At 70.7% G+C, this 224,625-nt stretch carries 205 protein-coding genes, 2 tRNA genes and 4 pseudogenes (2 of these 211 running past the window's edge); 117 read left to right on the top strand and 94 right to left on the bottom strand.

Going from position 1 to position 224,625, the window contains the following annotated elements; genetic code table 11:
• The 4 genes from O1G22_RS20795 to O1G22_RS20780 all read right to left on the bottom strand — a co-directional run.
• Window positions 1–772: the 5' portion of an FtsW/RodA/SpoVE family cell cycle protein gene (locus O1G22_RS20795; protein WP_270082718.1), read on the bottom strand. 677 nt of this gene lie to the left of the window's left edge; 772 of the gene's 1,449 nt are visible here — the first part of the coding sequence; its start codon is at window positions 770–772; its stop codon lies off the left edge, out of view.
• A gap of 27 nt (window positions 773–799) precedes the next feature.
• A complete protein-coding gene (locus tag O1G22_RS20790; RefSeq protein ID WP_270086481.1) occupies window positions 800–2,338 on the bottom strand; it encodes a Stp1/IreP family PP2C-type Ser/Thr phosphatase in 1,539 nt (512 codons plus the stop codon).
• A 140-nt stretch (window positions 2,339–2,478) separates the two neighbouring features.
• Window positions 2,479–3,009, bottom strand: a complete 531-nt coding sequence (locus O1G22_RS20785) for an FHA domain-containing protein FhaB/FipA (protein ID WP_225100331.1) — start codon at window positions 3,007–3,009, stop codon at window positions 2,479–2,481.
• A 10-nt stretch (window positions 3,010–3,019) separates the two neighbouring features.
• Window positions 3,020–3,856, bottom strand: coding sequence for an FHA domain-containing protein (locus O1G22_RS20780; RefSeq protein ID WP_225100330.1), 837 nt, complete (start codon window positions 3,854–3,856; stop codon window positions 3,020–3,022).
• A gap of 401 nt (window positions 3,857–4,257) precedes the next feature.
• Here O1G22_RS20780 and O1G22_RS20775 point away from each other — a divergent pair.
• From O1G22_RS20775 to O1G22_RS20760, 4 genes are all read left to right on the top strand, one after another.
• Window positions 4,258–4,341: transfer RNA gene (locus O1G22_RS20775), tRNA-Leu, on the top strand.
• Between the two features lie 212 nt (window positions 4,342–4,553).
• Window positions 4,554–5,996 carry a DUF2252 domain-containing protein gene (locus tag O1G22_RS20770; RefSeq protein ID WP_270082717.1) on the top strand — a complete coding sequence of 481 codons (1,443 nt, stop codon included), beginning with the start codon at window positions 4,554–4,556 and terminating at the stop codon, window positions 5,994–5,996.
• Window positions 5,997–6,201: 205 nt separating this feature from the next.
• The gene (locus O1G22_RS20765) at window positions 6,202–7,014 is read left to right on the top strand and encodes a hypothetical protein (protein WP_270082716.1); all 813 of its coding nucleotides are present in this window, start codon (window positions 6,202–6,204) and stop codon (window positions 7,012–7,014) included.
• 74 nt (window positions 7,015–7,088) lie between these two features.
• On the top strand, window positions 7,089–7,418 hold the full coding sequence (locus O1G22_RS20760) for a rhodanese-like domain-containing protein (protein WP_225100391.1): 330 nt from the start codon (window positions 7,089–7,091) through the stop codon (window positions 7,416–7,418).
• A gap of 40 nt (window positions 7,419–7,458) precedes the next feature.
• Here O1G22_RS20760 and O1G22_RS20755 read toward each other — a convergent pair whose 3' ends face one another.
• From O1G22_RS20755 to paaA, 6 genes are all read right to left on the bottom strand, one after another.
• Entirely contained in the window at window positions 7,459–8,589 is a 1,131-nt protein-coding gene (locus O1G22_RS20755; RefSeq protein WP_270082715.1) for an acyl-CoA dehydrogenase family protein, read from the bottom strand.
• A gap of 140 nt (window positions 8,590–8,729) precedes the next feature.
• Window positions 8,730–9,794, bottom strand: coding sequence for a 2Fe-2S iron-sulfur cluster-binding protein (locus tag O1G22_RS20750; protein WP_270082714.1), 1,065 nt, complete (start codon window positions 9,792–9,794; stop codon window positions 8,730–8,732).
• A complete protein-coding gene (gene paaD, locus O1G22_RS20745; protein ID WP_270082713.1) occupies window positions 9,794–10,333 on the bottom strand; it encodes a 1,2-phenylacetyl-CoA epoxidase subunit PaaD in 540 nt (179 codons plus the stop codon). Before paaD ends, O1G22_RS20750 begins: the two co-directional genes overlap by 1 nt.
• Window positions 10,327–11,058, bottom strand: coding sequence for a 1,2-phenylacetyl-CoA epoxidase subunit PaaC (gene paaC, locus O1G22_RS20740; RefSeq protein WP_270082712.1), 732 nt, complete (start codon window positions 11,056–11,058; stop codon window positions 10,327–10,329). The genes paaD and paaC overlap by 7 nt, the downstream gene beginning before the upstream one ends.
• On the bottom strand, window positions 11,055–11,342 hold the full coding sequence (gene paaB, locus O1G22_RS20735; RefSeq protein WP_014673816.1) for a 1,2-phenylacetyl-CoA epoxidase subunit PaaB: 288 nt from the start codon (window positions 11,340–11,342) through the stop codon (window positions 11,055–11,057). Before paaB ends, paaC begins: the two co-directional genes overlap by 4 nt.
• Window positions 11,339–12,382, bottom strand: coding sequence for a 1,2-phenylacetyl-CoA epoxidase subunit PaaA (paaA, locus tag O1G22_RS20730; protein ID WP_270082711.1), 1,044 nt, complete (start codon window positions 12,380–12,382; stop codon window positions 11,339–11,341). The genes paaB and paaA overlap by 4 nt, the downstream gene beginning before the upstream one ends.
• A 396-nt stretch (window positions 12,383–12,778) precedes the next feature.
• On the opposite strand from paaA, the gene O1G22_RS20725 reads away from it, so the two are divergent.
• The 3 genes from O1G22_RS20725 to O1G22_RS20715 are packed head-to-tail and all read left to right on the top strand — an operon-like array spanning window position 12,779 to window position 15,749.
• Window positions 12,779–13,717 carry a DUF5819 family protein gene (locus O1G22_RS20725; RefSeq protein ID WP_270082710.1) on the top strand — a complete coding sequence of 313 codons (939 nt, stop codon included), beginning with the start codon at window positions 12,779–12,781 and terminating at the stop codon, window positions 13,715–13,717.
• Entirely contained in the window at window positions 13,714–14,931 is a 1,218-nt protein-coding gene (locus O1G22_RS20720; RefSeq protein ID WP_270082709.1) for an HTTM domain-containing protein, read from the top strand. Before O1G22_RS20725 ends, O1G22_RS20720 begins: the two co-directional genes overlap by 4 nt.
• Before the next feature lie 50 nt (window positions 14,932–14,981).
• Window positions 14,982–15,749: a TrmH family RNA methyltransferase gene (locus O1G22_RS20715; protein ID WP_270082708.1), complete on the top strand. Its 768-nt coding sequence runs from the start codon at window positions 14,982–14,984 to the stop codon at window positions 15,747–15,749.
• Here O1G22_RS20715 and paaN read toward each other — a convergent pair.
• Entirely contained in the window at window positions 15,746–17,452 is a 1,707-nt protein-coding gene (paaN, locus tag O1G22_RS20710) for a phenylacetic acid degradation protein PaaN (protein ID WP_270082707.1), read from the bottom strand. The two genes, O1G22_RS20715 and paaN, sit on opposite strands and share 4 nt — an antisense overlap.
• Window positions 17,453–17,611: 159 nt before the next feature.
• On the opposite strand from paaN, the gene O1G22_RS20705 reads away from it, so the two are divergent.
• A complete protein-coding gene (locus tag O1G22_RS20705) occupies window positions 17,612–19,126 on the top strand; it encodes a 3-hydroxyacyl-CoA dehydrogenase (RefSeq protein WP_270082706.1) in 1,515 nt (504 codons plus the stop codon).
• The gene (locus tag O1G22_RS20700; RefSeq protein WP_270082705.1) at window positions 19,123–19,710 is read left to right on the top strand and encodes a TetR/AcrR family transcriptional regulator; all 588 of its coding nucleotides are present in this window, start codon (window positions 19,123–19,125) and stop codon (window positions 19,708–19,710) included. The genes O1G22_RS20705 and O1G22_RS20700 overlap by 4 nt, the downstream gene beginning before the upstream one ends.
• 58 nt (window positions 19,711–19,768) lie before the next feature.
• Here O1G22_RS20700 and O1G22_RS20695 read toward each other — a convergent pair whose 3' ends face one another.
• A complete protein-coding gene (locus O1G22_RS20695) occupies window positions 19,769–20,269 on the bottom strand; it encodes an Lrp/AsnC family transcriptional regulator (RefSeq protein WP_225100274.1) in 501 nt (166 codons plus the stop codon).
• A 175-nt stretch (window positions 20,270–20,444) separates the two neighbouring features.
• On the opposite strand from O1G22_RS20695, the gene pdhA (O1G22_RS20690) reads away from it, so the two are divergent.
• The 7 genes and pseudogenes from pdhA (O1G22_RS20690) (at window position 20,445) to O1G22_RS20660 (ending at window position 28,262) form a co-directional block, all read left to right on the top strand.
• Window positions 20,445–21,599, top strand: a complete 1,155-nt coding sequence (gene pdhA / locus O1G22_RS20690; protein ID WP_270082704.1) for a pyruvate dehydrogenase (acetyl-transferring) E1 component subunit alpha — start codon at window positions 20,445–20,447, stop codon at window positions 21,597–21,599.
• The gene (locus O1G22_RS20685) at window positions 21,596–22,600 is read left to right on the top strand and encodes an alpha-ketoacid dehydrogenase subunit beta (RefSeq protein ID WP_270082703.1); all 1,005 of its coding nucleotides are present in this window, start codon (window positions 21,596–21,598) and stop codon (window positions 22,598–22,600) included. The genes pdhA (O1G22_RS20690) and O1G22_RS20685 overlap by 4 nt, the downstream gene beginning before the upstream one ends.
• Complete coding sequence (locus O1G22_RS20680; RefSeq protein ID WP_270082702.1) at window positions 22,600–24,024, top strand: dihydrolipoamide acetyltransferase family protein; 1,425 nt, start codon at window positions 22,600–22,602, stop codon at window positions 24,022–24,024. The genes O1G22_RS20685 and O1G22_RS20680 overlap by 1 nt, the downstream gene beginning before the upstream one ends.
• A 128-nt stretch (window positions 24,025–24,152) precedes the next feature.
• Window positions 24,153–25,073 (top strand): NTP transferase domain-containing protein, encoded by a 921-nt coding sequence (locus O1G22_RS20675; RefSeq protein WP_270082701.1) that lies wholly within the window; start codon window positions 24,153–24,155, stop codon window positions 25,071–25,073.
• The gene (locus O1G22_RS20670) at window positions 25,070–26,419 is read left to right on the top strand and encodes a molybdopterin molybdotransferase MoeA (protein ID WP_270082700.1); all 1,350 of its coding nucleotides are present in this window, start codon (window positions 25,070–25,072) and stop codon (window positions 26,417–26,419) included. Before O1G22_RS20675 ends, O1G22_RS20670 begins: the two co-directional genes overlap by 4 nt.
• Window positions 26,420–26,482: 63 nt before the next feature.
• Window positions 26,483–27,157 (top strand): annotated as a pseudogene (locus tag O1G22_RS20665) (potassium channel family protein); the annotation flags it as partial.
• 124 nt (window positions 27,158–27,281) lie between these two features.
• On the top strand, window positions 27,282–28,262 hold the full coding sequence (locus O1G22_RS20660) for an NAD(P)H-quinone oxidoreductase (RefSeq protein ID WP_270082699.1): 981 nt from the start codon (window positions 27,282–27,284) through the stop codon (window positions 28,260–28,262).
• A gap of 175 nt (window positions 28,263–28,437) precedes the next feature.
• Here the strand turns inward: O1G22_RS20660 and O1G22_RS20655 are convergent, their stop codons facing one another.
• A complete protein-coding gene (locus O1G22_RS20655; protein ID WP_270082698.1) occupies window positions 28,438–29,220 on the bottom strand; it encodes a hypothetical protein in 783 nt (260 codons plus the stop codon).
• A gap of 173 nt (window positions 29,221–29,393) precedes the next feature.
• On the opposite strand from O1G22_RS20655, the gene O1G22_RS20650 reads away from it, so the two are divergent.
• A complete protein-coding gene (locus O1G22_RS20650) occupies window positions 29,394–29,933 on the top strand; it encodes a bacterial proteasome activator family protein (protein ID WP_225100265.1) in 540 nt (179 codons plus the stop codon).
• Window positions 29,934–30,020: 87 nt separating this feature from the next.
• Here the strand turns inward: O1G22_RS20650 and O1G22_RS20645 are convergent, their stop codons facing one another.
• On the bottom strand, window positions 30,021–31,658 hold the full coding sequence (locus O1G22_RS20645; protein ID WP_270082697.1) for a protein kinase domain-containing protein: 1,638 nt from the start codon (window positions 31,656–31,658) through the stop codon (window positions 30,021–30,023).
• Window positions 31,659–32,002: 344 nt separating this feature from the next.
• Between O1G22_RS20645 and O1G22_RS20640 the strand changes: the two genes are divergently transcribed.
• Window positions 32,003–33,676, top strand: coding sequence for a protein kinase domain-containing protein (locus O1G22_RS20640; protein ID WP_270082696.1), 1,674 nt, complete (start codon window positions 32,003–32,005; stop codon window positions 33,674–33,676).
• 72 nt (window positions 33,677–33,748) lie between these two features.
• On the opposite strand, the gene O1G22_RS20635 is transcribed toward O1G22_RS20640, so the two are convergent.
• Window positions 33,749–34,765 (bottom strand): phosphotransferase, encoded by a 1,017-nt coding sequence (locus O1G22_RS20635; protein ID WP_225100262.1) that lies wholly within the window; start codon window positions 34,763–34,765, stop codon window positions 33,749–33,751.
• Between the two features lie 476 nt (window positions 34,766–35,241).
• Between O1G22_RS20635 and pdhA (O1G22_RS20630) the strand changes: the two genes are divergently transcribed.
• The 3 genes from pdhA (O1G22_RS20630) to O1G22_RS20620 are packed head-to-tail and all read left to right on the top strand — an operon-like array spanning window position 35,242 to window position 38,828.
• The gene (gene pdhA / locus O1G22_RS20630; RefSeq protein ID WP_270082695.1) at window positions 35,242–36,444 is read left to right on the top strand and encodes a pyruvate dehydrogenase (acetyl-transferring) E1 component subunit alpha; all 1,203 of its coding nucleotides are present in this window, start codon (window positions 35,242–35,244) and stop codon (window positions 36,442–36,444) included.
• Window position 36,445: 1 nt separating this feature from the next.
• Window positions 36,446–37,423, top strand: a complete 978-nt coding sequence (locus O1G22_RS20625; protein WP_270082694.1) for an alpha-ketoacid dehydrogenase subunit beta — start codon at window positions 36,446–36,448, stop codon at window positions 37,421–37,423.
• Window positions 37,424–37,433: 10 nt separating this feature from the next.
• Window positions 37,434–38,828: a dihydrolipoamide acetyltransferase family protein gene (locus O1G22_RS20620; protein ID WP_270082693.1), complete on the top strand. Its 1,395-nt coding sequence runs from the start codon at window positions 37,434–37,436 to the stop codon at window positions 38,826–38,828.
• An 84-nt stretch (window positions 38,829–38,912) separates the two neighbouring features.
• Here O1G22_RS20620 and O1G22_RS20615 read toward each other — a convergent pair whose 3' ends face one another.
• Window positions 38,913–39,971, bottom strand: coding sequence for a BRO-N domain-containing protein (locus O1G22_RS20615; protein WP_270082692.1), 1,059 nt, complete (start codon window positions 39,969–39,971; stop codon window positions 38,913–38,915).
• Between the two features lie 421 nt (window positions 39,972–40,392).
• Here O1G22_RS20615 and murJ point away from each other — a divergent pair, with 421 nt between their 5' ends.
• Together murJ and O1G22_RS20605 are read left to right on the top strand one after the other, a co-directional pair.
• Window positions 40,393–42,039, top strand: coding sequence for a murein biosynthesis integral membrane protein MurJ (gene murJ, locus O1G22_RS20610; protein ID WP_270082691.1), 1,647 nt, complete (start codon window positions 40,393–40,395; stop codon window positions 42,037–42,039).
• A gap of 113 nt (window positions 42,040–42,152) precedes the next feature.
• Entirely contained in the window at window positions 42,153–42,956 is an 804-nt protein-coding gene (locus O1G22_RS20605) for a hypothetical protein (protein ID WP_270082690.1), read from the top strand.
• Between the two features lie 46 nt (window positions 42,957–43,002).
• Here the strand turns inward: O1G22_RS20605 and O1G22_RS20600 are convergent, their stop codons facing one another.
• The 3 genes from O1G22_RS20600 to O1G22_RS20590 all read right to left on the bottom strand — a co-directional run bounded on the left by O1G22_RS20600 (window position 43,003) and on the right by O1G22_RS20590 (window position 45,388).
• Window positions 43,003–43,992, bottom strand: a complete 990-nt coding sequence (locus O1G22_RS20600) for an SdpI family protein (protein WP_270082689.1) — start codon at window positions 43,990–43,992, stop codon at window positions 43,003–43,005.
• Complete coding sequence (locus tag O1G22_RS20595; RefSeq protein WP_270082688.1) at window positions 43,989–44,339, bottom strand: GntR family transcriptional regulator; 351 nt, start codon at window positions 44,337–44,339, stop codon at window positions 43,989–43,991. The genes O1G22_RS20600 and O1G22_RS20595 overlap by 4 nt, the downstream gene beginning before the upstream one ends.
• Window positions 44,340–44,476: 137 nt before the next feature.
• A complete protein-coding gene (locus tag O1G22_RS20590; RefSeq protein ID WP_270082687.1) occupies window positions 44,477–45,388 on the bottom strand; it encodes a D-alanyl-D-alanine carboxypeptidase family protein in 912 nt (303 codons plus the stop codon).
• Between the two features lie 234 nt (window positions 45,389–45,622).
• On the opposite strand from O1G22_RS20590, the gene O1G22_RS20585 reads away from it, so the two are divergent.
• The 3 genes from O1G22_RS20585 to O1G22_RS20575 are packed head-to-tail and all read left to right on the top strand — an operon-like array spanning window position 45,623 to window position 47,765.
• Entirely contained in the window at window positions 45,623–46,297 is a 675-nt protein-coding gene (locus O1G22_RS20585; RefSeq protein WP_270086480.1) for a GntR family transcriptional regulator, read from the top strand.
• Window positions 46,294–47,604 (top strand): MFS transporter, encoded by a 1,311-nt coding sequence (locus O1G22_RS20580; RefSeq protein ID WP_270082686.1) that lies wholly within the window; start codon window positions 46,294–46,296, stop codon window positions 47,602–47,604. The genes O1G22_RS20585 and O1G22_RS20580 overlap by 4 nt, the downstream gene beginning before the upstream one ends.
• 2 nt (window positions 47,605–47,606) lie before the next feature.
• A complete protein-coding gene (locus O1G22_RS20575; RefSeq protein WP_270082685.1) occupies window positions 47,607–47,765 on the top strand; it encodes a hypothetical protein in 159 nt (52 codons plus the stop codon).
• Window positions 47,766–48,140: 375 nt separating this feature from the next.
• Here O1G22_RS20575 and O1G22_RS20570 read toward each other — a convergent pair whose 3' ends face one another.
• Entirely contained in the window at window positions 48,141–48,965 is an 825-nt protein-coding gene (locus O1G22_RS20570; RefSeq protein ID WP_225100245.1) for a maleylpyruvate isomerase family mycothiol-dependent enzyme, read from the bottom strand.
• 182 nt (window positions 48,966–49,147) lie between these two features.
• On the opposite strand from O1G22_RS20570, the gene O1G22_RS20565 reads away from it, so the two are divergent.
• Window positions 49,148–49,939 (top strand): carbon-nitrogen family hydrolase, encoded by a 792-nt coding sequence (locus tag O1G22_RS20565; protein WP_270082684.1) that lies wholly within the window; start codon window positions 49,148–49,150, stop codon window positions 49,937–49,939.
• 18 nt (window positions 49,940–49,957) lie between these two features.
• Here the strand turns inward: O1G22_RS20565 and O1G22_RS20560 are convergent, their stop codons facing one another.
• Both O1G22_RS20560 and O1G22_RS20555 read right to left on the bottom strand, forming a co-directional pair.
• Entirely contained in the window at window positions 49,958–50,452 is a 495-nt protein-coding gene (locus tag O1G22_RS20560; protein WP_270082683.1) for an LURP-one-related/scramblase family protein, read from the bottom strand.
• Window positions 50,453–50,483: 31 nt separating this feature from the next.
• Window positions 50,484–51,452 carry a GlxA family transcriptional regulator gene (locus O1G22_RS20555; RefSeq protein WP_270082682.1) on the bottom strand — a complete coding sequence of 323 codons (969 nt, stop codon included), beginning with the start codon at window positions 51,450–51,452 and terminating at the stop codon, window positions 50,484–50,486.
• A gap of 51 nt (window positions 51,453–51,503) precedes the next feature.
• Between O1G22_RS20555 and O1G22_RS20550 the strand changes: the two genes are divergently transcribed.
• From O1G22_RS20550 to O1G22_RS20540, 3 genes are all read left to right on the top strand, one after another.
• A complete protein-coding gene (locus tag O1G22_RS20550; RefSeq protein ID WP_270082681.1) occupies window positions 51,504–51,908 on the top strand; it encodes a cupin domain-containing protein in 405 nt (134 codons plus the stop codon).
• Window positions 51,909–51,976: 68 nt separating this feature from the next.
• Window positions 51,977–53,233: a recombinase family protein gene (locus tag O1G22_RS20545; protein ID WP_270082680.1), complete on the top strand. Its 1,257-nt coding sequence runs from the start codon at window positions 51,977–51,979 to the stop codon at window positions 53,231–53,233.
• A 29-nt stretch (window positions 53,234–53,262) separates the two neighbouring features.
• Entirely contained in the window at window positions 53,263–55,071 is a 1,809-nt protein-coding gene (locus tag O1G22_RS20540) for an NHL domain-containing thioredoxin family protein (RefSeq protein ID WP_270082679.1), read from the top strand.
• A 13-nt stretch (window positions 55,072–55,084) separates the two neighbouring features.
• On the opposite strand, the gene O1G22_RS20535 is transcribed toward O1G22_RS20540, so the two are convergent.
• From O1G22_RS20535 to O1G22_RS20525, 3 genes are all read right to left on the bottom strand, one after another.
• Entirely contained in the window at window positions 55,085–55,339 is a 255-nt protein-coding gene (locus tag O1G22_RS20535; protein WP_270082678.1) for a DUF6458 family protein, read from the bottom strand.
• A 66-nt stretch (window positions 55,340–55,405) separates the two neighbouring features.
• Complete coding sequence (locus tag O1G22_RS20530) at window positions 55,406–56,704, bottom strand: M18 family aminopeptidase (protein ID WP_270082677.1); 1,299 nt, start codon at window positions 56,702–56,704, stop codon at window positions 55,406–55,408.
• A 73-nt stretch (window positions 56,705–56,777) separates the two neighbouring features.
• The gene (locus tag O1G22_RS20525) at window positions 56,778–58,604 is read right to left on the bottom strand and encodes an acyl-CoA dehydrogenase (RefSeq protein ID WP_270086479.1); all 1,827 of its coding nucleotides are present in this window, start codon (window positions 58,602–58,604) and stop codon (window positions 56,778–56,780) included.
• Between the two features lie 718 nt (window positions 58,605–59,322).
• Between O1G22_RS20525 and O1G22_RS20520 the strand changes: the two genes are divergently transcribed.
• From O1G22_RS20520 to O1G22_RS20510, 3 genes are all read left to right on the top strand, one after another.
• On the top strand, window positions 59,323–59,808 hold the full coding sequence (locus tag O1G22_RS20520) for an SseB family protein (RefSeq protein ID WP_225100237.1): 486 nt from the start codon (window positions 59,323–59,325) through the stop codon (window positions 59,806–59,808).
• A 116-nt stretch (window positions 59,809–59,924) separates the two neighbouring features.
• Window positions 59,925–60,902 carry a pirin family protein gene (locus tag O1G22_RS20515; RefSeq protein ID WP_270082676.1) on the top strand — a complete coding sequence of 326 codons (978 nt, stop codon included), beginning with the start codon at window positions 59,925–59,927 and terminating at the stop codon, window positions 60,900–60,902.
• A 94-nt stretch (window positions 60,903–60,996) separates the two neighbouring features.
• Window positions 60,997–62,121 carry an AI-2E family transporter gene (locus O1G22_RS20510; RefSeq protein WP_270082675.1) on the top strand — a complete coding sequence of 375 codons (1,125 nt, stop codon included), beginning with the start codon at window positions 60,997–60,999 and terminating at the stop codon, window positions 62,119–62,121.
• On the opposite strand, the gene O1G22_RS20505 is transcribed toward O1G22_RS20510, so the two are convergent.
• Complete coding sequence (locus O1G22_RS20505; protein ID WP_270082674.1) at window positions 62,013–64,232, bottom strand: SpoIIE family protein phosphatase; 2,220 nt, start codon at window positions 64,230–64,232, stop codon at window positions 62,013–62,015. The genes O1G22_RS20510 and O1G22_RS20505 overlap by 109 nt on opposite strands.
• 200 nt (window positions 64,233–64,432) lie before the next feature.
• Here O1G22_RS20505 and aspS point away from each other — a divergent pair, with 200 nt between their 5' ends.
• Complete coding sequence (gene aspS / locus O1G22_RS20500) at window positions 64,433–66,196, top strand: aspartate--tRNA ligase (RefSeq protein ID WP_270082673.1); 1,764 nt, start codon at window positions 64,433–64,435, stop codon at window positions 66,194–66,196.
• 50 nt (window positions 66,197–66,246) lie between these two features.
• Here the strand turns inward: aspS and O1G22_RS20495 are convergent, their stop codons facing one another.
• On the bottom strand, window positions 66,247–66,972 hold the full coding sequence (locus tag O1G22_RS20495) for a hypothetical protein (protein ID WP_270086478.1): 726 nt from the start codon (window positions 66,970–66,972) through the stop codon (window positions 66,247–66,249).
• 109 nt (window positions 66,973–67,081) lie between these two features.
• Here O1G22_RS20495 and O1G22_RS20490 point away from each other — a divergent pair, with 109 nt between their 5' ends.
• Window positions 67,082–68,425 carry a pectate lyase family protein gene (locus O1G22_RS20490; RefSeq protein WP_270082672.1) on the top strand — a complete coding sequence of 448 codons (1,344 nt, stop codon included), beginning with the start codon at window positions 67,082–67,084 and terminating at the stop codon, window positions 68,423–68,425.
• 81 nt (window positions 68,426–68,506) lie between these two features.
• Here O1G22_RS20490 and metG read toward each other — a convergent pair whose 3' ends face one another.
• The 5 genes from metG to O1G22_RS20465 all read right to left on the bottom strand — a co-directional run bounded on the left by metG (window position 68,507) and on the right by O1G22_RS20465 (window position 76,366).
• Window positions 68,507–70,231 (bottom strand): methionine--tRNA ligase, encoded by a 1,725-nt coding sequence (gene metG, locus O1G22_RS20485; protein WP_270082671.1) that lies wholly within the window; start codon window positions 70,229–70,231, stop codon window positions 68,507–68,509.
• Between the two features lie 156 nt (window positions 70,232–70,387).
• Window positions 70,388–72,595, bottom strand: coding sequence for a VWA domain-containing protein (locus tag O1G22_RS20480; RefSeq protein ID WP_428986385.1), 2,208 nt, complete (start codon window positions 72,593–72,595; stop codon window positions 70,388–70,390).
• A 72-nt stretch (window positions 72,596–72,667) separates the two neighbouring features.
• Entirely contained in the window at window positions 72,668–74,617 is a 1,950-nt protein-coding gene (locus tag O1G22_RS20475) for an FUSC family protein (RefSeq protein ID WP_270082670.1), read from the bottom strand.
• A 202-nt stretch (window positions 74,618–74,819) separates the two neighbouring features.
• A complete protein-coding gene (locus tag O1G22_RS20470; RefSeq protein WP_270086476.1) occupies window positions 74,820–75,713 on the bottom strand; it encodes a hypothetical protein in 894 nt (297 codons plus the stop codon).
• Window positions 75,714–75,928: 215 nt separating this feature from the next.
• Entirely contained in the window at window positions 75,929–76,366 is a 438-nt protein-coding gene (locus tag O1G22_RS20465; RefSeq protein ID WP_270082669.1) for a hypothetical protein, read from the bottom strand.
• 177 nt (window positions 76,367–76,543) lie between these two features.
• Here O1G22_RS20465 and O1G22_RS20460 point away from each other — a divergent pair, with 177 nt between their 5' ends.
• Window positions 76,544–77,680: a PP2C family protein-serine/threonine phosphatase gene (locus O1G22_RS20460; RefSeq protein ID WP_270082668.1), complete on the top strand. Its 1,137-nt coding sequence runs from the start codon at window positions 76,544–76,546 to the stop codon at window positions 77,678–77,680.
• Window positions 77,681–77,748: 68 nt separating this feature from the next.
• The gene (locus O1G22_RS20455; RefSeq protein WP_270082667.1) at window positions 77,749–78,930 is read left to right on the top strand and encodes a hypothetical protein; all 1,182 of its coding nucleotides are present in this window, start codon (window positions 77,749–77,751) and stop codon (window positions 78,928–78,930) included.
• An 8-nt stretch (window positions 78,931–78,938) separates the two neighbouring features.
• Here the strand turns inward: O1G22_RS20455 and O1G22_RS20450 are convergent, their stop codons facing one another.
• From O1G22_RS20450 to O1G22_RS20440, 3 genes are all read right to left on the bottom strand, one after another.
• A complete protein-coding gene (locus O1G22_RS20450; RefSeq protein ID WP_270082666.1) occupies window positions 78,939–80,906 on the bottom strand; it encodes a YncE family protein in 1,968 nt (655 codons plus the stop codon).
• A 138-nt stretch (window positions 80,907–81,044) separates the two neighbouring features.
• Window positions 81,045–82,289 (bottom strand): amidohydrolase, encoded by a 1,245-nt coding sequence (locus O1G22_RS20445; protein WP_270082665.1) that lies wholly within the window; start codon window positions 82,287–82,289, stop codon window positions 81,045–81,047.
• A gap of 31 nt (window positions 82,290–82,320) precedes the next feature.
• Entirely contained in the window at window positions 82,321–83,097 is a 777-nt protein-coding gene (locus O1G22_RS20440; RefSeq protein WP_270082664.1) for an NPP1 family protein, read from the bottom strand.
• 326 nt (window positions 83,098–83,423) lie between these two features.
• Between O1G22_RS20440 and O1G22_RS20435 the strand changes: the two genes are divergently transcribed.
• The gene (locus O1G22_RS20435; RefSeq protein WP_270082663.1) at window positions 83,424–87,146 is read left to right on the top strand and encodes an nSTAND1 domain-containing NTPase; all 3,723 of its coding nucleotides are present in this window, start codon (window positions 83,424–83,426) and stop codon (window positions 87,144–87,146) included.
• On the opposite strand, the gene O1G22_RS20430 is transcribed toward O1G22_RS20435, so the two are convergent.
• Window positions 87,147–87,779, bottom strand: coding sequence for a DUF3558 domain-containing protein (locus O1G22_RS20430; RefSeq protein WP_270082662.1), 633 nt, complete (start codon window positions 87,777–87,779; stop codon window positions 87,147–87,149).
• A gap of 45 nt (window positions 87,780–87,824) precedes the next feature.
• The gene (locus O1G22_RS20425) at window positions 87,825–88,511 is read right to left on the bottom strand and encodes a hypothetical protein (RefSeq protein WP_270082661.1); all 687 of its coding nucleotides are present in this window, start codon (window positions 88,509–88,511) and stop codon (window positions 87,825–87,827) included.
• A gap of 288 nt (window positions 88,512–88,799) precedes the next feature.
• Here O1G22_RS20425 and O1G22_RS20420 point away from each other — a divergent pair, with 288 nt between their 5' ends.
• From O1G22_RS20420 to O1G22_RS20405, 3 genes are all read left to right on the top strand, one after another.
• Complete coding sequence (locus O1G22_RS20420; RefSeq protein ID WP_270082660.1) at window positions 88,800–89,462, top strand: Uma2 family endonuclease; 663 nt, start codon at window positions 88,800–88,802, stop codon at window positions 89,460–89,462.
• 339 nt (window positions 89,463–89,801) lie between these two features.
• Window positions 89,802–91,145 carry a tetratricopeptide repeat protein gene (locus O1G22_RS20410; RefSeq protein ID WP_270082658.1) on the top strand — a complete coding sequence of 448 codons (1,344 nt, stop codon included), beginning with the start codon at window positions 89,802–89,804 and terminating at the stop codon, window positions 91,143–91,145.
• Window positions 91,146–91,336: 191 nt separating this feature from the next.
• Window positions 91,337–92,119 (top strand): alpha/beta hydrolase family protein, encoded by a 783-nt coding sequence (locus tag O1G22_RS20405; protein ID WP_270082657.1) that lies wholly within the window; start codon window positions 91,337–91,339, stop codon window positions 92,117–92,119.
• Window positions 92,120–92,186: 67 nt separating this feature from the next.
• Here O1G22_RS20405 and O1G22_RS20400 read toward each other — a convergent pair whose 3' ends face one another.
• Window positions 92,187–93,026: a hypothetical protein gene (locus O1G22_RS20400; RefSeq protein ID WP_270082656.1), complete on the bottom strand. Its 840-nt coding sequence runs from the start codon at window positions 93,024–93,026 to the stop codon at window positions 92,187–92,189.
• A gap of 341 nt (window positions 93,027–93,367) precedes the next feature.
• Here O1G22_RS20400 and thrS point away from each other — a divergent pair, with 341 nt between their 5' ends.
• Window positions 93,368–94,621, top strand: a complete 1,254-nt coding sequence (gene thrS / locus O1G22_RS20395) for a threonine--tRNA ligase (protein WP_333492314.1) — start codon at window positions 93,368–93,370, stop codon at window positions 94,619–94,621.
• 31 nt (window positions 94,622–94,652) lie between these two features.
• On the top strand, window positions 94,653–95,639 hold the full coding sequence (locus tag O1G22_RS20390; RefSeq protein ID WP_270082655.1) for a nucleoside hydrolase: 987 nt from the start codon (window positions 94,653–94,655) through the stop codon (window positions 95,637–95,639).
• On the opposite strand, the gene pglX is transcribed toward O1G22_RS20390, so the two are convergent.
• The gene (pglX, locus tag O1G22_RS20385; RefSeq protein WP_270082654.1) at window positions 95,636–99,115 is read right to left on the bottom strand and encodes a BREX-2 system adenine-specific DNA-methyltransferase PglX; all 3,480 of its coding nucleotides are present in this window, start codon (window positions 99,113–99,115) and stop codon (window positions 95,636–95,638) included. The two genes, O1G22_RS20390 and pglX, sit on opposite strands and share 4 nt — an antisense overlap.
• A 153-nt stretch (window positions 99,116–99,268) precedes the next feature.
• Here pglX and O1G22_RS20380 point away from each other — a divergent pair, with 153 nt between their 5' ends.
• The 3 genes from O1G22_RS20380 (at window position 99,269) to O1G22_RS20370 (ending at window position 102,817) form a co-directional block, all read left to right on the top strand.
• The gene (locus tag O1G22_RS20380; RefSeq protein WP_270082653.1) at window positions 99,269–99,484 is read left to right on the top strand and encodes a hypothetical protein; all 216 of its coding nucleotides are present in this window, start codon (window positions 99,269–99,271) and stop codon (window positions 99,482–99,484) included.
• Window positions 99,485–99,690: 206 nt separating this feature from the next.
• Window positions 99,691–101,091 (top strand): AAA family ATPase, encoded by a 1,401-nt coding sequence (locus O1G22_RS20375; protein ID WP_270086474.1) that lies wholly within the window; start codon window positions 99,691–99,693, stop codon window positions 101,089–101,091.
• Window positions 101,092–101,170: 79 nt separating this feature from the next.
• A complete protein-coding gene (locus O1G22_RS20370) occupies window positions 101,171–102,817 on the top strand; it encodes a glycoside hydrolase family 13 protein (protein WP_270082652.1) in 1,647 nt (548 codons plus the stop codon).
• A gap of 4 nt (window positions 102,818–102,821) precedes the next feature.
• On the opposite strand, the gene O1G22_RS20365 is transcribed toward O1G22_RS20370, so the two are convergent.
• Complete coding sequence (locus tag O1G22_RS20365) at window positions 102,822–103,613, bottom strand: DUF4142 domain-containing protein (protein WP_270082651.1); 792 nt, start codon at window positions 103,611–103,613, stop codon at window positions 102,822–102,824.
• Between the two features lie 179 nt (window positions 103,614–103,792).
• On the opposite strand from O1G22_RS20365, the gene O1G22_RS20360 reads away from it, so the two are divergent.
• The gene (locus tag O1G22_RS20360) at window positions 103,793–104,491 is read left to right on the top strand and encodes a DUF6445 family protein (protein ID WP_270082650.1); all 699 of its coding nucleotides are present in this window, start codon (window positions 103,793–103,795) and stop codon (window positions 104,489–104,491) included.
• A 46-nt stretch (window positions 104,492–104,537) separates the two neighbouring features.
• On the opposite strand, the gene O1G22_RS20355 is transcribed toward O1G22_RS20360, so the two are convergent.
• On the bottom strand, window positions 104,538–105,116 hold the full coding sequence (locus O1G22_RS20355; protein WP_270082649.1) for a helix-turn-helix domain-containing protein: 579 nt from the start codon (window positions 105,114–105,116) through the stop codon (window positions 104,538–104,540).
• A gap of 133 nt (window positions 105,117–105,249) precedes the next feature.
• On the opposite strand from O1G22_RS20355, the gene O1G22_RS20350 reads away from it, so the two are divergent.
• From O1G22_RS20350 to O1G22_RS20340, 3 genes are all read left to right on the top strand, one after another.
• Complete coding sequence (locus tag O1G22_RS20350; RefSeq protein ID WP_270082648.1) at window positions 105,250–105,957, top strand: B3/B4 domain-containing protein; 708 nt, start codon at window positions 105,250–105,252, stop codon at window positions 105,955–105,957.
• A 70-nt stretch (window positions 105,958–106,027) separates the two neighbouring features.
• Window positions 106,028–106,708 (top strand): SDR family NAD(P)-dependent oxidoreductase, encoded by a 681-nt coding sequence (locus O1G22_RS20345; RefSeq protein ID WP_270082647.1) that lies wholly within the window; start codon window positions 106,028–106,030, stop codon window positions 106,706–106,708.
• A gap of 87 nt (window positions 106,709–106,795) precedes the next feature.
• Entirely contained in the window at window positions 106,796–107,743 is a 948-nt protein-coding gene (locus O1G22_RS20340) for an MIP/aquaporin family protein (RefSeq protein ID WP_270082646.1), read from the top strand.
• A 6-nt stretch (window positions 107,744–107,749) separates the two neighbouring features.
• Here the strand turns inward: O1G22_RS20340 and O1G22_RS20335 are convergent, their stop codons facing one another.
• Both O1G22_RS20335 and O1G22_RS20330 read right to left on the bottom strand, forming a co-directional pair.
• The gene (locus O1G22_RS20335; RefSeq protein WP_270082645.1) at window positions 107,750–108,112 is read right to left on the bottom strand and encodes a winged helix-turn-helix domain-containing protein; all 363 of its coding nucleotides are present in this window, start codon (window positions 108,110–108,112) and stop codon (window positions 107,750–107,752) included.
• On the bottom strand, window positions 108,109–108,591 hold the full coding sequence (locus O1G22_RS20330) for a hypothetical protein (RefSeq protein WP_270082644.1): 483 nt from the start codon (window positions 108,589–108,591) through the stop codon (window positions 108,109–108,111). The genes O1G22_RS20335 and O1G22_RS20330 overlap by 4 nt, the downstream gene beginning before the upstream one ends.
• Before the next feature lie 164 nt (window positions 108,592–108,755).
• On the opposite strand from O1G22_RS20330, the gene O1G22_RS20325 reads away from it, so the two are divergent.
• Window positions 108,756–110,231: an alginate lyase family protein gene (locus tag O1G22_RS20325; RefSeq protein WP_270082643.1), complete on the top strand. Its 1,476-nt coding sequence runs from the start codon at window positions 108,756–108,758 to the stop codon at window positions 110,229–110,231.
• Window positions 110,232–110,259: 28 nt separating this feature from the next.
• On the opposite strand, the gene O1G22_RS20320 is transcribed toward O1G22_RS20325, so the two are convergent.
• Complete coding sequence (locus O1G22_RS20320; RefSeq protein ID WP_270082642.1) at window positions 110,260–111,363, bottom strand: PucR family transcriptional regulator; 1,104 nt, start codon at window positions 111,361–111,363, stop codon at window positions 110,260–110,262.
• A 267-nt stretch (window positions 111,364–111,630) separates the two neighbouring features.
• Here O1G22_RS20320 and O1G22_RS20315 point away from each other — a divergent pair, with 267 nt between their 5' ends.
• On the top strand, window positions 111,631–113,991 hold the full coding sequence (locus O1G22_RS20315) for a flotillin family protein (protein ID WP_270082641.1): 2,361 nt from the start codon (window positions 111,631–111,633) through the stop codon (window positions 113,989–113,991).
• Window positions 113,992–114,184: 193 nt separating this feature from the next.
• Window positions 114,185–119,044 carry a DNA repair ATPase gene (locus tag O1G22_RS20310; RefSeq protein ID WP_270082640.1) on the top strand — a complete coding sequence of 1,620 codons (4,860 nt, stop codon included), beginning with the start codon at window positions 114,185–114,187 and terminating at the stop codon, window positions 119,042–119,044.
• Here the strand turns inward: O1G22_RS20310 and O1G22_RS20305 are convergent.
• Window positions 119,023–119,274 (bottom strand): hypothetical protein, encoded by a 252-nt coding sequence (locus O1G22_RS20305; protein ID WP_270082639.1) that lies wholly within the window; start codon window positions 119,272–119,274, stop codon window positions 119,023–119,025. The genes O1G22_RS20310 and O1G22_RS20305 overlap by 22 nt on opposite strands.
• Before the next feature lie 350 nt (window positions 119,275–119,624).
• Between O1G22_RS20305 and O1G22_RS20300 the strand changes: the two genes are divergently transcribed.
• Window positions 119,625–120,365 carry a VOC family protein gene (locus O1G22_RS20300; RefSeq protein WP_270082638.1) on the top strand — a complete coding sequence of 247 codons (741 nt, stop codon included), beginning with the start codon at window positions 119,625–119,627 and terminating at the stop codon, window positions 120,363–120,365.
• Between the two features lie 568 nt (window positions 120,366–120,933).
• On the opposite strand, the pseudogene O1G22_RS20295 reads toward O1G22_RS20300, so the two are convergent.
• A pseudogene (locus O1G22_RS20295) lies at window positions 120,934–121,131 on the bottom strand (hypothetical protein); the annotation flags it as partial.
• Between the two features lie 85 nt (window positions 121,132–121,216).
• Here O1G22_RS20295 and O1G22_RS20290 point away from each other — a divergent pair.
• From O1G22_RS20290 to O1G22_RS20270, 5 genes are all read left to right on the top strand, one after another.
• The gene (locus tag O1G22_RS20290) at window positions 121,217–123,307 is read left to right on the top strand and encodes an FAD-dependent monooxygenase (protein ID WP_270082637.1); all 2,091 of its coding nucleotides are present in this window, start codon (window positions 121,217–121,219) and stop codon (window positions 123,305–123,307) included.
• A 69-nt stretch (window positions 123,308–123,376) separates the two neighbouring features.
• Window positions 123,377–128,698: a type I polyketide synthase gene (locus O1G22_RS20285; RefSeq protein WP_270082636.1), complete on the top strand. Its 5,322-nt coding sequence runs from the start codon at window positions 123,377–123,379 to the stop codon at window positions 128,696–128,698.
• A 127-nt stretch (window positions 128,699–128,825) separates the two neighbouring features.
• Window positions 128,826–130,499, top strand: a complete 1,674-nt coding sequence (locus O1G22_RS20280) for a (2,3-dihydroxybenzoyl)adenylate synthase (protein WP_270082635.1) — start codon at window positions 128,826–128,828, stop codon at window positions 130,497–130,499.
• A gap of 40 nt (window positions 130,500–130,539) precedes the next feature.
• Window positions 130,540–131,148 carry a VOC family protein gene (locus O1G22_RS20275; protein ID WP_270082634.1) on the top strand — a complete coding sequence of 203 codons (609 nt, stop codon included), beginning with the start codon at window positions 130,540–130,542 and terminating at the stop codon, window positions 131,146–131,148.
• Window positions 131,145–131,387, top strand: a complete 243-nt coding sequence (locus O1G22_RS20270; protein ID WP_270082633.1) for a hypothetical protein — start codon at window positions 131,145–131,147, stop codon at window positions 131,385–131,387. Before O1G22_RS20275 ends, O1G22_RS20270 begins: the two co-directional genes overlap by 4 nt.
• 22 nt (window positions 131,388–131,409) lie before the next feature.
• Here O1G22_RS20270 and O1G22_RS20265 read toward each other — a convergent pair whose 3' ends face one another.
• Complete coding sequence (locus O1G22_RS20265) at window positions 131,410–132,327, bottom strand: LysR family transcriptional regulator (protein WP_270082632.1); 918 nt, start codon at window positions 132,325–132,327, stop codon at window positions 131,410–131,412.
• A 156-nt stretch (window positions 132,328–132,483) separates the two neighbouring features.
• Here O1G22_RS20265 and O1G22_RS20260 point away from each other — a divergent pair, with 156 nt between their 5' ends.
• The 5 genes from O1G22_RS20260 to O1G22_RS20240 all read left to right on the top strand — a co-directional run bounded on the left by O1G22_RS20260 (window position 132,484) and on the right by O1G22_RS20240 (window position 137,571).
• A complete protein-coding gene (locus O1G22_RS20260; RefSeq protein WP_270082631.1) occupies window positions 132,484–133,911 on the top strand; it encodes an MFS transporter in 1,428 nt (475 codons plus the stop codon).
• Between the two features lie 133 nt (window positions 133,912–134,044).
• Complete coding sequence (locus O1G22_RS20255) at window positions 134,045–134,848, top strand: AfsR/SARP family transcriptional regulator (protein ID WP_270082630.1); 804 nt, start codon at window positions 134,045–134,047, stop codon at window positions 134,846–134,848.
• Between the two features lie 206 nt (window positions 134,849–135,054).
• The gene (locus O1G22_RS20250; protein WP_270082629.1) at window positions 135,055–136,638 is read left to right on the top strand and encodes an acyl-CoA carboxylase subunit beta; all 1,584 of its coding nucleotides are present in this window, start codon (window positions 135,055–135,057) and stop codon (window positions 136,636–136,638) included.
• 52 nt (window positions 136,639–136,690) lie between these two features.
• Window positions 136,691–136,903 (top strand): acyl-CoA carboxylase subunit epsilon, encoded by a 213-nt coding sequence (locus O1G22_RS20245; RefSeq protein ID WP_270082628.1) that lies wholly within the window; start codon window positions 136,691–136,693, stop codon window positions 136,901–136,903.
• Between the two features lie 44 nt (window positions 136,904–136,947).
• Window positions 136,948–137,571, top strand: a complete 624-nt coding sequence (locus tag O1G22_RS20240; protein ID WP_428986500.1) for a flavin reductase family protein — start codon at window positions 136,948–136,950, stop codon at window positions 137,569–137,571.
• A gap of 32 nt (window positions 137,572–137,603) precedes the next feature.
• Here O1G22_RS20240 and O1G22_RS20235 read toward each other — a convergent pair whose 3' ends face one another.
• From O1G22_RS20235 to O1G22_RS20225, 3 genes are read right to left on the bottom strand one after another with little or no spacing between them, the layout of a single operon-like run.
• The gene (locus O1G22_RS20235) at window positions 137,604–139,100 is read right to left on the bottom strand and encodes a UbiD family decarboxylase (RefSeq protein ID WP_270082627.1); all 1,497 of its coding nucleotides are present in this window, start codon (window positions 139,098–139,100) and stop codon (window positions 137,604–137,606) included.
• On the bottom strand, window positions 139,075–139,674 hold the full coding sequence (locus tag O1G22_RS20230; protein WP_270082626.1) for a UbiX family flavin prenyltransferase: 600 nt from the start codon (window positions 139,672–139,674) through the stop codon (window positions 139,075–139,077). The genes O1G22_RS20235 and O1G22_RS20230 overlap by 26 nt, the downstream gene beginning before the upstream one ends.
• A gap of 20 nt (window positions 139,675–139,694) precedes the next feature.
• Window positions 139,695–140,642 carry an SDR family oxidoreductase gene (locus tag O1G22_RS20225; protein ID WP_270082625.1) on the bottom strand — a complete coding sequence of 316 codons (948 nt, stop codon included), beginning with the start codon at window positions 140,640–140,642 and terminating at the stop codon, window positions 139,695–139,697.
• 47 nt (window positions 140,643–140,689) lie between these two features.
• Between O1G22_RS20225 and O1G22_RS20220 the strand changes: the two genes are divergently transcribed.
• Window positions 140,690–141,586, top strand: a complete 897-nt coding sequence (locus tag O1G22_RS20220) for a LysR family transcriptional regulator (protein ID WP_270082624.1) — start codon at window positions 140,690–140,692, stop codon at window positions 141,584–141,586.
• 4 nt (window positions 141,587–141,590) lie between these two features.
• Here O1G22_RS20220 and O1G22_RS20215 read toward each other — a convergent pair whose 3' ends face one another.
• Window positions 141,591–142,499, bottom strand: a complete 909-nt coding sequence (locus O1G22_RS20215; protein ID WP_270082623.1) for an SCO2400 family protein — start codon at window positions 142,497–142,499, stop codon at window positions 141,591–141,593.
• A gap of 251 nt (window positions 142,500–142,750) precedes the next feature.
• Between O1G22_RS20215 and O1G22_RS20210 the strand changes: the two genes are divergently transcribed.
• The 3 genes from O1G22_RS20210 to O1G22_RS20200 all read left to right on the top strand — a co-directional run bounded on the left by O1G22_RS20210 (window position 142,751) and on the right by O1G22_RS20200 (window position 147,479).
• Window positions 142,751–143,530: a VOC family protein gene (locus O1G22_RS20210; protein WP_270082622.1), complete on the top strand. Its 780-nt coding sequence runs from the start codon at window positions 142,751–142,753 to the stop codon at window positions 143,528–143,530.
• A gap of 146 nt (window positions 143,531–143,676) precedes the next feature.
• On the top strand, window positions 143,677–145,863 hold the full coding sequence (locus tag O1G22_RS20205; RefSeq protein ID WP_270082621.1) for a hypothetical protein: 2,187 nt from the start codon (window positions 143,677–143,679) through the stop codon (window positions 145,861–145,863).
• A 5-nt stretch (window positions 145,864–145,868) separates the two neighbouring features.
• Window positions 145,869–147,479, top strand: a complete 1,611-nt coding sequence (locus O1G22_RS20200) for an ABC transporter substrate-binding protein (protein ID WP_270082620.1) — start codon at window positions 145,869–145,871, stop codon at window positions 147,477–147,479.
• A 53-nt stretch (window positions 147,480–147,532) separates the two neighbouring features.
• Here the strand turns inward: O1G22_RS20200 and O1G22_RS20195 are convergent, their stop codons facing one another.
• The 3 genes from O1G22_RS20195 to O1G22_RS20185 all read right to left on the bottom strand — a co-directional run bounded on the left by O1G22_RS20195 (window position 147,533) and on the right by O1G22_RS20185 (window position 150,854).
• On the bottom strand, window positions 147,533–148,387 hold the full coding sequence (locus O1G22_RS20195) for a hypothetical protein (protein WP_270082619.1): 855 nt from the start codon (window positions 148,385–148,387) through the stop codon (window positions 147,533–147,535).
• Window positions 148,388–148,416: 29 nt separating this feature from the next.
• Window positions 148,417–149,049, bottom strand: a complete 633-nt coding sequence (locus O1G22_RS20190) for an RNA polymerase sigma factor (RefSeq protein WP_270082618.1) — start codon at window positions 149,047–149,049, stop codon at window positions 148,417–148,419.
• Between the two features lie 584 nt (window positions 149,050–149,633).
• Window positions 149,634–150,854 carry an RNA-guided endonuclease InsQ/TnpB family protein gene (locus tag O1G22_RS20185; RefSeq protein ID WP_270082617.1) on the bottom strand — a complete coding sequence of 407 codons (1,221 nt, stop codon included), beginning with the start codon at window positions 150,852–150,854 and terminating at the stop codon, window positions 149,634–149,636.
• A 261-nt stretch (window positions 150,855–151,115) separates the two neighbouring features.
• On the opposite strand from O1G22_RS20185, the gene O1G22_RS20180 reads away from it, so the two are divergent.
• A complete protein-coding gene (locus O1G22_RS20180) occupies window positions 151,116–151,649 on the top strand; it encodes a hypothetical protein (protein ID WP_270082616.1) in 534 nt (177 codons plus the stop codon).
• A 65-nt stretch (window positions 151,650–151,714) separates the two neighbouring features.
• Here O1G22_RS20180 and O1G22_RS20175 read toward each other — a convergent pair whose 3' ends face one another.
• Window positions 151,715–152,986: a S53 family peptidase gene (locus O1G22_RS20175; RefSeq protein ID WP_270082615.1), complete on the bottom strand. Its 1,272-nt coding sequence runs from the start codon at window positions 152,984–152,986 to the stop codon at window positions 151,715–151,717.
• A 252-nt stretch (window positions 152,987–153,238) separates the two neighbouring features.
• Between O1G22_RS20175 and O1G22_RS20170 the strand changes: the two genes are divergently transcribed.
• The 7 genes from O1G22_RS20170 to O1G22_RS20140 all read left to right on the top strand — a co-directional run bounded on the left by O1G22_RS20170 (window position 153,239) and on the right by O1G22_RS20140 (window position 158,884).
• On the top strand, window positions 153,239–154,060 hold the full coding sequence (locus tag O1G22_RS20170; RefSeq protein WP_270082614.1) for a TrmB family transcriptional regulator: 822 nt from the start codon (window positions 153,239–153,241) through the stop codon (window positions 154,058–154,060).
• 48 nt (window positions 154,061–154,108) lie between these two features.
• Window positions 154,109–154,573, top strand: a complete 465-nt coding sequence (locus tag O1G22_RS20165) for a MalT transcriptional regulator family protein (RefSeq protein ID WP_270082613.1) — start codon at window positions 154,109–154,111, stop codon at window positions 154,571–154,573.
• 142 nt (window positions 154,574–154,715) lie between these two features.
• Window positions 154,716–155,852, top strand: a complete 1,137-nt coding sequence (locus tag O1G22_RS20160; RefSeq protein ID WP_270082612.1) for a sugar ABC transporter substrate-binding protein — start codon at window positions 154,716–154,718, stop codon at window positions 155,850–155,852.
• Between the two features lie 262 nt (window positions 155,853–156,114).
• Entirely contained in the window at window positions 156,115–156,495 is a 381-nt protein-coding gene (locus O1G22_RS20155; protein ID WP_270082611.1) for an STAS domain-containing protein, read from the top strand.
• A 100-nt stretch (window positions 156,496–156,595) separates the two neighbouring features.
• Window positions 156,596–156,895 carry a hypothetical protein gene (locus O1G22_RS20150; RefSeq protein ID WP_270082610.1) on the top strand — a complete coding sequence of 100 codons (300 nt, stop codon included), beginning with the start codon at window positions 156,596–156,598 and terminating at the stop codon, window positions 156,893–156,895.
• Between the two features lie 134 nt (window positions 156,896–157,029).
• Window positions 157,030–157,527 (top strand): SigE family RNA polymerase sigma factor, encoded by a 498-nt coding sequence (locus O1G22_RS20145; RefSeq protein WP_270082609.1) that lies wholly within the window; start codon window positions 157,030–157,032, stop codon window positions 157,525–157,527.
• A 73-nt stretch (window positions 157,528–157,600) separates the two neighbouring features.
• Window positions 157,601–158,884, top strand: a complete 1,284-nt coding sequence (locus tag O1G22_RS20140) for a hypothetical protein (protein WP_270082608.1) — start codon at window positions 157,601–157,603, stop codon at window positions 158,882–158,884.
• Here the strand turns inward: O1G22_RS20140 and O1G22_RS20135 are convergent.
• Window positions 158,874–159,164, bottom strand: a complete 291-nt coding sequence (locus O1G22_RS20135) for a hypothetical protein (RefSeq protein ID WP_270082607.1) — start codon at window positions 159,162–159,164, stop codon at window positions 158,874–158,876. The genes O1G22_RS20140 and O1G22_RS20135 overlap by 11 nt on opposite strands.
• A 39-nt stretch (window positions 159,165–159,203) precedes the next feature.
• A complete protein-coding gene (locus tag O1G22_RS20130) occupies window positions 159,204–161,693 on the bottom strand; it encodes a SpoIIE family protein phosphatase (protein WP_270082606.1) in 2,490 nt (829 codons plus the stop codon).
• 195 nt (window positions 161,694–161,888) lie between these two features.
• On the opposite strand from O1G22_RS20130, the gene O1G22_RS20125 reads away from it, so the two are divergent.
• The 3 genes from O1G22_RS20125 to O1G22_RS20115 all read left to right on the top strand — a co-directional run bounded on the left by O1G22_RS20125 (window position 161,889) and on the right by O1G22_RS20115 (window position 163,907).
• Window positions 161,889–162,221 carry a hypothetical protein gene (locus tag O1G22_RS20125; RefSeq protein ID WP_270082605.1) on the top strand — a complete coding sequence of 111 codons (333 nt, stop codon included), beginning with the start codon at window positions 161,889–161,891 and terminating at the stop codon, window positions 162,219–162,221.
• Window positions 162,222–162,832: 611 nt separating this feature from the next.
• Window positions 162,833–163,411: a hypothetical protein gene (locus O1G22_RS20120; RefSeq protein ID WP_270082604.1), complete on the top strand. Its 579-nt coding sequence runs from the start codon at window positions 162,833–162,835 to the stop codon at window positions 163,409–163,411.
• Between the two features lie 139 nt (window positions 163,412–163,550).
• Window positions 163,551–163,907, top strand: a complete 357-nt coding sequence (locus O1G22_RS20115) for a hypothetical protein (protein WP_270082603.1) — start codon at window positions 163,551–163,553, stop codon at window positions 163,905–163,907.
• A gap of 66 nt (window positions 163,908–163,973) precedes the next feature.
• Here the strand turns inward: O1G22_RS20115 and O1G22_RS20110 are convergent, their stop codons facing one another.
• A complete protein-coding gene (locus O1G22_RS20110; RefSeq protein ID WP_270082602.1) occupies window positions 163,974–164,522 on the bottom strand; it encodes a DUF1062 domain-containing protein in 549 nt (182 codons plus the stop codon).
• A gap of 408 nt (window positions 164,523–164,930) precedes the next feature.
• On the opposite strand from O1G22_RS20110, the gene O1G22_RS20105 reads away from it, so the two are divergent.
• From O1G22_RS20105 to O1G22_RS20095, 3 genes are all read left to right on the top strand, one after another.
• Window positions 164,931–165,494: a DUF6230 family protein gene (locus O1G22_RS20105; RefSeq protein ID WP_270082601.1), complete on the top strand. Its 564-nt coding sequence runs from the start codon at window positions 164,931–164,933 to the stop codon at window positions 165,492–165,494.
• 87 nt (window positions 165,495–165,581) lie between these two features.
• Complete coding sequence (locus O1G22_RS20100) at window positions 165,582–166,058, top strand: DUF6114 domain-containing protein (RefSeq protein ID WP_270082600.1); 477 nt, start codon at window positions 165,582–165,584, stop codon at window positions 166,056–166,058.
• Window positions 165,965–166,396 carry a TetR-like C-terminal domain-containing protein gene (locus tag O1G22_RS20095; RefSeq protein ID WP_333492484.1) on the top strand — a complete coding sequence of 144 codons (432 nt, stop codon included), beginning with the start codon at window positions 165,965–165,967 and terminating at the stop codon, window positions 166,394–166,396. The genes O1G22_RS20100 and O1G22_RS20095 overlap by 94 nt, the downstream gene beginning before the upstream one ends.
• A gap of 156 nt (window positions 166,397–166,552) precedes the next feature.
• Here the strand turns inward: O1G22_RS20095 and O1G22_RS20090 are convergent, their stop codons facing one another.
• Window positions 166,553–167,206 carry a MerR family transcriptional regulator gene (locus O1G22_RS20090; protein WP_270082599.1) on the bottom strand — a complete coding sequence of 218 codons (654 nt, stop codon included), beginning with the start codon at window positions 167,204–167,206 and terminating at the stop codon, window positions 166,553–166,555.
• A gap of 223 nt (window positions 167,207–167,429) precedes the next feature.
• Here O1G22_RS20090 and O1G22_RS20085 point away from each other — a divergent pair, with 223 nt between their 5' ends.
• Window positions 167,430–168,332, top strand: coding sequence for a hypothetical protein (locus O1G22_RS20085; RefSeq protein ID WP_270086471.1), 903 nt, complete (start codon window positions 167,430–167,432; stop codon window positions 168,330–168,332).
• A gap of 187 nt (window positions 168,333–168,519) precedes the next feature.
• Here the strand turns inward: O1G22_RS20085 and O1G22_RS20080 are convergent, their stop codons facing one another.
• The 3 genes from O1G22_RS20080 to O1G22_RS20070 form a co-directional block, all read right to left on the bottom strand.
• Window positions 168,520–168,723 carry a cold-shock protein gene (locus O1G22_RS20080; RefSeq protein ID WP_031482971.1) on the bottom strand — a complete coding sequence of 68 codons (204 nt, stop codon included), beginning with the start codon at window positions 168,721–168,723 and terminating at the stop codon, window positions 168,520–168,522.
• A gap of 229 nt (window positions 168,724–168,952) precedes the next feature.
• Window positions 168,953–169,291: a MerR family transcriptional regulator gene (locus O1G22_RS20075; RefSeq protein ID WP_270082598.1), complete on the bottom strand. Its 339-nt coding sequence runs from the start codon at window positions 169,289–169,291 to the stop codon at window positions 168,953–168,955.
• 321 nt (window positions 169,292–169,612) lie between these two features.
• On the bottom strand, window positions 169,613–170,635 hold the full coding sequence (locus tag O1G22_RS20070; protein ID WP_270082597.1) for a DNA-directed RNA polymerase subunit alpha: 1,023 nt from the start codon (window positions 170,633–170,635) through the stop codon (window positions 169,613–169,615).
• A gap of 193 nt (window positions 170,636–170,828) precedes the next feature.
• Between O1G22_RS20070 and O1G22_RS20065 the strand changes: the two genes are divergently transcribed.
• Window positions 170,829–171,050 (top strand): CarD family transcriptional regulator, encoded by a 222-nt coding sequence (locus tag O1G22_RS20065; protein WP_225097462.1) that lies wholly within the window; start codon window positions 170,829–170,831, stop codon window positions 171,048–171,050.
• 326 nt (window positions 171,051–171,376) lie between these two features.
• Here the strand turns inward: O1G22_RS20065 and O1G22_RS44555 are convergent, their stop codons facing one another.
• Complete coding sequence (locus O1G22_RS44555) at window positions 171,377–171,559, bottom strand: DUF6004 family protein (protein WP_333492312.1); 183 nt, start codon at window positions 171,557–171,559, stop codon at window positions 171,377–171,379.
• A 508-nt stretch (window positions 171,560–172,067) separates the two neighbouring features.
• Between O1G22_RS44555 and O1G22_RS20060 the strand changes: the two genes are divergently transcribed.
• The gene (locus O1G22_RS20060) at window positions 172,068–172,538 is read left to right on the top strand and encodes a hypothetical protein (RefSeq protein WP_270082596.1); all 471 of its coding nucleotides are present in this window, start codon (window positions 172,068–172,070) and stop codon (window positions 172,536–172,538) included.
• 432 nt (window positions 172,539–172,970) lie between these two features.
• Here O1G22_RS20060 and O1G22_RS20055 read toward each other — a convergent pair whose 3' ends face one another.
• Window positions 172,971–173,696, bottom strand: coding sequence for a glycoside hydrolase family 16 protein (locus O1G22_RS20055; RefSeq protein ID WP_270082595.1), 726 nt, complete (start codon window positions 173,694–173,696; stop codon window positions 172,971–172,973).
• Between the two features lie 175 nt (window positions 173,697–173,871).
• Here O1G22_RS20055 and O1G22_RS20050 point away from each other — a divergent pair, with 175 nt between their 5' ends.
• The 4 genes from O1G22_RS20050 (at window position 173,872) to O1G22_RS20035 (ending at window position 176,255) form a co-directional block, all read left to right on the top strand.
• On the top strand, window positions 173,872–173,973 hold the full coding sequence (locus O1G22_RS20050) for a DUF1304 family protein (protein ID WP_270082594.1): 102 nt from the start codon (window positions 173,872–173,874) through the stop codon (window positions 173,971–173,973).
• Window positions 173,974–174,637: 664 nt separating this feature from the next.
• Window positions 174,638–174,796 (top strand): hypothetical protein, encoded by a 159-nt coding sequence (locus O1G22_RS20045; protein WP_270082593.1) that lies wholly within the window; start codon window positions 174,638–174,640, stop codon window positions 174,794–174,796.
• A 146-nt stretch (window positions 174,797–174,942) separates the two neighbouring features.
• Window positions 174,943–175,473 (top strand): SigE family RNA polymerase sigma factor, encoded by a 531-nt coding sequence (locus tag O1G22_RS20040; protein WP_270079548.1) that lies wholly within the window; start codon window positions 174,943–174,945, stop codon window positions 175,471–175,473.
• The gene (locus O1G22_RS20035; RefSeq protein WP_270079549.1) at window positions 175,470–176,255 is read left to right on the top strand and encodes a hypothetical protein; all 786 of its coding nucleotides are present in this window, start codon (window positions 175,470–175,472) and stop codon (window positions 176,253–176,255) included. Before O1G22_RS20040 ends, O1G22_RS20035 begins: the two co-directional genes overlap by 4 nt.
• Here O1G22_RS20035 and O1G22_RS20030 read toward each other — a convergent pair.
• On the bottom strand, window positions 176,175–176,396 hold the full coding sequence (locus O1G22_RS20030; RefSeq protein ID WP_270086470.1) for a hypothetical protein: 222 nt from the start codon (window positions 176,394–176,396) through the stop codon (window positions 176,175–176,177). The two genes, O1G22_RS20035 and O1G22_RS20030, sit on opposite strands and share 81 nt — an antisense overlap.
• Before the next feature lie 133 nt (window positions 176,397–176,529).
• Here O1G22_RS20030 and O1G22_RS20025 point away from each other — a divergent pair, with 133 nt between their 5' ends.
• The gene (locus O1G22_RS20025; protein WP_270082592.1) at window positions 176,530–178,968 is read left to right on the top strand and encodes a non-reducing end alpha-L-arabinofuranosidase family hydrolase; all 2,439 of its coding nucleotides are present in this window, start codon (window positions 176,530–176,532) and stop codon (window positions 178,966–178,968) included.
• A 273-nt stretch (window positions 178,969–179,241) separates the two neighbouring features.
• Here the strand turns inward: O1G22_RS20025 and O1G22_RS20020 are convergent, their stop codons facing one another.
• The 5 genes from O1G22_RS20020 to O1G22_RS20000 all read right to left on the bottom strand — a co-directional run bounded on the left by O1G22_RS20020 (window position 179,242) and on the right by O1G22_RS20000 (window position 187,581).
• The gene (locus O1G22_RS20020) at window positions 179,242–180,939 is read right to left on the bottom strand and encodes an RICIN domain-containing protein (protein ID WP_270082591.1); all 1,698 of its coding nucleotides are present in this window, start codon (window positions 180,937–180,939) and stop codon (window positions 179,242–179,244) included.
• 375 nt (window positions 180,940–181,314) lie between these two features.
• Window positions 181,315–181,737 (bottom strand): hypothetical protein, encoded by a 423-nt coding sequence (locus O1G22_RS20015; protein ID WP_270082590.1) that lies wholly within the window; start codon window positions 181,735–181,737, stop codon window positions 181,315–181,317.
• Window positions 181,738–181,760: 23 nt separating this feature from the next.
• Window positions 181,761–183,527 carry a sigma-70 family RNA polymerase sigma factor gene (locus O1G22_RS20010; protein WP_270082589.1) on the bottom strand — a complete coding sequence of 589 codons (1,767 nt, stop codon included), beginning with the start codon at window positions 183,525–183,527 and terminating at the stop codon, window positions 181,761–181,763.
• A 176-nt stretch (window positions 183,528–183,703) separates the two neighbouring features.
• Window positions 183,704–185,641, bottom strand: a complete 1,938-nt coding sequence (locus O1G22_RS20005) for an autotransporter (RefSeq protein WP_270082588.1) — start codon at window positions 185,639–185,641, stop codon at window positions 183,704–183,706.
• A 530-nt stretch (window positions 185,642–186,171) separates the two neighbouring features.
• Complete coding sequence (locus O1G22_RS20000) at window positions 186,172–187,581, bottom strand: alginate lyase family protein (protein WP_270082587.1); 1,410 nt, start codon at window positions 187,579–187,581, stop codon at window positions 186,172–186,174.
• A gap of 248 nt (window positions 187,582–187,829) precedes the next feature.
• Here O1G22_RS20000 and O1G22_RS19995 point away from each other — a divergent pair.
• The 4 genes and pseudogenes from O1G22_RS19995 to O1G22_RS19980 form a co-directional block, all read left to right on the top strand.
• A pseudogene (locus tag O1G22_RS19995) lies at window positions 187,830–188,024 on the top strand (DNA-binding protein); the annotation flags it as partial.
• A gap of 223 nt (window positions 188,025–188,247) precedes the next feature.
• Complete coding sequence (locus O1G22_RS19990; RefSeq protein ID WP_270082586.1) at window positions 188,248–188,448, top strand: hypothetical protein; 201 nt, start codon at window positions 188,248–188,250, stop codon at window positions 188,446–188,448.
• 1,067 nt (window positions 188,449–189,515) lie between these two features.
• Window positions 189,516–189,737: a type II toxin-antitoxin system VapB family antitoxin gene (locus tag O1G22_RS19985; protein WP_270082585.1), complete on the top strand. Its 222-nt coding sequence runs from the start codon at window positions 189,516–189,518 to the stop codon at window positions 189,735–189,737.
• Entirely contained in the window at window positions 189,734–190,144 is a 411-nt protein-coding gene (locus O1G22_RS19980) for a PIN domain-containing protein (RefSeq protein WP_270082584.1), read from the top strand. Before O1G22_RS19985 ends, O1G22_RS19980 begins: the two co-directional genes overlap by 4 nt.
• 827 nt (window positions 190,145–190,971) lie before the next feature.
• Here the strand turns inward: O1G22_RS19980 and O1G22_RS19975 are convergent.
• The 10 genes and pseudogenes from O1G22_RS19975 to O1G22_RS19930 all read right to left on the bottom strand — a co-directional run bounded on the left by O1G22_RS19975 (window position 190,972) and on the right by O1G22_RS19930 (window position 196,728).
• Window positions 190,972–191,259 (bottom strand): SCO5918 family protein, encoded by a 288-nt coding sequence (locus O1G22_RS19975; RefSeq protein WP_270082583.1) that lies wholly within the window; start codon window positions 191,257–191,259, stop codon window positions 190,972–190,974.
• Between the two features lie 34 nt (window positions 191,260–191,293).
• Complete coding sequence (locus O1G22_RS19970; RefSeq protein WP_270086469.1) at window positions 191,294–191,629, bottom strand: CBS domain-containing protein; 336 nt, start codon at window positions 191,627–191,629, stop codon at window positions 191,294–191,296.
• Window positions 191,630–191,780: 151 nt separating this feature from the next.
• A complete protein-coding gene (locus tag O1G22_RS19965) occupies window positions 191,781–193,286 on the bottom strand; it encodes a DEAD/DEAH box helicase (protein WP_270082582.1) in 1,506 nt (501 codons plus the stop codon).
• A 217-nt stretch (window positions 193,287–193,503) separates the two neighbouring features.
• Window positions 193,504–193,710: a cold-shock protein gene (locus O1G22_RS19960; RefSeq protein ID WP_020943091.1), complete on the bottom strand. Its 207-nt coding sequence runs from the start codon at window positions 193,708–193,710 to the stop codon at window positions 193,504–193,506.
• A gap of 238 nt (window positions 193,711–193,948) precedes the next feature.
• Window positions 193,949–194,280 (bottom strand): annotated as a pseudogene (locus O1G22_RS19955) (MerR family transcriptional regulator); the annotation flags it as partial.
• 174 nt (window positions 194,281–194,454) lie between these two features.
• Window positions 194,455–194,874, bottom strand: a complete 420-nt coding sequence (locus O1G22_RS19950) for a DUF5994 family protein (RefSeq protein WP_270082581.1) — start codon at window positions 194,872–194,874, stop codon at window positions 194,455–194,457.
• Between the two features lie 109 nt (window positions 194,875–194,983).
• Window positions 194,984–195,373, bottom strand: a complete 390-nt coding sequence (locus O1G22_RS19945; protein WP_270082580.1) for an STAS domain-containing protein — start codon at window positions 195,371–195,373, stop codon at window positions 194,984–194,986.
• 71 nt (window positions 195,374–195,444) lie between these two features.
• The gene (locus O1G22_RS19940; protein ID WP_270082579.1) at window positions 195,445–195,939 is read right to left on the bottom strand and encodes a DUF5994 family protein; all 495 of its coding nucleotides are present in this window, start codon (window positions 195,937–195,939) and stop codon (window positions 195,445–195,447) included.
• A 135-nt stretch (window positions 195,940–196,074) separates the two neighbouring features.
• Complete coding sequence (locus tag O1G22_RS19935) at window positions 196,075–196,389, bottom strand: hypothetical protein (protein ID WP_270082578.1); 315 nt, start codon at window positions 196,387–196,389, stop codon at window positions 196,075–196,077.
• Window positions 196,390–196,467: 78 nt separating this feature from the next.
• Entirely contained in the window at window positions 196,468–196,728 is a 261-nt protein-coding gene (locus O1G22_RS19930) for a hypothetical protein (protein WP_270082577.1), read from the bottom strand.
• Window positions 196,729–196,831: 103 nt separating this feature from the next.
• On the opposite strand from O1G22_RS19930, the gene O1G22_RS19925 reads away from it, so the two are divergent.
• Both O1G22_RS19925 and O1G22_RS19920 read left to right on the top strand, forming a co-directional pair.
• On the top strand, window positions 196,832–197,098 hold the full coding sequence (locus O1G22_RS19925; protein ID WP_270082576.1) for a ribbon-helix-helix domain-containing protein: 267 nt from the start codon (window positions 196,832–196,834) through the stop codon (window positions 197,096–197,098).
• Window positions 197,095–197,538, top strand: a complete 444-nt coding sequence (locus O1G22_RS19920) for a PIN domain-containing protein (protein ID WP_270082575.1) — start codon at window positions 197,095–197,097, stop codon at window positions 197,536–197,538. The genes O1G22_RS19925 and O1G22_RS19920 overlap by 4 nt, the downstream gene beginning before the upstream one ends.
• A 296-nt stretch (window positions 197,539–197,834) precedes the next feature.
• Here O1G22_RS19920 and O1G22_RS19915 read toward each other — a convergent pair.
• Window positions 197,835–197,908: transfer RNA gene (locus O1G22_RS19915), tRNA-Gly, on the bottom strand.
• A 623-nt stretch (window positions 197,909–198,531) separates the two neighbouring features.
• Here O1G22_RS19915 and dcd point away from each other — a divergent pair.
• From dcd to O1G22_RS19900, 3 genes are all read left to right on the top strand, one after another.
• Window positions 198,532–199,107, top strand: a complete 576-nt coding sequence (dcd, locus tag O1G22_RS19910) for a dCTP deaminase (RefSeq protein ID WP_270082574.1) — start codon at window positions 198,532–198,534, stop codon at window positions 199,105–199,107.
• Between the two features lie 13 nt (window positions 199,108–199,120).
• Window positions 199,121–199,630 (top strand): phosphoribosyltransferase, encoded by a 510-nt coding sequence (locus O1G22_RS19905; RefSeq protein ID WP_270082573.1) that lies wholly within the window; start codon window positions 199,121–199,123, stop codon window positions 199,628–199,630.
• 241 nt (window positions 199,631–199,871) lie between these two features.
• Window positions 199,872–200,579 (top strand): hypothetical protein, encoded by a 708-nt coding sequence (locus O1G22_RS19900; protein ID WP_270082572.1) that lies wholly within the window; start codon window positions 199,872–199,874, stop codon window positions 200,577–200,579.
• Between the two features lie 604 nt (window positions 200,580–201,183).
• On the opposite strand, the gene O1G22_RS19895 is transcribed toward O1G22_RS19900, so the two are convergent.
• Window positions 201,184–201,849 carry a YdcF family protein gene (locus O1G22_RS19895; protein WP_270082571.1) on the bottom strand — a complete coding sequence of 222 codons (666 nt, stop codon included), beginning with the start codon at window positions 201,847–201,849 and terminating at the stop codon, window positions 201,184–201,186.
• Between the two features lie 2 nt (window positions 201,850–201,851).
• Window positions 201,852–202,640 (bottom strand): GntR family transcriptional regulator, encoded by a 789-nt coding sequence (locus O1G22_RS19890; RefSeq protein WP_270082570.1) that lies wholly within the window; start codon window positions 202,638–202,640, stop codon window positions 201,852–201,854.
• A gap of 161 nt (window positions 202,641–202,801) precedes the next feature.
• On the opposite strand from O1G22_RS19890, the gene O1G22_RS19885 reads away from it, so the two are divergent.
• The 11 genes from O1G22_RS19885 to repSA all read left to right on the top strand — a co-directional run bounded on the left by O1G22_RS19885 (window position 202,802) and on the right by repSA (window position 208,273).
• Window positions 202,802–203,131 carry an SCO3933 family regulatory protein gene (locus O1G22_RS19885; RefSeq protein WP_270082569.1) on the top strand — a complete coding sequence of 110 codons (330 nt, stop codon included), beginning with the start codon at window positions 202,802–202,804 and terminating at the stop codon, window positions 203,129–203,131.
• Window positions 203,132–203,148: 17 nt separating this feature from the next.
• Entirely contained in the window at window positions 203,149–204,474 is a 1,326-nt protein-coding gene (locus tag O1G22_RS19880; RefSeq protein ID WP_428986499.1) for an FtsK/SpoIIIE domain-containing protein, read from the top strand.
• A gap of 83 nt (window positions 204,475–204,557) precedes the next feature.
• Complete coding sequence (locus tag O1G22_RS19875; RefSeq protein WP_270082567.1) at window positions 204,558–204,728, top strand: hypothetical protein; 171 nt, start codon at window positions 204,558–204,560, stop codon at window positions 204,726–204,728.
• A gap of 45 nt (window positions 204,729–204,773) precedes the next feature.
• Window positions 204,774–205,445 (top strand): DUF2637 domain-containing protein, encoded by a 672-nt coding sequence (locus tag O1G22_RS19870; RefSeq protein WP_270082566.1) that lies wholly within the window; start codon window positions 204,774–204,776, stop codon window positions 205,443–205,445.
• Between the two features lie 19 nt (window positions 205,446–205,464).
• Complete coding sequence (locus O1G22_RS19865; protein WP_270082565.1) at window positions 205,465–205,653, top strand: mobile element transfer protein; 189 nt, start codon at window positions 205,465–205,467, stop codon at window positions 205,651–205,653.
• 14 nt (window positions 205,654–205,667) lie between these two features.
• Window positions 205,668–205,823, top strand: a complete 156-nt coding sequence (locus tag O1G22_RS19860) for a hypothetical protein (RefSeq protein WP_270082564.1) — start codon at window positions 205,668–205,670, stop codon at window positions 205,821–205,823.
• Between the two features lie 23 nt (window positions 205,824–205,846).
• Window positions 205,847–206,158: a SpdD protein gene (locus tag O1G22_RS19855; RefSeq protein ID WP_270082563.1), complete on the top strand. Its 312-nt coding sequence runs from the start codon at window positions 205,847–205,849 to the stop codon at window positions 206,156–206,158.
• Between the two features lies 1 nt (window position 206,159).
• A complete protein-coding gene (locus tag O1G22_RS19850) occupies window positions 206,160–206,396 on the top strand; it encodes a hypothetical protein (RefSeq protein ID WP_270082562.1) in 237 nt (78 codons plus the stop codon).
• 94 nt (window positions 206,397–206,490) lie between these two features.
• Window positions 206,491–206,673 carry a hypothetical protein gene (locus tag O1G22_RS19845; RefSeq protein ID WP_270082561.1) on the top strand — a complete coding sequence of 61 codons (183 nt, stop codon included), beginning with the start codon at window positions 206,491–206,493 and terminating at the stop codon, window positions 206,671–206,673.
• Window positions 206,674–206,678: 5 nt separating this feature from the next.
• The gene (locus tag O1G22_RS19840; RefSeq protein ID WP_270082560.1) at window positions 206,679–206,891 is read left to right on the top strand and encodes a hypothetical protein; all 213 of its coding nucleotides are present in this window, start codon (window positions 206,679–206,681) and stop codon (window positions 206,889–206,891) included.
• Window positions 206,888–208,273 (top strand): replication initiator protein RepSA, encoded by a 1,386-nt coding sequence (gene repSA / locus O1G22_RS19835; RefSeq protein ID WP_270082559.1) that lies wholly within the window; start codon window positions 206,888–206,890, stop codon window positions 208,271–208,273. Before O1G22_RS19840 ends, repSA begins: the two co-directional genes overlap by 4 nt.
• A gap of 142 nt (window positions 208,274–208,415) precedes the next feature.
• On the opposite strand, the gene O1G22_RS19830 is transcribed toward repSA, so the two are convergent.
• The 3 genes from O1G22_RS19830 to O1G22_RS19820 form a co-directional block, all read right to left on the bottom strand.
• A complete protein-coding gene (locus O1G22_RS19830) occupies window positions 208,416–209,849 on the bottom strand; it encodes a recombinase family protein (protein WP_270082558.1) in 1,434 nt (477 codons plus the stop codon).
• 145 nt (window positions 209,850–209,994) lie between these two features.
• Entirely contained in the window at window positions 209,995–210,810 is an 816-nt protein-coding gene (locus O1G22_RS19825) for a hypothetical protein (protein ID WP_270082557.1), read from the bottom strand.
• The gene (locus O1G22_RS19820; protein ID WP_270082556.1) at window positions 210,807–211,220 is read right to left on the bottom strand and encodes a hypothetical protein; all 414 of its coding nucleotides are present in this window, start codon (window positions 211,218–211,220) and stop codon (window positions 210,807–210,809) included. Before O1G22_RS19820 ends, O1G22_RS19825 begins: the two co-directional genes overlap by 4 nt.
• Window positions 211,221–211,322: 102 nt before the next feature.
• Here O1G22_RS19820 and O1G22_RS19815 point away from each other — a divergent pair, with 102 nt between their 5' ends.
• Both O1G22_RS19815 and O1G22_RS19810 read left to right on the top strand, forming a co-directional pair.
• Window positions 211,323–211,592, top strand: coding sequence for a hypothetical protein (locus O1G22_RS19815; RefSeq protein ID WP_270086701.1), 270 nt, complete (start codon window positions 211,323–211,325; stop codon window positions 211,590–211,592).
• A complete protein-coding gene (locus tag O1G22_RS19810; protein WP_333492310.1) occupies window positions 211,474–211,977 on the top strand; it encodes a DUF2690 domain-containing protein in 504 nt (167 codons plus the stop codon). The genes O1G22_RS19815 and O1G22_RS19810 overlap by 119 nt, the downstream gene beginning before the upstream one ends.
• 4 nt (window positions 211,978–211,981) lie before the next feature.
• Here the strand turns inward: O1G22_RS19810 and O1G22_RS19805 are convergent, their stop codons facing one another.
• Window positions 211,982–213,031, bottom strand: a complete 1,050-nt coding sequence (locus O1G22_RS19805) for a Yip1 family protein (protein WP_270082555.1) — start codon at window positions 213,029–213,031, stop codon at window positions 211,982–211,984.
• Window positions 213,032–213,136: 105 nt separating this feature from the next.
• Here O1G22_RS19805 and O1G22_RS19800 point away from each other — a divergent pair, with 105 nt between their 5' ends.
• The gene (locus O1G22_RS19800; protein WP_067116176.1) at window positions 213,137–213,460 is read left to right on the top strand and encodes an antibiotic biosynthesis monooxygenase family protein; all 324 of its coding nucleotides are present in this window, start codon (window positions 213,137–213,139) and stop codon (window positions 213,458–213,460) included.
• Between the two features lie 35 nt (window positions 213,461–213,495).
• Here O1G22_RS19800 and O1G22_RS19795 read toward each other — a convergent pair whose 3' ends face one another.
• Window positions 213,496–213,750, bottom strand: a complete 255-nt coding sequence (locus O1G22_RS19795; protein ID WP_270082554.1) for a GntR family transcriptional regulator — start codon at window positions 213,748–213,750, stop codon at window positions 213,496–213,498.
• A gap of 363 nt (window positions 213,751–214,113) precedes the next feature.
• Here O1G22_RS19795 and O1G22_RS19790 point away from each other — a divergent pair, with 363 nt between their 5' ends.
• Entirely contained in the window at window positions 214,114–214,392 is a 279-nt protein-coding gene (locus tag O1G22_RS19790; protein WP_270086467.1) for a hypothetical protein, read from the top strand.
• Here the strand turns inward: O1G22_RS19790 and O1G22_RS19785 are convergent.
• The 3 genes from O1G22_RS19785 to O1G22_RS19775 all read right to left on the bottom strand — a co-directional run bounded on the left by O1G22_RS19785 (window position 214,373) and on the right by O1G22_RS19775 (window position 217,539).
• The gene (locus tag O1G22_RS19785; RefSeq protein WP_270082553.1) at window positions 214,373–215,167 is read right to left on the bottom strand and encodes a WecB/TagA/CpsF family glycosyltransferase; all 795 of its coding nucleotides are present in this window, start codon (window positions 215,165–215,167) and stop codon (window positions 214,373–214,375) included. The genes O1G22_RS19790 and O1G22_RS19785 overlap by 20 nt on opposite strands.
• Entirely contained in the window at window positions 215,164–216,237 is a 1,074-nt protein-coding gene (locus O1G22_RS19780) for an NAD-dependent epimerase/dehydratase family protein (protein WP_270082552.1), read from the bottom strand. Before O1G22_RS19780 ends, O1G22_RS19785 begins: the two co-directional genes overlap by 4 nt.
• Before the next feature lie 150 nt (window positions 216,238–216,387).
• Complete coding sequence (locus O1G22_RS19775; RefSeq protein ID WP_270082551.1) at window positions 216,388–217,539, bottom strand: glycosyltransferase family 4 protein; 1,152 nt, start codon at window positions 217,537–217,539, stop codon at window positions 216,388–216,390.
• A 458-nt stretch (window positions 217,540–217,997) separates the two neighbouring features.
• Here O1G22_RS19775 and O1G22_RS19770 point away from each other — a divergent pair, with 458 nt between their 5' ends.
• The 3 genes from O1G22_RS19770 (at window position 217,998) to O1G22_RS19760 (ending at window position 222,101) form a co-directional block, all read left to right on the top strand.
• On the top strand, window positions 217,998–219,458 hold the full coding sequence (locus O1G22_RS19770; RefSeq protein WP_428986498.1) for a sugar transferase: 1,461 nt from the start codon (window positions 217,998–218,000) through the stop codon (window positions 219,456–219,458).
• Between the two features lie 262 nt (window positions 219,459–219,720).
• Window positions 219,721–220,701, top strand: coding sequence for a UDP-glucuronic acid decarboxylase family protein (locus tag O1G22_RS19765; RefSeq protein ID WP_270082549.1), 981 nt, complete (start codon window positions 219,721–219,723; stop codon window positions 220,699–220,701).
• 14 nt (window positions 220,702–220,715) lie between these two features.
• Entirely contained in the window at window positions 220,716–222,101 is a 1,386-nt protein-coding gene (locus O1G22_RS19760; RefSeq protein WP_270082548.1) for a UDP-glucose dehydrogenase family protein, read from the top strand.
• A 28-nt stretch (window positions 222,102–222,129) separates the two neighbouring features.
• Here the strand turns inward: O1G22_RS19760 and O1G22_RS19755 are convergent, their stop codons facing one another.
• The 3 genes in view from O1G22_RS19755 to O1G22_RS19745 are tightly spaced (at most 27 nt apart) and all read right to left on the bottom strand, a layout consistent with a single transcriptional unit that may run on beyond the window.
• Entirely contained in the window at window positions 222,130–223,353 is a 1,224-nt protein-coding gene (locus O1G22_RS19755) for a hypothetical protein (RefSeq protein WP_270082547.1), read from the bottom strand.
• 27 nt (window positions 223,354–223,380) lie between these two features.
• On the bottom strand, window positions 223,381–224,448 hold the full coding sequence (locus tag O1G22_RS19750; RefSeq protein ID WP_270082546.1) for a GNAT family N-acetyltransferase: 1,068 nt from the start codon (window positions 224,446–224,448) through the stop codon (window positions 223,381–223,383).
• On the bottom strand, window positions 224,445–224,625 hold the end of the coding sequence (locus O1G22_RS19745; RefSeq protein ID WP_270082545.1) for a glycosyltransferase family 4 protein. 938 nt of this gene lie beyond the right edge of the window; only the last 181 of its 1,119 coding nucleotides appear in the window; the start codon falls outside the window, past its right edge; its stop codon occupies window positions 224,445–224,447. The genes O1G22_RS19750 and O1G22_RS19745 overlap by 4 nt, the downstream gene beginning before the upstream one ends.

The following is a 224,625-nucleotide window of genomic DNA, read 5'->3' as shown; positions in this document are numbered from 1 at the left end:
AGAACAGCAGCGACGTACCGAGGTCGGTCTCGAAGACCAGGATCAGGATCGACATCGCCCAGACGACGAGGATCGGGCCGAGGTCACGGCCGCGCGGCAGGTACAGCCCCATGAAACGGCGGCTGGCGAGGGCCAGCGCGTCCCGCTTGACCATCAGATAGCCCGCGAAGAACACCGCCAGCACGATCTTGGCGAACTCACCGGGCTGGATGGTGAAGCTGCCGACGTGGATCCAGATCTTGGCGCCGTACACGTCGGCGCCCAGGCCCGGGACCAGCGGGAGCAGCAGCAGGACCAGCGCGACCACCATGGAGATGTAGGTGTAGCGCTGGAGCGTGCGGTGGTCCTTGAGGAAGATCAGCACCGCGACGAACAGCGCGATGCCCATCGCCGTGTACAGCAGCTGGTTGGTGGCCTTGCCGCCGCTGACGTGGAGCTGCTGGAGCAGCTTGGACTGGTCCAGGCGCCAGATGCAGACCAGGCCGAGCCCGTTGAGCAGGGTGGCCAGCGGCAGCAGCAGCGGGTCGGCGTACGGCGCGAACTTCCGTACGACGAGATGGGCGACGCCGGCCAGCAGGCCGAGGCCGAGGCCGTAGCTCAGCAGACCGGCGGGCACCTTGCCGTCGAGGGCCAGGCCCACGTTGGCGTAGGCGAACACCGGGATGGCCACGGCGAAGACCAGCAGGGCCAGCTCGGTGTTGCGGCGGCTCGGCGCGCCGATCGCGCCGATCGTGGACGTGTGATGCGTCGGCGGGTTAGTCGTACTGCTCATCGTGTGACAGGGCCTCTCGCGGCGGGGCTACTGCTTGCCGCACTGATCGACGACCTTCTGCTCATCCTCGGAGAGGCTCGGGCCGGGGTTGGGAGTGGCGGTCGCGGACGGGGACTTCGACGGGGTCTTCGTAGCGGACGCCGATCCGGATGGGTTCGGTGTCGGTGTCGCCTTGGACGTGAGGGCGGTGCGGGTGGTTCCCGTGGTCCCTCCGGTCTGCCCCGTCCTCGCCTTGCCCGGCGACGCGGCGGTCGTGCGCTCCGCCTGCTTCTTGCACGCCGAGGCCTGCACCGACAGCGCCTGGATCTTCGTCTCGGCCTGCTGCAGCCCGCCCGCCGCGATCGTGTTCCTGACCTGCTTCTGCTGGTACTGCGGCAGGTACTTGAGTTCGATCTCGGGGTGGTCCTTCTCCACCTTCGACAAGGACACCCAGGCCAGGTCCTGGCTGATGCCGCGGTACAGCGCCACGTGCTCGTCCTTGGCACCGACGTAGTACTGCGTCTGCGTCCAGCGGTAGCCGCCGTAGAGGCCGCCGCCGATGACGGCGAGCGCGAGGGCGCCGTACAGGGAGCCCTTCAGCCACTTGCGGCTCTTGCGCGGCTTGGTGAAGTCGTCGTCGGTGTAGTCGCCGAAACCGCCCGCCGGGATGTACCCGGTGGTGTCGCCGGAGCCGGGCGGGCCGAACTCGCCGCCGCCGTGCCCGTGTCCCTGCCGGCCCAGGTGCGAGGCGCGGCCGGCCGGGGTCTGCATGATGCCGTTGTCGTGCAGATGATGCTGGTTCTCGGCGACCGCGCCGACCACGACCGGCTGGTCGGACAGCTGGCCCGCCATGGTGTCGCCGGTGTCCAGGTCGAGCACGTCCGCGACGATGACCGTGATGTTGTCGGGACCGCCGCCGCGCAGCGCGAGCTGGATCAGCTCCTGCACGGTCTCCTGCGGGCCCTGGTAGCTGGCGAGGGTCTCCTCCATCGTCTGGTGGGAGACGACGCCGGACAGGCCGTCGGAGCAGATCAGATAGCGGTCGCCGGCCCGCACCTCGCGGATCGACAGGTCCGGTTCGACGTGCTCGCTGCTGCCGAGGGCGCGCATCAGCAGGGAGCGCTGCGGGTGGGTGGTGGCCTCTTCCTCGGTGATCCGGCCCTCGTCCACGAGCCGCTGCACCCAGGTGTGGTCCTGGGTGATCTGCGTGAGCACGCCGTCCCGCAGCAGGTAGGCGCGCGAGTCGCCGACGTGGACGAGCCCGAGCCGCTGACCGGTCCACAGCAGCGCGGTGAGCGTGGTCCCCATGCCTTCGAGCTGGGGGTCCTCCTCGACCATGGCGCGCAGCTGGTCGTTGGCGCGCTGCACGGCCGCGCCGAGCGAGGTGAGGATGTCGGAGCCGGGCACGTCGTCGTCGAGCGTGACCAGGGTGGAGATGACCTCGGAGGAGGCGACCTCGCCGGCCGCCTGGCCGCCCATGCCGTCGGCGATCGCGAGCAGCCGCGGACCGGCGTAACCGGAGTCCTCGTTGCCCTCGCGGATCATGCCCTTGTGCGATCCGGCGGCGAAGCGCAGTGACAGACTCATGCGCACCTCGCCCGTCGGCTCCGGGTACAGCCGGTCGTGTCGAGCCACACTGCCCACCCTCCGGTCGGGAGCGCGCCGGCGGCCGGGTGGCGGCCTGCCGCTGCGTGCTCGCTCCGCTCGCGCTCACTCATGACGTAGCACTACTTCCGCAGCTCGATGACGGTCTTGCCGATGCGGATCGGCGCGCCCAGCGGGATCGGCGTAGGGGTCGTCAGCCGGGACCGGTCCAGGTAGGTGCCGTTGGTGGAGCCCAGGTCCTCGACGATCCACTGGCCGTCGCGGTCCGGGTAGATCCTGGCATGGCGGCTGGAGGCGTAGTCGTCGTCCAGCACGATCGTGGAGTCGTGCGCCCGGCCCAGGGTGATCGTCTGGCCCTGCAGTGCGACGGTGGTGCCGGTCAGTGTGCCTTCCGTCACGACCAGCTTGGCGGGGGCGCCGCGCCCGCGCCGGCCGCCGCTCTGCTGTCCGGCCTGCCGGCCGCGCTGCGGTGGGGGCGCGGCGGCCTGCTGCCGGGGCGCCTGCTGCTGGCGGCCGGCCTCCCTACGCGATCCGCGCTGGGTGACGCGCGTACCGAACAGGTCGCTCCGGATGACCTGCACGGCCACGATCACGAACAGCCACAGTACGGCCAGGAAACCCAGCCGCATGACCGTGAGGGTCAGCTCTGACATTGCCCCCGCTTCACCCTTCGGCTTGCCTATAGATAACGGTGGTGCTGCCCACGACGATCCGCGAGCCGTCGCGGAGCGTAGCGCGGGTGGTGTGCTGCCCGTCCACCACGATGCCGTTCGTGGAGCCGAGATCCTGGATCGTCGAGGGCGTTCCGGTCCGGATCTCGCAGTGCCGGCGCGAGACGCCGGGGTCGTCGATCCGCACGTCGGCGTCGGTGCTGCGGCCCAGCACCAGGGTCGGGCGGGAGATCTGGTGGCGGTTGCCGTTGATCTCGATCCAGTAGCGGGTGCGCCCGCCGCTCGCGGGGGCGGCCGGGGGCCGCTGCCCGGCGGGCTGCGGGTAGCCGTAACCGCCGGGGCGCGCGCCGGGCGGCGGCGCGGACGGCATCGGGGGCGCGCCGGCGGGCATGGCGGGCGCACCGCCGAAGCCGCCGGGGCCACCGGGGCCGCCCTGTGGTGCCTGCTGGCTGCTGGAGGAGGCGAGGGTGCGGCTGCGCACCCGGTACAGACCGGTGTCGAGGTCGTCGGCCTTCTCCAGGTTGACCTTGATCGGTCCCATGAAGGTGTAACGCTGCTGCTTGGCGTAGTCGCGCACCATGCCGGCCAGCTCGTCGCCGAGCTGCCCGGAGTAGGGGCTGAGGCGCTCGTGGTCCGGCGCGCTCAGCTCCACGATGAAGTCGTTGGGTACGACGGTCCGGTCGCGGTTCCAGATCGTCGCGTTGTTGTCGCACTCACGCTGGAGCGCGCCGGCGATCTCCACGGGCTGGACCTCGGACTTGAAGACCTTCGCGAAGGTGCCGTTCACCAGGCCTTCGAGACGCTGCTCGAACTTCTTCAGGACTCCCATGGGGCACCTCCTCCGTCCCTGCCGTCTGCGTTGCCGTGCTCTGTACTGCTGCGGACTGCTCGCTCCGCTCACTGATCGTATCTACGCGCCCGGCGATCAGCCGGTTCCTGACATGGATCGTAGAGGCGGGCGAACTCCAGTGTCCCGCACCCGGCTGTGGGCCGGTCCCGTCTCCTGGGGAGATGCCTGTCACCGGTACGAGGTTGATACGTGAACCGGGTCTCGCTGATACGCGGGAGGCTCGTGGGAGGGATGGGGCGCGGGGTGCGGCTCGGACGGCGGCGGGTGGTGGGCGGCGGGGGGCAGGTAAGGGATGTGAACCCACCCCGTACGACGTGCTAATGTTCTGGGTGTCGGAAGGGGCCAGCCCGAAAGGGAAGGAACCGGAAGACACACCCAATGCGCGGGTGGCGGAATAGGCAGACGCGCTGGATTCAGGTTCCAGTGCCCGCAAGGGCGTGGGGGTTCAACTCCCCCCTCGCGCACAGAGGCTACGGGCCCATCGTGAAAACGGTGGGCCCGTAGTCGTATGTACGGCTGTCCTCTTTTATGTGCGTCGTGTGAGGAAGCTCTCTCCCAGGGGTGCTCGCCGTGGCGGGCCGAGTTGTACGGTCTGCACGAGTTGATGTTCGTGCGGACGGTTGTCCGACGCCGGGGTACACGGCGTACGGCGTTCGGTGTTCGGGGGAGGGCGGTCATGGTGACCGAGGCCGGTGGGGACACAGTGACTGATGTGACTGGTGTGGCCGGGGGCGGTCGGCGGCTGCCGCAGGTGCGGGGGTTCGCCGAGTGGCCGCGGCAGGGCTCGCCCAAGGAGGAGGGCAAGGCGCTGCGCGTCGCTGTGCCGCGTGCCGCGCACCGCACGCTCGACGTGGACGCCTCCCGCCCCGACGCGGTGAGCGCGGTCGCCGAGTCCAACGCCGGCCGGATCCCGGAGCTGACCCCCATCCGCGTCGGACGGATGGCGGCGACCCCGTTCGCCTTCCTGCGCGGCTCGGCCGGACTCATGGCCTACGACCTGGCCCGCACCCCGATGACCAGGATCGGCACCCAGATATGCGGAGACGCCCACGCGGCCAACTTCGGCCTGTACGGCGACGCCCGCGGTGACCTCGTCATCGACCTCAACGACTTCGACGAGACCGTGCGCGGCCCCTGGGAGTGGGATCTGAAGCGGCTCGCCGCCTCCCTGGTGCTCGCCGGGCGCGAGGCCGGCGCCGACGAGGACACCTGCCGGGCGGCGGCGCGGGACACGGTCGGCGCCTACCGGCGCACCATGCGACTCCTGGCCAGGCTGCCCGTGCTGGACGCGTGGAACGCCATCGCCGACGAGGAACTGGTCTCCCACACCGACGCCCACGATCTGCTCGGCACCCTGCAGCGGGTCTCGGAGAAGGCGCGGGCCAACACCAGCGGGCGCTTCGCGGCGAGGTCGACGGAGGTGGTCGAGGACGGCGGGCGCCGTTTCGTGGACGCGGCTCCCGTCCTGCGCCGGATCCCGGACGAGGAGGCCGCAGCGGTCGCCGCGTCCCTGGAGCCGTACGTCCACACTCTCGGCGAGGACCGGCACCCGCTGCTCGCCCGGCACGCCGTGCACGACGTGGCCTTCCGGGTGGTCGGCACCGGCAGCGTCGGCACCCGGTCCTACGTCGTCCTGCTCCTCGACCACCGCGAGCAGCCGCTGGTGCTCCAGGTGAAGGAGGCCCGCCCCTCCGCGCTCGTCCCGCACCTGGCCACGGCCGGTTTCGAGACGCCGGCGGTGGAGCACGAGGGGCGCCGGGTGGTCCTCGGCCAGAAGCACATGCAGGTCGTCAGCGACACCCTGCTCGGCTGGACGACCGTCGACGGGCGCCCCTTCCAGGTACGGCAGTTCCGCAACCGCAAGGGCAGCGTCGACCCCGCCGCCCTCGCCGCCGACCAGATCGACGACTACGGCCGCATGACCGGCGCCCTGCTGGCCCGCGCCCACTCCCACAGCGCCGACCCGCGGCTGATCGCCGGGTACTGCGGCAAGAACACGGAACTGGACGAGGCGATAGCCGCCTTCGCCGTCGCCTACGCCGACCGCACGGAGAAGGACCACGCCGAACTGGTGGCCGGGGTGCGGACGGGGAGGATCGCGGCCGAGCTGGGGGTGTGAGGCTGGGGGGTGAGGCTGGGGTGTGAGGGGGCTCGGGCGCCGCGTGCGCCGGGGCGTGGGGTTGTGTGGATGCGGGGCGTGGGGTTGTGCGGATGCGCGGCTCCGCCTCGACGAGGGTGCCTCTCTGCTCGGTGAGTGGGCGTGCGGCTGGACGACCCCCGGCCCTACGGCGAGCTGCCGCAGCCACACCCCCTACCCTGGTCGGATGACGACCCCGGAAGCCGATCAGTCACAGGCGCCGCGGCCCGAGGAACGGCTTGAGCAGGCCGTACGGGCCGCCGAGCAGGCGTTGATCGAGTACGAGATCGCCGTGGAGACCTTCCGCGTCGAGGTCGAGAACTTCTCCCGCCTGCACGAACAGCGACTCGGCCCGCTCTACGCCCGCATCGAGGAGCTGGACGCCGAGATCGCCGAGGCGAAGGCCGCCCGCACCGGCGACCCGGAGGACATCCGCCGCGCCGCGGAGGCCCGCGCCCAGGTGCTGCCGATTCCCGGCGTGGAGGAACTGCTGCACGGCTGGATGGACGGCCACGGCCTGTTCCCGGAGGCCGCCGCCATGCTCACCGACCAGGCCGTACGGCCCCCGGAGCGGGTGCGCCCCAGTGAGGAGGCCCGCAAGCTCTACCGCGAGCTGGCCCGCAAGGCCCACCCCGACCTCGCGCAGGAGGAAGAGGAGCAGCAGCGGCGTGAGGAGTTCCTCACTCGCGTCAACGCCGCCTACGCCCGCGGCGACGAGGCCCTGCTCAGGGAACTCGCCGAGGAGTGGGCGGCGGGCCCGGTGCCGCCGGAGCGGCGGCCGAGCGCCGCCGAGGAGCTCTACGCCCGCCTGGAGTGGCTCGCCCAGCGCAAGGAACTGCTCACCCTCGTCGCCCGTGAGCTGGAGGAAGGCGCGATCGCCGGCATGCTCCGGCTCGCCCCGGACGACCCCGACGGGCTGCTTGAGGAGATCGCCGGCCGGCTGCGCGCCGACATCGCCCAGCGGGAGGCCGAACTGGCCGGCCTGCTGGGGCAGGGCTGAGCCGCCCGCGGTCGGGACCTCGGTCGAGGCCGGGGCCTTCGGGTAGCGTCGGGGACATGAACTTCGGAGCTGGTGTGCCCACGGTCGAGGTCACGGACCTCAAGGACGGCGACTTCCTGCTGGACGTCCGCGAGGACGACGAGTGGCAGGAGGGCCACGCCGAGCGGGCGCTGCACATCCCCATGAGCGACTTCGTGGCCCGCTTCGGCGAGCTGACCGAGGCGGCCCCGCAGGACGGCCGCGTCCACGTCATCTGCCGCTCCGGCGGCCGCTCGGCCCAGGTCACCGCGTATCTGGTCCAGCAGGGCATCGACGCGGTGAACGTCGCGGGCGGCATGCAGCTCTGGGAGGCCGCGGGCCGCCCGGTGATCACGGACGAGGGCAAGCCCGGCCAGGTCGTGTAGCTTCCCCCTGCTGTCTCCCCCTTCTGCTCGGGGCGTGCGGTCAGCCCAGCGGGTGGGCCGCCAGCAGATCCCCCAGCCGCTCCTCGTACGCCGCCGCCGGGCCGAGCGCCAGCTCCAGGTGCTTGGCCCAGGCGTGGTACCGGTGCAGCGGATAGTCGGTGTCGGCGCCGAACCCGCCGTGCAGATGCTGTGCCGTCTGCACCACCCGGCGCACGCCCTCGGCCGCCCAGATCTTCGCCACCGCCACGTCCCCGGCGGCGGGCAGCGCCCCCTGCGCCCCCGAGGAGATCCGCCAGGCGGCCTGCCAGAGGGTGGCCTCCATGGCGCGCAGATCGATGTACCGGTCCGCTGCCTGTACGGCCACCGCCTGGAAGGTCGCGATCGGATACCCGAACTGCTCCCGCTTGCCGGTGTATTCGGCGGTCATCCGCAGCACCCGCTCGCCCAGCCCGAGCGCCAGCGCACAGGTGCCGGTGGCGAGCAGCGCGTGCAGCCACTCCCAGGCGCCGTCGGCCTCGATGACCTCGCCCGCGTCCACCCGGACCGACGCCAGCCGCAGCTCGGCCAGCCGCTCCCCGCTGGTGGACACCTGCTCGGCGAGGACCACCCCGTCCCGCTCGCGCGGCACCAGCGCCAGCACGGTCGTCCCTTCGCCCTGCGCCGGTACGACGACCAGATCCGCGTCGTACGCCCACGGCACCGCCGTCTGCACCCCGTCCAGCACCCACGCCGACCCGTCCCGCCGTGCGCCGACGGCCAGTTCGGCCGGGTCGTGGCCGGTGCGGCCGCTCGCCGCCACGGTCAGCACCAGCTCGCCCCGCCCGGCCTCGGCCAGCACCCGCTCGGCCAACTCCGGCCCGCCGTAGGCCTGTACGGCCGCGGCGGCCGCGGTGTGCTCCAGCAGCGGCACCCGGGCGAGCACCTTCGCGGACTCGCGCAGCACCAGGCACAGCGCGATCGCGTCCAGGCCTGAGCCGCCGTGCGCCTCGTCGAGCAGCAGACTCAGCAGGTCCGCCTCGGCGAGCCGGGCCCACAGCTCCCGGTCGAAGCCCTCGGCCACGGCGCCGGTGGTGAGCGCCGGGCTGGGCACCGCGTCCGCCACGACGCCCGCGAACACCCCGCGCGCCGCCTCGTCCGCCGCCCGCTGCTCCTCGGTGAAGGTGAAGTCCACGGCCTGTCCCTCCGACGGTGCGGTATCTGACGGAGCGTCAAGATAGAACAGGTTCTAGGAGAAGGGAACGGGGAAGGGAACGGGGGCTGGTGTTCTTCTGTCGTGCAGCTCCTCTCGTGCAGTTTCTCTCGTGCAGCACTTCAGCGGTCGAAGTCCAGTTCCACCTGTTCCGTCAGCGGATGCGACTGGCAGGCCAGGACATAGCCGGCCTCCGTCTCCTCCGTCTCCAGGGCGAAGTTGCGGTCCATGCGGACCTCGCCGGAGACCAGGAAGGCACGGCAGGTGCCGCAGACTCCGCCTTTGCAGGCGTAGGGGGCGTCCGGGCGGTTGCGCAGGACCGTCTCCAGCAGGGTCTCCCCGTCGCGCACCGGCCAGCTGCCCCCGCGGCCGTCGAGACGGGCGGTGACCGTGCTGTGCGCCGGGGCCTGGGCCGGGGCGGGCGGGGGCGAGCCGGCGTCCACGTGGAAGATCTCCTGGTGGATGCGGGAGCGGTCCACGTCGAGCTTGCGCAGCGCCTGCTCCGCGCCCTGCACCAGTCCGTACGGCCCGCACAGGAACCACCCCGCGACCTGGTCGACCGGCAGCAGCGCGGGCAGCAGTCCGGTCAGACGGTCCCGGTCGAGCCGGCCGGACGGCAGGCCCGCCTGCTGCTCCTCCCGGGAGAGGACGGTCACCAGCTGGAAGCGCTCCGGGTAGCGGTCCTTCAGGTCGGCGACCTCCTCCAGGAACATCGTCGAGGCCGCCGTACGGTCACCGCGTATCAGGCAGAACCGGGCCGCCGGCTCGCGGGCCAGCAGCGTGGAGACGATGGACAGCACCGGGGTGATGCCGCTGCCGCCGACGATCGCCGCGTACAGCCCCGGCGCCGGGTCCAGGGTGAAGCGGCCGGCCGGGGTCATCACGTCCAGCTCGTCGCCGACGTTGATCTCCTTCAGTGCGTAGGCCGAGAAGGCGCCGCCCTCCACCATCCGCACGCCGACCCGCAGGGTGTCCGGACCCGCGCCGGCCGGGTCGGGGGCGGGGGAGCAGATCGAGTACGTGCGCCGGACCTCCGTGCCGTCGACGCACCGGCGCAGCGCGAGGTGCTGGCCGGGTGCGTGCCGGTACTCCTCGTGCAGTGCGGGCGGGACGATGAAGGTGAGGGCGACGGCGTCGTCGGTGATCCGGTCGACCGCGGCCACCTGGAGCGGGTGGAAGCGTGCCATCACAACTCCTTGAAGTGGTCGAACGGTTCACGGCAGGACAGACAGCGGCGCAGCGCCTTGCAGGCGGTGGAGGAGAACCTGCTCAGCAGCTCCGTCTCGGCGGAGCCGCAGTGCGGGCAGCGGACCGGGTCCGGATCCTCGGCGCGCTCCGCCGCGACCGTGCGGGTCGGGCCGAGGGCGAGCGGCACCGGGCCGGAGCCGGCGCGCACTCGCGGGGGAGCTATGCCGAACTCCCGGAGTTTGCGGCGGCCTTCGGGGGTGATGTCGTCGGTGGACCAGGCGGGTGCGAGGACCGTGCGGACCGTGACCTCGCGCATGCCGTGGGCGCGCAGGATCCGCTCGATGTCGAGGGTCATCGCCTCGATGGCGGGGCAGCCGGTGTAGGTGGGGGTCAGGTCGACCTCGACCGTGTCGCCGTCCTCGACGTGCACCGCGCGCAGGACGCCCAGCTCCCGCAGGGTGAGCACGGGCAGTTCGGGGTCGGGCACCGAGCCGGCCAGCTCCAGCAGTTCCGCTTCCAGGGCGGTGGCGGTCACCATGTCGCCCCCGGGTGGCTGCGGTGCAGATGCTGCATCTCGGCGAGCATCCGCCCGAACGGCTCGGTGTGCAGGCCCTGCCGGCCGGCGCCCGCCGACCAGGCGCCGGTGCGCGGTCCTTCGGGGAGGGGGAGCGTGGCCCGGCCGAGGACGTCGGTGACGGACTGGAGCCACCGGGCCTCCAGCTCCGGCCAGTCGACGGTGTCCAGGCCTTCCACCGGCTGGAACATCTCGCCGGTGAACCGCCACAGCGCGTCGCACGCCCGCCGCATCCGCTCGTGGCTCGTCTCCGTGCCGTCGCCCAGTCTGAGGGTCCACTGCTCCGCGTGGTCTCGGTGGTAGGCCACCTCCTTCACGGCCTTCGCGGCGAGGGGGGCGAACGCTCCGTCCCCGGCGGCGAGTTCGGCGTAGAGCAGGTGTTGGTAGGTGGAGAAGTACAGCTGGCGGGCGATGGTGTGCGCGAAGTCGCCACCCGGCTGTTCCACCAGCTGGAGGTTGCGGAAGGACCGCTCCTCGCGCAGGTAGGCCAGTTCGTCCTCGTCGCCGGCCAGTGACAGCAGCACCCGGGCCTGGCCGAGGAGGTCGAGGGCGATGTTGGCGAGGGCGACCTCCTCCTCCAGTACGGGGGCGTGGCCGGCCCACTCCCCCAGCCGGTGGGAGAGCACCAGGGCGTCGTCGCCGAGGGCGAGCGCGGCGGTCACCGCGACGGTGGCGGGGGTGGCGGTCACAGGTGCTTCACCCCTTCCGGGATCTCGTAGAAGGTCGGGTGGCGGTAGGGCTTGTCGGCGGCCGGTTCGAAGAACGGGTCCTTCTCGTCCGGCGAGGACGCGGTGATCGCGGCGGCCGGGACGACCCAGATGGAGACGCCTTCGCCGCGCCGGGTGTACAGGTCGCGGGCGTTGCGCAGGGCCAGCTCGGCGTCCGGGGCGTGCAGGCTGCCGGCGTGGGTGTGGGAGAGGCCGCGCCGGGAGCGCACGAAGACCTCCCACAGGGGCCAGTCGGTGGTGCTCATGCTCGCTCCGCTTCTGTCTCGTGGCCGGTCTCGCCGGTGGTGTCGGCATGTCCGGTGCTGTGCTTGGCCGCGTAGGCCGCCGCCGCTTCCCGTACCCAGGCGCCCTCGTCGTGGGCGCGTCTGCGCTGGGTGATCCGCTGCTCGTTGCACGGGCCGTTGCCCTTGAGGACGTCCCAGAACTCCGTCCAGTCGATCGGGCCGAAGTCGTAGTGCCCCCGCTCCTCGTTCCACCGCAGGTCAGGGTCGGGGAGGGCGAGGCTCAGGGATTCGGCCTGGGGGACGCAGATGTCGACGAAGCGCTGGCGCAGCTCGTCGTTGGAGTGGCGCTTGATCTTCCACTCCATGGACTGTGCGGAGTGCTGGGACTCGTCGTCGGGCGGGCCAAACATCATCAAGGAGGGCCACCACCAGCGGTTCACCGCGTCCTGCGCCATCGCGTGCTGTTCCGCGGTGCCCTTGCTGAGGGCCAGCAGCAGTTCGTAGCCCTGGCGCTGGTGGAAGGACTCCTCCTTGCAGATCCGCACCATGGCGCGCGCGTACGGGCCGTAGGAGCAGCGGCACAGCGGGACCTGGTTGGTGATCGCGGCGCCGTCCACCAGCCAGCCGATCGCGCCGACATCGGCCCAGGTCAGGGTCGGGTAGTTGAAGATGGAGGAGTACTTCTGGCGGCCGCTGTGCAGCTTGTCGAGCAGCTCCTCGCGGCTGGTGCCGAGGGTCTCGGCCGCGCTGTACAGGTACAGCCCGTGGCCGGCCTCGTCCTGGACCTTGGCCATCAGGATGGCCTTGCGGCGCAGGCTGGGGGCGCGGGTGATCCAGTTGGCCTCCGGCTGCATGCCGATGATCTCGGAGTGCGCGTGCTGGGCGATCTGCCGGACCAGGGTCGCGCGGTAGGCGTCGGGCATCCAGTCGCGTGGTTCGATGCGCTCGTCGGCGGCCACGGCCGCGTCGAAGGCGCGCTGGTAGGCCGTCGTGTCGACGGTGTCCGGCGTGCCGTCCGCCTCCGTGCGGGCCGTGCGCTGCGCGGCGGCTGCTGTGGCCATTGCGGTCCCCCTGACCTCGGGCTCTGCGGTGGGCTCTGTCCCGACCGATCGTTCGGTCCGTGCGACATCAATGGTGTGCCGGGCCGATGTGGGTGTCAACCGCTGTGGAAAACTCGGGCGCCGGCCTGTGGACAACCCCGGCGGAGGCCGGTACGGCCGGGTACGGCCGGATTCCGGTGCCCTGCGGCGTGGTGAGGACCACGAGGTCGGCCCGTACCCGGGGCTGCGCCCGGTGGCCGGCTCTGAGTACCGTTCCGTGCGGACGCCGCACAGTGGCGTGGGTGAATCGTGTGGCGCTGGGCAAGGGTGCCGCCGCACCGAGCCGGCCGCCGTGCCGGCCACGGAACCGAACGACGGAACCGAGACGACCGAGCCGAGACGGGGGACGGGACGGACATGGACGCGTACGACGAGGACCCGGGGGCCCGGTCGGGCCCCGGCGGGCCGGCCGGGGCGCGTCTCCCGGACGAACCTTCGGCCCACGACGCCGGCGACCGGGAAGGGAACGACCGGGGTGACGGTCGCGGTGCGTCGGCCCGGACGGCCCCGGACGCCTCCCCCCGGCCGGGCATGGCTGCCGGGCCTGAGGATCCCGACCGGACAGGCATGGCTGCCGGACCTGAGGACCCCGACCGGCCGGGCACGGCCGGTCGGCCTGACGTCCCCGCGTCGCCGCCCGCCGAGCCCCGTACCGGTGTGGCCGCCCTCTCCCCCCGCTACCAGGTCGGCGCGGCGCTGGCGCTCGCCGTGGTCGGGGTGGCCGCCTGTGTGCATCTGCTGATGGTGTTCCTCAGCCTCGCCCCGGCGAACACGGTGACGAAGCAGCACGGCAAGGCGGTCGAGGAGTGGGTGTACCCGGAGTTCGAGCAGAACTGGAAGCTGTTCGCCCCGAACCCGCTGCAGCAGAACATCGCCGTCCAGGTGCGCGCCGAGGCGCGGACGAAGGACGGAGAGCTGCGCACCACCGGGTGGATCGATCTGTCCGCCCAGGACGGCGCCGCCATCGACGGCAACCTGGCGCCCAGCCACACGCAGCAGAACGAGCTGCGCCGGGCCTGGGACTTCTTCACTGCCACGCACGGCGTCGACAACCGGCCCGTGGGCATGCGGGGCTCCCTGTCCGAGCAGTACCTGCGCCGGATCGTGGTGATGCGGCTGTACCGGAACGATCCGCCGGACAAGCTGGGCGTCATACAGCGGGTGCAGGTCCGCTCCAGCACGACCAATGTGCAGCCGCCGAAGTGGAGCCCTGAGCGCGTGTCCGACCAGCCTGTCTACCGCCTGCTGCCCTGGTGGACCGTGACCGCCGACGAGGCCGCCGGGGGTGTGCGGTGAACCGTCTCTCCCTGACTCTCTCGCGTGGGATCGCCCGGGTCACCGGGTCCGCGCTCGGGCCGTACCAGAGCGCCGTGATCCGCATCGGGTTCGCCGGGACCTGGCTGCTGTTCCTGCTGCGCGAGTTCCCGCACCGGCAGGAGCTGTACGGCCCCACCGGGCCGTGGGGCTGGAACCTCGCCAGGGAGCTGACCGCCGACAATCACGCCTTCACGGCCCTGCTCTGGTCCGACACGCAGCTCTGGTTCGAGTGCTTCTATCTGCTGGCGCTCCTCGCCAGCGCCGCGCTGCTGCTCGGCTGGCGGACCCGGACGGCGTCCGTGCTGTTCATGGTGGGCGTGCTGTCGCTGCAGAACCGCAGTGTCTTCGTCGGCGACGGCGGCGACAACGTCCTGCACCTGATGTCCTTCTATCTCGTGTTCACGCGCTGCGGTCAGGTGTGGTCGCTGGACGCGCGGCGGGCGGAGCGGGCAGAGGCGGCACGCGCGCGTGGGGAGCGGGTTCCCGCCGACCTGGTCGGACCGGTCCTGTGGGCGGTGCTGGGCCTGGCGCTCGTGCTCGCGACGGTCACCGGCCGGTTCGACAACGGCTGGCTGATCCCCGCGCTGCTGTGGACGGCCCTGGTGGGACTCGCCCTGTGGTGGGCCGTGGATCGCTGGGCGAAGGCGCGGGACCCGAAGATCCTGCTGGACGTCGTCGCCAACATCCTGCACAACGGTGCCCTGGTCGTGATCATGGCGGAGGCGTGCCTGATCTACGCGACAGCGGGCTGGTACAAGATCCAGGGCTCGCGCTGGCAGGACGGCACGGCCGTCTACTACCCGCTCCACCTGGACTACTTCTCGCCGTGGCCCGGTCTCGCCGATCTCATGTCCTCCAGCGGCACGATCATGATGGTCGTGGCCTACGGGACGGTCATGGTGCAGGTCGCCTTTCCGTTCACCCTGTTCAACCGGCGGGTCAAGAACGTCCTGCTGGTGCTGCTGATGATCGAGCACTCGGTGATCGCGGTCGTCCTCGGTCTGCCGTTCTTCTCGCTGGCGATGATCACCGCGGACGCGGTCTTCCTGCCGACGTCCTTCCTGCGCCGGCTGGGCGCGCTGGCGGCACGCGCGCGTGTGCGGGTCGTGCGGCGCGGGGTGCGTACGGTGCCCGCACCGCGCTCAGCGGAGGAGGACGAGCACGTCGCCAAGGGCCGGGTGGAGGCCGTGTAGGGGCGTCGGGGCCGTGTAGGGGGCCGTGGGGGCCGCGTAGGGTTCATCGCATGACCGACCCGCTGACCCGCTGGCGCGAGCACGCCGGCAGTGCTGTGCTGCTCGACGGCTTCCATGCCCTGAAGCATGCGCTGCGCTTCGGGGCCGAGGTACCGGTGGCGGTCACCACCGACCGGGCGGCCGCGCTCGCGCTGGCCGGAGAGCTGGCCGGGGACGTGCGGGACGCGCTGGACGCGCTGCTCATCGAGGTGCCCGCGCAGACGTACGCCTCGCTCGTGCCGCGGCCCCACCCGACCGGGGTGGCCGCGCTCGCCGTACGGCCGTCCCGCGAGGCCAATCTGCGCACGCTCGCCCGTACCCCGCGCACCGCGCCCGTCGTGGTCCTGGACAACCCCCGCAACCTCGGCAACGCCGGTGCCGTGATCCGGCTGGCCGCCGGTTTCGGGGCGACCGGGGTGGTCACCACGGGCACGCTCGACCCGTGGCACCCCACCGTGGTGCGCGGCGGCGCCGGGCTGCACTTCGCGACCGCCGTGGAGCGCCTCGGCGTCGACGAGCTGCCCCCGGGGCCGGTGTTCGCGCTGGATCCAGAGGGTGACGACATCCGGGGCGTGAAGCTGCCGGACGACGCCGTCCTCGCCTTCGGTTCCGAGCGCAGCGGACTGTCCGTCGCACTGCGCGCGCGTGCCGACCATCTGCTGTCCCTGCCGATGCGCCCCCAGGTCTCCAGCTACAACCTGGCCACCAGCGTGGCGATGACGCTGTACCACTGGAGCGTCACCGGGGGCGCATCCACGGACTCCCGGGCTTCTTCCTAGGCCTCCCGGCGCACCTCGACGACCCGGAACCGGCTGGCCACGAACGCGCCGTCGGTGAGGGCCGCGTTCGCCGCCGGGTTGCCGCCCGAGCCGTGGAAGTCGGAGAAGGCGGCGGTCTGGTTGACGTACACCCCGCCGGTCAGGTTGAGGGACAGCTGGGCCGCCTCCTCCAGGCAGGCCTCCTCGACGGCCCGCTCGACCTCGGGGTCGGTGGTGTAGGCGCCGACCGTCATCGCGCCCTTCTCGCGGACCGTACGGCGCAGCAGCTCCACGGCGTCGGCGGCCGAGTCGACCGCGACGGCGAAGGAGACGGGGCCGAAGCACTCGCTCATGTAGGCGGCCTGGTCGTCGGCCCCCTCCCAGTATTTCCGCGCGCCGTCCAGCTTGACGATGACGGGGGTGCGCACGACCGCGTCCGGGAAGTCGGGGTTGGTGATCTCCCGGGAGGCGAGGGCCACTTCGCCGAGGCCGGCCGCGGCTTCCAGGCGGGCCTTGACGTCCGGGTTGACGATCGCGCCCAGCAGGGCGTTCGCGCGCGCGTCGTCGCCGAGGAGGCCGTCGACCGCGCGGGCGAGGTCGGCGGTGAACTCGTCGAAGGTCTTGGAGCCCGCGTCGGTGCGGATGCCGTCGCGGGGGACGAGCAGGTTCTGCGGGGTGGTGCACATCTGGCCGCTGTACAGCGACAGCGAGAACGCCAGGTTGGCCAGCATGCCCTTGTAGTCGTCCGTGGAGTGCACGAGCACCGTGTTGACGCCGGCCTTCTCCGTGTAGACCTGCGCCTGGCGGGCGTTGGCCTCCAGCCAGTCGCCGAAGGACGTCGAGCCGGTGTAGTCGATGATCCGGATCTCGGGGCGGGTGGCCAGGGTCTTGGCGATGCCCTCGCCGGGGCGCTCGGCGGCCAGCGCCACCAGGTTCGGGTCGAAGCCGGCTCCGGCCAGCACGTCCCGGGCGACCTGGACGGTGAGAGCGAGCGGCAGCACCGCGCGCGGGTGGGGCTTGACCAGGACCGCGTTGCCGGTGGCGAGGGAGGCGAACAGACCCGGGAAGCCGTTCCAGGTCGGGAAGGTGTTGCAGCCGATGAGCAGGGCGATGCCGCGCGGGACCGGCGTGAACCGCTTGGTGAGGGCCAGCGGGTCCTTCTTGCCCTGGGGCTTGGTCCACTCGGCCGCGTCCGGTGTGCGGACCTGCTCCGCGTACGCGTAGGCCACCGCCTCCAGGCCGCGGTCCTGGGCGTGCGGGCCGCCCGCCTGGAACGCCATCATGAAGGCCTGGCCGCTGGTGTGCATGACGGCGTGCGCGAACTCGTGCGTCCGGTCGCTGATCCGCTTGAGGATCTCCAGACAGACCACCGCGCGCGTCTCCGGGCCGGCGTCCCGCCAGGCGCGCTGACCGGCCTTCAACGCGGGCAGCAGCACGTCCGCGTCCGCGTGCGGGTACGTAACGCCCAGCTCGATGCCGTACGGCGAGACCTCGCCGCCCGTCCAGTCGTCCGTGCCGGGCTGGCCGAGGTCCAGGCGGGTGTTCAGCACGGCGTCGAACGCGGCCTTGCCGGCCGCCGCGTCCAGGCTGCCGTTCTCGCCGTAGGCCTTCGGGTGCTCGGGGTGCGGGGACCAGTACGCGCGCGTACGGATCGCTTCCAGCGCCTGGTCCAGAGTGGGCCGGTGCTTCGCGATCAGATCGGGCACGGACAGTTCGGCGGCCATGCGGGACCAACTCCTCGTCTGGGGAACTCTTCGTCGAGTTCACGGCCTGGCAGAAAGAGCAGCGGGATGAGACGGTCAGAGCTAGAGTAACCGAACGATCGGTCGGGACAAGGGGGACCGCCGCATCTGTGGAAAACCCCGTGCGGGAGGATCGCGCACATGACAGCACTCGACCTCAGCAGCCCCGTGGCCGTCGTCGGCACCGGCACCATGGGCCAGGGCATCGCCCAGGTCGCGCTGGTCGCCGGCCACCCGGTGCGGCTCTACGACGCCGTCGCCGGGCGCGCACGGGACGCGGCCGAAGAGATCGGCGCCCGCCTCGACCGGCTCGTCGCCAAGGGCAAGCTCGGCGCCGCCCAGCGGGACGCCGCCCACGACCGTCTGAAGCCCGTGGACAGCCTCACCGAGCTGGCCGACTGTGCGCTGGTCGTGGAGGCAGTCCTGGAGCGGCTGGACGTCAAACAGCAGCTCTTCGGCGAACTGGAGGACATCGTCGCCGAGGACTGCCTGCTCGCCACCAACACCTCCTCGCTGTCGGTGACGGCCATCGGCGGCGCCCTGCGCCATCCCGGCCGCTTCGTCGGCCTGCACTTCTTCAACCCGGCCCCGCTGCTGCCGCTCGTCGAGGTCGTCTCCGGGTTCGCCACCGACGTCACGTCGGCCACGCGCGCGTACGAGACCGCCCGCGCCTGGGGCAAGACCCCGGTGGCCTGCGCGGACACCCCGGGCTTCATCGTCAACCGGATCGCCCGGCCGTTCTACGCCGAGGCGTTCGCCGTCTACGAGGCCCAGGCGGCCGACCCGGCCACCATCGACGCGGTGCTGCGCGGTTCCGGCGGCTTCAAGATGGGCGCCTTCGAGCTGACCGACCTGATCGGACAGGACGTCAACGAGTCGGTGACGCACTCGGTGTGGCAGTCCTTCTTCCAGGACGTGCGCTTCACGCCCTCCCTCGCGCAGCGCAGGCTGGTGGAGTCCGGCCGCCTCGGCCGCAAGAGCGGGCACGGCTGGTACGACTACGCCGAGGGCGCCGAGCGGGCCGAACCGCACACCGCCGACAAGGAGCAGCCGCCCGCGTACGTCGTCGCCGAGGGCGACCTCGGCCCCGCCGCCGAACTGCTCGCGCTGATCCGGGAGGCGGGCATCCAGGTCCGCGAGGAGGACGAGGACAACGGCACGCGCCTGGTGCTGCCCGGCGGCGGCCAGCTGGTCCTCGCCGACGGTCAGACCTCTGTGGAGTTCCGGGACGTCGTCTACTTCGACCTCGCCCTCGACTACCGCACGGCCACCCGCATCGCCCTGTCCGCCGGCCACGACACCTCGCCGCGGACCCTCACCGAGGCCACCGGCCTGTTCCAGGCGCTCGGCAAGGACGTCAGCGTCATCGGCGACATCCCCGGCATGATCGTCGCGCGCACCGTCGCCCGGATCATCGACCTCGCCCACGACGCCGTCGCCAAGGGCGTGGCCACCGAGGAGGACATCGACACGGCCATGCGCCTCGGGGTCAACTACCCGCTCGGCCCGTTCGAATGGGACCGCAGGCTCGGCCGTGACTTCGCGATCGACGTCCTGGACGAGATGCACGAGCGCGACCCGTCCGGACGCTACGCGCCCTCGCTCGCGCTCTACCGCCACGCATACGCCGTCGACAAGCGGGAGGGCGCCTCATGACCACGGCCAGACGCGACACGTACACCCCGGAGACGCTCCTGTCCGTCGCCGTGCGGGTCTTCAACGAGCGCGGTTACGACGGCACCTCCATGGAGCACCTGTCCAAGGCGGCCGGGATCTCCAAGTCCTCGATCTACCACCACGTCAGCGGCAAGGAGGAGCTGCTTCGCCGGGCCGTCAGCCGTGCCCTGGACGGTCTGTTCGCCATCCTGGACGAGGAGCACGCGCGCGTGGGGCGGCCCGCCGACCGGCTGGAGCACGTCGTGCGCCGCATGGTCGAGGTCCTGATAGGCGAGCTGCCGTACGTCACGCTGCTGCTGCGTGTGCGCGGCAACACCGAGACCGAGCGCTGGGCGCTGGAGCGGCGGCGCGACTTCGACCACCGGGTCGCCGAACTGCTGAAGGCAGCGGCCGCCGACGGCGACGTACGCGGCGATGTCGAGGTCCGCCTGGCCACCCGGCTGGTCTTCGGGATGATCAACTCGATCGTGGAGTGGTACCGGCCGGACCCGAGCGGGGCCGGCGACCGCGAGGTGGCCGACGCGGTGGTCCGGCTCGTCTTCTCCGGCCTGCGTCAGGACTGACACAGGGCATCGAAGATCACGCGTCCAGCGCACCCCTGTGCGCCTCCGGCCCACCCCTTTACGCCTCCGGCTCCAGGTCCTCCTCCTCGAACACCAGCAGCGTGCGCGTGCTGAGCACCTCGGGGATCGCCTGGAGCCGGGTGAGCACCAGCTCGCGCAGCGCCCTGTTGTCGGGCGTGTGCACCAGCAGCAGCACATCGAAGTCGCCGCCCACGAGGGCGATGTGGGAGGCACCGGGCAGCTGCCTGAGCTGCTCGCGGACCGTGCGCCAGGTGTTCTGGACGATCTTCAGCGTGATGTACGCCGAGGTGCCGTGCCCCGCCCGCTCGTGGTCCACGCGCGCGCCGAAGCCGCGGATCACCCCGTCCTCGACGAGCCGGTTGATGCGCGCGTACGCGTTGGCGCGCGAGACGTGGACACGTTCCGCGACCGACCGTATCGAGGCCCGGCCGTCCGCCTGCAGGATTCTCAGGATGTCCTGATCGATCGCGTCGAGCGGACGCGGGGGCGGCAGCGGGACGCCGTCCTGCGGTCCGTCGGCCAATTGTTCAGCTGCCATGTCCCCCCGCTCCCTCGCCGTGGACGTCCTGCGTTCATTCCAGGCTGTGGAGAACCGTTTGTCCACAGCCTGGAGGTGCCTGTAGCCAAAATGTGCCGACGACCGAACAATCGGTAGGTGAGGCGGGTCACAGCCGACGCGCCTCCCGTAGCCGCTCCCACGAGGAGGTGCCGTCATGACGGTCATGGAGCAGCGGGGCGCGTACCGGCCATCCCCGCCGCCCGCCTGGCAGCCCCGCATGGACCCCGCGCCGCTGCTGCCCGACGCCGAGCCCTACCGCGTCCTCGGCACCGAGGCGGCCGCCAAGGCCGACCCGGACCTGCTGCGCCGGCTTCACGCCCAGCTGGTGCGTGGCCGCCGCTACAACACGCAGGCCACCGCGCTCACCAAGCAGGGCCGCCTCGCCGTCTACCCCTCCAGCGCAGGCCAGGAGGCCTGCCAGGTCGCCGCCGCCCTGGCTCTGGAAGAGCGGGACTGGCTCTTCCCCAGCTACCGCGACACGCTCGCCGTCGTCGCGCGCGGTGTGGATCCCGTCGAGGCGCTCACGCTGCTGCGCGGCGACTGGCACTCCGGCTACGACCCGCACGCCCACCGCGTAGCCCCCCTGTCCACCCCGCTGGCCACCCAGCTGCCGCACGCCGTCGGTCTCGCGCACGCCGCCCGCCTCAAGGGCGACGACGTGGTCGCGCTCGCCCTGGTCGGCGACGGCGGCACCAGCGAGGGCGACTTCCACGAGGCGCTGAACTTCGCCGCCGTCTGGCAGGCCCCGGTCGTCTTCCTCGTGCAGAACAACGGCTTCGCCATCTCCGTCCCGCTCGCCAAGCAGACCGCCGCGCCCTCCCTGGCCCACAAGGCCGTCGGGTACGGCATGCCGGGCCGGCTGGTCGACGGCAACGACGCCGCGGCCGTGCACGAGGTCCTCAGCGCCGCCGTACGGCACGCGCGCGCGGGGGGCGGCCCGACCCTGGTGGAGGCGGTGACGTACCGCGTCGACGCCCACACCAACGCCGACGACGCCACCCGCTACCGCGGCGACGCCGAGGTCGCGGCCTGGCGCGCACACGACCCGATCGAGCTGCTGGAAGCGGAGCTGACCGCGCGCGGACTGATCGACGAGGCCGCCATCGCGGCCGCCCGCCAGGACGCCGAGGACATGGCCGCCTCCTTGCGCGAACGCATGAACCAGGACCCCGAACTGAACCCCATGGACCTCTTCGACCACGTCTACGCGCAGACGACGGCCCAGCTGCGCGAGCAGCGCGCCCTGCTCCAGGCCGAACTGGACGCCGAGCAGGAGCACCACGGCGAGCAGGAAGGCGGCGCCCGATGACCACCGTCGCCGTCAAGCCCGCCACCATGGCGCAGGCCCTCACGCGCGCGCTGCGCGACGCGATGGCCGCCGACCCCACCGTGCACGTCATGGGCGAGGACGTCGGCACCCTCGGCGGTGTCTTCCGGGTCACCGACGGCCTCGCCAAGGAGTTCGGCGAGGACCGCTGCACCGACACCCCGCTCGCGGAGGCCGGGATCCTCGGCACCGCCGTCGGCATGGCCATGTACGGCCTGCGCCCGGTGGTGGAGATGCAGTTCGACGCCTTCGCCTACCCGGCGTTCGAGCAGCTCATCAGCCATGTCTCCCGGATGCGCAACCGCACGCGCGGACGTATGCCGCTGCCCATCACCGTCCGCGTCCCCTACGGCGGCGGCATCGGCGGCGTCGAGCACCACAGCGACTCCTCCGAGGCCTACTACATGGCCACCCCGGGCCTGCACGTCGTCACGCCCGCGACCGTCGCCGACGCCTACGGCCTGCTGCGCCGGGCCATCGCCTCCGACGACCCGGTGGTCTTCCTGGAGCCCAAGCGGCTGTACTGGTCGAAGGACTCCTGGAACCCCGAGCACCCCACGGACGTCGAGCCCATCGGGCGCGCGGTGGTGCGCCGCGCGGGCCGCAGCGCCACCCTCGTCACCTACGGCCCGTCCCTGCCCGTCTGCCTGGAGGCCGCCGAGGCCGCCCAGGCGGAGGGCTGGGACCTGGAGGTCGTCGACCTGCGCTCCCTGGTGCCGTTCGACGACGAGACGGTCTGCGCGGCCGTCCGGCGCACCGGACGCGCCGTCGTCGTCCACGAGTCCACCGGGTTCGGCGGACCGGGCGGCGAGATCGCGGCCCGGATCACCGAGCGCTGCTTCCACCACCTGGAGGCACCGGTGCTGCGCGTGGCCGGCTTCGACCTCCCCTACCCGCCGCCCATGCTGGAGCGGCACCACCTGCCCGGCGTCGACCGCATCCTGGACGCCGTGGCCCGGCTGCAGTGGGAGGCCGAGAGCTGATGGCACAGGTGCTGGAGTTCAAGCTCCCCGACCTCGGCGAGGGGCTCACCGAGGCGGAGATCGTCCGCTGGCTGGTCGAGGTCGGTGACGTGGTCGCCGTCGACCAGCCGGTCGTCGAGGTCGAGACGGCCAAGGCCATGGTCGAGGTGCCCTGCCCCTACGGCGGCGTGATCACCGCCCGCTTCGGCGAGGAGGGCACCGAACTGCCCGTCGGAGCGCCGCTGCTGACGGTGGCCGTGGGGGATCCGGCGGCCCACTCGGAGGGCTCCGGCAACGTCCTGGTCGGCTACGGCACCTCCGAAGCGCCGGCCCGGCGGCGCCGGGTGCGGGCCACGACGGCGGCCGGCGCGGGCACGGCGGCCGATGCTGCCGATGCGGCCAACGCGGCCAACGCGGCCAACGCGGCCACGGGCGCCACGGCGGCCCGCAACGGCCGGGCCAAGGCAGCCGAAGCGACGACGACGCTCCCCGCGCGCGTGGCCGTTCCGGCACCGGCGCCCGCGAACGGACCGGTCCCGGTGATCTCCCCGCTGGTGCGCAAACTCGCCCGGGACAACGACGTCGACCTGCGGGAGCTGTCCGGCTCCGGCCCCGACGGACTGATCCTGCGGGCCGACGTCGAGGGCGCCCTGCGCGCCAGGGCCGCGCGCCTCGGCACGGCCCCGGAAACGGTCGCACCGGCCCCCGTCGCGCTCCCCTCGTCCCCTGGGTCCGCCGCACCGCCCGCCGAGGCCGCCGCCGTCCGCGTCCCGCTCAAGGGCGTCCGCGGCGCCGTCGCCGACAAGCTGTCCCGCAGCCGCCGGGAGATCCCGGACGCCACCTGCTGGGTCGACGCCGACGCGACGGAACTCATGCGCGCGCGTGCCGCCATGAACGCCGCCGGGGGACCGAAGATCTCCCTGTTGGCGCTGCTCGCCCGGATCTGCACCGCCGCGCTCGCCCGGTTCCCCGAGCTGAACTCCTTCGTCGACACCGGGGCCCGCGAGATCGTCCGGCTCGGCCAGGTGCACCTCGGCTTCGCCGCGCAGACCGAGCGCGGGCTGGTCGTGCCGGTCGTGCGGGACGCCCACACGCGCGACGCCGAGTCGCTCACCGCCGAATTCGCCCGGCTCACCGAGGCCGCCCGCACCGGCACGCTGACGCCCGGGGAACTCACGGGCGGGACCTTCACGTTGAACAACTACGGGGTCTTCGGCGTCGACGGCTCCACCCCGATCATCAACCACCCCGAGGCGGCCATGCTCGGCGTCGGCCGCATCGCCCCCAAACCCTGGGTGCACGAGGGTGAGCTGGCGGTGCGTCAGGTCGTCCAGCTGTCGCTCACCTTCGACCACCGGGTGTGCGACGGCGGCACGGCGGGCGGCTTCCTGCGGTACGTGGCGGACTGCGTGGAACAGCCGGCGGTGCTTCTGCGCACGCTGTGACCTCGGCGGGGCCCGGACGAAGGGCCCCGCGGCAGAGACGAAGGCGGCGCCCCGCGGCACCCGCGAGGCGCCGTCCGGGGCATCCGCCCGGCGCATACAAGCGGGCCGGCGCGGGACATACTCGGGGGATGAGCGACAACGCCCCCGCCGTCCCCCACGCGCCCGCGCCGTACGACGCCGTCGTGCTGGCCGGCGGTGCCGCGCGGCGGCTCGGCGGGGTCGACAAGCCCGGGGTGCGGGTCGGCGGCCGGGCGCTGCTCGACCGGGTGCTCACGGCCTGCGCGGGCGCCCGTACGACGGTCGTCGTGGCCGGCCCGCGCCCCGTCGCGCGGCCGGTGCTGTGGGCGCGCGAGGAACCGCCCGGCGCCGGACCGGTCGCCGCGCTGGAGGCCGGCCTGCGCCTGACCACCGCCGAGCAGGCCGTCGTGCTCTCCGCCGACCTGCCCTTCCTAGAACCGGCCACCCTTCACCGCCTGTTGGCCGCCCTGCGCGCCAGCGGCGCCGACGGCGCGCTGCTCACCGACGCCGACGGCCGCGACCAGCCGCTCGTGGCCGCGTACCGCACCGACGCGCTCCGCCGCGCACTGGCCGCCCTCGCGGCCGGTGGCGACGGCCTGACCGGGCTGCCTCTGCGTCGGCTCACCGGCGCCCTCTGCCTCACCCGTGTCCCGGACCCGCTCGCGTCCTTCGACTGCGACACCTGGGACGACATCGCCGACGCCAGGGCACGCATCAGGGAGCATGGGCACGTGTTGGATGAATGGATCTCCGCAGTCAAGGACGAACTGGGCATCGACCTCGACGTCGACACCGGCGTCCTGCTCGACCTGGCCCGGGACGCCGCGCACGGCGTGGCCCGCCCCGCCGCGCCGCTGACCACCTTCCTCGTCGGGTACGCCGCGGCCCAGGGCGAGGGCGGTCCCGAGGCCGTCGCCGAGGCCGCCCGCAAGGCCGCCGCGCTGGCGCTGCGGTGGGAGGAAGAGAACGAAGCGAAGGACGGGGGCGGGAACACGCGCGGCGGCGGCCCGAGCACCCCGGACGCCGGATGACCGCCCCCGGAACCCGGGCCGGGGCGCCCGCGCAGGACAGCGACGACCTCGACCTGGAGGAGGCCCTTGCCCTCGTGAGAGAGCCCAGGGGCGACAGCGCGGGCCAGATGCCCGCTCCGGCGCCTGAACCGACCGGCGAACGGCACCGGGCCACCCCCTGGCACCAGGCCCGTGAGACCGCCGCCCGCGCCGCGCGCACCCGCCCCCGCCGCACCCCCGTCTCCGTGCCACTCGGCGAGGCCCTCGGCCTCGTCTTGGCCGCCCCCCTCGACGCCCTCACCGACCTGCCCTCCTTCGACACCTCCGCGATGGATGGCTGGGCCGTCGCCGGACCGGGCCCCTGGCAGGTGCGGGACGACGGCGTGCTCGCCGGGCACGCCCAGCCCGAGCCGCTCACCGACGGCGAGGCCGTGCGCATCGCGACCGGCGCCCGCATCCCCGCCGACACCACCGCGGTGCTGCGCAGCGAGCACGGCCGGACCGACACGCAAGGCCGCCTGCACGCGGCCCGCGACCTGGCGCACGGCCAGGACATCCGCCCGCGCGGCCAGGAGTGCCGCACCGGCGACCAGTTGCTGCCCGTCGGCACCCTGGTCACCCCCGCTGTCCTCGGCCTCGCCGCGGCGGCCGGATACGACACCGTCACCGCCGTACCCCGTCCCCGGGTCGAAGTGCTGGTCCTGGGCGACGAGTTGCTGACCGACGGGCTGCCCCACGACGGGCTGATCCGGGACGCGCTCGGCCCCCTGCTGCCGCCCTGGTTGCGCGCGCTCGGCGCCGACGTCGTCGCGGTACGCCGGATCGGCGACGACGCCGAGGCCCTGTACCGGGCGGTCACCGGCTCCGACGCCGACCTGATCGTCACCACCGGCGGCACCGCCGCAGGACCCCGCGACCATGTCCACCCGATCCTGGAGCGCATCGGCGCCGAACTCCTCGTCGACGGCGTCAAGGTGCGCCCCGGCCACCCCATGCTGCTCGCCCGCACCAAGGACGACCAGCACCTCGTCGGCCTGCCCGGCAACCCCCTCGCGGCCGTGTCCGGCCTGCTCACGCTCGCGGAACCGCTGCTGCGCACCCTCGCTGCCCACCCGGCCCCCGAGCCGTACGCGCTGCCGCTCACGGAGGCGATCCAGGGGCACCCGTACGACACCCGGCTCGTGCCCGTGGTGCTGCGCGGCGATCATGCCGTACCGCTGCACTACAACGGCCCGGCCATGCTCCGCGGGGTCGCCGCCGCCGACGCGCTGGCCGTCGTACCGCCCGGCGGGGCACGGCCGGGTGTGGAGGCGGAGCTGCTGGACCTGCCGTGGGCGAGCGCCGGGATCGGGGTGTGTTTCACGTGAAACTTCCGGGCCATGACGCCATCGCCCGCCAGGCGGGCGATCATCTGGTGACCCATCGGGTGCAGATGGAGGTCCACTTTGCGCGACCACACCGTCGTCATCGGCTTCGGCACCAAGGGGCGGTCGGCGATCCAGACCGTGTGTGCGACCGGGCTGAAGAAGGAGCAGGTGGTCGTGATCGACCCCAGCGCCAAGGCCGTCGACGCGGCGACCGCCGAGGGCTACGCAGGCGTCATAGGCGACGCCACCCGCAGTGATGTGCTCAAGCGGGCCGAGCTGCACAAGGCCCGGCAGATCATCGTGGCGCCGCAGCGCGACGACACCGCTGTCCTTGTCACGCTGACGGCCCGCCAGCTCAACCAAAACGCGAAGATCGTGGCCGCCGTGCGCGAGGAGGAGAACGCCCCGCTGCTCAAGCAGTCCGGCGCCGACGCGGTCATCACCAGCGCCAGTGCGGCCGGCAGGCTGCTCGGCCTGTCCGTGCTCAGCCCCGCCGCCGGCATGGTGATGGAGGACCTGATCCAGCTGGGCAGCGGGCTGGACCTCGTCGAAGGGCCGGTGGTCCGCGGCGAGGCCGGCGAGCGGCCGCGCGAGACCGCAGACCTCGTGGTGAGCGTCGTCCGCGGACACCGGGTGCTCGGCTACGACGACCCGGCCGTCGGCACCCTCCAGCTGACCGACCGGCTCATCACGATCGTCCGCGCGTCCCCCGGCAACCACGTCACCCCGGACATCCGGCGCCGCTGCTCCACGACTGACCGGCCCGCCGAGGCCACGAACTGTGCCGGCCCGGCCCGGAGAGCGGCGCACCCCTGGGGAGTCTGCCCGGGAGTGCGGACCCGCGGGGAGTAGCGTCACGGGCATGCATGCGATCACGATTCCCGAACCTGGTGGTCCCGAGGCGCTGGTGTGGGCGGAGGTTCCCGACCCGGTGCCCGGTGAGGGCGAGGTGCTGGTCGAGGTGGTGGCCAGCGCCGTCAACCGTGCCGACATCCTGCAGCGGCAGGGCTTCTACAACCCGCCGCCCGGCGCCTCCTTCTACCCCGGCCTGGAGTGCTCCGGCAGGATCGCCGCGCTCGGCCCCGGGGTCTCCGGCTGGGCCGTCGGCGACCTGGTGTGCGCGCTGCTCGCGGGCGGCGGTTACGCCCAGAAGGTCGTCGTACCGGCCGGGCAGCTGCTGCCCGTGCCCGAGGGCGTCGACCTCACGCGGGCGGCCGCGCTGCCCGAGGTGGTCTGCACGGTCTGGTCCAACGTGTTCATGGTCGCCCACCTGCGGCCCGGCGAGACGCTGCTGGTGCACGGCGGCTCCAGCGGCATCGGCACCATGGCGATCCAGCTCGCCAAGGCCGTCGGCGCCAAGGTCGCGGTGACGGCCGGGACGAAGGAGAAGCTGGAGCGCTGTGCCGAGCTCGGCGCGGACATCCTGATCAACTACCGCGAGCAGGACTTCGTCGCCGAGATCAAGCAGGCCACGGATGGTGCCGGTGCCGATGTCATCCTCGACAACATGGGCGCCAAGTACCTGGACCGCAACGTCCAGGCCCTCGCGGTCAGCGGACGTCTCGCGATCATCGGCCTGCAGGGCGGGGCGAAGGGCGAGCTGAACATCGGCACCCTGCTCAGCAAGCGGGCCGCGGTCAGCGCGACCTCGCTCCGGGCGCGTCCGCTGAGCGAGAAGGCGGCCATCGTGGCCGCCGTACGCGAACATGTGTGGCCCCTGCTCGCCTCTGGGCATGTCCGCCCGGTCGTGGACCGTGAGCTGCCCATGCCGGAGGCCGCCGAGGCACACCGGGTGGTCGAGGCCAGCGGCCATGTCGGCAAGGTGCTGCTGGTGGCGCCGTGACACGGCGGTTCGGCTCGCGGGCTCGATCGGCACTCCGTGCGGGCCGGGGCGGGGGCCGCCGGCCGGCGTCGGCAGGGTGTCGCGGTGCTCCGGGACGCGTGCCGCCCTGGTCCAGGCCCTGCTCGTAGCAGCTCGGGCAGCCGCGGCGGCCTGGCAGCGGTGCCAGGGGAGGCGGTCAGTTTCTGCGGAGGCGCAGCCCCAGGAAGGCCAGGCCCAGCCCGAGGCCGATGAGGACCAGGCCGCTGCCCAGCGGGAGGATCCGCAGGACCGGTTCGCCCGCGCTCTCGCCCCGCTGGACGGCGTTCTGGGCGGGCGGCCGCTGCGGGGGCTGCCCGGCGGGGAGACGGGTGTCATCCGTGGCGGTCGGGGCCGTCGGTACCGCCGTCGGGACCGCCGTCGGGACCGCTGTCGGTACCGCCGTCGGGATCGCTGTCGGGACCGCGGTCGGGCTCGGGAGGCCCGAGGCGGGCAAGTCCGCGGTCTCCGGCTCCTGCGGGCGGCCGGAGCCGGGCGCCCGGGTGGGGACGGGGTTGTCGTTGCCCTCCACCTCGGCCGCGGGCCCGTCCGGCCGCCCCGGCCGCATCCGCCCCTCACCGGCCAGGCTGCCCGCCCGGCTGGGTTCGACGGCCAGCGGGCGGTACGAGCCCGACGCGGAGTCGGCCTCCAAGGGGCGGTACGACGCGGAGGCGGAGTCGGAGGGCATGGGGAGGGCCGAGGGACCGGAGTCGGGGGAGCCACGGTCACCGTGACCGGTGCGGTCCGGGCGGTACGAGCCGTCCGCATGGCCCCAGACGCCCGCGTGGCCGGGGCTGGGGCCGGCCGAGATCCCGGGGCCGGGCTCGGCGGCCCGAGCGGCTGGGGCGTACGCGGTGACGGCGCCGTACGCCGGCAGGGCCGCCACCGAGAGGGCCGGCAGCAGTCGTACGGAGCGACGTGCGAGTCGCAGCCATGGAGTCACGTCGTGACCTCCCGGAGCCCGGATGCCCCGATTGATGGATGACCAACGGGAATAAGCCTCACATTCATTGACAAACAGGGCATTTCATAATGCTCCGTCGGGTCCAAACGGTGGATCAGCCCCAGGAGGGGGCACCACGGTGATGAGGTGTACGGGTGCGAGAGAATGACGGTATGGAGATGCCGAGGAACGAACGGTCGCGGGAGAATCCCCAGATCCTCGTCGTGGGTCAGGACGGAATGGCCCTCGGCGGCACCGGGGACGAGGACTCCCGCGAGATCCCGGTGACGGAGCAGGTGGAGCAGCCGGCCAAGGTCATGCGGATCGGCAGCATGATCAAGCAGCTCCTGGAGGAGGTGCGCGCGGCTCCCCTGGACGAGGCGAGCCGGGCCCGGCTCAAGGAGATCCACCGCAGCTCGGTGAAGGAGCTGGAGGACGGCCTGGCGCCGGAGCTGGTCGAGGAACTGGAGCGGCTCTCCCTGCCGTTCACCGACGGCGTGACCCCGAGCGACGCGGAACTGCGGATCGCGCAGGCGCAGTTGGTGGGCTGGCTCGAAGGCCTGTTCCACGGGATCCAGACGACGCTCTTCGCCCAGCAGATGGCCGCGCGGGCCCAGCTGGAGCAGATGCGCCGCGCGCTCCCGCCGGGCGTGACGGGACATGAGGGCGACGACTCGCACACCGGCGGCCGCTCGGGCGGACCGTACCTGTAAAGCCCTGCCTGTAAAGCTTCATCTGTGACGACCGAGGCCCGGCACGCGATGTGCCGGGCCTCGCCTGGTGCTTGACGCGCCCGTCTCTCAGGAGGGGTTGCCCGTCGAGACGCTCAGCTCGATGGTGCCCGAGTTCTTCGGGTCGATGTCCGAGCCCGCAGAGGGGAACTGGTCCATCACCGTGCCGTCACCCCAGGTGTTGTCGGGCACGTGCTTGATCTCGTACGTCCAGTTCGCGGCCTGGAAGCAGGCCTTCACGGAGCCGATGTCCTTGTACCGGAAGTCGGGCAGCTCGACCTTCTTCGGGTCCGTGCCCGACTCCACCGGCTCGGTGCACTTGGTCTTGTCGATGACACGGGTGGTGTCCGGGCCGCGGTAGCCCGACTGGTGCGAGGCGGACGCCGAGGCACTCGCGCCGCCGCTGCCGCCGTTGTCGCTCCCTCCGCTGTTGCTCATGGTCAGCGCGACGATCAGGCCGACGACCGCGACCAGGGACACCGCGATCGAGCCGATGATCACCGGCTTGTTGCTCTTGCTGCCGGACCCGGAGCCGGGCGTCTGCGTGGCCGTCTGGGCCGAGACCGCGTACGGCGGCGGGGTCGGCGCCGGTGCGGCCTGCGGGGCGTAGCCCGCCGGGGGCTGCGTCTGGTAGCCGCCCTGCTGCGGGTAGCCGTAGGCCGGGGCGGGCGTCTGCGGCGCGCCGTACGGGCCCGGCTGGTACGGCGTCTGCACCGGGCCGGGGGCCGCCTGGCCGGTCTGGCCCACCGGCGGGAACACCGCGGAGCCGACGCCCGCGCCGCTCTGCGTGGGCCCGGCGCCCGGCACGATGCTCGGTGCGTCAGCCTGGAGGGAGGCGGCGACGCGCAGGCACTCGTCGCGCATGGCCTCGGCGGTCGGGAAGCGCTCGTTCGGGTTCTTCTTCAGCGCGCGGGCGACCAGCGCGTCCACCGCGGGCGGCAGCGAACGGTTGATCGAGGAGGGCGCGACCGGCTCCTCCTGCACATGCGCGTAGGCGATCGCCAGCGGCGAGTCCGCGTCGAACGGCAGCCGTCCGGTGACCAGCTGGAACAGCATGATGCCGACCGAGTAGAGGTCGGAGCGGGCGTCGACGCCGCGGCCGAGGGCCTGCTCGGGCGAGAGGTACTGCGGGGTGCCGACGACCATGCCGGTCTGGGTCATCGAGGTGACCCCGGACTGCATGGCGCGGGCGATGCCGAAGTCCATGACCTTGACCACGCCGCGCTTGGTCACCATCACGTTGCCCGGCTTGATGTCGCGGTGGACCAGCCCCATCTCGTGGCTGATCTCCAGCGCCGCCAGCACGTCGGCGGTGACCTTCAGCGCCTTGTCGGCGGGCATGGCGCCGTACTGCCGGACGTCCGCGTCGAGGACCGAGCCCAGCGGGCGGCCCTCGATGTACTCCATGACGATGTACGGCATCGCCGTGCCGCCGAGATCGTCCTCGCCGGTGTCGAAGACCGAGACGATGTTGGTGTGCGTGAGCTTGGCCACGGCCTGGGCCTCGCGGCGGAAGCGCTCGCGGAAGGCCTGCTCCCGGCCCAGCTCGGTGTGGAGTGTCTTGATCGCGACCTGGCGGTCGAGCACGGCGTCGTAGGCCAGGTGCACCGAGGCCATGCCGCCCTCGCCGAGCAGGTCCCGCAGCTGGTAGCGGCCGCCCGCGAGGGCCTGCCCCGCATACCGGCCGTGTGCGCCGTCCTGGCTCATCTCTCCCCGTCCCCCACCGGCCGTCCGACGCCTTCGCTCATCGCATGGGCCTTGATCGAATGTGTCATTCCCGGCCAAGTCTGCCCGAGGGCACTGACACGTCAAGCTCGGTGCCCGTTCCGTGACCGTACGCGCAAGAAGCGTCGCGCAAGCGTTACAGGGGGCCTACGACCGGCACACAGAATTTGCACGACAGCGCGTGCTAAAGGTTTCATGGCCGGTCACGCTCATGGCTGGTCCCGGTTCCCGTTCCGGACCGGCGGCCCCCACGGAGGCTGTAGCGTGGCCGACGGAGACCGTGACAACACCGCGCGCACCGCGGGCAGAAACGACGGCGAGGACTGATGGCACAGACGCAGCGCGCCCAGGGCCCGTCCGACCCCGAGGCGACTGGCGGCGGCATGTCGGACGCGCCGGAGATGTGGGGCAACGGCGGGCTCGTCGGCGACGGCCGCTACCGGCTGACCCACCGGCTGGGCCGGGGTGGCATGGCCGAGGTCTTCGCGGCCGAGGACGTCCGGCTGGGCCGGACCGTCGCGGTCAAGCTGCTGCGCGCGGACCTCGCCGAGGACCCGGTCTCCAAGGCCCGCTTCACGCGTGAGGCCCAGTCGGTCGCCGGCCTCAACCACCACGCGATCGTCGCCGTGTACGACTCCGGCGAGGACTTCGTGGGCGGCCAGTCCGTGCCGTACATCGTGATGGAGCTGGTCGAGGGCCGCACCATCCGTGACCTGCTGATGAACGCCGAGGCGCCGGGTCCCGAGCAGGCCCTGATCATCGTCTCGGGCGTGCTGGAAGCGCTTGCCTACTCGCATCAGCATGGCATCGTGCACCGTGACATCAAGCCCGCGAATGTGATCATCACCCACAGCGGTGCCGTCAAGGTGATGGACTTCGGCATCGCCCGCGCCCTGCACGGCGCCTCCACGACGATGACACAGACCGGCATGGTCATGGGCACGCCGCAGTACCTCTCCCCGGAGCAGGCGCTCGGCAAGGCCGTCGACCACCGCTCCGACCTGTACGCGACCGGCTGCCTGCTGTACGAACTGCTCGCGCTCAGGCCTCCGTTCACCGGCGAGACCCCGCTGTCGGTGGTCTACCAGCACGTCCAGGACATGCCGGTGCCGCCGTCGCAGGTCGGCGACGGGGGCTGCCCGCCGGAGCTGGACGGGCTGGTCATGCGCTCGCTCGCCAAGGAGCCGGACGACCGGTTCCAGACGGCCGAGGAGATGCGGGGGCTGATCCAGTACGGCCTGCAGATGCTCTACGAGGCGGGCGGTCACACCGGCACCTGGAACACCGGCCCGGTGGAGTCGCACGACGGCCGGCACACCCCGGCGGGCGGCTTCGCGGGGACGACCGCGATGCAGCACCCCGGCGACTTCGGCTCCGGCACCGCGCAGATCCCCCAGCCGATCCTGCCGTCCGGTTACGGCGGCGGTGACGACGGCGGCTTCGAGGGGCACGGCAACAAGGGCAGCGGCCGCGGCAAGCTGTGGATCGTCGCCGTCCTCGCGGTGATCGCGATCGCGGCGGGCGTCGCGTTCGCGCTGAACAGCGGCTCGGGCGGCGGCGGCAGCACCGGCAGCGACACCACGTCGTCGACGACGCCCTCGGCGTCCGCGACGGACGACACGGGCTCCCCGAGCGCGTCGGACACCACCACCGACCAGCCCACGGATCCCGGCACGGACAACGGCTCGGGCTCGACCTCGGGCGGCTCCGGCTACACCCCGTCGTACACGCCGACGCAGTCCCAGACCACCCCGTCCGACCAGCCGACAGACCCGCAGACCTCGCCGTCGCAGTCCACGAGCACCGGCGGCACCACCACCGGGGGTACCGACACGGGCGGCACGACCGGCAACGGCGGCACCGGCACCACCGGTTCCACCGGCAACGGCGGCACCAGCACCGACGGCAGCACCACCAACGGCGGCACGGACACGGGCGGGACGACCGGCACGGACACGGGTGGTCTGACGGCCGGCACCGCGGGCGCTCCCACCGGTTGAAAGACGCCTGCGGCGCCCGGGAGGGCGTCCCGCTGAGCCGTACCGGATCGCGGGGCGGGAGAGCCGGCCCGATCAGCCGGTGAACGCGTCGCAGACGGCCTCGTACTCGCGCGTCCACCACACCACGAGCGCCGACGCGGCCGGGAACTGGCAGTCCGCGCGCGTGTCACGGCGTTCGTAGTGCCAGCGCAGCATCCAGAAGTCGTTCAGCCGCTCCCACCACACCCGGTGCACGGCCGCCGCCAGCTCCGAGGGCGTGGCGCGGGCCGCGCGCCGGTACGCGCGCGCGTAGGCGCGTACTTTCGGCAGGTCCAGGGCGCCGGCGGGGCGCACGAAGAAGATCACCGCAGCGCGTACGGCCTCCTCCGCGCGGGGCTGCACGCCGAGCCGGTCCCAGTCGACGATGGCCGCGGGCATGTCGTCCTTGTAGAGCAGGTTGAACGGGTGGAAGTCCCCGTGCACCCAGCCCACCGGGCCACCGCGCGGAGGGCGCCGGTCGGCGTGCTGCTCCAGCAGGGTGCGGCGCTCCAGGAGCCGGTGCCGGGCCAGCTCGTCGAAGGCGTCGGCGGGGCGGTGGCGCCGGACGTGGCGGAGCAGGTCGTCGATGAGGTCGAAGGTGTCGGCCGGGTCGGCGCTCTCCACGGGATGGGGGCTCGTGGCCGGGCGCGTGCGCCCCTTGGGGGGCATCACACGCTCCAGACAGGCGTGTACGGCGCCCAGGACGGCTCCCAGGCGTGCGCTCTCCGCGCGCGTGAGCTGGCCGCCGTGCCGGTGTCTGCCGTCGATCCAGGGATGCAGGGCGTAGGCGTGGCCGCCGACGACGGCGACCGTACGGCCCTCGCGGTGCGCGAGCGGCACGGGGACGGGGACGCCGAGGTCGGCCAGGCGCTGGGTGGCCCGGTGGCGGCGCTCGATGGCGGCCGGGTCGGCGGTGTCGGGATCGAAATGGTGCTTGAGGAAATAGCTGCCGCGGGTGGTGCACAGCCGGTAACCGCGATTGAGCAGGCCTTGCACGACCGGTTCACAGGTGAGCGCGGTACCGGCGGAGTACAGGCGGAGCAAGTCGCCCAGAGGGGGCGCATGGGTCACGAAGGGGGGTACACATGAGCGCGGCACGCCGCAGATGCTAGGGCACGAAAAGCCCCTGTGAGCTGGGGCTTGTCAGAAACTGTCGTCAGCGATCGCTTTCGGTCAGGCTTTATCCGAGAGTCCTTTGCACCATGATTTTTCCGTCTTCGCGCACGGGCTCGGTCTCCCGGCAAACTCTTCCCGTGACCTGGGTGCGCGGGATAACGTGCGCTTGCTCCGGCCTTTCGCGAGGCTGTGACCAGCACGCTTCCGCATCCCCTCGGATTTACTTGGAAATCCAAGCAAAGTCGCAGGTCAGATGAGGTTTCACAGAAATGTGGACCTCTGGGTAACGTGATGGTTGCAGGGCGCTCGCCGGGGCACCTGTCACGCCTGTTCCCGGCCGAGTGGCACCCACCCCGTGCCCGGTGGTCGAAACAGGTGAGCCGCACTGGCCTACCGGCAACCCCGGGGGCCGGAACGACGGAGGAGCACACGTGACCGTGGACAGCAGTGCCGCGCGCCAGCCGCGACGCAGCGCCGCAGGCAAGGCCGGCACCACCGGCAGCAAGCGCACCACCCGCACCACCGCCCCGCGCGCGAAGAAGAGCACCGAGCCCGAGCTCGTACAGCTCCTGACGCCCGAGGGCAAGCGGGTCAAGAACGCCGAGTACGACGCCTACGTCGCCGGCATCACCCCCGAAGACCTGCGCGGCCTGTACCGCGACATGGTGCTCACCCGCCGCTTCGACGCCGAGGCCACCGCCCTGCAGCGCCAGGGCGAGCTGGGCCTGTGGGCCTCCCTGCTGGGCCAGGAGGCCGCCCAGATCGGCTCCGGCCGGGCCCTGCGCGACGACGACTACGTCTTCCCGACCTACCGTGAGCACGGCGTCGCCTGGTGCCGCGGGGTCGACCCGACCAACCTGCTCGGCATGTTCCGCGGCGTGAACAACGGCGGCTGGGACCCGAACGGGAACAACTTCCACCTGTACACGATCGTCATCGGCTCCCAGACGCTGCACGCCACCGGCTACGCGATGGGCATCACCAAGGACGGCGCGGACAGCGCGGTCATCGCCTACTTCGGCGACGGCGCCTCCAGCCAGGGCGACGTAGCCGAATCGTTCACCTTCTCCGCGGTCTACAACGCCCCCGTGGTGTTCTTCTGCCAGAACAACCAATGGGCGATCTCCGAGCCGACCGAGAAGCAGACCCGCGTGCCGCTCTACCAGCGCGCCCAGGGCTTCGGCTTCCCCGGCGTCCGCGTCGACGGCAACGACGTACTGGCCTGCCTCGCGGTGACCAAGTGGGCGCTGGAGCGCGCCCGCAGCGGCGATGGCCCCACCCTGGTGGAGGCGTACACCTACCGCATGGGCGCCCACACCACCTCCGACGACCCCACCCGCTACCGGGCCGACGACGAGCGCGTCGCCTGGGAGGCGAAGGACCCGATCCTGCGCCTTCGCCGGTACCTGGAGGCCTCAAACCACGCGGACGAGGGATTCTTCGCGGAACTTGAGGCCGAGTCCGAGGCGTTGGGCAAACGAGTGCGCGAAGCGGTCCGCGCCATGCCCGACCCGGACCACTTCGCCATCTTCGAGAACGTGTACGCGGACGGGCACGCGCTCGTCGACGAGGAGCGAGCGCAGTTCGCCGCCTATCAGGCGTCGTTCGCTGACGCAGCTGAAGGGGGTCGCTGAGATGGCCGAGAAGATGGCGATGGCGAAGGCCATCAACGAGTCGCTGCGCCGTGCCCTGGAGACCGACCCCAAGGTCCTGGTCATGGGCGAGGACGTCGGCAAGCTCGGCGGCGTGTTCCGCGTGACGGACGGCCTGCAGAAGGACTTCGGCGAGAGCCGCGTCATCGACACCCCGCTGGCGGAGTCCGGCATCGTGGGCGCGGCGATCGGTCTCGCGCTGCGCGGCTACCGCCCGGTGGTGGAGATCCAGTTCGACGGCTTCGTCTTCCCGGCCTACGACCAGATCGTCACCCAGCTCGCGAAGATGCACGCGCGCTCGCTGGGCAAGGTCAAGATGCCGGTCGTCGTCCGCATCCCCTACGGCGGCGGCATCGGCGCGGTCGAGCATCACTCCGAGTCCCCCGAGGCGCTCTTCGCGCACGTGGCGGGCCTGAAGATCGTCAGCCCCTCCAACGCGTCGGACGCGTACTGGATGATGCAGCAGGCCATCCAGAGCGACGACCCGGTGATCTACTTCGAGCCCAAGCGCCGCTACTGGGACAAGTCCGAGGTCGACTTCGAGGCGATCCCGGCGCCCCTGCACAAGGCGCAGGTGGTCCGCGAGGGCACCGACCTGACCCTGGCCGCCTACGGCCCGATGGTGAAGCTGTGCCAGGAGGTCGCGAACGCGGCGGCCGAGGAGGGCAAGTCCCTGGAGGTCCTGGACCTGCGCTCGGTGTCGCCCCTCGACTTCGACGCCATCCAGGCCTCGGTGGAGAAGACCCGCCGTCTGGTCGTGGTCCACGAGGCGCCGGTGTTCTTCGGCTCCGGCGCGGAGATCGCCGCCCGGATCACCGAGCGCTGCTTCTACCACCTGGAGGCTCCGGTCCTGCGGGTCGGCGGCTACCACGCCCCCTACCCCCCGGCCCGCCTGGAGGAGGAGTACCTGCCGGACCTGGACCGCGTGCTCGACGCCGTCGACCGCTCGCTGGCGTACTGAGGAGAGGGTCGTGACGACGATGACGGAAACGTCCGTACGCGAGTTCAAGATGCCGGACGTCGGCGAGGGACTCACCGAGGCCGAGATCCTCAAGTGGTACGTCCAGCCGGGCGACTCGGTCACCGACGGCCAGGTGGTGTGCGAGGTGGAGACCGCCAAGGCGGCGGTGGAACTCCCCATCCCGTACGACGGCGTGGTCCGCGCCCTGCACTTCCCCGAGGGCACCACGGTCGACGTGGGCACGGCCATCATCGCGGTGGACGTGGCGGGCGGCGCGCCGGAGCCGGTGAAGGCCGAGCCTGCCGCGCCCGCCGAGGCACCGGCGCAGGAGCCCGAGCCGGAGGGCCGCAAGCCGGTCCTGGTCGGCTACGGAGTGGCGACGTCGGCCACCAAGCGCCGCCCCCGCAAGGGCCCCGAGGTGAGCGTTCCGGCACCGGCCCAGGCGATCCAGTCCGAGCTGAACGGCCACGCCCCCGTCGCCGAGAAGCCCCGCCCGCTGGCCAAGCCGCCGGTGCGCAAGCTGGCCAAGGACCTCGGCGTCGACCTGGACACGATCACCCCGTCCGGCCCCGACGGCATCATCACGCGCGAGGACGTCCATGCGGCGGCCACGCCGAAGCAGGCCGAGCCGGTGACGGTTCCGACCGCCGCGGCCCCCACCGCCGCGCCCGTGATCCCGGCGCCCGTGGCGTCGTACGACACCGCGCGCGAGACCCGTATCCCGGTCAAGGGCGTCCGCAAGGCCACGGCGGCGGCGATGGTCGGCTCCGCCTTCACGGCGCCGCACGTCACGGAGTTCGTGGCGGTCGACGTGACCCGCACGATGAAGCTGGTCGAGGAGCTCAAGCAGGACAAGGAGTTCCAGGGCCTGCGCGTGAACCCGCTGCTGCTGATCGCCAAGGCCCTGCTGGTCGCCATCAAGCGCAACCCGGACATCAACGCGTCCTGGGACGAGGCCAACCAGGAGATCGTGCAGAAGCACTACGTCAACCTGGGTATCGCGGCGGCCACCCCCCGCGGGCTGATCGTGCCGAACATCAAGGACGCGCACGGCAAGACGCTCCCGCAACTGGCCGAGGCCCTGGGCGAGCTGGTGGCGACGGCCCGCGAGGGCAAGACGTCCCCGGCCGCGATGCAGGGTGGCACGGTGACGATCACCAACGTCGGCGTCTTCGGCGTCGACACCGGCACGCCGATTCTCAACCCCGGCGAGTCGGCGATCCTCGCGGTCGGCGCGATCAAGCTCCAGCCGTGGGTCCACAAGGGCAAGGTCAAGCCGCGCCAGGTGACGACGCTGGCCCTGAGCTTCGACCACCGCTTGGTGGACGGCGAGCTGGGCTCCAAGGTGCTGGCCGACGTGGCGGCGATCCTGGAGCAGCCGAAGAGGCTGATCACCTGGGCATGAGGGCGCTGAGTCGCTAGGCTTCGGAGCCACGAGAGGGCGGCCGCAACTTCGTCTTGCGGCCGCCCTCTCTGTCTCTTCAGACGCTCACTGGTTCAGCACGTACACCGGCGCACCGTCCTCGGCCCCGCCCCGGGAGCGGATACAGGCGTGCCGGCGCAGCAGCCGCAGACACTCGTTGACGCGCCGCACCGAGAGACCCGTACGGGCCGCGATGGATTCGAGTGGCTCGCGCAGCTCGCCCTTTTCGACGAGGACGGGGGCGATCACGACGGCGACCGTCCACACGTCCTCCGTCACGGACAGCCGCTGCCGCCAGTCGGCCAGGACGGATTCCGTGGTGCGCGGCGCCGTGAGGTGGCCACCGGGCCTCCGACCGTCGAGGACGAGGGCGTCGATCCGGTCCGCGATGCGTTCCATGGCCCGGACCATGGCCTGTTGCACGGCGAGGGTGGCCTTCTGCGTGGCCAGAGTGTCCCTCTGGAGGCCCAGACTTTCCTTCTGGAGGGCCAGGCTGTCCCTCTGGAGGGTCAGAGTGTCCTTCTGGACGGTCAGAGTGTCCCTCTGGACGGTCAGCATCTCCCTTTGCAGTGCGATCGATTCGCGCTGTCCGTTCGCGAGCTCCTCGTCCAGCTGAAGGTTGTGCGTCTCCAGCCGGACGATGGCTTCCGCCACCTGTTCCGGCATGGCGTAGGCGATAGGAGCACCCGGATCGGCGGGCTGCACCTCAGCCTCTTCCAAGGTGTAGGAACCCTCCCGCTGGACCGTCTCGATCACCTCGGCGACCCACTGCTTGAAGGGGGCGCAGGCGGGCTTGGTGCAGGCGTTGACGAGGAGGATGAGACCTTGGAGAGAGATGACATTCAGGTCTCGGCGCCACTCCCTACCTGCGGGAATGCTGAGACCGTGACTTCCAGTCACGGTCTCAAGATTCTCTCGATGCGCCTCCGGGACGTGATCGAGGAGAGCCTTCTTGGGCGTGGTGTATCCGAGTTCCGTGCACACATCCACCGCCGGAAACCAGTGGGTCCCGTCCGGCATCGTCAGTCGACGGACACGCGCCCCTGTCGCCGCGTACACGAAGTCGCTGACATCGATCGCCTCATGCCGACGGGACGAGTCGGACTGCTTGCTGGGTTCGATCACCTGAACCACCTCCGCTCCGGAACGTAGAGCGGGGCAAACCGAATATGCCAACGGAAAGCGGGAACTTCACGATTGAGGGTGAAGCTTGCCTAAAACGGCAGACACCGGAACGGGGAGTCAGTCCTCATCGACCTGGATCAGTGCGATGAACTGGTGGCCTCACGCCGCCGGTTGTCATCGACAGCCGTCCGAGCGGACGTAGGGGCGGGCTGGGGCCAGTCGCTTCAGCAGCCGTGACAACTCATCGTCGCGGCGAGGCATTTCGACTTCCTCAGGCGGAGGGCCGTAGTCGGCACGTGGCGTGACAAGCCGCTCGGCGACCCGCGCCCGCCAGCCACTGGGTGAGTACGGCGCCGGTCGGTGCCAGGCGGCCGAATGGGCAGCTCCAGGCGTTCCCGTAGAACTGCCGTAGATTTACGACATGGTTACGGGGGAGAAGGCAGCAGCCCGCCATGCGAAGCCCAAAGCCGAGGCGGGTGTCGGGCGGGCATCTGTGCTGATGGCCGGCGGGACCGTCGTCTCGCGGGCCAGTGGGCTGATCCGGCAGGTGCTGCAAGGAGCGGCGCTCGGGACGGCGCAGTTCGCCTCCACGTACAACACTGCCAACACGGTGCCGACCAGCCTGTACACCCTGCTGATCGGCGGTGCGCTGAACGCCGTGCTGGTGCCGCAGCTGGTACGCGCGCGTGCCACGCACGCCGATGGCGGGCGGGCCTACGAGCAGCGGCTCATGACCCTCGTCGTCAGCGTGCTGGCCGTCGGGACGGCGCTCGCGGTGTGGTCGGCGCCGGAGATCGTGAGCCTGTACCTCCGGGACACGCCCAAGGAACATGACGCGTTCCGGCTGACCGTCGTCTTCGCCCGGTTCCTGCTCCCGCAGATCTTCTTCTACGGCCTGTTCGCCATCTACGGCCAGGTACTCAACGCCCGCGAGAAGTTCGGCGCGATGATGTGGACGCCGGTGCTCAACAACGTGGTGCTCGTGGCGATGTTCGGCGTCTATCTCGGGATGATGAGCGGCCCGAGCTCCATCGCCGACGTCACCGATACCCAGGTCCGCTGGCTCGGTGTCGGTACGACCCTCGGGATCGCCGTCCAGGCCCTCGCCCTGGTTCCCTTCGCGCGTGCCGCCGGTTTCCGGTTCCGGCCCCGGTTCGACTGGCGCGGCGCGGGGCTCGGCTCCGGGATCCACGCGGCCAAGTGGACGCTGCTGTTCGTGCTGACCAACCTGGTCGCCCTCACCGTCGTCACCAACTACGCCAACGCCGCAGACCAGCAGCTGCCGAACGCGGGCGTCGGCTACACGGCGTACAGCTACGCGCAGACCATCTGGATGCTGCCCCAGTCCATCGTCACCGTGTCCCTGGTCACGGCCCTGCTGCCGCGCATGAGCAAGGCGGCGGCCGAGGGGCGGATCGCCGACCTGCGCGCCGATCTGTCCCGGGCGCTGCGGGTCAGCGGGGTCGTGGTCGTCCCGGCCGCCTTCCTGTTCACCGTGCTCGGCCCGGACATCGCCACCCTCCTCTTCGCCCATGGCGCCGCCGACCCGGCCACCGCGCAGCCGCTCGGCCATATGCTCCAGGCTTTCGGGCTCGGACTGATCCCCTTCTCCGCGCAGTACCTGCTGCTGCGTGGCTTCTACGCCTTCGAGGACACCCGTACGCCGTTCTTCATGGCCGTGTGGATCGCGGTCGTCAACATCGCCCTCGCCACCGCCTGCCATCTGCTGCTGCCCGCGCGCTGGGCGGTCACCGGCATGGCCGGCGCCTACACCCTCTCCTACTTCGTCGGTCTCGCTCTCACTTCCCGGCTGCTGGCCCGCCGCACGGGCGGCCGTCTCGACGACGGCTCCCTGCGCGGCACGTACGCCAAGCTGCTGTGCGCCGGCGCCGGGGGCGCGGTGGCGGGCTGGGCGGCGGCCCGGGGCTGTGCCGGGGCTCTCGGACACGGTACGGCGGGTGCGATCCTGGCGACCACGGCCGGGACGCTCGCCCTGGCCCTCGTCTATGTGGTGCTGGCCCGGGTGCTGAAGGTCGGCGAGCTGCGGCGGCTGCCGGGTCTCGGCTGACACCGGACGCTCCCTTGAGAACGGGACCCTGACGTTGCATCAGGGGGCGGTCAGGGTGCTGTTGGGGATGTCACCGATGGTGGTGGTGTGGTGCCGGGCGGCACGCTGATGGCATGACGAAATCCGCTGCTGCTCGTCCCGGTTCTTCCCTCGTCCGCCGCGTCGCGGGTGTCGCCGGCGTCGCCCTCCTCGCCGGTACGGCGGCGGTGGGTGCGTCGGGTGTGGCCTACTCCGCGCCGGCCGCCGCCCCCGCCCCTCCGGCGGCTCCTTCCGTGCCCTCTTCCGTGGCCCCTTCCGCGACCGACTTCAGCGACTGCCCAGCCCTGCCCGAGGGGGTCGACCCGGCGCGGTGGAGATGCGAAGTGCACACTGCGGCACCGAAGCTGACCATGGGCAAGATCACGGTGACCCTCGCCCCGATCACCATGACGCACGCCGAGGGGCCGTTGCCGGACGGCGGCAAGGGGCAGGTGTGGGGTGCGATGCACAGCTCCCCGACCGCCGTACCGGGAGGCCTGACCGGCACCCCCGCGGGCGACCATGCGACCGCCCTGGGGCTGGCGATACAGCCGGAGTACGGGGGCCGGTCCGACTTCTACACCGGTCAGTTCAGCCTCCGCTTCCGGCTCCTGAGCCCGCTGCTGCCGCCTGGCTGCACCATCGGGGCCGACGAGCCCGTCGACTTCCAGCTGAAGCGCTCGGGGCCCTCCACGTGGATATCCGAGGACCCTCCGGTGATCGAGTTCTCGGCGTACGACGACACCTTCACCGCTCCGGCCGCCGGACACTGCGGACCGCTCACCGGAGCCCTCAACCGCCGGCTGGGCCTGCCGGCGGCCGAGGGGAACCTGATGTCGTACGACGCCTCGTACACCTTCACGACCTACGACCGGCTCCCGGCGAAGAACGGCCGCTGACCCCGCCCTCCGGTCAGGGCCGCGCTGTGCCGGACCGGCGGCCGGTTCAGCTCCGCCGGCGGAGTGCGTTCAGCAGGGCCGCACCCCGCTCGGCGTCGTCCACGCTGAACGCGAAGTCGCTACGGCGGCCCCGGGGGCGTACGACCAGGCAGTCGCCGGCGCGGAGCATGACCGTCGTGCCGAGGCCGCTGAGGCGGTAGCCCCAGCCGCCGACCTGGGAGGGCAGCCGCTGTTCGGCGTGGGCGGACTCGATGGCGGCCGGGGACCAGTGGCGGGCGGGCCAGCCGAGCGGGCCGAACGCCACCTCCAGGCCCGCTTCCGACACCTTCGCCCGGAGAGAGGAGAAGAGAGCACCGGCGAGGGCGGTGGCACCGCAGGCCACGCCCACCGGCCACAGGACGGCGGGGTCGGCCAGGCCGACGGCCAGGGCCACCAGGGCGCCGGCGGCGATCAGTCCGGTGGCCGCCGACAGCACTTGCAGCCAGGGGTTGGCCGCGTACGAGAACCACACCAGTCGCTGGCCCTCGGTTAGGTCCAGCTCGGGAGATGCGGGGATAGGGGAGGTGGAGGTGGCGCGGACGGTCATGCGCCAGGCGGCGGCCAGCGCGGCCGCCGTGAGGGCCAGGATCAGCACGATGACCCAGGCCGGCTGGCGGGCCTGGTGCCAGTCGGTGTGGTCGAGGTTCGCCCGGACGATGGACGCCTGCGCGCCGACGAGGACCACACCCGTGGGGGCCAGGGTCATCGCCCGCCAGGGGCGCACGGTCGTCGTTGTCCAGGAGCGGCGCCGGGGCACGGACACCACGAGGGCGAGCAGCAGCCAGACCCCGGCCGGGAACAGGGTGTCCGCCCACAGCGGCATCGAGCCGTCAGGGGCGGCGCCGCCGCTCCAGTGGGTGGCCAGCCGGTCCGGCAGCCGGCTGTGCGCGGCCCAGGGCAGGCCGGCGAGGAGGGCGGTGACGGCCGCGATCCACCCCGCGGTCCCCCAGCCCGCGGCCCGGCTCCGGCCGCCTTTCAGATCGTCCCCGTCCGTCATGGTGTCGTCCCCCGGATCATGTCGATGAGGTCGGTGCGGCTGTAGCCGAGCCGGGATGCCTCCGCGACCAGCTCCCGCACCCTGATCTGCAGTCCTGAGCGCCGGGCGGCCCCCTCGGCGACGGTGATCCCGCGGCCCCGGCGGAACTCCAGCAGGCCTTCGTCCCGCAGTTCGCGCAGGCCGCGCAGGACCGTGTTGACGTTGATGTCCAGGGCCTCGGAGAGATCGCGGGCCGAGGGCAGGCGGTCGCCGGCGCGGCACTCGCCCTCGGCGACGGCCCGCCGGATCGCCGCCGCGACCTGCTCGTGCAGGGGGCGGGTGTCGGTCTTGTCCAGACGCAGCAGCATGGTGCCAATGACGCTAGCACCATTCGCTTCATCTGGCGATGCGTTCAACGCCTCCCTGATGGGGGCCTGACGGGGTTCCGGGCAGCAGAACGGGCCCGCCGCTCGTCGCGACGGGCCCGTGGGTGTCTGAGGTGGCGTCAGCCGAGCCGGGCGAAACTGTAGTTGAGGAGCTTCGTGGCGTCCGTGGCGCGCTGTGCGTACGTGGTGGAGGCCAGGACGGTGCCGATGACCGTCTTGCCGTTGCGGGTGGCGGCGAAGACGAGGCACGCACCGGCCTCGGGGCCGGAGCCGGTCTTCACGCCGATGGTGCCGCTGTAGCTGGAGAGCAGCGTGTTGGTGTTGGTCCACGTCTGCATCGTGCGGATGCTGCCCGTCTTGGTGACCGTCTTGGCGGTGTACGCCTTGGTCTTGACGATCGCGCGGAAGGTGGCGTTCTTCATCGCGCTGCTGGCGATCTTCGTCAGGTCGCGCGGCGTCGAGTAGTTGTTGCCGTTGCCGATGCCGTCGAACGAGTCGAAGTGGGTGTTCTTCAGGCCCAGGCTGCTGGCGGCGGCGTTCATCTTGCCGATGAAGTTCTTCACGCGCGCGTCGCGGGTGGTGCCGGAGCCGTAGGTGTCGGCGAGTGCGTAGGCGGCGTCGCAGCCGGACGGCAGCATCAGGCCGTACAGCAGCTGGCGGACGGTGACCTTGTCGCCGACGATCAGGTGCGCCTGGGAGGCGTTGTTCTTGACGACGTAGTCGCTGTAGATCTTCTGGATCGTCACCTGCTTGTCGAGGTTGAGGTTCGACTGCGCGAGCACGACCTTGGCGGTCATGATCTTGGTGGTGGATCCGGTGGAGCGACGCGTGTCCGCTGTCTTGTTGTACAGCGTCGCGCCGTTCGCGTTGTTCATGACGTAGCCACCCTTGGCCACGATCGAGGGCGCCGTGACGGCCTGCGCGGGAACCGCGGTGAGGGCACCGGTCGCGAGCAGTGCGCCGGAGGTGACGGCGACGGCGGCGCCTCTGCGGATGCGGGTCCTGCGGGTGCCGTGAATGCCGGTAATCAAAGTGAGATACCCCGATTGTCTTGAATGCCCCAGAAATGCGGCCGAGTTGAGATGGCAAGAGCAGGGGGCCGCATAGGTGTGACACGTAAGTAGCACAGATGGTTGTGCGGTTGGCGCCGGTGATTTCGGTCACGTCCGCATGATGGACGCCTCCCCCGCATGCGTACGTGTTGTATCTATCCTGTGGGCATGAACACGGCCGTCCAGCAGCCCGCCCCACCGATGAACCGCCCCATGAAGCAGCCGACGAACCAGCCGGAGACCCGGTCGATGAAGCAGCCTCCCGCGGCCGACCGCGTCTACACACACGTCAAGCAGGGTGTTCTCGACCGTCGTTACGAGGGCGGGACCCTGCTCACCGAGGGTGAGCTGGCCGAGGCCGTCGGGGTCTCGCGCACGCCGGTGCGCGAGGCGTTGCTGCGGCTGGAGGTCGAGGGCCTGATCCGGCTCTACCCGAAGAAGGGCGCCCTCGTGCTGCCCGTCTCCGCGCAGGAGATCGCCGACGTCGTGGAGACCCGGCTGCTGGTCGAGGAGCACGCGGCGCGCAAGGCCGTACCCGCGCCGCCGGGCCTGCTGGAGCGGCTGGCCGAGCTGCTGGAGCGGCAGAAGGCGCAGGCCGCCGCCGGTGATCTGGCCGCGGCCGCGGTGACCGACCGGGCCTTTCACGCCGAGATCGTGCGCAGCGGCGGCAACGAGATCCTGTCCCGGCTCTACGACCAGCTGCGCGACCGCCAGCTGCGGATGGGCGTCGCCATCATGCACTCGCACCCGGACCGGATCGCCAAGACGCTCGCCGAGCACGAGGAGATCCTGGACGCGCTGCGCGCCGGGGACGCGGACGCGGCCGTCGGGGTCGTGCACCGGCATGTGAGCTGGTTCTCGCATCTCGCGCGGGGTGAGGTGCGATGAGCGCCACCAGCAGCAAGGCCACCCTCCCGGGTGACCCGCCGGGCGGCCGACGCGCCGTCACCGTGTGGTCCATAGGCGTCGCCGTCTACTTCGTCGCCGTCATCTTCCGTACGTCACTGGGCGTCGCGGGCCTGGACGCGGCCGACCGCTTCCACGTCAACGCCTCCGCGCTGTCCACGTTCTCCATACTCCAGCTGCTGGTCTACGCCGGCATGCAGATACCCGTCGGGCTGCTGGTCGACCGGCTCGGCACGAAGAAGGTACTGAGCATCGGCGCCGTGCTGTTCACGGCCGGGCAGCTCGGCTTCGCCTTCTCGCCGTCGTACGGCACCGCACTCGCCTCCCGGGCGCTGCTGGGCTGCGGGGACGCGATGACCTTCATCAGCGTGCTGCGGCTCGGCACCCGCTGGTTCCCGGCCCGGCGCGGGCCGCTGGTCGCGCAGCTCGCGGGGCTGGCCGGCATGGCGGGCAACCTGGTCTCCACCCTGGTCATCGCCCGGCTGCTCCACGGCATCGGCTGGACCCCGGCGTTCGCGGGCAGCGCGCTCGCGGGGGTCGTGGTGCTGGTGCTGACGCTGCTGTTCCTGCAGGACCATCCCGAGGGGTACGAGCCGGAGCCGTCGCCGCATCAGGGTGCGGCGTATGTGCGGCGGCAGATCGCGGCGGCCTGGCGGGAGCCGGGGACGCGGCTGGGGCTGTGGGTGCACTTCACCACTCAGTTCCCGGCGATGGTGTTCCTGCTGCTGTGGGGCATGCCGTTCCTGGTGCAGGCGCAGGGGCTGAGCCGGGCCACGGCCGGTGAGCTGCTGACGCTGGTCGTGCTGGCCAACATGGTGATCGGGCTCGTCTACGGGCAGATCGTCGCCCGGCACCATGCGGCGCGGCTGCCGCTGGCGTTGGGGACGGTGGGGGCGACGGCGCTGCTGTGGGCCGGGACGCTGGTGTATCCCGGCGCGCATGCGCCGATGTGGCTGTTGGTGGTGCTGTGTGCGGTGCTCGGGGCGTGTGGGCCGGCGTCGATGCTCGGCTTCGATTTCGCTCGGCCGGCCAACCCGCCCGAGCGGCAGGGGACGGCGTCGGGGATCACCAACATGGGTGGGTTCATCGCCTCGATGACGACGTTGTTCGCGGTCGGGGTGCTGCTGGATGCCACCGGTGACGATTACGGCGTGGCGTTCTCCGCGGTGTTCGTGTTGCAGGCGCTGGGGGTTAGCCAGATCCTGCGGCTCCGTGGGCGGGCTGCTCGGCGTGAGCGTGAGCGGCTTGTCGCGAGCCGGGTGGAGACGGTGCACGTGCCTGCGGCGTAGCCGTGTTCTCCCACCCGCGCACCGCCCGTTTCCAGTTGGTCGAGAGGCTGGACGACCTGCTGTGGTGCCCGCCGTCGGCGGCTGCCCGTCACGGCATCGCCCACGGCGTCACCACCCAGCCCACCCGTTACGGCGTCACCACCCAGCTCACGCGCTACTGAATCTCCGGCAGGCCCCACGCGCTACAGCGTCTCCGCGACGCCCCACGCGCTACAGCGTCTCCACCCGGCCCATCCGTTATGACGTCTCCGCGAGGCCCCACAGCTACAGCGTCTCCGCCAAACCCATCCGTTACGGTCACCGCCCAGCCCGTCCGCTATGGCGTCTCCACCCAGCCCACGCGCTACGACATCTCCGCGAAGCCCCACCCGCTACAGCGTCTCCGCCAAGCTCCACGCGCTACGGCGTCACCGTCGAGCCCGTAGGCTGCGGCATCACGCCAAGCCCGCCGGCTACGGCGTCTACGCCAAGCCCCACCCGCTGTGGACTCACCGCGAAGTTCCGCCCGGTACGGCGTCAGCGCGAAGCCCCGCCTGTTACGGCGTCACCGCGAAGTTCCGCAGGATCGCGGCCGTCAGTTCCGGGTCGCCCTCTGTTTTCACTCGGTCTGTGGCTGCTTCCGGGGTGATGCGACCGCAGGACAGGCGGACGTAGGTTTCCCAGTCGAGGGTGAGGGTGGCGGCGGGGCCGAGGGCCGGGGCTGTTTCGAGGGTGCCGCGGCCCTGGATGTCGACGCGGATCGTGCGCAGGAACTCCACCGGGCCGTGCACGTCGAAGACGATCGCCGAGCTGCGCGGGGCGCCGGCGTCCTTCGCCACCACCTTGGGGAGTGCTTCGAGGAGGACATCGCGGGCCACGTGCGCGCCCGGTGAGTCGAGGTTGCCGGGGCGGCCCAGGGCGGTGCGCAGGTCCTGTTCGTGCACCCAGACGTCGAACGCCCGGGTGCGGTAGGCCTCTTCCAGAGTGATGTCCTTGCCGAGCGGCCCGCGCACCGTGGTGTCGGGGTCGCGGGACTCGTTGCGCAGCTGGCGGTTGCGGCGGATGACCGTGTACTCCAGCTCGGCCGTCATCTCCGGCCCGGTGTGATGCCGGCGGCTGTCCACCTGCATCTCCATGTACCGCTGGTGCTCGGTCCGGACGTGGAAGAGGTCACGCGGCAGGGAGTGGATCGGGCGCGGGTCGCCGAGCATCTCGCAGTCCATGCCGATCACGTGGGACACGACGTCGCGCACCGACCAACCCGGGCAGGGGGTCCGCCGGTTCCACTCGCCCTCGACGAGCGACTGGACCATCTCGGATATCGCGTCGATGGAGTGCGTCCAGGCGTCGGCGTAGGGCTGGAGGGTGGGATGCAGACTCACGGAACGGGACCCCTCGGCGGTCGGTACACGGGCAGGTTGCGGCGGCGTTGCCAGCGGGCGGCGGCGGCACGGCGGCGGGTGTCTGAGTGGCTAAGTTACGCTGCCTTCAGGCACCCCGGCAGTGCTTTCGTGTGACGATCGTAGGCCTGTGTGGACGACTCGAATGCCAGGACGGTGGTAGTGTGCGCGCCTCGCTGATCCAGATCGCCGTGAACGAGGACGAATCGGTCGACTCCCGGCGGCACCGGGCGGCCGCGCTGGTCCGCCGGCAGGCCGGGTCCGATCTCGTCGTCCTGCCCGAGCTGTGGACCACCGGTGCCTTCGCCTACGAGGACTTCACCCGCGAGGCCGAGCCGCTCGACGGGCCGACGTACGAGGTCATGGCCAAGGCCGCGAGTGACGCCGGGGTGTGGCTGCACGCCGGATCGATCCCCGAGCGAGACCCGGACGGGCCCGTCTACAACACCTCTCTCGTCTTCTCTCCCTCCGGCGAGTTGGCCGCCGCCTACCGCAAGATCCACCGCTTCGGCTTCGACAAGGGTGAGGCCGTGCTGATGGGCGCCGGGCAGGCGCTGGTGACGGTCCGGCTGCCCGAGACCACGCTGGGCCTGGCCACCTGCTACGACCTCCGTTTCCCCGAGCTCTTCCGCGCACTGGTCGACGCCGGCGCCGAGACCTTCGTACTCCCCGCGGGCTGGCCCGAGCGGCGGCGGGCGCACTGGACGCTGCTGGCTCAGGCGCGGGCGGTGGAGAACCAGGCGTTCGTGCTCGCCTGTGGAACGGCCGGGACCCACGCGGGGGTTCCGCAGGCGGGTCACTCGATCGTGGTGGATCCGTGGGGCGAGGTGCTCGCCGAGGCGGGCCCGGACGAGGAGGTCCTCACGGTCGACTTCGACCCGGCGAAGGCGGCGGCCACCCGCGAGCAGTTCCCGGTCCTGAAGGACCGGGTGCTCGGCCTGCGACCGCCCCGGTAGTCCGCCTTCAGCCCGCCTTCAGTCCTCCTCCCGCTCCTTCTCCGCCAAGTGGATCACGCACACCGCCACCGCGATCAGCAGCGCCGGGTCCGTGTCCTCCCGCACGACGTCGACGCCGTAGGTCTCGCGCAGGTGCAGCCAGCGGCGGGAGACGACCGCGAGGAGTTCGCCGTCGTACTCGACGACGAACTCGCGGTCCAGGATCTTTCCACTGACGTCCAGCTCGATGCCGTCCGCCATGGTGACCCGGTAGTGGTTGCGCAGCAGGGACAGCCGCTTGCGCTTGATCCTGGCCAGGCCCTCGCCGTCCCGCTCGATCACCATCGTGTCGCGCAGGGCGAACATCTTCTGGTGGATGTCGATCAGGACGCGGCCATGGGTGTCCTTCAGCTCGAAGGTGTCCCGCAGCCGCATCGCCTTGCCGTCGACGAGGTACACCTTGCGGCCGTGCTCGTCCTCGATCCAGTAGTCCTCACCGATGCCGAGGAGCCGGTCGCGTACGTGGAATCTCATGCGGGTACCGTTCCCCGCCGCCTGCCCGCCATCACCGGCTCGCCGGTCCGAAGCGTCTGCGGTACGCCGATGGGCTCAGGCCCGTCTCGCGGCGCAGGCGGGCCCGCAGGTTGGCCGCCGTACCGAGGCCGCTGCGGGCCGCGACGACGTCCAGGCGCTCCTCGCCGCGCTCGATCAGCCGGCAGGCCAGCGCCACGCGCTCGCCGGTGAGCCAGGCCAGCGGGGTCGTGCCCAGCTGGGCACGGAAGCGGCGGTGCAGGGTGGCGGGGCTGACGAGCGCGCGGGCCGCCAGGTCGGCCACGGTCAGCGGTTCGTCCAGCCGTTCCTGCGCCCAGGCCAGCAGCGGGCCGAGCGACTCGTCGGGCACGTGCGGCAGCGGGCGCTCGACGAACTGCCGCTGGTCGCCGTCCCGGTGAGCGGCGAAGACCAGGCGCCGGGAGACGTGGTTGGCGATCTCCGCGCCGTGGTCCCGGCGCACGATGTGCAGGCCCAGGTCGAGCGCCGAGGCGCTGCCGGAGGCGGTGAGGATGTCGCCGTCGTCCACGAAGAGCACGTCCGGCTCCAGTCGTACCGCCGGGAAGCGGGTGCGGAAGGACTGCTCCCACATCCAGTGGCAGGCCGCCCGGCGCCCGTCCAGCAGCCCGGCTTCCGCGATCGTGAACGCGCCGGAGCAGAACCCGACGAGCCGGGCACCACGCGCGTGTGCCCGGCGTACGACGTCCAGTACGCGCTCCGCGCGCGGGACCTCGGTGTCGGGCCGGTTCGGCACGATCAGCGTGTCGGCATCCTCGGCGGCCTCCAGCCCGGCCACCCCGGTGAGCGTGAAGAAACCGTCCCGCATCCGGGTCAGCGGGTCGGCCGCGCACAGCTGGAAGTCGTACAGCTCCCGGCCGAGTTCGGGCCGGGGCAGCCCGAAGATCTCGATGGCGCAGCTCATCTCGAAGGGGTTGGAGTTCTCGTCGACCACCAGCACGACACGGTGCGAGGATCCTTGCGGCATGTGCTATTCCTAGCACTCGTCGGCCGTCCCGCCGCCCCCGACGATGAACCCATGGAACCCACGGAACCCACGCAGCCCGTCCCCCTGGACAAGGCCCTCGCCTCCTTCGACGAGTGCTGGAGCCCCCGCATCGTCGCCGCCGTCAACGACTACGACGTCCGTCTCGCCAAGTTCGAGGGCGAGCACGTCTGGCACGTGCACGAGGACACCGACGAGTTCTTCCTGGTCCTCGACGGCGAGGTGCACATCGGTCTGCGCGAGCCGGCCGGGGAGCGCACGGTCGTGCTGACCAAGGGATCGTTGTTCACCGTCCCGCGCGGCACCTGGCACAAGCCGTCCGCCCCCCGGCGCGCCGAAGTACTCCTCTTCGAGCCCACCAACACCCTCTCGGTCGGCGACCGGCACGAGGAGGTGCCCGACTACGTGGACGTCACCACCGGCCACGCCCTGACGTAGGCATGCGCCAAGTTCATTACCTTTGACTCTGCTGTTCGTTCACAGAGTGAGCAACTCTGGGAGGGGATGTGCAGCAGGCGGACACCCATGCCGATCTCTACCTACGGCTGTCACTGGACCGGGAAGGGAAGACGGCGATCGAGCGGCAGGAGGCCGATTGCCGGGCCTGGGCCGAGCAGCATGGCCTGTTGGTTCGTCAGGTACATGTAGACCGAGGCAGATCTGGCTACAAGCATGTGACGCGGAAGGGATTCGACGCGGCCAGGAACGCGGTTACGTCGGGTGCCGTACGGACCTTGATCGTCTGGAAGCTGGATCGCCTGAGCCGAAAAGGGACCGCCGAAGTCGGACCGCTCCTGTGCGAGTTCGACAAGGTCGGCGGACGGTTGGTCTCTGTCATGAACAGGCTGGATTCGACGAATTCCGGGGACCGGCTGGCCATGGCCTCGCTGTCCGAGTGGGCACGTACCGAGGCTGAGACGCAAGGTGAACGCATTCGTCACGCCAAGCAGTACCTGCGTGGCCGAGGTAGGTGGATCGGTGGGCAGCCGCCCTACGGGCTGCGTATCGACCCCGGCTCCGGACGATTGACGCCGGACCCCGAGACCTCGGTGTACGCACGTCTGATCGCCGATGAGGCACTTGCGGGGCAGTCCCTCGTAAGGATCGCGCGGTTGCTGAACGAGCACGAGGTCGCCGCATCCAGAGGCGGTTTGTGGCAAGTGGGTTCGTTGTCCCAGCTCCTCAGGGCCCCGGCCTTCGCAGGCCTCCTTCCGGAAACGGAGACTGTCTGGGACGAGGAGCGTTGCTTCCGGAAGTACACCAGCGTCGTCCGCCCGTACCGGGATCCGCACACCGGTTGCCCTGTCATCGTGGGTGAGGGAATCGTCACGGTGGAGGAACAGCAGTGGATCGTCGCTGCGCTGGAATCCAGGACCCGGCTCCGGGGCGATGGTCTCAGGCGTCCGGTCCGCAGGGCTGCTCATCTCCTCACCGGACTGCTGTTCTGTGCCGTCGACGGCTGTGGTACACGCATGAGCAAGAACGGCACCTCGTACGTGTGTCAGGGCGTGCGGCTGGGACACACCTGCCCAGGAGCCAGGGCGATGGCCGTCCGTGTCGAGGAAGCGGTGGCCGATGCATTTCTGAGCAGGAATCCGACGCTTGTGGCGCAGTGGGAGGGGAGCGAGGTACAGGGAAGACGAGGTCTCCTCTTCGCCGCAGTGGAAAGGGTATGGGTGACCAGGGCTCCGGGCAGGGGGCGACGGTTCGATCCCGAGAAACGGCTTCGGATCCTCTGGGCAGGTGAAAGCCACGAGGAATAGCTGGGACACAGGTGTGGTTGGCCTGGATCATGGCAAAGCACGCACGCGTTCGCGCGCCCGAACTGACCGGCAAGGGCGGCTGGATCAACACGGGTGACAAGGAGCTCGGTCTCGCCGAGCTTCGAGGACGCATCGTAATTGTTGATTTTTGGACATTTTGTTGCGTGAATTGCCTGCATGTCCTGGATGAGTTGCGCGAGTTGGAGGAGAGACACCGGGACACGGTGGTGGTCATCGGTGTGCACTCCCCGAAGTTCGTGCACGAGGCGGAGCACCAGGCGGTCGTGGACGCGGTCGAGCGGTACGGCGTGGAGCACCCGGTGCTGGACGACCCGGAGCTGGCCACCTGGAAGCAGTACGCGGTGCGCGCGTGGCCGACGCTGGTCGTCATCGACCCCGAGGGCTACGTCGTCGCCCAGCACGCGGGCGAGGGCCATGCGCACGCCATCGAGCGGCTGGTCGAGGAGCTGGAGGCGGAGCACGCGGCGAAGGGCACCCTGCGCCGCGGCGACGGCCCGTACGTGCCGCCGGAGCCGGAGCCGACGACCCTGCGCTTCCCGGGCAAGGTCCTGCTTCTTCCGTCCGGGAACTTCCTGGTCAGCGACACCACCCGGCACCAGCTGGTGGAGCTGGCCGAGGACGCGGAGACCGTCGTACGGCGCATCGGCTCCGGTGCGCGCGGTTTCACGGACGGCGGCCCCGAGGAGGCGTCCTTCAACGAGCCGCAGGGTCTCGCGCTCCTCGACGACGGCTCGGTGGTCGTGGCCGACACCGTCAACCACGCGCTGCGCCGCCTGGACCTCGCCACGGGCGCGGTGACCACCCTGGCCGGCACCGGCCGGCAGTGGTGGCAGGGCTCCCCCACCTCGGGCCCGGCCCGCGAGGTGGACCTGTCCTCGCCGTGGGACGTGGCGGTCTTCGGCGGCCGGGTGTGGATCGCCATGGCCGGGGTGCACCAGCTGTGGACGTACGATCCGGCCGGCGCGACCGTGTCCGTGGCGGCGGGCACCACCAACGAGGGCCTGGTGGACGGCCCTGGCGCCGAGGCCTGGTTCGCCCAGCCCTCCGGCCTCGCGGCCACCGCCGGCCGGCTGTGGCTGGCCGACTCCGAGACGAGCGCCCTGCGCTGGGTGGACCCGGACGGGCACGTCCACACCGCCGTCGGCACCGGCCTGTTCGACTTCGGCCACCGGGACGGTGCCGCCGGGCAGGCCCTGTTCCAGCACCCGCTGGGCGTCACCGCGCTGCCGGACGGCTCGGTCGCGGTCGCCGACACCTACAACCACGCCCTGCGCCGCTACGACCCCGCGACCGGTGAGGTCACCACGCTCGCCACCGATCTGCGCGAGCCCAGCGACGCCGTGCTCGTCGGCGCGGACATCGTGGTCGTGGAGTCGGCCCGGCACCGGCTGACCCGGCTGCGGCTGCCGGAGGAGGCGGTGCGGGTGGAGTCGGTCGCCCACCGTACCCAGCGCGCGGCGACCGAGGTGGCCCCCGGCCGCCTCCGCCTGGACGTGATCTTCCAGGCCCCGGCGGGCCAGAAGCTGGACACGCGGTACGGCCCCTCGACGCGCCTGCTGGTCTCCTCGACCCCGCCCGAGCTGCTGCTCAAGGGGGAGGGCGCGGACACGGACCTAGGGCGTGAGCTGGAGCTGAACCCCGCCGTGCCCGAAGGGGTGTTGCACGTCTCGGCGATGGCGGCGAGCTGCGACGACGATGTGGCCAACGAGTACCCCGCCTGCCATGTCCATCAGCAGGACTGGGGTGTTCCGGTCCGGCTCATAGCGGGCGGGGCGGAGCGGCTGCCGCTCGTCCTGGCCGGGATGGACGAGCAGTAGCCGGGCGTTGCCGTCAGACGCCGTAGCCGTCGTGGTAGCCGTCGACATGGTGGTGGCGGTGGGCTTCCTCCTCCACCACCGGTGTCGTCGGCGGGACCACGACCCGCCGGCGCCGCGCGATCCCTGTGAACGTCACGACGCCGATCAGTCCCACGGCCATCAGGATCAGCCCGACGACCGGGAGGTTGACGCCCTTCATGTGCCAGTCGGTCGCGAACGTCAGGATGGCTCCCGCGGCGAGGAGGATGATGCATCCGCCGAGCCCCATGGGAATTCGCCTCCCTTTCCGGTTCCGGAATCTCCGGTGCCGGCCGGGTACCCGGCGGTTCGCGAACTAGCCCTCCAGGAAGGCCGTGAGGGCGTTCGCCAGCAGGAACGGGTCGTCGGCGCCGCACAGTTCGCGGGCGCTGTGCATCGACAGGATCGCCACGCCGATGTCGACCGTGCGGATGCCGTGCCGGGCCGCGGTGATCGGGCCGATCGTGGTGCCGCACGGCATGGAGTTGTTGGAGACGAACGACTGGAAGGGGACGTTCGCCTTCTCGCAGGCAGCGGCGAAGATGGCGCGGCCCGAACCGTCCGTGGCGTAGCGGTTGTTGACGTTGACCTTGAGGATGGGGCCGCCGTTGACCCGGGGGTGATGGGTGGGGTCGTGGCGCTCGGCGTAGTTGGGGTGGACGGCGTGGCCCGTGTCGGAGGACAGACAGACCGTGCCGGCGAAGGCGCGGGCCCGGTCCTCGTAGGAGCCGCCGCGCGCGTAGACCGAGCGCTCTAGGACCGATCCGAGCAGCGGGCCGTCGGCGCCGGTGTCCGACTGGGAGCCGTTCTCCTCGTGGTCGAACGCGGCCAGCACGGGGATACGGGTGAGCGGGGCGCCGGAGGTCGCGACGGCGGCCAGGGCGGCCGCGCCCGCGTGCACCGACAGCAGGTTGTCCATGCGCGGCCCGGCGAGCAGCTCGCGGTCCCGGCCGAGGTAGGCCGGCGGTTCCACGGGGTGCACCATCAGGTCCCAGCCCGCCACGGAACCGGCCGCCAGGCCCGCCTCCTGCTCCAGGAAGGCGATCAGGTCCCCTTCGCGCACGTCGTCGCCGAGGCCCCACACGGGCTGGAGGTGCCGCTGCTTGTCGAGCTTGAGGCCCTCCGTGGAGACCGAGCGGTCCAGGTGGATGGCGAGTTGGGGCACGCGCAGCAGCGGGCGGTCCACGTTCACCAGGACCGAGGAGCCGTCGCGCAGGGTGAGGCGGCCGGCCAGGCCCAGGTCGCGGTCCAGCCAGGAGTTCATCAGCGGGCCGCCGTAGATCTCGACGGCGACCTGGCGCCAGCCGTGTGCCCCGGTGTCCGGCCGCGGCTTGATGCGCAGGTTGGGGGAGTCGGTGTGGGCGCCGATGATGTGGAAGGGGGTGTGCGGTTCGCCGCCCTCGGGGACGTACCAGGCGACGATCGCACCGCCGCGCAGCACGTACTTGCCGCCGCTCGTCCCCTCCCAGGCGTCCGTCTCCGCGACCTGCCGGAAGCCCGCCTTCTCCAGCCGCTCCGCGGTGGTGGCCACCGCGTGGTACGGCGACGCTCCGGCCGCCAGGAAGGACATCAGGTCGTCGGTGTGGCCGCGGTCGAAGCGGGCTGGTGCGCTCATGGGGTTCACCTTAACGACGTGCACGGGCTCGCTCCCGGTATGGGAGCGAGCCCGTGGGACCGAATCGACGGGACTAGAACGCGGCCTCGTCCAGCTCCATCAGGTCCAGCTCGACATTCCCGGCGACCTTGCGGGCCAGGGTGACGCCCGGCAGGACGTTCGCCGCGAAGAACTTCGCCGCGGCGATCTTGCCGGTGTAGAAGGCCTGGTCCTTCGCCGAGGCGGTGGCCAGCTTCTCGGCGGCGATCGCGGCGCCCTTGAGCAGCAGGTAGCCGACGACGACGTCACCGGAGGCCATGAGCAGGCGGGTGGTGTTCAGGCCCACCTTGTAGATGTTCTTGGTGTCCTGCTCGGTGGCCGCGAGGTCGGTCAGCATGAGGCCGACGATCGCCTCCAGCTCCACGGCGGCCTTGGCCAGGTGCTCACGGGCGCCGGCCAGCTCCTCGCCGCCGGTGCCGAGCGCCAGGAACTTCTTGATGTCCTCGGCGAGGGCGTTCAGCGCGGCGCCCTGGTTGCGGACGATCTTCCGGAAGAAGAAGTCCTGGCCCTGGATCGCCGTGGTGCCCTCGTACAGGGTGTCGATCTTGGAGTCCCGGATGTACTGCTCGATCGGGTACTCCTGCAGGAAGCCGGAGCCGCCGAAGGTCTGCAGCGACTGGGCGAGCTGCTCGTAGCCCTTCTCGGAGCCGTAGCCCTTGACGATGGGCAGCAGCAGGTCGTTCAGCGCGTGCTCGGCGGAGGCGTCCTCGCCGTTCGCCTCCTTGACCTGGATCGCGTCCTGGACCGAGGCGGTGTACAGCACCAGGGCGCGCATGCCCTCCGCGTACGCCTTCTGCGTGATCAGCGAGCGGCGCACGTCCGGGTGGTGGGTGATGGTGACCTTGGGCGCGCTCTTGTCCATGAAGTTCGCCAGGTCGGGACCCTGGACGCGCTCCTTGGCGTACTCCAGCGCGTTCAGGTAGCCCGTGGACAGCGTGGAGATCGCCTTCGTGCCGACCATCATGCGGGCGAACTCGATGATGCGGAACATCTGGCGGATGCCGTCGTGCTTGTCGCCGATGAGCCAGCCCTTGGCGGGGTGCTGGTCGCCGAAGGTCATCTCGCAGGTGTTGGAGGCCTTCAGGCCCATCTTGTGCTCGACGTTGGTGGCGTAGACGCCGTTGCGCTCGCCCAGCTCGCCGGTCTCGAAGTCGAAGGTGTACTTCGGCACGAGGAACAGGGACAGGCCCTTGGTGCCGGGGCCGGCGCCCTCGGGGCGGGCGAGGACGTAGTGGAGGATGTTCTCCGACATGTCATGCTCACCGGAGGTGATGAAGCGCTTCACGCCCTCGATGTGCCAGGAGCCGTCCTCCTGCTGGACCGCCTTGGTGCGGCCGGCGCCCACGTCGGAGCCCGCGTCGGGCTCGGTGAGCACCATCGTGGAGCCCCACTGCTTCTCCACGGCGATCTTGGCGATGTGCTTCTGGACCTCGTTGCCCTCCTCGAAGAGGATGCCGGCGAAGGCCGGGCCCGAGGAGTACATCCACACGGCCGGGTTGGCGCCCAGGATCAGCTCGGCGTAGGCCCAGATCAGGGAGCGCGGCGAGGTGGTGCCGCCGATCTCCTCGGGCAGGCCGAGCCGCCAGTACTCGGAGTCCATGAAGGCCTGGTAGCTCTTCTTGAAGGATGCCGGGACGGGCGCGGTGTTGGTCTCCGGGTCGAAGACCGGCGGGTTGCGGTCGGCGTCGGCGAAGGACTCGGCCAGCTCGTTCTCGGAGAGGCGGGTCAGCTCCTCCAGGACGCTCTTGGCGGTGTCGACGTCCATCTCCTCGAACGGGCCGGTGCCGTACACCTTGTCGCGCCCCAGTACCTCGAAGAGGTTGAACTCGATGTCGCGGAGATTCGACTTGTAGTGCCCCATGGCGACGGCTCCGTAGAGGGATCGGCGAGGCACTGTCTCCTCGCAACCTAAGTTCACGTACCAACAAGTAGCTACGATGATGCTACCCGTCGGTAATAAGACGCAACCCCTATGGCTCCGAGTGTGAGAAGGGTCTACTCGGCCCCGCTCGCCGGCAGCGCCGCCCGCCGGCCAGGGCACCCGGGGCCCGGCCGGCGAGGCCACCAGGATGGGTGCGGTGATCCGGGCGAGGTCCGCGGTCACGTCCAGCCGCTCCACCGGCTCCACCAGCTCCGCTGTCCCCGCCGGCAACCCCGCCCCGGTCTCCTTCGCGGCAGTCCCCAGCGCCGCCGGGTCCAGTGCCTCCAGCGCGGCGGGGCTCAGGCGATGCGCGAGCAGGAACTGACCCGGCCGGCCGGGATCGCCCGCCTCGACAAGCTCCCGCCACACCCGCGCGGTCAGCCGCACCTGCGCGTCCGCGCGGGCGAAGGGCGCGGTCGGCACCAGCGAGGTCACCCGCTCCGGATGCCGCGCGGCCGGCCGGAGCGCCACCGCGCCGCCCAGTGAGTATCCCGAGAGGGTGAACCGGAACCGGTGCCGGACATGACGTGCCCCCGAGTGCGCTCTCCGTAGTGAATCTGTAGTGGTCACTAAAGAAACCGTAGCAAGATTCCCTAGCGATTGCTATATAAATCTGCCGTCACCCATCCGGACGCCCTCGCTCGGTACGCTTGCGCCCATGTACGGATACGGCCAGCCCATGGACGGCGGCGCTGCTCAGCAGCAGTACGCCCCGCCGCAGCAGCAGATGCCGGGCGGTGTCGGCGGGTACGGTCAGCAGCCGCCGCTCTACCCGGAGCCGTCCCCGCCCTCCCTCGCGGACGCGGTGCGCGCCTTCACCACCGGGCAGATGTCCGCCGAGGACTTCCAGCAGATCTTCGCCACGTCGAAGGTGTACTGCCCGCGCGGCGACACCCCCGGCTTCCTCGCCCTGCACAACACCCAGCAGCCGGTGATCCCGATGTTCACCTCGCTCAAGGAGCTGCGCCGGTACGCGGGCAAGGAGTCCAAGTACTTCGTGATCACGGGGGCGGAGGTCATCGATCTCCTTCCGACCGGCTACGGCTTCGTCCTGGACATGGAGGGCGAGCACCGGATGGTGTTCGACGCGAAGGCGGTCGAGCAGATGGTCGACTTCGCGATGCGCCGGATGTACGGCGGCTGAGCCGGCGTGTTCCACGCGACCCCGGGCCCGGAGGGAATTCCCTCCGGGCTCTCTCTGTTACGGGTGGCAGAAAGTTCAACGCTCAACTAAAGTGGGCCCACAAGGAGGTACCGACCATGCCTGCAGTGACCGTCGAGAACCCGTTGACGCTCCCCCGCGTGACCGCGCCGGCTGACGCCGTGGCCCGCCCCGTGCTGGCCGTCACGACCGCGCCGAGCGGCTTCGAGGGCGAGGGTTTCCCGGTGCGCCGGGCGTTCGCCGGGATCAACTACCGCCACCTCGACCCGTTCATCATGATGGATCAGATGGGAGAGGTGGAGTACGCGCCGGGCGAGCCCAAGGGCACCCCGTGGCATCCGCATCGTGGCTTCGAGACCGTCACCTACATCATCGACGGCATATTCGACCACCAGGACAGCAACGGCGGTGGCGGCACCATCACCAACGGCGACACCCAGTGGATGACCGCGGGCTCGGGACTGCTGCACATCGAGGCCCCGCCGGAGTCCCTCGTCGTGTCCGGCGGTCTCTTCCACGGCCTCCAGCTGTGGGTGAACCTGCCCGCCAAGGACAAGATGATGGCCCCGAGGTACCAGGACATCCGGGGTGGCCAGGTGCAGCTGCTCACCTCGCCCGACGGCGGCGCGCTGCTGCGGGTCATCGCGGGTGAGCTGGACGGCCACCAGGGTCCCGGCATCACGCACACGCCGATCACGATGATCCACGCGACCCTCGCCCCGGGCGCGGAGATCACCCTGCCCTGGCGGGAGGACTTCAACGGCCTGGCCTACGTCCTCGCGGGCCGCGGCAGTGTCGGTACGGACCGTCGGCCGGTGCACCTCGGCCAGACCGCGGTGTTCGGCGCCGGGTCCTCGCTGACCGTCCGCGCGGACGAGCGGCAGGACAGCCACACCCCGGACCTGGAGGTCGTCCTCCTCGGCGGACAGCCGATCCGTGAGCCCATGGCCCACTACGGCCCGTTCGTCATGAACACCCGCGAGGAACTCCAGCAGGCCTTCGAGGACTTCCAGAAGGGCAGGCTGGGCACCGTTCCCGCGGTGCACGGCATGACCGAGAGCGGTCCGCAGGGCTGACGGCGACGACGGGGCCGGGTGGGGGCCGGGCGGGCCTCACCCACCCGGCCCCGCACGGCGGGACACCCGTCGGCGGGCGTGATCCGCTGGACCCGTGCAGCTGCTCCCCGACCCCGTTCGCCGGCTCGGCGCCTGGTGTGTCGTGCTGTTGCTCGTCGCCGGGGTGGGGTGGGTGGGGGTGCGGTTGTGCGGGGAGTTCCGTACGGCCGTCACGCCGGTGCTGCTCGCGCTGCTCGGGACCGCGTTGCTCGGGCCGTTGTACCGGCAGCTGGTGCGGGCGGGGGTGCAGCCGTCGATCGCGGCCGGGCTGACCTGCGTCGCCGTCGTGGCCGTCGTCGGCGGTGCCGTCTACATCGTCGTCGCCGCGCTCATCGACACCGGCGACCAGATCATCGCCTCGCTGCGCGATGCCGCCAAGGGGGTCTCCCGGCACTTCGGGGCCGCCGGGACCGGGCTCGACAATCTCGCCGCCAACTCCCGTCAGCTGCTGGGCAAGTTCGGCGGGACGGCCGTGTCCAATGTGATCAGCGGGGTCAGCGTCGCCGCCGAGAGCGTCGCCATGGCCGTACTGGCCCTGCTGCTCGTCTTCTTCTTTCTGCGCGACTCCCACCGAGCCGTCGAGATGCTGCGCGCCGTCGCGCCCGGCGACACCGCCGACACCCTGGAGGCCGTCTGCCGGCGGGCCTTCGAGGCGGTGGAGGGGTTCATGCGGGGCACCACGCTCATCGCGCTCATCGACGCCCTCTGCATCACCATCGGGCTGCTGATCCTCCGAGTGCCCGGCGCGATCGGGCTCGGCTCGCTGGTCTTCGTCGGCGCCTACATCCCCTATCTCGGCGCTTTCATCTCCGGCGCGGTGGCCGTCCTGGTCGCCCTCGCCGACCGTGGCTTCGTCATCGCGCTGTGGGCGCTCGGTGTCGTGCTCGCCGTGCAGGTGCTGGAGGGGCATGTGCTCCAGCCGGTCATCCAGAGCCGCACCGTGCAGATGCATCCGGCGGTCGTCATGCTCGCCATCACCGCCGGGGCGTCCGTCGCCGGGATCCTCGGCATGCTGCTCGCCGTACCGCTGACGGCCGCCGCCTTCGGGGTCGTACAGGAGGTACGGGCCCGTTACGCGGCCCCCGCCGACGCGTCCCCCGACTCGGCCTCAAACCCGTCCCCCGACTCGGCCTCAAACCCGTCCCCCGACTCGGCCTCCGACGCGTCCCCCGACTCGTAGAGCTCGAACCAGATGCTCTTGCCCTCGCCCCGCGGGTCCACTCCCCAGGCGTCGGCGAGCAGCTCGATCAGCATCAGACCGCGCCCGGAGGAGGCCAGCTCGCCGGGCCGTCGCCGGTGCGGGAGGTCGTCGCCCGCGTCGGTGACCTCGACCCGGAGCCGGCGCGTACCCAGCTCGCCGATGGCCTCGGCCAGCAGCAGCGCGTCGGCGTCGGTGTGGACGAGGACGTTGGTGACCATCTCCGAGACCAGCAGCACCGCCGCGTCGGTCTGCTCCGGCGAGACCCAGTCGTGCAGCAGCTCGCGCAGGTGCTGGCGGGCCTCGGAGATCCGGTCCGGCTCGTCCTGGGCCACCGACAGCAGTGTGCGCCGGACCGCCGGCCGTACCGTGCCGTCCAGCGGCCGGCTCAGCAGCACCAGCGCGATGTCGTCCTCGCGGCGGTCGGCCAGCGGGCCGGTGGTGTGGTGCGAGGACGGTCCGTGCACGCCCTGCACCAGTGCGTCGGCCAGCGACTCCAGGTCGGGATCGTCCTCGTGCTCCTCCAGGATCGCCCGCAGCCGCCCCCAGCCGCTCTCCATGTCGTGCCCGCCGGTCTCGATCAGCCCGTCGGTGCACAGGGTCATCGTCTCGCCGGGCCCGAGGGCGAACCGGGTCGTCGGATAGTCGGCGTCCGGGTCGATGCCCAGCGGCAGCCCGCCCGCCGTCGGCCGCATCATCACCGTGCCGTCGGCCATCCGGATCGCCGGGTCCGGGTGCCCGGCGCGGGCGATCTCCAGCATCCCGGTCGCGGGGTCGACCTCCGCGTACACGCAGGTCGCGAAGCGCAGGTCGGACGGCTCGTCCGCCGGCCCGTCGGCCGTCTCGCCGTTCCGGACGTCGTGCGTGATGCCGTGCAGGAAACGGGAGGCCCGGGCGAGCACGGCGTCCGGGCGGTGGCCCTCGGAGGCATAGGCGCGCAGGGCGATGCGCAGCTGGCCCATGAGGCCCGCCGCGCGTACGTCATGGCCCTGGACGTCCCCGACGACCAGCGCGAAGCGGCCGGAGGGCAGTGCGATCATGTCGTACCAGTCGCCGCCGACCTGGAGTCCGCCGCCGGTCGGGATGTACCGGGCGGCCATCCGCATGCCCGGGATGTCGGGGCCGAGCGAGGGCAGCATGGAGCGCTGGAGGCCCTCCGTCAGCTCCCGCTCGGACTCGGCGGCGACGGCCCGGGTCAGGGCCTGGGCGAGCATCCGGGCGACCGTGGTGAGGACCGCGCGCTCGTCGGGCGTGAACGCCACCGGGTAGGCGAAGGCGGCCATCCAGGCGCCCATCGTGCGCCCGGCGACCGTCAGCGGCAGGAAGGCCCAGGACCGTCGGCCGAAGGGCCGGGCCAGCGGCCAGGTGACCGGGTAGCGCTCCTTGTACTCCTCCGGCGAGGAGAGGTAGACGGCGCGTCCGGTGCGGGCGACCTCGGCGGCCGGGTAGTCGGTGGTCAGCGGCATGTTCGAGAAGGGGTTCATGTCGCCGGGTTCGTGCCCGTGCTGGCCGATGATCGTCAGCCGGTCGCCCTCGGCGCCGAACACCACGAGCCCGTCCGGCGAGAAGCCCGGCATCGACAGGCCGTACGCCACTCGCAGCACCTCCGCCGTGGACCGGGCCTCCGCCAGCGCCCGGCCCGCGTCCAGCAGGAACGCCTCGCGCGAGCGGCGCCAGTCCCCGGTGACCGCGCTGCGTCCGGCCGGCGTGCCCGGGGTCGGCTCGGTGACCTCCTGGAGGGTGCCGATCAGCTCGTACGCCTGCCGCTCGGGGTCGTACGACGGCTTCGACCGGCTGCGGACGACCCGCAGGACGTTGCCCTGCTCGTCCATGATCCGGATGCGCACCTCGGCGAGCGTGCCCTTGTCCACCGCCAGCGGGATCACCCCGGTGATCTCGTTCCAGTCGACGGGGTGCAGCCGGGCCCGGGCCTCGACCTCGGTGAGCGTGACCGGCTCCGCGGGCAGGCCGAGGAGCCGCGCCGCCTCCGCGTCGACGGTGACCAGGCCGGCGGCCGTGTCCCAGTGCCACAGCCCGGTCGCGAGGGCGGCGAGGACGTCCCCGATGGCCGGAAGCGGCTCGCTTGTACGCATTGCCCCACTTTAGGAAGATCTCATCGAGGGCTGCCACCGTAGAAACGTGAGGATCCTGCCCTCCGGAGAGTCGGAGGATCCTCCAGCGCGGGGCAGGCAAAAAGGGTGGGGAGCCGATCTTGGGGTGCCCGGTACCCTTGGGATGGCCTAGGCCCTATCCGCCGGGCGACACCCGATTCGCAAAGACTGGATGAACGACGATGCATCGGTACAGGTCCCACACCTGCGGCCAGCTCCGCGCTTCTGACGTCGGCACCGACGTCCGGCTGAGTGGCTGGCTGCACAATCGGCGCGACCTGGGCGGCATCCTCTTCATCGATCTGCGCGACCACTACGGCATCACGCAGCTGGTCGCCCGTCCGGGCACGCCTGCGTACGAGGCCCTGGACAAGATCTCCAAGGAGTCCACGGTCCGCGTCGACGGCCGCGTTGTTTCACGTGGAACCGAGAACGTGAACCCGGACCTGCCCACCGGTGAGATCGAGGTCGAGGTGGCCGAGGTCGAGCTGCTCGGCGCGGCCGCCCCGCTGCCCTTCACGATCAACGCCGAGGACGGGGTCAACGAGGAGCGGCGCCTGGAGTACCGCTTCCTGGACCTGCGCCGGGAGCGCATGCACCGCAACGTCATGCTGCGTACGGCCGTGATCTCCGCGATGCGGCAGAAGATGGCGGCGATGGGCTTCAACGAGATGGCGACGCCGATCCTGTCCGCCACCTCCCCCGAGGGCGCCCGTGACTACGTGGTCCCCTCCCGCGTGCACCCCGGCAAGTTCTACGCCCTGCCGCAGGCCCCGCAGCAGTTCAAGCAGCTGCTGATGATCTCCGGCTTCGACCGCTACTTCCAGATCGCGCCCTGCTTCCGTGACGAGGACGCCCGCGCCGACCGCTCGCCGGGCGAGTTCTACCAGCTCGACGTCGAGATGAGCTTCGTCGAGCAGGAGGACGTCTTCCAGCCGATCGAGAAGCTCATGACCGAGCTCTTCGAGGAGTTCGGCAACGGCCGCCACGTCACCTCCCCCTTCCCGCGCATCCCGTTCCGCGAGGCGATGCTGAAGTACGGCTCCGACAAGCCGGACCTGCGCGCCAAGCTGGAGCTGGTGGACATCACCGATGTCTTCGAGGGCTCGGAGTTCAAGGCGTTCGCCGGCAAGCACGTGCGCGCGCTGGCGGTGCCGGCGGTCCAGGACCAGCCGCGCAAGTTCTTCGACCAGCTCGGCGAGTTCGCGATCTCGCTCGGCGCCAGGGGCCTGGCCTGGGTCCGCGTCGGCGAGGACGGCGCGCTGACCGGCCCGATCGCGAAGTTCCTCACCGAGGAGAACGTCGCCGAGCTGACCAAGCGCCTCTCCCTGGCCCCCGGCCACGCGGTGTTCTTCGGCGCGGGCGAGTTCGACGAAGTCTCGAAGATCATGGGCGCGGTGCGGGTCGAGGCCGCCAAGCGTGCCGGGCACTTCGAGGAGGGCGTCTTCCGGTTCTGCTGGATCGTCGACTTCCCGATGTACGAGAAGGACGAGGAGACCGGCGCGATCGACTTCTCGCACAACCCCTTCTCCATGCCGCAGGGCGGTCTGGAGGCCCTGCAGACCCAGGACCCGCTGGACATCCTGGGCTGGCAGTACGACATCGTCTGCAACGGCGTCGAGCTGTCCTCCGGCGCGATCCGGAACCACGAGCCGGACATCATGCTCAAGGCCTTCGAGATCGCCGGTTACGACCGTGAGACCGTCGAGGAGAAGTTCGCGGGCATGCTGCGCGCGTTCCGCTTCGGTGCCCCGCCGCACGGCGGTATCGCGCCCGGTGTGGACCGCATCGTCATGCTCCTCGCGGACGAGCCCAACATCCGCGAGACGATCTCGTTCCCGCTCAACGGCAACGCCCAGGACCTGATGATGGGCGCCCCGACCGAGCTGGACGAGCTCCGCCTGCGCGAGCTGCACCTGAACATCAGGAAGCCGCAGCCGAAGTAAGCAGTGTGTGCGGCCGAGGCCCGGAACCCCGAGAAGGGGCTTTCCGGGCCTCAGCCGTCTCCGGGCTCCCCGTCCTCGGTGCCGGGGAACTCCTCGTCGGGGAACTCCTCGTCGGGGGACGCACCCTCCTCCAGCAGCCGTTCGGCGATGTCGTCGGACCAGTGCTGGGCCCAGGCGCGCAGGGCGACGACCTCGTCCTCGTCCAGGCCGTAGCGCAGGAAATCCCGGTCGGCGTAGAAGTCCGTGCCGGTCAGCCGGGACTGGAGGGTGGGCAGATCGAAGGGGTCGTGGGCATGCCGGCGGCCCAGCTCCTCCAGACCGGGCAGCGGGAACCGGGCGGCGGCGGCCCGCGCGTCGATGAGGTCGACGGCCGCGCCCCGGTCGTACAGCGCGCGGATCTTCGTACCGACGGCGTCCTCCAGGGACAGCGTGGGGCCGTACTCGGTGAGGGCCGGCGGCTGCCAGAACGCCTCCTTGTGCAGCGCCAGCGCACACGGCTTGCCGCTCGCCGGGTCGGTGACCGTCAGCTGCGCCGTGAACACGCTCACGGCGTCGGCGCGCACCTGTCGCCCCCGCGCCTCCAGTACGGCGGCCACGGCACCGGCGATCACCCCCAGGTCCTCGGCGCTCTCCGTGGCGAAGTCGAGGTTCGCGTGCGGCCGGCGCAGCAGGCCGTGCGCTTCGAGGGCGTAGCCGCCGGCGAGGACGAGACCGTACGGGCCGCCCGCGGTGACGACGTCGGCGAGCAGCCGGTGCCGGTGTTCGGGGAGGTTCATGAGACGGACACTCTGCCAGGAAAATTTCTCCACGGACGGCAACTCCTTCCGGCGCGGCGGCTACTGACGAGTCGTAAGGCACGTTCAGCAACCCTTTAAGGACTCCCCCGTGGCAGCTCCCTCCCACCGCCGGTCCCTCCGCAAGCGGCGCACCCTCGCCGTGTCCGCCGCAGTCGTGGCCGCGGGTGCCGGCGCCGGAGTGTTCGTGATGAACGCCAACGCCGGTGCCGTCGACCTGTACCACCAGACCCTCGCCGCCAAGGACGGCTGGGCCGCCTCCGGCACCGGGACCACCGGCGGCGCGAAGGCCGACTCCGCGCACACCTTCACCGTCTCCACCCGCGCCCAACTGGTGAAGGCGCTCGGCTCGGCCACCGACACCACGCCCCGGATCATCAAGGTCAAGGGCACGATCGACGCCAACACCGACGACAGCGGCAAGAAGCTGACCTGTGCCGACTACGCGGCCGGGACCGGCTACTCGCTGTCGGCCTACCTGAAGGCGTACGACCCGTCGACGTACGGCCGCTCCAAGCTGCCTTCCGGCACCCAGGAGAAGGCCCGCGCCGCGGCCCAGCAGAAGCAGGCGAAGAACGTCGTCCTCAAGGTGCCGGCCAACACCACCATCGTGGGCGTGCCCGGCACCAGCGCCGGTATCACCGGCGGCGACCTCACGGTGAAGGGCGTCGACAACGTCATCATCCGCAACCTGACCTTCTCCGCCACCGAGGACTGCTTCCCGCAGTGGGACCCGACGGACGGCGACAAGGGCAACTGGAACTCGCAGTACGACGCGGTCACCCTGCGCGGCGCGACCCATGTCTGGGCGGACCACAACACGTTCACCGACGCCCCGCACTTCGACAGCGCCACTCCGAACCACTACGGCCGCCAGTACCAGGTCCACGACGGCGACCTGGACATCACCAACGGCTCGGACCTGGTCACCGTCGAGCACAACCGGTTCACCGACCACGACAAGACGATGCTGATCGGCAGCAGCGACAAGGACAGCACCGGCAAGCTGCGCGTCTCGATCCACCACAACGTGTGGAAGGGCATCGTCCAGCGCGCCCCGCTCGCCCGGATCGGCCAGATCCACGTCTACAACAACCTGTACGACACGACGACCGTCGACGGGTACGCCCCGCTCTACAGCATCAACTCCCGCGCCAAGGCCCAGGTCGTGGCCCAGGCCAACTACTGGAAGGTGCCGGCCGGCAGCAAGATCGCCAAGCTGCTCAGCGGCGACGGCACCGGCTCGATCGCGGGCAGCGGCAACCTCGTCAACGGCACCGCCACCGACCTGGTCGCCGCGTACAACGCGTCGAACTCCAAGAAGATCAAGACGACCGTGAACTGGACCCCGACGCTCACGGCGGGGCTGGAGACGAGCGCGAAGAACCTGCCGACGGAGCTGGCGACGACGACCGGCGCGGGTGTTCTGAAGTAGGACCCTGGCGCATGCGTGCGCGAGAGGGCGCCGAGTGCTGAAACTCGGCGCCCTCTCCGCTGTGGGGTGGTTACTGCTCGGTCAGCCCTCGTCGCCGCCGAAGCGCTCCTTGTACGCCGCCAGGTCCTCGTCCGTCAGCTTGGCGAAGAGGACCGGAGGGACGGTGAAGGCGGTGCCGGAGGGGACGAAGGCCAAGGACTTCGCCTCGTCCGCCGTGACCCAGGAGGCGGTGTCGTCAGGCAGGGCGAAGGCCTCGCGCATCGCCTGGGCGCTGGCCGGGATCAGCGGCTCGGAGACCACCGCGTACAGGTGGATCAGGTTCATCGCCGTACGCAGCGTCAGGGCGGCCGCGTCCTTGTCGGTCTTGATCTCCAGCCAGGGGGCCTTCTCCTCCAGGTAGGAGTTGCCCGCCGACCACAGGGCGCGCAGGGCGGCGGCCGCCTTGCGGAACTGCAGGGTCTCCATGTGGCCCTCGTACTCGGCGAGGAGCTCGGCGATCTGCTCGCCCAGCTTCGTCTCGGCCTCGCCGGGGGTGCCGCCGGCCGGGACCTCGTCGCCGAAGCGCTTCTTGGAGAAGGACAGCACGCGGTTGACGAAGTTGCCGAGTGTGTCGGCGAGGTCCTTGTTGACCGTGGCCGTGAAGTGCTCCCACGTGAAGGAGGAGTCGTCGGACTCGGGCGCGTTGGCGATGAGGAAGTAGCGCCAGTAGTCGGCGGGCAGGATCTCCAGGGCCTGGTCGGTGAAGACGCCCCGCTTCTGCGAGGTGGAGAACTTTCCGCCGTAGTACGTCAGCCAGTTGAAGGCCTTGACGTAGTCGACCATCTTCCAGGGCTCGCGGATGCCGAGTTCCGTGGCCGGGAACATCACCGTGTGGAAGGGGACGTTGTCCTTGGCCATGAACTCGGTGTACCGGACGGGGTTCTCGCCGGAGTCCGCCTCGTACCACCAGGACTTCCAGTCCCGGTTCTCCGGGTCCTGGTCGGCCCATTCCTTCGTCGCGCCGATGTACTCGATCGGGGCGTCGAACCAGACGTAGAAGACCTTGCCCTCGGCGGCCAGCTCCGGCCAGGTGTCGGCCGGGACCGGGACGCCCCAGTCCAGGTCACGGGTGATCGCGCGGTCGTGCAGGCCCTCGGTCAGCCACTTGTGGGCGATGGAGGAGGCCAGCTGCGGCCAGTCCCTGTCGTGCCGGGCGACCCACTCGCGGACCTCGTTCTCCAGCTTGGACTGGAGGAGGAAGAGGTGCTTGGTCTCGCGCACTTCGAGGTCCGTGCTGCCGGAGATCGCCGAGCGCGGGTTGATCAGGTCGGTGGGGTCGAGGACCCGCGTGCAGTTCTCGCACTGGTCGCCGCGGGCCTTGTCGTAACCGCAGTGGGGGCAGGTGCCCTCGACGTAGCGGTCGGGGAGGAAGCGGCCGTCGGCGGGGCTGTAGACCTGCCGGATCGCGCGCTCCTCGATGAAGCCGTTCTCGTTCAGCTTGCGGGCGAAGTGCTGGGTGATCTCGCGGTTCTCGGGGCTTGAGCTGCGGCCGAAGTAGTCGAAGGACAGCGCGAAGCCGTCGTAGACCGCCTTCTGCGCGTCGTGCGCCTGGGCGCAGAACTCGGCGACCGGCAGGCCCTGCTCCTTGGCGGCCAGCTCGGCGGGGGTGCCGTGCTCGTCGGTGGCGCAGATGTAGAGGACGTCGTGGCCGGTCTGGCGGAGGTACCGGGAGTACACGTCCGCCGGGAGCATGGACCCCACCATGTTGCCCAGGTGCTTGATCCCGTTGATGTACGGAAGGGCGCTGGTGATGAGGTGTCGAGCCATCGTGGCTGCTCCCAGGTCGCTGCGGTTGCTGCTTTTTCTGCGGTTTCGAACCTTGAAATCGTAGCCGACAGGGGTGGGCCGCCCGCTTCCCGTTTTGCTGGGTGGGACTGGTTCGGGAAGGGGGCGGCCTGGGGTGTTACGTAGGGTTACGGCCCGTTACGGGCGCCAGGTGGCGAGGACGCCCGCGTAGAGCTCGGTGTCCGTCAGCTCGCGGGGGGCGGGGCCCGCGTGGAAGAAGGCCGTGTTGGGGGTCTTCAGCTTGCGGAGGTAGTCGAAGGCCTTGTTGTCGTGCTCTCCGAAGGCGACGAAGGAGAAGAAGACGGCGGGGTGGGTCTTGGCGGCCTCGGTGAGGGCCTGGGTGGCGGGGGTCTTCGCGTCAGGGGCGCCGTCGGTCTGGAACACGACGAGGGCGGGCGTGTCGGTGCCGGTGGTGTGCTTGTCGTAGTGGGTGAGTACGGCGTCCACGGCGGCGTGGTAGCTGGTACGGCCCATGCGGCCCAGGCCGGCGTGGACGTCGTCGATCTTCGTCTCGTGGTCCGGGGTGAGGGTGAGGTCGGTGGTGCCGTCGACCTCCGTCGAGAAGAAGACGACGTGGACCGTGGTGTCCCCGGGGTCCAGGTGCGCGGCGAGGGCGAGGGTCTGGTCGGCGAGAGCCTGGGCCGAGCCGTCCTTGTAGTACGGGCGCATGCTCGCGGAGCGGTCCAGCACGAGGTAGAGCTTCGCTCGGGTGCCGGTGAGGTCGGCCTTGGCGAGGGCGGCTGTGGCGGCGGTGTGGGCGGTGGTGAGGGTGGGGGGCAGGGGGGCGGCGGGCAGGGGAGTGCCGGTTGCCTGCGGCGCTTTGGTGGGTGTGGCTTGCGCCTCGGCTTCGCCTTCGGCGGTGGTGTTCCCACGGGTTGCCTGCGGCGCTTTGGTGGGTGTGGCTTCCGCGTCGGCTTCGCCTTCGGCGGTGGTGTTCCCACGGGTTGCCTGCGGCGCTTTGGTGGGTGTGGCTTCCGCGTCGGCTTCGCCTTCGGCGGTGGTGTTCCCACCCGCACCACCCGTGCTGCTTTCGTCGTCGGCTGCGAGTGGCCCCTGCGCGGCGTCCTCGCCGTCGGCGGCTTGCGGGGGGATGGGGGCTTCGGATGGTGCGGCGGGTTCGGCGGGGGCTTCGGTGGTGGGCGCGGTGGTTTCTGCGGCGGGGGTGACCGGTTCGTCGGCGGGGGTGGCGGTTTCTTCGGCGGCGACGTCGGGTTCGTCCGTGGGTGCGGTGGCTTCTGCGGCCGGGGCGGTGGGTTCGTCGGTGGGTGCGGTGGCTTCTGCGGCCGGGGTGGGAGCCTCGTCGGTCGGTGCGGTTGCCTCGGGGGTTGCGGGGTTCGAAGCCGTGGTCGGGTCGGTTGCCTTCGGGAGGGCCGGTTCCGACTCCGGCTTCGGGTCGGTCGCCTCCGTGGCGGACGCTTCCGATGCCGGCTCCGGCTCCGAGTCCGACTGGGGCTCGGTCTCCGCCTGAGGCTTGGGCTGCGGCTCCGATTCGGTGGGCTCGGTCGCGGGCTCCGTCACCTGCTCCGGTTCGGTTGCCGCCACCGCGATCGGTTCCTGGGCAGTGGCGTCAGCCACCGGCTCCGCTGCCACGACCGGCTCCGGGGTGTCGGTCTCGGTCTGCTCGGGCTCCGCTCCCGTGGCCGGGGTGGTGTCGGTGGCTGTGGGCTCGGACTTCTCCTCCACCTCCGCCTCGACGCTGCCCTGGACCTCCGGCTCGGCAGTCTCCTCAACCTTCTCCGCGACGGCTTCCCCGGCCTCGGTCGGCTCCTCGGCCTCCGCCTGGACGGTCGCCTCGGCGCCGGCCTCGGCCTGCGGCTCCTCGCTCGCGGCCTCCGGCTCGGTCGCGGTCTCGGTCGGCTCCTCGGCCTTCGGCTCGGTTGCGGTCTCGGTCGGCTCCTCGGCCTCCGGCTGGATGACCGGCTCGGCCGTGGCCTCGGTCTTCTCGGGGGTCGGCTCCTCGGCCGCACCCTCGGCCTCCGCCGGCGTGCCGTTCTCGGGCTGCTCCTTGACGGGCTCCTCGGCCTTCGCCCGGGCAGTGACGGGCTCGGACGCTTCCCGGTTCTCCGGCTGGGACGGGAAGGGGACCTGGACGTTGTCGAAGGCCGCTGCCACCAGGTCGTGGGCCTCGCGGCGGGGTTCCGGGACCGTGGGGGTCGGGGCCGGAGTTTCGGAGGCCGCCGCGGCCTGTGCTTCGGGGGTCGCCTGGGCCGGGGTTTCCGGAGCTTCCGGAGCCGCCTGGGCCGGGGGTTCGGCGGTGGGCGGGACGCGGGTCGCACCCTCTGCCTCGGCGGCTCGTCCCTTGCGGGAGCGGCCGAATGCGTTCCGCAGGAGAGTGAGAATGCCCATGTGCGCAACCCTTCGCGTGAGTTGATCCCGTCGATCCCTGGCCAGGACGGACACGTAAGGTTAGCGAAGGGCTCAGTGGGGGGAAGCGATCGACCGGGCCGCGGCCACCTCTTGGCGTAGAGGTTCCAGAACGCTGCCCGGCGGGCCGGTGAGATCCGTGCGAACCGGGATCAACGTTTCCGCGTTGCGCACACCCTCCGACAGCTCCCTGAGCTGCAGTGCGATCTGCGTGACCTCGGCCGCGGACGGTGTCGGCGCGCCGTGCTTCACGCGGACCCGGGCCGCCGTCGTCGCGTCCACGATGCGTTCCACGGCGACGACCAGCGGCCACCACGCTGCGGCACGGCGGCCGGTCGGCGGCGGTTCGGTCAGGGCCCGCTGGAACTCCGTACGGATGACCGACAGGTCGCGGTACAAGCGGCGCCGCATGCGTGCCCGGGCCGCCGGGTCGGTCGCCGTGCCCGAGGTGAACGCCGCCTCCACGTACTGCGCCGTGTCCGCCACCGCGTCCGCCAGGCGGTCGCCCACCCGGGTGCGCCAGCTCTCCGGCCAGAGGAGATAGCCCGCCGTCAGCGCGATCGCGCAGCCCAGGAGGGAGTCCGTGAGGCGCGGGAGCAGCAGGGCCGTGCCCTGGTGGTTCAGGATGTCCGACAGGAGCAGGATCACCGGGGTGATCGCTGCCGTCTGGTAGCCGTAGCCCCGCGGGGTCAGCGCCGGGATCAGCGGGGCCAGGAGCAGCATCGCCGGTACGTCCCACCAGCCGAGCGGGACTTCCGCCAGGACCACCGCCGCGATCGCCAGGCCCGCCACCGTGCCCAGTGCGCGCAGCAGGGCGCGGGAGAAGACCGAGCCGAAGTCGGGCTTCAGGACGAAGGTGATCGTCAGGGCCACCCAGTACGAGCGCGGGACCGGGATCAGGGAGACCAGGGCCTGGGCGATGCCGATGCAGAGCGCCAGGCGCAGGCCGTAGCGCCAGGAGTTGGCGGACAGCACCACGTTGCGGGCCGCTCGTGCCGTGCGGATGCCCAGGGTTGCCGGGCGGCCCAGGCGGTCGTCGATTCCTCTCGGGTCCACGTCCGGTGCTGCCACCACCTCGGCCGTGTGGCGCAGGGCGTGGTCCACCGCGCGGGCCGTCTCCGTCTCCGGGAGGGGCAGGGACAGGGCGGTCGGGCCCGGGGAGCCCGCCTCCACCGCCCGGGCCAGCCGGCCGATCGCCTCCGGGATCTGCGGAGGGAGGGGGCGGGCCGCCCAGTGGGCCGCGGGGGCCGCCTCCACCACGGGGGTGATCGCGTTCAACTGGGCCAGCAGGCGGGTGAGTTCGGGGCTGCGGCCGTGGTGGCGGGCGCGCCGGGCCAGGATCAGGTCGTACGACTGGTTGATGGACTGGGTGACGTTCCGGCGGGCGTCCTCGTACTCCTCCGTGCGGTCCGTGCCCGAGACGGCGAGGAGTGCGGCGACCGTGCGGTACGTCGCCGCCACCGCCGCGCGCTCCGGGACGCCCGAGCGCAACGGCCAGGCGAGCAGGGCGAGGAGGAGGACCAGCAGGCCGCCGCCGGTCAGCAGGGCCGGGGCCAGCCACCAGGGGTGGGGCATCGGCAGGCCCGCGCCCACCACGCAGTTCAGAAGCAGGAGCAGGCCGGAGACCGAGGCCACCGCGCCGATCGTCGAGATCATGCCGGAGAGCAGGGCGACCCCGGTCACCGCGGCCACCGCCTGCCAGCCGTGGCCGTACACCAGCACGCCCAGCGTGATGCCCACCGCGCCGAAGAGTTGCGGGACGGCGATGTTGAGGATGCGCATGCGGTACGCGTCGGCGGTGTCGCCGATGACGCCGGACAGGGCGCCCATGGAGGCGAGGGCGCCGTACGCCGGGTGACCGGACGCGAGACCGATCACCAGGGGCAGGGTCAGGGCGATCGCGGCGCGGGCCGCGGCGGGCCGGTTGACGGGTGCCTGGTGGGCTTGGAGGTTCCGCACCAGCCAGTCGGGAGGGGTGAGGCCGATGGGGAACTCTCGGGGCATGCGCCCATTATCCGGCGCCGTTTCCGTTCCGCCCCGGCGCCGTTTCCGTTCCGCCCCGGGCCGGGTTCCGTACCGGCCTGGCGCCGCCTCCGTACCGGCCCGGCGCAGTCTCCGTTCCGCCCCCGGCGCGGTCTCCGTTCCGCCCCCGGCGCGGTCTCCGTTCCGGCTCGGCGCCGTCTGCCGTTCTTCCCTTCCGCCCCCGCTACGCCTTCGGTGGCTGCCGTCTGCGTACGTTGCGGGTCAGCCAGGTCGTGAGTGCCGCCGTCAGGCCCAGGGCCAGCAGGAGCCAGGACGTCCAGCGCAGGGTGGAGGTGAGGGCGTCGTAGACCGCGGCGGCGGCGGGGTGGGGGACGTCGGACGGGAGGTCGGCCAGGGTCAGGGTGCGGCCCACGTACAGGGCGACGGTCAGCAGGGCGCCGCCCAGCGCCGTGCCCAGGGCCGTCGCCGTGATGGCGCGGCGGCGGTGGACGGCCAGGGCGATGCCGGTCGCGGCGAAGGCCACTGCCGCGACCGGCAGCCAGAAGCCGGCGACCTCCAGTACATGGAACCCCTTGCGGAACGCGGCCAGTTCGTCGCCGGGCAGTACGGCCACCGGCGTGTGTTCCACCGGGATGCGCGCGGCGAGCGGTACGTGGTCCTCGGCGAGCCGGCGCTTGACCGTGTCCGTGACCGAGGCGAGGTCCACGGTGACCGGCTGCCCGGCGGTCACGTCCTGCTCGCCGCGCAGGGCCCGCAGGACCGCGTCGTGGGTGACCCGGTTGCCGGTGTCCCAGGCCAGCCGGAAGGCCTCGGTCTGGGTGAAGGAGCGCACCGCGTCCTGCACGAACGGGCGCATGGAGCCTCCCCCAGAGGGGGTACCCCCAGCCGGGCGGACGTCCAGATGCTGGTCCACCGCGCGCAGGATGCCGTCGCCGACCGTGGCCGCGACGGCGTCCCGTACGTCGGGGTCGGCGGCGAGCGGAGCCATCGTGGTGACGTACCGGCCCGTGTCCACGAGCCCGTACGCCGCCCAGGCCGCCAGCGCGCCGAACGGCACGAGGAGGCAGGACAGGGCGATCAGCGCGGCCGACAGGGCGCTCCTGAGACGTGCGGGCAGGCGTGGAGACACCCTTCCAGGCAACGGTCGTCCGGGCGCGGGCGCGAGCCGGATTCGGCCCTCCGGTGGAGGGTTCACCCGAACGGGTGTTTCCTGGTGCTGGGGAGACGGAAACCGGCCCATGGGGCCGGTGTGGGAAGAGGGAACCAGGGGAGCGCGTGGGCCCCGGTCAAGGAGTCGGCCGGGGCCCACGCGTGCGCCGGCCCGCGGCGTGCTCAGCGGATACGGCGGCCGAACGCGTCCTCCCGCGTGTAGTAGCGGTAGAAGAACGCGATGAACGTCACCACCGCCACCGCCACCGCCATTCCGACCGACCGCCAGATCGCCTCGCCGGTCATGCTGTACATGAACCCGAACGCGCAGCCCACGAAGGCTGTCCACAGCAGCGCGTGCAGTTCCCGCGGCATCCGCGGGGCCAGTGTCAGCAGGGCCACGCACGCCACCGCGAAGACCAGTGCGCTGGCGAACCCGAGCAGCAGGTTCCAGCCGGTGATGGCGCCGCCTGCGCGGTTGTTGGCCGCGACCCAGTAGCCGTAGACCAGGCCGAGCACGACCGGGACGGCGATGCGGCCGATGCGGTGGGTGCGCTCGTCGAAGATGTCGGGTGGGCGGGACGTTGTGCGGAGTGCCGGTGCCGGTGCCGCCTGAGTCATGAGAGTGCTCCTCTCTCTCCTCGCCCCCGCCTTCCAGAGCACACCTGGGGCCGCCGCCCGGCAAGTCGGCCGGCAGAGGGAAGCGAAGGAGAAGGCGAGGAGGGAAAGGGGGAAGCGAGGAGGGAGAGGTGAGAGGGTCCGGATGCGGGTGGTTGTCCGGCGTGTTTCGCTGGGTGCATGCTGCGCATGCGCGGCCGGAGCTTCGTCTGGGTGCCGTCGCTGCTGCTGCTCGTCGGCATCGTGCTGGTGGACCTCAACACCGGCGTACGGTTCCGGATCATCTCCTGGATCGTCCTGGTCCCCGGCACGGCCGCCGCGATCTGCGGGGTGTGGACGACGGGGGCCTTCGCCGTGCTCGCGGTGGTGACGTACTTCGCCGTCGACCATGCCTGGCCGGGCGAGTACCGGGCCGGTCTCGGGGACTTCGTCCTGGTCGCCCTCGGCGGCGTCCTCGCCACGCTGGCCGCGGCCGTGCGCGTGCGCAGGGAGCGGCAGACGCTGCGCATCATGGACATCGCGGAGACCACCCGGCGTACCGTGCTGCGCCCGCTGCCGGCGCGCTGGGCCGGGCTGGAGCACGCGGGCGTGTATCTGGCCGCCGATGTCGATGCCCAGGTCGGCGGCGACTTCTACGACATCCAGCCGGGCCCGCACGGCACCCGGGTCCTCGTCGGCGATGTGCAGGGCAAGGGGCTCGGCGCGGTGGAGGCCGCCGCCGCGCTGCTCGGCACCTTCCGTGAGGCCGGTTACCACGAGAAGGACCTCGCGACCGTCGCCGAACGCCTGGAGATCCGGATGCTGCGGCACCGCCGGCACACCACCGCGCTCGGCCGGGACGACGGCGACCGGTTCGCCACCGCCGTGCTGATCGGCTTTCCCGAGGACGCCCCGGACATGATCGAGACCGTCAACTTCGGGCACGAGGCCCCGCTCGCCGTCGGGCCGCACGGCGTGCGGGAGCTGCCCAGCGGTGACGGACTGCCGCTCGGGCTCGGCGATCTCGCGGCGGGGCTGCCGCCCGTGCACCGGGTGCCGCTGGCCGCCGACGAGACGCTGCTGCTGGTCACCGACGGGGTGACCGAGGCGCGGGACGGGTCCGGCGTCTTCTATCCGCTGCTCCGGGACCTCGCCCGCGTGGTCGGCGCCGCCCCGGACCCGGACCGCACCGAGCCCCAGCGCCTGGTGCGCACGGTCCGTGACGCCGTGCTGCGGCACAGCGCGGGGCGGCTCGGCGACGACACCACCGTGTTCGCCGTACGGCGGCTGGACGAGAGGGCGGGCGAAGGGGCCGAACAGGGACGTTTGCGGTCCTGAGGCGCGCGTTTGCAGCCGCAGCGGTTACGGTGCTGGCTGGAGGGACTCGGAGAACTGGGGGAGGGACGATGCCCGGAACCGTGCTGCTGCTCGCGGCCTCGCCGCTGGGCAGGGGGCGCCTGGTGGACGCGGCCGGCGTGCTGCCGGTGCTGGCCGCGGTCGCCCCGGCCGTACTGTCCGGCACCGAGACCGCCAACGTGGTCGAACTCGCCGACCCGCTGGAACCGCAGGCCGTACTGACCCGGCTGCGTGCCGCGGCGGCCGCTCCGGGACCGCTGACCGTGTACATCGCCGGTCAGCTCCAGCTGGACCGCAAGCAGCGGCTGCCGCATCTCGCGCTGGCCCGCACCACCGCGGCCACCGTCCGCTACACCGCACTGCCCTGGCACTGGATCCGCGAGGAACTGCGGCTGCGCTCCGCCGCGGACACCGCGCTCCTCGTGGATCTGCACGCGGAGGCGGAGGCATGGAGTCACGTCGCCGAGCGGGGCCTCGGCTCCGGGCCCAACGCGGCGGTGTACGGCCGTGTCGCCCCGGCGTCCGGGCGGCGCGGGCCGGGCGAGCCGGCGTACATGAAGGCGGTGGCGACGCTGCTGCGCAGCGGGCACCGGCCCCCGCTTCCCGCGCTGCACGAGCAGGCGCTGGCCCGGATCGCCGAGGCCGGCGCGGGCCGGGACCTGGTGCTCGCCGCCGGGGGCTCCGCCTCCAGACCCCCGTTCGCCCACCCGGCCACCCGTCCCGGCCGGCCGGAAGGCCACGCAACAACCCCGCCCGGCACCGAGCACGCCCCCGACGCCATGGGACACGCCCCCCACACCCTTGCGCACGACCCCCACGCCGCGATCAGCGCCGCCGTCCGAGCCGGGCGCCATGGTGACGCCGATGCGCTGGCCGCTCGGCACGAGGCCGCTGCTGTGCGCGCTCATGGCCCCGCCTCCGACGCGGCCCTGCACTGGGCCGAGGTGCGGGCCGATCTGGCGATGTTCGCGGGGGACGCGGTGGGGAGCTGCCGGGCCTGGCTCGCGGTGGCCGGGGTGCGGCTGGCCGCCGGGCAGGCGGTGGACGCGCCTGCCGTGGAGGCGGCCGTGGACCGGGCACACCACCAGTGGGGCCGGATCAGGGACACGGCGCGGGCCCGCGAACTCGGGCCCGCACTCGCGGAGTTGCGGCTGCGGGTGCCGGGCCGCCGGGAGGGCGCGCTGGAGAACGTCCGGCGGCAGCTGCGCCAACTCCAGGCGGCAGCCCGGTAGTTACCCGCTCACCTGGTGAACGTGAAGTACTTCCACGGGCCGTTCGTCGTGGAGTTCACGATGTCGCCGGAGGAGCCGTCGATGTACGACGAGCGGATGCGGAAGCGCCAGCCGACGTCCTTGCTGTGGTCGCCGGTGATCTGCACCCGGGAGACGCCGTCGCTGCCGAGCTTGAAGTACGCGGGGTCGCCCGGGTACCAGGTGCCCTGGTAGTACACCTGGAACTCGAACTTCTGCGCCCGGCCCGGGTAGTACGGCATCTTCGTCGTGATCAGCGGGTTCTTGTTCGTGTGGAAGTAGGAGTACGTCTGGCCCCAGGCGTACGCCGACTTGTACTGGTTGCCCACCGACGTGGAGATGCTCACCCGGGCGCCGACCGTGACCCTGGCCGAGGCCGGCTGGTAGCGCGCGTCGCCCGCGAACTTCGCGGTGACCGTGGCGTCTCGCCACAGGTTCAGGGTGACCGAGAGGTTGCCGTGGGAGTCGACCTTGCCGGACTTCACCAGCCTGTCGGGCTTGTCACCGCCGTAGGGGTCGGCCCAGATCTCCACCGTGCGGTTCTTGTACGTCGTCCCGAGGTGGGCGGTGAACTTCACGGCCTTGCCGTAGTCGTACACCTTGCGGTTGTTGTCGAGCGTCAGCGTCGTCTTCGCGCGGGAGACGGACACCGAGTCCGAGGCGGAGGCCGCCGCGTGGTCCGCGTCGCCCGCGTACGACACCGTGTACGTCACCTTGCCGCCCGCCGGCGGGGTGTCGGTGAAGGAGAACGTGCCGTCCGCCCTGACCGCGACCGGGGTCAGGGCCTTGCCCCTGGGGGACTCCACGTCGGTGCGGGTGACGGTCAGTCGCGTGCCGGTCGGCAGCGGGACCGACGAGGTCACCTTGCCCGTGACGGTGAGCTGCTTGGCGCGGGCGGCGGTGGCCGGGGCGTCGACGGTCAGCGTGGTGGCCGCCTTGGCGGGCGAGGTGAACACCCGCAGTGAGTAGACGCCGTTGCTGTTGTACGACACCGCGAACAGGCGGGAGGAGTCGGGTGCCCAGGCGAGGGCGGAGTCGGCGAGTTCGTCGGCGCCGCTGGTGCTGCCGGTGTTGGGGAAGTCGTAGGTGCGCAGCGGGGTGGTGCCGCCCGGCTTGTAGACGAAGATGTCCGGGTTGTACCAGCCGTCGACGCCCGCCGCGACCGTGCCGTCCGGGGCGATGGCCACCGCGTTCGGGTAGGTGTCGCTGGCGTAGCTGCCGTCCGGGGTCATGTCGGCGGTCTTGAACACCGGGTGCTTGTACGGCGCTCCGCTCGCCGTGATGACGTCCTTGCCGTCCGGTGTGACGGCCAGGTCGCGCAGGTTGGAGCCGACCTCGGCGCTCGCCAGGCGGGTGGGCGTGCCCGTCGAGACGTCGTAGGAGGCGACCGCGCTGGGGCTCAGGCCCGGCTCCCCGGCCAGCAGGGTGGTGGAGCCGGGAGCCGCGTCCAGGATCGGGCCGCCGTACCAGCCCCTGGCCTGGTCGAGGGTGACCTGGTGCTGCTCGCCGACGAGGTCGACGGAGCCGATGTCGCCGTTGCCTGTCGCGCCGTAGCCGAACCACAGCCGGCCTCCCGCGACGGCGACGCTGACCGGGCGGTCGCCCACCGTGAACGGTGTGCCGGGTGTGTCGGTGGCGGTGTCGATGACCGCGATCTGGTTCGCGTCCCGCACGGCCGCGTACAACGTGCCGGAGTCGGCGGACAGTTCGAGGCCGGTGACGCCCGGCAGCGAGGGCAGTTCCTTGAGGACCTTGCCGGTGTAGTCGGTGACGACGATCTTGCCGTTCGCCGGATCGCTGATGAAGACCTGCTGGTGAGCGCCGTCGACCACGAGGTCGCCGGTCTTCTTGACCGGCAGGACGCTGCTGGAGTCGGCGAATGCCGAGGGCGCGGCGAGGGCCGCCGAGCCGATGAGGACCGCCAGGGTGGTGGCAGCCGTGAGAGAGCGCTTGCGCACGCTGATTCGAACCCCCCGGATCGAATGAGTCGCATGACTCGAAGAAGAGAGTGGGCCGCAACTCGGGCACGGCCACGGTGATATGAGTCCCCTGTGCCTGCCGTGTGTGCCTCGTGTGGCGAGTGAGCGAAGACTAGGTCATGCCACTGACAACAGTGCAAGGGCCCCCGAGACGAGTGTGCGGACACCCGGGGCGATCGTGGACAGATCGGGTGCGAAGTGCGGGCTGTGGTTGCTCGGCACGGCCGCGAACTTCTCCGGGAGGGTCTCGCCGGGGGCCTGTTCCCAGACCTCGGCGGGGGTGGTGGTCACGAACCAGTACGAGTACGGGATGGCGCCGTCGAGGGCCAGTTGGGGGAAGTCCTCGCTGCCCATCGCCGGGCCCGGGTCGAACACCGTGCCCGCGCCGAACACCTCGCCGTGCACGGCGGCCACGGCGGTGTCGGTGGCCGCGTCGTTCACGGTCACCGGGAAGGCGTTGCCGACCGTGACCTCGGGCTCGCGCGGGCAGCCGGCGGCCAGGCACTCGCCGCGCGCGATGCGCTCGATCGCGGCCAGCATCCGCTGCCGTACCGCCTCCGACTGGCTGCGCAGGTTGAGGGAGACGCGCGCCTCGGACGGGATGATGTTGTGCCGGGTGCCCGCCTCGATCCGGCCCACGGTCAGCACGGCGGACTCACCGGCGGCGATCTCCCGGGAGACCACCGTCTGCAGGCGGGTGACGAGATAGGCGGCCGTCACCACCGGGTCCACCGTGGCCTCCGGGCGCGAGCCGTGTCCGCCCCGGCCGTGGACGACGATGTCCACGTCCGTCGCCGCCGACATGATCAGGCCGGGCGCGTGCGGGTACAGGCCCGCCGGGCCGGGGGCGGCGTGCTGGCCGAGCAGGACGTCCGGGCGGCCGAAGCGTTCGTACAGGCCGTCCGTCACCATCCGCTGCGCGCCCTGCCCGGTCTCCTCGGCGGGCTGGCCCACCACCAGCAGGGTGCCGCGCCAGGTGTCCCGCCCGACGGCCAGCGCCTCGGCGGCGCCGGTCAGCCAGGTGACGTGCAGATCGTGCCCGCAGGCGTGCATCACGCCGTCCGCCTCGGAGGCGTACGGCAGCCCGCTCTCCTCCCGCACCGGCAGGGCGTCCATGTCGGCCCGCAGCAGCACGGCCGGCCCGTCCCCGTTGCGCAGCCGCCCCACGACCCCGGTCCCGCCGACCCCCTCGGCGGTCTCGAACCCGGCCCCCTTGAGCCGCCCGGCCAGCGTGCCCGCGGTGCGGTGCTCGCGCAGGGACAGCTCGGGGTGCCGGTGCAGATCCCGGTACAGGTCCTCCAGGCCCGGCACCGGGAGGTCGGCGGTCAGGTCCAGGGCGGTGCGGGCGGCGGAGGAGGTCATGGTCGCAGCGTAGGCCGCCCGGCGCAGGGCGTCAGGCGTACGGGTCGAATGTGATCCCGCTCGGCTTCGCCTTGTTCAGATGGTCGGCGAACTTCGAGTCCTGGAGCGGGAAGTTGGCGTTGCCCCAGTCGGAGGCGTTCAGGATGCCGCGCAGGTTGGCGGCCATGTTGTCCCAGGTCAGCAGGTTCTCCTGGTGCCAGGCGCCGATGTCGTTCTCCGGGGTCTCGCCCCACTTGGCGAAGCGGAAGGCGTGGGTGGACGCGCCGTCCTTGTGGTAGACGGCCTCGACACGCTGACCGTCCATCGGGACGTCGGCGATCGGGTGCGTGCTGAAGCTGCCGTGCCGGGAGGCCGACAGGTACGAGGGGGTGTCCGCGCCCTGCTTGACCCAGACGACCATGCACTCCCAGTCGTGGCGGTGGCCGATGCCCGGGGAGGCCTCGTCCTTCTCCCAGTAGCTGGCGTAGATGATCCCGCACCAGCCGTTGTTGCACTTGGCCCGCGAGTAGGTGTTGGCGTGGCCGAGGTGGCCGCTGCGGCACTGGCCGGTGATCGAACCGGTGGGCTTGAGGCCGCCGTTGAGGGTGCCGCTGGGGTCGATCGCGGCGGCCGGGTAGCAGCTGTCGGTGTCGTAGTCGTACACGGGCTCGAAGTACTTCTGGAACGTGGTCGCGTTCTCGGGCAGGTTCTGCAGCACGCCCGCCGAGGCGCTGCCCGACAGGGCGACGGTGAGCGCGGCGGCGCTGCCGGTGACGGCGGCAACTCTGCCGAGGCGCAAGGGCCTTCTGCTGCTGATGGCTCGGGGCATGGGGGGCTCCAGTCGACGGTCTGCTCGTACCGGACATGACATGTGTGGTGCGGAGACCGAGACTGGCAAGCCGGGAGTCCGGGGGAAAGGGCTTTCCGCGAAACGCAGGGCGGCTTTTCGTCGAACCTGGGGGGAGGGGGAGCCCCGCCGGGGGGCGGCGCGGAGCGGATCGGGCCGCAGCCGGCGCAACCGATCCCCACGACCGCCCCTGGCAACCCGTACGCCACCTGTGGTCAACCCGGCCGTCTCCCGCGGAACCGTATGGTCCGTCCTGATGTCTTTACTGCTGTCACTTTCAACAAGGTGAACGAGAGGGCTACGAGCGCATGGGGCGTCCCGAGAGACCCTTGAACCCGGCGGCCGGTCCCGTGCAGCGGTTCGCCCATGAGCTGAGGGAACTGCGTAAGGCCGCCGGGAATCCCTCGTACCGGACGATGGCGAAGGCGGCGGGTTTCTCGGCGACCACGCTGTCCCAGGCCGCTGCCGGTGAACGGCTGCCCTCCCTCTCCGTCGTCCAGGAGTATGTCCGCGCCTGCGGGGGCGATCCGGAGGAGTGGCAGCTGCGCTGGAAGGAGGCCGGGCAGGAAACGGACCGGGCCCCCGCCGAGGGCGCCGGGGACACGCCCGCCCCCTATCGCGGGCTCGCCCGGTTCGAGCCGGGCGACCGGCACCTGTTCTTCGGCCGGGACCGGGTGGTCGCGGAGGTCGGGGAACTGGTGTGCGAGAACCGGTTCGCGGTGCTGTTCGGTCCCTCCGGCAGCGGCAAGTCGTCCCTGCTGCGGGCCGGGCTGATCCCGCGGCTGCGGGAGGAGATCGCGGCGCGCGGCCATCCCGCCCGCCTGCGGATCCTCACCCCGGGGCCGACGCCCGCCACGACCTACGGCCACCTCCTCGCCCCGGCCGGGGACGAGCCGGAGAGCTGGGTCGTGGTGGACCAGTTCGAGGAGGTCTTCACCCTCTGCCGCGATCCGCGCGAGCGCGCCCGTTTCCTCGACCTGCTGCTCGCCGCCCGCGACCCGGCCGTCCGGCTGCGCGTGCTGGTCGCCGTACGCGCCGACTTCTTCGCCCGCTGCGCCGAGCACCGGGGCCTGGCGGACGCCCTGAGCGGCGCGGCACTGCTGCTCGGCCCGATGAGCGCGGACGAGCTGCGCGAGGCGGTGGTCGGACCCGCCCAGGCGGCCGGGTGTCTCGTGGAGCGGACGCTGACCTCCCGGCTGGTGGACGAGGTGCTGGACGAGCCCGGCGGCCTGCCGATGCTCTCGCACGTCCTCCTGGAGACCTGGCGCCGCCGCAAGGGCCGCATGCTCACCCTCGCCGGATACGAGGCGGCCGGCGGGGTGCGCGGCGCCATCGCGGCGACCGCCGAGGAGGTCTACGGCGGTCTGTCGCCGGGCCAGGCCCGCGCCGCCCGGCATCTGCTGCTGCGGATGGTCGAACCGGGCCAAGGCACCCCCGACACCCGCCGCCCCCTCACCCGCGCCGAACTGGACACATGGGCGGACCCGGACGCGCCAGCCGTGGTGGAGCGGCTGACCGGCGCCCGGCTGCTGACCGCCGACGAGGACGGCGTCCAGCTCGCCCACGAGGCGCTCATCACCTGCTGGCCCCGGCTGCACGACTGGATCGAGGAGGACCGGGAGCGGCTGCGCCACCACCGGATGCTCGCGGACGCGGCCCGTACCTGGGTGGAGCACGACCGCGACCCGGGCGCCCTGTACCGGGGCACGCGCCTGGCCCGCGCCGAGGAACTCTTCCCCGACCACCGCGACGACCCCGCGCTCACCGTGCCCGAGCGGGCCTTCCTCACCGCCGCCCTGGACGCCCGCGAGGCGGAGTACCGGGCTGCCTCCCGTATCGTGCGCAGACACCGGATCCTGACCGTGTCACTGTCCGCCGTCCTGGCCGTGGCCCTAGTGACGACCTTCGCGGTCTGCCGCGCCGCCGACGAGAACCAGCGCCGGCGTACCCAGGACGCGGCCCGCCGGGTCGCCGACGTCGCCGACGCGCTGCGCACCACCGACCCCCGCACCGCGCTGCTGCTCGGCGCGGCCGCCTGGCGCATCGCCGAGCTGCCCGAGAGCCGCCAGGGCCTGCTCGGCTCCCTCGCCCAGCCGGAGACGGACACCTTCACCGACCCCGCGCCCGGCGACGGCCCCCGGCGCGCCCTCGCCCACGGCGGTCGCATCCTGCTCAGTTCCAGCGGGACCACCTGGAGCACCTGGGACGTGACCGCCCACCGCCGCATCGGCACGGGCCGGCTGTCGTCGGGCACCGCCACCGACGTCGGCGCGGACGGCCGGGTGGTCGCCGTAGCCGTCGACGGCGGAATGCGGCTGTGGGACACGGCCACCGGCCGCTGGACCGGCGGCGCCACGCCGTTGCAGAGCGACGACCCGCACTTCTCCGGCGACGGACGCGCGGTGCTGGTCGCCGAGGGGGACCGGGTACGGCTCCGCTCGGTCACGGACGGCCGGGTGCGGTTCGAGACCCGGGCCCCGAACGTGGCCGTGACCGCGCTGAGCGCGGACGGCCGCCGGGCCGCCGTCTGCCCCGCCGGACAGGCCCCGCAGCTGTGGGACACCGCCACCCGCCGCGCCCTGCCCGGCGCCTGGCAGCAGAAACGTGTCTGCGACGCGGACACCGCCCTCCTCGCGCTGGGCGCCGGCCGGCTGGCCGCCACCGACGGCAGCCGAGTGCTCGTCTGGGACACCACGACCGGCAGGCAGATCGCCGATCTGCACGCCTCCACCGCGCAGTACATGTCCTTCAGCCCGGACGGCGCCTTCATCGCGACGGCCGACCGCGGGGAGATCCGGCTGTGGCGGCTCACGTCCGCCGAGGAGCCCGTCCTGCGGCACTCGCTGAACAACCAGTACCTCTACGGTGGCCTGCACTGGGACCCGGACGGCCGCACCCTGCGCTACCTGGAGGGCGGCACCGTCCACACCCTCGACCTGGGGCCGGCCGTCACCTCCGCCTGGAGTCCCGGCGCGCTGGACGACGTCACGCTCAGCCCCGACGGCCGCACCTACGCCACCGCGCAGCGCACCGGCGACCACTACGTGTTCCGCCTGAAGGCGACCGCGGACGACCACGTCCTGCGCACCCTGCCTCCCGTACCCGTACCCGTGCCCGTCTCGGCCGACCCCGCCCTGCCCGTGGTGCCCGGCGACACCCTGCCCCTTCAGGCGTTCAGCCCCGACGGCACCCGGTTCGTCTACGGGGTCTCGGCGCCCGGCCGGGATGCGGTGCACCAGCCGTTCACGGTCTGGGACGTGCCGCGCGCACGGGCCGTGACCTCGCTGGACCTGCCCGGCGGCGCGGTCATCGGCATGGTGCTCGGTCCGCGGGGCCGCACCCTGGTCGCCGCCCGCAACACCGACACGGGCGACGCGGCGGACGAGGTGTGGGACACCGGCCGTAAGCGTCGTACGACCGTGCTCACCGGCGTGACCGCCGGCCACCTGGCCGTCCGCCCGGACGGCTCCCTGCTGGTCGGCGACGGCCGCCTCGCCCGGCTGCCCTCCGGCCGGGCCGCCGCGCACGACCTGGTGCAGGGCGACGAGGTCGGCGCGCTGGCGTTCGCCGCCGACGGCTCCCTGTTCGCGGCCGGCGACCAGACGGGCCGGGTCGCCCTGTGGGACGGACGGCTCGGGCGCCGCCTGGGCATCCTGCGCAACGTCTTCCCCCGCCCCCTCGGCATCGACCCGGAGGGCGTCAGCGCCCTCGCCTTCAGCCCCGACGGCCACACCCTCGCGGTCGCCGGCAACACGGGCGGCCTCCAGCTGTGGGACGTGGCCACCCAGCAGCGCCTGGGCGGCGAACTGACCACACCGGGCGAGGAGATCGACTCGGTGGCCTTCAGCCCCGACGGCACGACCCTGTATGCGGGCAGCGCGCACGTCCCGCTCCAGGGTTACGTCGTCGATCCCGGCCGGGCCCTTGCGCGGGTGTGCGCACGGGCCGGGGGCACGGGACTGACGCGGGAGCAGTGGCGGACGTACGTGCCGGACGCGCCGTACCGTCCGGTCTGCGGACCGGGCGCGTGATCACCGGCCGGTGGGCAGTTTCGCGGTGAGGGACCGGGCCAGCTGGACCGCCTTGTCGTCCGGCACGGCCGTCGGCGCGGTCGAGCCGGGCGCCGCGGTCGCGTAGGTCAGCACCCAGGTCCGGGCGCCCGCGTTCCACACGACGAAGGTGATCTGCTGCTGCTCCTGTGACTGATGGGCGGACTCCCTGAAGGCCTGCCGGCCCAGGCCGCTCACCGGGTCGATCCGCACGTCGCTCATCCCGGCCGGGGCCGGGTTCGCGCGCAGGCCGTGGGCGGCGGACAACTCGGCGTCGTAAGTGCGGGAGGCCGGGGTGAGCGACAGCATCGACCTCCCGTCGGCGCCGGCGTAGCTGCAGACGTCCGGGGCGGCACCCTTGTCGGGGCCGACCTGGGCCGTGAACCGGGCGTCTGTGACGACCCGCTTGGCCACGTCCTCGGTCAGGACGGTGCACAGGCGGGACGGTGGCAGCGTCTTCACCGCACCGGGCGAGGCGGTGCCGGCGACGGGAGCGGTGGAGCCACCGCCGGCCGAGGCCGTGGAGTGGGTGGTGGGGCCGCATGCGGTCAGCAGACCGCATGCGAGCACCGCGACCGAACCGGCGGCGGAACGGGAGAGACGACGCACCATCATGGGATCAATTCCTGTTTCATCGGGTTGGTTCGGTAGCCGGCGGGGTCACCAGACGTGGTAGGTCCCGTAGTCGCTGACGGCCACGTTGGTCGTCCAGCGACCCCACCGCTCGTTCGGGGACCAGACGTACTCGTGCGGCCTGGCCTTGATGTCGGTCGTGGTCGGCAGGCAGGACTTGCCGGTGGAGTGGTAGACGCCGACGTAGACGCCCTGCGTCCAGCGGCGCTCCACGACCTGGATCGGCGCGGCCTTCTGCCCCGGCTTCATGGTGATCTGCCAGGTGAACGAGGTGGTGGTGGAGCCGTTGCGCTCGTACCCGGCGGTGAGTGCGGCGAGCTCGCTCACCGCCTTGCTGAACGCGCTCGGGACCTTGACGTTGAGGCCGACCGACCACTTCCAGCCCGTCGTCTTCGACTTCGACCACGCGTAGGTGCAGCTGGGAACGTTCCAGGGGCACTGGTACGTGAGGTGGTTCAGGTCACCCCGCCACACCCAGTCCTGCCAGGTGTTGCGCGCCTGCTGCACGGTCACCGACCGCGTCTGGTGCTGGGTCGACCAGTTGCCGGCGATATCGGCGTTCGCGGGGGTGGACGAATTCCCCAGGCATTCCTGGCTGCTCGCCGAGGCGACGCCGGGGGAGGCCATCACCACCATCGGGGCCAGCGCCAGTGTCAGCCCCGCCATCCACGCGCGCTTCGTCGAGCTCATCTTCTTCAGCCTCGTCAGCTTCATGAACGTTCTCCTGGTTGTGCGCCGGCAGCATGTGCCCGGCGTCTGACACCGAGATTGGCCACCGAGGAGTTGTTCGGACACCCGTCCCCCGGGGCCGATCAATTGCCCGGCCCGCATCCGCGGCATCATTCATCCGCCCGTCGCTGTGCCGTCGCACACCCGTCGGTGGGGTTCACCTCGGAGGCGCGGAAACGTAACAGCACACTCGTTCGAGTGGATGGCTCCAGGTTCGATGTCCGCGCTTCCCGTCTACGCTGAGAGGGTCGCGCTGAGCGAGGGAGGTCTGTCATGGCGACGGCTGAGGCGGAGCCGATCATCATGCCCGGGTACCAGGGCGAGGCCATTCACGGCCCGTACGACGATCCCGACGGCGACAGTGACGCCGACGGCGGCGAGCCCACCTACGAGGGGGCGAGCGTGGAACAGGTCTTCGAGCTCTTCAGTGCGACGGCTCCCAGGGGCTGGCGCGTGGAGTTGATCGAGGGGGAGATCTGCGTGACGCCACCGGCCAACGGGGAGCACGAGGAGATTGTGTCGGAGGTCATCGACCAGGTGGCGGAGCGGCGCCATGATCGATCGTTGCGCAACTACACCGGCATTGGCCTCAACGTCCCCGGCTCATCCGACACCGGTCACGTCGAGCCCGATCTGGTGATCGCGGCGAAGGGTACTTTCGACGACCACGAGGAGTGGCACGACCCGGCCGGCGTGCTCCTCGTCGCCGAGGTCACCTCCAAGAGCACCGGCGACCGCGACCGCCACAAGAAGATCCACGGCTACGCCCGCGCCGGCATCCCCGTCTACCTCCTCATCGACCGCGAGGAGGCCGAGGTCATCGTCTACTCCGAGCCCTCAGGCGACGACTACGCCAAGTCACCCAAGTACAAGCTCGGCCAGACCGTCCCGCTGCCCGCTCCCCTGGGCTTCGACCTGGACACCGCCGAGTTCTGAGCCCGGGTTCTGAGCCCGGTTTTTTTCACGGGCGTGCGGGTGCCGCTGCCGCCTGTTGTGTACCGCTCCGGCCGGACGGGGCCGGGTCCGCGTGGGCCGGGACCGCGTTCGCCGCTGTGACCAGTGCCGCCACGGCCAGCACTGCCGCGGCGACGCTCCGGGCATACCTGGTGGTGGGACGTCCGTAGGGGGTGGGCGTACGTCCTTGCACGGCGACCTCGCAACACGACAACGACGAACACAACAGCAACGTATTAAGCACGCTTAATCCGCCGTTTAACCTAGGGCTGCCAGGGTCGAACGGCAAGGGGTGCCAGGGGAGTTGGGGGGAAACGGCGGATGCGGGAACGGGACGATCCGACGATCATCGGGCGGCGCGTGCAGCAACTGCGCACCGAACGCGGACTGACCCAGCGGCAGTTGGCCGAGCCCGCCTACACGCCCGCGTACATCTCCACCCTGGAGGCGGGCCGGGTGCGGGCCTCCGACGAGGCGCTGCGGCACATCGCCGGCCGGCTCGGCGTGGCCTACGAGGAACTGGCCGTCGGCCGCCCCGCCCACCTCGCCACCGACCTGCGCCTGCGGCTCACCGAGGCCCAGCGGGTGCTCGCCGACGGCAGAGCCGAGGAGGCCGCCGTACAGTACGCGTCGCTGCTCGCGGAGGCCGAGGCGCACGGGCTGGGCCACGAGCGGACGACCGCGCTGCTGGGCCTGGGTGAATGCGCCCTGGAGACAGGGGAGTTGGAGGAGGCGCGGGAGTTCTTCGAGCGGGCCGAGCGCGGCCTGGCCGACGAGTCGCTGCCGGTGCGGGTGCCGGCCGTCCGCGGCCGCGCGGTCTCGCACTACCTGGCCGGTGAACTCCGTTACGCCGTCTACCTGCTGGAGTCCACCCTCGACGAGCTGAACCGCGGCGGACTGCACGACCCCGACGCCCTGCTGCTGCTCTACGCCAGCGTCATCGGCCCGTACATGGACATGGGCGCGCACGCCCGCGCCGCCCAGGCCGCCGAGTTCGCCCTCGCGCTCGCCCCGCAGGCCGGTGACCAGGCGCTGATCGCCCGGATGCACCGCTCGGTCGCCCGTACCCTGCTCGCCGAGGGCCGCCTCGCCGAGGCCGATGCCTCCCTGGCGAAGGCGGCCGATCTGTACCGCCGCCTCCGGCTGCGCACCGAGCTGGCCAACTGCCACTGGATGCGCGGCTACGTCTGCGCCCAGAACGGCGAACTGGAGCGCGCGGAGGCGGAGTTGCGCCAGGCGCACACGATGCTCTCGGAGACCCGGGCGGCCCTGTACCGCAGCCAGGCGGCGGTGGAACTGGCGGACGTCCTGCACCGCCGGGGCAAGTCGGAGGAGGCCGCGATCCTGCTCCAGGAGGTCCTCGGCGACTTCTCCTCCGAACGTGGCGCGGTGCACTCCGCCGCGGCCCACCGTCTCCTCGGCATCATCGCCGAGGATGCCCGCGACACCGAGGCCGCCGAGGAGCACTACGTCCGCGCCCTCAGCCTCCTGGAACGCGCGGGCGCGGCCGGCGACCTGGCCGACCTGTGCCGCCTCCTGGGCGACCTGCTCCGCCGCACGGGCCGCACCGAGGCGGCCCTGGACGCCTACCGCACCGGCCTCGGCCACCGTACGGCTCCGGGCACGACGACCCTGGGCCCGGCACCGGCGCAGCCGCCGTTGTGAGGAGAGCGGGAAAAGGGTGGAGGGATGATCACCGAGCTGATAGCTTTCAGCCGTCCGTGACGCGACCGAGGAGGTGAGACCCATGAACGCTGTATCGATGTGGGTGCTCCCCCTTCCCGTCACGGCCGGGCGAACGACATAGGTGTCGCCGGGAGCGCCTCGCCAACAAGGCACTCCCGAAAGGCAACACCATGCACTCTCTGCACTCCCGGCACTCTCTGCAGTTCACCGCCGAGTCGTCGTCGAACGGCATGACCGAGCGTGACTTCACCGTGGGCGACGTCCCCGGAGTCCTCTGGTCGCCGGCCTCCGGCGCCGGTCGCGCACCCCTCGTCCTGATGGGACACGGCGGCGGCAACCACAAGAAGCATCCGGCGATGTCGGGCCGGGCCCAGCTCCTCGTGACGGGCTGCGGCTTCCACGTCGCCGTCCTCGACGCGCCCGGTCACGGCGACCGGCCGCGCACGGCGCACGACGAGGAAGAGATCGCCGAGCTGTACCGGGCGCGGGCGGCGGGCGAGCCGGAAGGCCCGATCGTCGTCCGCTACAACGCCCACCTGGCCGAGCAGGCCGTACCCGAGTGGCAGGCGGCCCTGGACGCCCTCCAGGAGCTCCCGGAGATCGGCACCGACGGGCCGGTCGGCTTCTGGGGCATCAACATGGGTACCGCGATCGGGGTGCCGCTGGTGGCGGTCGAACCCAGGATCACGGCCGCGGTCTTCGGCCTGCACTGGCCCGACGTCCTGGCCGAGCAGGCCGAGCGGATCACCATCCCGATCGAGTTCGACATGCAGTGGGACGACGAGCACATCCCGCGCGAGGCCGGCCTCGCGCTGTTCGACGCCTTCGCCTCGAAGGAGAAGACCCTGCACGTCAACACGGGCAAGCACAAGGAACTGCCCCGGTTCGAGGCCGACAGCGCGGTCCGCTTCTTCGCCCGCCACTTCGGCGGAGCGGCCACCTCGCCGGCCTGAGCCGGGCTCGACCTGGTCGTCCGCCGAGCGCCTCGCTGAAGCGAAGCCGGAACTCCGACGGCCAGGGTCAGACCTGCGCCCTGCCCTGCCTCCGCACATCCGCCAGCCGCAGCGCCCCCACCTGGACGGCGGCCTGGGTCGCGTCGTTCGGTACGTTCCCCAGGCCGGCGTTGGTGAAGGCGAAGGCGTCCTGGCCGACGCGGACGGCGGCCAGGTCCAGGGTGAGGAGGTGGTCCCGGCCGTCGGACGTCGTGGTGGCGATGGTGATGTGCAGGCCCTGGCGGGCGTCACCGACATTCGGCAGGGGGGCCTCGTTGACCCGGACGTCCTCCACCAGGCCGTTGTCGGTCTTGGCCGTGAAGCGGGCGCACTGCACCGGCAGCGTCTTCAGCCAGGCGAGGTCCGCGTCGACGTCGGCGGGGCGGCGGGCGCCGATCTGGTAGCGGAACTGGGCGTCGGTGTCGGCGTCGTCCAGGCTGATCGTGGCGCGGGGAGGGCCGCCGAGGAGGGCGTCGGTGTAGAGCGTCTCCATCAGGCGCCCGCACTCCGCCGCCGTGCTGGTCGCCTTCAGCATGCCGTCCCGCCAGGTGGCCGCCCCGCGGGTCGCCGTCCAGGGGGCGCCGAGGTCCGTCTGGGTGAGGAGGGCGGCCTGCGCCTGCTCGTCGGTGAGCGTGGCACCGTTCGCCCGGCCGGAGGCCCGCGGTATCGGGGTCGGCTTGTCGATCGTGGGGAGGGGCTGCGGCGCGGTCGCCGGGTGCTTCAGGCCGAGGGCCGCGCAGCCGCCCATCGCGATGAGACCGAGGGCTATGAGGGTCAGCTGGAGCCGGCGGCGGGAGCGTATCGCGTCGATCAGCGAGGTCAGTGCGGCCAGCGAGGTCTTCGACGGCATCGGGGTCTTCGACGGCATCGGGCTGCCTCCTGGACTGCGGGTCGACTGCGGGCCGGTGCGGTGGGTGCCTGTTCTCACGGGATCACCGCCCCGCCCGCCTCACCAGCGCTCCGGGCCGTACGGGTGAGGGGCCGGGTGAGGGGCTCGGGGAAAATGCGTCGCCCCGCGGCTGAGGGGGTTGCTACGGTCGCCGTATGCAGCGCGCCCAGCAGTGCCCTCGTAGCACGACGACGCCGGAGACCGTCCCGGCGCGCTGACACCTGACCAGCATCGAAGCCCTGGGGCGAGTGCCCCGGGGCTTCGGCGTTCCCGCGTCCCGGTGCCTCGCCCCCTCGCCCCCTTCGCGAGAGGAACCCACCGTGAACGACTCGATCCTCGAGCTTCCCGACCACCGCCGCCTCGGCCGCGAGCTCGGTCTGTTCGACACCGACCCGCTGATGGGGGCCGGGCTGCCGTACTGGCTGCCGGACGGCGCGGTCCTCCGGCACACCCTGGAGGAGTACATCCGCGAGGCCGAACGCCGGGCCGGGTACCGGCACGTGTACTCGCCCGCGCTCGGCAAGCGGGAGCTCTACGAGATCTCCGGGCACTGGGGGCATTACCGGGACGACATGTATCCGGCCATGCGGCTCGGGGCGGAGGAATCGGAAGAGATCGTGCTGCGGCCCAGTCTCTGCCCCCATCACGCCCTGATCTATCGCTCCCGCTCCCACAGTTACCGTGAACTGCCGCTCCGTATCGCCGAGTTGGGAAGCATGTACCGCGCCGAACTGTCCGGTGTCCTCGGCGGGCTGACCCGTGTCCGCGCCATCCAGCTCAACGACGCCCACATCTTCTGCACCCTGGAGCAGGCGGTGCAGGAGGCGCGGGGCGCGCTGGAGCTGATCGCCCGTGCCTACGCCGACCTCGGCATCGAGGCCGTACGGCACCGGCTGTCGCTGCCCGGGGAGGGCGGCAAGTACGTCGCCGACCCGGAACTGTGGCGGCGGGCGACCGCGCTGCTGCGGGAGGTGCTGGAGGAGTCCGGCATCGACTACGAGGAGGCGGAGGGCGAGGCGGCCTTCTACGGGCCCAAGATCGACGTACAGATCGCGGATCCGGCCGGTCGCGAGTCCACCCTGTCCACCGTGCAGATCGACTTCCACCAGCCGGCCCGCTTCGATCTGCACTACATCGGTGCCGACGGCGCGAAACACCGGCCGGTGATGGTGCACCGCAGCATCATCGGCAGCGTCGAGCGGGCCGTCGCCCATCTCATCGAGGCCCACCGGGGCGCCTTCCCGGCCTGGCTGGCGCCGGTGCAGGTGGTCGTTCTGCCGGTGAGCGAGGAGCAGGTCGAGCAGGCGGCGGCCGTCGTCCGCGAAGCCGTGGAGCGGGGCCTGCGGGCCGAGCTCGCCGGGCCCGAGGACGGCTCCCTGGGCGCCCGGATCCGGGCCGCGCGGCTGGTGCCGTACCAGGTGGTCATCGGTGCCCGGGAGGCGGCGGAGGGCCGGGCCGCCGTACGGCTGCGGGACGGCCGGCGGCCCGGGGAGCTGCCGGTGCCGGAGCTGCTGCGCCGGATCGCGGACCGGGTCGCCCGACGCGGAATCGCTCTGTGGGACCGACCGGTGTGATCTAGGGTCGATTCGACGGAAGGAGTCCGCTGTGACCGGTCAGCCCATTCCCGTGATCATCGACTGCGACACGGGTGTCGACGACGCCCTCGCCCTGCTCTTCGCCGTACGCCACCCCGGGATCGACCTGCGCGCGGTGACCTGCGTGGCCGGGAACACGGACGTCGACGGCGTGGTCCGCAACACCCTGACCGTGCTGGAGCAGGCGGGCGCCCCCGACATCCCGGTGGGCCGGGGCGCCGCCCGCCCGCTGATCGAGCCGGCCCGCTCGGCCCAGCATGTGCACGGCGCCGACGGCATGGGCGACCTGGGCCTGCCCGCGCCGAAGCGGACGGCGTCCGAGCTGGACGCCGTAGCCCTGCTGCGCCGCGAGATCCTCGCCTCCCCGCGCCCGGTCACGCTCATCCCGACCGCGCCCCTGACGAACATCGCCCTGCTCCTGCGCACCCACCCGGAGGTGACCCGCAACATCGAGCGGATCGTCTTCATGGGCGGGGCCGTGGGCAGCGGGAACGCCACGCCGGTCGCCGAGTTCAACGTCTGGCACGACCCGGAGGCGGCGGCGATCCTGCTCACGGCCGGGGTGCCGATCACGATGTACGGGCTCGACGTCTTCATGCAGGTCGTCGTGGACACCCCGGACGTGCACCGGCTGCGCGCGAGCGCCGACCCCGGCACCCGGCTGGCCGGCGACCTCCTCGCGCACCGGCCGACCGCGATCGGTGAGGAGCCGGAGGCGGAGGAGGCGGGCGGGCTCGGCGACGCGGGCGCGGTGTGCGCGGTGGCCGACCCCGGCGGCCTCACCACCCGCCTGCTGCCGGTCGAGGTCTCCCTGGACGCCGGCCCGACCCGCGGCCAGACGGTGGTCGACCGCCGGCCCCGCGCCGGCGAGTACGAGATCCACGAGGGCAGTCGCGAACGGGCCCTGGTGGACGTGGCGTTGGAGGTGGACGTGGAGCGGTACGTGAAGCTGTACCTGGAGACGGTGGAGGCGGCCTCCCGGACGCCGTCCTCCTAGACGGCCTTGCGGGGCCTGCCTCGCCGCGGGGCGGGGGGACGCCAGGCATCCACGTCCGCAGCGGACAGGCCCATCCGGGAGAGGTTTTCGTCGTACGCGCGTCGAAGCGAGTCCCCCATGGGTTCTGTGACCCAAGGGAGCAGTTCCGCGAGTGCTCCGAACAACGGCATGGAAGACTCCGGGCGCTGTGCATGGGCGTGGTGCTCGGCTTCGAGGAGGCCGAGTACCACGGTGGCTCGCTCACCGGCGGTCCAGCCCGCCCAACCGATCGGCGTGGACAGGGACAAGGGTGAGGCCGATGACGGGAACGAAACGAAACGCTCGCCCGGTACGTCGAATTTGCCCCTGTGCCTCCAGTACGAGGGTCTGAGGAAGTCGGTAGACGCGTATCGCGGCGGGACCGGGATCGAGTGGCCCCGTTCGGCGTGCACAAGCCTCGCTTGGTCCTCGCGGCGTTGAGCCTCCCACACGCCTTGCCAGACACGTCGCTTGGCGAGGCCTGAGGGCTTGTACCGGAGGGACGCAGCCTGGGGTACGTGCTCGTCGGCGAGCAACTCCATCAGCACGTCGGCCATGGACCTGGAAGGGGCGTAGGCCGCCGCCAGCGTGGTGAAGTCGGCATTGCGGCTCAGCATCGCGACCAATTCGCGTACCGTCCGGAGTACGGGCCACCGGCTCCCCTCCGGGGATGTCTCGTACCACAGATGAGGTGCCTCACAGTGGTCGAGCAGGCGTTGCCGGAGCAGGGAGGCGATCCTGAGTTCCCATGGTTCGGCGACCCAGCGGCGCTTGTACTCGGGCTGTTCCAGTACGGCCAGCGAGATGTTCTTCTCGATGGCGTTCATCCGGCGTTGCACCACGTCCCGGTACGCCGACGGCCAGTGCCGGGGGAGTTCGGTCACCGGCATTGCCGCGTGGCGTGCGAACCATCGCGTGTCCGCCTCGCCTCCTGCGACGCGGCGGGCAAGCAGGATCTCGAAGGACCGCTCCCCCACGTCAAGGGCGGGTATGTCATCCAGGGGGACCGTCAGTTCCTCATGGTCGGGCAGCAGACCGTAGTGGGCGTACGCCGTCCAGTCGAGCTCCTCCTGAATGGCGATCATCCGCGATCTGAGGGACTGCCAGCGGTCATGGGCGGAGTCGAGGAGCGCGGAGGTGATCTGGGTGTCCGGGTCGGCGAGCTCGTGCAGGACGCGCTGTGACTCGGCCGCCAGGCGGTCCAGCTCGCTGGCCTCGGCGAGGGGGAACTCGGTGGGAAGCGGAAGGTCGAGGAGCCGTGTCGAGGTGAACTCGTAGATCTTCGCCCAGGCCTCCCCATCTGCCTCGGCGCCCCGCAGCTGATCCACGCGCGACTGCCCCTTGCTCTGGCTCATCTGCTTGAGCCAGAAACTCGCGGCTGAGCTGTTAAGGGCACCCAGGAGGCCGAGGTGGGATTCTGCCGAGGCACTTTTCGGCAGCTTGATCACTGGTGCCGAGTTCAGAGGGACTGCAGAATCCCGGAGCAGGCTGAAGTGCGGGTGGGTGGCCACCCAGGGAAACACGAGGGACCACGGATGCGCGTCCCCGGTGGACGCGATGTGGTGCCAGTCGTACCAGGGCGAGGTCTTCTTCGCGCCCTTCCGCTTCGACAGCACGGTCCGGTACGGCCACAGACGCCGGTGGTGTCCCGGAAACTGTCGTAGATCGACGATGGGTTCGAAGCGATGGTCCGTACGGGGAAAGAATGCCATGGACTCTGGGATCGCCGACCAATCCCGTACTTCGGAGCCGGTCAGCACGGGCACGGTGGCGGACTCCTCGGCTCCGTACCGCCGGAAGGTACGGGCGGTGGCGCAGAAGAGGTCGTCGGAACCAGTGTTGGCGGCGTACCCGATGCGTACGACGTGGTCGCCCAGCCGTTCGCCCCTCTCCATCCGGTGCAGCACCTCGCGTGCCCCTGATGGCGTGAGGCTCCAGGGGAAGACGCTCAGTTGCTCGCGGTCCTCAAGGTAGGACTCCGCCCACTGGTTCGCTGACCCGGCTGTGAAGGCCAGGTCCCGAAGCGACCGCCAGACGAGTCCGTCCTCGGGCCGCTCCGGTAGCGCGGGTTCGCCTCGACGGCCCACGACCAGGTGGACGGGCGAACCGGGATCCGGCACCCGGCCCAGGCCCACGAGGACCGCGGTCGGGGTTCCGTGACCGGGGATGTACGCCCCGGACATGTCGATGACGTGGGTGATCTCCACTCTGGACAGGACGCGTTCGACGAGGTTCCGTCCGAACTCGCGCTTCATGAAGGCGTTGGAGGTCAGGAGACCGACGCGGCCCGCTGGTTCGTCCGCCCGTACGAGTTCGAAAGCGAGCTCCGTGAAAGGGACTGGCAGCGCGTAGGCTCCGGTGCAGCTCTCGTAGAGGTCGCGGTACGTCGCGGCAAGAGCCTTGTCCGCGACGGAGACGTAGGGCGGATTGGTGGACACCACGTCGTAGGACGCGGGGTGCAGTAGCCCGTGCCGTGCGCTGTACTCGTCGAATTCGGAGGGGACCGACTGTCCGGCGGGCGCCGGACCCGGGCGGGCGGAGCGGCCGTACAGAAGGGCGTCGCCGGTCGCGACGACCAGCGGCAGGTCGGGGACCTCGTCGAGTCGCCGCGCCCCCGTGCTGTTCATGGCGGCCATCAACAGACGGAACCTGGTCGTGCTCACGGCACACGGGTCGATGTCACAGCCGTGGACCGATCGCAGGGCGCGTGCCGCCCGCTGCCACGGGCTCATTTCCGGCCTGATCTCGGACCAACGTCGGAACAGCCGCTCGTAGGCGTCGAGCAGGAATGCGCCCGAGCCGCACGCCGGGTCGAGCAATCGGAGGGCCGAGAGGCCTTCTGCGTCGGATGCGCGTTCGGCCAGAGCCGGTTCCAGCACAAGGTCGTGGATGAGATCGACGACGAACGCAGGGGTGCGGACCTGGCCGTACGACCTGCGCGCCCGCTCATTGAGCGCGGAGTGGAGATCGGCCAGGAACTCCGTGGAGCGTGAGGCGTCGGTGAAGTCATGCAGCAGAGCCCCGTCAGAGGTCCGACGGCGCCAGAAGGAGAGCAGCTCTTGGCAGGCGTCATCACTGAGGGTCATGTGCCACAGGGGATGACTGGCCGGGCTGAACACCGTCGCCGCGACGGGATGCGCGCGGAGCCGATCGACGGCGTGGACCACGAGGTCACTGGTGACCGCCCGGGAGCGGGCGAAGGAAACGTCCAGCAGTTCGTTGTCCTCGCAGAACCGGATCAGCACGGTCGCGAGCACCCATGCGCTTGCCACCTGGGAGACCCAGGCGTCCCGCCAGACCTCCCACGTCGCCGATGCCAGTCCGACGAGCCTGGCGGTCTCGTACTCGTCGCGCAGCTTCTGATCGGCCGGGTCGGCGGGCAGGCGCGTGCGCAGGTCCGCCTCGATTCGGGCGGTGAGTCGCAGCAGGTCGCCGGCCAGGTCGTTCTCGGCGGGCATGTGCCCCTTCCCAGTCGCTCGGCGTGTTCCGAGACGACTTTATCATTGGGAGAGTCATAAAACTTGGAGAGTGTTGTGATGCTGGGCTACGCTCCCGTCCCTGACGGTGACCGGTCGCGACGGCCGGCCGTCCTCCAGGGAGGGTGAGGGTCCATGGGTGGGGAAAGCGGGGGGCTCAAGCTGGTATGGGTGGCGGTCGTGTTGCTCGGTGCGGCCGTCGTCGCCGGCGTGGTGGCTTGTGTTTTCTGGGTGGCACAGAGCGGGCGCTCCACCGGAGATCGAGTGACGCGAGCGCTCGCTGCGGGCGGAACGGCCTTCCTCGGGGTGGCCACACTCGGCCTTGCGATCGGTGGCTTCCTGCATGGTTGATCACGGAGCGAGCGGCGTGACTGTTAGGGGTATAGTACTTAGGGGTGTACTTCTAAAGGTAGGGGAACTCCGCCGTGCGACCTGACACCAGACCGGAGAAGCCGACTCGCGTCTTCGATCGTGGCGGTGAGTGGGACGCGCTCGCCGCCTTCGTGAACCGGCCCTTGCCGCACGCCATGCTCGGCATCGTCAGCGGCAGGCGGCGCATGGGGAAGACCTATCTCCTGCGAGCCCTCGTCGAGCAGTGCGGTGGCTTCTATTTCGGGGCCACCGCCGGGACGGAGGCGGAATCCCTTCGTCAGTTCAGTGCCGCTCTTGCCGAGTACAGCGGTTCGCCCGTGGCGTTCTCCTTCCACACCTGGGACGACGCGATCTCCTATCTCTTCGGCCTGGCCTCGCCCGAGAACGGGACGACGGGCGGGACGCGACCGGAGCGCCCCTTCCTCGTCGTCATCGACGAGTTTCCGTATCTGGTCAAGGTGGCCCCGGAACTGCCCTCGCTCATTCAGCGTCTGATCGACCGCTTCCAGGTTGAGGAGAGCCGCATGCGGCTCCTTCTGTGCGGTTCGGCGATGTCCGTCATGGGCGGGCTGCTGGCCAGTACTGCTCCCCTGCGCGGCCGGGCTCAGCTCGAACTCGTCGTACGCCCCTTCGGGTATCGGGCTGCGGCGGATTTCTGGAGTGTCGCCGATACGCCGGCGCTCGCCGCTCGGCTGCACGCCGTAGTCGGAGGCACCCCCGCGTACCGTCGCCAGTTCCTGGCGGATGACATCCCCGCAGGTATGCACGACTTCGACGACTGGGTGTGCCGTACGGTCCTGTCGCCGTTCAGCCCTCTCTTCCGGGAGGCGCGATACCTGCTCGCCGAGGAGGCCGACATCCGTGACACCGCGCTCTACCACTCGGTGCTCGCGGCTGTGGCGCAGGGCAACAGGACCCGCGGTGGTATCGCCGGCTACATCGGCCGTAAGTCCGTCGACATCTCGCACCCGCTGAACGTCCTGGAAGACAGCCACTTGCTGGCACGGGAGCCGGACATCTTCCGGGCCGGAAAGTCGCAGTACCGCATCACGGAGCCGCTGATCAACTTCTATGAGGCCGTCATGCGTCCGGCCTGGGCGCGACTGGAAAGCGGCCAGGCCGCGGAGGTGTGGGCCAGATCGGCGGAGCGCTTCGCGGCGCAGGTGGCCGGACCGCACTTCGAGGCTGTGTGCCGCGAGTACGTGCTCGGACCAGGGCGCTCCTTGCTCAGCACATCACTCGGCGAGGTCGGCGGCGGGGTGGTCACCGACCCGAAGGAGCGTCGGCAGATTCAGATCGACGTGGCCGTGGTCGAACCCGGATCCGGCTCGCGTAGGCCTGCGGTCACCGTGCTCGGCGAGGCGAAGTGGGGCACCGTGATGGGGATGAGTCACCTGGAGCGGCTGATGCGGGCCAGGGACCTCCTTGCCGGGCGAGGCATGGACACGACGCGGTGCGGACTGGCGTGCTTCAGCGCCGCCGGCTTCAGCGACGCCCTCAGGGCCGAAGCCGAGCGAGGCGGAGTGCTGTTGATCGGGCTCGACGAGCTCTACGGCCGTGCGATGCCGGCCATGGTTCTGCCCTAGGCGCCCTGGTCGGGCCGGAGGTTCGCTCTCCTGGCCGGATGGACAGATTCTTCACGGTGTCCTTCCCCAGGGAGTCCGTATGGCAGACCTCTCCTCCAGGAGCCCGGACTGGTGGCGGCAGGCCGTCGTCTACCAGGTCTACCCCCGCAGTTTCGCCGACGCCGACGGTGACGGCCTCGGCGATCTGCGGGGCATCACCGAGCGGCTGGACCACCTCGCCGCACTCGGTGTCGACGCGCTGTGGCTGAGCCCCTTCTACCTCTCCGAACTCGCCGACGGCGGCTACGACATCGCCGACCACCGGGACGTCGACCCCCGCCTCGGCACGCTGGACGACTTCGACGCCCTCGTGACCGAGGCGCACCGGCTCGGTCTGAAGGTCGTCGTCGACATCGTCCCGAACCACACCTCGCATCTGCATCCCTGGTTCCAGGAGGCGCTGCGGGCGGAGCCCGGCTCGGCCGCCCGTGACCGTTACGTCTTCCGCTCCGGCCGGGGCGCGCACGGTGAACTCCCGCCCACGGACTGGCAGTCCGTGTTCGGCGGCAGCGCCTGGCGGCGGACGCCCGACGGCGCGTGGTACCTGCACCTGTTCGCCCCCGAGCAGCCCGACCTGAACTGGGACAACGAGGAGGTCCGCGCCGACTTCCGCACCACCCTGCGCTTCTGGTCCGACCGGGGCGTCGACGGCTTCCGTGTCGACGTCGCCCACGGCCTCGCCAAGGACCTCGCCGAACCGCTGCGGGACATCGGGGACATCGGCGCGACCGGTGAGGAGTCCCTGCTGCGGGTCGCGCCGGGCAGCCACCCGTACTGGGACCGTGACGAGGTCCACGAGATCTACCGCGACTGGCGCACCCTCTTCGACACGTACGCCCCGCCGCGCACCGCCGTCGCCGAGGCCTGGGTCCCGGGTGCCCGCAGGGCGCGGTACGCCCGCCCGGACGAACTGGGCCAGGCCTTCAACTTCGAGTATCTGGAGGCAGGCTGGGACGCGGACGAGCTGCGTGAGCTGATCACCGCGGCCCTGCTCGGCGCCCGGTCCGCCGGTGCCTCCGCCACCTGGGTGCTGTCCAACCACGACGTCGTCCGCCATGCCTCCCGCCTGATGCTCCCGCCCGGCACGGACCCGGGGGCCTGGCTGCTGTCCGACGGCACCGAACCCGCCCTCGACCCCGCCGCCGGGTTGCGCCGGGCCCGCGCGGCGACCCTGCTGATGCTGGCCCTGCCCGGTTCGGCGTACCTCTACCAGGGCGAGGAACTGGGCCTGCCCGAGGTCGCCGACCTGCCCGCCGGCGCCCTCCAGGACCCCATCTGGGAGCAGACCGGCCACACCCGCAAGGGCCGCGACGGATGCCGGGTCCCGCTGCCGTGGACGACGACCGGACCGTCGTACGGCTTCGGCGCCGGCCCCGGCTGGCTCCCGCAGCCGCCGTCCTTCGCGTGGTACGCCGTCGAGGCACAGGCGGGGACCGAGGGCTCGACGCTGGAGCTCTACCGCATGGCCCTGCGGCTACGGCGCAAGCTGCTGGAGGGGGAGGAGTTGAGGTGGTCCGCCGACAGCGGGGCCGCGGTGCTGGACTTCAGCCGGTCCCCGGGCTGGCGCTGCATCACCAACCTCGGCGCAGGCCCCGTACCGCTGCCCCCGGGCGAGGTGCTGCTGTCCAGTGTCCCGCTGTCCGGCGGTGGGCTGCTGCCCCCGGACACCACGATCTGGCTGGCATGAGTTCCTAGCCCGCCGTCGGCGCGGGACTCACTCCCGGAGAGGCTCCCGCGCCGGCCCCGCCGCCCGCGATCCCGTTGATGTCCACGGGAGTCGACGTGGCGTTCGGCGGCGGGGTCAGGACCACCTCGGGCTGGCCTGCCGGGGGCGGGGGCGGGGTCAGGTCGGAGTTGGGGAGCTTCGGTGGGGTCGTCTGCTGGAAGATCGTCTGGTCGAAGTCGACGAAACCGGTCTTCTCCATCACCGTGATGTGGTCGAGCACGGTGTTGTTGGCCTGGTCGGCGAGGGCCCGGACCAGTGTGTTCTTCGTCGTGGACCGGATCTTCGCGATGGTGTTGAAGATCGAACCGTGCGTCATCCGCAGGATGTTGGCGAAGTCGCTGTCGAACTTCTTCCCGCTGTCCGCCTGCAGCTGCCTGACGAAGCCCTCCTGTTGCGGGCTCGCGATGTTGGGCAGCGTGATGTTGAGCATCGGGGCGATCTTGCGGCACGTGGTGTCCAGCGCCGCGTGCCCGTCGACCAGATGCTGGCTGGCCGTCTTGACCGCCGGTGTGGTGCCCTTCTGGAGCCCCATCTGGCCGACCGGGTACTCCCACAGGCCGGCCGCCCGCACCTTCACCACGAAGTCCCGGTCCTGTTCGGTGAGCGGTCCCCACTGGGTGTTGGCGATGACGCGGTCCTGGGCGGTGGCGACCTTGCTCAGACCGAGCATGCCCGGGTAGGCCAGCGCCGCGAGGGTCACGGCCATGGCACCGCCCACGAAGAGAGTTCCCGTCGCGTTCCGCGAAAAGCGCACCATGCCTCCTGCCCGGTCGGGGAGCCGCCCACCGACGGCGCGGGGCGGTTCGTACACACAGCAGTACGGATGCGGAAGCCGTTCGTCTCTGCGCAACAGGTAAAGAAGAGTTGACCAACTCCCGGGAGACGTTGACCTTTTGCTGGGAGAGGGGAGGGGAAACGCTGCCATAGATTCGCCGCATGCCCCCACAACTGCCCCCACAGCCGTCCCCCAGGATGCCCGCCGCACTGCCCGTCCTGCCCTACCGCAAGCCCACCAAGGGCCGCGACTACTGGGTCTTCGACGACGCCCTGCCCGACGTCGACGCCGTACGGGAGCGGTGCCTGGCGAAGGACGACTGGGTGCAGGGGTATCCGTACACGTCCGAGACCTGGCCGGGGCTGCGGGCCATGCCCGGACTGGAGCCGGGTGAACTCGCCGTGATCGAGCGGCTGGTGAAGCGGGCGACCGGGGCGAAGGAGCTGTGGGTGCAGCAGGCGCCCGGCGGTGGGACCCTGAACCACAACTGCGTCCAGGTGGTCGGCGAGGGCGAGAGCGAGCCCCGCCCGCACACGGACTCCCGCGCGCTGTGCCGGTACGCGGCCGTGCTCTATCTCAACCCCGGTGTGCCCAAGGACTGCGGCACCGCCTTCTACCGCCAGTCCCTGCCCGGCGGCCGGCTCGGCGGCAACATCGTCCAGGCCCCGCACAACAACCTCGTCGAGGCCCTGGGCACGCGCTTCGTCCCGGGCGACCACTTCGAGGAGGACGTCCGCGTCCCGCACAAGTACAACCGCCTGCTCCTCTACAACGCCAACCTCGTGCACAGCGCGACGGGTTACTTCGGCAGCACCCTGGAGGAGAAGCGCATGACGGCGGTCTTCTTCTGGATGGCGTGAGCGCCGTACGGGCCATGGCGTGAGCGCCGTACGGGCGCTGTGCCCGTCAGGCCGCCGGGCCGGGTGGCAGCTGGACCGTCATGATCAGGTGGCAGGTCTCGGTGCCGGTGCCGCGGTAGGTGTGCGGGGTGTCGGCGTCGAAGGTGGCGGTCTGGCCGGCTTCCAGGGGGTGTTCGGTGCCGTCGACCACCAGGGTCATGCGGCCGGCGGTGACGCTGAGCGTCTCCACGACGCCGGCCTGGTGGGGATGGCTCGGGTACTCCTCGCCCGGTTCCAGCCGCCAGCGCCAGACCTCGACCGGGGCCGGGCCGGAGGTCGTGAGCATCAGCCGGGCTTCGCTGCCCAGCTCACCGGTCCACAGCGGGTCCACGGAGTCGGCGGCCACGACGCGGACCCGGTCTTCGTGCGGCCCCTGCATCAGGGCGGACACGGAGATGCCGAGCGTGTCGGCCAGCCGGACCAGGGTGGCCAGGTTGGGGTTGCCCTGCGCCTTCTCCAGCGCCACGAGGGCACCCTTGCTGACCTGGGCGCGCCGGCCGAGCTCCTCCAGGGACAGGCCCGCGCGGACCCGGGCCGACCGGACGTTGTGCGCCACCGTCCGCAGGGCCGCGGCTGTCTCGGCCACCTGATCACCATCCTTCCTGATCATTGCACTGTACCGCTCGGTCGTTCGATTGGCACCGGATGGTCGTTCTGTTGTACGGTGTGGTCGCTCTGTTGGTATGCCCCTTGAATGGTATGGCACGAAAGGCCCCGCGATGCCCGCCTTCCGCCTCGCCTCCGCCGTCGCGGACGCCTTCCCCGACACCCTGATCGCCCTGGTCACCGCCACCGGCGTGCGCGGTCACGAGCCCTGGCCGCACACCGCAGACGCGGTGGCCGAGCTGGAGCAGCGCCTCGCCGAGGGCAGCTGGGCGCCCGCCGACGAGAGCGACCCCCGCATCGAGGCCTGGCACACCGCCTACCGTTCCTTCGGCACCAACCCGCGCCGGATCCGCCCCAGCGTCGACGCGCTCGGCCGCCGGCTCGCCAAGAAGGGGAGCCTGCCGCGCATCAGCCCGGCCGTCGACTCCTACAACGCCGTGTCCGTCCGCCATGCCCTGCCCGCCGGCGCCTTCGACCTGGACCAGGTGAAGGGCGACGTCGACATCCGGCACGCGGACGGCACCGAGTCCTTCACCCCGCTCGGCGAGCCCGGCACCGTCGAGACGCCCAAGCCCGGCGAGATCATCTACGCCGACACGGCCGGCGTCCTGACCCGCCACTGGAACCACCGCGACGCCCACCGCACCCGCGTCACCGACGACTCCGCCCACGTCACCTTCGTCCTGGAGACCCTGTGTGCCGACCGTGACGGCGACCTGCTGAAGACGGCGGCCGACGAACTCCAGAGCCTGCTCGCCCCGCACGCGGCCCGCACCACCCTGCACTACCTGAGCCCGGCCCAGCCGGAAGCGACCGTCTGACTCCCGGTCCCACGCCCCGTGCGCACCGGGGGCCGGCCGGGCGTGTGGGGCGGCGCGATGTGCGGTACGGATGGCCGGCATGAGCAGCAGCGTCGTCATCGTGGGTGCCGGGCCTGGGCTGGGGGTCGCCGTCGCCCGGCGGTTCGGGCGGGAGGGGTTCGCCGTCGGGCTCGTCGCGCGGGACCGGGAGCGGCTCGACCGGCTGGTGGAGGAGCTGGCGGAGAGCGGGGTGCGGGCCGGCGGGTTCGTCGCCGACGTGCGCCGGCCGGAGGAGCTGACCGGGGCGCTGGAGCGGGCGGGCCGGGAGCTGGGGACCGTCGAGGTGCTGCAGTACAGCCCGGTGCCGCACCGGGACTTCATGCGGCCCGTGCTGGAGACCCGGCACCGGGATCTGATCGGGCCCGTCGAGTTCTCCGTGTACGGGGCCGTCGCCGCCGTACAGGCCGTGCTGCCGGGGATGCGGCGGCTCGGGCGCGGCACGATCCTCTTCGTCAACGGCGGGACCGCCGCCGTGCCCCACCCCGAGCGGGCCGGCACCTCGATCGCCTTCGCGGCCGAGAGCGCGTACGGCCGTCTGCTGCACGAACGCCTCGCCGGGGAGGGGATCCACGTGGCGCAGCTGGTGATTCCGGGCGCCATCACCCCCGGGCACGCCCGCAAGGATCCGGAGGTGCTGGCCGGGGTGCTGTGGGGCATGCACCGGGAGCGGCACGGGTTCCGGCACTTCGCCGACGACCTGGACAGCCGCTGACAGGGCACCGGCAACCTGCGGGGTGGGGGCTTCTAGTCCAATATGGTGACGTTGGCCGGAATTGCTCTCTTCCCAAGGGGGCCTGGAATGGCTGTGGAAATCCCCGCGATCATCAAGCCGTCCCGGTTGCGCGGCCGGCGTGGGCTGCTCGGTGAGTGCCTCGCCGAGTTCCTCGGGACCTTCGTGCTCATCTCCTTCGGCTGCGGTGTGGTCGCGATGGCGGTCGCCGCGCTGCCCGGTTCCGGCCGCGCCGCCACGCCCACCACGATCTTCCTCGCGGCCGGGGACTGGCTGCTGATCACGTGGGGCTGGGCGCTGGCCGTCACCTTCGGCGTCTACGTGGGCGGCGGGGTCAGCGGCGCTCATCTGAACCCGGCGGTCACCCTCGCCATGGCCGTGCGCCGCGGCTTCGCCTGGGCGAAGGTCGTGCCGTACTGGTTCTCCCAGGTCCTCGGCGCCTTCGCCGGGGCGGCGCTGGTCTACCTCGTCTACCACGACGCCATCCACGCCTACGACCGGGCGGCAGCCGGCCCGAAGGTGAACGGCCGCACGAACGCCACCTTCTCCATCTTCGCGACCTTCCCCGCCGCGTACTTCCACGGCGGCGTCTGGGGGCCGCTGATCGACCAGATCGTCGGTACGGCGTTCCTGCTCATGCTGATCGCCGCCGTCCTCGACGTACGCAACCAGGCCGTCAAGTCCAACCTCGCCCCCCTCGTCGTGGGCTTCGTCGTCGCCGCGATCGGCATGTCCTACGGCGCGAACGCTGGGTACGCCATCAACCCGGCCCGCGACTTCGGGCCCCGCCTGCTGACCTGGATCGAGGGCTGGAAGAGCCTGGCCTTCCCGGGCAGCGTGTCCGGCTCGTTCAGCTCCTACTGGTGGATCCCGATCGTCGGTCCGCTGATCGGCGGTGTGGTCGGGATCGTCGTGTACGACCTGTTCGTCGGTGACATCCTGCTGCTGCGGGCGGAGACCATGGAGCCGCCGGAGCCGGGGGAGTCGACACCGGTACGGACGGTGAACCGCACATAACTCTGTTCAACTCCCGCTGTCCGACGGGTCCTTGGCGCAGCCGCCGGCCGCCCGTCTGGCGGTGGCCGCGATCTCCTCCAGCGCCGCAAGGTGCCGGTTCAGTGCCCGGCGGCCGGTGAAGGTGAGCGAGGCCCAGGTGCGCGGACGCTTGCCCAGGTAGCCCTTGCGGACGCTGACATAGCCGGTCTTCTCCAGCGCGGAGAGGGTCTTGCTCAGCGTGGAGTCGGACACCTGGCAGTAGTCCCGCAGTACGGCGAACTCCGCCTCGCCGCACGCCGAGAGATAGGCGGCGAGGGCCAGTCGCGTGGGGTGGTGCAGCTCGCGGTCGAGGGCGGGAGGCGTGTCGCCCCGGGACCCGGGCCCGGTCATGCGGTGCCGCCCTGGTGCTGCCGGAGTCCGCGCAGCACGTGTTCCGCGCCGGTGGCCACGCCGAAGCCGATGAGCCAGCCCGTCGTGCCGTACGGGACGGCGGCCAGCGCGCCGACGGCGATCGCGGCGAGGGGTGCCACCCAGAGCTCCCAGGCCGATCGCCGGGGCCCGCCGTCCCGGCTGAACCAGCGGGTCACGCCGCCGTGGTGGGCGCCGGCCCAGATCAGTGCGAAGAAGCCGACCACGCAGGCCAGCCCGGCGAGCGTCAGCCATGCCCCGTACTGCGGCAACAGGTTGGCCAGCCCGAGCGCGGTGAAGCCTGCCGCGAAGGTCAGTCCCTGGCCGATGACGTACCCCCGGGGCCGCTCCCGCCCCCCGGCCTCCCGCGCCGCGGCCCGCGCGGCACACACCGCACCGAGCGCGTCCCGCGCCCGCCCGGCATCCATCGGCTCGTCCATCGGTTCCCCCGTGCTGTTCATACGTCAACCTCCGCTGAGGACGGGGTGGTTGGTCGGACCGCCCCGGGTTCGTACGGCGTCTTCCCTGTCAGGATGGACATTACTTTCCATGAATGCAAGTACTTTCCCAGTGGCATGACGGCGGATTTCTGTTATCCACGCCCCCTCACCCGCGTCTCCGCACCATGCACGCGACCACCCGGCCCAGCCGCCGCGCCCTCCTCAAAGCCGCGGGAACCGCATCCGCGGCGACCGTCATCGGCACGACCGCCCTCGGGGCGACCGCTCTCACCACCACCCCCGCGGCCGCCGCGGGCGGCTTCGCCCACCCCGGGCTCCTCCACACCCGTACCGACCTGGACCGTATGGCGGCCAAGGTGAAGGCGGGCGCCTCGCCCTGGACCGCCGGATACGCCAGGCTGACCGCCAACCGGCACGCGCAGAGCGGCTGGAAGGCCAACCCGCAGGCCACCGTGTACCGGGGCGCGGGCAGCCCGCAGAACTACCAGATCCTCTACAACGACATCCACGCCGCCTACCAGAACGCCCTGCGCTGGCACGTCGGCGGCGACAGCGCGCACGCCGACACCGCCGTCGCCATCCTCAACGCCTGGTCCCACACCCTCACCAGCCTCGCCGGCAGCGCCGACAGATTCCTCGCCGCCGGGTTGTACGGCTACCAGTTCGCCAACGCCGCCGAACTCGTCCGCGACCACCCCGGCTTCGACCTGCCCGCCGCCCGGAAACTGCTCCGAGACGTCTTCTCCCCGCTCAGCGAGGACTTTCTCACCCACCACAACGGCGCCGTCGACACCAACTACTGGCCCAACTGGGACCTGACGGCCATGGCCTGCGTCCTCGCCACCGGCATCTTCTGCGACGACCGGGCCAAGGTCGAGCACGCCGTCGACTACTTCAAGCACGGCGTCGGCATGGGCTCCGTCCAGCACGCCATCCCCGTCGTGTACGGCGACGGCCTCGCGGAGTGGGTCGAGGCCGGCCGCGACCAGGGGCACGCCCTGCTCGGCGTCGGCCTCATGGGCACCGTCTGCGAAATGGCGTGGAACCAGGGCATCGACCTCTACGGCTACGACGACAACCGCTTCCTCAAGGGCGCCCAGTACGTGGCCAAGTGGAGCCTGGGCGGCACCGTGGAGTACACCCCCAACACCCGGGCGAAGGGCGCCCCCGGCGTCTGGTCCGGCTCGGAGACCGCCTCCCGGGTGGCCACCGCCGACCCCGCCATGCAACGGCCGATCTGGGCCATGATCGCCAACCACTACACCAAGCGCCGCGGCCTGACCGCCACCCACCTCACCCGCATCGCCGCCAGGACCTCCCCCGAGGGCGGCGGCGGAGACTACGGCCCCAACAGCGGCGGCTACGACCAGCTGGGCTTCGGCACCCTGGCGTACACACGGGACAAGGCGGCCGACCCGAGCGCCCCGCCGAGCCCGGCCGCCTCGACAGCGGCGTCCGGTTCCGGCGCCCGGCCGCAGGGAACGGCGGCCTCCCCCACCCCGGCCCGCTCGGGCCACGACCTCGCCGACACCGGTTCCTCCGACGTCATCGGCTGGACCGCCGCGGCCGGCGTCAGCGCCGTGGCCGGCGGCCTGCTCTTCCTGCGCCGACGGGACCGGATCAGGCGCGGAGCCCGGTAGGCAGCACCCCTACGGCTCCGGTGCCTGCTCACAACGGCCGGTTCGGCCAGTCCAGCAGGCGGGCTCCGATGACCGCCGTCTGGAGCATGTAGCGGTGGGCCGGGTCGGCCGGGTCGGCGGTGGTGAGGTGGTGGATGCGTTCCAGACGGTAGGTGAGGGCGCGCACGCTCAGGTTGAGGCGGCGGGCCGCCTCGGCGGCCACGCAGCCCGCGTCGAAGTAGGCCGTCAGGGTCTCCAGCAGGGGGCCGGCGCCGCCGCGCGCCGCCGTCAGGGGGCCCAGGGTGTGAGAGACCAGGTCGGCCATCGCCTGGCGGTCGCGGGTCAGGACCGGGTAGATCAGGAGGTCGGCGGCGCGCAGCACCGGGCCCGAGAGGTTCAGGCGCTCGGCCATCTCCAGGGCGGCCAGGGCCTCCTCGTAGGACTGGACGACCCCGCCCGGGCCCGGTTGCGGGCGGCCGATGGCGACGCGGCCGCCGTCCGTCGCCGCGTACGCCTGCTGGGCGAAGTGGATGAGGATCTCGTCCTCGTCGCCGGGGGCGATGCACAGGAGGCGGCCGTTCTTGGTGGTGAGGAGGATGTTGCGGGAGTCGTAGCGGGCCAGCACCGCCGCGGCCACCCGGCGGGCGGTCGGGCCGCCCTCGACGTAGGCGCTCGGGCCTTCCGCCACGGCCACCGCGTGCGCCCGGGACAGGTGCAGGCCGAAGCGTTCGGCGCGCTCGGCGAGCCGGCCCAGGTCGCTGCGGCCGTACAGCAGGTCGTCGATGAACTCCCGGCGGGCCGCCTCCTCCCGGCGTACGGTGAGCCGCTGGGCGCGCTCGTAGCCCTCGGCGAACGCGTCGACCGCCTGCTCCACGGCGGCCAGCGCGGCCAGCGTGCTCTCCGTCGAGCCGGGTCCGGCCGGCCAGGCGGCGCGGGCGGCGGCGAGGTGGGCGACGACCAGGGCGCGCAGCCCGTGTCCGTCCTCGGCGGCCTGTTCGCCCAGGGTGCGGCGGGTCTTCAGCTCCTCCCGGGTCAGCCGCCGCCCGGTGGCCGCGACGTCGGCCAGCGCCCGGGGCAGGCCGTCCAGGTAGTGCTCGTACGACCCCGAACCCTCGTGCGGTGTTCCGTGCTGTGTCCCCCGACGTTCCGGCACGCTGTCCCGACCCCCCGTGTCCCCGTTCCCCCGCGCCTCGCCGCTTTGCGATCTTGACGCTCCGGTGACGTTTTCTTAGCGTCTGTCCGGCATCAAGACCCTAGTCAACGTTGCCGGAAACCGGCAATGCGCGGGCGTGTGCTCGTCTCGCACCATGTCCCACGGGGAGCACTACGGAGGGCCGCGGTGCCGGGCACCACAACGGGGGGTCCGGCACCGCGGCCTCGGGGGGCTCCGTAACTCATCGTCTGACGCAAGGACGTTGCCATGGAAGCCCTCGGCGTGCTCGTCGCCGTCTGTCTCGTCGTCGTGGTGCTCGCGGTGCTCGCGTTCTCCCGGCTGTACCGCAAGGTGGACCAGAGCCAGGCCCTGATCGTGTCGAAGACGCGCCAGGTGGACGTGTCCTTCACCGGCCAGGTCGTGCTGCCGATCCTGCACAAGGCCGAGGTCATGGACATCTCGGTGAAGACCATCGAGATCAGCCGCTCGGGGCGGGACGGTCTGATCTGCCGGGACAACATCCGCGCCGACATCCGGATCCTGTTCTTCGTGAAGGTCAACAAGACCGTCCCGGACGTCATCAAGGTCGCCCAGACCGTCGGCACCGAGCGCGCCAGCCACCAGGACACGCTGCAGGAGCTGTTCCACGCGAAGTTCTCCGAGGCGCTGAAGACCGTCGGCAAGCAGATGGACTTCACCGACCTCTACACCAAGCGCGAGGAACTCCGGTACCACATCATCGAGTTGATCGGCATCGACCTCAACGGCTACCACCTTGAGGACGCCGCGATCGACTACCTGGAGCAGACCCCGCTCACCCAGCTCGACCCGGCCAACGTCCTCGACGCGCAGGGCATCCGCAAGATCACCGAACTGACGGCGATCGAGCACGTGCGCACCAACGAGGCGCAGCGCACGGAGCAGAAGGAGATCACCCGGCAGAACGTCGACGCCCGCGAGGCCATCCTGGAGCTGGAGCGGCGGCAGGCGGACGCCGAGATCAAGCAGAAGCGGGAGATCGAGACCTCCCGTGCCCGCGAGGAGGCCGAGACCGCCCGCGTGGTGGAGGAGGAGCGGCTGCGTGCGCAGGGCGCCTTCCTGCGGACCGAGGAGCAGCTGGGCGTCCAGCGGGAGAACCAGGCCCGGGAGATCGCCGTCGCCGCGAAGAACCGGGAGCGGGTCATCGCCGTCGAGAGCGAGCGCGTCGAGAAGGACCGGCTGCTCGAAGTCATCGCGCGGGAGCGGGAGACCCAGCTGACGAGGATCGCCGCCGAGAAGGAGGTCGAGGCGGAGAAGCGGGACATCGCCGAGGTCATCCGGGAGCGGGTCGCGGTGGACCGTACGGTCGCCGAGCAGGAGGAGTCCATCAAGAAGCTGCGCGTGGTCGAGGAGGCCGAGCGCGAGCGGCAGGCGCTCGTCATCGCCGCCGAGGCCGAGGCGCAGGAGAAGCTGGTCAAGGACATCAAGGCGGCGGAGGCGGCGGAGCAGGCGGCGACACACCGCGCGGCCGAGGAACTCACCCTCGCCGAAGCCCGGTTGAAGACCGCCGACCTCGACGCCCGCGCCAAGCTGCGGCTCGCCGAGGGCGTCCAGGCCGAGGCCGCCGCCGAAGGTCTGGCCGCCGTCCAGGTCCGCGACAAGGAGGCCGAGGTCACCGTCAAGGCCGGCCGCGCGGAGGCGGAGGCCACGGAGGCCCGGCTGAAGGCTGAGGCCGAGGGCACCCAGGCCAAGGCCCTCGCCGAGGCGGAGGGCGCGCGGGCGAAGGGGCTTGCGGAGGCGGAAGGTGCGCGGGCGGCGGCGGAGGCTGTCGAGGCGCGGCTGAAGGCCGAGGCGGAAGGTGCGCGGGCGAAGGGGCTTGCGGAGGCCGAGGGTGCGCGGGCGGCGGCGGAGGCTGTCGAGGCGCGGCTGAAGGCCGAGGCGGAGGGCGCTCGGGCGAAGGGGCTTGCGGAGGCCGAGGGTGCGCGGGCGGCGGCGGAGGCTGTCGAGGCGCGGCTGAAGGCTGAGGCGGAAGGCGCGCGGGCGCAGAGCCTCGCCGAGGCGGAGGGTGCCAAGGCGAGGGCGCTCGCGGAGGCCGTCGCGATCGGCGAGAAGCTGAAGGCCGAGGCCGCGGGTCTCACCGAGAAGGCCGCCGCCATGGCCGCTCTGGACGACGCCTCGCGCGGGCACGAGGAGTACCGGCTCCGGCTCCAGGCGGAGAAGGAGATCCGGCTGTTCGGGCTGGAGACGCAGCGGCACGTCGCCGAGGCCCAGGCGACGGTGCTGGCGACCGGCCTGGAGAACGCCGACATCGACATCGTCGGCGGGGAGTCCGTCTTCTTCGACCGGCTGGTGTCCTCCATCTCGCTCGGCAAGGGCGTGGACGGCTTCGTCGACAACTCCCGCACCGCCCAGGCCCTGGCGAAGCCCTGGCTGGACGGCTCGGGCAGCTTCACGGAGGACCTGAGCCGCGTCCTCGGCTCGCTGGGCTCGGCGGATGTGCGGAACCTGACGGTGTCGGCCCTGCTGATGAAGCAGATCAAGGGCGGCGGTCCCGAGGCGGGACAGCTCCAGCAGCTCCTCGACCGGGCAAGCGAACTGGGCCTGCAGGACACCCCGCTGACCGCGCTGAACGGGAGCGCGCTGAACTGAGGCCGGCGGGGGTGGGCGCCGCCTCAGCGGCGGCGCCTCGCAGGTCGACGGCACGGCAACTCCCCAGGGGCGCGGGGCTGTGTCCTCTATGCGGCTCCGCCGCGTGGGCGCGACCAGCCACCCACCCACCCGCACCCGGCATACGACCCCCAGCTCAACGGCTCCCCCGGTCCCACAAAGAAAGGCACACCCCATGGCCACCGCTGAGGCACCGCAGGTCGATGCCGGCACCTACGAGGTGCTGCGCGACCGGCTGGCCGGACACGCGGCTGAGCTGGCCCGCAGGGCCGAGGCGCTCAACGGACGGCGGGCCGAGGAGTTCGGGTCGGCCCGGGTCGAGCTGTCAGCCACCGCCCGGCTCGGCACCGGCCACCCGTGCGTGCCCTGCGACATCGTGGCCGTCGGCGACACCCTCCTCTTCGGCGGGACCGGCGGGACCGGCAACACCACCGACGGAACCGACGTCGCCGTCGCCGACGTACTCACGCTCTACGACCGGGACGGCACCCCGCTGCCCGAGACCGCCGTACCCGGACTCCTCGACGACCCGGCGTTCGTGCGGGAGTTCACCGCGCTGCACCGCTACTACCGGCAGGCCCGGCTGCTGCGGCTGCGCCGGGTCGACGGCCGGCTGCTGGCGGTGTTCCGCACCGGCGAGAAGGCCGACGACGTGCGCGCCCTGCGCTGGAGCGTCGGCGACGACGGCCGCGTGGCGTTCCTGGACGCGCGCGGCGACCGCGACGACGTCTTCCCGCCCGGCCAGGACGTCACCTGGACCGAGACCACCCGCGAGGACCACGTCCTCGGCCGCGACCCCTACGTGGCCGTACCCGGCGGGCTCGGGGTCACCACCATCGGCGGCTCCCTCACCGTACGCACCACGGACGGCGAGGCACTGCACACCGAGCCCGTGCTGGAGCCCCTCCAGTCCCTCGCCGACGCCGCCGTCGCGCATGCCCAGGCCGGCCCGCTGGTGCTGCTGCGGATCCGGCCGTACAAGGAGGACGCCGACCGGTATCTGGTCTTCGACACGCTGACCCGGAGCGTCGTCCGGCTCGACGGGATCGGCCAGGCCTGCCGGCGGCTGCCCGAGGAGCAGGGCATCGTCTTCCCCGGCGGCTACTGCCTGGCCGGTGGCGGGCACAAGACGTACGAACTCGACATCAGCGGCCTGGAGTTCGAGCGGGAGGTGCGCGCGCCGAACGGTGAGGACGTGCTGTACGCGTTCCGCTCCCGCGCCGAGGGCCGCACGTTGCTGATGCCGTACAACACCCTGCGCAAGGAGGTCGCGGCCCCGCTGCAGTGCCGGGGCTGGGCGCTGTTCGAGGACGGCGCGCTGGCCGTGCTGCGGGCCGGCGGCGACGAGCCGGCGCACACCCACCCGCTCCAGTGGTGGACCTCGCCGTACGTCTCCGACACCCACGCGGCCGCCCTGCGCACCGGCACCGGCGCCCTGGCCAGGGTCGGCAACGCCGATCTCGTGCGCGGGCTCGCCGACTGTCTGTCCGTCGCCGGGCTCGTCGCCGACGGCATCGAGACCGGTGAGGGCTATCGCACGCTGGCCGCCGCGTGCGTACGGGCCGCCGACACCCACCACTGGCTCGCCGACCCCGAACTCGGCGATCTGGCCGACCCGTTGGAGGAGGTACGGGTCACCGCCGAGCAGGTGCTGGGCGAGTTCGAGACCGTGCGGGAGCTGACCCGGCAGGCCGCCGAGGCGCTGGAGGAGGCGGCCGAGCGGATCGCCGCCGTCGTACGGCGGCTGCGCGGCGAGGCGCCGCGCGAGGCCGCCGCCTGGGTGCGGGGGCTCACCGAACTCCGGCACGCGCACGGGCATCTGCTCACCCTGCGGGAGCTGCGGTACGTCGATGCCGGCCGGCTGGAGGAGCTGGCGAACGCCGCCGAGGGCGACCTCGCCGCGTTCGGGCGGCGCGCGGTGACGTTCCTGGCCCGCGAGGACGCCTTCACCGGGCAGCGGGAGGAGGTCGAGCGGCTGGTCGCGGACGCGGCGGCCATCGAGACCGTCGCCGGTGCCGCGCCCGTCGCCGCCCGCCTCGACGACCTCGCCGAGGGCTTGCGCACGGTCACCGAGGTGGTCACCGGACTCGACATCGCCGACGCCACCGTCCGTACGGCCGTGCTGGAACGGATCGCCGATGTGCTGGGCGGGGTCAACCGGGCCCGCGCCACCCTCGACGCCCGTCGCCGCACCCTTCAGGACCACGAAGGGCGGGCCGAGTTCGCCGCCGAGACCGCCCTGCTCGCCCAGGCCGTCACCGCCGCGCTCGCCGCCTCCGGCACCCCGGAGGAATGCGACGACCAACTCACCTCTGTACTCGGCCGGTTGGAGGATCTGGACGGACGCTTTGCCGAGTTCGACGACTTCCTCGCCGAACTCGACAGCCGGCGCACCGAGATCTACGAGGCCTTCGCCGCCCGCAAGCAGTCCCTCGCCGACGCCCGCGCCCGCCGCGCCGAGCAGCTCGCCGTCTCGGCGGGGCGCATGCTGGAGACGATCGGCCGCCGGGCGGCCACCCTGGCCGACACGGACGCGGTGACCACGTACTTCGCCTCCGACCCGCTGGTCGCCAAGGTCCGCCGCACCGCCGACGACCTGCGCGCCCTCGGTGACAGCGTGCGCGCCGAGGAGCTGGACGGGCGCCTGAAGACCGCCCGGCAGGAGGCGGTCCGCGCCCTGCGCGACCGCACGGACCTGTACGCCGACGACGGCCGCACCCTGCTGCTCGGCGGCCACCGCTTCGCCGTGAACACCCAGCCGCTCGACCTCACCCTCGTGCCGCACGGCGACGCCCTCGCCTTCGCGGTGACCGGCACGGACTACCGCGCCCCGGTCACCGACCCGGACTTCGCCGCGTACCGCCCCTACTGGGAGCGCCATCTGCCCTCCGAGTCCCCCGACGTCTACCGCGCCGAGCACCTGGCCGCCCGCCTGCTCGCCGAGCACGGCCCGGCCGCCCTCGCCGCCGCCGACGACCTGCCCGGCCTGGTCCGCCGGGCGGCGCAGGAGTCGTACGACGAGGGATACGAGCGCGGGGTCCACGACCATGACGCGACCCTCGTCCTGACGGCCCTGCTGCCGCTGTACGAGGGCGCCGGGACCCTGCGCCACGAGCCCGCCGCCCGTGCCGCCGCCCAGCTGTTCTGGGTGCACGGCACCACGGAGGAGGCCCGTGCCGCCTGGACCCGGCGGGCGGTGTTGCTGGCCCGCGCCCGGGACGCCTTCGGTGCCGTACCGGCGGTCGGCGAGCTGGAGCGGGAGCTGGCCGCCGCCGTCGAGGACTGGGATCCGTCTCTGGAGGGCGGTCCGGCCGCCGCGTACCTCTTCGAGGAGCTGACGTCCGGCCCCGAGGGCTTCGTCCTCGGCGCAACCGCCCGCGCCCTGCTGGAGAAGTTCCGCCACGCAGGCGGGAGTTACGGCGACGAGCTGGCGGACCTCGCCGATCTCGGCGCGCGCCGGCAGGTGGTCGCGGCCTGGCTCGGCGCGTACGTCAGCGCCACCGGCACCGAGGCAGGGCCGGGGGAGCTGGCGGAGGCGGTCGCGGCCGAGCTGTGCCCCGGGCTCCCCCGTTACGACGGTGACGCCCGGCTCACGGCGACGGCGGAGGGCCTGCTCGGCACCCACCCTCGCATCGACCGCGGTCAACTGCCCCTCCGCCTGGACGAGTTCCTGTCCCGCACCGCCCGTTTCGCGGCCGAGGAGGTCCCCGCCTTCCGCGCCTACCAGCACCGCCGTACGACCCTGGTGGCGGCCGAACGCGACCGGCTCCGCCTGGACGACCACCGCCCCCGGGTGATGTCGGCGTTCGTCCGCAACCGGCTGGTGGACGAGGTGTACCTCCCCCTGCTCGGCGACAGCCTGGCCCGCCAGCTCGGCACCACCGGCGCGTCCAAGCGCACCGACACCGGCGGCCTGCTCCTCCTCATCTCCCCGCCCGGCTACGGCAAGACGACCCTCATGGAGTACGTCGCCGACCGGCTCGGCCTGATGCTGGTCAAGGTCAGCGGCCCGGCGCTGGGCCACACCGTCACCTCGCTGGACCCGGCCGACGCCCCGAACGCCACCGCCCGGCACGAGATCGAGAAGATCAACTTCGCGCTGGCGGCCGGCAACAACACGCTCCTGTACCTGGACGACATCCAGCACACCTCGCCCGAGCTGCTGCAGAAGTTCATCCCGCTGTGCGACGCGACCCGCCGGGTGGACGGCGTGTGGGAGGGCGAGCCGCGCACCTACGACCTGCGCGGCAAGCGGTTCGCGGTGTGCATGGCCGGCAACCCCTACACCGAGTCCGGCGAGCGGTTCCGCATCCCCGACATGCTCGCCAACCGGGCCGACGTGTGGAACCTCGGCGACGTCCTCACCGGCAAGGAGGACGTCTTCGCGCTCAGCTTCGTCGAGAACGCCCTCACCGCCAACCCGGTCCTCGCCCCGCTCGCCGCCCGCGACCGCGCCGACCTGGACCTACTGGTCCGGCTGGCCACCGCCGACCCCACAGCCCGCGCCGACCGACTGACCCAGCCGATGCCGAGGGCCGAACGGGACCGTGTGCTGGCCGTGTTGGGGCATGTGGTGGCGGTCCGCGAGACGGTGCTGAAGGTCAACGCGGCCTACATCGCCTCCGCCGCCCAGTCGGAGGCCGCCCGCACGGAACCCCCGTTCCGGCTCCAGGGCTCCTACCGCGACATGAACAAGATCGCCCAACGCCTGCGCCCGGTCATGAACACCGCCGAACGCGAGGCCGTCGTCCACGACCACTACACCGCCGAGGCCCAGACCCTCACCACGGGCGCCGAGGCCAACCTGCTGAAACTGGCCGAGCTGCGCGGCACCCTGGACGCCGGTCAGGCCGCCCGCTGGGCCGAGGTGAAGACGGCCCACGTCCGCGCCCGCACGCTCGGCGGGCCCGAGGACGACCCGGTGACGCGTGCGGTGGCCGCCTTGGGGCTGCTGGCGGACCGGGTGGCGGCGGTGGAGTCGGCGATCAACCGGGTGCGGGACGGCGGATTCCCCTACGGAGGGGTTGGGCGTTGATCGCTCACCTCTGCACGGCGGGAGCCGGGCAGCAGGATGAGCACGTCCGGCTGGGGCGGGTAGTGCGTCGCACAGTCCGGGCACGCGTACACGTTGAAGCCGGGCCCGGTGTCGGCGTGCACCTCGGAGACGGCGACCGGCTGGTCGGTGGTGCCGTTGCAGCGGACGCACATCCGCACCGGCCGCCGCGGCGTCGGCTCCGCCTCGGGGCGCTCAGGGGTCGCGTCCATCAGGCCACCGCCTCCGCGCCGACGACGTGCCGGTCGAGGTCGATCCCGAAGTCGGCGGCCAGGACCAGAGCGACACGGCGCCGGTACTGCCGTGCCCGCTCCTGCTCCCGCTCGACCGCGAGGAGGTAGGGGCGGACCGGGGCCGGGTGCCAGCACGTCCAGGGCCCATCGCAGGAAGGTGGTAAGGACGGCTATTCGTCTGGGGTGAGTTGTGACTCAGCACTTCATCTGGCGAGTGAGCAGTTCACTTGGCGAGGCTGAGTCTTCGTCGGCAAGCTTGATGAGCGAGTCGATCTCTGTTCGGCGACGGTGCGGATGTCGTTGCAGAGCGGGCGCATAGGATCGCCGGCATGGCACTGCGACCTGTCATGGTGAACATAAAGGCTCTTGATCCCTCGGCAGTCGGCAGGTTCTGGGCGGAGGCGCTCGGCTGGAGTGCTTACAGCCCTGGCGTGACCACCTACGTCGGACCCGCCGGCGGCCTCGTCTGGCCGGACCCGGTCTTCGTCGGCATCGACGTCGTCCCCGTCCCGGAACCCAGGACATCGGCAAAGAACCGTATACACCTCGATCTCGCCACCACCTCCGCGGCCCATCAGGCGGAACTGGTCGCGCGCCTGAAGTCTCTCGGTGCGACGCCCGCCGACGTGGGCCAGGGAGAGGTGCCGTGGACGGTCCTCGCCGACCCCGAGGGCAACGAGTTCTGCGTGCTGGAACCTCGCGAGATCTACCGGGACACCGGGCCGATCGCCGCGGTGGTGATCGACTGCACGGATCCGCGGGCCATGGCCCGGTTCTGGGACGAGGCGATGGACTGGACCCTGCACGAGGTGAGCGACGATCAGGCGGTGTTGCGCTCCGCCAAGGGTGCCGGCCCGTATCTCGAATTCCTCCGCACGCCCGACGTGAAGACCGTGCCGGACCGCGTCCATCTCGACCTGCTGCCGTACCCCGGTGACGACAAAGCAGCGGAGGTGGCCCGGCTGCGGGCCCTCGGCGCCACTGACCTCGGCGTCGGCCAGGGCGACGTCCCGTGGACGTGCCTGGCCGACCCAGAGGGCCACGAGTTCTGCGTCCTCGCCCCGTCCTGACGCGGAGCCTCAGCGACACCCCGACGCGTGAGCCTTGTGTGCTCATGGGCCGTGCCCCCGCGTGGGTCGGGCTGCGGCGTATCGGTCGATTCGGGCGGCGAGAGCTTGCGTGTAGGAGACGAGATCAGCTCGCTCGCCAAGCACAACACTCAAGCGCGTAGGCGAGGTAGTCGGTGCCGGCTCGCTCCGCGTAGCGCGTTGCGGTGGAGGCGTTGATGCCCAGGGTGTCGGCGAGGACGGAAGGCGGGGCCTCGCGGACCATCTGGAGCCAGGTGCGTGAGCGGGCAGCCAGGGGTCGGATGCCGATCGTGCGGAGGATGTTCGCTGCGGCGTAGACGTGCATCGGGCGGCCCGGCATGAAACCGGGGAACAGCAGCCGGGACGTGGGGTTGGCGGCGGTGTCGAGTCCCGGACGGGCTGCCAGGTGAACACGGATCACGGATGCTGCGGGTTCCGGCACGTTCAGCCAGTCCGCCCCGAAGGTGACGTGAAGTCCATCAGGGCGATCGCGTAATTGGTCGATGTGGAGCTTGACGATCCGGGACAGCGGTTGGCCAAAGAGAAAGAGGACGAGCATCAGTCCGTCATCCCGGGTCGCCGCATCGGAGAGCAGGATGTGGCCATGAGCGGTGTCCAGTCGCACGCGTTGCATCGGTGAGTCGGTGGTCCCGCTGTTGCGGGCGATGTCGATGAAGCGCAGGGCCTGGGTGAGGTCGCCGGCGCCGCGGCGGGCAAGGGCGAGTTTCTGGTCGGCAACCGACCAGTCGCGCCGTCTATGAGTCCGGATTGTGAACGGAATGCTACCTGGAAGGGCGCTTGATCCTCACTTGAGTGTGGCTTGATCCGTCTACGTGACACTCAAATCCAGCGACAAATCGAGTGACTGTTCGTCCAGTGGCCTGGAGTTGGAAATAATGCTTGATGTCGGCGTGATCGGCGGAGGGCCCGGTGGACTTTTCCTGGCCCGGCTCCTGCTGATGCGGGGAATAGCGGCGCGGGTCCATGTACGTGAGCGCAACCCTGTGGGGGCGACGTTCGGATTCGGGATCGTCTTCTCCGATCGGACAATGTCGGCCTTGCACGCGGCGGACCCTGAGACGCACGATCGAATCGTTGCGGCCAGCCGTTCCTGGCGCGACATGGAGGTTCGCGTCGGCGGGCGGGAGCTCCGGTACGGCGGGTACGGCTTCACGGCCATCGCGCGGCGTGTTCTGCTGGACATCTTGCAGGAGCAGGCCCTGGCCAGCGGCGCACAGCTCGACTTCCGCACTGAGGCGAACGCGGCGGAACTCTGTGCCGAACACCAGCTCGTCGTGGCCGCCGACGGGGTTGGTTCGGCCACGAGGGACGCCCGCAAGGAAGTGTTCGGGACAAAGGTGGAGCAGGGCTCTGCCAAGTTCATCTGGTACGGCACCACAGCCCCGATGCAGCGAGTGACATTCCCGTTCGTGAAGACCGCATTCGGAGTCTTCGCGGCCCATACCTACCCCTTCGCCGACGGCCTCAGCACCTTCATCGTGGAAACCGACGAGCAGGCCTGGCGTGCCGCTGGAATGGATGTCTCCACGGAGCGGGCGAATTCCCCGGAACAGAGCGACGAGTATTCTCAGCAATTGATGGAGGAGGTCTTCGCCGACCATCTCAAGGGACACCCGCTGCTTGTGAACAACAGCCGCTGGGCCAATTTTCGAGTGGTCCATAATCGGGTCTGGTGGCACGACAACCTGGTGCTCCTCGGCGATGCCGCGCACACCGCTCACTTCTCCGTCGGCTCGGGAACGAAGCTCGCGATGGAGGACGCGATCGGTCTGGCCGATGCCCTGGGAGAGTGGGGCGGCCCGGGCGGCCCGCGAACCGTCACGGCCGCCGATCTGGCCCCGGCCTTCAAGTCGTACGAGGAGGCCCGTCGACCGGAGGTGGCCCGCACCCAGGGCTGGGCGGCTCCCAGCATGCGCTGGTGGGAGACCTTCGCGCAGCGGGTCGACCGGGACCCGGAGAGGTTCGGATTCCACTTCCTGACTCGTACACCGGCGATCAGCTTGGCAGGACTACGACGCCGGCACCCCGAGCGGATCGCCGCAGCGGAGTCGGCCTTCGTCGCCGAGGCCACGTCACCCGGCGTCGCAGCGGCCGGGTCTGACACGTCGGCGTCCAAGGGCCGCACACCACACGCGCTGGCATTCCCCCTGCAGCTTGGTGAAACGATTCTCCGCAATCGGATGCTCAGCGTGGTTCCTCCGTCGCTCAGCCAGTCGGACACCTGCGTGGCTCAGGCGCTGGCAGGGCACAGCCTCGTTCTCGCCGACTGGAGCGGCGCCGCCCGACAGCACCCCACCCGGAGCGGTACGGGGGTCGGGCCGGCCTCCGGGGAGAGCAGGCAATGGCGCAGGGCCGTCCGCGAGGCCGGGCTCGCCGGTGCGCTGCTCGGCGCGGTCGTGGACTGCGAAGAGGTCCGGGCACAGCCACAGTACCGGCTCCTGGAAATGCCGCTACTGGCCCTGCTCCTCGACGAACCGACGCCGGACACCTTCGCCCGCGCCTGCGCCGCGCTGCCCACGCGGGAAGCCGGCCGACAGCTGCTCATCGGCCTCCGGTGCCCCGACGGCCGTCCGGCCCGACAGCAGGCCGACCAGTTGTCCGCCTGCGCGTCGGCAGCGGCAGCGGCAGGCGCAGTCGGCATCCACCTGCGCCTGCCGGAGCGCGACACCTCGACGCAGTCGGCCACCTCGGCCGGAGAAGACCACTGGACGGTGGTCCTGGAACTGGCCGACCGCCTTCGAACCGAGTCCGGACTCCCCCTGATCATCGACGCCGTCGGAGGCTGGGCCCTCGACGCCCCGGGGCATGCGGCCGACAACTGGCCCGCCCGTCTGCACACAGCGCTCGTCGCAGGGCGCGTGGACGCCGTCGCGTCCTGGCCTCTGGCGCTCTCGCCCTGCTGACGTACCCGGTCCTTTCTCACCTCACCGCTCACCACCGTGGTCAAGCCCTATCGAGTGGAGATTGCCCAGATGACTGTTTCCCACGAGCCCGACGAGGCGCAGCGCCCGTCGAACGAGACCGAGTCGACGCACTTCGTTCGAAGAACGCCGGAACCCATCGCCGTCGTCGGCATGGGCTGCCGGTTCGCCGGTGGCGTCGACTCGCCCGAGGACTACTGGCGACTCCTGATGGAGCGCCGTGACGGCATCGGGGACGTGCCGCAGGAGCGCTGGGAGTCCTACGAGGAGGCCGGCCCTCAGAACGCCGCGGCTCTGCGCAAGGTGACCCGCAGCGGCGGCTTCCTGGACGACATCGCGGGCTTCGACGCCGACTTCTTCGGCATCCTGCCCCGTGAGGCAGAGCTGATGGATCCCCAGCAGCGCATCGTGCTGGAGGTCGCCTGGGAGGCGCTTGAGCACGCCGGGATACGGCCGCGCTCGCTGGCCGGCGGTGACGCGGGCGTCTTCATCGGCGTCGGTTCCGACGACTACGGGCGTCGGATGCTGGAGGACCTGCCGCGGATCGAGGCGTGGACGGGGATCGGCGCGGCCTTCTGCGCGGTGGCCAACCGCGTCTCCTACACGCTCGACCTGCGCGGATCGAGCCTGGCCGTGGACACCGCCTGCTCCGCGTCGCTGGTCGCACTCCACCTGGCATGCCAGGCCTTGCGCTCCGGCGAGTGCCCGGTGGCGCTGGCGGGCGGTGTGAACATCATGGCCGGCCCCGGGCTGACCATGGTCCTGGACGCGGCCGGCGCGGTCTCACCGGACGGGCGCAGCAAGTCCTTCGACGCCTCTGCCGACGGCTACGGCCGTGGTGAGGGCGCCGGCGTCGTCGTACTCAAGCGCCTTTCCGACGCGCAGCGCGACGGCGACCGGGTCCTCGCGGTCATCCGCGGCAGCGCGGTCAACCAGGACGGCCGCACCAACGGCATCATGGCGCCCAGCGAGGAGGCCCAGGCGCACCTGCTGCGCCAGGCCTACCGGTCCTGCGGCATCGACCCCGCCACCGTCGACTACGTCGAGGCGCACGGAACCGGCACCCGGGCCGGTGACCCGATCGAGGTCGGGGCCATGGCCCAGGTCTTCGGCCCGCGTCCGGCCGACCGGCCCTGCCTGGTGGGCTCCGTCAAACCCAACATCGGGCATCTGGAGGCCGGCGCGGGCGTGGCCGGGCTGATCAAGGCCGTGCTCGCGCTGCACCACGGCGAGATCCCGCCGCAGGCCGACTACTTCACCACCCCCAACCCGGCCATCCCGTGGGACGAGGCGGGGCTGAAGGTGGTCACCGAACCCACCCCCTGGCCGGCCACCGACCACCCGCGCCGAGCCGGTGTCTCCGGCTACGGTTACGGCGGCACGATCAGCCACCTCATCCTTGAGGAGGCCCCCGCCCCGGCAGCCCGTCAGCAGGCCGGCGGCGGTACCTCGGGCACGCTGCTCCTCCCGCTGTCCGCGGCCACCGAGTCGGGCGTGCGCGCCCAGGCCGGACGCCTGGCCGAGTGGCTGACCGGACCCGGCGCAGGCACGCCCTTGGCGGACGTCGCGTCCACGCTGTCGGTGCACCGCGACCACGTCCAGTCCCGGGCCGTCGTCGTGGCGGCCGACCAGGAGCAGGCCGTGGAGCGGCTCACCGCCCTGGCCGAGCAGCGCCCCGGGGACGGGGTCGAGACGGGTGCCGTCCTTCCCGCGGTCGGCGACGCGGTCTGGGTCTTCTCCGGCCATGGCGCCCAGTGGATCGGTATGGGCCGCGAACTCCTGGATCGTGAGCCGGTGTTCGCCGCCGTGCTCGACGAGATCGGGCCGGTCTTCCTGGAGGAGATCGGTTTCTCACCCCGCCAGGTGCTGGTCGACGGCGATCTCGTCGAGGTGGACCGGATCCAGCCGATGATCTTCGCGATGCAGGTGGCGCTCTCCGCCGTGTGGCGTTCGCGCGGCCTGCGGCCCTCCGCCGTGATCGGCCACTCGGTCGGCGAGCTCGCCGCCGCGGTCGAGGCCGGCATCCTGAGCCTGCTCGACGGCTCCCGGCTGATCTGCCGGCGCTCCGCACTGCTGCGCCGGGTCGCGGGCAAAGGCGCGATGGTCATGGTGAACCTGCCCTTCGACGAGGTCGTTGAGCGCCTGACCGGCCGGGCGGACATCAGCGCCGCCATCGCCGCCTCCCCGGGCTCCACCGTGGCCGCCGGGGGCGTGGACACCGTGGCAGCGGTCGCCGTCGGCTGGGAGGCGCAGGGCCTGACCGTCCGCAGGGTCGCCTCCGATGTCGCCTTCCACAGCGACCACATGGACCCGCTCCTCGACGAACTGCGACGCGCGGCCGACGACCTGCGGCTGAACGAGCCCGTGATCCCCGTCTACAGCACCGCCCTCGCCGACCCGCGCAGCAGCGCCCCGCGCGACGGCGACTACTGGGCCGCCAACCTGCGCAACCCGGTCCGCTTCGGCAGCGCCGTCCAGGCGGCCGCCGAAGACGGCCACCGCGCCTTCCTGGAGGTCTCCGCTCACCCCGTGGTCGCGCACTCGATCGTGGAGACCCTGGGTGAGGCCGGCATCGACGACGTCGTCGTCGCGCACACGCTGCGCCGGAACAAGCCGGAGCTCGACACCCTGCTGGCCAACGCCGCCGTCCTGTTCAGCCACGGCGTCCCGGTCGACTGGTCCGCGACCGTCCGCGGCACGCTGGTCGACCTGCCGGTCCGTGCCTGGCAGCACCGGCCGTTCTGGTACGGCTCCGCGCCGGCGGCCCAGCTCGGCGGCGGACAGCACGACCCGCTGAGCCACACCCTGCTCGGCCGCAGGGTCACCGTCAACGGTCCCACCCCGTCGCGGCTCTGGCAGACCTACCTGGACGAAAGCTGCCGTCCCTACCCCGGCGACCACCCGGTCCAGGGCGTCGAGATCATCCCGGCGACGGTCCTGCTGAACACGTTCTTCACCGCCGCCGCGGACGGAGCCGCCTTCCCCGGTCTCACCGAGGTCAACCTGCGTGTGCCGGTGGCCGTCAGCACCCCGCGTGAGGTGCAGGTGGTGCTCCAGGAGGGCGCGCTGCGCATCGCCTCGCGCATCGTCGGCGCCGAGGATGCCGACTCTGACGGCGCCTGGCTCACCCACACGACCGCGGTGGTCTCCCCGGCCACCCAGGTGGGAGCGCGCCGGCTGGAGCTGGGCGAGATCCGCTCGCGCTGCCCGGAGGCGCTGCCGGAGGAGTACGTGATCGACCGACTCGCCGACATCGGCGTGGCCGCCATGGGCTTCCCCTGGCAGGTGCGCGAAATGCGGCGGGGCGAGGGTGAGTTGGCCGCCGTCGTCAGTGCCGCACCGGACGGCTCCGCGCCGCCTTCCTGGGCCAGCGTCCTCGACGCCGCCCTCTCCATCGCCTCGGTGACCTTCCCGGGCAGCCCGATCCTGCGGATGCCGGCCCACATGCACGAGGTCGCTCTGCTCGGGGACTGCCCGGCGGAGGTCGTCCTGCACGCGCGCTGCGTCGACGGTCTGGCGGCGGCGGACACCGTGGACGTGCTGATCGCCGATTCCGATGGCGAGGTCGTCGCCCGCTTCGGCGGGCTGCGATACGGCGTCCTCGACGGCGACCCGGGCGCGACCGCGAGCCCGCGCCGCCTGGTGAGCGAGCTGTCCTGGCAGGCGGGGGACTGGTCCGCAGACCTTGGGCCGCTGGCCGAAGTGGTGCTGCTGGGCGACCCGGAGGCCGCACAGCTGATCGGCGAGGGCTTCGCGCGGGCAGGCGTCGCGTGGCGGGCGGCCGCCGACCCCGAGCAGCTCGGGACGGTCGGCCCCGAGACCGCGGTCCTCGTCGTTCCCGACCGCGAGCACGGGCCCGCCACGGCCGGGGTCTCCGCCTCCTGGTTGCTGACCCGTACGGTTCAGCGGCTGGCCCGGCAGCAGCCCGGCGAACGTCCGATCGTGCGTGCGGTGACGCGCGGTGTCCGGGAGAGCCTGCGGCAGGAAGCGCTGGGCGACTCTGTGCTGTGGGGTCTCGGCCGGGTGCTGGCCGGTGAGCACCCGGATCTGTTCGCGGGGGTGGTCGACCTCTCCTCCCGTCCGACCGACGAAGAGCTGGCGGCCCTGGTCGGACTGGTCCGCGAGGACGCCGGACGACGATCCGGTGAGGAGGTCGTCTCCCTGCGCGGGGCCCAGCGCGAGGTGCCGAGGCTGGTCGCGGTCGAGCGTGAACCGGAGCGAGCCGCCCTGGAGTGCCGTGCCGACGGCACCTACCTGATCACCGGTGGTCTCGGTGTGCTGGGTCTGGAGGTGGCCACCTGGCTGGCGGGCCGAGGCGCCCGACGCCTCGTGCTGGCGGGCCGGACGGCTCTGCCGCCGCGCTCGCAGTGGAACACGGTCCCGGATCCCGCGACACGTCAGCGGGTCGACGCGGTGCAGATGCTGGAGGGCCTGGGCGTCACGGTGCGTACCGTCGCCGTCGACGTCGCCGACCGCGCGGCCCTCGCGGCGGCGCTCGACCCGGAGGCGCTGGGGCTTCCCCCGATCCGCGGCGTCGTGCACGCGGCCGGTGTGCTCGACAACCGGATGGCGCTCGACGTCGACGAGGCGTCGTTGGCCACCGTGCTGCAACCCAAGGCCGCGGGCGCCCTGGCCCTGCACGAGCTCTTCCCCGTCGGCGCCCTCGACTTCATGGTCCTCTTCTCTTCCTGCGGCCAGCTTCTCGGCCTGCCCGGCCAGGCCAGCTACGGCTCGGCCAACGCCTTCCTGGACGCACTGGCCTGGCACCGCGCGGCCCTCGGCGACCGCACGCTGAGCGTTGCCTGGACCTCCTGGCGCGGGTTGGGGATGTCGACCTCCTCCGAGCTGATCGACATCGAGCTGGCCGCCCGCGGCACCGCGGACATCTCGGCCGCCGAGGCCTTCCGGAGCTGGGAGTTCATCTCCCGGTACGACCTGCCCTACGCGGCGGCCATGCGGATCCTCCCGCCGGAGCCCGGAGCGGAGCGGCCTCGGCTCCTGGCCGAGCTGGCCGTCCCCGACACCGACACGCTCGGTCAGGCGGAGACCGAGTGGGCGGCGCTGGCTCCCGAGGAGCTGCGCGGCTACCTGGTGGACGAGGTCCGCGCTCAGGTGGCCGGGGAGCTGAAGTTCGATCCGGACACCTTCGACGTCCGCCGCCCGCTCATGGAGATGGGCCTGGACTCGGTGATGACCGTGGTGATCCGGCGCCGGCTGGAGAAGATCTTCCGGCTCTCGCTGCCGAGCACCCTGCTCTGGGACCGCCCCACGGTGGCTGCCATCGGCGAGTTCCTGTTCGAGCTGCTCCAGGCCGCGGGCACCGAGGAGACGCAGGGACAGGAGCCGGAGCTGGTCGAGCCGCTCGTCGGCTGACCCGCTGCGACCACCGTCCTACGGCCCCGGCGGGCTGAACGACCGGCCTGCCGAACGACTGGACCCATGGCGCCGCCCGGCTCGCACGAGCTGCGGGCCGGGCGGCACCCACAAGGGAGGGGAGAAGATGATGCGCACCGGCGTGGTCGGCTGGCCTCGGGAGGCCGCCGACCGGTACGTCGCCTCGGGACTGTGGCGACGGCGACCGCTGGGAAGTTGGGTGTGGGACTGGGCGGACCGCTACGGGCACCGCACCGCCGTGGTGGACGGCGCGATCCGGCTCAGCTACCGCGAATTCGCCGAACGGACGGATTCGTTGGCGGAGCGCCTGCTCGGGCTCGGGCTGAAGAACGGTGACAACCTGTTGGTGCAGCTGCCCAACTGCTGGGAGTTCCTCGGCCTGTTCCTGGCCTGCCAGCGGATCGGGGTGGCGCCGCTGCTGGCACTGCCGGCGCACCGGGAGCACGAACTGGCTCATCTGGCGGACCTCGCGGACGTCGCGGCGATCGTGGTACCGGACACACTGCGTGGCTTCGACCACCAGTCGCTGGCCGCACGGATCGCCGCGGAACGCCGGCGGAGCTGCCCGGTGCTGGTGCTCGGTGGCGAGCCGGATCCCGGGCATCTGGATCTGTCGGCGATGCTCAGCCCGGTGTCCGGCGCCGCGGAACGGCGTTCCCGGCTCGACGCGTTGGCCCCGGAGCCCGAGGAGGTCGCGTTCTTCCTGCTCTCCGGTGGGACGACCGGCCTGCCGAAGATCATCGCGCGGACCCACAACGACTACGAGTACAACGTCCGTCGCAGCAGCGAGATCTGCGGCTTCTCCCCGGAGACCGTCTACCTCGCGGTGCTGCCGGTGGCCCACAACTTTGCGCTGGGCTGTCCGGGAGTGCTCGGCGCCCTGTCCGTCGGTGGCCGGGTCGTGATGTGCCCGTCGCCGCGTGCTGCGATCGCCTTCCCGGAACTGGCTCGGGAACGGGTCACGGTCACCTCCGTGGTCCCGGCCGTTGCCCGGACCTGGCTCGGTGCCGCTGATGCCGCCGGCCCGGATCTGGAGAGCCTGCGCGTGCTGCAGGTCGGGGGGTCGGTGCTGCCGGCCGATCTGGCGCAGAGGCTCGCCCCGACGTTGGGCTGCACCCTTCAGCAGGTGTTCGGGATGGCAGAGGGTCTGCTCAACTACACCCGGCTGACCGACCCGCCGTTCGTGATCAGTACCACCCAGGGTCGACCGATCTCCGAAGCGGACGAGCTCCTGATCGTCGGCCCCGACGGCCGGCCCGTCGAGGAGGGAGAGACCGGGGAGCTGCTGACGCGAGGCCCCTACACGCCGAGGGGCTACTTCCGCGCGCCGGAGCACAATGTCCGCGCCTACACGCCGGACGGCTGGTATCGCTCCGGTGACCTGGTGCGCCGCCACCCGAGTGGCAACCTGGTGGTCGAGGGGCGGATCAAGGACCAGGTCAACCGGGGCGGCGAGAAGATCGCGATCGACGAGGTGGAAGACCTCGTCCGCCGTGTGCCCGAGGTCGCCGACGCGGCCGCTGTGGCCTTGCCCCACCCCGTCCTCGGGGAGTGCGTGGGGGTGTGCGTCGTTCCCGTACCCGGCTCGGAACCGACGCTGGCGCGTATCCGGGCGCACTTCGAGGAACGCGGAGTCGCGGCCTTCAAGCACCCGGACGAACTGCGGCTCGCGCCGACGCTGCCGCTGACGGCGGTCGGCAAAGTCGACCGCAAGCGGCTGCTGGACCTGTTCGCCGTCCCACAGCCCACCGCGGAACCTCCCCTCGGCCGTATCGCCTGACGGACCGAGCCGACCTGTCCATCGATCAAGGAGTCGATCCATGACCGACCAAGTCCCTGAGGTTGTGCTGCCGCCGGAGCTGGCAGCGCTCCGCCTGAAGGGCGTGGACCACCTCGCCTGGGTGACCTGGAAGCCCGAAGAGACCGTGCGGTTCTACCGTGACGTGCTGGGTCTTCCCCTGGTTCACGCGATCACCGCCACCGGCTGGGTGAGCGAGACCTTCCCCGACTTCGTCCACTTCTTCTTCGCCCTCGGTACGGGCGATCACCTGGCCTTCTTCTACTACTTCGGCCTTCCCGAGGAGGAGCAGCCCGGTGACCTGATGCACAGGTCCCGGCATCTGGCGCTGCACGTCGACACCGAACAGGAGCTGCTCGACTGGCGGGCCCGGCTCAAGGCGCACGGTGTGCGGGTCACGCCGCCCCTCGCGCACGAGCTGCTGGAGTCCATCTACTTCGACGACCCCAACGGGATCCAGCTGGAGATCACCCGCCCGCTGCGCCCGTTCGCGCCCATCGACGCCCGGGACGCCGAACTCACCCTGCGCGCCCTGTCCGATGTCACCCGGAACGGGAAGCCGACCGTGGAGGAGATGTGGCGCCGCAAGGGAGAGCTGTCCCGAGCCCACACCGAGGAGCAGAACCGATGACCACCCTGTACGTGCTCGACATCCCCGAGTTCGGCGCCTTCGTGGAGGCCGCCGAGAACCAGGACATGACCGTCCGCCGTGCCGGCGACTACGTCGAGGTGACCACGGACGGACCCTTGGAGATCCAGCGGGCGCAGGTGGGTGCCAGGCCCGCGATCTGGTTCGCGGCTCTGACCGCGGGCTACCAGGGACGCCTGGTCACCTTGGACGAGGACCGCCTGCTTCTGGTCGAGAAGTGATCAGAGGTGTGTGGCCCGTGCCTCACCCCTGATCCTGGCGCGTGGTGCTCTGCCGGCCCAGCAACGTCCTGGTGGCGTCGAGAAAGGGCAGCAGCCCTGGGGCCTGCTGCCCGTTGCGCCTCCAGGTCGCGTGGATCAGAGCCTCGTACTGAAGCCCTCGCCACGGGACCAGGCCGACGGCCCCCCGGGCCAGATCCGCGGCCACGGCGATCTGCGGCAGCAACGCACAGCCCATGCCGGCCGCGACACACGTCCGCAGGGCGCCGATGCTGGTGAGCTCCGCCGCAACCCGAGGGCGGGGCCCCGGTGCGGACCCGAGTGCCTCCTCGAACATCAGCCGGTAGCTGCAACCGGACTCCGTCACCAGGAAGTCGACGCCGGCGAGATCGGAGCTGGTGACCGACTCCCGTCGTGTCAGCGGGTGGCCCTTGGGGGCCACGACGACGACCGGTTCCGGCAGAAGCGGCATGCTCTCCAGGTCCGGGTGGTCCGGGGGCGCACCAAAAGTGAAACAGAGGTCCAGGGCTCCTTCACGCACCCCGCTGCGGCACTCCTCCCGGTTCCCGGGGCGCAGCACCACGTGCACCTTCGGGCATTCCTCACGGAAGCGGGTGAGCAGCGAGGGGAGCCGGTAGACGCAGAGCGTTTCCGGCGCCCCGATCAGCAACTCACCTCCGGGACTGCCGACCTCGGTGACGGCCGCCCTGGCCTCCTCGGCGAGGGAGAGCATTCTCTCGGCGTAGTCGACCAGGCGGCGCCCCGCCGGGGTGAGCCGCAGACCGCGGTTGGATCGCTCGAACAGGTGCACACCCAGATCCTGTTCCAGTGCCTTGATCTGTTCGGTCACACTCGACTGTGCGTAGTTCAGCCGCTCAGCGGCGCGAGTGACGTTCAAAGCGTCGGCCACGGTGCGGAATGTACTGAGCTGCCGCAGCTGCATGATGCTGTCCCCCCGGCGTTGGCATCGGTTCTCCCGATGATGCCATCGGAAGCTCCCGTTTCCGATCGGCTTCCGCTCTTGTCAAGCTTGAGTTCCAACCTCTCTGACGGCCACCACTCTTGTACCCGGCCGTTTCCGCTTCATGAAAGGTGTGTCATGTCTGCGCCAACTACGCAGGCCTCCGGCGTCTCCAGTGAGACGCTCTCCGAGAACCCCGCACGCCGACGGCTGCTGCTCATCGGCCTCTCGCTCGGCTACTTCATGGTTCTCCTCGACACCAGTGTGGTGAATGTCGCGCTGCCCGCCATCCGCAGCGACATCGGAGGCGGACTGTCCGGGCTGCAGTGGGTGGTCAACGGCTACACCCTGACGTTCGCCGCACTGCTGCTCACCATGGGTGCGCTGTCCGACCGTTTCGGCGGGCGACGGGTCTTCGTCGTCGGCACCTGGGCCTTCCTGCTCGCGTCGCTGATCACGGTCTTCTCGCCGAACCTCGGCGTGTTGATCACCATGCGCGCCCTGCTCGGCATCGCGGGTGCCGCGCTGCTGCCTTCCTCCATGGCCGTCATCGCCACCACCTTCACCGACCCGGCTCAGCGCGCTCGCGCACTCGGCTCCTGGGCGGCCATCACCGGTGCGGCGCTGGCCGCCGGCCCGGTCCTCGGCGGTGTGCTCACCGACGCCCTCGGCTGGCGCAGCATCTTCGCCATCAACGTGCCCGTGGCGCTGGTCAGCGTGCTCATCGCACGCGCCCACGCGCCCGAGACCAAGGTGAACACCAGCCGTGGGGTGGACCTGCCCGGCCAGATCAGCGCGGTGCTGGCGCTTGCCGGGCTCACGTTCGGCGTGATCCAGAGCGAGAATCTCGGCTGGAGCTCGATGCCCGTGCTGGCGGCGCTCGCCGTCGCCCTGGTGGCCGGGGCCGTCTTCCTGGTCGTGGAACGCCGACCGGCCGGGCCGCGTGGTCCCATGCTCCCGCTGCTGCTCTTCCGCAACGCCACCTTCTCGGCCAGTGTGCTCAACGGCCTGCTCGTCAACTTCGGCCTCTCCGGGCTGCTGTTCGTCATGTCCCTCTACTTCCAGCAGGCGCGTGGCCTTTCTGCCCTGCTGGCAGGCTGCGCCTTCCTGCCGCTCACCCTGCCGACGGCCTTCAACCCCATCTACACGGGCCGACTGGTCGCGCGGTCCGGACCGCGGAAGCCGTCCGTTCTGGGCTTCGGACTCCTGACGGTGGGTGCGGCCGTTCTCGCGGTCGGCATCACGGGCACGGGAACCGCGCACACCCTGCTGATCGGGTTCGGCCTGCTGGTCTTCGGCTTCGGCGTGTCCTTCGCGATTCCCTCCCTGGTGACGGCGACGGTTTCGGCCACACCGAAGGAGCAGGTCGGCATCGCGTCTGGCGTGCTGAACTCCGCACGCCAGACCGGTGCCGTCATCGGGGTCTCGGTACTCGGCTCGGTGCTGCACGCCGCCGCCAGCTCCACGGACGGGAGCCGCACCGCACTGATCATCGCCACAGCTGCGCTGCTGCTCGGTCTGCTGCTGTCCGTCGGCTTCATCGGACGGAACAAGCAGTCGGCTTAGCCGGCCGACCGGTTGCGTGCCGTCGGCGTCACCCCGCCGGCATGCAACCGGTAAAACACCCATGCCAGACAAGAGCAGGAGCATGACAATAACCGCTTGATCGTTCGCACTCTGACCCGGGGGGGAAAGTCAGTTGCACGTCAAGGTACTTGGCACACTGAGCGCCCGTATAGGCAAGATCTCCGTACATCCGACCGCTCTCAAGCAGCGCAGGGTCCTGGCTCTGCTTGCGCTGTCCGCGGGGATGATCTCCAACGACCAGCTCATCGAAGAGATCTGGGAGGAGACCCCGCCCAAGAGCGCAGTGACCGCACTCCAGACCTATGTGCTCGCCCTGCGTAAACGAATCAGTGACGCCGGCGTGGACGGAAAGCAGGTCCTTGTCACTCGTGACGGGGGCTACCAGATCCGGCTCGCCGACGGCGGGTTGGACGCCCGTATCTTCGGGGAGCACGTGCAGAACGGTCACCGGCTCGTCGCTGCCCGTGACTTCCAGGGCGCAGTCGACGCGTACCGCATGGCGGAGAGTCTCTGGCGTGGCGGCCCGTTCACCGACGTGTCACCCGGCCCGCTCCTCGCCATCGAAGCGGCTCGCCTGGAAGAGCTGCACATCGGCGCGATCGAGGGACGTATCGAGGCCGAACTGCGCCTTGGACGGCACCGCAGCGTCGTGAGTGAACTGAGCGCGCTCACAGCTCAGCATCCGCTTCATGAACACATCCACGCTCAGTACATCCTCGCCCTGCACCGCTCCGGCCGACGAGACCAGGCGCTCTCCGCATACAGCAGAGTGCGCACGTCGTTGCGACGGGAACTCGGTGTCGAGCCGTCGCCGCGGTTGTGGCACCTCCAGCGTGACGTTCTGATGGCCGAGAACCTCTCCATCAACGCGAACGAGGAGCTCGGCGGATACCCGGGCGACCGGAAGTCCGCCTGAGCGTCCCGCCCGTCGTACCTGATCCTTTGCCGGCGCCGGTGCTGAGTGCCGGATCGACGAGCGCCGTAGGCGCACTGACCCGGGCCGTGCCGAACTCCCCCGCGGCACGGACCCGCGAGCGCCGGCCGGGCCCTGGGAGCCCCGTCTCCAGCAGGGACCGGCCGGCGCTGCCCTTTCCCATCGGCCCCACGTAGATACGGAGTGTCATGACGTCCCTACTCGACGGACCGATCGCTGTTCGCGGAGCCGATGCGAGAACAGCAGAGCTCGGCGAACTGCGAAGGAAGGTTCTGGCAGGGCCGAGTGAGGCGGCGACCGAGGCGCAACACGCGAAGGGGAAGCTGACCGCACGTGAGCGGATCGGCCTGCTGCTGGACGAGGGTTCCTTCAACGAGGTGGAGCCGCTGCGCCGGCACCGGGCAACCGGCTTCGGACTGGAGGCCAAGAAGCCCTACACCGACGGCGTCATCACCGGCTGGGGCGCCGTCCACGGCCGGACGGTCTTCGTCTACGCCCACGACTTCCGGATCTTCGGCGGCGCCCTGGGCGAGGCCCACGCGCAGAAGATCCACAAGATCATGGACATGGCCATCGCGGCGGGTGCGCCGCTGGTGTCGTTGAACGACGGGGCGGGTGCGCGTATCCAGGAGGGCGTCACGGCGCTGGCCGGGTACGGTGGGATCTTCCAGCGCAACACCCGTGCCTCGGGGGTGATCCCGCAGATCTCGGTGATGCTGGGCCCGTGTGCGGGCGGTGCCGCCTACTCCCCGGCGTTGACGGACTTCGTCTTCATGGTCCGCGAGACCTCGCAGATGTTCATCACCGGCCCGGACGTGGTCAAGGCCGTCACCGGTGAGCAGATCTCGCAGAACGGGCTCGGCGGCGCGGACGTGCACGCCGAGGTCTCGGGCGTGGCGCACTTCGCCTACGACGACGAGCGCGCGTGCCTGGACGAGGTCCGGTTCCTGCTGTCGATGCTGCCACAGAACAACCGGGAGACCCCGCCGGTGGAGATGTCCGGGGACCCGGCCGACCGCCGCTGCGAGGCGCTGCTCGACCTGGTGCCGACGGACGGCAACCGCCCGTACGACATGCGCAAGGTGATCGAGGAGCTGGCCGACGACGGCCAGTTCATGGAGATCCATGAGCGCTGGGCCACCAACGTGATCTGCGCGCTGACCCGGATGGACGGGCAGGTCGTGGGCATCGTCGCGAACCAGCCGCGGTCCCTGGCCGGGGTGCTGGACATCCACGCGTCGGAAAAGGCCGCACGGTTCGTGCAGCTGTGCGACGCGTTCAACATCCCGCTCGTGACACTGCTGGACGTGCCGGGCTTCCTGCCAGGCGTGGACCAGGAGCACGGCGGCATCATCCGCCACGGCGCCAAGCTGCTGTACGCGTACTGCAACGCGACGGTGCCGCGGATCTCGGTGGTGCTGCGCAAGGCCTACGGCGGCGCGTACATCGTGATGGACTCCCGCTCGGTGGGCGCGGACCTGGCGTTCGCGTGGCCGACCAACGAGATCGCGGTGATGGGCGCGGAGGGCGCCGCCAACGTGATCTTCCGTCGTGACATCGCCGCCGCCGACGACCCCGAGGCCAAGCGCGTCGAGATGGTGCAGCGCTACAAGGACGAGCTGATGCACCCCTACTACGCCGCCGAACGCGGCCTGGTCGACGACGTCATCGACCCCGCCGCCACCCGCGAAGTCCTCGTCCGCGCCCTGCGGATGCTCCGCACCAAGCACGCCGACCTCCCCGCGCGCAAACACGGCAACCCACCCCAGTAGCCGCCTGATCCCCTGACCACCGAACATCCACCCAGCACCGAGGAAGGCAGCGATGACCTCCGCCACCGTGCCGACGGTCCAGATCGTCAAGGGCGAGGCCACCGACGACGAGCTCGCCGCGCTCACCGTCGTGCTCATGGCCCGCGCGGCCGCGGCCCGCCGCGTGGCCCAGCCCCGTTTCGCCCACGGCGACCGGCACCCCCGGGCCCGCTGGCGCCGACTGGATCGCGTCACCAGCTACCGCAACCCCGTCAGCTGGCGCTGACCGTGAAAACTCACCGGCCAGGCCGAGCCACGGACGGCAGCGGGCTGCGCGAGTCGTTCGCCCCGGACCGGATGACCGCCCGGGAGTTCTACGCCCTTCTCACAGCCCTGGTGGTGCCCCGGCCGATCGCATGGGTGTCGACGCTCGGGCGTGACGGGGTCGACAACCTGGCGCCGCACTCGTTCTTCACCATCGCGTCCGTGGAGCCGCCCATCGTGCAGTTCACTTCCGTGGGGCTCAAGGACACATTGCGCAACGTCGAGGAGACCGGCGAGTTCGTCGTCAACCTGGCCTGCGAGAACGACTTCGAGACGATCAATGCCACCGCCACGGACTTTCCGCGCGGAATCAGCGAGTTCGAGGCCCTCGGCATTCAACGAGAACCGAGCCTGTCGGTCGGACCGCCCCGGATCGCGGGGGCACCGGCTGCGCTGGAGTGCAGGGTGCACAGCACTCTGCGGATCGGTGACTCCACCCTCGTCTTCGGCCGCGTGGTGCACGCTGCCGTCCACCGGGAGATGCTCGTCGACGGACATCCGGACATCGGCCTGCTGCGGCCGCTGGCACGGCTCGGCAAGGACGAGTGGGCCACGCTGGGTGCGGTGCGCGAGATCAAGCGAGTCCGTTACGCCGACAGGCCTGGTCCGACCCCGTCGCCGGACGCGTAGCGCAGCCGATCGCCGGGGGCGCCCCACGGGGACTACCGCTCCGGATACCCGTACCCGGTCGACCAGTTGGCCAGGACGCGTTCGCGGATCTCGGGCGGCCAGCCGTTGGTGAAGCTGCCCTTGACCGGGCGCTGGTCCTTGGGGAAGCGGTCGGCCAGGAGGCAGTTGTGGACGACCTTGCCGGCGCGGTAGGTGTGCTGTTCCTCCTCGGAGAGGTAGACGGAGAGCGCGGCGGTGGGCTTGGCGGGGAAGTGGACCTCGCCGCGTTCGGGGTGTGTGCGGGTGGCGAAGGCCCAGACGACCTCGTTCACGTCGGTGATGTCGATGTCGTCCTCGACCAGCAGCACCTTCGGGACGCCGAAGCCCGCCTTGCCGGTGAAGACGATCTCGCCGACACGCTGGGCCAGTTCGGTGGAGTGGATGCCGAGGGTCTCGTACCAGTCGCGGTTCACCGAGACGATCAGCCAGTGCAGGGCGGACTCGTAGGAGAACCAGGCCGAGGCCGCCGGGAGTCCGGCCGCGCGGAGCTGGTACAGGATCTCGGCGGCATGCATGGTGCCGGTGCCGGTGTGGTCCTCCTCCACCGGCGGGCCGGCCGCGACGACCGGGAGGATCGCCCCGTTCCGGTGGGTGATCGCGCTGACGTGGAAGACCGGCTTGGGCGAGGCCTCGAAGCTGTTGTAGCCGGGGTACTCGTTCATGGGGCCCTCGTCGGCCGTCTCGTCGAAGGCGATGTGGCCCTCGATGACGATCTCGGCGGTGGCCGGGACCGACAGGTCCACGGTTTCGGCGGGGACGACCTCGATGCCCTCGCCGAACAGGGCGCCGACGAAGTGGCTCTCGTCCGCCCCTTCCGGCAGCGGCATCGCGCCCGCGTACGGCAGCGCGGGCTCGACCCCGAGGGCGAGCGCGATCGGCATCGGTTCGCCGCGGGCCGCCCACTGGGCGCGGATGATGCCGAGGTGCTGGGGGCCGGGGATGAGGCAGGACAGGCGGTCCCTGCCGGCGATCATCATGCGGTTGACCGACCAGTTCGTCCAGGAACCGTCGGGCGTACGGGCGATGTTCATGCCGTACGTCTGGATGTACCGTCCGCCGTCGTTGCCGTGGATCAGCGGGGTCGGAAAGGCGTACAGGTCGACGGCGTCGCCCAGGAGGATGTTCTGCTTGCAGGGTGCCCCGGACGCGGGGACCTCGGCCGGCGGGATGCCGGCGCGGCCGCGGGCGGCGACCACGGCCTCCATGATGTCCCGGCCGGAGGCCCCGGCGGGCAGCCCGAGGGCGAGCGCGATCCGGGCCAGCCGGTGGCCGGGGCCGGACAGGCCGCCGGGCGCGCCGAGCACCCGGAAGCCGGTGCCGGTGTAGCCGGTGATCGTGTTGAACAGCGGGGCCGGCGCCTTCAGGTCGTAGGAGCGGCGGACGACCGCGCCGATCTCCAGGTTCCAGTCGACCTCGGCGTCGATCTCGTTGACCTCGCCGATCGCGGCCAGTTCCGCGATGAACTCACGCAGACTGCGCAGATGTTTCACGGGGTTCCTCGTCGTCTCTACGGCGCCGGGTTCCGTCCCAGCGGGGGAGCTCGGGCACGTCGATGCCGAGCAGGTCAAGGGCGCGGCCGGCGGTGTGGTCGACGATGTCCTCGACCGTGCCGGGGCGCAGGTAGAACGCGGGCACCGGAGGCATGACGATCCCGCCCGCCTCGGTCACCGCCGTCATGGCACGCAGATGGGTGAGGGTCAGCGGTGTCTCGCGGACCATCAGGACCAGGCGCCGGCGTTCCTTCAGGGTGACGTCCGCGGCGCGGGTGAGCAGGTTGTCGCCGCCCGCGTACGCGATCGCGGACAGGGTGTGCACGGAGCAGGGCGCCACGATCATCCCGTCCGCCGGGAACGAGCCCGACGCGATCGCGGCCCCGATGTCGGCGGGCCGGTGGCTGACGTCCGCGAGGGCGGCCAGGTCACGCGCGCTCAGATCCGTCTCGTAGGCCCTGGTCCGCTGGCCCGCGGGGGTCACGACCAGGTGTGTCTCGACCCCGGCCGTGCGGGCCAGCTCCAGGACGCGGACGCCGTAGGCGATGCCGGTCGCGCCGCTGATCCCGACCACCAGGCGGCGCGGTCGGCCGGTCAGCTGGCCGCCCCCGCACGCAGGGCGGCCGCGTGCTCGGTGACGAAGTAGGCGAAGGAACGGGCCGGGTGTCCGGTCAGCTTCTCCACATCGTCCGTGACGGCCGACGCGCCGCCGGACGCGTAGAGGCCGTACAGCTCGACCATGCCTTCCGCCCGCCAGGGATCCCACCCGGCGGCGAGCATTCCGGCGAGCGCGGCCTCGGGGTCCAGCGCCTCGTACGTCACCGGGTGCCCGACCGTCTCGCCGAGCACCCCGGCGATCTCGGTGTGCGTCAGGGCGGCCGGACCGGTCAGGGTGTAGACGGCGTTCTCGTGCCCGTCGCCGGTCAGCACCGCGACCGCGGCCTCGGCGACGTCCCGCGTGTCGACGTACGACACCGCGCCCGTGCCGCCCGGCAGCGCCAGCCGGCCGGTGTGCAGCGTGGGCGCCATGCCGAGGAAGTTCTGGTAGAAGCCGTTCGGCGCCAGCACGGTCCAGGGCAGCCCGGACGCGCCGAGACAACCGAGCCCGGCGGTGTGCGCGGCGAGGAACCGTACGCCCTCGGCGTGCTCGCCGACCCCGGCGGCGGCGTGCAGCACGAGGTGCGGGCGACGGCCGGTGCGTGCGGCGGCGTCGATCACGTTCCGCTCGTGTGCGTCCATCTCCGGATGCACCGCCACCAGTACGTACACGGCGTCGGCGCCGGCCAGCGCCCGGTCCAGCGATGCCGGGTCCGTGAAGTCGGCGGCCACGGTCTCCACTCCGGCATCCCAGTGTGCCGGTACGGCCGAGCCGTCCCGCACCAGCGCCCGCACCCGCTCGCCCCGCGCCCGCAGGCCGCTGACCACCTCGGAACCGACGGTCCCGGTCGCTCCGGTGACGACGATCATCGCTCTCCCCCATGTCGTGTAAGGCTTCAACGAGACGATCGCAGCGGAGAGTTGCTTGATCAAGGCGGAAGTCATGCACGATCCTTCAGCCACGCTCATCGATACGGCTCGGGGGGACCGCAATGGAGCTGACGGAGATCGAAGCGTTCCTCGCCCTGGCGGAGGAACTGCACTTCGGCCGCACCGCCGAGCGGCTGCGGCTGTCCCAGTCCCGGGTCAGCCAGCTGATCCGCTCGCTGGAACGCCGGGTGGGCGCACCGCTGTTCACCCGGACCAGCCGCCGGGTCGCGCTGACCCCGCTCGGCGAACACACCCGGCGCACGGTCGGCGCCGCCTACACGGGCCTGAAGAAGAGTTACGAGGAGACGTGCGCCCTCGCGCAGGGCATGGTCGGCACCCTGTGCGTCGGCTTCCTCGGCTGTCTCAACGGGCCGCCGCTGACCGACCTGGTCCTCGCCTTCGGCCGCCTGCACCCGGCCTGCGAGATCACGGTGGCCGAGGTGTCCTGGGCCAACCCCTACGGGCCGCTGCGCAGCGGTGAGATCGACGTGCTGTTCACCCTGCTGCCGCTGGACGAGCCGGATCTGCGAGTGGGCCCGGTGCTGGTCGCGCACGGGCGGGTGCTGGCCGTCGCCCGAGAGCACGCGCTGGCCGGGCGGGACACGGTCGACATCGAGGATCTCGCCGACTCGGTGCTGCTCGACGGTCCCGCCGAACTCCCGGAAGCCCTCAGGCACGGCTTCTGCCCGCCGTTCACCCCGCTCGGCCGCCCGTTGCGCCGCGGGAAGGGCGGCCGTACCTACCAGGAGGCGCTGCACCGGGTGGCCGCGGGCGAGATGGTGTGGACGACCCACGAGGGCCTCTTCCACACCTACGCCCACCCCGGCGTCGTGCACCGCCCCCTGACCGGTCTGCCCCCGGCGAACGGCGCACTCGTCTGGCGCGCGGACACCGAGACCGCGAAGATCCGCGCGTTCACCGGGCTGGGGGCGCGGCCGGTCTCCGGGAGCGCCGGGTGACGCGTCAGCCCAGGCAGATCACGACGAGGCAGAGCTTGTCGGACGAGGAGGAGGACGAGGAGGACGACGAGCTCGACGACCCTGTCTGGCCGGAACCGGAGGAGCCGCTGGTGCCGGTGCTCGTGCCGGAGCCGGTGCCGGGCGTCGGGGACGCCGTCGTGCCCGTCCCCGTGCTCGTGCCCGTACTCGTGCCCGTGGTGCCGGTCGTCGGTACGGGGGTCGACGTCGGGTCCGTGATCGGCGTGGAGCGGGGGGCCGTGGAAACGGTGCCCGTCCCGCTCACCGCAGCGGCGTGACGGGGCGCGGAGGCCTGGGAGCGCTGCTGCGGGGCGCCGGCGGGGGAGACGACGTAGCCGACCGGTGCCGTCCGTGCCGTGGGCGTACGGGGGGTGCCGGTGGTCTGCCGGTGCGGGTCGGCCGCGGTGGGTGTGCCCGACGGCGGGGTGGGAGAGGCGGGCTTCTCGCCGACGCCCATGCTGCGGTTGTCCGGCGCGGCGGCCGCCTGGGCGCGGTCGCCGGAGCCGCGGTCCATCGAGGCGAGGGTCAGCCCGCCGCCGACGAGTGCGACGGCGGTCGCCACCACGGCCCGGCGCTGGCTCTTCTTCCAGCGGGCCAGCTGGCGCCGCCGGGCCGCCCGTCCCTGCGGTGCGCGCGGTGCGTCGGTGACATCGGCGGCCGACGCGGTGTCGGCGGTGTCCGCCGTGTCGGTCAGGGGCGCGTCGTCGTACCAGGTGTCCGGGCCGGGGTACGGCTCGGCGGCGGCCGGTATCTGCAGGGCGGCCACCGTCGTCATCGGTGTCGTACCGGTGCGGCCGTCGGTGTTCGGCGGGGCGATGTCCGGGGCGTAGGCGCCGCACCCGGGACAGACCAGGGCGCCGTTGAGGTGTCGGCGGCACGAGGAGCAGTAGTCCATTGCGGTCTTCCTGAGTCGACTGCGCCGTGGTCACCGGGACCCCGGCCTGGTCACGCCCGTACGGGAGATCGAGCGATCAGACACGCTAACGAGCCTTTCGAAAGGCTGTGTGCAGCCCGTGTGGTGCTCCTGCACAGATTCCCGGCCGATTCCCGGCCGATGGCATATGGCCCGCCTCAGCGGGCACTCCGCCGCGCCTCGCGGCATCGTGGAGGCGGGCGCCCCCGCACCGGATCGGCAGGAGGACACGCATGCTCGGCACAGACTTCCGCACCGGCTCACCCGTCTGGCTCGACCTCGGCAGCCCCGACATCGAGGCGACCGCCGCGTTCTACGGCGCCGTCTTCGGCTGGACGTTCGCGCCCGCCGGTCCCGAGGCGGGCGGGTACGGCTACCTCCAGAAGGACGGCGCGACCGTGGCGGCCGTCGGCCCGCTGACCGAACCGGGCGCGACGCCCGCGTGGATGACGTACTTCAAGGCCGCCGACGCCCTGGCCACCGCCGACGCCGTGATCTCGGCCGGCGGAACGGTGCGGGCGGAACCGGTGAGCATGGGCGAGGTGTGGATGGCCCAGTTCACCGACCCGCAGGGCGCCGAGTTCGCCGTGCTGCAGTCCGGTGAGGGCCTCGGACGGACGTCGGAGGACGACACGCTGGTGTGGGTGGAACTGCACGTCGGCGATCCGGTGGCCGCCATCGCCTTCTACCGGGAGCTGTTCGGCTGGCGCTCGGCGGAGATGCAGGCGCCGGGCATGACGTACCGCGTGCTCAGCATCGCCGACGGCGACCAGCAGGAGGGTTCCTTCGGCGGCGCCGCCCCGCTGCGGGACGGTCAGGAGCGGGCGCGCTGGGTGCCGTACTTCGCGGTGGCCGACGCGGACGCGACCGTCGCCAGAGCGCGGGACAACGGCGGCACGGTCGTGATGCCGGCCGCGGACGTCCCGGACGTCGGCCGCATCGCCTGGCTGGCCGACCCGGCCGGCGCGGTCTTCGCGGTCCTGAAGCCGAACCCGCGGCAGGCCGCCGCCTAGCCGGACCCCGGACGCCTCGCTCCGCCGGGAGTTCATCCCCGGCAACTCCCGTACGTGTACGCATCGTTGTCCGGACAGAACGCGCTGTGTTCCACTAATGTCCTTCCACCACCACGATCACGTGTCTCCTGGGCGGGAGAGCATCCATGGGGGATCCGAGTGAGGAGCTGGGGTTCGAAGGACTCCTCGGTGAGGAAGGCTTCTTCGCGCGTCTGCTCGGGCGGTCACCGTCGGGCGGCGGCCGTGAAGAGCTGTACGGGCCCGATCTGCCCGTCGTGCTGCTCACCGGCGGCCCGGGCATGGGCAAGGGGCGGCTGCTGGACATGGTGTGGCGGCAATTCGCCACCCAGCTGCCGGTCGTCCGCCTGGACTGCGGCTCGGGGGAGTACGCGGACCGTGCGGCGCGGGAAAAGGGTGCCCGTTCGGCCGCGACCGAGATCCTGGTCGAGGCCGCCCGGACGCTGAGAACCTGGCCGGGGACGGGCGGCTCGTTCCTCTTCCCCCGGTTCTTCTCGGGCCTGGTGCTGGTCACGACCGGCGTCACCGGGGGCACTCCCCGAGCGGTCCGGGCAGAGATCGAGCGGTACACGGACCTGCCGGAGAAGCGGCGGCTCCGCGCCCTGTTCACAGGTGGCTTCTGGCGGGACCGAGGAGTCGTCCGGAATCTGCTGGCGGCCCTGGAGCAGCCGCTCGACGGGGCCGCGGTGGGCACCGCGTTGCTGGCCGCCCTCGACACGAGCCTGACCCCCAAGGGCCGTAGGGAGCTGACGCGGATCTACGGCGCGTATCTGGGCGCGGGCCACCCGTACCAGCACGGGCTGCGCAGTCTCGCCGCCGACTTCCGGGCCCGCGGAGAGGGGCGCGAAGTGGCGGAGAGCTTCCTCTTCTGGGCGCTGCGTGAGGACCTTGAGGCGGCGTACACGGGGGTGCTGGCCTACCTGAGCCGGGTCGGCCGCCCGGCGCTGCTGCTGGACCGCTCCGAATCACCGCTGGGGGAGCAGCTGTTGCGCGCCGTGCTCACCGACCGCCGGGGCGGTCGGCGCGATCGCGTGGTGATCGTGGGCACCGCGCGCCGGGCGGACGGCGGGGCCTTTCTGTACGGGGGCCTGCGGCAGGAGGAGGTGCGGCCCCCGGCGGAGTTCCGGCCCGCCGACGAGGTGCCGCCCGCATGGTCCCGCCGTAAGCACAAGGGAACGGACCTGGCACCGCTGGCCGACGGGGTGCTCCTGCTGCGGATGCCCCTGCTCACCGGCGACCAGATCGGCGAGGAGACCGCGCGCAGACAGCTGCGCGCGGAGCCGGAGGGCGGTACGAACCGTCGTCGTATCGACGCCGCCGTGGCCCGGTTGAGCGGCGGACGGCCGCACATGGTGCTCCGGCTGGCCGCCGCTGCCGCCGCCTTCCAGATGCCGGCGGACGCCAACGACCGGGACCTCCTGGACGCACCGCTGCACCTTGCGGCCGACGGCGAAGGCGACGGTGAGCGGCCCGTGTTCGACGCCCTGCTGCGGGAGCTGATCCTGAAGCAGCTGCCGGTGCGGCTGCCGCAAGAGCACCACGGCCAGTGGCTGGATCTGCTCACCCATCTCTCGGTCGCGCACGACATGGAGTGCGCTGACGTCCTGCTCGACTATCACCAGCGCGGCCGGCTCAACCGCCTGACGGCACATCAGGTCACGCAACTGCTCGCCGACACCGGATGGCCCAGCTGCGAGCGGCACTTCATCGGGGACTTCGGGCTGCGCCAGCTGCTGGTGCACCGGCTGTACGGGCTGCACCCCGACGGAGCCGCCTGGTACGACGACCACCGTCTGCTGCGCAACCACTACAGCCGGCGCGCGAAGGACGAGGCCACGGCGGACGGCGGGGCGACGGCGGACGGCGGGGCGTTCCGCTCGGTCATGGCGCACCGGATGAACCACCACCTGGTGTCCGGCGGCGTGGACGGCGTGGTCGGCCATCTGGTCGCCACGCTGCCCGGCCGTCCGCTGAAGTGGTGCGCGGAGCTGCTGGAGATCGCCCAGGCGCCGTATCCGGGCGGCGCGGACACCCGCCGGCAGCGCGCCCAGGGCCTGGTCGCGCTGGAGGGAGACGCGCTGCGCCGCACCGTGGACCAGCTGCTGCACGCCGTATGGCTGTGCGAGGAGCGGACCAGGCCGACGGGACAGGGGGCCGCCGACATGCTGACCAGGCCGCTGGACCTGCTCTCGATCATGGAGTTCGACGGCGCCGGACAGCTCGGCGGGGTGGCCATCGAGTGGAGCGGCCTGGCGGCGAACGAGCAGCCGTTGTTGCGCTGCGCCTGCACTGGACAGCTCGGGCGAAGGAGGTAGCGGGGATGCCCAGGTGGCAGAAGATCCTTTACGCGTTGCTCGTCGCGGCCGTGGCCGTGACCGGGGGCGTGTTCCTCTGGTCGTACCTCCACCGACCGGACACCTGTGCCGACGGGGTCGACCGGATCGGCGGCGAGTGCGTCGGCGTCAACGGCTCGGGCTACGACTTCGGCAACGGGGACATCACCGCCGTGGTCCGGGCCATCGCCCAGGAGAACAAGAAGATCGAGGGCCAGCCCCATGTGACGGTGGCGATGGTGCTGCCGCTGCAGTCGGACAAGGCCGGCCTGCGGCGGGAGATCCGCAGCGATCTGCAGGGGGCGTATCTGGGGCAGTTGCAGGCCAACGCGGGCGAGGGGGAACCGCCGAAGATCAAGCTGGTGCTGGCCAACCCCGGGCAGGACTACCGGCACCAGGCGACGGTCGTGGACACCTTGGTGCGCATGGCCGGCTCGCCGAAGGACCAGCTGCGCGCCGTCACCGGCTTCAACCTCAGCCTCGACGCCACGAAGGACGCCATCGCGCAGCTGACGGAACACGGCGTTCCCGTGCTCGCCTCCCGGATCACCGGAGACCAGATCGCGAACGCGGACGGGCTGGCGAAGCCGCGGTTCCCCGGCCTGGCCCGGATCATCACGACCAACCACGACGCGGCCCAGGCGCTGGCCAACTTCAACGGTGCGCAGGACCGGGAGAACAGCAAGACGGTGGTGGTCTACGACACGCGCCAGGACGCCTACGACGAGTCGCTGGCGCAGGCGTTCAGCGGGATCAAGGAGACGGGTCCGCCCGGTCCCGAAGCGATGCGCTTCACCTCCCCGGCGATCGACGAGGCGGGTTCGACCGGCAACCAGCTCGAACAGATAGCCAACAACATCTGCCAGAGCTCGGCCGACACCATCTACTTCGCGGGGCGCAATCTGCACCTGCGGCTCTTCGCGCTCAAGCTCGCCAAGCTGGACTGCGAGAACCGGCACTACACCATCATCACCGGCGCCGACGCCGCCTCGTTGCAGCAGAACATGACGGCGGGCGACTGGGAGGAGCTGCGCGGCACGGGCGGCACGGCGAAGGTGACGGTGCAGTACGCCGCCCCCGCGCACCCGGACGCCTGGAGCACCGAACTGGCCGCCTGGCGCAAGAACTGGGTCGCGGCCCACCACCGCGAGCCCACCGACGCCGAGCTCCCCCAGTACCTCACCGAGCCCCAGGCGGCTCTGGACAACCTGAAGCGGCTGATCACCAGCACACTCCACGCGGGGACGGGCCTCGGCTCCACACCGGACCTGGAGGACTCCCGCACCATGCTCAACTACGACGGCATGGTCACCATCGGCCGGGCACTGCACGAGGCGCAGAGCGGCGACGCCGCGAATGTGCCGAGCCTGCAGGACGTCGGCGGCGAGTGGGCCCAGCTCCAGTCCGCCCACCGCGTGCAGGGCACCAGCGGCCTGATCTGCCTGACCAGCGGTGGAAACCCGTACGACAAACCGGTCGCGGTGGTCGAACTGGATCCGGGCCGGCAGAGGATGGGCACCCTGAAGTTCATCGGCCTCGGCTGGCCCACGGGCCGGGAACAGCCGAAGAACTGCGTGATCCCGAGCCGCACTTCGTGACCGACGTCCGCTCGGCGGGGTTGGGAGCGCGGGCGGACGGGGTACGGCGGCGGCTACCTGTGCTTGCCGCCGCCCTGGCCGCCCGCCCCGCCGCTGCCGCCCGACTTGCCCGTGCCGCCCGAGCTGCCGGACGCGCCGCTGCCGGAGCCACTGGAGCCGCCCGACTTGCCCGTGCCGCCGGAGCTGCCGGAGGCGCCGGAGCTGCCGTTGCCCGCGCCCGCGGCCGTGCCCTCGCTGGACTTGCCCGTGTCGCCGGACTTGTCCGCGTCGGCGGACTTGGTCGGGGCGGCCGTCGCCCGGGACAGCTGCTCGGTGCAGTACGCCGCGACCTTGGCCTCGCCGCCGGCCTCGGTGACGAGCTCCTGCCAGGCCTTGGCGCCGAGCGCCTTGCCGCGGCCCCGGACGTGCTCGTAGGCGCGGCAGTGGGCCTCGGTGTCCTGGGCGGTGGCCGGTCTGTCGGTCGGGGGGAGGCCGCCGGAGGACGCCGAGGAGGCGGTGTCGCCCGGCCGGCCGGGAGCGACCGCCGACGGGTGCGCGGAGCCGTGGCCGGTGCCGTGGCTGGAGGAGGCGACGGAACCGATGGCCGCGACGGCGACCCCGCCCAGGGTGAGGCTCGCGAACACCACGCCGAGCGTCATCCGCAACGGGCGCCGGGCCCGCCGCTCCTCGCGCCGGCGCCAGTCGTCCCGGCGCCGGGTGCGGGCCCGGTGCGCGCCCGTGTCGCGGGCGGCCCGGAAGGCGGCCACGGCCCGCTGCTCGGCGCGGGGGTCGACGTCGGCCGCGCGGATGGCGGCGGCCAGGGCCGTTTCCAGGGCGGCGGCGTCCCGCGCGTACCGGGGGTCGGACAGAGCGCCGTCAGGCTCACGTCGACGGCCCGGGAATCCGCCGCCGCTCGGACCTTCACTCATGTCCGCTTCCGTCTCATGTCCGCTTCCGTTCATGTCGACTCCCCCAGCGTCCGGGCGGCGCGATCCGTCACACCCGGCTCCGTCTCGCCGCCGAAGCCCAGCTGGCGGGCGAGGCGTTTCAGACCCCGGTGGGCCGCCGTGCGCACTGCTCCCGGGCGCTTGCCGAGGACGCGGGCGGCGGCGGGACCGTCCAGGCCGACGACGACGCGCAGGAGTACCGCCTCGGCCTGGTCCTTGGGCAGCCCGCGGACCAGTTCCAGTGCCCGCTCGGTGGAGAGGGACTCCAGGGCCTGCTCGTGGGTGCTGTGCTGCGCGGGCAGGTCCAGCACGTCCTGCTCGGTGCCGCCCGCCCGGGGCCGGGTGCGCTGGCGGCGCAGATGGTCCAGCGCCCGGTGCCGGGCGATGGTCGCGGTCCAGCCGCGGAAGCCCGCGCCGTCGCCCTTGAACCGCCCGAGGTCGCGGGATATGTCCAGCCAGGCGTCGGACGCCACGTCCTCCGCGTCGTCGCCGACGATGCCACGCAGGTAGCCGAGCAGGCCCGGCTGGACGAGCCGGAAGGCGACCGCGAAAGCGGCCTCGTCGCCGTCCTGGGCCCGTGCGACGGCTGCGCCCAGTTCCCCGTCGTACGGCTGTACGCGCCGGGGTTGCCGTGCCTGGCCCAAGATCGTCCTCGTTCGCGCCGGTTCCTGGCGAGTCCCTGCCGTCCCTCGCGCTCCGGTCGCGCCGACGGCCCATGATGGACAGCGTCTGTAGTCACAGAAATGTCACAACGCCTCAGGCGTCCTCCCGGTCCCGCGGGTGCCGGCCGGGCCGGGTGACGTTTCGCGCGGGCCGTGCGCTGGGGGAGTGCCGGGCGCGGTACCAGGCAGGCCGAGGGAGACCGCTCGCCCACGCCGGTGCCGCAGACCGTCCCGGCCCCCGTCTCCGTGCCGTCCGTGTCTCCCCCCGCGGACGGCACGGAGCGGGACGGGACGGTCCGGTGGCATGAGTGCGTACCTCTCAACAGCCTCAAGGGCGTCTCCGCCCGCGGCGTGAACGCCGGGGCTTTTTGCAAGAGGCCCGGTAACACTTCCGGCCTGCCGCGCTCTGTCCGTGGACGGTCGCGGCGGCGGCCAGCACAAGAGACACGGCTCGTGCAGTGGACGGACACGCGCCCGCACCGCAGCCCGCCCACGACACCACCGCGCCGCAGTGGTACTGAGAGCAGATTGAATCCTCCCCTCCCTGAAGGGAGGGGATTCCTGGCTCAGGCCGCCTCCTGGAGCAGCGCTCCAGGAGGTCTTCTGCCATCGGCACCAGCCGGGTTGAGACCAGCCCGGACGAGCATCACGCGTGCGGAATTCTTGTCTCGTGGAGACACCGTTCCGCACGCGGTGCAGGTGTAGGTGCGCTCACCCAGCGGCAGGCGATGCTTGGCTCTCGCATCGCAGTGCGCGCAGTCCATCGTGGTGTGCGCGGGGTGGACAAGGCGGATGTCCCGCCCGTGCTTGCGGCCCATCTCGATCAGAGCGGCCTTGGTGGCGCCGATGGCGGCGTCGGCGGCCTTACGGGCCATGGTGGTCCTGGCGAGGAACCTCGGACGGAAGTCCTCGACAGCGATGGCGTCGTGGTCACGGACGGCTTTCTTGGCCCATTTGCGGCCGCTGTCCTCACGCTGCCTGGCGATCTTCTTGTACGCCTTCGCCCGCAGTTGCTTTGCCTCGCGGTAGCCCTTCGAGGCCGCCTGGCCCTTCTTCGGCCTGCGGCGGGCCATCATCCGGTCGTACCGGGTCAGCTTCGTCTGAGCCTTCTTGCCGTGCTCGGCGTGCGGCAGGTCGTGTGCGTCGGACGTGGTGGTCGCGGTCTCCTTCACGCCCCAGTCGACGCCGAGTACACGGCCGGTCTGAGGCAGGGGCTGGACCTGGGCGGGGACGACGAATGAGGCATACCAGTGCCCGAGGCTGTCCTGGTACACCCGCACCGAGGACGGCTTGGCCGGTAATTCCCGCGACCACACCACCGTCAGGACGATGCCGCCCGCCAGGTGCAGCCTGCCGTGCTTCAGCCGGAATCCCCGCCTGGTGTAGTTGAGGCTCGCCGGTGCCTCGCGTTTCTTCTTGTGCTTCGGCATCCCGGCCCGGCGTGCCATGGGGAACCGCTGCCGAATGTCCTTGTGCGCCTTGGCGCGGGAGCGGCCGAAGTCGCGGACGATCTGCTGCTGGGGAACCGACGAGCCCTCACGAAGCCACGGCGTACGGGCGCGGGCCTCAGTCAGCATCTTGTCGAGCTGCGCCGGGCCGCACGTCTGCTGCCCCTCGGCCGCCTTGTTGTGCAGGTGTACGGCCCTGGACTTGGCGACGCATTCGTTCCACACCCACCGGCACCGGTCCCACTCCGCCGCCAGGGCAGTGCGCGCGGTGGACGACACACGCAGCCGGTACGTGTACCGGGCATGCCCAGCCTCCACAGCCGCGCTCACCTGCGTCATCTCGCCTCCTCACGGTCCCCGACCGGAACGTGATGCCCATCCCGACCCCGTTCAAGGACCATACGTACGACCACCGCACACGCGTGCCCCGATCCCGCAGCCGCCACCCCAACCAGCGATCACCGGAACGTGTGTTCGTGTCGTCCCGGTTGGTGTCGACAGCGGTACGGGCGCTCCGCGCCCCGATCCGAATACGGCGACGCTCCGCCTCGCGGCACTGGGATGCGATTCCTCCCCGCAAGAAGCAGGTGATCCACGCCCATGAGCGGAACCCGGCGCCGACCGCCGCAGCCACCACTGCCGGCAGCCGTGCGGCGGACGGCCGTGGCAGGCGCCGTACCGGTGAGCGGAAGCGGTTCATCGGCCAAGGCCCAGGCCCTCGGCCGTACGGCGGCGGGCAAGACCGGCACCACGGACGACTACCGGTCGGCCTGGTTCATCGGCTACACCCGCCAACTCGCCACCTCGGTCGTCCTGGTCAAGGAGGACCCGGCCCACCCGCAGCTCCAGTCCCTGGCGGGCATGGGCGGTCTGCGGAAGGTGTTCGGCGGCGACATCCCGACCGAGATCTGGACCCGGTACATGCGCGACGCCCTGGCCGGCCTGCCGGACCTGCCGTTCCCCGCCGCGCCGTCCCTCGGCCCCGGCACGAACGAGCCCGGCGTCCCCTCCGCCTCCCCCACCCCCGTCAGACACGTCGGGGGCAAGCCCGGCAAGCGCACGACCACGACAGCCACCCCCGGGCCGGGCACCCCGGCGACCGGCCCCAAGTGCCATGCGCACAAGTGCCGTTGACGGCACCGCGCCCCGCCGGACGGACCGGCGGGGCGCGGTGAGGAGCTATGCGGGGACGTCGCCCGTCACTTGGTGAAGGCGGCGGTCCCGTTCGGGGTGCCGAGACCGGTCGGGCCGTCGTAGCCCTTGCCCGCCTGGCACAGGTAGCCGCCGCAGGAGCCGTTGGCGCCGCTCGTGACGTCGTTCAGCTGGTCCGGGTGGGCGTAGGGGTACGACGCCGGGACGTCGCCGGTGCCCGGGGTGCCCGCGAGGGCGTAGACACCGGCGATGAACGGCGCGGAGGCGCTGGTGCCGCCGTACACGTTCCAGCCGCTCGCCTGGTAGGTGTCGTAGACGGCGAGACCGGTGGCCGGGTCGGCGACGGAGGCGACGTCGGCGACGGCGCGCTTGCCGCAGCCGGTGTCCTTCTGCCAGGACGGCTTGGCCTCGTACTGCGAGCAGCCCGAGCCCGCGCCGTCACCGCCGGCGGACGTGCCCCAGACGGACTCGGACCAGCCGCGGGTGCTGCTGTCCTTCTTGAGCGAGGTGCCGCCGACGGCCGTCACGTACGGGGAGGCGGCCGGGTACTCGACGCCGTAGCCGCTGTCGCCGGAGCTGACGGTGATGGCGACGCCGGGGTGCTTGAAGTACTGGTCGTCGGCCTTGGTGTCGGTGGCGTCCTCGTTGCCGCCGTAACTGTTGGAGACGTACTTGGCGCCCTGCTTGACGGCCTGGTTCACGGCCGCGCCGAGGTCGTCCATGCTGGCCGACTTGGCCTCGACGAGCAGGATCTTGCACTGCGGGCAGGCCGCGCTGACCATGTCGACGTCGAGGGAGATCTCGCCGGCCCAACCCGAGTCGGGGGCCGGGTAGTTGGTGCCGCCGTCCTGGTCGGTCTTCTTGAAGCAGCCGTTGCTCGTGCTGCACTCCGGCAGGCCGTACTGGGAGCGGTAGGCCGCCAGGTCCTTCTCGGCGTTCGGGTCGTCGTTGGCGTCGACGATCGCGACCGTGGCGCCCTTGCCGGCGTCCTTGGGCAGGTGGTAGGCGGCCTGGAGGTCGGCCGGCCCGAAGCCCTTGGGGGTGTCGTGGTGGCCGAGGGACTTCTGCGTCTTGAGGTCGGTGCGCTCGACCGCCTCGCACGCCATGTATCCGGGCTTGCTCGGCTCGGAACAGAGCCGGTGGGTGTGCACCGTGGCGACGGACGCCGTGGAGGCCGTGGATGTGGTGGTCGTGGTGGTTGTGGTCGCGAAGGCTGCCGACTGCGAGACGACGGCCAGGCCGCCGGTGATCAGGGCCGCTGCGGACAGCAGGGCGGGCGCGCCGCGGCGTATCGGGTTCCTTCGGCGATGGGAATGCAATGAACTGCCCTCCGTGGGGGGATGGGTGGCTCCGGGACGGCGGCCGGAGGCGGGAGCTGCACTGTCGAGTGCATGACAACCGCTTTCCGTTGGGGGTGGCCGAGCGGAGCTGTCTTACGGGCATCGTGTGTGCTGCCACCCCGGTCAGTGGTGGCTACGAAGGAGATTATTGACCATTTGCCGAAGAGAACAGGGCCAGTTGGTAAAACCTTGGCCCCAACTCCTCAGGAGCGGCGGGTACCTTGTGCAGCCATGGAGCTTGAAGACAGAACCATCAGCGACCTGATGTCGCTGGGCCTGGCCCGGTACGAGGCACGGGTCTACCTGGCGCTCATCAGGCGTGGTTCTTACACGGCAGCCGAGGCGGCCCGGGAGGCCGACGTGCCGCGCCAGCGCGTGTACGACGTGCTGGACGCCCTCGTCCGGCGGCAGCTGGCCACCGCCCACCCCGGGCGGGTGACCACGTACTCCGCCGTGACGCCCGAGCTGGCCCTCGCCCGGCTGATGGCCGTGCAGCGGGAGTCCGTCGACCGGCTGGAGCGGGTCTCGCAGACATTGGCCGGTGCCCTGCAGCCCCTGTGGACCCAGGGGCAGGACCATACCGACCCCCTGGACTACATCGAGATCCTGCGCGACCCGAAGCGGATCGCCGAGCGCTTCGCCGACATCCAGCGCCAGGCCCGCCACGAACTTCTCACCTTCTGCAAACCGCCGTTCGTCGCGCCCGCCGAGAACACCGAAGGCATCGCGGTGGTCCGCCGGCTTCACCGGGCGGGCGGCACCGTCCGCGCGATCTACCTCGACGACGCCCTGGACGACCCCGGGCAGCTGGAGCACGTACGGCGCTTCGCCGCCGCGGGGGAGGAGGCCCGCTTCGCTCCCGAGCTGCCGCTGAAGCTCGTCATCGCCGACGCCTCCCTCGTCCTGTGCGACATGCCCGACCCGGTGGCCGGCGCCGGCTCCACCACCACCCTCTTCATCGAACACCCGGCCCTCGCGAGCTGTCTGCGGCTGGCCTTCCACACGGTGTGGACGGAGGCGGTGCCCGGACCGGAGGCCGAGCCGGGCCGGTGAGCGCTCAGTCGGGGATGACGGCGGTGCGGTGCCGCCCACGGCTTCGAGGTGCGGATCGCGACCACCCCGCTCCTGCAGGGAACCGTCATCATCGACCGGCGCACCATGATCCTCACCGACCCGGTGTTCCCCGCCAGGGCCGCTCACGGCCGGCGCACGTACACCATGAGCGGCGCGCCGGCCCTGGTCGGCGGAGCCTACGCGCTCTTCGAAGCCGCCTGGGAGAGCGCCACCGACCTCGCCGCGTTCCTGGCTGCGCAGTGGCCCCGGATCGATGCCCGGGCCGCCAGGGTCCTGCGTGCCCTGAGCTCCGGTGTCACCGACGAGGCGGCGGCCCGGGACCTCGGCATGTCACTGCGCACCTACCGCCGCCGGGTCGCCGAACTGCTCGTCGCCCTCGACGCCGGCTCCCGCTTCCAGGCCGGCGTACGGGCGGGCGAGCTGGGCCTGACCCGCGGCTGCCCCCGGGGCCGCCGACCTGGGGTTTCCGTCCGGCGCGCCAAGTCCCGGTGACCTTGGGAGAGTTCGGTCACGAGTGCGGTGGTCACGGCTCAATCACCGTGTTGTCCTTACATCTTGACGTTTCCTGTGGTTTTCGTTTGGCTTTCCGCCACCTGGGTTGCCAGCTGCCCCATCCCCCCGGAAGGCACCTGCTGTGAACGCTCCAACCTCCCCCCACAGGACCCCCGTACGCCATGGCGGAATCGTCCTGGCCGCCGCCGCGTCCGCTCTCACCCTCACCGCGTGCGGCTCCCTCGGCAACGTCGTCGGCAGCGGCGGCTCCGCCTCCCCGAAGGGCGACGCCATCGTGGTGGGCCTGCTCCTGCCCGACAAGGACACCGCGCGCTTCGAGAAGTTCGACCACCCCATCATCCAGAAGGAGGTCGCCACCCTCACCCACGACAAGGGCAAGGTCGTCTACGCCAACGCCGAGGCGGACCCGGCCACGCAGAGCCGGCAGTTCCAGCAGATGGTGGCCGAGAAGGTCGACGTCATCCTGGTGGACGCGCTGGACGCCAAGGCCATCGCGCCGGACGTGCAGAAGGCCAAGGACGCGGGCATCCCGGTGATCGCGTACGACCGCCTCGCACAGGGGCCGGTCGACGCCTACGTCTCCCACGACAACGAACTCGTCGGCCAGGTGCAGGCCCGCGCCATCGTCCAGGCGCTCGGTCCGAAGGCGTCGAGCAGCAAGGTCGTCATGATGAACGGCGACCCCGCCGACCCGAACACGGCCCGGTTCAAGGAGGGCGCGCTCGGCGAACTCCAGAACCAGGTCGACATCGTCGCCCAGTACGACACCGACAAGTGGTCGCCCGCGATCGCCAAGGCGAACATGAAGAAGGCGATCCGGTCGGTCGGGCTGAGCAACATCGCCGCCGTCTACTCGGCGAACGACGGCATGGCGGGCGCCGTCATCGAGGAGCTGAAGGCAGCGGGCGCGACGAAGATCCCGCCGGTGACCGGGCAGGACGCGAACCTGGACGCGGTCCAGCGGATCGTCTCGGGCGAGCAGTACATGACCGTGTACAAGTCGTTCCTGGACGAGGCCACCGACGCCGCGCAGATGGCGGTGGACAAGGTCAAGGGCAAGGACATCCAGTTCGACGCGCTGACCCGCGACACGGTCGACAGCCCGACGACGAAGAAGATCCCCGCGCGGCTCGTGCCGGTGGTCGCCCTCACCCGGGACAACATCAAGCAGACGGTGATCGCGGACGGCGTCTACACCGTCGCGGACATCTGCACCCCGGCATACGCGGCGGACTGCGCCGCGATCGGCCTGAAGTAGCGGCCCCGACCCTGTCGGCTTCGCTGGGCGCTCCCGGCCACGGCCACGGCCCCGCCCTCGGCGTGCTCGCCCTTCCCGGCGGCCACCACGACCGGGTTCGCCACCTTCGGTGTGCTCTCGTGCTCCCCTCACCCGAATCCCGGCGGGGGCCGTTCGGCCCTTGCAGGAGGGCCGTACGGCGCCCCAGGGGGACCGGCCGCCCCCTGCCGATCCCCCTGCCGGGCGATGACGCTGCCTGTGAGGGTGCGATCGGAGGTGCGCTATGAGCAGCGAAGACCGACGGGGGGAGGGAGTCGCGAAGCTGAGAGTGTCCCTGGCCCTCCTCGCCGGCTGGACCGTCGCCAGTCTGGCAGGGGAGATCGACATGCTGACCGTGCCGGGACTGCGCGCGCACCTTGCAGAGCTGGTGGCCGATCACGGCGGCCGGCCTCATGTGATCATCGATCTCGGCGACGTCACCTTCTGCGACGCGCACGGGCTGAGCGCGCTCATCGGCGCCCACCACATGGCCGCCCGGCGCGGGGGTGCGGTGCGCCTGGTGGTTCCCCCGGGGCGGGTGCGCAGATTCCTGCGCGTCACGAACCCCACCCATGACCTCAGGATCCACGACACGCTGGTCGACGCGGTCGCCCCGCACCGTTGACCGCCGAACGGCCCCTGACCAGTACGGTCGGGGGCCACTCCGTTGCACGGCACCTTCCGACAGGCCGGCGTCCCCCGGGGCGGCCTCGGCGGCCGGCACGGTGTGCCTGGAGCACTACGACGGTTCCCAGACCGACATCGCCGGCAACTGGTCGACCCCCGACAAGACGCAGTCGATCGGCGTGCAGCAGGCGCGCAACACCTGGCAGGACTGGGTGTGGCGGGGCCCCTGGAACGTGCCCAGCTGCTCCTACGCCTGGCAGCAGTCGAAGACGACGGGCCGGCAGTGGCAGGCCGGCCTCAACCTCAAGCTCCCGAGCGGCCTCAGCAAGGCCTGGAGCGAGCTCGCCGCTCTCACCCCCTTGTACAACCGCAGCGGCTCCACCACCACCTCATCGTGACCGCGTGCGGTCGTGACCGGTCCGCTGAGGCACCCCGTCGACCGGCGGGGTGCCTTCGGTTTGCCCGGGGTGTAACGCGGAAGCCCCCTCACCGCGTGTAAGAGATGACGTCCGACCATGAAAGGACACACACGGTGAGGGAAGCACCCGCGGACTACCTGGAGTTCGCAGCCGCCCGCAGCGGGCCTCTGTTCCGGACGGCCTGCCTGCTCACCGGCGACTGGCACCTTGCCGAGGACCTGGTTCAGGAGACCCTCGCCAAGATGTACCGCTCCTGGCGGCGGGTCAGCCGCGCGGGTTCCCCGGTGGCCTACGCCGACACCGTGCTGGTGCGCACCTACCTCTCCCAGCGCCGTCGCCGCAGCTCCACCGAGCGTCCCAGCGACCGGCTGCCCGAGGCGGCAGGCCCGGCACCGGACGCGGAGCTGCGCATGGCGCTGCTGGACGGCCTGGCCCGGCTGACGGCCAAGGACCGTGCGGTGCTGGTGCTCCGCTACTGGGAGGACCGCTCGGTGGAGGAGACCTCCGAGGCCCTCAGGCTGTCGCCGGGAGCCGTCCGCGCCAGGAGCATGCGGGCACTGCATCGCCTGCGCGCACTGCTGGGCGCCGACCTGGCCGACTTGGCGGCGTGACGACATGACGGCACGCCCCGGCGCCCCGGAGAGCTCCAGCACGCAGGCCCCAGCAGAACGGAGAAGACCCATCATGTCCCTCGACGAGGCGTTCGAGACAGAGCTGACCGACGCCATGAGCCGCACCGCCGGCGAGTTCCCGCCCCACTCCGCCGACCTGGTACGGCGTTCCGTCGCCCGGGGCCGTCGGATGCGGCTGCTCGCCGCCGCCCGCGTCGCCGGCACGGCCGTGGCGGTGGTCGCGGTGGGCGGCACTCTGCTGACGACGGGCGCTTTCGGCGGCCACGGCGCCGGCGACCCGGGCCGGCTGCGGGCCGGCGCCCCGGCGCGCTCCACCGGGCAGTCGCCGTCCCGGGCACCCTCGTCGGTCAGCGGTGATGAGATGCTCCGCACGTTCAAGAGCCTGCTGCCCTCCGGCGGCAGCGTCTCGGCGGCCTCGGGTACGGCGTCCCAGGCCGGCCCGCCCGTCGTCTGGCCGACGGCCAAGCTCACCTACTCCACCGCGCGGGGCTCCGCCGGCCTCGACATCGCCCTCACCCGCCTGGACCCCGGCATCCCCGCCGACCAGCAGGGCGAGGGCGGCTGCCTCCCGGTGGAGGTGCGCCCCTACGACAAGTGCACCACCGAGAAACTCCCCGGGGGCGGGGTGCTCAACACCACCAAGTCCTTCACCTACCCCAGCAGTGACACCGGGCAGAAGCGCTGGTACGTCGTGCTCACCACCGCTGACCGGGTCCAGCTGACGGTGCAGGAGTTCGCCGGCGGCGGCGAGAAGGCATCGGCCGGCGGTGCCGATCCGCTGCTGTCCATCGCCCAGCTGACCTCGATCGTGCGCAGCCCGGCATGGGACAAGGCGATCAGCGCCCTGCCGACCCCGGAGAAAACCCCCTCCACCACCCGGACCACCACGAGGAACCGCGTACCCGGCGCACGCATGACCCAGGTCCTGAGGTCACACCTGCCCCGGGGCGGAACCGTCTCCGACCTGAACGCCGACGACGGACTGATCCAGCTGGTCTACGACGACGGCCACGGGAAGAACATGGTCGAGGCCGACGCACAGTACGGCATGACCGACCTCCTGGACGGACACATGGACTGCACCGGTGTCTCCGGCCACTGCGAGGCCACCACACTGTCCGACGGCACCCGTGTCAAAAAGGTCCAGGGCTCCTCGGAGAAGGGCGGCGCGGCCCAGGTCTGGATGGTGGACGCGCTGTACCCGGACGGGCGCCGGCTGGCGGTCCGCGAGGTCAACTCCTACGCCGAAAGCGCCCCGGTGACCCGCCCCCACCCGGCGTTGACCATGTCCCAGCTCCTGGACATCGCCCTCGACAAGCACTTCTTCACGTCCTGAGACCCTGTTCCTCCTCCCGCTCCTCCTCCCACTCCTCCATCAGGCGGATGCCCTCGTGCGTCAGCGAGACGGCGGCGGGGGTGTGGTGCGTGGTCCACTCCACGCTGATCAGGCCCTCGTCGGCCAGGTAGGCGCAGGCGGCGGAGAGATCGTCGTCGGGCAGGCGCAGCCCGTCGTGCAGCGCCGATCCGCTGACTTCGGGGCGGTTGTCCTCGACGGCCCCGTACAGGCAGTGCAGGACCGCCGCCCGGTTGTTCTTGCGTTCGCGGAGTTTCGTCATGACTGTCGTTCTCCGAGGTATGAGGGAGCTGGGTGGTCGTCACCATCGTTGCCCCGGCGTGGGCAGGGCCTGCTCGCACCAGATGGTCTTGCCGGCCGTGCCGTGCCGGGTGCCCCATCGCTGGGTGAGCTGGGCGACCAGGAGCAGGCCGCGTCCTCCCTCGTCGAAGCTGCGGGCCCGCCGCATGTGGGGTGCCGTGCTGCTGCCGTCGGAGACCTCGCAGATCAGGGAGGTGTCGCGGATGAGGCGGAGCCGGATCGGGGGTCTGCCGTAGCGGATGGCGTTGGTCACGAGCTCGCTGACGACCAGTTCCGTGACGAAGGAGGACTCTTCCAGATCCCATGTCTCCAGCCGTTCGGTGGTCAGCGTCCGGGCGTGTGCGACGTACTCCGGGTCGACGGGGATGTCCCAGGTGACGACCTGGTCGGACGACAGCGCACGCGTCCGGGCGAGCAGGAGGGCGACGTCGTCGGACGGGGGCGCCGTGAGCAGGGCGTCCATGACGGCATCGCAGGCGGCGTCCAGCGAGCCTGCCGACCGCGCGGTCGAGACGAGCGCGTCGCGGAGCCGGTCCAGTCCGTGGTCGAGGTCGAGCTCCCGGGAGTGCACCAGGCCGTCGCTGTACAGGGCCAGGGTGCTGCCCGGGGCCAGTTCGAGTTCGGTGGTCTCGAAGGGCAGGCCGCCCACACCGAGCGGGGGGCCGGCGTGTCCGGTCACCGCCGTCACTGTGCCGTCCGGGGCGAGGACGAACGGCTGCGGGTGGCCGGCGCTGGCGAGGGAGCAGCGCCGGGAGACCGGATCGTAGACCGCGTAGAGGCAGGTCGCGCCCAGTTCCCCGGTCGTCGCTTCGCCGACCCCCGGAAGGTGCATGACCAGGTCGTCGAGGTGGGTGAGGAGTTCGTCCGGTGGCAGGTCGACATCGGCCAGGGTGCGTACCGCCGTGCGCAGTCGTCCCATGGCGGCGGAGGCGTGGACCCCGTGCCCCACGACGTCTCCGACCACCAGGGCTACGCGTGTTCCGGACAGCGGGATCACGTCGAGCCAGTCTCCTCCCACCCCGGCGCGCGTGCTCGTGGGGAGATAGCGGTGGGCGATCTCGACGGCCGGCTGGGCGGGCAGGCGCTGCGGCAGCAGACTGCGTTGCAGGGTCAGCGCGGTCTCGCGCTCACGGGTGTAGCGGCGGGCGTTGTCGATGGCGCCGGCGGCCTTGAGGGCCAGTTCCTCGGCATCGGCGACGTCTTCCTTCTCGAACGGCTTGCTCGCGCGGAAGCGCCAGAAGGTGACCGTTCCCATGAGCATGCCCTGTTCGATCAGCGGAGCGGCGATCAGCGAGTTCATGCCGTAGCCGAGTAGTCGCTCCGCCTCCTGCGGATGAGCGGCCTGCCATGCGCTGGAAGCACGCAGGTCGGGTACGAACAGTGCGGTCGACCCGGAGCGCCGGTTCGGCGGGAGCGGCAGCGCGGACCGGACCAGTGCGCCGACCGGATCCAGCGGGGCGTCGTCGAGCACGCCCTCGCCGGCCACGCGCCGCAGAGGTGTACTGCCGGCAGGTGTCGGTTCCTCACCCTCCAGGACGGACGCGGCGAGGTCGACGGTGGCGAAGTCGGCGAACCTCGGTACGGACACCCCCACCAGTTCCCGGGCCGTCCGTGTCATGTCGAGCGTGGTGCCCACGGCCATACCGGCGTCGTAGAGGAGCCTGAGCCTGCGGTGAGCCTCCTGGGCCTGCTCAAGACTGCTTTCGAGGGAGCCGGCCATGGTGTTGAAGGCTGTTTCCAGCTGCCCGATCTCCCGCGCGCCGGTGCGCGGCATCCGCGCCGTCAGGTCGCCCTCGGCGAGCCTGCTCGCCAGGTGGGCCGCCCGGCGGACCGGCCAGACGATCACTCGCGTCACATACCCGGTGTACGCGGCGATGAGCAGCACCGACGCCGCGATCCCGACCCCGGCCGCGATGCCCGCGCGCTGGGCGTCCGAGTCGGTGGTGGCCTCGCGGGCCGTGACGGCGGAGCCCTCGGCGGTGGTGTAGCGGTCGAACAGGGACCGCAGTGCGTCGACGCGGTGCTTGCCGTCCACGGTCACCGCGACACTGCTCGCCCGTGGATCACCTCGCTGCGCCATGGTGACCACGGGAACCGAGTAGTCGCGGATGTAGGACGTGCCGTCCCGGGCGATCCGCTGGGCCAGTGCGCGCTGGGCGGGGGAGGTGCTGATGCGCACGAGTTCCTGTGCCTGCGTGGGGAAGTGGCCCTGGGCGATCTTCCACGGCACGAGAAACTGAGCCTGCCGGGTGATGACGAAGCCGCGCTGGTACGTCTCGACGTCGAGGACGAGGTTGTCGACCAGCCGTGCCTGGTTCTCCGCCGCCACGGAATGCCGTTCCGCCAGATTGGCTTCGCGCATGTCGCCGACCGACCGGAACAACACCCCGAAGGCGACCCCGACCAGCACGGTGAGCAGGGCACCCGCCAGAGCCGTCAGAGCGACAAGCCCCCGTCGCCCTGCCCTGCCGCGCCGGCCTCCAGCCGCCATACGTGCCCCGCGCTCCGCCGCCGTCCGGCAGCAGCCATTCGCACACGAACTCACTGCAATGGTACGTGCGCGGCCCAGGGCCCTCCGGCAACAGACACCCGACACGGAGGTCGTGGCTGTTTGTGTTCCGCTGCCTCGAAGACTTTCTCATTTACACTTTCGCCGTCACACAGCGTGAGGAATACAGTGAGAAGCGTGATCGAAGCGCTGCGTAGCCCGCGGCGCCCCCATGTGCTCGGCGCAGTGCTGACCGTCGCGCTCGTCGCGCAGTCAGCCGTGATCATCGCCCAGCAGACACAGATCGACAATCTGCAGACACAGCCCGTCGACCTCAAGGAACGCCTTCAGCCCGGCCCCCCGGGACCGTCCGGGCCCCCTGGTCCTTCGGGTCCTCCCGGTCCCATCGGCGTCCCGGGCAGGGACGGGAAGGACGGTCATGACGGCAAGGACGGTCATGACGGCAAGGACGGCAAGGACGGCAAGGACGGCAAGGACGCCGTCGCCCCGCCGGCGCCGGCATCGAGCTAGACCGAGCCGGACCTTCGGCCTCTCCATTCACCCTTTCGCCGTCACACAGAGTCAGGAATGGATGTGAACAGCGTAAACGAGGCGTCGCGTGGCCCGCTGCGCAGCCTTGTGCTCGGTGCCGTGCTGACTGTCACGCTCGTCGCGCAGTCAGCTGCGCTCGTCGCCCACCAACAGCAGCTCGACACACTCAAAGCGCGGCGCATCGACCTCCAGGGGGACGGCATCGTGTACGGCCCGCCCGGCCCGCCCGGCCCCTCGGGCCCCCCTGGCCTGCCCGGCCCTATCGGCCCGAGAGGAAAACCGGGGCGGCACGGGGAAGACGGCCATCCCGGCAGGTGGGGGCATAGCGGAAGGAGAGGGAAGGACGGCAGGAACGGGCGCGTCATCACCGCCGTGCCGAAACCGGATGAGCCGGATTGAGGAACGGTACAAGGCCGGACCGTAACCCGCACTTTCGTACAGCGCGAGTTCTCGGGAATTCTGCGGCCGTCTGGCGGATGATCGAAGTGCGGTCGATTTCGCGCCCTTCGACCATGGCATTGAAGGGCGGAGCGCGAAGCTGGTGACAGCCGAGCGTTCCGCCGAGTCATGCGTCGAAGAAAGAGAGAACCATGACGGCAACGACGGAGACCCCCACTCGGGAAAGGGCCGGAGCAGGCCAGGAAGAGCTGGGCGAGGAATCCGCCTTCGGACCGCTCCTGCTGGCCGCGATGCTGGCGCGTCGTGAGGAGCGTGGCGAGGAGTCGCTGATCGAGCACCCGCTTCTGCTGGCCGCGCTCGCGCGCCGCCGTGAGGAGGGCGGTGAGGAGTCGTTCATCGAGCACCCGCTTCTGCTGGCCGCGCTCGCGCGCCGCCGTAAGGAGCATGGCGAGGAGTCGGTCATCGAGCATCCCCTCCTGCTGGCCGCGCTGATGCGCCGGCGTCGTGAGGAGCGCGGCGAGTCGATCATCGAGAACCCCCTCCTGCTGGCCGCGCTCATGCGTCGCCGCCGTGAGGAGGGCGGTGAGGAGTCGTTCATCGAGCACCCGCTTCTGCTCGCTGCGCTGGCGCGCCGCCGTAAGGAGCGTGGCGAGGAGTCGGTCATCGAGCACCCCCTCCTGCTGGCCGCGCTGATGCGCCGGCGTCGTGAGGAGCGCGGCGAGTCGATCATCGAGAACCCCCTCCTGCTGGCCGCGCTCATGCGCCACTGACAGGAAATGGCGACACCCCTGCCCCCCGATCCTTGCAGTCGCCGGAATCGGGGGGCAGGCCCCATAGGGCAATCGAGGACAGAGGACATGAGGAACGACAATGGCAGCTGAGCCCGGCGGACAATCGGAACGGGATCCCTTGGAGACCTTCATCGACGAGATCTTCGATGAAATGGTGCGTGATGCCGGAATCCCCCATACCGGCACCGGCGGCAGGCAAGCGAAGGACCCGCTGGCGGGAGCCCTGATGGAAGCGGCCGTGGCGTCTTTTTCCCGGCCGCCCTCCCGTGCCTCGGAACTGGAGAGGATGTTCTTCGCGCAGACCCTCGCGACCGCACTGGCAGACGCTCTCGCGCCCGCTCTGTCGGACGTGCTGGCTTCGGAGATCATGAAGGTGCTGACCCACCACGCGGACTCCCAGAGGGACCCTGCCACCGAACCCGCCGGTGGGGCCGGTCGCGCCCGCCGCCCTTCCGGAGGCGGCGAGCGTTCCTAGGGACCGTGGCCCCGGTGCGGCCTGTCCGACGGATCCTGCCGGACAGGCCTTGGGCCCGGGGAGGGCTCAGCGCTTGAGCGTGAAGGTGAAGTCGCCGGAGAGCCTGCCGTTCAGCCGGACTGCCGAAACGAGGCTCCCCTCCGTGAGCAGTCTCTCGACTTCGGCCCGCGAAAGAGCGCAGCCTTCAGCGATCAGTCGTACCGGCCGGACAGGGATCCGCGCCGCGAAGCGGACCGACACGTCGATCACCTCGCGGTCCAGGTGATCCGATCCGCCGGTGTCGAGGCGCCAGGCGCCCGCCCAGTCGAGGGCGATGCGGTTACGGCGCCGCACGACCGGATCCTGGAGCAACTCAGCTGCCAGGTCAGGGTCGTTGTCGTGCATCCGGTCCAGCAGTTCAGGTCGTACGGAGCGCACGTTCACCCGCTCCAGGACCGTGAGCTTCGCGGTTTCCCCGCAGGCGGCACAGAGCACGAGCAGCCAGGCGTCGAGGAGCTTGTGGTTCGCGTTGACGCGGAATTTGCCGTTCGCCCGGAAGCGCTCGGACGCGCACGCGTGGCAACGGCGGAGAACGGTAGGCAGGCAGGTGGGCATGACCACCCAGCTATTGAGCACAGAAGTACACCGGTTTCAGTGAGAAGGCCGCAGCAAAAAGCAGCGCGGCGCACAGGCGCGACGCGCGACAGATCAGCTCTCGGGAGGTCTCACAGGGTGTACAACGGCATGTCCTTGCCTGGACGACTCGGTTCGGCAGCACGGTAATGGCACACAGCGGCGCCGTTCCACCGGTTTTCACCGAACGGTCGGGGCGACGGAACGACCGCAAAACGCGCACCACTCGGACGGCGGACCTGGCGTGCGGCCGGTTGACGTGCCCGGAAGCCTAGGATCCATTACCGGATAAATGGGGCAATGTCTGCCTTCGTGGCATGGCGGACTCACCTCACGACCGAAGGAGACGGGATGTCGCATCGCGCCGGGAGGACCCGGTGGAGGCGTTTCGCGGTGGTCCTGGTGCCCAGCATGGCAGCGTGTGCGTCGGTCGGCATCGCCATGGCGCAGGGAGTGCTCGCCGCGTCGTTCTTCATCTCCGGTCAGAAGTTCCAGGTCACCGCCGACTCCCTGACCGTGCGTGGGTTCAGCCTCTACGGCATGGTCGACGTGACCAGGAAACATGAACTCGTACCCGTCATGGTCAACGGATTCCGGCATGCGACAGTCAGCGGGCTGTGCCAGTCCGTCGTCGTCGACATCCCGGTGCTGGGCACGCGGACCCTGCGGCTCACCGGCGGTGACGGCCGGCCGGCCGAGGCGTCGGACATGTTCATCGACGCGACGACCGAGACGGTCAAGGACGCGACCTTCAACGGCCTCGACATCGGTGTCGCACAGGGTGCCCTCACCAAGGGGCCGGTCGACCCCGGAGACAGGAACTCGCGGTTCTTCGATCCCGACGGCGTCGGCCATCAGGCTGCGTCGACCACCCTGAAGGGCGTGCGGGTGAGCGCGGTCGCGCTGTCCGCCGGCACGTTCAGCATTCCCGGCCTGCGCGTGCAGCTCGATCAGGGCAACCACGCCTGCCCCTGACTCGGGCGGACCCTCGTGCGGGGGTCGTACGTCCGGGTCTCGCATCCTCCTCGCGGAACCGCAGCAGCACTGATCAGGACAGGACGCGTGATCATCAACCCCCTCGGCAGACACCGTGAACTGCTCACCACGGCACCGGAGTTCCGGCGAAGGTTCCGGACCTGGCGCGGCGAACGCCCTTTCTGGGCCGGGCTGTTCACGTTCGGCGCCGGTCTCCCCATCCTCTACTGGCCCTACGCGAACCTGGACCTGGGCGGGATTCCGCTCGCCCTGTCGACCACGTCCGGCGCCGGATCCCTGGTGATCGGAGTTCTGCTCCTGACCCTGGGCATCGCGCTCTGCTGCCGCCCCCACCTTCGTGTCTTCGCCGGGGTCGCCACTCTTCTGCTCGCCCTCATCTCCTTTCCCGTCGCGAACTTCGGCGGCCTCTTCCTCGGTGTCGCCTCCGGCCTGATCGGCGGCTCCCTGGCCTGCGCCTGGATGCCTCCCACGGACGACGAACCGCCGACGCCGACGCCGCCGAACGACGCGGCGGCAACGGCGGTTCCGGCGGAAGAGGGCTGAAGTGGCGCCTGACCGCGCTCAGCCGTACCTACCTGGCCTTCGCCGCTGCCGACCCGGCGCTGTTGGAGCTGATGCACTCGGTCAAGTACGACCCCACCGCTTCCCTCGAACTGGCCGCCGCCTCCCAGCAGCTGCCGGCCCTGGCCGCCCGGCTCATCGAGGATGCACAGCACCGGGGCGAGGTCCGCGAGGGTCCCGCGGGGGAGATCGGCCTGCCGGTCATGGCCGCCATCCACGGCTACGTCGCCCTCACCGTGTCCGGCGGCATCCCCGCCGACGCCGTCGAACGGGGCCTGAAGGACACGATCGCCTTCGCCCTGCGGGGCTGCGCGCCGTAACGGACAGACTGTCCGGGCGGTCGTGCGAGGCCGGCTTCCGGCGCATGGAGTGAGCGCCGGGGCGCCTTCAATGTGAACTGCTGGTCGGTGCAAGCGACTTCACATCGGCGAAGCGAGGGGCACGGCTCCGAAGACGCACTCGATCTCCCGGCCGGCTCAGCCCGTCCCGCGCCCCTGCGGCGCGTCGGTGCCGTACAGCCTCGCCGAGGCGTCCACATGGGCCAGTCGCCGCAGCGCGCTGAACACTGCCTCACCCAGTACGGTCCCGACCACGACACCCTCCACTCTGTCCTCGACCGCCACCTGCCGGTCCACGTACCTGAGGTCGGCGCGGGCGACCTGCTCGGCGGCGTCGGCGTAGTCGTCGAGCACTTCGGTGAACGCCCCGTGGCCCAACCGGGCCATGGCGGCAAGGGCCTTGGCCAGGTCGGCGGCGGCGGGGTTCGACTCGTGCGCCCGCCAGCCACGCCGGGAGATGAGGTCGGCGACGACGTCCTGGGCGGCCGCCGACTCGGCGTCGTCGTGCTCGGCGTGCGCGCTGCCGATGCGGTCCGCCGCGGCGCCGAGCACCTTGTGCAGCGGACGCTCCGGATCGTCGACGGCCGCCAGTACGTCCGCGATCGCGGCCACCTTCATGCCGCCCACATCGAGCAGGGCGCGGATCAGCTGCAGCCGGCGCTCGTGCGCCTCGCCGTAGCTCGCCTGGTTCCGACTGGTCAGCTCGCCCGGAGGCAGCAGGCCCTCACGGACGTAGTACTTGATCGTCGGCACCGGCACTCCGGTCTTCCGGCTCAACTCTCCGATACGCACTGCCGGTTCACTCCTCGGCCTTCGCCCTGCCCGCCGCGCCGGCCCTTGCCGGTCGCTCACCCATGATAGATAGTGGAGCTATCGGATAGCGGATAGTGCCGCTATCTACTTCTTGGGGGTAGTCATGCTTTCCTCGCCTGTGTCCTCGTGGCCTGCGTCGTCGCGCTCGCCTTCGGCGCCATGGCGGTCATGGCACCGACCGCTGGTGCTCTTCTCGGCGGCGATGGCCGTGACGGCGCTCATGTCCGCGGTGGGACTCGTGGTCGACGACCGCGTCCTGGTGGGCGCGCCGGTCTGGGCCAAGCCGTTCAAGTTCTCGGTCTCGTTCGTGGCGTACTGCCCCTCCCTGGCCTGGATGCTGTCGTTCCTCCCCAGGGGCCGACGCGTGGGCTGGTGGGCGGGGACGGTCGTCGCGCTGGCGGGCCTCGTCGAGATGGTGATCATCACGGGGCAGGCCGCACGCGGTAAGCGCAGCCACTTCAACCACGAAACGCCCTTCGACGAGGCCCTGTACAACACGATGGCCGTCACGGTCGTCATCCTGTGGACGGCCACGCTCGTCGTCGCCGTGCTGCTGCTCCGCGCCCGGATCGCCGACCGCGCATCCGCTTGGGCGATGCGCTCCGGCATCGTCCTGGCCCTGGCCGGGGCCGCTGTCGGCTTCCTGATGACCCGGCCCGCACCGGGGCAGCGGCGCGGCGTCTCCAAGGTGGTCGGCGCGCACAGCGTGGGCGTGCCGGACGGCGGCCCCTCGATGCCCCTGACCGGCTGGTCCACGACGGGTGGCGATCTACGGATCCCGCACTTCGTCGGCATGCACGCGCTGCAACTCCTGCCGACGCTGGTCATGGTGCTGACCGTCCTCGCGCCGCGTTTCGACCGCCTCGCCGACGACCGGGTCCGGTTGCGCCTGGTGCTGCTCGCTTCGGGGGCATACGCGGCCGCGTTCGCCCTGGTCCTCTGGCGGGCATTGCGCGGCCAGCCGCTGACTCATCCGGACGGAGCGACACTGGGGGCGGCCGGCCTGATCCTGCCGGCCGTCACTCTCGGGACGTACGGGTCCCTGCGGGGGGCGGTCCGGACGCCCTCCCCATACCGATCGAGGAATTCCCTCCAGCGCCGATGATCGCACAAGGATTCGCAGGAATGAGCTGGAGGAAAAGAAAAGCCGGGCTTCGTGGGGCAGCCGGGCTGTCGCTGGTCCGGTAAACGCGGAAAACAGGGGAATAATGAGCTGGGGCCCGCACTCCGAAGAGCGCGGGCCCCAGCCACACGATGCGCGAACCACTGGCTCGCGACGATTCGCGTCAGTGTCAGGCGGGAACGATGTTCTCGGCCTGCGGGCCCTTCTGGCCCTGCGTGACGTCGAAGGTAACCTTCTGGCCTTCCTGAAGCTCGCGGAAGCCCTGGGTGGCGATGTTCGAGTAGTGGGCGAAGACGTCCGGGCCGCCACCCTCCTGCTCGATGAAGCCGAAGCCCTTTTCCGCGTTGAACCACTTCACGGTGCCAGATGCCATATTGAATCTCCCTTGAGGGGCAGTACCGGACTCCGCACTGTGCGGAGCCGAGTCGCCGCGATGATCACCCCTCCGGAAAGATCCGGAAAGCTCTGCAAAGAAAAATCTCTGGCAATCAAAACTGCAACTGCTATCACGCTAACACAGATCCAGTCGCAACACCCATGCATTTTCCGGAGCGTCCAGTAATTCTCGTCCCGCCGCAGTCCGTAATTCTGTACTGGCGGGACTAGGTATCCGCGCCGCGTCCGTCCAGCTTCCGGCGCATTTCCCGGTTCAGGCGGAGAGCGTCGTCGAGCTGGTCCTCCAGCGAGACGATGCGGCACGCGGCCTCGACGGGAGTGCCCTGGTCGACCAGTTCGCGGGCACGGGCGGCGATGCGCAACTGGCGGCGGGAGTACCGGCGGTGGCCGCCTTCCGAACGCAGGGGCGTGATGAGCCCGGCTTCGCCGACGGCCCGGAGGAAGGCGGGAGTGGTGCCGAGAACGTCAGCGGCCCGCCCCATCGTGTAGGCGGGATAGTCGTCATCGTCGAGATTGCCGGCGACAGGGACGTTCTCAGCGGGCATGGCACCTTCGTTTCGGGGACGCGGAGGGGAACCCAGGCGTGCGTGGCACCGCGCTCCGAGGACTCAGCGCCATCTGCCTCGTGGCACAAACCTATCTCCGTCAGGGGCGGACATATGGCCTCGCCGTGACAGATTTCCGCGTACCGCCGCGCGCCGGCGCCGTACGTCCTTCGCGTGCTGCCGAGCGCGGGCGGGGCCGGGGCTCGGCTCGCTCAGTGGCCGTGCCGCGGTGTGGGCCAACGGGGAGCCGGGGACAGCGGAGCCGGCGCGCTCATCGCCGGCTCCGCTGCCTCCTGGCTCCCCGCGCCCCGGGCGCGGCGTTCAGTACTGCTCGGTCCCCATGAAACCCGTGCTGCCGTTGTCGTCCGCGCCGAAGGCGTCCACGGCGGCGGTCGGGTCGAATCCGGGCGGGCTGTCCTTGAGGGCCAGGCCCATGCCGGCCAGCTTCGCCTTGACCTCGTCGATGGACTTCGCACCGAAGTTGCGGATGTCCAGCAGGTCCGCCTCGGAACGAGCCATGAGCTCACCCACCGAGTGGACGCCCTCACGCTTGAGGCAGTTGTACGAGCGGACCGTGAGCTCCAGCTCCTCGATCGGCAGCGCGAGGTCGGCGGCCAGGGCGGCGTCCACGGGGGACGGGCCCATGTCGATGCCCTCGGCGTCGATGTTCAGCTCGCGGGCGAGACCGAACAGCTCGACCAGCGTCTTGCCCGCGGAGGCCATGGCGTCACGCGGACGCATCGCCTGCTTGGTCTCGACGTCGACGATCAGCTTGTCGAAGTCGGTGCGCTGCTCGACACGCGTGGCCTCGACCTTGTACGTGACCTTCAGAACCGGCGAGTAGATCGAGTCGACCGGGATACGGCCGATCTCCTGGCCCACCTGCTTGTTCTGCACGGCGGAGACGTAACCGCGACCGCGCTCGACGGTCAGCTCCATCTCCAGCTTGCCCTTGCCGTTCAGCGCGGCGAGGACGAGGTCGGGGTTGTGCACCTCGACACCGGCCGGGGGCGCGATGTCGGCGGCGGTGACCAGACCCGGGCCCTGCTTGCGCAGGTACATCACGACCGGCTCGTCGTGCTCCGAGGAGACGACCAGCTGCTTGATGTTGAGGATCAGGTCGGTGACGTCCTCCTTGACGCCCGGCACGGTGGTGAACTCATGCAGGACGCCGTCGACGCGGATGCTGGTGACAGCAGCGCCGGGGATCGAGGAGAGGAGGGTACGGCGCAGGGAGTTGCCGAGGGTGTAGCCGAAGCCCGGCTCCAGCGGCTCGATCACGAACCGGGACCGGAACTCGTCGACGACCTCTTCGGTCAGTGACGGACGCTGAGCGATCAGCACGAGGTATTGCCTCCAGTGTCTGGCGCCCGCTATCTGACGCCGTGGTCCCCGAAGAGTACGGGTGCTGCGGCCCTCCTATGAAGCCGAACCGCCCGCGCCCGCCCGTCTGCCGCCGGCTCAGCTCCTGCCGGAGTGGAGTGCAACGGTCGACGAGGTAGCCACGAGCGCAGTTCGTTGGCGCATACTGGGGGCAATGACTAAGCCTGCTGCACCGAAGCGTCATCTGCCCACCAGCCCCTTCAAGGCCCCGGTCACGCCGGCTCCCAAGCACTTCGCCGTGGGCGACCAGGTCACACACGACGTGTACGGCCTCGGCCGGGTGATCGGCATCGAGGATGGAATCGCGGCCCTCGTGGATTTCGGCTCGGAGCAAATGCGGATCTTGAGCCCGTACGCCAAGATGACCAAGCTGTAGGGACCGCCGTGCCCGGTCAGGGCACGCCAGGCCCCCTCAGCGACCTGCAACGAAAGCGAGACCTCTCATCGATCTGACGTCGCTGTTCTCCGCCCTGGAAGGGCACCCCCGCAGTGCCGCTCCGGCATCGCCGCCGCCGGCGACAAACCCCTTCCAGGCCCCGGACTTCGGGGAAGACGAAACCTTCCTGCTTGAGGAGGAACAGGGGCCCGCCTCGGGCATGCGTGCGAGGTAGCCCAAGGCGGCTGTGTGCTGCCAGGGGTGAGTGCGGGACGACTCGGGCGAACGCGGGTGCGGGCGCCGTCGCGCATGCCCGCACCCACGCGTCAGCCGCCCCCCGCCCTCGCAGCCGTCTCGCCGACGTACGCGTCGCGCATCGTGAGCTGCACACCTGTGAGCCGTGCCGTGACCTCGCCCAGGCTGCCGCCCGACGGACGCGGCCGGCTGACCCGCAGCATGACGCGACCGCCCAGCTCCGCGCACTCGCCGGTACGTGTGAACGGCAGCACACGCCGGCAGCCCGGGAAATGCGCTGACGAGCAGCGTGCCGGCTACGCCGCCGAGTCAAACCGACAATGCGCCCTCCAGTACCGAGGACGCCGCCCGTGCCGGAAGCAGGCTTTCGTCGAGGTCTGCTCGGCTGATGAGTCGGTCGCCGGTAGCGGGTGACATTCAGCTGCGGTCGTGGTGGTCGCTGTACTCGCTGCCGTACGGCGTTGCCCTGTTGGTCCCTGCCTCAAGACGCTTGCGGGCACCGGCTTCTGCGTCACGTGCGGTGTCGCTGCTCAACTGTCGTGGAATACCGGACATTCCACTGCAAGTGCCGTCCTATTATGCGAAGAGATCGACGTCAACCATGGGTTGATCGAGTGCAGATTTCGTGTCTGTCCTTAAATGTCTTGCATATCCGATATGCCTGATCGACAGTGGCGTGGCCATCAAGGCATGCGCCTCGGTGGCGCAGGCCGGACGAGCACGTCTCGGGCACCATGTTCCCTGCACAGAAGGAAGATTCGCGTGCGCATTCGTACCACCCTCGCGACGACTGCGGCGGCCCTGGCGATCGCCGTGGCCCCGGCGTTCGCCGCCAACCCGCACTTCATCAACGCCTCGGCAACGGGACCGAACCCCGAAGGCCAGCTCACCGTGAGCTTCAAGGAAGCCGGGCTCGGCAACAACCAGAACATCAACTACCAGGCCGACGCGCAGGCATCGGCCACCTACCAATGCTTCAACAAGGGCGGCCACAACCCCGCGGCCGGGAACAAGACAACCGTCCTCCAGGACGTCTCGGCCTTCGGTACCTTCAACTCCGGCAGGAACGGATCCGTCACCGCTTCGCTCACGATCGACCCGCCGGGCCCTGGCACCTTCACCTGCCCCCCGGGGCAGAAGCTGATCGGGCCGACCGACGTGAGCTACACGGACGTGTCCATCACCGACCTCACCAACGGCGTCACAGAGCCCATCCCCGGGACGTTCTCCTGACGCGACCTGGCGTGCCGGGATCGTGATCTCCGTCATCCAGGTGATCGGCGGTCACTTCCCGGAACGATCCATCGGGGGCCCGTGAGCTTGCCGCGACTCGGGCGGTCTGTGGACCCGCCCGCAAGAGTCCGAAGCGGGCCCCCGATCTTCAAGACTCACCCCAAGACCACTGCGTAAGCCGTTTGCGGCGCCCGCGGCCGTTCGGTACCCGCCCTCAGGACGGGTCACTGTCGGCCCGTCGACGCGGATCGTGGCCTTGTGGCAGGTGCCCGCGTCTGTACGTCGACAGACCGCTCGGCAGTGAACTCACCGAAATCAGCTCACTGCCGAGGCTTCGAGGAAGCTGCGCGAAACGTTTCCGTGGACGGCGCCCGGCCAGGCCGGCGGGCACGGTCTCGGCAATCCTCCGGTTCGGGTCCTGAAGCGGAGCCCTTACGGATAGTACGGGGTGTACGTGATCGAGGAGACCTTCAGGTACCTCGCGCCGTCTGCTGTGGCCCATGTCGAGTCGTTGGGGTTGCCCGGCCAGTCGCCGCCGACGGCGGTGTTGACGATGAAGTGCATCCCGACACCCGGGGCGGTGGTGTACCACTTGGTGCCGGTGATGGTGCCGTCCACGGCGAAGTCGATGTGATCGGGCCACCAGGTGAACGAGTACGTGTGGTACGCGTTGGTCCAGCCCGCAGAATTCGTCTTCGAGAACTGGGTCTGGGCGTTGTTGGAGTCGTGGGAGGTCTGGTAGACGGTGTTCGGGTTCTGGCCGACGATTTCGGCGGCGTCGAACTCGGGCAGCCACGGATTCAGGTAGGCCGCCCATACCGCAGGCAGCAGGCCCTGGCCGTTGGGCATGTTCGCGGTGAAGCTGTAAGTGCCGTAGCCATAGAGTGCCTTGGACTCCACGCGGCCCGAGTAGTACGTGCTGCCCGACTTGTAGGTCTTGATGACGAGGGTGTTGCCCTCGTACCAGACACAGTTCGGGGTGTAGGTCTCCAGCTCGTTGTTGGCGGTCCACCGTCCGCTGATGGTGTTCCACGAGTTGATGGTCTGGGGGGCTCCCCAGGACGCCGCGTGGGCTTGCGGCTGTCCCAGGAGAAGCAGTGACAGAGCCGCCAGGGCGGCGACTGTCAGGCGTCCCGGCCTGAGAAGTGCAGATGACATCGCGGCTCCATTGCTCGGATGACATGAGACGTGGGAGCGATCCCACACTCCCTCTAGCGCCGGACTCTAGAAGTCAGTTCAATGTTTGACAAGATGCGCGGCATCGATCGCCTCATGGCTTCCGGAGTTGAAGACACGACGTGTCGCAGCCCCGACTCGACAGCAACGCGTGGCCGTGGCCGGCGCGTACGGTGGCGCCACGGCCGGCCGAAAGATCGTCTTCGTGCAGACTGTTCCCGCGCTGATCGGATTGGCGCTGGTGCTGGCCGCCCGCTGAGCGTCGCCGACAAGTCGAACGGGGCTGACGGAACTGTCAGTGATGGGCGGCACGATCGGGAGATGTGACTCGTGCCCTGGACCGTGCCGCCCCGTCCCGTTACCCCCAGGCCATCGTGCCCCGCCCCCAATTGCCTCCAAGGCCGTTGGCCGGCCGCCGTCGCCTGCGCACGGGTGCCGATCGTGCCTGCGGCGGAGGCAACCGGCGCAGCGGCAGCGGTCGGCAGGGGGCGGTTGGAGTGGGGGGCAGGTGACGGGATGTCAGTGCGGGGGGCCGTCGACGAGGGCTTCAGCTGGAGAGTCGTGATCGAGTACGGGGGCAGTGTCTGTGCGGCCGCTGTTCCCCGAGTCGCCGTGGTCAGGGCGGTGCCGCCCTTGGTGTACGAAACGGTCCTGACCGTCCCTGGGGCCGGGGTGTATCCGGCGTAGGAGAGCGACACCTGCGCCGCGTTCTGCGGGTTCTTGTTGATCAGCATGACGTTCAGGCCGCCGTTGCTGCTGGGTGGCCGCTCGGGAGGGAAAGATTGCCGCCGTATCCGATGTTCTTCAGATCCCTTCCGTGCCGTGCACTGGTCGCCGAGAAATCAGCGTCGGGGCGGCAACCTTCTCGTCCCCTGCGGCAACTGGGAGCCGGAAGGCCGAGTCGAACTACCGGATGGACGGGCATGAGGGCAACGAAGCACGTCGCGCCGCAACCGTGGCGCAGGCGCGGACTGGTCACGGGCAGGATCACGGACATCTACGGGGAGCGGCTGACCGTCGATGGCATCGCCGTGCGGCCGGACGTCGCGCAGCTGACCGGCGTCCAGTTCGCCCGGCATTGACCAGCCCGCCGGTCAGCCTTCACCGGCCCGCGACCGAGCACGACCGCTGTTCGAATCCCGGGCTGGGCACTGTTAGGCTGCGCTCCCCGTTGTTGTTAAACGTGCAACCAACGTGCACGTCATTGCCAGGAGAGGGCGACCGGGGGATGGTCCTCGATGACGCGTCCGCGGAGTTCCACGAATTCTTCGAACGCCACTATGCCGAACTCGCCCGTCTGGCATACCTGCTGACCGGCGAGGCCGACGCGGCGGACGACCTTGCGGCGGATGCCCTGGTCGCCCTGTGGCAGCGCTGGGACCGGTTGCGGCAGGCCGACCACCCGCTGGCCTACGCCCGCGGTGTGGTGGCCAACCTGGCGCGGGGGCGGATCCGCAGCGCGGTGCGCGAGCGACTGAGGATCACGCTGTTCTGGTCCCGCAGCCCCGAGAAGGTGGAGGGGCCGGACACGGCGGCCGTGCTGGACGTCCGCGCGGCGCTCGCCCGGCTGCCGTTCCGCAAGCGTGCCTGCGTGGTGCTGCGGCACGCCTTCGACCTGTCGGAGAAGGACACGGCCGTGGCGCTGGGCATCTCGGTCGGCACGGTGAAGAGCCAGACCTCGAAGGGAATGGCCGAACTGCAAAGGATACTGGGCGCACGAGCGGCCGGGGACCTGATGGCAGGGAGGAGGAACCGGTGAACGAGGAGATCGCCCGTCGGCTGCGTGAGGCCGCCGAAGCCCACCGGCCCGACCGCGCGAGGATGCTGGCCCGGGTGCAACGCGGCGTGGCCGGCCCCGCCGTCCGTCACCGCGCGCGGCCGTTCGCGAGGTCCGGGACCAGGGTCGCGCTCGCCGGGCTCGCCGCCGCCGGCATCCTGGCGACCGGCGGCCTCGCCGTCGCCGCCATCGTCGCGAAATCGTCGCCGTCGGCCACCGTGACCGTGCCTGCCACCCCGTCCCCGGACGCCACCTCCCGGCCACCGACATCGGCCCGCCCCACCCCTGTCGCGCCGGCCCCGGCCACCACCCCGGGCAGCGCGCGCCCGACTCCGCCGGCGACCAGTCCATCACCGTCCGCCGGCGAGAGCCGGAACGGGCCGCTGTGGTCGGCCGGCTCGGTGGACCCGCGCAGCACCGTCTACTGGACGCAGAGCAACCTCGTCCTCAAGACGACCCAGCCGCTCACCTCGCTCACGATCGAGATGCGGTTCGTGCAGACCGGCGGGGTGCAGAACACCGGTACCTGGCAGACCCTGCCGAGTGGTGACTTCACCGTCACCGCCCAGGAGGCCGGCGGCACGCTGGTCTACCGCTGGGTCCTCAAGCCGGGCCTGACCGTGCCGGCCGGGAGCTATGAGTTTGCCGCCCAGTTCAACAACGGCACCGGCAAGCGCAGTGCCTCAGGCGACGGCTACCGCGTCGACGCGCAGGGTTCGGGCGGCTCCGCGTCGGTCCGGGGAGGGTTCGTCCCGACCCGGTGAACGCCGCTGTGCGGCAAGGCGACGAGTTCCCTTGCCGCACAGCTCGACAGGAGAACAAGTACCCGAGCTGCTGGTACGGGGTCCAGCGGCCGGGCCGGCGTTGGTCCCGTCGGCGTAGGTGGCCTCCAGGGTGGCCGGCAGGTCGCCGTGGAACTGGATAGGGACGGCGACGGCGGCCCTGAAAATTCTTCCCTCGATCGCGGCAACCTTTGTGTGCGTGGCGGCAACTGGCGGGTAACCGGGGCCGGATCAAGGCCCGTTGTGCCAGAAGGACATGCCGTTGTCAGATCAGAATCGCTCTCATCGCCGCCGCCCGGCTACCCGCCGCGTGCTCGCCGCCGCCGTGGTCGTCGCCGCCGCGGGTGCTGCCGTACCCCTGGTCGCCCAGGCCGCACGCACGCCGAATGCCCGCACGCCGACCCTGGCCGGTGCAGCGGCCGGCAGTGGCCGCTACTTCGGTACGGCAGTGTCCTCGGGCAGGCTCGGCGACTCGACGTACTCCACCGTTCTCGACCGGGAATTCAACATGATCACCCCGGAGAACGAGATGAAGTGGGACACCACCGAACCCTCCCGCGGGAACTTCAACTTCGGCCCGGCCGACCAGATCGTCGGCCACGCCGCCGCGCACGGCCAGCGCATGCGCGGCCACACCCTGGTGTGGCACTCCCAACTGCCCGGCTGGGTCAAGTCCATCACCGACGCCAACACCCTGCGCAGCGTGATGGACAACCACATCACCACCGAGATGACCCACTACAAGGGCAAGATCTACGCCTGGGACGTGGTCAACGAGGCGTTCGCCGACGGCGGCAGCGGCCAGCACCGCAGCTCGGTCTTCCAGAACGTGCTCGGCAACGGCTTCATCGAGGAAGCCTTCCGCACCGCCCGGAAAGCCGACCCCTCGGCCAAGCTCTGCTACAACGACTACAACATCGAGAACTGGACCGACGCCAAGACGCAGGGCGTCTACGCCATGGTCAAGGACTTCAAGTCGCGCGGCGTACCGATCGACTGCGTCGGCTTCCAGAGCCACTTCGGCACCGGCGGCCCGCCGGCCAGCTACCAGACCACTCTGTCCAAGTTCGCCGCGCTCGGCGTGGACGTCCAGATCACCGAGCTCGACATCGCCCAGGCGTCGCCGACGGCGTACGCCAACACCGTTCAGGCGTGCCTCAACGTCGCTCGCTGCACGGGCATCACGGTGTGGGGCATCCGCGACAGCGACTCCTGGCGCACCGGTGAGAACCCGCTGCTGTTCGACGCGGGCGGCAACAAGAAGCCCGCCTACAACGCGGTGCTCACCGCCCTGGGCGGCAGCAGCGGCGGCGGCACGCCGGACGAGGGCATCACCTCCGGCACCGTCTACACGCTCTCCGACGTGGCCGCCGGACGCGTTCTCGACGAGCCCGCGGGATACAACGGCAACGGCACCCCGCTCCAGGTGTGGGACGCCAGCGGTGCCTCCAACCAGCAGTGGCGGGCCGGCCGCAACAGTGACGGCTCCTACACGCTGACCAACGTCGCCAGCGGCCGGGTACTGGACGAGCCGGGCAACCAGACGGGCAACGGGACGAGGATGCAGGTCTGGGACTCGAACGGCGGCGCCAACCAGCACTGGCGGGCCGCCCGGAACAGTGACGGCTCCTACACGCTGACCAACGTCGCCAGCGGCCGCGCGCTGGAGATCCCCAGCGGTCGGACCGCCAACGGCACTCCCGTCCAGATCCGGGACTCGGGGGGCGGCGCCCACCAGCACTGGAACCTCAGGACTTCGACGCCCGCGTCGGCGGGCGGCGCGTGCGCTCTTCCGTCGACATACCGGTGGACGTCGACGGGTGCGCTGGCGCAGCCGGCGAACGGGTGGGACGCGGTGAAGGACTTCACCGACGTGGTGTACAACGGCAAGCACCTGGTCTACGCGTCGAGCGTGTCGGGATCGTCGTACGGCTCGATGATGTTCAAGCCGTTCACGAACTGGGCGGACATGGCGTCGGCCGGCCAGACCGGCATGAGCCAGAAAGCGGTGGCGCCCACGCTGTTCTACTTCGCGCCCAAGAAGATCTGGGTGCTGGCGTCCCAGTGGGGCGCGTCGCCGTTCGTCTACCGCACGTCGAGCGACCCCACCAACCCCAACGGCTGGTCCGCGCCGCAGCCGCTGTTCACCGGCAGCATCCCCCGCACCGAATCCGCCACCGGCCCGATCGACCAGACACTGATCGCCGACGACCAGAACATGTACCTGTTCTTCGCCGGTGACAACGGCAAGATCTACCGGGCGAGCATGCCGATCGGGAACTTCCCGGGCAACTTCGGCTCGTCCTACACGACGGTCATGAGCGACACGGTGAAGAACCTGTTCGAGGCGCCGCAGGTCTACAAGGTGCAGGGCCAGAACCAGTACCTCATGATCGTCGAGGCTCGGGGCGCGAACGAGCAGCGCTACTTCCGCTCCTTCACCGCCACCAGCCTGAACGGTTCCTGGACCCCGCAGGCCGCCAGCGAGAGCAACCCCTTCGCGGGCAAGGCCAACAGCGGTGCCACCTGGACCAACGACATCAGCCACGGCGACCTGGTCCGCAACAACCCCGACCAGACCATGACCATCGACCCCTGCCACCTGCAGTTCCTCTACCAGGGCAAGTCCCCCACCGCGACCGGCCCCTACGACCAACTGCCCTGGCGGCCGGGCCTCCTTACCCTGCAGCGCTGACCCGCCTGATCCACGGTGATCGCGACCGGGTGCGGTGCACCGGCACGTAGACGAGCGGTCTACGGCGCGGGCACCTCCACCCGCTGACCGATACCCACCGCCTTGAGGAACCCCAGCCGTACGCCGGCTGGGGTTCCTCTCTTTTGTGGACTTTCATCGTGGGTACCGACCGAAGCACAGCATGGCCGGCGCCGGCCGAGAAGTCCTCAGCCCGACGAAGATGACAAAAACGCGCCCCCATCAGGGAGATGGGGGCGCATTCGTTTTCTTCGCCTACTTGAGGGCTGTGCCACCTGAGTTGTGGTAGGCGATGGTCTTGTTGATCAGGTTTCCGCCGTCGGTCTCGGCCGTGGTCTGTTCCTGCTGTCCTGGACCGAAGAGCAGCCCGGCGACATGGGCGTTCGCGACCTGGTCCATGTGTGCGAAGAACCAGTCCACCTTGTCATCCTTGTAATGGTTGAGGGTGTTGTTCTGTGCCATGTTGCCCACGGGGATCTGCCACAGGACCACCGGCTTGCCCACGGACTCGGCCATCGTCTTGTAGAACTGCAGCGCGGCGGCGGCCTTCTGGTCGTTCCAGAAGTGGTCACTGCCGCCGTGGGCCGGCTGTGCGTACCAGCCTGCGTCGCGGTCCGACACATCGGTGACCAGGAAGTCGGCGTTCTTCGCCCCGAGGTTCGCGTAGTCCTTGACGCATGCCTGTGTGTTGGTCTGCCAGTCGAAGCAGGAAAGGTGCAGCCCCACGGCGGTGTTCGGCGCGTACTTGTGCGCCATCGAGATCAGGCACTGGGCGAGTCCGGTGGCGCTGTTCTCCTGCGATCCGCAGTCCGTCGGATTCGAGGCCGTGACCTGCGCGGCGACCTGGTGCGGATTGCCGAGCGACCGGACGTAGCCCCAGAAGTCGGGCTCAAGGTCGATCGCGTCGTGCGACGTGCCGATCTTCTGGAGGAAGAAGCGGTAGTCGTTCAGGTACCGGGTGAGCAGGTCGGTCCTGTTGATGGCCTTGACCTCGCCCGGACCGTCGCCCTCGCCTGCCGCATCCCCGAGGTCGCGCAGCGAGTACCAGGTCCAGAGCATCTTCTGCGGACGCGAACTGCCCTTGTACGTCGCCTCGGCCGCCACGGTGTCCCGCCAGGTCACATAAGTGCCGGGCGCCGTGGTGCTGCCGTTCCAGCAGCCCCACCAGCCCGACCACCCGTCGTGGCAGCGCGCTGCCGTGTAGTAGTCCGACGAGGGCGCGGGCTGGCTGTGCACATAGGAGTACCGCACGTCGAACGGCGCGGCGGCCGCCGAGGCGTCAGACACCGAGCCGCCGATGAGCACCGTGCTGCTGCCCATGAAACGTGTCGTCGAGCTGCTGCCACCAGCCTTGGGCGACGACGGCGACGACGGCGACGACGGGTGCGAGCCGCTCGGAGCCTGGCTGGTGGGAACGCTGCCGCCCGGAGTGGTGGGCGTACCGGAGCTGCCGGCACTCCCGGCCGGGACGAGCTGCCACTGCTGATCGGCGCCGCCCCGGTCGCGGTTCTGGACGACGTCGCCCCCGTCGGCCTTGGCGGCGTTGTGGACCTCGACGGCCATGCCACTGAAGCGATTGATCAAACGCACGTAGCCGTTCGGCGACTTGGCCAGTTTGAACTGCTGGTTGGTGCCGTTCAGGTCTTTCCACTGCACGATGGCGGAGCCGGCTGTCTTCGACCAGCCGAGGTCGTCCAGCACCTTGCCGGAGTTCCGGTTCTGCAGCCGGTAGTACCCGTCACCCGCGTCGATGAGCCGCCACTGCTGGTTGGCGCCGCCGTGACGGCTCCACTGCACCACCGCCGCGCCGTCGTTCGTGGCGAAGGCGCGGTCGTCCAGCACCTTGCCGCTGTTGCGGTTGACCAGCACGTACCACTTCTTCAGATCCAGGGTCTGGGTCTGCTGCGCCGAAGCCTGGCTGACCACGACAGCCGAGCCGGCCACGACCACCATGGCGAGACCCGCCCAGAGACCCCGACGCGCGAGCAACCGACGGCCACGATGCTTCGGGCGACCACCGCGGGCGCCGCCGTCAGCACGGTGGCCGCCGACGCGGGACGCCCCCGACGACGTGGGTGGACTGGGGACATGTCTGTGCTCTCGTTCAAGGGACATGTCGGTGCTCTCTTTCAGCCGTTGCATCTGACCGGACCACTTGGCCGGACGACACTCAGTGGTCCGAGAAGCCGGAAAGGTTGCCGCGAAGAGCCAAAGATTTTTTCGCGTTGACCGCTTCCCGTCCGCTGTGGAGCGAGGCAGGCGAACGCCGGCGGTGGCGAACGCCTGATGGCTGCTCCCGGCCCTGCCGCTCACCGCGTACCACGCCCGCTACTGGACTTCCCCACGGATGAAGGTCAACGCTGCGACACGTCCGCACCACAAGCCGGAGTCTTCGGCGGGCTCATGGTGCGCTAGTGGTGCAGCCCTCGCCCGCCGGTCTGGACAACAAGTAACCCCCGGGTCGATGACCTGGGGGTTCGTGTTGGAGCGGGTGACGAGAATCGAACTCGCGCTCTCAGCTTGGGAAGCGACGGCGCTTGGATGGCGGTACTGCTTCTGACCTTCAGGCCGCCATGAATGCCCGATCACCCGGGTGGAACCGCCCCTCTTCTTGCCGAGTCGGCGGTCCAGGACGGTGATCTGATGGCGCAGGGCGAGGATCTCGACGTCCTTGTCCCTGCCGCTCATCGCCAGCAGACGCAGCATGGCGAACGCGTTCGTGACGCCGAAATAGGCCAGTCGCAGCAGCACGGCCGATCACCAACCGCCCATGGTCAGGACACGACGGAGCGCTGGGGCACGGTGCCCGCGTCGGTCGGCGTGGAGCGGGTGGTGTACTGCGGTACGGGGGCGTCGTCGCGGCCGGTGTCGCGCACGAGTCCGTACCGTTCGCGGTCGGCGGAGTGCGGGGCCGGGGGAGTGGCGATGTCGTCGGCTGTCTCCTGCCAGGAGGAGGGCAGGACGTCGAGGTTGTAGTCGGCCTGGGTTTCGTTGAGGTGGAGTGTGACGCTGCCGTCGAGGTAGTAGTACTCGTTCTGCCACATCTGCTGGGCTCCCGGCGGCAGGGTGATCAGTCCTTGCTGCCGGTTGCCCATCCAGGTGCCGCCGGCGGTCGCGCCCGGCTGACGGTCGTCCATGCGGTGGCCGCCGCCCGAGGCCACGTGGAACAGCCTTCCCCGCAGTCCGGTCCACGAGGGCATGGTCAGCAGCCCGGGGCGCAGCCCGTACATCACGTCCCAGTGGACGGTGAAGTAGCCCTTCCCGCGCAGTACCACCGTGTCCCCGCGGTGGACGAGCTGGTAGCCGTCCAGGTGTCTCTTGAGCCCCGTCATCGTCACCGTGGTCTGCGGGCGGTGGGGCAATGCGGCGGGCGGCCGGTCCGGCGGTGGCGCGCTGTCCACGGTGTCGACCACGGACCCGTACCGCGGCCGGGGCGAGGGATGCGAGACGGCCGAGCCCCGCACCGGTGCCGGCCGTGACGGTGATGCGGATGCGGTGAGCGAGGGCGCGGGTGCCGGGCCGGAAGCCGTCGGGGCGGTGGCCGGACGCGCCGACGGGCTGGACCATGGGGCCGCGTACACGAGCACGCCACCGGCCACGGCGAGCAGCGCACTCGCCGCCACCACGGCCTTCGCGGTGAGGCTCGTCCCTGCGGTCCCTGCCGTCCCCGCCGTCGCGGAACCCCCGCTGCCTGAAGTGGCCGTGGTGCCGGCATGGCCGGCCCCCGCGGCGTGCGTTCCCGCGGACAGCCACGGGCGCCAGGCCAGCAGTGCCGCCGGCACGGGCAGGAGGGCCAGGGGCGCCAGCAGTCCTTCCGGGGCCAGCATGCCGTCCTCGTGGCGCACGCACCGCGGGCACTGCCGCACATGGCGGCCGAGGCGTTTGCGCCACAGGCCGCTGGGGACCCCGTTCCAGTCCAGGGTCAGCCGGGTCAGTTCCTCGCATGCGGGCCTGGCCGCGAGGGCTCGGACGATGACGCGGGAGGTGTGCAGGCGCTCCTTCATGCGTTGCACCCGTACAGCCGCTTGATGGCCGGTCATGTCCAGAGCGGAGGCGAGCTCGGCCCGGGCGAGCCGGCCGGCCGTCTCCAGCCACCACAGTGACAGCAGCTCCCGGTCGTCCTCGTCGAGCCAACGGGTCGCGCGCACGGACTCCTCGCGTTGCCCGGACAGCCGCAGGTTGAGGATGACCCCCTCGGCGAAGTCGGCGGCCGGGTCGGGCCGGTGCTCAGCCGCGTCGAACGCCGCTCCCGTCGTCTCCCTCCTGCCGCGCCTGCGGATGTGGTCACGGACCTCGTTCACGGTGATGGTGATCACCCAGGACCGGAACGCCTCCGGGCGCTCCAGTCCCCCGATGCCGCGCAGGATGCGCATCATCGTCTCCTGGACGATGTCGTCGACGTCGTCGCGGTACGGGTGCGCACGCGCCGCGACGCTGTAGACCAGCGGAAGCGTCAGGGAGCTGAGCTCTTCCAGGGCGCCGCGATCGCCGGCCCGAGCCGCGGCTATCACGTCGGCCGCGGGCGCGGCATGCCTTGGCATCGGGTCTCCCTTCGACCTGACGCGGGTACGAAGCCCCGCTCGCGCCGACCGAGACGGGTTGCGGGGGTCCTCGGGCAATCGCCGTCGGTGTCACACACACCGTGGCAGCGATGTCATCGTAAGGGGTGAGCGCGGACAGCCATGGGCGGGCCGGTGGAATCCGTGGCGGCTGGGGATCAGCGGCGGTGACGCGGGGACGTACGCAGACGCGAGCGGCCGCGCACGAAGACGAAGACCGCGGCGACGCCGGCGAGAACGACGCCCGCCAGTCCTGTGACGGTCCACAGAGCACCGACGTTGCTGCCGGTGTCCGCCATGGTGCCGGTGGAGGCGCCCAGGGGGGTGGCCGCTCGGCCGGTCCGGGCCGGGGAGGGCGCCGGTCCTGTCGCGGCGGAGGACGGGTGTGCGGCCGTGGTGGACGTGAGAGCGGTGAGCACGGTGTCGGCGCCGGCCCGGCTGACGGAGAAGCGCGCCCCGCCGATGGCGAGACCGCTACCGGAGACTGTTGCGGTCGTCGAACCGACGGTCAGCTCAGGGGAGTTCCGGGAAAGAAGGATCTTCGCGCCTGTGACGACCTGCAGCCTGCGCAGGGCCGTGTCGCGTGCCTTGCTGAGATCCAGGACGGCCGAGGAACCGGTCAGAGCGACCGCGCTGGATGTCCGCAGAGAGGTCCCGGAGACGATCAGGCTGCCTTTGGCGACGGTGGTGGCGCCGGTGTAGGCGGCGCTGGTGACGGTGGTGGCCGCGGCTCCGCTCTGCGTCACCGATCCGGCACCGGTCACCGTCGGGAGGGTGGTGGGTGTCCTGGTGTTGCGGAGCACGAGTGAGCCGTTGTCGATCACTTTGTCGAGGGCTCCGCCGGTGTGGAGGCTCCCGTCGCCGCCCGCGGTCCCGGAGCCGAGACGGAGGGTCGCATTCCTGGCGATGGTGGTGGATCCGTCGTAGTACTGCGCTGCTGCGAAGGTCACGTCGTTGCCGCTGGTGCCGGCGATGACGACGTCCCCGGCGCCGGGAGCGCCGAGGGTGTCGTGATACATGCCGCCGCCGATGGGCGCGCCCAGGGTCACCGGTCCGTTGTAGTCGAAGGTGAGCCGGGAGCGCTGCCGTCTGGCGTGCAGGTTGATGTAGACCGTCTGCGCCGTGCCGGGCATGAAGATCCGGTGTGTGGTCCCGTCGCCCCACTGGACGTCGGCGCCCTCGATGTTGGTGCCGCGTTTGTTGAGTTTGTGGGCCACGGGTCGCCAGTTCAGTCCGGGGTCGCTCAGTGAGGGCGCCGCCCCGTCGCCGCTGTCACTCCAGCTGTAGACGCCGGTGAGGATCACCTTGCTGCCCGGGCGGGAGTGCACGTTGACGTCGTTGCCGTACTCGTGGCTGTAGAAGTTCTGCCGCTGTACGACAGTGTGGTTGAGCGGGGTGTCGATGATCCATGAACCGCGGTTGACGACGGAGCGGGCGTTGGGCAGGTCCGCGGCACAGGTGGTGCTCGCGAAGTTGACGCCCGTGCCGTTGTCGAAGATGCCGGAGAACGGGTTGGTGCCGCAGATCTGGAGCGTTCCCCACATGTTCCGGGGCTGGGTGACCAGGCCGGAGCCGCTGATGACGCCCAGGTTGAACAGCCGGGTCAGCGACAGGCGCAGTGTGCCGTTCACCTGGATGTTGTCCTGGTTCTGCTGGTAACCGGGCGTGTTGTACGGGAAGGACCCGATCAGGCCGGTCGTACCGCCGGTGCCGTACTGGAGGGTTGCTCCCGCGTCCACGGTGACCGCGGGCTCGTCGGGACTGCCGACCACGACGTACGGGTGGTTGCCGCCCGGGATCTGGACCCTCTGGTGCTGCCGGGAGTGCGGCAGGGTGAAGGTGCTGTCCTTGGCGAGGACCAGCGTGCCGGTGCCGGACACGCGAAGGGTTCCTTCACCGCTGATCACGCCGGTGTACGTGTGGGTTCCCTGCGGGACGCGCACGACCGCGTCGCCGGTCAGGACGACATCACGGTTCGCCAGGACGGCCGAGGTGATGTCGCCGTCTGCCGCGACCGCGCTGCCCACCGCAACCACCGGTGTGACGGCTCCCGCGACGAGAACCGACGCCAGGACAAGGTGCCAAGATCGCTTCATCGAGTCAGGGTGCTTCCTGAAGTGCTGGTGATCCTTACGGACGGGAAGACCGGTGGCCGGCCACCGGGATCTCAAAAACCCGGAGAAGTTCTCCGTTCCACCTATGTCGCCCGTCGGGGAGGACGAGGCGCCAGGGGCATTGAGGACTTGCCCACCTGGCACACGGAAGGCATCGGGTCCTGGGCAACGGTTCAGGACAAGCGCGAGTGGGCCGCGTGCAACGCCGCGGTCACCCCTGGTCATTCAGCAGAATGGGGCGAGTTGACGCCCTGACAACAGAAGGTCGGGCATGCGGGGCGGCTGAACGTCCGCCGCGGCAAGACGATCTGGGCCGAGCAACCTCTGCCGGATCGACCGTCACGGCGAGCAGGACAGCCGACAGGGAACCGGGGGCCAGGGCCGGATACACCCGGTTTAGCGGACCAGACCCTGGAGGAGCCCCCGGGGATGTGACACATGGTCGGGATGTAACAGATCCCGGGAATGTGCTGCATCTTGCTACGACGCCCCGTGGCTACGACGCTCCGTGGCTACGACGCCCCGTGGCGCCCCCGGTCGCGGCGGCGCAGGAAGAGCAGGCCGCCGGCGACGGCGGTGACGCCCACAGCGGCCGTCCACCCGACGCTCTCCCCGGAGCCGGTCGCGGCGAGGCCGCCCCCAACGGCGGGGGAGGCGGAAGAGGCTGGCTTCGGGGCGGCCTTGGTGTCCGTTGCCTTGTCCCGTGTGAACGCCAGCGTCCCGAAGCCGAGCTGGTCGAACCCGCCGCTGTTGGGCCCGTAGTCCCCGCCGCCGCCCTCGGGCGCGGCCTTGGCGGCGATCTGCGTGAGGTACGTGGCGGACAGTCCGCGCCGCTTGGTGTAGTGGTTGGCGGCCATGGCCCAGACCGGCCGCATCTGCGCCGGGCTGGCGGTGGCGACGTTGGTGGGGTGCTGGATCCCCGGCCGATGGTCCACGAGGGCGTAGGGCGTGTACGGCACATTTCCGCCCAGGCTCCACTTGGCCACGTACTGAGCGCCCTTGAGGAAGCGGTTGTCGTCGTAGCCGTACAGGTCGATGCCCTGGTTCCAGGCCATCTCGCAGATGGTGCTCATCAGGCCGACGCCCATCAGCGAGTGCCCCTGGTCGCGCCCGGCCTCCATCCACTCGGCGAGCCCGTCGTCGTGCACGACCGGGATGGCGTGCTTGATCGAGCCCATGCCGTCGCCGTGCTTGAAGTACTCGACGGCCCGCTCGACCTTGGCCTGGTCGTCGCAGAAGATGCCCGTGGCCAGCGCACAGGCCATGTTGCACAGGTCCCAGTTGGGCCAGTAGTGGGGGGCCGGGGTGCCGTTGTTGTGGTTGACGAGAAAATCCTCACTCACCGAGTAGAAGACGTCGAGCAGCATCTTCTGGAATCTTTCGAGTGCGAAGTCGCTGTGGTCGCGGACGAGTTCGGCTGCGTTGGCGGCCTGGTACCCGTATATCCCGGCGGCCAGGAACCGGTCGGCGCTGCCGTCGACTTTCGTCAGCTTTGCCGACCAGGCGTTGAGGATCGCGACGGCAGTGTCGGCGTGGGTGCTGTCGCCACTGACGTGGTAGCGCAGGGCGTTCTGGTACGCGGCGTGGATGTCGTGGTAGAGGACCCCGTAGTTCTGCGGGTTGCCCGTGCCCCTGTACACGGTGCCCCTGTACACGATGGCCTGCGGATTGGGCGTCCAGGCGCTCTGCGAATGCCGGTTGGCGGTCAGCTTCGCGTACCCGGCGGTATAGGGGGAGGCGCCGGCCTTCACCTTGGCGGCCATACGGGCGAGGTCGGCGCCGGTGTGGAGGAGGCCGGGGTGCGCGAAGGCCCCGCCCGCCGCGACCGAGGGGGTGGCGGCGGTGGCGATCGAGGCGGCTCCGGCTGCGACGCCCGTGGCCTTGAGTATGGCGCGGCGGCTGATCTGTCGTGTCACATGCATGCCTATGAGACGGGTGAGGGCGGACGCCGATCACGAAAACTGGACGGGCCGTGGTGCAGAGGGCCACCGGGCCATGGGGCCCGGCACCCCGCCTCGGCCGCGGAGCGCGACCAGGGCAGGTCTGCGGGCGAATGCCGCCAGTCTCCATGGGCGCTCATGGACTCCCCGAGCGGCGAACGGCGCCGACCCCGCGTCGTGTATCGCGGGCTCCCTGCCGAGTGGCCACTCGAACCGTCCCGTACACCACTTCCAAGACGGTTGCCCAGTCCGCCGCCGCCCTGCTGCGGGCTGCGGGGCTGCACGGGCACAAGTACGCCATCGACGCCACGCTGTGCGCGACCGCCCTGCAGCATCCCGGCCGGGTGACGATTCTGACGTCCGATGCCGAGGACATCGGTCTGCTCACCGCCGGGTATGCACGCGTGCTGGCCGAGAAGGTGTGAGGAACAGAGCCGCGTCGCCAGTCGGCGCGGTCGGCGATCCGCCGTCGCGGACTGTGCCCGTGTCGTCCGGCATTACGGCTGCCGCCGCGACGCCGTGATCGAACGCCGTGACCCCGTCGTCCAGTGAGCGCGGGCTCTACCCCCGATTCCGCCGAGATCCTTTCCGGTGCCTCGGCGGGGTCGTCCACCCGCCATGAGTAGGGCATGCGGCAGGCTCCCGGCCATGGTCGATGCCCTGCCGCCTGCCGAGAAGACCGCTGCCACACAGGAGCGCCGGCTGACACCGGGTGTGAAAGTGGTCGGCACTGCGAGCTCCCTGGCTGACGGCGGCGATTACACCACCGCCGTCCTGGGCGCTGCGACCACCGAGGCCACTGCGGCCCCGCTGTTCACTCAGGAAACGGAAGCAGTGTTCACTCAGTGAACGCTCGCTCTGTTCACTCAGGAAACGCTCGGACTTTCTGATTCTGCACGGGTGGTCCGCTCAGAGTTTGACCGGTCTGCCACCGGGCAGCCGCTGCCGTCGGCGGGCTGCAGGGCTTGCTGGCCCTGACGTGCCTCAAGGACCGAGCCGGGACAGAAAATGCGTCTCACTGTTCGAGATAATTGGCTGACTCGCCATCAGGAATTACCCTTCGGCGCCCCTTCTGGTGCCACATGGGCGCAACTTAGGCACGCAGAGGGCACGCCACCCTCAAATTGGACTAGACAATAAACCCCAGGCCGCTGACCTGGGGTTTCTCATGGAGCGGGTGGCGAGAATCGAACTCGCGCTCTCAGCTTGGGAAGCGACGGCGCTTGCAGAGCCGGATAGCCTCTGACCTGGGCATACGTACTCTGGCGTGGCGCCCGGGAGCGCACGATCGCACCGTAGTCGACCGTGGTTTGCCGGTCTTATGGGCACGCTATGGGCATGGAGTCGGCTCGGAGGCGTGGAGAGCTCCTCCTGGTGGCTGACAAACCATTGAGCTCTGGGAATGAGCGCTGGGCCGGAAGGGCGTGGCTGCGGGAGCACACGGAGCGGGTCTCGGCGGCGGCTGAACAACTCGGGACGGAGGTGGCTCGGAGCAGGCCCCTGCAACGCGGGCCTGCTCGGGGTGGACACCTCCGAGGCGATGGAGCGGGCCGACATCGTGGAGAGGGTCTGCGAGGAGGTGCAGGTCATCCGGGTGCGCGAAGGCCATGAAGTACGTCCGAGGGGCGCCGGATCCGGGTTGCTGTGCCATGCCCTTCGACGGCGGTCGGCCACGCGCCAAGCGGCATCGCCCGGCAGGCCGAGGACTGAGTCAGACCTCCGGGCGGTGCCATGGTCGATCCTCACTGTCAGTTCCCGGCCCCCGCGCCCTTGGCGACCACACGCAGCGGGACATGCCGTACGCGTCACCCCCGCCGTGCGAACGTCTGTGCCGAGCGGACTGCATCGCCTGGACCCGCGAATGTTGGTGACGTATTCTTCTATGTACATAACCAACATTGCGAGGGAGGCACCGTATGTCTGTGACCCAGATCGACATCGACGATGACGCCCTGGAACGGGCCATGGCTCTGTCCAAGGTCAGGACGAAGAAGGAAGCGGTCAATCTCGCTCTGCACTTCTACGCCGAACAGCAGGAGCGTGCCGCGCGTATCAGCCGCCACTTCGAGCGTGCGCGTGAGTGGGGTGCTGTCGAGGACGCCGAGCGCCTGCACCGGGCGGAGAAGCGCAGCCGGTGATCTACCTGCTCGACACCTCCGGCCTGGTCCGGCTGCTCCGCGATCCGAAACTGCAGTCGGCCTGGTACGACGCGATCGACGCCGGGGTCATCGCATCCTGCTACGTGCAGCGCGCCGAGTTCCTCCACAGCGCCCGGAACGGACGCGAGTACGACGAGATCGCGGAGATGTTCACCGACCTGTACGCCGATGTGTCGGTGCCGAAGAACGCGGGGCGCTGGATCGGCGCAGTGCAGCACCGTATGGCCCAGGCCGGGGAGCACCGCAGCGCGTCGGCGGTGGATCTCGTCATCGCTGCGACCGCAGCCCATCACGGACTGGCCGTCCTGCACGACGACGCCGACTACCGCGCCATTGCCCGGCACGCATCCGACCTGACCGAGCACAACATCCACGACATCGCCTGAGGGGTTCCGCGGCGGGCCGCGTCAGGCGAAGGCGGCGGGCCGCGTCGTCCTGCCGGAGATCGCGGAGCATCACCTGAGTGCCACCTGGCCCGTCCGTGCCCACCGTGGCGGACTCGGTGAAGTCCTGTCCACCGGGCAGGAGTTGGGTAACCACAGGGCTGCAGCGTCCGCACACGCCATCCGTCTCTCCGGAGGGACGGGCAGGCTGAGGGCTCACAGGTGTGACCGATGTGGTTGGTACAGCGAAGCCACAGGTCAGAGGCGCCGTTCGGAGTCAGGATCGGTGAGTCTGCCATGACCGCCGAGAACTCGTGCCCTCCACGTGCCCAATCTTCGTGCGCTGAGCGGCCGGTTCCCGCGGAGAGATCCTCGCCAATTCATCAGCCCCAGGCCGCTGACCTGGGGCTTCGAGAAGAGCGGGTGACGAGAATCGAACTCGCGCTCTCAGCTTGGGAAGTGACGGCGCTTGGCGCGGCGCCTAAGTGCTGACCTGCGCAGACGTGCTCTTTTGGAGGTGGCCGGCGTGGGCGGGACGTACCGCTGCGGACCCTTGATGTCCGCTCTCAAGGGCACACGGAGGGCACGGAGTCATCGGCATGGGCGGTGTGAGGCGCCCGCAAGCCTTGCCGAGTCGCTGTCGGTCCCTTCTGACGCCGCCCGGCCGATGGACGGTTGCGCTCGCACAGGCGGGACGCCTCGGCGTACGGCTCGGACAGGCCGAACCGGATGTCGCCGGGCAGCCGCGCGACGACAACCGGGGGAGCGGGCCACATCCGCGGCCTTCCGCCCCGCACACCGCGTCTCACCTGCCGTTGAACTGGAGGACGTCACCAATCGAGCGCACGCTCGTCGGCTCGCGCGTCCCAGTCCGGCCTGACCGGGCGCGCGTCGTGGCAGGTGAAGCCGAGGCGGGTCAGTGCCCGGTGCATCTCGACCGAGGTGAAGTCGCGGCGGTTCTGCCTGGTGATCACTTCCCCGACCTGCATCACGGGGTAGACACGGCGGTCGATGGTCACGCACAAGCCCGCGGCGGGTTCGGGCGTGATGCCGCTCATCGACTGCTCGACCTCGAACTTGGTCAGGTCGAAGGGAAACCGGGCGATGACACAGCGCATGGATGCCTCCACAGGGCGGTCAGGGGGTGATGGCTCAGGACGTGAGGGTGAGGATGCCCAGGGCGTAGCCGTGTTCGTCGATCACGGGGGACACGTCCAGGGTCCGGTCCCGCATGGCGGCCTCCGCCTCGCCGAGTGCGGCGACGGACGAGGTGAACGGTCCGCGGTCGAGCGGGATGTCCCGCAGCCGGGTCCGGTCGCTGTACCACGAGCCGCCGCGGTGCGCGGCGAGCTGGGCCCGGGTGACCAGTCCCGCGCACCTCCCGTCCTCGTCCTGGAGGAGCAGGTGCGGGACTCGGGCACCGATGAGCACGGACAGGGCGACGTCGACCGTCATGTGGTCGTCGACCTGGGGCCCGGGAGCGTGCATGGCGTCGCGGGCGGTCAGACCGATGCCGTCGGCGCTGCAGGCCTGCTGTGTTCGGGACGGATGCTGCGTCAAGGGCTTCTCCTCTTAGTCGGGGCGGGCGGGACGGGCGACGGATCTTCCTGACTGCTGGGAGTGCATCCCCGTATGGGGGCTACGGGGTGTTCCCCGGGGCGGGGCGACGGGCGCGGGCGGCGGCCCGGCCGCTCCCGCCGTGGCCGGCGGTCCGCCCCCTGCGATTCCGGCCGGCGGATCCCTTGCCTTCGCGTCTGCCCTCGGTTCGTCCGTCGACCGGCGCGGTGAGGGTGACGGGCACGCCGGAGGGGGTTCGGGCGCCGGTGATGCGCTGTAGTTCGGCCTCGCCGGGACGGATCCGGGCGGTGCCCGGAGTGATGCCGGCGTCGGCCATCAGACGGTCCACGGCGCGGCGCTGGTGCGGCAGGACGAGGGTGACGACGGTGCCGGACTCGCCGGCGCGTGCCGTACGGCCGCCGCGGTGCAGGTAGTCCTTGTGGTCGCCGGGAGGGTCGACGTTCACGACGAGGTCGAGGCCCGCGACGTGGATGCCTCGGGCGGCGACGTTGGTGGCCACCAGGGCCGTGACCTGGCCGTCCTTGAACTGGGCGAGCGTCCTGTTGCGCTGCTGCTGGGACTTGCCGCCGTGCAGAGCGGAGGCGCGCACCCCGACGGACAGCAGGTGCGCGGCGAGCCGGTCCACCGCGTGCTTGGTGTCCAGAAACATGATCACGCGTCCGTCGCGGGCGGCGATCTCGGCCGCGGCGGTGTCCTTGTCGGCGTCGCGCACGTGCAGCAGATGGTGCTCCATGGTGGTGACGGCTCCCGCGGACGGGTCGACCGAGTGCACGACGGGGTCCTGGAGGTAGCGGCGCACCAGGAGGTCGATGTTGCGGTCCAGGGTGGCCGAGAACAGCAACCGCTGGCCACGGGCGGGGACTTGGCCGAGCAGCGCGGTCACCTGCGGCATGAAGCCCATGTCGGCCATCTGGTCGGCCTCGTCCAGGACGGTGACGGCGACCTGGTCCAGCCGGCAGGCCCCTCGCTCGATGAGGTCCTTGAGACGGCCGGGCGTGGCGACGACGACCTCGGCGCCGCCACGCAGCGCACTCGCCTGTCGGCCGATCGACATGCCGCCCACCACGGTGGCGAGCCGCAGGCGCAGGGCACGGGCGTACGGGGTGAGCGCGTCGGTGACCTGCTGGGCCAGTTCCCGGGTGGGGACGAGGACGAGGGCGAGCGGCTGTTTGGGCTGGGCCCGCTGCCCGTCGAGGCGGGCCAGTACCGGCAGGCCGAAGGCGAGCGTCTTGCCCGAGCCCGTCCGACCCCGGCCCAGGACGTCCCGGCCCGCCAGCGCGTTCGGCAGGGTGGCCGCCTGGATCGGGAAGGGAACGGTCACGCCCTCGGTGCGGAGTGCGGCCAGCAGCCTTGCGGGCATGTCCAGTTCGGCGAACGTCTCGACCGCGGGGAGCGGCTCGGTGAGGGTGACCGGCAGGGCGAACTCCTGTCGGCGTGCGGTGGGGCGTGCTCGTTGACCGTTCTTGTGCCGGGGGCCCGGACCGGAATTTCGACGGTGCGGTTCCTGCGTCAGGAAGCGGCTGGAACTGCTGGAGCTACTGGAACGAGCGGAACGGGTGCGGTCCACGACGGGGCCTTCCTCGATGCGGCACGTATCGAGGAATTCCTTGAGAGGGAATCACAGGACTGAGCCGAGTGAAATCCGAAGACCTTGGGTTGACGTTCCTTACGTTCCTCACGGCCTTGCGGGAGCAGAAAAAAATGGGCTGGGGCCCGCACCCCGAGAGCGCGGGCCCCAGCCACATGATGCGCGAACCAGTGGCTCGCGACGGTTCGCGTCAGCGTCAGGCGGGAACGATGTTCTCAGCCTGCGGGCCCTTCTGGCCCTGCGTGACGTCGAAGCTAACCTTCTGGCCTTCCTGAAGCTCGCGGAAGCCACCGTTGCTGATGATGTTCGAGTAGTGGGCGAACACGTCAGCGCCGCCACCCTCCTGCTCGATGAAGCCGAAGCCCTTTTCCGCGTTGAACCACTTCACGGTGCCAGATGCCATATTGAATCTCCCTTGGAGGGGCAGTGTCGGACTCCGCACTTTGCGGAGCCGAGTCGCCGCGATGATCACCCCTCCGGAAAGATCCCGGAAAGCTCTGCAAAGAAAAAATCTCTGGCAACCAAAACCGCAACAACTACCACGTTAACACACAGCGGGTGGCAGCAGTCATGAGTTTTCGGACCGGTCCGGTAATTGTCATCCCGCTGGAGTGTTCATTTCTGTATCGGCGGGACCAGGTATCCGCACCGGGCTCGTCCAGCTTCCGGCGCATTTCCCGGTTCAGCCGGAGGGCGTCGTCGAGCTGGTCCTCCAGGGTGATGATGCGGCACGCGGCCTCGACGGGGGTGCCCTGGTCGACCGGTTCCCGGGTGCGGGCGGTGATGCGCAACTGGCGGCGGGAGTACCGACGGTGACCGCCTTTCGAACGCAGCGGGGTGGTCAGCCCGGCTTCGCCGACGGCCCGGAGGAAGGCGGGGTGGTGCCGGGAACATCGACGGCCCGCCCCATGGCGTGGGCAGGAGAGTTGTCGTCGTCGAGGTTGCCGGCGACAGGGGTGTTCTCAGCGGGCACGGCACCTTCGTTTCGGGGGCGCGGCGAGGGACCCGGGCGTGCGTGGCACCCGTGCTGCGAAGGATTCGGCGCCATTCGTCCTCGGCGCCATCTGCCTCGTGCGACAACCCCGACTCCGGCGGGCACGGACATGTGATTTCGCCGTGGCAGATATCCCCTCTCCGGCCGACGTACTCAACTCGCGAAGTCGCGTTGCTCCGGTGTCAGCCCGGCTGCGGACATGAGCGATACGGCGGCCCGTTCGGTGGCCTCCGGCGGGACGACCAGCAGGTCCCTGCGCCCCTGGCCGGGTGCCATCAGGACGACGGTGCTCGGCGCGTGCGCCGTGGTGGCCCTGCGCAGCCGGACGACCTGGTCGCGGACGAGTATGAGGCCCGGTGCCCCGGTCCCCGCCGTGCCGTTCACCAGGACGCTGACGATCTGACCCCAGGCACGAGGCAGACCGCGGAGCAGCGGCGGAAGTTCTGTCAGGAAATCGAAGGTGCGCGGCCACCAGGCCCCGTCGATACGGCGTGGCACGGTGCTCTCGGGTGCGAGGTACAGGCGCAGGAGAGGCGGGGCGGGCGGCGGGGGCCGTAGGTGGTCGCTCGTCATGAGGTGTCCTGTCGAGTGGTTCGGCGCGGTACGTCGTCCTCGGCCGGACGGAGTGCCTCGGTTGCCGGGAGCGCGCAAGTGGAGGACGCAGTGGCTCGGATCGCTGCGGTCAGCTGTGCCGTCCGGGTGCCTCTGGTGCGCCGATGTCGGCCGTTCGTCCCTCCCAGGCGTCCTGCGCGCTGGCGTAGGCGGGGAAGCGGTGGAGGAGACCGGTGCAGCGGAAGACCAGGTCGGTCGTGTGGCTGTCGTGGACGACGCGTATCCAGCCGCCCCGGGCGCGGCAGTCGGACCACGCCTCGCACAGAGGCGCCAGGATGCTGCCGTCGGAGAAAGTCACCCGGCTCAGGTCCACGATGAGGCGGAGCCGTCCGGGCCAGGCGGCGCGGGCCTCGGCCAGGGCGCGGACCAGCGGCGCCACGGTCTGCGCGTCCAGCTCGCCGTGCGCGCGGACGATACGGCACTCCTCGAAGAGCTCGGGTGCTTCACCTTGACTGGTCAACGATCCGTGCGAGGAGTGCACTTGAGGCCGGCCGACGGTCCCTGCCGAAGGTGCCCGCGGCGTGGCGCGCCTCATTGCGTCTCCCCTGTCGTGCTCCCGAGGAGCCCGGTCTCGGCCAGCGTCAGCATGCGCGCGGCGGTCAGCGGGTTCTCGGGGTCGGCTGCCGCGGCCAGCAGCCGAGCGGCTGTTCCGGCGTGCTCCTCGGGCGGGACGACCAGCAGCACCCAGCGCCCCACGGTGCCGCAGTCCAGGGTGATGACGTGCGCGGCGCTTCCGGGGCCGGCCGGCTCCACGGCGATCTCCCGGCCGGGTGACATGACCGTGTGTGGCGCGTCGGGCCATTCGGCGGGATCCACGGTGACCCGCACCGTGGTGTCCGGGTCCGGCTCCAACGAGTCGACCAACGAGGGCAGTTCGAGTTCCAGCGCGGCGCAGCGCGGCCACCAGGCCCCGTCCAGCGGGCCGTGGCTGACGTCCGGGGAGAGGGCCAGGCGGGGCAGCGGCATGCGATACGTGTGCGCGTCGGCCGCGGGCGTGCCTCCGGCCGGCGTACTGCTCGGTTCCATCGTGCGGTCCCGTCCCGGGAGCCGTGGAGCGGCTGCCCGTTTGGTCACTCGCCGGGAACGGCACCGCCGGAAGCGCTGCGCGAAGAGCTCTCGGTACGGTCAAGGCTACTCCTTGGCCGACGAGAAGCGGGCGGGTCAGTCGCCCGACTGCGACCGCTCCGTCCTCTCCCGGTCGTCCTGCTCCTCCTGCTCCTCCTCCAGCTCTTCCATCAGGCGGACGCCGACGTGTGTCAGCGAGACGGCGGCCGGGGCTCGGTGCGAGGTCCACTCCACGTTGATCAAGCCCTCGTCTGCCAGGTAGACGCACGCGGCGGAGAGGTCCTCGTCGGGCAGGTCCAGCTCGGCACGAGGCACCGATCCGCTGACCTCGGGGCGGTTGTGCTCGACGGCCCCGTACAGGGACTCCAGGACTGCCTTCCGGTTGTTCTTGCGTTCGCGGAGTTTCGTCATGGCTGTCGTTCTCCGAGGTGTTGACGGCCGCGTGGGCATGGACGCGACGGTGGATCCCCGTGGCCTCAGGGACCCGGGTCACACCTCGTCGGCGTGTGCTTGCGCCTGCTTTGTCGATGTACGGGTCGAGAGCCAGGACCGTGCGGGTTCCGCGGCGTTCGCGGTGTCGAGGGGCAGATGGAGCCGGGTCCCTCCTTCGTGGCCGGCGGGATAGCTGCGCTGCTCGGTCGAGGCGAAGCAGCGGCGGAGGGCGTCGGCCACGCGCCGGGCGACCTCAGGGGTCGCGGCCACGATGCGGACCTCGGCGTGACTGTCGGAGGGCAAGGGTTTGTGCTCCATACGGACATGAGCGGCGCAGCCGGTCGAGCCCGCTGTCCAGGTCGCTGCCAGGCACTTCATGAGGACGGGTACATCAATCTGGTACATGGACTACTCTTGGTACATGTCCATGAAGCGCACCAACGTCTACGCCGACCCCGAGGACCTGGCCATCATCAAGGAGGCCGCCAAGCGCCGAGGTATAAGCGAGGCCGAGATCATCCGCCAGGGCATCCACCTTGCAGCCATGGCGAACCGGGTCTGGGACGAGCCGCTGTTCTCACGCACCTTCGAGGGGCCGGGACGCACGCTGTCCAAGCCGGAGGTCCGGGAGACGGTCGCCGAGGCCGTTCGGCGTGAGACCGGCTCGGGTCCCGGATCCACCGCGTGATCATTGTCATCGTCGATACGTCCGGCCTTCTGGCAGCCCTGGACTCGGCCCATCCGGAACACCGGGCGGCGAACGAGGCGATCATGGCGGCGGGCCTGCTGATCATGTCCCCGCTCCTGCTGGCCGAACTGGATCACGTGGCGACGCGTGAGCTCGGCAGGGAGGCCGCCCTCAGCGCGGTCGACGACCTGCGGCGCTGGATGAGCCGGGGGCGTGTCGTCATGCCGGAGATCACGGAGAACCACCTCGGCGCCGCCCAGTCTGTCCGTGTCCGATACCGAGCGCTGGACCTCGACCTCGCCGACGCGGTGAACGTGGCGCTTGCCGCCGACTACGACACGGACGCGATTCTCACCCTCGACCGACGAGACTTCCGGGCCGTACGCCCGTTGGGCCGCCACAAGGCGTTCCGGGTACTCCCCGACGACCTCCCGCTCTGACGCAGGCCCCTTGGCGGTCAAGTGCCCGCTCCCACAACGGGCTTGTGCACTGCCCACGACGAAGCACGTGCAGGACGGGCATTCGCCATCGCCCAGGAACAAGCGGGCTGAGGGCTCGCCTCCGGCTCATCTACGTGAAAGTGCAGGTCAGCGCCGCGCTGCGATGTGATGGGGGCGCCCTCTCAAGGCGCGCGTGCCCTCTGCGTGCCCAATCTCGGGGTACAGGAGTACTCGTAAAACGCAGCAACGGCTCCCCAACGAAACAAGCCCCAGGTCGCTGACCTGGGGCTTCATTGTGGAGCGGGTGACGAGAATCGAACTCGCGCTCTCAGCTTGGGAAGCTGATGTTCTACCATTAAACTACACCCGCGTAGTTCGGACGGGTCGACTCGGGAGTCGGGGTCCGGACGTTGCTCACTGTACAGCATGGAAGACCCCTGGTGCCCGGGCCCCAGGGGTCTGAGTCTGTTTCGGGGGTGGGATCCGGCTGCGGGTGGGCGGAGTTGGGGCGTACGGTGGAGGCCTCGCGGAGGGGGCGGGTGGGCCGGAGTGCCGCCTGGAGAGCCGTCTCTTTGATCCCGTAATGTGGCTTTTGTCGTCAGGGTGGAACGCCCGACGAGGCTCTTGGGGAAGGGACTTAAGGGACTTGATGGAACGCACCGTCGTCCGCTGTGCGGATGGGCACGTCTTCAGCGCCGCTTCGTTCCCGATGCAGCAGGCCGAGCGGCTCGGCCCCGGCCGGCTCATGAGGTGTCCCGGGTGTGCCCGGCTCCGCAGTGTGGTGCCGGTCGCTCTGGAGAAGCGGTAGCCGCTCCGGAGAACCGGCAGCGAAGCGGAAAGCAGCAGCGAAGCGGAAAGCAGCAGCGAAGCGGAAAGCAGTAGCGAAGAGTGAAGCGGTAGCTACGCGGTCGCGGGAGCGGCGCGAACAGTGATCCGGGCGCGCGGAACCGTCACGATTGTCACGGCTCCGCGCGCCTTGCGTATCCTCGCTACGTGCTTCTCTCAGACAAGGACATCCGGGCCGAGATCGACGCCGGGCGGGTACGGATCGATCCCTACGACGAAACCATGGTGCAGCCGTCGAGCATCGACGTGCGGCTGGACCGCTACTTCCGGGTGTTCGAGAACCACCGGTACCCGCACATCGACCCCTCCGTCGAGCAGCCCGATCTGACGCGGCTCGTGGAGCCGGAGGGGGACGAGCCGTTCATCCTGCATCCCGGGGAGTTCGTGCTCGCCTCCACCTACGAGGTCATCTCGCTTCCCGACGATCTTGCCTCGCGGCTGGAGGGCAAGTCCTCGCTCGGGCGCCTCGGGCTCGTCACCCACTCCACCGCCGGGTTCATCGACCCCGGCTTCAGCGGGCACGTCACCCTTGAGCTGTCCAATCTCGCCACCCTGCCGATCAAGCTCTGGCCCGGCATGAAGATCGGCCAGCTGTGCATGTTCCGGCTGACCTCGCCCGCCGAGTTCCCCTACGGCAGCGAGCGCTACGGCTCCCGGTACCAGGGGCAGCGCGGGCCGACCGCCTCGCGGTCCTACGTCAATTTCCATCGGACCCAGGTGTGAGGGCCACAGCAACATGAGTGACGTGCGGGAGAACCTGACCTACGAGCGGTTCGGCGGCGCCATCCGCGAGCTCGCCCAGACCATCGCCGACGACGGGTACGAGCCCGACGTCGTGCTCAGCATCGCCCGCGGCGGGGTGTTCGTCGCCGGCGGGCTCGCCTACGCCCTCGACTGCAAGAACATCCACCTCGTGAACGTGGAGTTCTACACCGGGGTGGGGACCACCCTGGAAATGCCGGTCATGCTCGCTCCCGTGCCCAACGTGATCGACTTCTCCGACAAGAAGGTCCTGATCACCGACGACGTCGCGGACACCGGCAAGACGCTGAAGCTGGTGCGCGACTTCTGTCTCGACACGGTCGCCGAGGTGCGCTCCGCGGTGATCTATGAGAAGTCCCACTCGCTCGTGAAGTGCGAGTACGTCTGGAAGCGGACCGACGACTGGATCAACTTCCCGTGGAGTGTATTGCCTCCAGTACATAAGTCGGGTCAGGCGCCCAAGGAGAACAAGGAAGCCCTCTGATCTGCGCCGCTTCAGGCCTGCCCGTATCAACTGCGGAGCGGGCCTGATCCGTCTCGCGTTGTCGTAGGTATCGGGTAGCTTCCACATAGGCCGAGCTCGGGGAGGGGCAGCGATGGGGCAGCCTGCGCAGAATGAGTCGAACGTTCCTCAGGGTCCTCGTACCTACGACGAGATCATTAGCGACTCGTGGACAACGGAGGAAGAGGCGCAGCGCGCCAGAGCGGACTCTCTGCTGGGGCACATGGCAGCCCTCTTGGCTCAGCGGGGAGACGTCGCCCACGTTCAGCTACTCCTCATGGTTCGCAGTGCTGTGATCGAGTACGACTACGACTCTCAGACGCATGACCTGTGGCTGGAGATCGATCCCCAGAACGAGTCGGCGTTCACGGAGGAGGCTAAGGAACTGCTGAGGTCGGTCTTCGAACGGGTTAGTGGACGCCTCGGCTACGGAGTGAGCTGGCTTGGGTTCCGCGAGACGCTGCCTAGCGTCGGCCCTGATTGGCGCGAGCGTCTGCAAGAGATGATGAATGCAGACAGGCCGACGAACATGGCGCGGCGAACCATGCCTGAAAAACCGCAATGGGTGATGGACGGACTTGCCTTCACCAACTTCGGTGAGCGCCGTGTCTATCAAGCGTTGAAGCACTTGCAGGAGAACGAGCTAGCCCCAGAGGAAACACTCTCGATCTTTCCGCTGCCGAACGGTCGGGTCCTCGGTCACACCTGGGAGCCCGACATGATCGTCACGTACCGGGGGCGTGCTGGTGTTCTGGAGATCGACGGGCCAAACCATAGGGTCCGGCGGGCGATGGACACTTCGCGCGATCACCTGCTGCGTGACGCTGGTATCGCCTACGTCGATCGGATCCCGGTTGAGGTCATAGATGATGCTCAGGAACTGCTGACAGTTCTGAAGAGGTTCCTTCGACGGCTGCGCGAGTGCCCTTAGCGACCGCACTCACCTTCACCCACCACTCACCCCAGCTCCCATCCCGTCCGCCGTCGACCCACACACCGTGGAGCGGACGTGGTTCATGGCGTCCAGGTGGAGCGCGCCACTGTACGAACGACCTGGACGCCATGGGCCGCGTCTGCTCGGCTCTGCCTGGGTCGACGGTGGACGGGATGGGAGCACCCCGCGCACGCCACTACGGACCCGCAGCCGGGAACGGCGCCCCCTCCATCCCGGTGCCGGCCGATCCCCCGCCGGAGGCACTGTTCTGACCGTGGCCTTGCCCGCCCAGTTCTCGACTCAGGGCCGTAGCTCGCTGCGGCCCCAGGGCACGGCCCCGGCGCCGAAGGCGCAGAGGGGCCAGGGCCCAAGGGGCCAGCCCGCGCTTGCGCGGGCACTTGATGAGGTAGAGAAACCTGTAACAGGTCCCGGGTCCCGGGTCCCGGTCGAAGATCACTTGCCGACTAGCGGTGTCAGCTCGCGGTCGTCATGCATTCGGATGTGCGGCGCCTCGTCGCGCGAAGCGTCCGTGATGCGCGCCGCGTAGACCTCGCTTATCGCCGCTCCTCCTTCATGCCACCTGAGCCATGCAACAGCGTCTTCAGGCAGAGTGCTGGTCAGTGACGAGAAGCCGGCTGGTGAAACCCTCGCGGCATAGCCGCTCGTACGCCTCCAAGACGTCATCCGGTACGGGCAGGCTGATCATGTATCCCTGCTCCGGGTAGATCAGGAGTCGCTGGAGTGCCCCCACCAGCATGTCAATGACCAACCGAGCGTCCTGGATGGACTCCGCGTACTCCTCCAACGTCATCGGAGTGGACGCGCTGACGATCTCGACTTCCGGCCACAGCTTGCGCGCCGTGGCGTAGGCGCGCCTCTCCTCGTACGGCTTGCTGATGAGGAGCACGGAAGAGACCCCCACTCCGGCCACCTCAAGCAGGGCCCTGGAAAGGCGGATGTTCTCGCCGGTATTGCGGGCGTTGGGTTCTACGAGCACGGCTGAGCTAGGAACACCGAGTTCGAGGGCTCGTTCGCGGTAGTGGACGGCTTCACCCCGGGGCATGCGCTCCCGGGTCGTCGGGCTGGTGGCTCCCGTGAACACAAGGAGGGGAGCCATGCCGCGCTTGTACAGATCTACTGCCGTATCGGCTACACCCAGGTCATGGCTACCCAACCCGATCGCGACTGAGCACGGCCGCAGGACATGGCCCATCTGGTGGTAGTCCCACAGGCGCCGTGCATCGGCCCATGCCTGAGTGGAGATCATTCCTACCCCTTCTCGCCCTTCGCCGAGTCCGGCACCTTGAAGTCGTATTCCCAGGCGAAGCGCGAAGCCGCGTGCACACCAATGGCGAACTCCACCACTGTGCCAGAGGCCGTGTACGTCGTCCGATGCAGCTCGACGACAGGTTCGCCCGGAGGCAGCTGCAAGAGCTTTACTTCGTCGGCCGTGGGCGCCCTGGCGAAGATCTCCTCTTTCATGTGGTCGATCTCGTATCCCGCGTCGTACAGCACTCGGAATCCGCCGCCGCGACCGGCCGGCCCCGGCGTCGGGTCGACCAGCCGTGTCCCCTCGACATGTTCGGGCCGGTAATAGCTGGTGAGCGTGTGGGTCGGCTGGTCACCTTCCTTCACCAGTCGCGCCCGCGCATACACCTCTGCGCCTTCGGGCAGTCCGTGCGCAGCTGCGACCACCGGCGGGGCCTCCACGCGACTGACGGTCTGGGTCTGCTCATTCCGGCGGTAGCTGCGCCCAGAGGCCACGCGGTCCGCAATGAAAGCCACCTCGTCGCCATCGCGCCACTTGGCCTTGTCGTACCTGGCAATGCCGAGCCGCTTGAGCGGGACTCGTTGCCGCACGACGGTCCCGTGCCCGCGGGATGACGTCACCAGGCCCTCGGCTTCGAGGGCTTTGTAGGCCTGGTGGACGGTGGACTTGGAGCCCTCGCCTGCCGCAACAAGCTCCCTGATCTGCGGAAGCTGCTGGCCAGGCGCGTATTCACCCCTCTTGATTTCCTCAGCCAGCTTGTCGGCCAGCTCCCGCCACTTGGGCGCCATCGCTCCACTCCTCTCGATGAGACAAGTCAAGCACAGTCCCAGGACTGTTGACAGTCCCAGGACTGCCTGTCACAGTCGTCGTAAGCCGCCCGCAGTCCTAGGACAGCGGGCAGGGAGGGCCTTCTTTGGGCTGCTCCAAAGCATCGACACAGGAGTGCTTCATGCCGTCCTTCAAGATCGACCTTTCGACCGCCGTGGTGTTCGTGGCGACCGCGCCGGAACCCAAGATGGTCAACAAGAAGACCGGTGAGCGGGCCGTGGACCGGGAGACTGGCGCGGACATGTCGACCGTGGGCCTGCTGGTCTCGGACGAGGGGGAGGGAAACCTCTACCAGGTGACCGTGCCGGAGACCGGTCTCCCCGACGGTCTGATGCCGGGCATGCCGGTGCGGGTCACGGGGCTGAGGGCGCGTGACTGGGAGAACGAGTTCAACGGTCAGAAGCGTCACGGCATCTCGTTCCGCGCCATCGCGATCACCCCGGCGGCCTGACCGTGACCGAGGTGACGATGTGGCTGGAGGCCACGGGGGGTCTGGCGGCCGTCGGTGGTGTCGGCTTCGCGAAGGTGCGGGCGCCTCGCGCGTATTGGGCGTTGGTGGGTCTGCCGGCGGCGTTGACCCGGTTCGGGTTCACGTACCGGTCCACGATGGACGTGTGCGGGCTGACGGTGCAGCCGTCGGGTCTGCGGGCGTTCATGACCCGCAACGTTGCCCGTCGTGAGGTGCAGCCGGTTCCGCCGAAGATCCGCCGGGTGCGGGGCACGTCGACCGGGCTGCGGGTGACCTTGCGGCTTCCGGCCGGTCTGGAGCCCGCCGACGTGGCTGCCGCCTCGGAACGGCTGCGTCACGCTTGGGGTGTGCACTCGGTGACCGTGGTGGAGACGAAACCGGGGTTCATCGAGCTGCGGATGACCGGGTATGACGTGCTGCGCCGGGTCCGGATGCCCCGTAAGGCCGTGCCGCACGATCTGATCGTGCCGGTCGCTCTGCGGGAGGACGGGACCGCGTTCGAGCGGGACTACCGCAAGGCGCCGATGGCGCTCACCCTGGGCGCGAACCAGTCCGGCAAGTCCATGTATCAGCGCAACCTGATCAAGGGCCTGGCCCAACTCAAGGTTGCTCTGGTCGGGGTGGACTGCAAGCGCGGGGTGGAACAGTCCCGCTACGCGCCGCGTCTGTCGGCCCTGGTCACCACCCCGGACGACGCCTCCTCGCTGTTCGGCATCCTCGTGGCGGAGATGGAGGACCGCTTCGACCTGCTGAGCAAGCAGGGCGTCTCCGACATCTGGGACCTGTCCGAACGCCTGCGGCCGGTGCCCGTGGTCGTGCTGGTGGACGAGGTCGCGGAACTGTTCCTGATCTCCTCACGCAAGGATGAGGAGCGACGGGAGCGGATCGTGACCGCGCTGATCCGGCTGGCTCAGATGGCCCGTGCGGTCGGCATCTACCTGGAGATCTGCGGTCAGCGCTTCGGCTCCGACCTGGGCAAGGGCGCGACCATGCTCCGTGCCCAGCTCACGGGCCGTGTTGTGCATCGGGTCAACGACAAGCAGACCGCCGAAATGGGTCTCGCCGACGTCGCCCCGGACGCCGTGCCGGCCGCGAGTCTGATCCGGATGGACCTTCCCGGTACCGCTGTCGCGGCGGACACCTCCGGCGGCTGGTCGAAGATCCGCACCCCGGCCGTCACGCAGGAAGAAGTCGTCGCCGCCTGCCGGGACTTCGCCCACCTGGTCCCGGACCTTCCGTTCCTCGACCCCTTCCGCCCGTACGTGCCCGCTGAGGCGCCGAAGAGCGGTCCGTCGCTGGTCAAGCCGCGACCGGTCACCGAGTAACACCCCTGTTCCACGGTCAGCGCGACCGCCCTCGCGCCAGGTCCCTACCCCGTCCATGCCGAAAACCGGAAGGCGGTTCCACCGTGGCAACACCCGACACCGCCCCTCCCGCCGCCGAGTCCGGGCAGTGCCCGGTGTGCAAGGGCACCGGAGAGGTCTCCCGCACCGTCCGCGTCGGCCGCAAGCGCCACACCGTCGGCAAACAGACCGGTCTCTGCCTGAACTGCCTCGGCTCCGGCCAGAACCCCGACTGACCCCGCCCGTCCTGGGCCCGACTCCCGTGAAGGGAGGTGTCTTTCATGCCCCGCTCGCCCCTCCGCCCGGACGCCGTCCTCATCCAGGCCGTGATCGCCGGTGCGCTGTCCTTCGCCCACCTGCACGACCTGGCCGATGCGGCCGGTCAGTCCGGGTGGAAGGCCTGGGCCTACCCGGTCTCCGTCGACCTGCTCCTTGTCGCCGCCTGGCGCCGACTGCGCAACGCCCGACGCGACCGCTCGGCCTGGACCTGGTTCGTCATCGCCCTGAGCGCCTCGCTCGGCGCCAACATCGCCACCGCCGGACTCCTCGACCTGCACCAAGTGCCGTCCTGGCTGCGGATCCTCGTCGCAGGCTGGCCCGCCCTGGCCTTCCTCGGCGGCACCCTGCTCGTCCACTCGCCCGCCACCCCGGCCTCGGCTCCTGCTGAGCCGGTAGTCGAGGAACCGGCCATGCCGGACGTCGAGATCCACCGCGCCGATGAACCCGCCCCGGCGCCTGCTCCGGAACTGGCTCCCGCGCCGGAACCGGCTCCCGTGAAGCCTGCGGCTCCTGCCCTGGTCGTCCCGGTGGCCCTGCTGGATCACGCCCGCAAGCTCGCCGAAGCACACCGGGCCTCCACCGGCTCCCCGATGCCCGCCGACGTGCTCTCCGCCCGCCTCGGTCTGCCCGAGGACATGACCCGCGCCATCACCGACCAACTCCAACTCGCCTGATCCCAAAGGAGGTTCACCCGTGGCTGTACACCGCCGCTTCCGCGACGTGATCCGTATCGGCCCCGTCCAGGTCGCCACGTACTTCGACGGCCGTGGCCGCGACAAGCACACCGCCGCCTGCACTGCCCCCGGCTGCGGCTTCTCCGCCGACTACCCCGACCGCTCCGCCGCCGAACTCGCCGCCCGCACCCACCGCTGCAAGGCCTAGGAGGACAGCTCGTCATGAACGTTCCGCTCTGGCTCGCCGTGATCGGCCTCGGCTACCTCGGCGTCAAGCACGTCCGCCCGCCGTGGTGGCTCGTGATCCTGCTCCTCCTCGGCGGCTACCTCCTCGCGCACAGCGTTCTCGGGCCCGTCGTCGGCTCCCTCGTCAACTAACCCGATCCGAAGGGACACACGCCGTGTTCACCCCGAAGTACCCGACCCCGGACACCGCCCCGCCCCCGGCGCCGGTCCAGCACGAGACCGCCGTCCAGGCGCCCGTCGTGCCGGCCCCGGCCCCGGTCGCCCGCGCGGCCCCGGCCTCGAACCGGCCGACCATTCAGCTCACCCCCGGCACCGCGCTCGCCCTCGTCGGCGGCGGCACCGCCGTGGTCCTCGTCGTCGGCGCGGTCCTGGTCTCGCTGCTGCTGGCGGTCGCCATCACCGGCGTCTCCGTCGCCGTGACCGCCGTCGTCCTCCGCTCGCTCCTCAACAACCAGAAGGGTCACTGACATGGGCATCTTCAGCCGCAAGAACAGCACCCCGGAACCCGCCCGCAATGAGGAGATGGTCGAACTCGGCCGCGAATACGCCATCGCCCGCCGTCACCGGGACACCAAGGCCATGAACCGGATCATGCGGCAGGTCGGCAACGACAAGGACGTGACCGACCTGAGCGACTTCCGCGCCGGCCAGGAGTCCTACGACTCCATCCCGCCCATCCCGCGCGGACGCAACCGCCGCCGCTGAACGGCCCCCGGGGCGGCTCTCTCGCCAAAGAACCGCCGCCCCGGACGCCTGCAACCACTTCCAGATCCAACGGACCCGAAAGGGAAGCCCCATCATGCCCCAGCACGGCCTGAACACGCCTGTCTGCCGCGACTGCGACGGCTTCGCCACCGTCGCCATCACCACCGGCACCCGCAACACCGACGGCACCCGCGCCACCCTCACCGTCACCTGCCGGGCCTGCAAGGGCACCGGCCACACGATCCCCGCCTCCGCCCTCGCCCAGGCCAGGAGGTGACCGGCGTGTTCCGCAAACCCCCCAGCGACCTGTACCCGACCGAGGAAAAGCCCGGCCTGCGCGTCCGCGGCGGCACCCGCTACACCAGCTCGCAGGGCGACTACGTGTGCGGCGGCTGCGGCGCGGAGGACCACGCCAACGGCGACGACAACGTCAAGGCCCTGGTCGAGGACTACACCGCCAACCACGGCCCCGCCCACCGAGGCGGTCGCCAGTGACCGACACCGCCACCATGGCGGGCCTGGACCCGACCACCCTCGCCGACGTGCTGAGGCTGGCCGGGTCCACCGGCTTCGACCGCCTCCAGGAACAACTCCGCCGCACCGGCGGCTGCTCCGACCCGATCCACCTCATGGGCTCAACTGTCACCCGAGACCGCGTCACGGGGCAGGTGCTGCACGCCTACTCGACGGCTGATGAACCCGGCGGCCGGCTTCGCGTCGCCTGCGGCAACCGCCGTGCCTCGCGCTGTCCGTCGTGCGCCTGGACCTACGCCGGCGACACCTACCACCTCATCCGCGCCGGCCTCGTCGGCGACCCCGACAAGGGCACCCCGCACACCATCCGCGATCACCCCCGCGTCTTCGCCACCCTCACCGCCCCCTCGTTCGGCCCGGTCCACAACCGGCCCGGCAACCGGCCCTGCCGCTGCGGCACCCGCCACCCCGAGGACGCGCCCGAACTCGGCACTCCCCTCGACCCCGAAACGTACGACTACGCGGGCGCCGTGTTGTGGAACAACCACGCCTCCGACCTGTGGCGCTACTTCACGATCTACCTGCGCCGCGAGATCGCCCGCCGCGCCGGACTCACCCAGAAGGACGCCCACGCACAATCCCGCGTCTCCTTCGGCAAGGTCGCCGAGTACCAGAAACGCGGAGCCGTCCACTTCCATGCCGTGATCCGCTTCGACGGCCCCGACGGACCCGACAGCCCACCCCCGGCCTGGGCCACCCTCGACCTCCTCACCGACGCCATCCACGCCGCAGCCGCCCGCGTCGCCGTCGACATCGACCCGGCCGGAGACCAGCCAGCCCGCACCCTGCGATGGGGCACACAGCTCGACGTACAGCCCATCGGAGCCTTCGGCAACGGCGAAGAGATCACCGAACAGGCCGTCGCCTCCTACGTCGCCAAGTACGCCACCAAAGCCGCCGAAACCACCGGCACCGTCGACCGCCGCATCGGCAACAAAGAGGCCCTCGCGCTGCTCGGCGTACCCGACCACCCCGCCCGACTCATCACCGCCTGCCTCGACCTCCACGCCCTCTACCCCGACCGCAAGCTCCGGGACTGGGCCCACATGCTCGGCTTCCGCGGCCACTTCTCCACCAAGTCCCGCCGCTACTCCACCACCCTCGGCGCCCTCCGCCAGACCCGCGCCGACTACCGCGCCGCCCAGCAACGCGCCGCCCTCGGCCTGCCCGACCCCGACGACGAGACCACCACGTTCACCCTCGCGCACTGGGCCTATGCCGGTCACGGCCACACCCCGGGGGAGTCCTGGCTCGCCGCCAATATCCGCCGCGACATCCAGCACAACCGCGAGATCGCCCGCGAAGAACTGGCAGGAGGTGCACTTGATGAGCAGGAACACTGAACAGCCGAAGTCCCGGAAGGATGCGCCGAAGCGCGAGGTAATGACTATTGAGGAGTGGCTTCGCATGCACCTTCGCCGGGCCCCTGAGCGGGATGAGGAGTGGGTGCGCCGTGCGCGCGTTTTGCATGGCAAGGCCTGACGGTCAATGCCAGACGGGCTCGATCAAACTGGGGTCGAACTTGCGTCGGCCTCGCCCGGCTGGGTGGATGAGCACGGCGGACAGGCTGTGCAGGGCGATTTCTTGCTGCCGCTCGACTGGCAAGGCGAAGAACTCTTCAACCGTCAGGTTCGCTGTGTCGTTTTTGGCTTCGGCCTGCTTCTGCTCCTTGTAGAAGCGGGCCCGTTCGAGCTTCAGCTCATCACGCGTCCGCTCCTTGTTGGGCAGGAGCTGTAGAAGGGTGGCCACGGTGATCTGCTTCGACTTCTCCGCCTGTACGAGCTGGTTGATGTCCTCCTGGACCTGTGCCAACTCATCTTCTTTGGGCCACCGTTGGTCAACTGGCGTTGCTGTCACCGACACCCGTGTCCGTTGTTCTTCGAGTACGAGCTGAGCGATCAGCCGGTCAACCGGCTCCCCGGTGCGTCCGACCTTGCCGCACCCTCCATTCACCACCGAGCACTGATAGGTGAACCTCGCTGCGTTCGAGCCTGGCTTCCACTTGTGGTTTACCTGACCCCGGATCTTGGTCTTGCAGAGGCCGCAGCGGGCGATCCCTGAGAGCAGGTACTTACGCGCGAGCGACTGACCCGGTCGCTTCTGCTTCCGCTCCTTGACCGCCGCGCAAACCGCCTCCCACTCCTCAAGGGTGTTGATCGGCTCCCAGTCGCCCATGACGGGCTGGCCGTCCTCGCCGTAAAGAATCTCGCCGTGGTAGGTCCGGTAACCGACCAGTCGCGGGCTCGTCAGGATGTGCTCGACGTGGTGGTGAGCCATGCGCTTGGTTCCCTCGCGGGGGTTGCCCAAGCCCTGCTCCTGCCACCTCGTGCGGATGGTCCCGATGCGTACGCCGGCCAGGATCTCTTTCTGCGCTTCACGGATGGCCTCGGCGGCCTTCCGGTCCACCTTGGTGCGGTCGTCCCTCTGCCACCCGTACGGTGCCGGGCCGCCGCCGTCCTTGCCCTGCTGGGCCAGCTCCAGGTGCTTGCGCCTGATCCGGCGCGAGGCGTCGTGAGAGGACTTGTTGGCGAACGCGACCATAATGCGGGCCATCGTGCGGCCGTCAGGCGTTCCGATGTTGATGTCGTTCGTGACTGTGGCGAACTTCAGGCGCGGGCGCTCGTCGTAGATCTCGATCAGGCGCTCAAGGTCGCGTGGCTGTCGAGCGAGCCGGTCAAGGTCGTACGCCACGATGCCGTCGATCAGACCGGCGCGGAGGTCGGTCAGCATCAGCTCGAACTCTTCGCGTACGACGTTGCGCTTGAACGCGGAGACGTCGTTGTCCTCGTAGATCTTCACGGCCTGCCACGACCGGAGATCCGCCAGACGCTCGCAGTCCTGCTGCTGGCGGGCGACACCGAGCGCTTCGCCTTCGTCATCCCGTGAGATGCGGGTGTAGATCCCCACCTTGCGTGCCACGTTCGGACCTCCCCCTGCCGCCGGAGCAGGGGCCCAGACTACTACCGTCATTTAGTCAAGTCAGCCTGGAGCGTCGAGCCGCCCGTCGTGCAGCGGGCCGGACAGGTTCTCGACGCCTAGGAGCACGTAGGCGCCCGGAAGAGGATCAGGAGTAGATGATCCACTGCTGGGTGCCGGTGACCTTGGGGCTGCCGATGTTGGGTGGTCCGCTGCCCTCAGGCCACACCGACACGCTGACGTTGTACTTCACGCCCTGCACCAGATCCTTGTCGACCGCGAACTCGGTCCACTGCCGTTCGGTCCGCGGTGTCGGCCAGGCCTCTTGACCGGCTGCCTCCCTCGGCACACCCGTGGCCGGATACACCACCTGCGTGCTCGTCCCGTCTTCGAGCCAGAGGTAGACGTCCACCAGCGCATGGCCCGAGGTGGCGCGCCACTCGGCGTTCATGTACAGGCGGCCGTCGGCGATCCGGACGCAGGACTTGGCCTGCACGTTCGGGACGTACGTGGGCTTCAACGCGCTGCACCTGTGAGCCGGATTGGGGAGCGCGCCGGAGGCGGACACCGCCGGCGTGGACGCTGCCGGTGCCGCCGGTTCCGTCCCGGACGCCGTAGGAGTCGTGCTCGGTGACGGCGTGAGCGAGGGGCTCGGTGACGGCGGCGTTCGTGTCGTCGTCGTGTCGCCCGCCACGGCCGCGTCCGAGTCCGTGTGCGCTGCCGTGTGCCGGTCCCACAGGTCGACGCCCACGAAGGCGCCCATGGCCACGATCACCGCTCCGGCCACCGACCAGGCCACACCCGTCCGCAGGGAGGTCCGCGGGGCGTAGTGGTGGTGGTGCTCGTTGTGTTCGTTGATCGTCTGGTCGCGGGCGGTCTGGTACGTGCGTGCGCTGTCCGCCGGAGTCGCCGTGAAGGACTGCCCGGTGGGCTTCTCCGGCCGCTGAGGGGGCTGATCCGTCATCGCTCGTTGATCGTCTGATTCCCGGCCGACTGGTAGACGCGGCCGTTACCGGTCGCCGTCGCGTTGAAGACCGTGGAGTTGCCCTGCGGCTGGGCCGACAGCGCCGGAGCCAGATCTTCAGCCAGGACGCGGCGTAGTTCCTCCGCGAGGTCGGGGTGGGCGGCGAGCAGTCGTCGGAAGCGCAGACGCCATTCCTCCGCCGAGACCTCGGTGAGGTCGTCCTGGGCGTCGGCCAGCAGCAGGGTGCGGGTCTCGGTGAGCTCTGCCTCCACCGTGGCGGCCCGCTCCGGGTACGCGCGGCGCCACAGCGCGCCGACCGAGGCCTGGGCCCGTTCCCACAGATCAGTGGTGAGAGCCGTTACCACTGCTGTGCCCGCGGTGGACGCGAGTGCCACCAATTCGGCTTCCACAACCCCTCCTTCTTGCTCCGATGCTCGGCAGGGGCGTCATCTTATGGCACCAACACCCGTCAGACCTAAGAGACTTGGGGGAAGGGTGATGGCGTTGTGAGGGTGTCCACCGACTCCGCCGGCGGTGGGGAGGGGCCCCTGCCCGGGCCCGGTGCCCGGTTCGGCGCCTGGCTCCGCAGACACGGGCCCGAGACCCTTGTCGGGTCGCTTCTCGTCACCGTCGCCGGGACCGTGATCTCCGCGCTGCTGACCAGTGCGATCGGTGGTGGCGACGCTGGCGGGCGGTACGGGAGGACAGCGGCCGACCGCCGTACGGACAGCCGGGGCCGGGACCGCGTCGGCCACGCCCGGTTGTTCCGGGGCCGGATGTGACGGGCTCGACCCCAAGATCACCGGATGCGACCGGGCCGACACGTCCACGATCAAGGACGGGTGGGCAGGGACCATGCACCTGGAGATCCGTTACAGCAGGACCTGCCACACGGTGTGGGGCAAGCTCACGGGCGCCGAGGCCGGCGACACGGTGGAGATCCGGACCTCACCGACGCGGCGGCTGATCGCGAAGGTCGACACCGGTCACACCAACTACAAGGCGATGCTGTCGGCGCCGGCTCGGCCGGACTTCACCGCCCAGGCGGCGGCCGTGGCCGTCAACCCGGTCAAGCGCGAAGTCGCCCGGGGCCATGTGATGACGGTCGGGGCCGGCGCCACGGATCTGACCTCCGCGACACCGGCCCCGACCGGGAGTACAGGCTGAGGACCTAGAACGTGCCCAGCTTCACTATCGACAGCAGCGCGATCAGCTGGATCGACGACGCGCCCAGCGCCTTCACCCAGGGCAGGTCGTGGGAGCGGGCGACCATCAGGGTCAGCAGGGCGCCCGCGCCGATCCAGGTGGCCCAGCCGAGGAGCTGGACGAAGCCGGCGTCGCCGCCGGCGAACATGGCGACGACCAGGCGCGGCGCGTCCGTGAGGGCCGTGATCAGCATGGACAGGCCGACCGTCGGCTGCCAGGCGCCGTCGCCGCCGAGCTGGCGGGCCAGGGTGTGGGTGACCACGCCCAGGACGAACAGGCCCAGCACCATCACGACCGCCGTGATCAGCACGATCGGCACCGTGGTGGAGAACGCGGAGTGGATCGCGTCCTTGCGGGCGGCGTCGAAGCCGAAGACGGCGAGCAGGCCGTAGAGGAACGTGGTGATGAGCGCCGGGGCCCACATCGTGTAGTCCCGCATGCGCAGGAACGTCTGGTTCGGGGAGAGGACGATCCCCTTCAGCAGTTCCTTCCAGTGCAGCGGCGGGCCGAGCGGGGCCGCGGGTGCGGCGGCCGTGCCGGCCTGGTAGGTCGCGCCCTGGGTGTAGCCGGCGGCCTCGTCGATGGAGAACGCCTGGGTGTGGCCCGGGTTGTCGGCCGCGTACCGGTCCGCCGGCGCGCCGTGTCCGGCGCCCGCGTAGCCGCCGTCGCCGAAGTACTCCGGGCCGTCCTCACTCGCGCCCGGGTAGCCGTACGACTGCCCCTGCGGGGCGTACGACTGCTGCGGATGCGGCGCCCCCTGCTGTGGGTGCGGCGGCCTCGGCGCCGACGGGTAGCCGTACGACGGGCCCGGTCCCGGCCGCCCGTACGACGGTCCCCCGGGCTGTCCCGCTCCGTACGACGGCCCGTGCGGCGCCTGCTGTCCCTGCGGGGTGCGGTTGTCCCGGCCCCCGCGTCCGTTCCTGAATCCAGCCACGTCATCGAACGTACCCGGTCCCGAAGAGCGGTGTGCCGGGCCCGGGCGTCCGGGCCCCGGTTTGCGGCCGACCTGTGACATCCCCTAAGGGGTCGTCAGGGGACGGACCCGGGGGTTTCCAGGGTTTGGCGTACCTGGGGCACCCCTGGCCGGGCCGGAGGGGGCGGGCTGGGTCAGGATGGTGTCATGAGCGTAGTGAAGATCAACGTGCTGACCGTCCCCGCCGAGCAGCGGGAGGTGCTGGAGAAGCGGTTCGCCTCCCGGGCCCACGCGGTGGAGAACTCCGACGGCTTCGAGTGGTTCGAGCTGCTGCGTCCCGTCGAGGGCACCGACACCTACCTCGTCTACACGCGCTGGCGCGACGAGGAGTCGTTCCAGGCCTGGATGGAGGGGCCGATGAAGTCCGCGCACCAGGGCGGCGCGGAGGGTGAGCGGCCGAAGCCGGCGGCGAGCGGCTCCACGCTGTGGTCCTTCGAGGTGGTGCAGCAGGCAGGGCCCAAGGGGGCGTAACGCTGCCGTGCGCGACGCCCCGTCGTCGGACGGCCTTATGCGGGCTGTTCGGGTTCTTCGGCGGGGCGCTTCGCTACGAAGGAGCCGAGGCCGGGTTCCGTGTAGGTCAGCCCTTCTTCGCGCAGGGCCCGGAGCACCTTGTGGGCCGTCGCGTTGGCGATTCCGAACTCCGACGTCAGCTGCACGACGGACGGCACCCTGGTGCGCGGAGCGTACGTGCCGTCTGCGATCCGGCGCCGGACGATCTCGGCGACCTGGCGCCAGCGGGGGATGTCGGGAGCGAATTCCATCACCGCACCATCATCCGCATGCCTGTACATCCGTGCGATACAGGGAATCCCTGTAATCCCTAGCATGCCTAGATTCCCTCCGCTACGGTAGGGCTACGAAAGACCCCCGCGACGGGTGGAGCCGTCCGGGGGCGTGGCCACCAGCCGAACTTGAGTGGAGCTGATGACGTGATCGACCTTATCCGCCGTCTTGCCGCGTGGGGGAGCCGCCTGCTCTCCCCGGCCGTACAGGAACGCCTCCCGTACATCGAACCCCGGCCGGTTCAGCCCCTGTCGCTGTCCCTGCCCCGTCATCGGAGCCCCTACGGCCTCGACACACCCCTCGACGCCACCGCCGTCAGGGCCGTACGCGGAGGCAGCGTGATGGAGGCGCCCCGTCTGCTGCCCTGGACCGGCTCCGAGGGCAAGCCCTGCTACCTGGTCACCGACGACCACGACGGGCCGCTCTCCCGGCTGGCCGACGCGACGGAGTCCGTACAGCTCGGCATGGGCGGCCACCTGCTCGCCCACGCCCGCGAGATCCTGCCTGACACTCCGCCCGGTGAACTCCGATTCCTCGCCGAGTGTTTGACCCAGGCCCTCGACGACGCCCTGCGCGTCGCGGAGAGCCGGGGCCGACGGCTCACACGGGAAAGGTCGTAGGCCTGCCCTTGGCGGGGGACAGCGGGGGCGTCGGCCGCAGCCGGGTCCACTGCGCGGCGAGAAGTGCGAGGTAGTACGGGTTGAGAAGGAGGTAGCGCCGCCACAACCGGCGCGGTTCCGAACCCAGCCGCCACAGCCACTCCAGACCGGCCTTGCGCATCCACATCGGCGGGCGGCGTAGGTTCCCCGCGTGGAAGTCGAATGCGGCGCCGACGGCGAGCTGGGGCATCCGCAGGAGCGGCCGCATGGCGTGCACGAAGGTCTCCTGGCGCGGGCAGCCGAGTCCGACGAGCACGATGCGCGCCCCGGAATCGGTGATCCGAGTGGCGATCTCCTCGTCCTCACCGGGGCGGGCCATGCGGAACTTTGAGGGCTCGTGACCGGCGATCTTCAGGGCAGGCAGGCTGTTCTGCAGGTTCAGCATCAGCAGGTCGAGCGTCTGCTGTGTCGAGCCGTACAGATACACCGGGAGCCCCTCGTCGGCGGCTGCCCGCAGGACGTGCAGGGTCAGGTCCGGGCCGCACACCGGCTCGGTGAGGCCCGCACCGTGCAGCAGGTTCAGTGCCCAGCGCACGGGCTGTCCGTCCGGCGTCACCAGGTCGAAGGAATTGAGGCGGGCGCCGTGCTCCTGGTCCAGTACGCCCGTCATCACCCCGTGGACGGCCAGTGCGGTGACCGCGAACGGGCGGCGCTCCCGGGCCGCGGTGAGCACTGCGTCCAGTGCCTGGGCATGGGTTGTGGCGTCGACGAGGACGCCGAGAACGTTCCTCTTCACCGGGCTGGGAGCCACCTGTCCGCGTTGGCTTCGTAGATCTCGTTCAGGATCAGGGGCACGTCGTACGTCAACTGCCACTCCGGGTAGTGCTCCTCGAAGCGCGCGTTGGAACTGATCCACCAGATGTGGTCGCCGGTTCGGGGCGTGTCGACATGCTCGACGTGCATCTCGTTGCCCGAGATCTTCTCGGCCAGTGCGATCGCTTCGAGATTGGAGGCGTTGGAGTGCCGGCCGCCGCCCAGGTTGTACACCTCGCCGCTGCGGGGGTTGCGGAAGAACGCCTCGAACGCGCTGACCACGTCATGACTGTGGATGGCGTCCCGCACCTGCTTCCCCTTGTACCCGATGAGTTTGTACGTGCGCCGTTCCATGGCGCAGCGCATCACGTACGCGAGGAAGCCGTGCAGTTCCGTGGCCGAGTGGCCGGGGCCGGTGAGCGTGCCGCCGCGGAAGCATGCCGTCCTGAGCCCGAAGTAGCGGCCGTACTCCTGGACCATGATGTCCGCAGCCACTTTCGAGGCGCCGAACACCGAGTGCAGGCAGGTGTCGATGGACATGTCCTCGGTGATGCCGGCGGCGTAGCGGTGACCGGGGGCGATCTCCCAGCGTGTCTCCTCCTCCACCATCGGCAGGGAGTTGGGGTGGTCGCCGTAGACCTTGTTGGTGGAGCAGTGGATCAGCGGGGCGTCGATGCAGTGCTCGCGGACGTTCTGCAGGACGTTGAGCGTTCCTCCGGCGTTGATGTCGAAGTCCATGTACGGATCGCGTGCCGCCCAGTCGTGGGACGGCTGTGCCGCGGTGTGGATGACGACGGCGATGTCCCGGCCGTACTTCCGGAACACGGACGCCAGTGCGTCGCGGTCGCGGATGTCGACGTCGTGGTGCGCGTAGGCGCTGCCGAGGTCGGCGGACAGCCGTTCTGCATTCCACGAGGTCGATGCCTCCCTTCCGAAGAATCGCGCGCGCATGTCGTTGTCGATGCCGACGACGTCGAGTCCGAGGCGCGCGAAGTGCCGCACGGCTTCCGACCCGATCAGACCGGCCGAACCGGTCACCACTGCGACACTCATGTCGTCTCCTCCTGACAGGGACTTACTCGCTTCGACGGTCGCGAACTACAAGGATTTACACCGACTGTTCGCGAATGTGCTGGTTTCGTTCATGTGTCGCGTCGAGCTGTGCATCAGGTGCAGTAATGCTCTGGAGCGCGGCGACCGGAGTTACGGGGTGCGGCTCACGGCGACATGGGTGGCCTCTTCGTAGGTTCTGGTGATCCGGGTGGTCCACGCCTGTTCCGTGAAGTGGCCGGTGTACACCCGACGGCAGTGGACGCGAAGCGACGGGAAGCGCGTGGCTGCTTCCGTCAGGACCGGGGCCAAGGGCTCGTTCCATCGAGTGACCAGACCGGTCCCGAGCGCGTGCACCGACTCGGCCACCGACGAGCCCTCGAACGCCAGGATTGGAAGACCGGCCGCGAGTGCCTCGACCTCCAGACAAGGCGCACCTTCGTAACAGCGGCTGGGGAAGACCAGGCCGCGCCAGGAAGGCATCCGGCGGCGCAATTCGGCCCGGTCGAGGCTGCCGAGGAACCGAACCGAGGAGGGAGCGGCCGCCCGGCAGGCGGCGAGGAGCTCGCCGTCGCCGATGACGTCCAACGACTCATGTGCCGGCCACTGCCGCAGCAGTTCCAGGACGCCCTTTTCGGCTGTGAGGCGAGCGGCGACAAGCCAGCGCCCAGTGTCATCGGGCTCGGCTTCGTCAGATTGTGGCGCGTCGACGAAGTTGGGTACGAGCATCAGGCGTTCGACAGGCAGACCGGCTTGCCGATACGTCCGTTCGCTCAGTCGGGAGAGCACGACGAGCCGGTCCGCGCGGGCCAGCAGTGGGTCCCGCGTCGGGCCGTTCCGTCCGGCCCACGCCAAGGGAAGCGTGGCGGCCCGGGAATTGCGGTAGCAGCCGTGCCGCAGGCCCGCCCACCTCTCGCCGTCGGGGCAGCGTGTGCACACTGCGCCTGAGCGGTAGAGGTTTGTCCCGGCACAGAGCGGGCGGTAGTTGTGCAAGGTCGCCACCAGCGGGCCGTCCCACTTCGGTACCCAGGAACGGCCGAAGTTGGGGAAGAGGTTGTGGACGTGCACGACGTCGGGGGCGTAGGCGCGCAGTCGAGCGAGGGGACTATGACCCCTGCCCGACGCCACGCGCGCTGCGGCTCGCAGTGTGTAGAGGGGGTTCTCGGCCAGCTCATCGGTGTGTGCGGCGAACAGCTCCACGTCGTGGCCGGCCGCACGCAACGCTCGCACCTGGTCGCGCACGGCCACGTTCTCGCCGCTGGGCTGTCGAGAGGTGTAGAAGCTGTGAATCACCGCGATCTTCATGACGGTGTGCCTTCGGTAGTCGCCGTCGGGGCGGACACAGCCCCAGCCGTCGTTCGCTGATCGTTCCTGGTGAGAGAAAAAGTCGCTCAACCGTCGCTCGCGCCGACTCTTTGCGGAGCGTGGCGCGGACAAGACCACGCTTCTGGCCGAGTGACACGGAACCGGCACCTCTTGCGCTGAGGGTGCGCGCATGACGAGTCGGCGGAATCCGGTGCGGATTTCCTCCGTGCCTGCTCATCGGGTGAGAGTTCTTCGGGCACGAGCGTCGCCACCCGACCGACGCTCAACCGTCGCACACACTCGGTGAAGTCCGTAGCCGCCCGCGTAGTGATGCTCGGGTCCTGGCGTTACCAGCATCGGTTACGTCGCGTGTACAGGCGCTCGGACCCCGAAGTGAGCCTGGATGCCGGTCAGGAGAAATAGCCGTGACTGTTCAGGGAGACCTGCCCTATGTACCGATGCCGGGGCGCACGCAGGCGCAGCCCGAGCGGGAACCGACTCGTACCAGACGAAGACGGCACAGCAAGCCCGCCTGGTATCTGCCGACCACGGTGGCTGTCGACGCGGTGGGGGCGGCCGTGTCGGTGTACATGGCCTTCCGCCTGGGCGCTGCGCCACACGCCCGGTCATACGCGGTGGTGGTGGCCGTAGCCTGGGTGCTCGTACGGTTCTCGCGTACGAGATATGCGTGGCGCAAGCTGGGTGAGAGCGACAAGACCGACGCGGTCCTGCGGGACTGGCTGATTCTTATCGTGCTGCTCACCGCGGTGAAAGCGACGATCGGCGAGGCTTTTCCCTTGCGTCTCACACTGCTCGGTCTGGTCGCGTGCCTGCCGGCGACTGTGGTCTGCCAAGGTCTGATGTCTCGTCACCTGACGGCTCGACGGCGAGACGGACGAGCAGTCAGCCGGGCTCTGGTGGTTGGCGAGGCCGCCGCTGTCGACGGCCTGGTGAGCTGCCTCGCCCGCCGTACCGACCATGAGTTCGTGGTGGTCGCTGCGTGCCCGATCGGCGAGGCCACCCCCGATCCGGCGGTCCCGGTCGCCGCACGGCTGGACCAGCGGGCTCCGGCGAGGCTGCTGGGTGACGCCAGGCCGGTGCTGTCGGCGGCACGAAGGCTGGACGTCGACATCGTCGTCGTCATCCCCGGTCCTGACATGGTCGGTGATCGCCTCCGGCAGCTGTCCTGGGCCGTGCACGAGGACGGGCGTCCACTGGTCGTCGTGCCCGGTCTGACCGAGGTGGCGCAGCACAGGGTGGAGGTCTCGTCCGTGGCTGGTCTGACGATGCTGAGGGTGGCCCCGCCCGTGCGCCGTGGCGTCGCGCTGTTGCTGAAGGCAGTGATGGACCATGTGGGTGCCGCGCTGCTTCTCGTGCTGCTCGCCCCGGTGTTCGCCGCGTTGGCGATCGCTGTACGGCTGGATTCTCCCGGCCCGATCCTGCACCACCAGATCCGCGTCGGGCAGGGCGGCCGCCACTTCCGCCTGGTGAAGTTCCGCACCATGGTCGCCAACGCGCCCCAGTTGAAGAACCAGCTGGCCGGGACCAATGAGCACGACGGACTGATGTTCAAGATCCGGCATGATCCCCGGATCACGCGCGTGGGCCGGGTGCTGCGCCGTTTCTCAGTGGACGAGCTCCCCCAGCTGTTCAACGTGCTGCAGGGGCAGATGTCCCTGGTCGGTCCGCGTCCGCCGCTGCCCGACGAGGTGGCGAAGTACAACGAGGTGGAGCTGCGCAGGCTGAGCGTCAAGCCGGGGCTGACCGGTCTGTGGCAGGTGAGCGGGCGTTCCGACCTCTCCTGGGACGAGACCGTCGCCCTGGACCTGCGGTACGTCGACAATTGGTCCCCTTCCGTCGACTTCAGCATCCTGTGCCGGACGCTGCGAGCCGTCGTCGAGGGCAGCGGCGCTTACTGACCACGTGTGCGACGCGCGAGGGTGCCATTCACACGTAAGTGTGACCAGATCGGCACCCAGCAATGACCAGGCGTCCAGAGCACATCCCCACGGCAGCAGGTCTGTTGTGGTGTCGCCGGGTGCCCCGCTCCTTCCGGATGCCCGCCAAACAGTGCACAGCTTCAGTTGCGCCCATAAGGCGAAGCGGACATCCACTCATATTCTTTCCGATGGTTTTGGGAGAGTACATCCCCTTCCCTCCCTGCATACATGGAGACAAGCCATGCGCATTGTCGTGAGTGGTGGTGCCGGGTTTCTGGGGTCACACCTGTGTGAAGCATTGCTGCGCCGCGGTGATGCCGTTGTCTGCCTGGACAACTTCAGCACCGGTCGGCCGGAGAACGTCGCACACTTGCGGAAATTCCCCGCCTTCGAAATCCTCCGAGCCGACATGAGCGTCGCCGTGGACGTCCACGGACCGGTCGACGCCGTCGCCCATCTCGCAAGCCCCGCATCACCGCCGGACTATCTGCGGATGCCCCTCCAGACCCTCGCCGCCGGAAGCCGGGGCACCGAGAACGCCCTCGAACTGGCCCGGCGCAACAACGCCCGATTCGTGCTCGCCTCGACGAGTGAGGTCTACGGCGATCCGGCGGTCCACCCTCAGGACGAGGAGTACTGGGGCAACGTCAATCCGGTGGGACCGCGCAGCGTGTACGACGAGGCGAAGCGGTACGCGGAAGCCGTCACTCTGGCCTACCGGCGCTCCCTGGGTATCGACGTGGGGATCGTCCGGATCTTCAACACCTACGGTCCGCACATGCGCCCGCGCGACGGCAGGGTCGTTTCCAGCTTCATCACTCAGGCCCTCAGCGGTGAGCCGTTGACCGTCTACGGCGACGGAAAGCAGACGCGCAGCCTGTGTTACGTGAGCGATCTGGTCCGCGGTCTGGTCGCGATGCTGGGGTCGTCCGAGACCGGGCCGGTCAATCTCGGGAACCCGGAGGAGTGGACCGTGGCGGACCTCGCCGAGCTCGTCCTCGACATCACAGGTTCGCATTCAGAGATCCAGCACCACCCGCTCCCCACGGACGACCCCGTCCGCCGCTGCCCGGTCATCACCCGTGCTCAAGAACGGCTTGGCTGGCACCCGGAAGTACCGGTCGCGGACGGTATGCGCCGGACCGTGGAGTGGTTCAGGAACCGGCTGCGCGACGACGTCGCCGAAGCCGTCTCCGGCACGGGATATCCGAACCGCCACTGAATGAGGTGAGCAAGATGCGACTGACTGTCATCGGAACGGGATACCTTGGCGCCGTGCATGCCGCATGCATGGCCGACATCGGGCACGAGGTACTCGGCGTCGACATCGACGCCGAGAAGATCGCGGCCCTCAGTGAGGCAAGGGTTCCCTTCTTCGAGCCAGGTCTGCAGGAAGTACTCGGCAAGGCCGTCGGGTCGGGGAGGCTGCATTTCACCACGTCCCTCGAAGAGGCGGCCGAATTCGGCGATGTGCACTTCATCTGTGTGAGCACTCCGCAGTGCCGGGACTCGCCTGCCGCCGACCTGCGGGCGGTCGACGCGGTCATCGACGGGCTGGCACCCCAGCTACGACGCCGCTGCCTGATCGTGGGCAAGTCCACCGTGCCCGCGGGAACGACGGCCCGGCTCGCCATGCGCGTCCGGGAGCAGGCCCCGGAGGGCACGGACGTCGAGGTCGCCTGGAATCCGGAGTTCCTCCGGGAGGGCTTCGCCGTCCAGGACACGCTCCGCCCGGACCGGCTGGTGGCCGGCGTCCTGTCGCAGCGGGCTGACCGGATCCTGCGCGAGGTGTACGCACCCCTGGTGCGGGCCGGCGTGCCCTACATCAGCACGGACCCGGCGACGGCCGAGCTGGTGAAGGTCGCGGCGAACTCGTTCCTGGCCACGAAGATCTCGTTCATCAACGCGATGGCCGAGGTCTGTGACGCCACAGGCGCCGATGTGATGTCACTGTCCGAGGCGCTCGGTTACGACCCTCGCATCGGCCGCCGCTTCCTCTCCGCGGGCCTCGGCTTCGGCGGCGGCTGCCTGCCCAAGGACATCCGGGCGTTCACGGCTCGCGCCGACGAACTGGGCGTCGGCAGCGCAGTGTCGTTTCTTCGCGAGATCGACGAGATCAACGCACGGCAGCGACGGCGTACGGTCGACATCGCCCGGGACATGCTGGGCGGAACACTGGCCGCCCGACGCATCGCCGTCCTCGGCGCCACGTTCAAGCCCGACACGGACGATGTCCGCGACTCACCCGCGCTGGCCGTGGCGGCCGCGATTCACCGCGAGGGTGCGGAGGTAGCAGTCCACGACCCGGAGGGAATGGACAACGCCCGGGCCGTTCTGCCGAAGCTCGACTACGTCCCTGACGTGGACAAGGCATGCCTGGGCGCCGATCTCGTGCTGCATCTGACCGAGTGGAGTGACTACCGCCGGATCGACCCGGGTGCGCTCGCCGTCGTCACACCCGCACGGAAGATCCTCGACGCGCGCAACGCCCTCGACGCGTCGCTGTGGCGGTCTGCCGGATGGACCCTGCGGGCGCTCGGCCGACCGGCACAGCCCGTCCTGCCGAGCCAGCAGACCGTGGCCGACCACGCGTTCACTGTGGACTCCGCCGAGCTGAGCTGAGCCGCCGCGGATCACAAGGCCGAGGCGTTCACGCACGTGGGATCCGAGACCGACGCCGATGGGTCTCGGATCCTGCTCCCGTCCGCCGGGGCCGGGTCAAGGACCGCAGAGCCGGTCCGTGGTGTGCGCAGATCCGACTCCGCAGGGCCTCGGCGAGAAACGGCAGACCCAGGACCACAGGCATCCACATCAGCACCCAGATGCGGTCGAGTTCCGCGATCTTCGGCATGGCGACCGCCGCGCAGAGCCCGGTGCAGGCGATCGCACAGGCCGGCACGGCGAGAGTGGGCCTTCTGCGCCACAGCATCCAGCACGAGATCGCCAACACCGGGACGAACGCGCCGTACTGCTGGACCCACAGGGGCCAGTACTCCGCCTCGACCTTGAGCATTCCGGCGACCGGGTCGGCCACGTCGGGACGGGCGAAATGGTGTGTGAGCCGATCCTGCATGGTCGATTCGATGCCGGGCAGGCCGAGCAGCGCGATCACCGTGCCCAGCACCGCCGCCACTCCCGCCGCCACCCCGGCGAGGAGCAGCGAGGCACGCTGCCCGGTGCCGCTCTTCCGGGTGGCGTACCGGTGGACGAGTGCCGTCGCCGTCAGGAGGACGGACAGCGCCAGCGCCGAGGAGCACAAGGTCAGTGCCATGACCGCGAGCCCGGGCAGCAACCGGACGAGGCCCGTACGGGTGTGACCCTGCAGGATCCGGAGCGCGCCGGAGACGCATCCCAGCGCGCACACGGCGATCAGCCCTTCGTATCCCGGCTGGGTTGCCCAGTAGCCGAGCCCGCCGAAGAGGAAGACGGCCTGTCCGAAGGCGGACACACAGCGGCCCAGCCCTGCACGGCGCAGCAGGCGGAAGGTGAGCAGACTTCCTGCGGCCGCGAGCAGCAATCCCAGAATCCACTGCCCTTCGAGAACGCCGAACGCGGCGATGAAGGGGGCCGCCAGAAGCGGATATCCGGGGCGGGTCTCGAAGATCCACTCGTAACGGGGATGGTCAGGACGCAGACCTTGCGGCGTCCACTCCGCGCACCTGCTGCTGCCCCGGCTGATCTGCTGGCGGCAGAAGATGTCACGGGATTCGAGCTGTGCCTCCTTACGGGACATCCCGAGGATCTGCAGACTCATGCGTGTATAGCGATAGTTGTCGTTGCCGAAATACCAGCCGTCGATATCTTCAGCCTTATATCCGATGAAGAGAAGAATAATCGCGACGGTGGCGATGCTACTCCGTAGTGGGAATTTCATACGGAACTCGCAACGTGAGGCGGTCGATTACCGATGGTGCAGTCGCAGGACCGTGCCCGCGAGCAGCGCCGTCAGGCTGCGGGACCTGAGCCACTGTTCGTCGTGGCGGTCCTGCGCGCCGAACGACCGGTACTTGTATTCCTCGTCACCGCGCAGGAAGTCGAAGGTCTCGACACCTGCCTCGGCCACCGTGGCAATGGTCTGGTGCAGGAGGACGGTGCCGAGACTCATCCGCGCGTACGTCGCGTCCCAGCCGCCGTTGTAATAGGCGAACGTCTTCTCCCACAGGAACCCGTAGACGACACCTACGGCACTGCCGTCGCGCTCGGCCAGCAGGGCGGCGGGCCCGCGCCCGGGAGCGGCGCGCTCCTGGAGCCGCAGGTGGAAGCCGCGCCGACCGGGCCCGAAGGACGTCGTGGTGCCCTTCACCTGCTGCCGTGCCTGGTGGAGCCTCATCACCGTGTCGATCACCTCGGCGGTCATCTCCTGCGGGGGCACCCAGCGGAAGGAGACGCCGGCGGAGGCGAGCTGTCGCCGACGCCGTGCCATGAGCTGCCGGAAGCTTCGGGAACCGACGCCGATGCCCGGACCGATCGCGAGGCGCGGACACGTCGACCTGGCGATCCTGCGGGTTCCGGCGGGCAGCAGCCCGGCGCCCGCCTCCGGGTCCATCGCGGGGAGCCACAGGGTGCCACGACCGGTGCGCTCGCGGAGATAGTCGCGGACTTCGTCGTGACGATGCGGCATGGCGGGGAAGAGCCCGTGGTCCGCCGCGTCGGATCCCGCCCCGAGCATGGTCCAGCAGGTCACCGGGAGCGGGAGCCGGGGATGCAAGCGCTGCCGGACGCTTACCACGGGGACGACCGCCTCTACGCGCCCGCCGGGGCCGGTCCATACCGCGACCTCGGCCGTGTCGCCCGTGTCCATGGCCTCCCACGAGCCGAGCACCCAGTCCGGCGTGACGAAGTACGAGGAGCCCGGGACGCCCGCGACCAGGTCGCGCCAGCCGTCCTCCAGCGGGGCCAGACCGCTCGGGGCACGGTGGACCTCGAAGCCGGCGGTGGCAGCGGCGCGTACACCTGTGGCCGGGGTCATCGGCGGCGGTCCTGGAGGAGGCGGACGAGTCCGTCGGTGAACCGCCTGCTCATCTCCTCGACGGTGTACTGCCGGGCGTCCTTGCGGCACTCCTGACGGATGGCGTCGAGCCGTTCCGGGCTGCCGAGCAGTTCTGCCACGGAAGCGGCGTACTGTCGCGGGTCGTCCGGAGCGACG

Source organism: Streptomyces camelliae, from assembly GCF_027625935.1.
Classification (GTDB): Bacteria; Actinomycetota; Actinomycetes; order Streptomycetales; family Streptomycetaceae; genus Streptomyces; species Streptomyces camelliae.
The sequence above is the reverse complement of the archived record's forward strand: the minus strand, read 5'-3'. Positions and strand labels throughout refer to the sequence as shown.

What these genes read in the sequence shown, in the direction of transcription:
- O1G22_RS20790 (WP_270086481.1), bottom strand. Translation starts at nt 2,338, where the DNA reads ATGAGTCTGTCACTGCGCTTCGCCGCCGGATCGCACAAGGGCATGATC.
- O1G22_RS20785 (WP_225100331.1), bottom strand. Translation starts at nt 3,009, where the DNA reads ATGTCAGAGCTGACCCTCACGGTCATGCGGCTGGGTTTCCTGGCCGTA.
- O1G22_RS20780 (WP_225100330.1), bottom strand. Translation starts at nt 3,856, where the DNA reads ATGGGAGTCCTGAAGAAGTTCGAGCAGCGTCTCGAAGGCCTGGTGAAC.
- O1G22_RS20770 (WP_270082717.1), top strand. Translation starts at nt 4,554, where the DNA reads ATGGTGACCGAGGCCGGTGGGGACACAGTGACTGATGTGACTGGTGTG.
- O1G22_RS20765 (WP_270082716.1), top strand. Translation starts at nt 6,202, where the DNA reads ATGACGACCCCGGAAGCCGATCAGTCACAGGCGCCGCGGCCCGAGGAA.
- O1G22_RS20750 (WP_270082714.1), bottom strand. Translation starts at nt 9,794, where the DNA reads ATGGCACGCTTCCACCCGCTCCAGGTGGCCGCGGTCGACCGGATCACC.
- paaD (WP_270082713.1), bottom strand. Translation starts at nt 10,333, where the DNA reads ATGGTGACCGCCACCGCCCTGGAAGCGGAACTGCTGGAGCTGGCCGGC.
- paaB (WP_014673816.1), bottom strand. Translation starts at nt 11,342, where the DNA reads ATGAGCACCACCGACTGGCCCCTGTGGGAGGTCTTCGTGCGCTCCCGG.
- paaA (WP_270082711.1), bottom strand. Translation starts at nt 12,382, where the DNA reads ATGGCCACAGCAGCCGCCGCGCAGCGCACGGCCCGCACGGAGGCGGAC.
- O1G22_RS20725 (WP_270082710.1), top strand. Translation starts at nt 12,779, where the DNA reads ATGGACGCGTACGACGAGGACCCGGGGGCCCGGTCGGGCCCCGGCGGG.
- O1G22_RS20715 (WP_270082708.1), top strand. Translation starts at nt 14,982, where the DNA reads ATGACCGACCCGCTGACCCGCTGGCGCGAGCACGCCGGCAGTGCTGTG.
- paaN (WP_270082707.1), bottom strand. Translation starts at nt 17,452, where the DNA reads ATGGCCGCCGAACTGTCCGTGCCCGATCTGATCGCGAAGCACCGGCCC.
- O1G22_RS20705 (WP_270082706.1), top strand. Translation starts at nt 17,612, where the DNA reads ATGACAGCACTCGACCTCAGCAGCCCCGTGGCCGTCGTCGGCACCGGC.
- O1G22_RS20700 (WP_270082705.1), top strand. Translation starts at nt 19,123, where the DNA reads ATGACCACGGCCAGACGCGACACGTACACCCCGGAGACGCTCCTGTCC.
- O1G22_RS20695 (WP_225100274.1), bottom strand. Translation starts at nt 20,269, where the DNA reads ATGGCAGCTGAACAATTGGCCGACGGACCGCAGGACGGCGTCCCGCTG.
- pdhA (WP_270082704.1), top strand. Translation starts at nt 20,445, where the DNA reads ATGACGGTCATGGAGCAGCGGGGCGCGTACCGGCCATCCCCGCCGCCC.
- O1G22_RS20685 (WP_270082703.1), top strand. Translation starts at nt 21,596, where the DNA reads ATGACCACCGTCGCCGTCAAGCCCGCCACCATGGCGCAGGCCCTCACG.
- O1G22_RS20680 (WP_270082702.1), top strand. Translation starts at nt 22,600, where the DNA reads ATGGCACAGGTGCTGGAGTTCAAGCTCCCCGACCTCGGCGAGGGGCTC.
- O1G22_RS20675 (WP_270082701.1), top strand. Translation starts at nt 24,153, where the DNA reads ATGAGCGACAACGCCCCCGCCGTCCCCCACGCGCCCGCGCCGTACGAC.
- O1G22_RS20670 (WP_270082700.1), top strand. Translation starts at nt 25,070, where the DNA reads ATGACCGCCCCCGGAACCCGGGCCGGGGCGCCCGCGCAGGACAGCGAC.
- O1G22_RS20660 (WP_270082699.1), top strand. Translation starts at nt 27,282, where the DNA reads ATGCATGCGATCACGATTCCCGAACCTGGTGGTCCCGAGGCGCTGGTG.
- O1G22_RS20650 (WP_225100265.1), top strand. Translation starts at nt 29,394, where the DNA reads ATGGAGATGCCGAGGAACGAACGGTCGCGGGAGAATCCCCAGATCCTC.
- O1G22_RS20645 (WP_270082697.1), bottom strand. Translation starts at nt 31,658, where the DNA reads ATGAGCCAGGACGGCGCACACGGCCGGTATGCGGGGCAGGCCCTCGCG.
- O1G22_RS20640 (WP_270082696.1), top strand. Translation starts at nt 32,003, where the DNA reads ATGGCACAGACGCAGCGCGCCCAGGGCCCGTCCGACCCCGAGGCGACT.
- O1G22_RS20625 (WP_270082694.1), top strand. Translation starts at nt 36,446, where the DNA reads ATGGCCGAGAAGATGGCGATGGCGAAGGCCATCAACGAGTCGCTGCGC.
- murJ (WP_270082691.1), top strand. Translation starts at nt 40,393, where the DNA reads ATGGTTACGGGGGAGAAGGCAGCAGCCCGCCATGCGAAGCCCAAAGCC.
- O1G22_RS20605 (WP_270082690.1), top strand. Translation starts at nt 42,153, where the DNA reads ATGACGAAATCCGCTGCTGCTCGTCCCGGTTCTTCCCTCGTCCGCCGC.
- O1G22_RS20600 (WP_270082689.1), bottom strand. Translation starts at nt 43,992, where the DNA reads ATGACGGACGGGGACGATCTGAAAGGCGGCCGGAGCCGGGCCGCGGGC.
- O1G22_RS20595 (WP_270082688.1), bottom strand. Translation starts at nt 44,339, where the DNA reads ATGCTGCTGCGTCTGGACAAGACCGACACCCGCCCCCTGCACGAGCAG.
- O1G22_RS20585 (WP_270086480.1), top strand. Translation starts at nt 45,623, where the DNA reads ATGAAGCAGCCGACGAACCAGCCGGAGACCCGGTCGATGAAGCAGCCT.
- O1G22_RS20580 (WP_270082686.1), top strand. Translation starts at nt 46,294, where the DNA reads ATGAGCGCCACCAGCAGCAAGGCCACCCTCCCGGGTGACCCGCCGGGC.
- O1G22_RS20560 (WP_270082683.1), bottom strand. Translation starts at nt 50,452, where the DNA reads ATGAGATTCCACGTACGCGACCGGCTCCTCGGCATCGGTGAGGACTAC.
- O1G22_RS20555 (WP_270082682.1), bottom strand. Translation starts at nt 51,452, where the DNA reads ATGCCGCAAGGATCCTCGCACCGTGTCGTGCTGGTGGTCGACGAGAAC.
- O1G22_RS20550 (WP_270082681.1), top strand. Translation starts at nt 51,504, where the DNA reads ATGGAACCCACGGAACCCACGCAGCCCGTCCCCCTGGACAAGGCCCTC.
- O1G22_RS20540 (WP_270082679.1), top strand. Translation starts at nt 53,263, where the DNA reads ATGGCAAAGCACGCACGCGTTCGCGCGCCCGAACTGACCGGCAAGGGC.
- O1G22_RS20535 (WP_270082678.1), bottom strand. Translation starts at nt 55,339, where the DNA reads ATGGGGCTCGGCGGATGCATCATCCTCCTCGCCGCGGGAGCCATCCTG.
- O1G22_RS20530 (WP_270082677.1), bottom strand. Translation starts at nt 56,704, where the DNA reads ATGAGCGCACCAGCCCGCTTCGACCGCGGCCACACCGACGACCTGATG.
- O1G22_RS20525 (WP_270086479.1), bottom strand. Translation starts at nt 58,604, where the DNA reads ATGGGGCACTACAAGTCGAATCTCCGCGACATCGAGTTCAACCTCTTC.
- O1G22_RS20520 (WP_225100237.1), top strand. Translation starts at nt 59,323, where the DNA reads ATGTACGGATACGGCCAGCCCATGGACGGCGGCGCTGCTCAGCAGCAG.
- O1G22_RS20515 (WP_270082676.1), top strand. Translation starts at nt 59,925, where the DNA reads ATGCCTGCAGTGACCGTCGAGAACCCGTTGACGCTCCCCCGCGTGACC.
- O1G22_RS20505 (WP_270082674.1), bottom strand. Translation starts at nt 64,232, where the DNA reads ATGCGTACAAGCGAGCCGCTTCCGGCCATCGGGGACGTCCTCGCCGCC.
- aspS (WP_270082673.1), top strand. Translation starts at nt 64,433, where the DNA reads ATGCATCGGTACAGGTCCCACACCTGCGGCCAGCTCCGCGCTTCTGAC.
- O1G22_RS20495 (WP_270086478.1), bottom strand. Translation starts at nt 66,972, where the DNA reads ATGAACCTCCCCGAACACCGGCACCGGCTGCTCGCCGACGTCGTCACC.
- metG (WP_270082671.1), bottom strand. Translation starts at nt 70,231, where the DNA reads ATGGCTCGACACCTCATCACCAGCGCCCTTCCGTACATCAACGGGATC.
- O1G22_RS20480 (WP_428986385.1), bottom strand. Translation starts at nt 72,595, where the DNA reads ATGGGCATTCTCACTCTCCTGCGGAACGCATTCGGCCGCTCCCGCAAG.
- O1G22_RS20475 (WP_270082670.1), bottom strand. Translation starts at nt 74,617, where the DNA reads ATGCCCCGAGAGTTCCCCATCGGCCTCACCCCTCCCGACTGGCTGGTG.
- O1G22_RS20465 (WP_270082669.1), bottom strand. Translation starts at nt 76,366, where the DNA reads ATGACTCAGGCGGCACCGGCACCGGCACTCCGCACAACGTCCCGCCCA.
- O1G22_RS20460 (WP_270082668.1), top strand. Translation starts at nt 76,544, where the DNA reads ATGCTGCGCATGCGCGGCCGGAGCTTCGTCTGGGTGCCGTCGCTGCTG.
- O1G22_RS20455 (WP_270082667.1), top strand. Translation starts at nt 77,749, where the DNA reads ATGCCCGGAACCGTGCTGCTGCTCGCGGCCTCGCCGCTGGGCAGGGGG.
- O1G22_RS20445 (WP_270082665.1), bottom strand. Translation starts at nt 82,289, where the DNA reads ATGACCTCCTCCGCCGCCCGCACCGCCCTGGACCTGACCGCCGACCTC.
- O1G22_RS20440 (WP_270082664.1), bottom strand. Translation starts at nt 83,097, where the DNA reads ATGCCCCGAGCCATCAGCAGCAGAAGGCCCTTGCGCCTCGGCAGAGTT.
- O1G22_RS20435 (WP_270082663.1), top strand. Translation starts at nt 83,424, where the DNA reads ATGGGGCGTCCCGAGAGACCCTTGAACCCGGCGGCCGGTCCCGTGCAG.
- O1G22_RS20430 (WP_270082662.1), bottom strand. Translation starts at nt 87,779, where the DNA reads ATGATGGTGCGTCGTCTCTCCCGTTCCGCCGCCGGTTCGGTCGCGGTG.
- O1G22_RS20425 (WP_270082661.1), bottom strand. Translation starts at nt 88,511, where the DNA reads ATGAAGCTGACGAGGCTGAAGAAGATGAGCTCGACGAAGCGCGCGTGG.
- O1G22_RS20420 (WP_270082660.1), top strand. Translation starts at nt 88,800, where the DNA reads ATGGCGACGGCTGAGGCGGAGCCGATCATCATGCCCGGGTACCAGGGC.
- O1G22_RS20410 (WP_270082658.1), top strand. Translation starts at nt 89,802, where the DNA reads ATGCGGGAACGGGACGATCCGACGATCATCGGGCGGCGCGTGCAGCAA.
- O1G22_RS20405 (WP_270082657.1), top strand. Translation starts at nt 91,337, where the DNA reads ATGCACTCTCTGCACTCCCGGCACTCTCTGCAGTTCACCGCCGAGTCG.
- O1G22_RS20400 (WP_270082656.1), bottom strand. Translation starts at nt 93,026, where the DNA reads ATGCCGTCGAAGACCCCGATGCCGTCGAAGACCTCGCTGGCCGCACTG.
- pglX (WP_270082654.1), bottom strand. Translation starts at nt 99,115, where the DNA reads ATGCCCGCCGAGAACGACCTGGCCGGCGACCTGCTGCGACTCACCGCC.
- O1G22_RS20380 (WP_270082653.1), top strand. Translation starts at nt 99,269, where the DNA reads ATGGGTGGGGAAAGCGGGGGGCTCAAGCTGGTATGGGTGGCGGTCGTG.
- O1G22_RS20375 (WP_270086474.1), top strand. Translation starts at nt 99,691, where the DNA reads ATGGGGAAGACCTATCTCCTGCGAGCCCTCGTCGAGCAGTGCGGTGGC.
- O1G22_RS20370 (WP_270082652.1), top strand. Translation starts at nt 101,171, where the DNA reads ATGGCAGACCTCTCCTCCAGGAGCCCGGACTGGTGGCGGCAGGCCGTC.
- O1G22_RS20365 (WP_270082651.1), bottom strand. Translation starts at nt 103,613, where the DNA reads ATGGTGCGCTTTTCGCGGAACGCGACGGGAACTCTCTTCGTGGGCGGT.
- O1G22_RS20360 (WP_270082650.1), top strand. Translation starts at nt 103,793, where the DNA reads ATGCCCCCACAACTGCCCCCACAGCCGTCCCCCAGGATGCCCGCCGCA.
- O1G22_RS20350 (WP_270082648.1), top strand. Translation starts at nt 105,250, where the DNA reads ATGCCCGCCTTCCGCCTCGCCTCCGCCGTCGCGGACGCCTTCCCCGAC.
- O1G22_RS20345 (WP_270082647.1), top strand. Translation starts at nt 106,028, where the DNA reads ATGGCCGGCATGAGCAGCAGCGTCGTCATCGTGGGTGCCGGGCCTGGG.
- O1G22_RS20340 (WP_270082646.1), top strand. Translation starts at nt 106,796, where the DNA reads ATGGCTGTGGAAATCCCCGCGATCATCAAGCCGTCCCGGTTGCGCGGC.
- O1G22_RS20335 (WP_270082645.1), bottom strand. Translation starts at nt 108,112, where the DNA reads ATGACCGGGCCCGGGTCCCGGGGCGACACGCCTCCCGCCCTCGACCGC.
- O1G22_RS20330 (WP_270082644.1), bottom strand. Translation starts at nt 108,591, where the DNA reads ATGAACAGCACGGGGGAACCGATGGACGAGCCGATGGATGCCGGGCGG.
- O1G22_RS20325 (WP_270082643.1), top strand. Translation starts at nt 108,756, where the DNA reads ATGCACGCGACCACCCGGCCCAGCCGCCGCGCCCTCCTCAAAGCCGCG.
- O1G22_RS20315 (WP_270082641.1), top strand. Translation starts at nt 111,631, where the DNA reads ATGGAAGCCCTCGGCGTGCTCGTCGCCGTCTGTCTCGTCGTCGTGGTG.
- O1G22_RS20310 (WP_270082640.1), top strand. Translation starts at nt 114,185, where the DNA reads ATGGCCACCGCTGAGGCACCGCAGGTCGATGCCGGCACCTACGAGGTG.
- O1G22_RS20305 (WP_270082639.1), bottom strand. Translation starts at nt 119,274, where the DNA reads ATGGACGCGACCCCTGAGCGCCCCGAGGCGGAGCCGACGCCGCGGCGG.
- O1G22_RS20300 (WP_270082638.1), top strand. Translation starts at nt 119,625, where the DNA reads ATGGCACTGCGACCTGTCATGGTGAACATAAAGGCTCTTGATCCCTCG.
- O1G22_RS20285 (WP_270082636.1), top strand. Translation starts at nt 123,377, where the DNA reads ATGACTGTTTCCCACGAGCCCGACGAGGCGCAGCGCCCGTCGAACGAG.
- O1G22_RS20280 (WP_270082635.1), top strand. Translation starts at nt 128,826, where the DNA reads ATGATGCGCACCGGCGTGGTCGGCTGGCCTCGGGAGGCCGCCGACCGG.
- O1G22_RS20275 (WP_270082634.1), top strand. Translation starts at nt 130,540, where the DNA reads ATGACCGACCAAGTCCCTGAGGTTGTGCTGCCGCCGGAGCTGGCAGCG.
- O1G22_RS20270 (WP_270082633.1), top strand. Translation starts at nt 131,145, where the DNA reads ATGACCACCCTGTACGTGCTCGACATCCCCGAGTTCGGCGCCTTCGTG.
- O1G22_RS20265 (WP_270082632.1), bottom strand. Translation starts at nt 132,327, where the DNA reads ATGCAGCTGCGGCAGCTCAGTACATTCCGCACCGTGGCCGACGCTTTG.
- O1G22_RS20260 (WP_270082631.1), top strand. Translation starts at nt 132,484, where the DNA reads ATGTCTGCGCCAACTACGCAGGCCTCCGGCGTCTCCAGTGAGACGCTC.
- O1G22_RS20250 (WP_270082629.1), top strand. Translation starts at nt 135,055, where the DNA reads ATGACGTCCCTACTCGACGGACCGATCGCTGTTCGCGGAGCCGATGCG.
- O1G22_RS20245 (WP_270082628.1), top strand. Translation starts at nt 136,691, where the DNA reads ATGACCTCCGCCACCGTGCCGACGGTCCAGATCGTCAAGGGCGAGGCC.
- O1G22_RS20225 (WP_270082625.1), bottom strand. Translation starts at nt 140,642, where the DNA reads ATGACTTCCGCCTTGATCAAGCAACTCTCCGCTGCGATCGTCTCGTTG.
- O1G22_RS20220 (WP_270082624.1), top strand. Translation starts at nt 140,690, where the DNA reads ATGGAGCTGACGGAGATCGAAGCGTTCCTCGCCCTGGCGGAGGAACTG.
- O1G22_RS20215 (WP_270082623.1), bottom strand. Translation starts at nt 142,499, where the DNA reads ATGGACTACTGCTCCTCGTGCCGCCGACACCTCAACGGCGCCCTGGTC.
- O1G22_RS20210 (WP_270082622.1), top strand. Translation starts at nt 142,751, where the DNA reads ATGCTCGGCACAGACTTCCGCACCGGCTCACCCGTCTGGCTCGACCTC.
- O1G22_RS20205 (WP_270082621.1), top strand. Translation starts at nt 143,677, where the DNA reads ATGGGGGATCCGAGTGAGGAGCTGGGGTTCGAAGGACTCCTCGGTGAG.
- O1G22_RS20200 (WP_270082620.1), top strand. Translation starts at nt 145,869, where the DNA reads ATGCCCAGGTGGCAGAAGATCCTTTACGCGTTGCTCGTCGCGGCCGTG.
- O1G22_RS20195 (WP_270082619.1), bottom strand. Translation starts at nt 148,387, where the DNA reads ATGAGTGAAGGTCCGAGCGGCGGCGGATTCCCGGGCCGTCGACGTGAG.
- O1G22_RS20185 (WP_270082617.1), bottom strand. Translation starts at nt 150,854, where the DNA reads ATGACGCAGGTGAGCGCGGCTGTGGAGGCTGGGCATGCCCGGTACACG.
- O1G22_RS20180 (WP_270082616.1), top strand. Translation starts at nt 151,116, where the DNA reads ATGAGCGGAACCCGGCGCCGACCGCCGCAGCCACCACTGCCGGCAGCC.
- O1G22_RS20170 (WP_270082614.1), top strand. Translation starts at nt 153,239, where the DNA reads ATGGAGCTTGAAGACAGAACCATCAGCGACCTGATGTCGCTGGGCCTG.
- O1G22_RS20155 (WP_270082611.1), top strand. Translation starts at nt 156,115, where the DNA reads ATGAGCAGCGAAGACCGACGGGGGGAGGGAGTCGCGAAGCTGAGAGTG.
- O1G22_RS20140 (WP_270082608.1), top strand. Translation starts at nt 157,601, where the DNA reads ATGTCCCTCGACGAGGCGTTCGAGACAGAGCTGACCGACGCCATGAGC.
- O1G22_RS20135 (WP_270082607.1), bottom strand. Translation starts at nt 159,164, where the DNA reads ATGACGAAACTCCGCGAACGCAAGAACAACCGGGCGGCGGTCCTGCAC.
- O1G22_RS20130 (WP_270082606.1), bottom strand. Translation starts at nt 161,693, where the DNA reads ATGGCGGCTGGAGGCCGGCGCGGCAGGGCAGGGCGACGGGGGCTTGTC.
- O1G22_RS20120 (WP_270082604.1), top strand. Translation starts at nt 162,833, where the DNA reads ATGACGGCAACGACGGAGACCCCCACTCGGGAAAGGGCCGGAGCAGGC.
- O1G22_RS20105 (WP_270082601.1), top strand. Translation starts at nt 164,931, where the DNA reads ATGGCAGCGTGTGCGTCGGTCGGCATCGCCATGGCGCAGGGAGTGCTC.
- O1G22_RS20085 (WP_270086471.1), top strand. Translation starts at nt 167,430, where the DNA reads ATGGCCGTGACGGCGCTCATGTCCGCGGTGGGACTCGTGGTCGACGAC.
- O1G22_RS20080 (WP_031482971.1), bottom strand. Translation starts at nt 168,723, where the DNA reads ATGGCATCTGGCACCGTGAAGTGGTTCAACGCGGAAAAGGGCTTCGGC.
- O1G22_RS20075 (WP_270082598.1), bottom strand. Translation starts at nt 169,291, where the DNA reads ATGCCCGCTGAGAACGTCCCTGTCGCCGGCAATCTCGACGATGACGAC.
- O1G22_RS20065 (WP_225097462.1), top strand. Translation starts at nt 170,829, where the DNA reads ATGACTAAGCCTGCTGCACCGAAGCGTCATCTGCCCACCAGCCCCTTC.
- O1G22_RS20055 (WP_270082595.1), bottom strand. Translation starts at nt 173,696, where the DNA reads ATGTCATCTGCACTTCTCAGGCCGGGACGCCTGACAGTCGCCGCCCTG.
- O1G22_RS20045 (WP_270082593.1), top strand. Translation starts at nt 174,638, where the DNA reads ATGAGGGCAACGAAGCACGTCGCGCCGCAACCGTGGCGCAGGCGCGGA.
- O1G22_RS20040 (WP_270079548.1), top strand. Translation starts at nt 174,943, where the DNA reads ATGGTCCTCGATGACGCGTCCGCGGAGTTCCACGAATTCTTCGAACGC.
- O1G22_RS20025 (WP_270082592.1), top strand. Translation starts at nt 176,530, where the DNA reads ATGCCGTTGTCAGATCAGAATCGCTCTCATCGCCGCCGCCCGGCTACC.
- O1G22_RS20020 (WP_270082591.1), bottom strand. Translation starts at nt 180,939, where the DNA reads ATGGTGGTCGTGGCCGGCTCGGCTGTCGTGGTCAGCCAGGCTTCGGCG.
- O1G22_RS20010 (WP_270082589.1), bottom strand. Translation starts at nt 183,527, where the DNA reads ATGCCAAGGCATGCCGCGCCCGCGGCCGACGTGATAGCCGCGGCTCGG.
- O1G22_RS20005 (WP_270082588.1), bottom strand. Translation starts at nt 185,641, where the DNA reads ATGAAGCGATCTTGGCACCTTGTCCTGGCGTCGGTTCTCGTCGCGGGA.
- O1G22_RS20000 (WP_270082587.1), bottom strand. Translation starts at nt 187,581, where the DNA reads ATGCATGTGACACGACAGATCAGCCGCCGCGCCATACTCAAGGCCACG.
- O1G22_RS19990 (WP_270082586.1), top strand. Translation starts at nt 188,248, where the DNA reads ATGGTCGATGCCCTGCCGCCTGCCGAGAAGACCGCTGCCACACAGGAG.
- O1G22_RS19985 (WP_270082585.1), top strand. Translation starts at nt 189,516, where the DNA reads ATGTCTGTGACCCAGATCGACATCGACGATGACGCCCTGGAACGGGCC.
- O1G22_RS19975 (WP_270082583.1), bottom strand. Translation starts at nt 191,259, where the DNA reads ATGCGCTGTGTCATCGCCCGGTTTCCCTTCGACCTGACCAAGTTCGAG.
- O1G22_RS19970 (WP_270086469.1), bottom strand. Translation starts at nt 191,629, where the DNA reads ATGCACGCTCCCGGGCCCCAGGTCGACGACCACATGACGGTCGACGTC.
- O1G22_RS19960 (WP_020943091.1), bottom strand. Translation starts at nt 193,710, where the DNA reads ATGGCATCTGGCACCGTGAAGTGGTTCAACGCGGAAAAGGGCTTCGGC.
- O1G22_RS19950 (WP_270082581.1), bottom strand. Translation starts at nt 194,874, where the DNA reads ATGACGAGCGACCACCTACGGCCCCCGCCGCCCGCCCCGCCTCTCCTG.
- O1G22_RS19940 (WP_270082579.1), bottom strand. Translation starts at nt 195,939, where the DNA reads ATGGAACCGAGCAGTACGCCGGCCGGAGGCACGCCCGCGGCCGACGCG.
- O1G22_RS19935 (WP_270082578.1), bottom strand. Translation starts at nt 196,389, where the DNA reads ATGACGAAACTCCGCGAACGCAAGAACAACCGGAAGGCAGTCCTGGAG.
- O1G22_RS19930 (WP_270082577.1), bottom strand. Translation starts at nt 196,728, where the DNA reads ATGGAGCACAAACCCTTGCCCTCCGACAGTCACGCCGAGGTCCGCATC.
- O1G22_RS19925 (WP_270082576.1), top strand. Translation starts at nt 196,832, where the DNA reads ATGTCCATGAAGCGCACCAACGTCTACGCCGACCCCGAGGACCTGGCC.
- O1G22_RS19905 (WP_270082573.1), top strand. Translation starts at nt 199,121, where the DNA reads ATGAGTGACGTGCGGGAGAACCTGACCTACGAGCGGTTCGGCGGCGCC.
- O1G22_RS19900 (WP_270082572.1), top strand. Translation starts at nt 199,872, where the DNA reads ATGGCAGCCCTCTTGGCTCAGCGGGGAGACGTCGCCCACGTTCAGCTA.
- O1G22_RS19895 (WP_270082571.1), bottom strand. Translation starts at nt 201,849, where the DNA reads ATGATCTCCACTCAGGCATGGGCCGATGCACGGCGCCTGTGGGACTAC.
- O1G22_RS19890 (WP_270082570.1), bottom strand. Translation starts at nt 202,640, where the DNA reads ATGGCGCCCAAGTGGCGGGAGCTGGCCGACAAGCTGGCTGAGGAAATC.
- O1G22_RS19885 (WP_270082569.1), top strand. Translation starts at nt 202,802, where the DNA reads ATGCCGTCCTTCAAGATCGACCTTTCGACCGCCGTGGTGTTCGTGGCG.
- O1G22_RS19880 (WP_428986499.1), top strand. Translation starts at nt 203,149, where the DNA reads ATGTGGCTGGAGGCCACGGGGGGTCTGGCGGCCGTCGGTGGTGTCGGC.
- O1G22_RS19870 (WP_270082566.1), top strand. Translation starts at nt 204,774, where the DNA reads ATGCCCCGCTCGCCCCTCCGCCCGGACGCCGTCCTCATCCAGGCCGTG.
- O1G22_RS19860 (WP_270082564.1), top strand. Translation starts at nt 205,668, where the DNA reads ATGAACGTTCCGCTCTGGCTCGCCGTGATCGGCCTCGGCTACCTCGGC.
- O1G22_RS19850 (WP_270082562.1), top strand. Translation starts at nt 206,160, where the DNA reads ATGGGCATCTTCAGCCGCAAGAACAGCACCCCGGAACCCGCCCGCAAT.
- O1G22_RS19845 (WP_270082561.1), top strand. Translation starts at nt 206,491, where the DNA reads ATGCCCCAGCACGGCCTGAACACGCCTGTCTGCCGCGACTGCGACGGC.
- O1G22_RS19825 (WP_270082557.1), bottom strand. Translation starts at nt 210,810, where the DNA reads ATGACGGATCAGCCCCCTCAGCGGCCGGAGAAGCCCACCGGGCAGTCC.
- O1G22_RS19805 (WP_270082555.1), bottom strand. Translation starts at nt 213,031, where the DNA reads ATGTCACAGGTCGGCCGCAAACCGGGGCCCGGACGCCCGGGCCCGGCA.
- O1G22_RS19800 (WP_067116176.1), top strand. Translation starts at nt 213,137, where the DNA reads ATGAGCGTAGTGAAGATCAACGTGCTGACCGTCCCCGCCGAGCAGCGG.
- O1G22_RS19795 (WP_270082554.1), bottom strand. Translation starts at nt 213,750, where the DNA reads ATGGAATTCGCTCCCGACATCCCCCGCTGGCGCCAGGTCGCCGAGATC.
- O1G22_RS19790 (WP_270086467.1), top strand. Translation starts at nt 214,114, where the DNA reads ATGGAGGCGCCCCGTCTGCTGCCCTGGACCGGCTCCGAGGGCAAGCCC.
- O1G22_RS19780 (WP_270082552.1), bottom strand. Translation starts at nt 216,237, where the DNA reads ATGAGTGTCGCAGTGGTGACCGGTTCGGCCGGTCTGATCGGGTCGGAA.
- O1G22_RS19775 (WP_270082551.1), bottom strand. Translation starts at nt 217,539, where the DNA reads ATGAAGATCGCGGTGATTCACAGCTTCTACACCTCTCGACAGCCCAGC.
- O1G22_RS19770 (WP_428986498.1), top strand. Translation starts at nt 217,998, where the DNA reads ATGCCGGGGCGCACGCAGGCGCAGCCCGAGCGGGAACCGACTCGTACC.
- O1G22_RS19765 (WP_270082549.1), top strand. Translation starts at nt 219,721, where the DNA reads ATGCGCATTGTCGTGAGTGGTGGTGCCGGGTTTCTGGGGTCACACCTG.
- O1G22_RS19760 (WP_270082548.1), top strand. Translation starts at nt 220,716, where the DNA reads ATGCGACTGACTGTCATCGGAACGGGATACCTTGGCGCCGTGCATGCC.
- O1G22_RS19755 (WP_270082547.1), bottom strand. Translation starts at nt 223,353, where the DNA reads ATGAAATTCCCACTACGGAGTAGCATCGCCACCGTCGCGATTATTCTT.
- O1G22_RS19750 (WP_270082546.1), bottom strand. Translation starts at nt 224,448, where the DNA reads ATGACCCCGGCCACAGGTGTACGCGCCGCTGCCACCGCCGGCTTCGAG.